At 64.0% G+C, this 194329-nt stretch carries 190 protein-coding genes, 2 tRNA genes and 10 pseudogenes; 96 read left to right on the top strand and 106 right to left on the bottom strand.

Annotation, left to right across the window (positions count from 1 at the left end; all coding sequences use genetic code 11):
* Positions 1–943 (bottom strand): glutamine-hydrolyzing carbamoyl-phosphate synthase small subunit (carA, locus tag DJ82_RS14280; protein ID WP_094582131.1); only part of this gene is annotated, 943 nt, incomplete at its 3' end.
* Between the two features lie 96 nt (positions 944–1039).
* Between carA and DJ82_RS14275 the strand changes: the two genes are divergently transcribed.
* Complete coding sequence (locus DJ82_RS14275; protein WP_094525807.1) at positions 1040–1453, top strand: Lrp/AsnC family transcriptional regulator; 414 nt, start codon at positions 1040–1042, stop codon at positions 1451–1453.
* Positions 1454–1567: 114 nt separating this feature from the next.
* On the opposite strand, the gene dpsA is transcribed toward DJ82_RS14275, so the two are convergent.
* The gene (gene dpsA, locus DJ82_RS14270) at positions 1568–2116 is read right to left on the bottom strand and encodes a DNA starvation/stationary phase protection protein DpsA (protein ID WP_094582130.1); all 549 of its coding nucleotides are present in this window, start codon (positions 2114–2116) and stop codon (positions 1568–1570) included.
* 73 nt (positions 2117–2189) lie between these two features.
* On the bottom strand, positions 2190–3041 hold the full coding sequence (locus tag DJ82_RS14265) for a carbon-nitrogen hydrolase family protein (protein WP_394338203.1): 852 nt from the start codon (positions 3039–3041) through the stop codon (positions 2190–2192).
* Positions 3042–3131: 90 nt separating this feature from the next.
* Here DJ82_RS14265 and DJ82_RS14260 point away from each other — a divergent pair, with 90 nt between their 5' ends.
* Complete coding sequence (locus tag DJ82_RS14260) at positions 3132–4589, top strand: HEAT repeat domain-containing protein (protein ID WP_094525805.1); 1458 nt, start codon at positions 3132–3134, stop codon at positions 4587–4589.
* Positions 4590–4854: 265 nt separating this feature from the next.
* Positions 4855–6411, top strand: coding sequence for a phospholipase D-like domain-containing protein (locus DJ82_RS14255; RefSeq protein ID WP_198948067.1), 1557 nt, complete (start codon positions 4855–4857; stop codon positions 6409–6411).
* Positions 6412–6456: 45 nt separating this feature from the next.
* Here DJ82_RS14255 and DJ82_RS14250 read toward each other — a convergent pair whose 3' ends face one another.
* Positions 6457–8403: a DHH family phosphoesterase gene (locus DJ82_RS14250; protein ID WP_094582129.1), complete on the bottom strand. Its 1947-nt coding sequence runs from the start codon at positions 8401–8403 to the stop codon at positions 6457–6459.
* A 131-nt stretch (positions 8404–8534) separates the two neighbouring features.
* Between DJ82_RS14250 and DJ82_RS14245 the strand changes: the two genes are divergently transcribed.
* The 5 genes and pseudogenes from DJ82_RS14245 to DJ82_RS14225 all read left to right on the top strand — a co-directional run bounded on the left by DJ82_RS14245 (position 8535) and on the right by DJ82_RS14225 (position 12554).
* Positions 8535–9056 carry a Mov34/MPN/PAD-1 family protein gene (locus DJ82_RS14245; protein WP_094525803.1) on the top strand — a complete coding sequence of 174 codons (522 nt, stop codon included), beginning with the start codon at positions 8535–8537 and terminating at the stop codon, positions 9054–9056.
* The gene (locus tag DJ82_RS14240; protein ID WP_241881535.1) at positions 9053–9586 is read left to right on the top strand and encodes an adenylyltransferase/cytidyltransferase family protein; all 534 of its coding nucleotides are present in this window, start codon (positions 9053–9055) and stop codon (positions 9584–9586) included. The genes DJ82_RS14245 and DJ82_RS14240 overlap by 4 nt, the downstream gene beginning before the upstream one ends.
* Before the next feature lie 79 nt (positions 9587–9665).
* Positions 9666–11070, top strand: a pseudogene (locus DJ82_RS14235) (heme o synthase).
* A gap of 81 nt (positions 11071–11151) precedes the next feature.
* Entirely contained in the window at positions 11152–12234 is a 1083-nt protein-coding gene (locus DJ82_RS14230; protein ID WP_094582128.1) for a HAMP domain-containing sensor histidine kinase, read from the top strand.
* Between the two features lie 77 nt (positions 12235–12311).
* Entirely contained in the window at positions 12312–12554 is a 243-nt protein-coding gene (locus tag DJ82_RS14225) for a SelT/SelW/SelH family protein (RefSeq protein WP_094525800.1), read from the top strand.
* Between the two features lie 7 nt (positions 12555–12561).
* On the opposite strand, the gene DJ82_RS14220 is transcribed toward DJ82_RS14225, so the two are convergent.
* Together DJ82_RS14220 and DJ82_RS14215 are read right to left on the bottom strand one after the other, a co-directional pair.
* Positions 12562–15009 carry a heavy metal translocating P-type ATPase gene (locus DJ82_RS14220; RefSeq protein WP_094582127.1) on the bottom strand — a complete coding sequence of 816 codons (2448 nt, stop codon included), beginning with the start codon at positions 15007–15009 and terminating at the stop codon, positions 12562–12564.
* A gap of 31 nt (positions 15010–15040) precedes the next feature.
* Positions 15041–15247, bottom strand: coding sequence for a hypothetical protein (locus DJ82_RS14215; protein WP_094582126.1), 207 nt, complete (start codon positions 15245–15247; stop codon positions 15041–15043).
* A 97-nt stretch (positions 15248–15344) separates the two neighbouring features.
* Here DJ82_RS14215 and DJ82_RS15060 point away from each other — a divergent pair, with 97 nt between their 5' ends.
* The 7 genes from DJ82_RS15060 (at position 15345) to DJ82_RS14185 (ending at position 19978) form a co-directional block, all read left to right on the top strand.
* A complete protein-coding gene (locus DJ82_RS15060; RefSeq protein ID WP_170938294.1) occupies positions 15345–15518 on the top strand; it encodes a hypothetical protein in 174 nt (57 codons plus the stop codon).
* Between the two features lie 6 nt (positions 15519–15524).
* Complete coding sequence (locus DJ82_RS14210; RefSeq protein ID WP_094525797.1) at positions 15525–16040, top strand: cytochrome c oxidase subunit II; 516 nt, start codon at positions 15525–15527, stop codon at positions 16038–16040.
* The gene (locus DJ82_RS14205) at positions 16037–17827 is read left to right on the top strand and encodes a b(o/a)3-type cytochrome-c oxidase subunit 1 (RefSeq protein WP_094582125.1); all 1791 of its coding nucleotides are present in this window, start codon (positions 16037–16039) and stop codon (positions 17825–17827) included. The genes DJ82_RS14210 and DJ82_RS14205 overlap by 4 nt, the downstream gene beginning before the upstream one ends.
* Positions 17824–18039, top strand: a complete 216-nt coding sequence (locus DJ82_RS14200) for a CbaC protein (RefSeq protein WP_094525795.1) — start codon at positions 17824–17826, stop codon at positions 18037–18039. The genes DJ82_RS14205 and DJ82_RS14200 overlap by 4 nt, the downstream gene beginning before the upstream one ends.
* Before the next feature lie 166 nt (positions 18040–18205).
* Positions 18206–18451: a hypothetical protein gene (locus DJ82_RS14195; protein ID WP_094582124.1), complete on the top strand. Its 246-nt coding sequence runs from the start codon at positions 18206–18208 to the stop codon at positions 18449–18451.
* Positions 18452–18529: 78 nt separating this feature from the next.
* A complete protein-coding gene (locus DJ82_RS14190) occupies positions 18530–19528 on the top strand; it encodes a Gfo/Idh/MocA family protein (RefSeq protein ID WP_094525793.1) in 999 nt (332 codons plus the stop codon).
* Positions 19529–19603: 75 nt separating this feature from the next.
* Complete coding sequence (locus tag DJ82_RS14185) at positions 19604–19978, top strand: thioredoxin family protein (RefSeq protein ID WP_094525808.1); 375 nt, start codon at positions 19604–19606, stop codon at positions 19976–19978.
* Positions 19979–20083: 105 nt separating this feature from the next.
* On the opposite strand, the gene DJ82_RS14180 is transcribed toward DJ82_RS14185, so the two are convergent.
* The 7 genes from DJ82_RS14180 to cofD all read right to left on the bottom strand — a co-directional run bounded on the left by DJ82_RS14180 (position 20084) and on the right by cofD (position 25743).
* Positions 20084–20350, bottom strand: a complete 267-nt coding sequence (locus DJ82_RS14180; protein ID WP_092565372.1) for an elongation factor 1-beta — start codon at positions 20348–20350, stop codon at positions 20084–20086.
* A 2-nt stretch (positions 20351–20352) separates the two neighbouring features.
* Positions 20353–20532 carry an HVO_2753 family zinc finger protein gene (locus tag DJ82_RS14175; RefSeq protein ID WP_092565370.1) on the bottom strand — a complete coding sequence of 60 codons (180 nt, stop codon included), beginning with the start codon at positions 20530–20532 and terminating at the stop codon, positions 20353–20355.
* A 180-nt stretch (positions 20533–20712) separates the two neighbouring features.
* Positions 20713–21948, bottom strand: coding sequence for a tripartite tricarboxylate transporter permease (locus DJ82_RS14170; protein ID WP_094582123.1), 1236 nt, complete (start codon positions 21946–21948; stop codon positions 20713–20715).
* 106 nt (positions 21949–22054) lie between these two features.
* Positions 22055–22249, bottom strand: a complete 195-nt coding sequence (locus DJ82_RS14165; protein WP_094525791.1) for a 30S ribosomal protein S17e — start codon at positions 22247–22249, stop codon at positions 22055–22057.
* A gap of 92 nt (positions 22250–22341) precedes the next feature.
* Positions 22342–23007: a DUF447 domain-containing protein gene (locus tag DJ82_RS14160; protein WP_094526072.1), complete on the bottom strand. Its 666-nt coding sequence runs from the start codon at positions 23005–23007 to the stop codon at positions 22342–22344.
* Positions 23004–23978, bottom strand: coding sequence for a triphosphoribosyl-dephospho-CoA synthase (locus tag DJ82_RS14155; protein ID WP_094582138.1), 975 nt, complete (start codon positions 23976–23978; stop codon positions 23004–23006). The genes DJ82_RS14160 and DJ82_RS14155 overlap by 4 nt, the downstream gene beginning before the upstream one ends.
* A 733-nt stretch (positions 23979–24711) precedes the next feature.
* On the bottom strand, positions 24712–25743 hold the full coding sequence (gene cofD, locus DJ82_RS14150; protein WP_094558659.1) for a 2-phospho-L-lactate transferase: 1032 nt from the start codon (positions 25741–25743) through the stop codon (positions 24712–24714).
* Positions 25744–26037: 294 nt separating this feature from the next.
* On the opposite strand from cofD, the gene DJ82_RS14145 reads away from it, so the two are divergent.
* Positions 26038–26226: a hypothetical protein gene (locus tag DJ82_RS14145; protein ID WP_094526076.1), complete on the top strand. Its 189-nt coding sequence runs from the start codon at positions 26038–26040 to the stop codon at positions 26224–26226.
* Positions 26227–26333: 107 nt separating this feature from the next.
* Here the strand turns inward: DJ82_RS14145 and DJ82_RS14140 are convergent, their stop codons facing one another.
* Entirely contained in the window at positions 26334–27251 is a 918-nt protein-coding gene (locus DJ82_RS14140; RefSeq protein ID WP_094582137.1) for an isoaspartyl peptidase/L-asparaginase, read from the bottom strand.
* Between the two features lie 124 nt (positions 27252–27375).
* On the opposite strand from DJ82_RS14140, the gene DJ82_RS14135 reads away from it, so the two are divergent.
* The 3 genes from DJ82_RS14135 to icd all read left to right on the top strand — a co-directional run bounded on the left by DJ82_RS14135 (position 27376) and on the right by icd (position 31407).
* A complete protein-coding gene (locus DJ82_RS14135) occupies positions 27376–28953 on the top strand; it encodes an HTTM domain-containing protein (protein WP_094582122.1) in 1578 nt (525 codons plus the stop codon).
* Positions 28954–29031: 78 nt separating this feature from the next.
* Positions 29032–30048 carry a glycosyltransferase family 2 protein gene (locus DJ82_RS14130; protein ID WP_094582121.1) on the top strand — a complete coding sequence of 339 codons (1017 nt, stop codon included), beginning with the start codon at positions 29032–29034 and terminating at the stop codon, positions 30046–30048.
* Positions 30049–30144: 96 nt separating this feature from the next.
* Positions 30145–31407 (top strand): isocitrate dehydrogenase (NADP(+)), encoded by a 1263-nt coding sequence (icd, locus tag DJ82_RS14125; RefSeq protein ID WP_094582120.1) that lies wholly within the window; start codon positions 30145–30147, stop codon positions 31405–31407.
* 144 nt (positions 31408–31551) lie between these two features.
* Here the strand turns inward: icd and DJ82_RS14120 are convergent, their stop codons facing one another.
* Together DJ82_RS14120 and DJ82_RS14115 are read right to left on the bottom strand one after the other, a co-directional pair.
* On the bottom strand, positions 31552–31989 hold the full coding sequence (locus tag DJ82_RS14120; RefSeq protein WP_094582119.1) for a DUF5809 family protein: 438 nt from the start codon (positions 31987–31989) through the stop codon (positions 31552–31554).
* Between the two features lie 36 nt (positions 31990–32025).
* Positions 32026–32565 carry a DUF5810 domain-containing protein gene (locus DJ82_RS14115; RefSeq protein WP_094582118.1) on the bottom strand — a complete coding sequence of 180 codons (540 nt, stop codon included), beginning with the start codon at positions 32563–32565 and terminating at the stop codon, positions 32026–32028.
* A gap of 563 nt (positions 32566–33128) precedes the next feature.
* Between DJ82_RS14115 and DJ82_RS14110 the strand changes: the two genes are divergently transcribed.
* The 5 genes and pseudogenes from DJ82_RS14110 (at position 33129) to DJ82_RS14090 (ending at position 36284) form a co-directional block, all read left to right on the top strand.
* A complete protein-coding gene (locus DJ82_RS14110) occupies positions 33129–34373 on the top strand; it encodes a translation initiation factor IF-2 subunit gamma (RefSeq protein WP_094524108.1) in 1245 nt (414 codons plus the stop codon).
* A gap of 1 nt (position 34374) precedes the next feature.
* The gene (locus DJ82_RS14105; protein ID WP_094582117.1) at positions 34375–34845 is read left to right on the top strand and encodes a PIN domain-containing protein; all 471 of its coding nucleotides are present in this window, start codon (positions 34375–34377) and stop codon (positions 34843–34845) included.
* 21 nt (positions 34846–34866) lie between these two features.
* Positions 34867–35441: pseudogene (locus tag DJ82_RS14100) on the top strand (DNA-directed RNA polymerase).
* Positions 35441–35638, top strand: coding sequence for a transcription elongation factor subunit Spt4 (gene spt4 / locus DJ82_RS14095; protein ID WP_008001262.1), 198 nt, complete (start codon positions 35441–35443; stop codon positions 35636–35638). The pseudogene DJ82_RS14100 and the gene spt4 overlap by 1 nt, the downstream one beginning before the upstream one ends.
* A gap of 43 nt (positions 35639–35681) precedes the next feature.
* Entirely contained in the window at positions 35682–36284 is a 603-nt protein-coding gene (locus DJ82_RS14090) for a GTP-dependent dephospho-CoA kinase family protein (RefSeq protein ID WP_094524105.1), read from the top strand.
* 42 nt (positions 36285–36326) lie between these two features.
* On the opposite strand, the gene DJ82_RS14085 is transcribed toward DJ82_RS14090, so the two are convergent.
* A complete protein-coding gene (locus DJ82_RS14085; protein ID WP_094524104.1) occupies positions 36327–36914 on the bottom strand; it encodes a hypothetical protein in 588 nt (195 codons plus the stop codon).
* A 207-nt stretch (positions 36915–37121) separates the two neighbouring features.
* Here DJ82_RS14085 and DJ82_RS14080 point away from each other — a divergent pair, with 207 nt between their 5' ends.
* From DJ82_RS14080 to DJ82_RS15520, 4 genes and pseudogenes are all read left to right on the top strand, one after another.
* Complete coding sequence (locus DJ82_RS14080; protein WP_094524103.1) at positions 37122–37430, top strand: 30S ribosomal protein S24e; 309 nt, start codon at positions 37122–37124, stop codon at positions 37428–37430.
* 11 nt (positions 37431–37441) lie between these two features.
* A pseudogene (locus DJ82_RS14075) lies at positions 37442–39141 on the top strand (bifunctional N(6)-L-threonylcarbamoyladenine synthase/serine/threonine protein kinase).
* 89 nt (positions 39142–39230) lie between these two features.
* Positions 39231–39530 (top strand): DUF5808 domain-containing protein, encoded by a 300-nt coding sequence (locus DJ82_RS14070; RefSeq protein ID WP_094524101.1) that lies wholly within the window; start codon positions 39231–39233, stop codon positions 39528–39530.
* Positions 39531–39638: 108 nt separating this feature from the next.
* The gene (locus DJ82_RS15520; RefSeq protein WP_254921679.1) at positions 39639–39773 is read left to right on the top strand and encodes a hypothetical protein; all 135 of its coding nucleotides are present in this window, start codon (positions 39639–39641) and stop codon (positions 39771–39773) included.
* Here the strand turns inward: DJ82_RS15520 and DJ82_RS14065 are convergent.
* From DJ82_RS14065 to pyrH, 4 genes are all read right to left on the bottom strand, one after another.
* Positions 39757–40752, bottom strand: a complete 996-nt coding sequence (locus DJ82_RS14065) for a sensor histidine kinase KdpD (protein WP_094582116.1) — start codon at positions 40750–40752, stop codon at positions 39757–39759. The two genes, DJ82_RS15520 and DJ82_RS14065, sit on opposite strands and share 17 nt — an antisense overlap.
* Before the next feature lie 74 nt (positions 40753–40826).
* Positions 40827–41063 carry a hypothetical protein gene (locus DJ82_RS14060; RefSeq protein WP_094524099.1) on the bottom strand — a complete coding sequence of 79 codons (237 nt, stop codon included), beginning with the start codon at positions 41061–41063 and terminating at the stop codon, positions 40827–40829.
* On the bottom strand, positions 41064–42776 hold the full coding sequence (gene lysS, locus DJ82_RS14055) for a lysine--tRNA ligase (protein ID WP_094582115.1): 1713 nt from the start codon (positions 42774–42776) through the stop codon (positions 41064–41066).
* Positions 42773–43498 (bottom strand): UMP kinase, encoded by a 726-nt coding sequence (gene pyrH / locus DJ82_RS14050; protein ID WP_094524097.1) that lies wholly within the window; start codon positions 43496–43498, stop codon positions 42773–42775. Before pyrH ends, lysS begins: the two co-directional genes overlap by 4 nt.
* Before the next feature lie 1360 nt (positions 43499–44858).
* Between pyrH and DJ82_RS14040 the strand changes: the two genes are divergently transcribed.
* Entirely contained in the window at positions 44859–45119 is a 261-nt protein-coding gene (locus DJ82_RS14040) for a hypothetical protein (protein ID WP_094582114.1), read from the top strand.
* Between the two features lie 204 nt (positions 45120–45323).
* Positions 45324–46475: a site-2 protease family protein gene (locus DJ82_RS14035; RefSeq protein WP_094524094.1), complete on the top strand. Its 1152-nt coding sequence runs from the start codon at positions 45324–45326 to the stop codon at positions 46473–46475.
* Positions 46476–46524: 49 nt separating this feature from the next.
* Here DJ82_RS14035 and DJ82_RS14030 read toward each other — a convergent pair whose 3' ends face one another.
* From DJ82_RS14030 to DJ82_RS14015, 4 genes are all read right to left on the bottom strand, one after another.
* Positions 46525–48198: an AarF/ABC1/UbiB kinase family protein gene (locus DJ82_RS14030; RefSeq protein ID WP_094524093.1), complete on the bottom strand. Its 1674-nt coding sequence runs from the start codon at positions 48196–48198 to the stop codon at positions 46525–46527.
* Between the two features lie 3 nt (positions 48199–48201).
* A complete protein-coding gene (locus DJ82_RS14025) occupies positions 48202–48594 on the bottom strand; it encodes an Hsp20/alpha crystallin family protein (protein WP_094524092.1) in 393 nt (130 codons plus the stop codon).
* Between the two features lie 68 nt (positions 48595–48662).
* The gene (locus tag DJ82_RS14020; RefSeq protein WP_094524091.1) at positions 48663–49415 is read right to left on the bottom strand and encodes a DUF2391 domain-containing protein; all 753 of its coding nucleotides are present in this window, start codon (positions 49413–49415) and stop codon (positions 48663–48665) included.
* A gap of 278 nt (positions 49416–49693) precedes the next feature.
* A complete protein-coding gene (locus DJ82_RS14015) occupies positions 49694–50497 on the bottom strand; it encodes an alpha/beta fold hydrolase (RefSeq protein ID WP_094582113.1) in 804 nt (267 codons plus the stop codon).
* 198 nt (positions 50498–50695) lie between these two features.
* Between DJ82_RS14015 and DJ82_RS14010 the strand changes: the two genes are divergently transcribed.
* The gene (locus tag DJ82_RS14010; RefSeq protein WP_094582112.1) at positions 50696–50977 is read left to right on the top strand and encodes a hypothetical protein; all 282 of its coding nucleotides are present in this window, start codon (positions 50696–50698) and stop codon (positions 50975–50977) included.
* Positions 50974–53241 carry a CDC48 family AAA ATPase gene (locus DJ82_RS14005; protein ID WP_094582111.1) on the top strand — a complete coding sequence of 756 codons (2268 nt, stop codon included), beginning with the start codon at positions 50974–50976 and terminating at the stop codon, positions 53239–53241. The genes DJ82_RS14010 and DJ82_RS14005 overlap by 4 nt, the downstream gene beginning before the upstream one ends.
* Before the next feature lie 38 nt (positions 53242–53279).
* Here the strand turns inward: DJ82_RS14005 and DJ82_RS14000 are convergent, their stop codons facing one another.
* Positions 53280–53519: a hypothetical protein gene (locus DJ82_RS14000; RefSeq protein ID WP_094524087.1), complete on the bottom strand. Its 240-nt coding sequence runs from the start codon at positions 53517–53519 to the stop codon at positions 53280–53282.
* Between the two features lie 428 nt (positions 53520–53947).
* Between DJ82_RS14000 and DJ82_RS13995 the strand changes: the two genes are divergently transcribed.
* Both DJ82_RS13995 and DJ82_RS14710 read left to right on the top strand, forming a co-directional pair.
* Complete coding sequence (locus DJ82_RS13995) at positions 53948–58213, top strand: LAGLIDADG family homing endonuclease (RefSeq protein ID WP_094582110.1); 4266 nt, start codon at positions 53948–53950, stop codon at positions 58211–58213.
* A gap of 91 nt (positions 58214–58304) precedes the next feature.
* Positions 58305–58640 carry a hypothetical protein gene (locus DJ82_RS14710; protein ID WP_143420606.1) on the top strand — a complete coding sequence of 112 codons (336 nt, stop codon included), beginning with the start codon at positions 58305–58307 and terminating at the stop codon, positions 58638–58640.
* A gap of 4 nt (positions 58641–58644) precedes the next feature.
* On the opposite strand, the gene DJ82_RS14850 is transcribed toward DJ82_RS14710, so the two are convergent.
* From DJ82_RS14850 to DJ82_RS13975, 5 genes and pseudogenes are all read right to left on the bottom strand, one after another.
* Positions 58645–58782, bottom strand: a complete 138-nt coding sequence (locus DJ82_RS14850; RefSeq protein ID WP_158217318.1) for a hypothetical protein — start codon at positions 58780–58782, stop codon at positions 58645–58647.
* A 122-nt stretch (positions 58783–58904) separates the two neighbouring features.
* Positions 58905–59378 (bottom strand): annotated as a pseudogene (locus DJ82_RS13985) (hypothetical protein).
* A gap of 114 nt (positions 59379–59492) precedes the next feature.
* A complete protein-coding gene (locus DJ82_RS15055) occupies positions 59493–59645 on the bottom strand; it encodes a hypothetical protein (protein WP_170938261.1) in 153 nt (50 codons plus the stop codon).
* A gap of 115 nt (positions 59646–59760) precedes the next feature.
* Positions 59761–60735, bottom strand: a complete 975-nt coding sequence (locus DJ82_RS13980) for an aldo/keto reductase (protein WP_094582109.1) — start codon at positions 60733–60735, stop codon at positions 59761–59763.
* Between the two features lie 64 nt (positions 60736–60799).
* Positions 60800–60997, bottom strand: a complete 198-nt coding sequence (locus tag DJ82_RS13975) for a hypothetical protein (RefSeq protein ID WP_094521984.1) — start codon at positions 60995–60997, stop codon at positions 60800–60802.
* A gap of 101 nt (positions 60998–61098) precedes the next feature.
* Here DJ82_RS13975 and DJ82_RS15415 point away from each other — a divergent pair.
* Positions 61099–61725 (top strand): annotated as a pseudogene (locus DJ82_RS15415) (cryptochrome/photolyase family protein); the annotation flags it as partial.
* 388 nt (positions 61726–62113) lie between these two features.
* Positions 62114–62797 carry a hypothetical protein gene (locus tag DJ82_RS15410; protein WP_241881534.1) on the top strand — a complete coding sequence of 228 codons (684 nt, stop codon included), beginning with the start codon at positions 62114–62116 and terminating at the stop codon, positions 62795–62797.
* A 35-nt stretch (positions 62798–62832) separates the two neighbouring features.
* Here the strand turns inward: DJ82_RS15410 and DJ82_RS13965 are convergent, their stop codons facing one another.
* The gene (locus DJ82_RS13965; RefSeq protein WP_094557695.1) at positions 62833–63078 is read right to left on the bottom strand and encodes a hypothetical protein; all 246 of its coding nucleotides are present in this window, start codon (positions 63076–63078) and stop codon (positions 62833–62835) included.
* Between the two features lie 92 nt (positions 63079–63170).
* Positions 63171–63350: a hypothetical protein gene (locus DJ82_RS13960; protein WP_094521981.1), complete on the bottom strand. Its 180-nt coding sequence runs from the start codon at positions 63348–63350 to the stop codon at positions 63171–63173.
* A 92-nt stretch (positions 63351–63442) separates the two neighbouring features.
* Between DJ82_RS13960 and eif1A the strand changes: the two genes are divergently transcribed.
* Positions 63443–63733: a translation initiation factor eIF-1A gene (eif1A, locus tag DJ82_RS13955; RefSeq protein WP_094521980.1), complete on the top strand. Its 291-nt coding sequence runs from the start codon at positions 63443–63445 to the stop codon at positions 63731–63733.
* 148 nt (positions 63734–63881) lie between these two features.
* Positions 63882–64763: pseudogene (locus DJ82_RS13950) on the top strand (RimK family alpha-L-glutamate ligase).
* 21 nt (positions 64764–64784) lie between these two features.
* On the opposite strand, the gene DJ82_RS13945 reads toward DJ82_RS13950, so the two are convergent.
* Entirely contained in the window at positions 64785–65162 is a 378-nt protein-coding gene (locus tag DJ82_RS13945) for an Hsp20/alpha crystallin family protein (protein WP_094521978.1), read from the bottom strand.
* 207 nt (positions 65163–65369) lie between these two features.
* Between DJ82_RS13945 and gap the strand changes: the two genes are divergently transcribed.
* Positions 65370–66422, top strand: coding sequence for a type I glyceraldehyde-3-phosphate dehydrogenase (gene gap / locus DJ82_RS13940; RefSeq protein WP_094582108.1), 1053 nt, complete (start codon positions 65370–65372; stop codon positions 66420–66422).
* Between the two features lie 114 nt (positions 66423–66536).
* On the top strand, positions 66537–67760 hold the full coding sequence (locus DJ82_RS13935) for a phosphoglycerate kinase (RefSeq protein WP_094582107.1): 1224 nt from the start codon (positions 66537–66539) through the stop codon (positions 67758–67760).
* Positions 67761–67791: 31 nt separating this feature from the next.
* On the opposite strand, the gene lrp is transcribed toward DJ82_RS13935, so the two are convergent.
* Entirely contained in the window at positions 67792–68253 is a 462-nt protein-coding gene (gene lrp, locus DJ82_RS13930) for an HTH-type transcriptional regulator Lrp (RefSeq protein ID WP_094521975.1), read from the bottom strand.
* Between the two features lie 126 nt (positions 68254–68379).
* Here lrp and glnA point away from each other — a divergent pair, with 126 nt between their 5' ends.
* Positions 68380–69747 carry a type I glutamate--ammonia ligase gene (gene glnA / locus DJ82_RS13925; protein WP_094521974.1) on the top strand — a complete coding sequence of 456 codons (1368 nt, stop codon included), beginning with the start codon at positions 68380–68382 and terminating at the stop codon, positions 69745–69747.
* Between the two features lie 38 nt (positions 69748–69785).
* Here glnA and DJ82_RS13920 read toward each other — a convergent pair.
* From DJ82_RS13920 to DJ82_RS13910, 3 genes and pseudogenes are all read right to left on the bottom strand, one after another.
* Positions 69786–70814 (bottom strand): annotated as a pseudogene (locus tag DJ82_RS13920) (phosphatase PAP2 family protein).
* A 15-nt stretch (positions 70815–70829) separates the two neighbouring features.
* Positions 70830–72143, bottom strand: coding sequence for a YihY/virulence factor BrkB family protein (locus DJ82_RS13915; protein WP_094582106.1), 1314 nt, complete (start codon positions 72141–72143; stop codon positions 70830–70832).
* Between the two features lie 70 nt (positions 72144–72213).
* Complete coding sequence (locus tag DJ82_RS13910) at positions 72214–73365, bottom strand: tRNA (guanine(26)-N(2))-dimethyltransferase (protein WP_094582105.1); 1152 nt, start codon at positions 73363–73365, stop codon at positions 72214–72216.
* Positions 73366–73581: 216 nt separating this feature from the next.
* Between DJ82_RS13910 and DJ82_RS13905 the strand changes: the two genes are divergently transcribed.
* Both DJ82_RS13905 and DJ82_RS13900 read left to right on the top strand, forming a co-directional pair.
* Entirely contained in the window at positions 73582–74496 is a 915-nt protein-coding gene (locus tag DJ82_RS13905) for a hypothetical protein (protein WP_094582136.1), read from the top strand.
* 129 nt (positions 74497–74625) lie between these two features.
* Positions 74626–76008, top strand: a complete 1383-nt coding sequence (locus DJ82_RS13900) for an APC family permease (RefSeq protein ID WP_094521970.1) — start codon at positions 74626–74628, stop codon at positions 76006–76008.
* 45 nt (positions 76009–76053) lie between these two features.
* On the opposite strand, the gene DJ82_RS13895 is transcribed toward DJ82_RS13900, so the two are convergent.
* The gene (locus tag DJ82_RS13895) at positions 76054–76761 is read right to left on the bottom strand and encodes a universal stress protein (RefSeq protein ID WP_094521969.1); all 708 of its coding nucleotides are present in this window, start codon (positions 76759–76761) and stop codon (positions 76054–76056) included.
* Between the two features lie 39 nt (positions 76762–76800).
* Positions 76801–77568 (bottom strand): Lrp/AsnC family transcriptional regulator, encoded by a 768-nt coding sequence (locus tag DJ82_RS13890; RefSeq protein ID WP_094521968.1) that lies wholly within the window; start codon positions 77566–77568, stop codon positions 76801–76803.
* 262 nt (positions 77569–77830) lie between these two features.
* On the opposite strand from DJ82_RS13890, the gene DJ82_RS14705 reads away from it, so the two are divergent.
* From DJ82_RS14705 to DJ82_RS13875, 3 genes are all read left to right on the top strand, one after another.
* A complete protein-coding gene (locus DJ82_RS14705) occupies positions 77831–78409 on the top strand; it encodes a hypothetical protein (RefSeq protein ID WP_143420602.1) in 579 nt (192 codons plus the stop codon).
* Positions 78406–79416: a tyrosine-type recombinase/integrase gene (locus DJ82_RS13880; RefSeq protein ID WP_094582103.1), complete on the top strand. Its 1011-nt coding sequence runs from the start codon at positions 78406–78408 to the stop codon at positions 79414–79416. Before DJ82_RS14705 ends, DJ82_RS13880 begins: the two co-directional genes overlap by 4 nt.
* 320 nt (positions 79417–79736) lie before the next feature.
* On the top strand, positions 79737–80792 hold the full coding sequence (locus tag DJ82_RS13875; protein WP_094582102.1) for a restriction endonuclease: 1056 nt from the start codon (positions 79737–79739) through the stop codon (positions 80790–80792).
* Positions 80793–80810: 18 nt separating this feature from the next.
* Here the strand turns inward: DJ82_RS13875 and DJ82_RS13870 are convergent, their stop codons facing one another.
* The 5 genes from DJ82_RS13870 to DJ82_RS15405 are packed head-to-tail and all read right to left on the bottom strand — an operon-like array spanning position 80811 to position 91839.
* The gene (locus DJ82_RS13870; RefSeq protein WP_094582101.1) at positions 80811–86309 is read right to left on the bottom strand and encodes a DEAD/DEAH box helicase; all 5499 of its coding nucleotides are present in this window, start codon (positions 86307–86309) and stop codon (positions 80811–80813) included.
* Entirely contained in the window at positions 86306–87082 is a 777-nt protein-coding gene (locus tag DJ82_RS13865) for a hypothetical protein (protein ID WP_143420600.1), read from the bottom strand. The genes DJ82_RS13870 and DJ82_RS13865 overlap by 4 nt, the downstream gene beginning before the upstream one ends.
* A complete protein-coding gene (locus tag DJ82_RS13860; protein WP_094582099.1) occupies positions 87082–90126 on the bottom strand; it encodes a hypothetical protein in 3045 nt (1014 codons plus the stop codon). The genes DJ82_RS13865 and DJ82_RS13860 overlap by 1 nt, the downstream gene beginning before the upstream one ends.
* Positions 90123–91025 (bottom strand): hypothetical protein, encoded by a 903-nt coding sequence (locus DJ82_RS13855; RefSeq protein WP_143420598.1) that lies wholly within the window; start codon positions 91023–91025, stop codon positions 90123–90125. Before DJ82_RS13855 ends, DJ82_RS13860 begins: the two co-directional genes overlap by 4 nt.
* Positions 91018–91839 (bottom strand): hypothetical protein, encoded by an 822-nt coding sequence (locus DJ82_RS15405; protein ID WP_241881533.1) that lies wholly within the window; start codon positions 91837–91839, stop codon positions 91018–91020. Before DJ82_RS15405 ends, DJ82_RS13855 begins: the two co-directional genes overlap by 8 nt.
* 105 nt (positions 91840–91944) lie before the next feature.
* Between DJ82_RS15405 and DJ82_RS14845 the strand changes: the two genes are divergently transcribed.
* The 4 genes from DJ82_RS14845 to DJ82_RS14700 all read left to right on the top strand — a co-directional run bounded on the left by DJ82_RS14845 (position 91945) and on the right by DJ82_RS14700 (position 98912).
* Positions 91945–94023: a hypothetical protein gene (locus DJ82_RS14845; protein WP_158217317.1), complete on the top strand. Its 2079-nt coding sequence runs from the start codon at positions 91945–91947 to the stop codon at positions 94021–94023.
* Positions 94016–94924, top strand: coding sequence for a PD-(D/E)XK nuclease family protein (locus tag DJ82_RS13840; RefSeq protein ID WP_158217316.1), 909 nt, complete (start codon positions 94016–94018; stop codon positions 94922–94924). The genes DJ82_RS14845 and DJ82_RS13840 overlap by 8 nt, the downstream gene beginning before the upstream one ends.
* Entirely contained in the window at positions 94921–98364 is a 3444-nt protein-coding gene (locus DJ82_RS13835; RefSeq protein ID WP_094582095.1) for an ATP-dependent DNA helicase, read from the top strand. Before DJ82_RS13840 ends, DJ82_RS13835 begins: the two co-directional genes overlap by 4 nt.
* 188 nt (positions 98365–98552) lie before the next feature.
* The gene (locus tag DJ82_RS14700; protein ID WP_143420596.1) at positions 98553–98912 is read left to right on the top strand and encodes a hypothetical protein; all 360 of its coding nucleotides are present in this window, start codon (positions 98553–98555) and stop codon (positions 98910–98912) included.
* Positions 98913–99171: 259 nt separating this feature from the next.
* Here DJ82_RS14700 and DJ82_RS15515 read toward each other — a convergent pair whose 3' ends face one another.
* Both DJ82_RS15515 and DJ82_RS13825 read right to left on the bottom strand, forming a co-directional pair.
* Complete coding sequence (locus tag DJ82_RS15515) at positions 99172–99297, bottom strand: hypothetical protein (protein ID WP_275093926.1); 126 nt, start codon at positions 99295–99297, stop codon at positions 99172–99174.
* Between the two features lie 188 nt (positions 99298–99485).
* Positions 99486–102131: a restriction endonuclease gene (locus DJ82_RS13825; protein ID WP_143420594.1), complete on the bottom strand. Its 2646-nt coding sequence runs from the start codon at positions 102129–102131 to the stop codon at positions 99486–99488.
* Between the two features lie 750 nt (positions 102132–102881).
* On the opposite strand from DJ82_RS13825, the gene DJ82_RS13820 reads away from it, so the two are divergent.
* From DJ82_RS13820 to DJ82_RS14685, 7 genes are all read left to right on the top strand, one after another.
* On the top strand, positions 102882–105062 hold the full coding sequence (locus tag DJ82_RS13820) for a queuine tRNA-ribosyltransferase tRNA-guanine transglycosylase (RefSeq protein WP_094582092.1): 2181 nt from the start codon (positions 102882–102884) through the stop codon (positions 105060–105062).
* A complete protein-coding gene (locus DJ82_RS14695; RefSeq protein WP_143420593.1) occupies positions 105063–105773 on the top strand; it encodes a DUF6884 domain-containing protein in 711 nt (236 codons plus the stop codon).
* Positions 105774–106448: 675 nt separating this feature from the next.
* The gene (locus DJ82_RS14690) at positions 106449–106637 is read left to right on the top strand and encodes a hypothetical protein (protein ID WP_143420591.1); all 189 of its coding nucleotides are present in this window, start codon (positions 106449–106451) and stop codon (positions 106635–106637) included.
* 297 nt (positions 106638–106934) lie between these two features.
* Complete coding sequence (locus DJ82_RS13815; protein WP_094582091.1) at positions 106935–107969, top strand: tRNA-guanine transglycosylase; 1035 nt, start codon at positions 106935–106937, stop codon at positions 107967–107969.
* Positions 107966–108859 (top strand): hypothetical protein, encoded by an 894-nt coding sequence (locus tag DJ82_RS13810; protein ID WP_241881532.1) that lies wholly within the window; start codon positions 107966–107968, stop codon positions 108857–108859. The genes DJ82_RS13815 and DJ82_RS13810 overlap by 4 nt, the downstream gene beginning before the upstream one ends.
* A complete protein-coding gene (locus DJ82_RS13805; RefSeq protein WP_094582090.1) occupies positions 108849–110006 on the top strand; it encodes a BREX system ATP-binding domain-containing protein in 1158 nt (385 codons plus the stop codon). Before DJ82_RS13810 ends, DJ82_RS13805 begins: the two co-directional genes overlap by 11 nt.
* A gap of 301 nt (positions 110007–110307) precedes the next feature.
* Positions 110308–110739 (top strand): hypothetical protein, encoded by a 432-nt coding sequence (locus DJ82_RS14685; RefSeq protein ID WP_143420589.1) that lies wholly within the window; start codon positions 110308–110310, stop codon positions 110737–110739.
* A 735-nt stretch (positions 110740–111474) separates the two neighbouring features.
* Here DJ82_RS14685 and DJ82_RS13800 read toward each other — a convergent pair.
* On the bottom strand, positions 111475–112707 hold the full coding sequence (locus tag DJ82_RS13800) for a PQQ-binding-like beta-propeller repeat protein (RefSeq protein ID WP_094582089.1): 1233 nt from the start codon (positions 112705–112707) through the stop codon (positions 111475–111477).
* Positions 112708–113026: 319 nt separating this feature from the next.
* On the opposite strand from DJ82_RS13800, the gene DJ82_RS13795 reads away from it, so the two are divergent.
* Both DJ82_RS13795 and DJ82_RS14675 read left to right on the top strand, forming a co-directional pair.
* Positions 113027–116164 carry an ATP-dependent DNA helicase gene (locus tag DJ82_RS13795; protein ID WP_094582088.1) on the top strand — a complete coding sequence of 1046 codons (3138 nt, stop codon included), beginning with the start codon at positions 113027–113029 and terminating at the stop codon, positions 116162–116164.
* Positions 116165–116564: 400 nt separating this feature from the next.
* Positions 116565–117791 (top strand): hypothetical protein, encoded by a 1227-nt coding sequence (locus DJ82_RS14675; protein WP_143420586.1) that lies wholly within the window; start codon positions 116565–116567, stop codon positions 117789–117791.
* 42 nt (positions 117792–117833) lie between these two features.
* On the opposite strand, the gene DJ82_RS15750 is transcribed toward DJ82_RS14675, so the two are convergent.
* Complete coding sequence (locus DJ82_RS15750) at positions 117834–118511, bottom strand: endonuclease NucS domain-containing protein (RefSeq protein WP_394338204.1); 678 nt, start codon at positions 118509–118511, stop codon at positions 117834–117836.
* A gap of 453 nt (positions 118512–118964) precedes the next feature.
* On the opposite strand from DJ82_RS15750, the gene DJ82_RS13785 reads away from it, so the two are divergent.
* Positions 118965–119999, top strand: a complete 1035-nt coding sequence (locus DJ82_RS13785; protein WP_158217314.1) for a metallophosphoesterase — start codon at positions 118965–118967, stop codon at positions 119997–119999.
* Between the two features lie 393 nt (positions 120000–120392).
* The gene (locus DJ82_RS14665; RefSeq protein WP_143420582.1) at positions 120393–120575 is read left to right on the top strand and encodes a hypothetical protein; all 183 of its coding nucleotides are present in this window, start codon (positions 120393–120395) and stop codon (positions 120573–120575) included.
* 121 nt (positions 120576–120696) lie between these two features.
* Here the strand turns inward: DJ82_RS14665 and DJ82_RS13780 are convergent, their stop codons facing one another.
* Entirely contained in the window at positions 120697–121356 is a 660-nt protein-coding gene (locus tag DJ82_RS13780; RefSeq protein WP_094582085.1) for a queuosine precursor transporter, read from the bottom strand.
* A gap of 180 nt (positions 121357–121536) precedes the next feature.
* On the opposite strand from DJ82_RS13780, the gene DJ82_RS13775 reads away from it, so the two are divergent.
* From DJ82_RS13775 to DJ82_RS13760, 5 genes are all read left to right on the top strand, one after another.
* Positions 121537–121998: a 6-pyruvoyl tetrahydropterin synthase family protein gene (locus DJ82_RS13775; RefSeq protein ID WP_094582084.1), complete on the top strand. Its 462-nt coding sequence runs from the start codon at positions 121537–121539 to the stop codon at positions 121996–121998.
* Positions 121998–122774 carry a 7-carboxy-7-deazaguanine synthase QueE gene (locus tag DJ82_RS13770; RefSeq protein WP_094582083.1) on the top strand — a complete coding sequence of 259 codons (777 nt, stop codon included), beginning with the start codon at positions 121998–122000 and terminating at the stop codon, positions 122772–122774. The genes DJ82_RS13775 and DJ82_RS13770 overlap by 1 nt, the downstream gene beginning before the upstream one ends.
* A 111-nt stretch (positions 122775–122885) precedes the next feature.
* The gene (gene queC / locus DJ82_RS13765) at positions 122886–123575 is read left to right on the top strand and encodes a 7-cyano-7-deazaguanine synthase QueC (protein WP_094582082.1); all 690 of its coding nucleotides are present in this window, start codon (positions 122886–122888) and stop codon (positions 123573–123575) included.
* A gap of 339 nt (positions 123576–123914) precedes the next feature.
* Positions 123915–124799, top strand: coding sequence for a GIY-YIG nuclease family protein (locus DJ82_RS14660; protein ID WP_143420580.1), 885 nt, complete (start codon positions 123915–123917; stop codon positions 124797–124799).
* 140 nt (positions 124800–124939) lie between these two features.
* Positions 124940–125530 (top strand): hypothetical protein, encoded by a 591-nt coding sequence (locus tag DJ82_RS13760; RefSeq protein ID WP_094582081.1) that lies wholly within the window; start codon positions 124940–124942, stop codon positions 125528–125530.
* Here DJ82_RS13760 and DJ82_RS15600 read toward each other — a convergent pair.
* From DJ82_RS15600 to DJ82_RS14655, 5 genes are all read right to left on the bottom strand, one after another.
* The gene (locus tag DJ82_RS15600; protein WP_094582080.1) at positions 125500–125832 is read right to left on the bottom strand and encodes a pentapeptide repeat-containing protein; all 333 of its coding nucleotides are present in this window, start codon (positions 125830–125832) and stop codon (positions 125500–125502) included. The two genes, DJ82_RS13760 and DJ82_RS15600, sit on opposite strands and share 31 nt — an antisense overlap.
* Before the next feature lie 119 nt (positions 125833–125951).
* Entirely contained in the window at positions 125952–128138 is a 2187-nt protein-coding gene (locus tag DJ82_RS13750) for a type B DNA-directed DNA polymerase (protein WP_094582079.1), read from the bottom strand.
* Between the two features lie 2 nt (positions 128139–128140).
* Complete coding sequence (locus DJ82_RS13745) at positions 128141–128398, bottom strand: hypothetical protein (RefSeq protein ID WP_094582133.1); 258 nt, start codon at positions 128396–128398, stop codon at positions 128141–128143.
* Complete coding sequence (locus tag DJ82_RS13740; protein ID WP_094582078.1) at positions 128398–129096, bottom strand: hypothetical protein; 699 nt, start codon at positions 129094–129096, stop codon at positions 128398–128400. The genes DJ82_RS13745 and DJ82_RS13740 overlap by 1 nt, the downstream gene beginning before the upstream one ends.
* A 223-nt stretch (positions 129097–129319) precedes the next feature.
* Positions 129320–129976 carry a hypothetical protein gene (locus DJ82_RS14655; RefSeq protein ID WP_143420579.1) on the bottom strand — a complete coding sequence of 219 codons (657 nt, stop codon included), beginning with the start codon at positions 129974–129976 and terminating at the stop codon, positions 129320–129322.
* Between the two features lie 719 nt (positions 129977–130695).
* On the opposite strand from DJ82_RS14655, the gene DJ82_RS14650 reads away from it, so the two are divergent.
* The gene (locus DJ82_RS14650; RefSeq protein WP_143420577.1) at positions 130696–130965 is read left to right on the top strand and encodes a type II toxin-antitoxin system RelE/ParE family toxin; all 270 of its coding nucleotides are present in this window, start codon (positions 130696–130698) and stop codon (positions 130963–130965) included.
* Between the two features lie 292 nt (positions 130966–131257).
* A complete protein-coding gene (locus DJ82_RS13730; RefSeq protein WP_094582076.1) occupies positions 131258–131677 on the top strand; it encodes a hypothetical protein in 420 nt (139 codons plus the stop codon).
* A gap of 565 nt (positions 131678–132242) precedes the next feature.
* On the opposite strand, the gene DJ82_RS13725 is transcribed toward DJ82_RS13730, so the two are convergent.
* A complete protein-coding gene (locus DJ82_RS13725) occupies positions 132243–133169 on the bottom strand; it encodes a DUF4268 domain-containing protein (protein ID WP_158217313.1) in 927 nt (308 codons plus the stop codon).
* A gap of 349 nt (positions 133170–133518) precedes the next feature.
* Positions 133519–134148 carry a hypothetical protein gene (locus tag DJ82_RS14645; RefSeq protein WP_143420575.1) on the bottom strand — a complete coding sequence of 210 codons (630 nt, stop codon included), beginning with the start codon at positions 134146–134148 and terminating at the stop codon, positions 133519–133521.
* 366 nt (positions 134149–134514) lie between these two features.
* Here DJ82_RS14645 and DJ82_RS14840 point away from each other — a divergent pair, with 366 nt between their 5' ends.
* Complete coding sequence (locus DJ82_RS14840) at positions 134515–135795, top strand: hypothetical protein (protein WP_158217312.1); 1281 nt, start codon at positions 134515–134517, stop codon at positions 135793–135795.
* A gap of 81 nt (positions 135796–135876) precedes the next feature.
* On the opposite strand, the gene DJ82_RS13715 is transcribed toward DJ82_RS14840, so the two are convergent.
* Positions 135877–136206 carry a hypothetical protein gene (locus DJ82_RS13715; protein WP_094582074.1) on the bottom strand — a complete coding sequence of 110 codons (330 nt, stop codon included), beginning with the start codon at positions 136204–136206 and terminating at the stop codon, positions 135877–135879.
* 247 nt (positions 136207–136453) lie between these two features.
* Here DJ82_RS13715 and DJ82_RS13710 point away from each other — a divergent pair, with 247 nt between their 5' ends.
* Positions 136454–136651, top strand: a complete 198-nt coding sequence (locus DJ82_RS13710) for a type II toxin-antitoxin system ParD family antitoxin (protein WP_094582073.1) — start codon at positions 136454–136456, stop codon at positions 136649–136651.
* Positions 136652–136737: 86 nt separating this feature from the next.
* Here the strand turns inward: DJ82_RS13710 and DJ82_RS14640 are convergent, their stop codons facing one another.
* On the bottom strand, positions 136738–136965 hold the full coding sequence (locus DJ82_RS14640; RefSeq protein WP_158217311.1) for an HTH domain-containing protein: 228 nt from the start codon (positions 136963–136965) through the stop codon (positions 136738–136740).
* Between the two features lie 169 nt (positions 136966–137134).
* On the opposite strand from DJ82_RS14640, the gene rdfA reads away from it, so the two are divergent.
* The 3 genes from rdfA to DJ82_RS13700 all read left to right on the top strand — a co-directional run bounded on the left by rdfA (position 137135) and on the right by DJ82_RS13700 (position 139869).
* A complete protein-coding gene (gene rdfA, locus DJ82_RS14635; protein ID WP_143420572.1) occupies positions 137135–137803 on the top strand; it encodes a rod-determining factor RdfA in 669 nt (222 codons plus the stop codon).
* A gap of 13 nt (positions 137804–137816) precedes the next feature.
* The gene (locus DJ82_RS13705; protein WP_094582072.1) at positions 137817–138491 is read left to right on the top strand and encodes a ribonuclease H-like domain-containing protein; all 675 of its coding nucleotides are present in this window, start codon (positions 137817–137819) and stop codon (positions 138489–138491) included.
* Positions 138492–139245: 754 nt separating this feature from the next.
* Positions 139246–139869 (top strand): hypothetical protein, encoded by a 624-nt coding sequence (locus DJ82_RS13700; RefSeq protein WP_094582071.1) that lies wholly within the window; start codon positions 139246–139248, stop codon positions 139867–139869.
* Between the two features lie 373 nt (positions 139870–140242).
* On the opposite strand, the gene secY is transcribed toward DJ82_RS13700, so the two are convergent.
* The 28 genes from secY to DJ82_RS13560 all read right to left on the bottom strand — a co-directional run bounded on the left by secY (position 140243) and on the right by DJ82_RS13560 (position 157493).
* Positions 140243–141712 (bottom strand): preprotein translocase subunit SecY, encoded by a 1470-nt coding sequence (gene secY, locus DJ82_RS13695; protein ID WP_094582070.1) that lies wholly within the window; start codon positions 141710–141712, stop codon positions 140243–140245.
* A 2-nt stretch (positions 141713–141714) separates the two neighbouring features.
* Positions 141715–142212 carry an uL15m family ribosomal protein gene (locus tag DJ82_RS13690; protein ID WP_094521942.1) on the bottom strand — a complete coding sequence of 166 codons (498 nt, stop codon included), beginning with the start codon at positions 142210–142212 and terminating at the stop codon, positions 141715–141717.
* Positions 142209–142673, bottom strand: a complete 465-nt coding sequence (locus DJ82_RS13685; RefSeq protein ID WP_094521941.1) for a 50S ribosomal protein L30 — start codon at positions 142671–142673, stop codon at positions 142209–142211. Before DJ82_RS13685 ends, DJ82_RS13690 begins: the two co-directional genes overlap by 4 nt.
* Positions 142673–143320, bottom strand: a complete 648-nt coding sequence (locus DJ82_RS13680; protein ID WP_094521940.1) for a 30S ribosomal protein S5 — start codon at positions 143318–143320, stop codon at positions 142673–142675. The genes DJ82_RS13685 and DJ82_RS13680 overlap by 1 nt, the downstream gene beginning before the upstream one ends.
* The gene (locus tag DJ82_RS13675) at positions 143313–143870 is read right to left on the bottom strand and encodes a 50S ribosomal protein L18 (protein ID WP_094526505.1); all 558 of its coding nucleotides are present in this window, start codon (positions 143868–143870) and stop codon (positions 143313–143315) included. Before DJ82_RS13675 ends, DJ82_RS13680 begins: the two co-directional genes overlap by 8 nt.
* Positions 143870–144331 (bottom strand): 50S ribosomal protein L19e, encoded by a 462-nt coding sequence (locus DJ82_RS13670; RefSeq protein ID WP_094521938.1) that lies wholly within the window; start codon positions 144329–144331, stop codon positions 143870–143872. Before DJ82_RS13670 ends, DJ82_RS13675 begins: the two co-directional genes overlap by 1 nt.
* Entirely contained in the window at positions 144324–145031 is a 708-nt protein-coding gene (locus tag DJ82_RS13665) for a 50S ribosomal protein L32e (RefSeq protein ID WP_094521937.1), read from the bottom strand. Before DJ82_RS13665 ends, DJ82_RS13670 begins: the two co-directional genes overlap by 8 nt.
* Positions 145032–145034: 3 nt before the next feature.
* Complete coding sequence (locus DJ82_RS13660; protein WP_094526503.1) at positions 145035–145568, bottom strand: 50S ribosomal protein L6; 534 nt, start codon at positions 145566–145568, stop codon at positions 145035–145037.
* A gap of 2 nt (positions 145569–145570) precedes the next feature.
* The gene (locus DJ82_RS13655) at positions 145571–145963 is read right to left on the bottom strand and encodes a 30S ribosomal protein S8 (RefSeq protein WP_004047215.1); all 393 of its coding nucleotides are present in this window, start codon (positions 145961–145963) and stop codon (positions 145571–145573) included.
* Positions 145964–145965: 2 nt separating this feature from the next.
* A complete protein-coding gene (locus tag DJ82_RS13650) occupies positions 145966–146139 on the bottom strand; it encodes a 30S ribosomal protein S14 (protein WP_094521935.1) in 174 nt (57 codons plus the stop codon).
* Complete coding sequence (locus tag DJ82_RS13645; protein ID WP_094582069.1) at positions 146136–146660, bottom strand: 50S ribosomal protein L5; 525 nt, start codon at positions 146658–146660, stop codon at positions 146136–146138. The genes DJ82_RS13650 and DJ82_RS13645 overlap by 4 nt, the downstream gene beginning before the upstream one ends.
* The gene (locus DJ82_RS13640) at positions 146653–147378 is read right to left on the bottom strand and encodes a 30S ribosomal protein S4e (protein WP_094521933.1); all 726 of its coding nucleotides are present in this window, start codon (positions 147376–147378) and stop codon (positions 146653–146655) included. Before DJ82_RS13640 ends, DJ82_RS13645 begins: the two co-directional genes overlap by 8 nt.
* Positions 147375–147731 (bottom strand): 50S ribosomal protein L24, encoded by a 357-nt coding sequence (rplX, locus tag DJ82_RS13635; protein ID WP_094521932.1) that lies wholly within the window; start codon positions 147729–147731, stop codon positions 147375–147377. The genes DJ82_RS13640 and rplX overlap by 4 nt, the downstream gene beginning before the upstream one ends.
* A gap of 2 nt (positions 147732–147733) precedes the next feature.
* Positions 147734–148132, bottom strand: coding sequence for a 50S ribosomal protein L14 (locus DJ82_RS13630; protein ID WP_094582068.1), 399 nt, complete (start codon positions 148130–148132; stop codon positions 147734–147736).
* Positions 148132–148476 carry a 30S ribosomal protein S17 gene (locus tag DJ82_RS13625; protein ID WP_094521930.1) on the bottom strand — a complete coding sequence of 115 codons (345 nt, stop codon included), beginning with the start codon at positions 148474–148476 and terminating at the stop codon, positions 148132–148134. The genes DJ82_RS13630 and DJ82_RS13625 overlap by 1 nt, the downstream gene beginning before the upstream one ends.
* Positions 148467–148925 carry a ribonuclease P protein component 1 gene (locus DJ82_RS13620; protein ID WP_094521929.1) on the bottom strand — a complete coding sequence of 153 codons (459 nt, stop codon included), beginning with the start codon at positions 148923–148925 and terminating at the stop codon, positions 148467–148469. The genes DJ82_RS13625 and DJ82_RS13620 overlap by 10 nt, the downstream gene beginning before the upstream one ends.
* Position 148926: 1 nt before the next feature.
* Positions 148927–149139: a 50S ribosomal protein L29 gene (rpmC, locus tag DJ82_RS13615; protein WP_094582067.1), complete on the bottom strand. Its 213-nt coding sequence runs from the start codon at positions 149137–149139 to the stop codon at positions 148927–148929.
* The gene (locus DJ82_RS13610; protein WP_094582066.1) at positions 149140–150072 is read right to left on the bottom strand and encodes a 30S ribosomal protein S3; all 933 of its coding nucleotides are present in this window, start codon (positions 150070–150072) and stop codon (positions 149140–149142) included. It lies immediately after the preceding gene.
* Positions 150072–150536, bottom strand: a complete 465-nt coding sequence (locus tag DJ82_RS13605) for a 50S ribosomal protein L22 (protein WP_094521926.1) — start codon at positions 150534–150536, stop codon at positions 150072–150074. The genes DJ82_RS13610 and DJ82_RS13605 overlap by 1 nt, the downstream gene beginning before the upstream one ends.
* Positions 150537–150539: 3 nt before the next feature.
* Complete coding sequence (locus DJ82_RS13600) at positions 150540–150965, bottom strand: 30S ribosomal protein S19 (RefSeq protein WP_094582065.1); 426 nt, start codon at positions 150963–150965, stop codon at positions 150540–150542.
* Positions 150962–151684 carry a 50S ribosomal protein L2 gene (locus DJ82_RS13595; RefSeq protein WP_008007907.1) on the bottom strand — a complete coding sequence of 241 codons (723 nt, stop codon included), beginning with the start codon at positions 151682–151684 and terminating at the stop codon, positions 150962–150964. Before DJ82_RS13595 ends, DJ82_RS13600 begins: the two co-directional genes overlap by 4 nt.
* Before the next feature lies 1 nt (position 151685).
* Positions 151686–151940: a 50S ribosomal protein L23 gene (locus DJ82_RS13590; RefSeq protein ID WP_094521924.1), complete on the bottom strand. Its 255-nt coding sequence runs from the start codon at positions 151938–151940 to the stop codon at positions 151686–151688.
* Entirely contained in the window at positions 151937–152683 is a 747-nt protein-coding gene (rpl4p, locus tag DJ82_RS13585) for a 50S ribosomal protein L4 (protein ID WP_094521923.1), read from the bottom strand. The genes DJ82_RS13590 and rpl4p overlap by 4 nt, the downstream gene beginning before the upstream one ends.
* Positions 152684–152686: 3 nt before the next feature.
* Positions 152687–153703 carry a 50S ribosomal protein L3 gene (locus tag DJ82_RS13580; RefSeq protein ID WP_094521922.1) on the bottom strand — a complete coding sequence of 339 codons (1017 nt, stop codon included), beginning with the start codon at positions 153701–153703 and terminating at the stop codon, positions 152687–152689.
* Between the two features lie 4 nt (positions 153704–153707).
* Positions 153708–154574 (bottom strand): putative RNA uridine N3 methyltransferase, encoded by an 867-nt coding sequence (locus DJ82_RS13575; RefSeq protein WP_094521988.1) that lies wholly within the window; start codon positions 154572–154574, stop codon positions 153708–153710.
* A gap of 246 nt (positions 154575–154820) precedes the next feature.
* The gene (locus DJ82_RS13570) at positions 154821–155771 is read right to left on the bottom strand and encodes a helix-turn-helix transcriptional regulator (protein WP_094521921.1); all 951 of its coding nucleotides are present in this window, start codon (positions 155769–155771) and stop codon (positions 154821–154823) included.
* A gap of 54 nt (positions 155772–155825) precedes the next feature.
* Complete coding sequence (locus DJ82_RS13565; protein WP_094521920.1) at positions 155826–156098, bottom strand: hypothetical protein; 273 nt, start codon at positions 156096–156098, stop codon at positions 155826–155828.
* Positions 156099–156206: 108 nt separating this feature from the next.
* Entirely contained in the window at positions 156207–157493 is a 1287-nt protein-coding gene (locus DJ82_RS13560) for a PQQ-dependent sugar dehydrogenase (protein WP_094582064.1), read from the bottom strand.
* A 138-nt stretch (positions 157494–157631) separates the two neighbouring features.
* Between DJ82_RS13560 and DJ82_RS13555 the strand changes: the two genes are divergently transcribed.
* Together DJ82_RS13555 and DJ82_RS13550 are read left to right on the top strand one after the other, a co-directional pair.
* Positions 157632–157702: transfer RNA gene (locus DJ82_RS13555), tRNA-Gly, on the top strand.
* 301 nt (positions 157703–158003) lie between these two features.
* Positions 158004–159170 carry an inorganic phosphate transporter gene (locus DJ82_RS13550; protein WP_094582063.1) on the top strand — a complete coding sequence of 389 codons (1167 nt, stop codon included), beginning with the start codon at positions 158004–158006 and terminating at the stop codon, positions 159168–159170.
* A 30-nt stretch (positions 159171–159200) separates the two neighbouring features.
* Here the strand turns inward: DJ82_RS13550 and DJ82_RS13545 are convergent, their stop codons facing one another.
* Positions 159201–159890 (bottom strand): undecaprenyl diphosphate synthase family protein, encoded by a 690-nt coding sequence (locus DJ82_RS13545; protein WP_094582062.1) that lies wholly within the window; start codon positions 159888–159890, stop codon positions 159201–159203.
* A gap of 82 nt (positions 159891–159972) precedes the next feature.
* Between DJ82_RS13545 and DJ82_RS13540 the strand changes: the two genes are divergently transcribed.
* Together DJ82_RS13540 and DJ82_RS13535 are read left to right on the top strand one after the other, a co-directional pair.
* A complete protein-coding gene (locus DJ82_RS13540) occupies positions 159973–160557 on the top strand; it encodes a hypothetical protein (protein ID WP_241881530.1) in 585 nt (194 codons plus the stop codon).
* Positions 160558–160602: 45 nt separating this feature from the next.
* Complete coding sequence (locus DJ82_RS13535) at positions 160603–161133, top strand: DUF5812 family protein (RefSeq protein WP_241881529.1); 531 nt, start codon at positions 160603–160605, stop codon at positions 161131–161133.
* Between the two features lies 1 nt (position 161134).
* Here the strand turns inward: DJ82_RS13535 and DJ82_RS13530 are convergent, their stop codons facing one another.
* The gene (locus tag DJ82_RS13530; protein WP_094525694.1) at positions 161135–161485 is read right to left on the bottom strand and encodes a hypothetical protein; all 351 of its coding nucleotides are present in this window, start codon (positions 161483–161485) and stop codon (positions 161135–161137) included.
* 135 nt (positions 161486–161620) lie between these two features.
* On the opposite strand from DJ82_RS13530, the gene secF reads away from it, so the two are divergent.
* From secF to DJ82_RS13515, 3 genes are all read left to right on the top strand, one after another.
* Positions 161621–162502 carry a protein translocase subunit SecF gene (secF, locus tag DJ82_RS13525; protein WP_094525696.1) on the top strand — a complete coding sequence of 294 codons (882 nt, stop codon included), beginning with the start codon at positions 161621–161623 and terminating at the stop codon, positions 162500–162502.
* Complete coding sequence (locus DJ82_RS13520) at positions 162502–164103, top strand: preprotein translocase subunit SecD (RefSeq protein WP_094525698.1); 1602 nt, start codon at positions 162502–162504, stop codon at positions 164101–164103. Before secF ends, DJ82_RS13520 begins: the two co-directional genes overlap by 1 nt.
* A gap of 241 nt (positions 164104–164344) precedes the next feature.
* On the top strand, positions 164345–165097 hold the full coding sequence (locus tag DJ82_RS13515) for a TMEM165/GDT1 family protein (RefSeq protein ID WP_094582061.1): 753 nt from the start codon (positions 164345–164347) through the stop codon (positions 165095–165097).
* Here the strand turns inward: DJ82_RS13515 and DJ82_RS13510 are convergent.
* The 3 genes from DJ82_RS13510 to DJ82_RS13500 form a co-directional block, all read right to left on the bottom strand.
* On the bottom strand, positions 165094–165876 hold the full coding sequence (locus DJ82_RS13510) for a ribonuclease HII (protein ID WP_094582060.1): 783 nt from the start codon (positions 165874–165876) through the stop codon (positions 165094–165096). The genes DJ82_RS13515 and DJ82_RS13510 overlap by 4 nt on opposite strands.
* Before the next feature lie 50 nt (positions 165877–165926).
* Positions 165927–166298 carry a 30S ribosomal protein S8e gene (locus DJ82_RS13505; protein ID WP_094525702.1) on the bottom strand — a complete coding sequence of 124 codons (372 nt, stop codon included), beginning with the start codon at positions 166296–166298 and terminating at the stop codon, positions 165927–165929.
* Between the two features lie 212 nt (positions 166299–166510).
* Positions 166511–168145 carry a TrkA family potassium uptake protein gene (locus DJ82_RS13500; protein ID WP_094525704.1) on the bottom strand — a complete coding sequence of 545 codons (1635 nt, stop codon included), beginning with the start codon at positions 168143–168145 and terminating at the stop codon, positions 166511–166513.
* 130 nt (positions 168146–168275) lie between these two features.
* Between DJ82_RS13500 and DJ82_RS13495 the strand changes: the two genes are divergently transcribed.
* The 4 genes from DJ82_RS13495 to DJ82_RS13480 all read left to right on the top strand — a co-directional run bounded on the left by DJ82_RS13495 (position 168276) and on the right by DJ82_RS13480 (position 170439).
* On the top strand, positions 168276–168674 hold the full coding sequence (locus DJ82_RS13495) for a helix-turn-helix domain-containing protein (RefSeq protein WP_094525706.1): 399 nt from the start codon (positions 168276–168278) through the stop codon (positions 168672–168674).
* The gene (locus tag DJ82_RS13490) at positions 168671–168949 is read left to right on the top strand and encodes a hypothetical protein (RefSeq protein WP_094525708.1); all 279 of its coding nucleotides are present in this window, start codon (positions 168671–168673) and stop codon (positions 168947–168949) included. The genes DJ82_RS13495 and DJ82_RS13490 overlap by 4 nt, the downstream gene beginning before the upstream one ends.
* A 157-nt stretch (positions 168950–169106) precedes the next feature.
* A complete protein-coding gene (locus DJ82_RS13485; protein ID WP_094582059.1) occupies positions 169107–169808 on the top strand; it encodes a helix-turn-helix domain-containing protein in 702 nt (233 codons plus the stop codon).
* 85 nt (positions 169809–169893) lie between these two features.
* A complete protein-coding gene (locus DJ82_RS13480) occupies positions 169894–170439 on the top strand; it encodes a DUF1684 domain-containing protein (protein WP_094525712.1) in 546 nt (181 codons plus the stop codon).
* 168 nt (positions 170440–170607) lie between these two features.
* Here the strand turns inward: DJ82_RS13480 and DJ82_RS13475 are convergent, their stop codons facing one another.
* Positions 170608–170793, bottom strand: coding sequence for a hypothetical protein (locus DJ82_RS13475; protein WP_094525714.1), 186 nt, complete (start codon positions 170791–170793; stop codon positions 170608–170610).
* Positions 170794–171796: 1003 nt separating this feature from the next.
* On the opposite strand from DJ82_RS13475, the gene DJ82_RS13470 reads away from it, so the two are divergent.
* A complete protein-coding gene (locus tag DJ82_RS13470; protein ID WP_094582058.1) occupies positions 171797–171991 on the top strand; it encodes a hypothetical protein in 195 nt (64 codons plus the stop codon).
* Between the two features lie 100 nt (positions 171992–172091).
* On the opposite strand, the gene DJ82_RS13465 is transcribed toward DJ82_RS13470, so the two are convergent.
* A complete protein-coding gene (locus DJ82_RS13465; RefSeq protein WP_143420570.1) occupies positions 172092–173105 on the bottom strand; it encodes a tyrosine-type recombinase/integrase in 1014 nt (337 codons plus the stop codon).
* Complete coding sequence (locus DJ82_RS13460; protein ID WP_198948066.1) at positions 173105–173629, bottom strand: hypothetical protein; 525 nt, start codon at positions 173627–173629, stop codon at positions 173105–173107. Before DJ82_RS13460 ends, DJ82_RS13465 begins: the two co-directional genes overlap by 1 nt.
* 52 nt (positions 173630–173681) lie before the next feature.
* Here DJ82_RS13460 and DJ82_RS13455 point away from each other — a divergent pair, with 52 nt between their 5' ends.
* From DJ82_RS13455 to DJ82_RS13445, 3 genes and pseudogenes are all read left to right on the top strand, one after another.
* Positions 173682–174722 (top strand): NADH:flavin oxidoreductase/NADH oxidase, encoded by a 1041-nt coding sequence (locus tag DJ82_RS13455; RefSeq protein ID WP_094582056.1) that lies wholly within the window; start codon positions 173682–173684, stop codon positions 174720–174722.
* A gap of 104 nt (positions 174723–174826) precedes the next feature.
* Positions 174827–176064, top strand: a pseudogene (eis, locus tag DJ82_RS13450) (enhanced intracellular survival protein Eis).
* 85 nt (positions 176065–176149) lie between these two features.
* Positions 176150–177040, top strand: a complete 891-nt coding sequence (locus DJ82_RS13445; RefSeq protein ID WP_094582055.1) for a hypothetical protein — start codon at positions 176150–176152, stop codon at positions 177038–177040.
* A gap of 36 nt (positions 177041–177076) precedes the next feature.
* Here the strand turns inward: DJ82_RS13445 and DJ82_RS13440 are convergent, their stop codons facing one another.
* The 3 genes from DJ82_RS13440 to DJ82_RS13430 form a co-directional block, all read right to left on the bottom strand.
* Positions 177077–177826, bottom strand: a complete 750-nt coding sequence (locus DJ82_RS13440; RefSeq protein ID WP_094582054.1) for a sugar phosphate isomerase/epimerase — start codon at positions 177824–177826, stop codon at positions 177077–177079.
* A 125-nt stretch (positions 177827–177951) separates the two neighbouring features.
* Positions 177952–179022, bottom strand: a complete 1071-nt coding sequence (locus DJ82_RS13435) for a methionine synthase (protein ID WP_094582053.1) — start codon at positions 179020–179022, stop codon at positions 177952–177954.
* Complete coding sequence (locus tag DJ82_RS13430) at positions 179022–180023, bottom strand: 5-methyltetrahydropteroyltriglutamate--homocysteine methyltransferase (protein WP_094525723.1); 1002 nt, start codon at positions 180021–180023, stop codon at positions 179022–179024. Before DJ82_RS13430 ends, DJ82_RS13435 begins: the two co-directional genes overlap by 1 nt.
* 111 nt (positions 180024–180134) lie before the next feature.
* On the opposite strand from DJ82_RS13430, the gene DJ82_RS13425 reads away from it, so the two are divergent.
* Positions 180135–181082: an ABC transporter substrate-binding protein gene (locus tag DJ82_RS13425; RefSeq protein WP_094582052.1), complete on the top strand. Its 948-nt coding sequence runs from the start codon at positions 180135–180137 to the stop codon at positions 181080–181082.
* Positions 181083–181088: 6 nt separating this feature from the next.
* Here DJ82_RS13425 and DJ82_RS13420 read toward each other — a convergent pair whose 3' ends face one another.
* The 5 genes from DJ82_RS13420 to DJ82_RS13400 are packed head-to-tail and all read right to left on the bottom strand — an operon-like array spanning position 181089 to position 185789.
* A complete protein-coding gene (locus DJ82_RS13420) occupies positions 181089–181706 on the bottom strand; it encodes a HemK2/MTQ2 family protein methyltransferase (RefSeq protein WP_094525725.1) in 618 nt (205 codons plus the stop codon).
* Positions 181703–183019, bottom strand: a complete 1317-nt coding sequence (locus DJ82_RS13415) for a mechanosensitive ion channel family protein (protein WP_094582051.1) — start codon at positions 183017–183019, stop codon at positions 181703–181705. The genes DJ82_RS13420 and DJ82_RS13415 overlap by 4 nt, the downstream gene beginning before the upstream one ends.
* Before the next feature lie 8 nt (positions 183020–183027).
* The gene (locus DJ82_RS13410) at positions 183028–183966 is read right to left on the bottom strand and encodes a 16S ribosomal RNA methyltransferase A (protein ID WP_094557809.1); all 939 of its coding nucleotides are present in this window, start codon (positions 183964–183966) and stop codon (positions 183028–183030) included.
* Positions 183967–184011: 45 nt separating this feature from the next.
* On the bottom strand, positions 184012–184599 hold the full coding sequence (locus DJ82_RS13405) for a DUF655 domain-containing protein (protein WP_094525728.1): 588 nt from the start codon (positions 184597–184599) through the stop codon (positions 184012–184014).
* Between the two features lie 47 nt (positions 184600–184646).
* A complete protein-coding gene (locus DJ82_RS13400) occupies positions 184647–185789 on the bottom strand; it encodes a thiolase family protein (RefSeq protein WP_094525729.1) in 1143 nt (380 codons plus the stop codon).
* A 175-nt stretch (positions 185790–185964) separates the two neighbouring features.
* On the opposite strand from DJ82_RS13400, the gene DJ82_RS13395 reads away from it, so the two are divergent.
* A complete protein-coding gene (locus DJ82_RS13395; RefSeq protein WP_094582050.1) occupies positions 185965–187437 on the top strand; it encodes an amidohydrolase in 1473 nt (490 codons plus the stop codon).
* A 21-nt stretch (positions 187438–187458) separates the two neighbouring features.
* Here the strand turns inward: DJ82_RS13395 and gpmI are convergent, their stop codons facing one another.
* Positions 187459–189030 carry a 2,3-bisphosphoglycerate-independent phosphoglycerate mutase gene (gpmI, locus tag DJ82_RS13390; protein WP_094582049.1) on the bottom strand — a complete coding sequence of 524 codons (1572 nt, stop codon included), beginning with the start codon at positions 189028–189030 and terminating at the stop codon, positions 187459–187461.
* Positions 189031–189241: 211 nt separating this feature from the next.
* Between gpmI and DJ82_RS13385 the strand changes: the two genes are divergently transcribed.
* The 4 genes and pseudogenes from DJ82_RS13385 to DJ82_RS13370 all read left to right on the top strand — a co-directional run bounded on the left by DJ82_RS13385 (position 189242) and on the right by DJ82_RS13370 (position 192279).
* A complete protein-coding gene (locus tag DJ82_RS13385) occupies positions 189242–189913 on the top strand; it encodes an ArsR family transcriptional regulator (protein ID WP_094525732.1) in 672 nt (223 codons plus the stop codon).
* A 78-nt stretch (positions 189914–189991) separates the two neighbouring features.
* Positions 189992–190912, top strand: a complete 921-nt coding sequence (locus DJ82_RS13380) for a DMT family transporter (RefSeq protein ID WP_094582048.1) — start codon at positions 189992–189994, stop codon at positions 190910–190912.
* Between the two features lie 97 nt (positions 190913–191009).
* Positions 191010–191607, top strand: a pseudogene (locus tag DJ82_RS13375) (GNAT family N-acetyltransferase).
* Between the two features lie 93 nt (positions 191608–191700).
* On the top strand, positions 191701–192279 hold the full coding sequence (locus DJ82_RS13370; protein ID WP_094582047.1) for a transporter: 579 nt from the start codon (positions 191701–191703) through the stop codon (positions 192277–192279).
* 36 nt (positions 192280–192315) lie between these two features.
* Here the strand turns inward: DJ82_RS13370 and DJ82_RS13365 are convergent, their stop codons facing one another.
* Positions 192316–192768, bottom strand: a complete 453-nt coding sequence (locus DJ82_RS13365) for an RNA-binding domain-containing protein (RefSeq protein WP_094525736.1) — start codon at positions 192766–192768, stop codon at positions 192316–192318.
* Positions 192765–193379 carry an AAA family ATPase gene (locus tag DJ82_RS13360; protein WP_094557813.1) on the bottom strand — a complete coding sequence of 205 codons (615 nt, stop codon included), beginning with the start codon at positions 193377–193379 and terminating at the stop codon, positions 192765–192767. The genes DJ82_RS13365 and DJ82_RS13360 overlap by 4 nt, the downstream gene beginning before the upstream one ends.
* Positions 193380–193481: 102 nt before the next feature.
* Between DJ82_RS13360 and DJ82_RS13355 the strand changes: the two genes are divergently transcribed.
* Positions 193482–193556: transfer RNA gene (locus tag DJ82_RS13355), tRNA-Arg, on the top strand.
* Between the two features lie 523 nt (positions 193557–194079).
* Positions 194080–194329, top strand: a pseudogene (locus DJ82_RS13350) (molybdenum transporter); the annotation flags it as partial.

Here is a 194329-nt window from a genome sequence, read left to right as displayed (position 1 = left end):
GCTCCTCGCTGTCGAGCCCCTCGACGGTGTCGTCGTTGACGTTCACCTGCGTCACCTCCAGCGGACCGGTGTCGTCGACCGTGTAGCCGTGGTTCTGCGTCGTCATCACGACCTTGTCGGTGCGGAGGTCCTTAACGGGCTGGTTGACGCCGCGGTGGCCGAACATCATCTTCTCGGTCGAGCCGCCGAGCGCGCTCGTGATCACCTGCTGACCGAGGCAGATTCCGGCCATCGGCAGTTCACCGGCGAAGGCGTCGACGACCTCCTGGGCGGCGACGAAGTTCTCCGGATCGCCCGGACCGTTCGAGACGAAGAGGACGTCGGGGTCGACGTCGGCCACGTCCTCGGGGGTCGCGTCGTACGGGAGGACGGGGACGTCCGCGCCGCGCTCGGTGAGCGAGGTGATGATCGAGCCCTTCGCGCCGCAGTCGAGCATCGCGACGTCGGCGGCGCCGCCGCCCTCGTGGACGGTCGGCTCGGTGACGGACACCTGCGCGCCGATGTCGACGTGGTCGCTCATCGGCTCGCACGCCTCCATCTCCGCGACCGCGTCTTCGGGGGCCACGTCCGGACCGGCGGCGATCCCGCAGGCCATCGCGCCCTCCTCGCGGACGGTCGTGACGATTTCGCGGGTGTCGACGTGGTCGACGGCGGGGACGTCCTCGCCGGCGAGCCACTCGGCGACGTCGTCGGTCAGCTCGCGGGCGATCGCCGCGCGCGGCTGGACCGACTCGGACTCGAATCGCTCGGTTCGGACGCCGTAGTTCCCAATCAGCGGGTACGAGAAGGTGAGTATCTGTTCGGCGTAGGAGGGGTCGGTGAGCGACTCCTCGTAGCCGGTGTACGCGGTCGTGAACACCAGTTCACCGCGGGTGCGCCCCGGCGCACGGGCGCGCGCTTCGAGCACGCGTCCGTCGGCCAGCGCGATATAGGCGTCCGACATTACGAGAAACGTACGCGCAAAGGGTAATAAATGCGTCGTTCGTAGATTCGTTACGATATTCGTAACGAGTAAGTCGCCGGGGTGAATGGTTCGGGTATGGACGACCTCGATCGCCGGATCCTCTCGATCCTGCGCCGGGACGCGCGAACCCCGTACACGGAGATCGCCGACCGAGTCGGCACCTCGGAGGGGACCGTGCGCAACCGCGTCGACCGCATGACCGAGGAGGGGATCATCGAGCGGTTCACCGTTACGACCCGCACCGGCAACGTGAAGGCGATGATCGAGATCTCGGTGGAGATGAACGTCGACACCGCCGCCGTCGGCGATCGGATGGTCGAGTGGGAGGAGGTGGACTTCGTCTGGCAGGTCTCCGGCGAGGAGGACGTCGTGCTCGTGGTCGACGCCGTCGACACGCGCGCCGTCAACGAGCTGATCTCGCAGGCCCGCGAGATGGACGAGGTGAAGTCGACCAAGACGCGGCTCATTCTGGACGAGCGACTCGGCTGATCCGGGTCGGTCAACCAAGTTGTCCGCGTCGGCGCCGTCGCTGGCGGGCGGAAAATAACGGAAAAAATTCGGACGAACGACGCCCCGTCGCCGGGAACGACGGACGTGAGTCGTCTATTCGAGCGTACCCTGAGTGACGAGCGTGTCGTTCTCCAGGTAGTGCTCGATGTGGTGGCCGTGCTCCTCGACGTCCATGAGGACCTCGCGGAGCAGCTCCTCGGTGTTGTAGTCGCCGAGGTTGTTGGCGAGCTGGATGTGCTCGCGGAGCATCTCGGTGATGTCACCGAACATCTCCAGGTCGTTCGCCAGCCCCGTCCTGATGTCGTAGGCGTCGGCGTCCTCGGGGCTCACCGGGGCGTGCTCCTCGTAGTTCGCGCCGCCCGACAGCGGCACGCCGCCGAGCGCCTGCGCGCGCTCGGCGATCACGTCGGCGCCCTCCTCGAGGTCCTCGGCGACCTCGCCGAGGTAGACGTGGATGTCGTGGAACTCGGCGCCCTCCACGAGCCAGTGGTGCTTCTTGATCTGATGGTACAGCACGTACGTCGCCGCGAGGTCGGTGTTGAGCGCGTCGACGAGCTGCTCGGCCTTCTCCTCGGGAACGCGGAGCGCTTCGCTCTCGTGGACGTCGCCGTAGCGTTGACGTGCCTCTTTCTGGGTGCTCATGTCTACCTCTACGTACGCGCGCGGGGCACTTAACTGTTTTCACGATGGTAATCAGATTTTAGTTTTCAAAAAATTATTTTTCTGTATTATTCACGGCACCGACGAGTTCGCGCTGCTCGGCGAGCACGGTCCGGTCCAGCGTGGCGATCAGGTCCCGCTCGCCGCGGCCGAGTTCGGCGGCGACTCGACCGTCAGGGCGGGCGACGAGAGAGTTACCGGCGTAGCGGCGGCGATCGTTCCCGCGTTCGCCCCCCGACGCTGTCCCGCGTCCCGTTCGTCCGGCGCCGACTACCCACCGGACGCCGTCGAGGCCGCGCGCCCGGAGGAGGAGCCGCCAGTTCTGCGCGTGAGCGGCGGGCCACGCGCCCGCGACGAACAGCGCGTCGACGGCGCGGTCGGTGAACCACGCGCTCTCCGCCACGAAATTCAGGTCGTAGCAGGTCAACAGGCCGGTCCGACCGGCGGGGGTGTCGACCACGACCCGATCGGTGCCGGCGTCGACTCGCTCCGCCTCCTCGCCCCACAGGTGTCGCTTCCGGTAGACTGCCGCCCGCTCGTCCGGGGCTCCCGCGCCGCCGGAGAGGGTGCCGGCCGGCGGCACGTACGCGGTCGCGTTGAACAGCGCGTCGCCCGCGCGCTCCGCGTACCCCGCCGTCAGCGCCACGTTCCCTTCGTCGGCGACGTCAGCGAGCCGGTCGAGCGCCGCCTCCCGCTCCAGCGCCGCCTCGCGCAGCCGGTCGTCGTCGACGAACCCGGTCAGCGCGTACTCCGGGAAGACTGCGACGTCGACCCGGTCGGGCAGGGCGGCGACGCGGTCGCGGAGGCGGCCGAGGTTGCTGCCGACCGCGAGGTCGTCGACGGCGAGCTGCGGCACGGCGACGATCGGCTCGTCGTCGGGATCGTCGGGAGCGTCGGGATCGATCACGGGGACCGATTGGACGGACGGCGGAATAAACGAACGGGGGCGCCCGCGAAGGGAAACGTCTTAATGGACTACGCGCGCAGTTCGTGGTGTATGAGCAACGGCGACGACGACCCGGCCGACGCCTCCGAGGAGGCCGACGCCGCGGACGACGCGGAGGAGGCGGGGGGCGCCGGCGAGTCGACGGACGCGGCCGCCGCGCCGACGCTTCCGGACGAAGCGACCGAGGACTCGCTGAACGAGTACCTCGACGAGATCGCGGCGCTCCTCGACGACGCCGAGACGGAGGCGGACCTCGACGACGTCGACGCCCTCCTCGACGACGCCGAGGCGGGGATCGAGGAGGCCGACCTCCCCGAGCCGGACGAGGACGACGAGGACGCGGACGACCCGCGCGGCGACCTCGAGGACCGGGTCGCGGAGCTCCGCGAGGGCGTCGAGGAGGCGCGCGGCCCCTACGCCGAGGACGTCGTCGACGCCATCGAGAGCGCCGCGGCGACGCTCGAGGAGACCGAGTGGACCGCCGACGGCCGCGACGACGCCGCCGACGCGGTGACGGCCTTCGTTGAGGCGGCCGCGGACGCCGTCGACGACGAGGTCGACGCGGACGCTATCGAGACGGACCCGGACGCCGCAGACGACGCGCCCGCCGACGCGGAGAGTGACGCGGAGAGTGACGGGAGCGGGACCGACGAGGACGACCGCATCGACGCCCTCGTCTCGGCGCTCGACGCGGTCGCGGCGGGCGTCGCGGACGCCGACCTCGACCCCGACGACGACGCGGCGACGATCGCCGCCCTCATCGAGGCGACCGACGCGCTCGAGTCCGGGCTCGACGACGCCGAGGAGTGGGACGACCTCGAGACGCACGAGCAGCTCCGCGCCGAGGGGTACTACGACGTGCTCGGCCACTACAAGGACTTCCCGGTGGAGTGGGCCGCGCTGAAGGAACACGAGGCGCGCGGCAACGTCGACATGATCCTGCTCGCGCTCCACTCGCTCACCTCCGACTTCATGGAGCGGCACTGCCTCGAGGCGTTCGAGCGCATGGGGAAGCGCGGGAAGACCGAGGCCTCCCTCGAGGAGCTGCTCGGGCGCGCGGAGAAGCGCGACCAGTTCGCGATCCGCATCCTCGGGAAGATGGCCGCCGGCGAGGCGACCGAGACGCTCGTCGAGTACGTTCCGGAGAACTCGAACCCGCAGCTCCAGAAGGCGACGTTCAAAGCGCTCGGCGAGATCGGCGCGAGCGAGGCGGTCCAGCCGCTCGCGGACGCGCTCGTCGACGACGGCACCGAGGAGCTCGTCCGTCCGCACGCGGCTCGCGCGCTCGGGCTCATCGGCGACGCCCGCGCGGTCGACCCGCTCGCCGACGTGCTCGCCGGCGACGGCTCCGACGACGACCGCGCCGCGGCCGCCTGGGCCCTCCGACAGATCGGCACCCGCGAGGCCCTCGAAACCGTCGCCGAGTACGCCGACGAGCGCTCGTTCCTCGTCTCGACCGAGGGCGAGAAAGCGCAGCGCTCGCTCGACGCGGCGTCGGCGACCGCCTGACTCGCCGGCCTGACCGTCGGGCTGAACGACCGACCCTTCTTGTCCGATGCCGCGGGGAGACCCCCCGTGTCGCCCGGATCGACTCGTCTCGATAACGCCGCCGTCGCGAGGGTCTCGACCGCGAGCGCGGTCGCCGTCGCCCTCGGACTGCTCCTCCTGACGGCCGCCGCGCCGGTCGCGGCGGCGGGCGGCGCGGCTCGACGCGCGAGTCCGGCCGTTTGACCCCGCCGTCGCGCGGCCACCACGGTCGAAGAACCGGACGCTCGTGGCCGAGCAGCCCCGGATACTCGAATTGTTCCCGAATCCGACCGCGGCGGAGAACCGCGGCGAGTACCTCGTCGTCCGGCTCCCCGAGCGCGGGAACTGGTCGCTCTCCGACGGCTACCACGAGGCGGACGTTCCGGCGAACGCGAGCGGCGTCGTCGCGCTCTCGATGGACCCCGCGAACGCGACGACCTTCCTCGACGACGACACCGCGGTCGGCGTCCACGGCGCCCACGACGGCGGCGCCGGCACCCCCGAACTCCGCGCGCTCGACGACCACTTCCCGCTCGCCGCGTCCGGCGACCGGATCGAGCTCCGCCGGAACGGGACGACGGTCGCCGTCGTCGACTACGACCGCGCGCCCGAGGGACACCGCTGGCGCGCGGACTGGGGCGAGTGGCGGCCGCGGGGGTACGAGCGCCGTTCCGCGACCGAAAGGGCGAACGCGACCGTGCGGCCGTTCGTGTTGCCGGACAGCCCGGGCATGCCGGTCGAGCCGCTACGGGGAGCGGAGCGCCGACTGCTGCTCGCCGGCTACACGCTGGGGTCCGAGCGCGTCGCCGACCTGCTCGTCGCGGCCGCCGATCGCGGGGTCGAGGTGCGCGTCCTCGTCGAGGGGTCGCCGGTCGGCGGGTTCTCCGCGCGGAGCGCCCGGCTCCTCGACCGCGTCGCCGCCGCCGGCGTCGAGGTGCGCGTCCTCGACGGCGACCCGGAGCGGTTCCGCTTCCACCACGCGAAGTACGCCGTCGTCGACGACCGCGCGGTCGTCCTCACGGAGAACTGGAAGCCGTCCGGCACCGGCGGTCGGACCAACAGAGGGTGGGGGGTCGTCACCGGGACGCCCCGGTCCGCGACCGCCGGCGCGACGGCCGCGGACGACCTCGCCGCCCTGTTCCGGGCCGACGCCGCGGCGTCCGACGCCCGGTCGTGGGAGGCGTTCCGCGCGGGGACCGAGTTCAGCGAGGGTGACGCGGCGACCGGCGGCTACCCGACCCGCTTCGAGGCGCCCGCGTCGACGGCGGCGGACGTCGAGCTCCTGACCGCCCCCGGTAACGGCGCCGACCGCTTGGTCGAGCGGATCGACGCCGCGGACGACCGCGTGCTGGCGCTCGTCCCGCGGACGGGGGGCCCGGAGAACCGCCTCGTCCGGGCGCTCCGGCGGGCCGCCGAGCGCGGCGTCGACGTCCACCTGCTGCTGTCGAACGCGTGGTACGACCGGGAGGCGAACCGCGCGCTCGTCGAGGCGCTCGCGGGCGAACCGATCGAGGTCGCCGTCGCGGAGCCGCGCGGCCGATACGGGAAGGTCCACGCGAAGGGCATCGTGGTCGACGACACGGCGATCGTCGGGAGCCTCAACTGGAACGCCGGCGCGGCGACGGAGAACCGGGAGGTGCTGCTCGCGGTCGAGGACGAGGGGGTCGCCGACTTCTACGCCCGGGCGTACGCGGCCGACTGGCGCGGCGGCGGGATTCACTTGCCGCTCGGGATCCTCGGCGGGCTCGGCGCCGCGCTCGCGGGTGCCGGCGTCGCCGCTCGTCGGGAGGTGACGTTCGCGTGACGAGCGCGCGTGGAACGGGGCGCGAAAATCGGGTTACCGTTGCGGTCAGTCGTCGAGCGCGGCCGTCGACGAGAGCGCCTCGTCGATCTCGGCCTCGGCCATCTTCTCGACGAGCGTGTCGATGACGGCGCTCCGGCGGCCCTTCACGAACTTGATCGAGCCGACGACGAGGTGACCGCCGCCGGAGACGCCCGCCTCCGGGAGCTCGTCGTTCAGCTCGGTCACCATGTTCGGGATGTCCAGACGGACCCCGTCGGACCGGAGCACGCAGAAGTCCGGGCCGTAGCCGATCGTGATGACCGGGTCACCCGTCTCCCGCACGCGGGTGTCGTGGAGCTCGCCGGTCGTCTTCCCGGGCGCCGGGTAGGTGAACCGGTGAGCGTACTCGTCGAGGTCGATCCGATAGAGGTGCGCGCCGGAGGCGAGCCGCTCGTGGTTGACGTGGTCGTCGAGCGCGTCGAGCTGCCGGGCGACGTCGCGCTCGGCGCGCTCGGAGAGGAAGCCGACCAGCTCTTCGTGGCGCTGTTCGTCCTCGCAGCCGACGTTCAGCGCGTCGTTGACGAGGGTCTTCCCCTCGGAGTAGCGCAGCCAGTGGGCGGCGTAGTCGAGCGCCTCGCCGATGTCGAGCAGGTCGGACTCGTCGTAGCCGGCCGCTTCGGCGAGCGCGACGTAGTCGTCCATCGCCTCCGCCTTCGAGCGGTCTGAGAGCCCGGCGACGGCGGGGACGTGTTCGAGCTCCTCGGAGATCGACGGGTCGATCAGCCGCGCGAGCTCGACGCACATCATCCCCGTGGTGACCCGGTAGTCCTCGCCGTGGAGGTACGGGTTGACGTGGGCGTCGAGCAGCGGCTCGACCGCCTCGGGGTCGGGGTGGTGGTGGTCGACGACCGCGATGGGGATGTCGTAGTGCGCGAGGTTCTCGTAGGCGGGGACGTCCTCCTCGGTCGACCCGTTGTCGAGCATCAGCAGGAAGGGGAGCTTCTGGCCGTGGCGGGCGCGCCCCTCCAGCGCGAAGTTCAGGTCGCGGGTGACGTCCTCCATCTCGTAGTACGGCGCCTTGCTCGGGAGCCGCTTGAACAGGTGACGGGCCGCGTCGGGGTCCTCGTGCACGTCGCAGACGAAGTTCTCCAAGGCGAGCTGGACCGGGATCGCCGCGCACATCCCGTCGCCGTCGGCGTGGTGGCGAACGCGGATCGGGCGCCCGGCGAGAGCGGTCCGGCGGAGGAGCCGGGCCAGTTCGCGGAGCTCCTCGTGGATGGGCTCGAACGCCTCCCACTCGACGAGGGGGTCGACGTCGGCGGGCGCGGCGCGCTCGTCGAGCGCGTCCTCGAACCGCTCGCGGGCCTCCGCGGCGCGCTCGTCGGGGAGCTGTCGCAGCGAGTCGACCTCCAGCTGGAGGGCGTTCTCACGGGTCTCGACCGTCCCGCCGACGTGGACCATGTCGCCGACCGCCACCTCGGGGTACGCGCGGACGCCCGCCTCTTCGAAGGCGGCGCAGGAGACGACGCCGGAGGCGTCGGCGACGGCGAAGATTGTCGGGCCGCCGGTCTGTTTCGCCTGAACGACCTCGCCCTCGACGGTGACCTCGTCGCCCGGGGAGAGCCCGCGGACGCGCGAGATCGTCGGCTCGTGAGCGACGGTCTCGGTGCGGTAGTCGTCGAAGTCCTCGTCGTCGACCGCGACGTCGCCGTTCTCCTTCACCTCGGTGAGCCGGACGATCAGTCGGTCGCCGACGGCGTAGTCGCCGTCGATGTTCGACTCGTGGACGAGCCCGGAGAGGGCGTCCGAGACGTCGACGAAGACGCCGTAGTCGACGACGCCGTTGACTTCGGCGTGGTACAGTGCGTCGACCTCGGCGTCCGCGAGGGTGCAGTTGGGTGCTAAGTCGTAGACGGTCGGCCGGCCGTCGGCCGACCCCTTCGCCGCGGCGGCGTCGGGTTCGGGGCTCGAATCGCCCCGCGTGCCGGAATCCCCGGCGGTGTTCTCGCTCATGGAATCCATTCGGGAACGGGCGGTGTTAAGCCTGTTCTCTCGCGTCTCCGCCCGTCTCGACGCGCTCGGCGCGCGGACCCGTCGTCGTCCGGTCCGGAACCCCTATGGGGCGACGGCGCCTTCGCTCGCGTATGCGACTGTTCCGCTCGGACGAGCTCCTCGGGATCGCCCGAGAGACGATGGAGTTCGTCCTCGAGGCGAGCGAGGAGACGCACCCCAACGAGTACATGGGGTTCCTCCGCGCGGACGACGCCCGAAAGCTCGACGTCGACCGAGACGGGCAGGTGATCACCGACGTGCTCGTCATCCCGGGCACGGAGTCGAACCCGACGAGCGCCAGCGTGCGAACGCACATGAAGCCGAACGACATGCGCGCCGTCGGGTCGGTCCACTCGCACCCGAACGGGGCCCTCCGGCCGAGCGCGGCCGACCTCGCGACCTTCGGACAGGGGCAGGTACACATCATCGTCGGCGCCCCATACGGGTGGGGCGACTGGAAGGCGTTCGACAACGAGGGGAATCAGACGACGCTGGACGTGCTCGACGTCGAGGTGCCCGACGAGCACTTCTTCGACTTCACGCAGGAGGACATCGACAGCGAGCTCGTCGAGGAGCGCCGCGACGACGGTGGCTTCCTCTCGTGGTTCAGATGACGCGGGTCGTCGCGCAGGGGACCTTCGACCTGCTTCACCCGGGCCACGTCCACTACCTCGAGGACGCGGCGACGTACGGCGACGAGCTCCACGCCATCGTCGCCCGCCGCGCCAACGTCACCCACAAGCCCGAGCCGATCCTCTGCGCCCGCCAGCGGCGCGACATGGTCGCCGCCCTCGACGCGGTCGACGAGGCCCATCTCGGCGATCCGGAGGACGTGTTCGTCCCCATCGAGCGCCTCGACCCGGACGTTATCGTGCTGGGATACGACCAGCACCACGACGAGGCGGGTATCGCCGAGGCGCTCGCGGCCCGCGACATCGACTGTCGGGTCGAACGGGCGTCCGGCCGGGAGCCCCGACACGAGGACGAACTGCTCTCCAGCGGCGACATCGTCGATCGCGTCCTCCGGCGGCGCGGCCCGGGCGGGGTCGACGGCAACGGCTCACGCGAGAGCGGCGGGTCACGCGAGGGCGACGGGTCACGCGAGGCCGTCGACGCGCCCCGGGACGGCAGCGAACAGGGATAGATCCGGAGCTAACCGGCGCGCCTGGGGCGAATTCACCGAAGCGCGGGACATATATGGGTCCGTTCCCAAACCCGGGTAAGTGACGGTACCCGACCGATTCCCCGCGGTTCTCGCGGCGACGGCGATGGGCGTATACCTCCTGCTCGTCGTCGGCGCCACGACCTCGCTCACGGAGGCGGCGGCCGCCTGTTCGGGCTGGCCGCTCTGCGGCGACGGCGCCGCGCTCCCCACGGAGAGCGCCGGGTGGGTCGCGCTCGGTCACCGCGCGATCGCCGCCGTCGTCGGCGTCCTCGTGGCGCTCTCGGTCGCGCTCGCGTGGCTCGACGAGGCGAGCCGTCGGGTCCGCGCGGCGCTCTTGGCCGCGCTCCTGCTGTTCCCCGCCCAGTCCGGCGTGGGCGCGCTCGTCGCCGTCGGCGACCTCCCCGTCTCGCTTGGACCCGTCCACCTCCTGCTGGGCGTGGCGATCTTCGGCGCCGTCCTCGCCGCGCTCGCGTGGTGGCTGGAGGCGGCGACCGGCGCTCCCGACGACGCACCGGTCGACTTCCAGCCCGGGACCGACGACCTTCCGCCGGTCGAGGAGGCGCCCGAGCCCGAGATCCCGAGGGCGACGCTCCCCCGACTGAAAGCGACCGCAGCGGCGTACTTCCGGCTGATGAAGCCTCGCCTGATGTGGCTGCTCTGTCTCGTCGCCGCGGCGGCGATGGCGCTCGCCGGGGGGCCGGGGTTCACGCCGTACGCCGTGGCCGCGACGCTCGCCGGCGGCGCGCTCTCGATCGGCGCGTCCGGGACGTTCAACCACGTGTTCGAGCGCGACATCGACAGGCGGATGCAGCGGACCAACGATCGCCCGCTGGCGACCGACCTCGTGCCGGTGACTAACGCGCTGGCGTTCGGGCTCCTGTTGACGGTCGTCTCGCTCGGGCTCTTCTGGACGGTGAACCCGCTCACGGCGGCGCTGGGACTGGTCGCGATCGTGTTCTACAGCGTCGTCTACACGCTCGTGTTGAAGCCGAACACGGTCCAGAACACCGTCATCGGCGGCGCGGCCGGCGCGCTCCCGGCGCTCATCGGCTGGGCGGCGGTGACCGGCGAGGTCGGCGGCGGCGGGCTGCTGCTCGCCCTCGTCATCTTCCTGTGGACGCCCGCGCACTTCTACAACCTCGCGCTGGCGTACAAGGACGACTACGAGCGCGGCGGCTTCCCGATGATGCCCGTCGTCCGGGGCGAGACGACTACGCGCCGCCACATCGTCTGGTACCTCGGGGCGACGCTCGTGGCGGCGGTCCGCGCTGGCGGCCGCCGCCGAGCCGCTCGGCGCCCTCTACGCCGCGGTCGGCGTCGCCCTCGGCGCGGTGTTCCTGTGGGCCGTCGTTCGGCTCCACTACGAACAGACCGAGGCGGCCGCGTTCCGCGCGTTCCACGCCTCGAACGCCTACCTCGGTCTGCTGCTGTTCGCCGTCGTGATAGACGCGCTCGTGGTCTGAGTGAGCCGGCGCCGGCGTATCGGCGCTGATAGCCGAACCGTTATCGTTTATACACCCCCTCGAGAGAGTCACGGTAATTGAATGGACGTCTCGCCGAGAGCGGTCGTCCGATCGCTGTGGCCGGTCTGGGGACTCGGCGCCGTACTCCTGCTCGCGCTCGTCGCGGAAGCCGTCGCCCTCTCGGTCGGGATCGTGCCCGCTCCCGGCGGCTACTGGGTGGGATTCGTCTCGACGGCGCCGGTCGTCGTCGGGGTCGGGTACGTCGTCTACCGGATATCGAGGTCGGATCTCTCCCCCGCCCGGTACCCGCGGCTCAACCGCTGGTGGGTCGCGGGCGCGTCGGGATTCCTCCTCGTCAACGTCGGATTCATGATGACGCTGCCGACCGAGACGGCGTTTCAGGTGTTGGGCTGGGTCCGCTGGGCGATCGGCTTCGGCGGGGGGATCGGACTGCTCATCGGGCTGTTCGAGGCGCAAGCGATCGAACGCGAGGTCGCGGCGGAGCGGAGTCGCCTCCGACAGGCCGACCTCCGCCGCGAGCGCGACCGGCTCGAGGAGTTCGCGAGCGTCGTCTCGCACGACCTCCGGAATCCCCTCAACGTCGTCCGCGGGCGTATCGACCTCGCCAGACGGGCCCACCCCGAGGACGAGCACATCGAGGCGGCCGAGCCCGCGCTCGATCGGATGGACGAGATCATCGACGAGACGCTCACGCTCGCCCGCGAGGGGAAGAGCGTCGACGACGCCGGCGACGTCGACCTCGCGGAGTGCGCGCGAGAGTGCTGGTCGCGCGTGGACACGGCGGACGCGACGCTCCGCGCGGACGGGTCGGCGACGGTGCGGGCCGACCGCGACCGACTGTCGCACGTCTTCGAGAACCTCTTTCGGAACAGCGTGGAACACGGCGGCCGCGACGTGACCGTTCGCGTGGGGACGCTGGACGGGGCGGACGGCTTCTTCGTCGAAGACGACGGGGTCGGGATCCCGACGGACCGAGTCGACGAAGTGTGCGAGACCGGCGTCACGTCGTCTGCCGACGGAACCGGGTTCGGACTGGCGATCGTCGATCGGACCGTCGACGCCCACGGATGGGAACTGCGGATCGGCGAGGGGGACCGCGGCGGCGCGCGGTTCGAGATCACCGGCGTCGACCGGTCGGAGTAGCGACACGAGCGATCGCCGTGGGAGGATCCGACCGCGCGGCGGGTTTTTAAGTCCGTTCGACGCGAAACGCGAGACGTATGACCCGAGTCGAGATCGAGTACTGCGTACCGTGCGGGATGTTGAACCGCGCTCAGGACGTCTCGGAGGCGCTGTTCAAGCAGTTCGGCGAGGACCTCGACGAGGTCGCCCTCGTCACGGGCGACGACGGCGTGTTCGTCGTCCGCGCGGGCGACGAGGTCGTCTTCGACAAGACCGAAGACGAGTACGACGTGGACGCCATCGTGCGCGCCGTCAGGCCGCACGTCGGCGCGACGGCGTGAGGCCTCGTCACTCCTCTTTATAAATCGGACGCGCGGAGTTCGTCACTACGAGGACGCTGCTCGTCGCCATCGCGAGCGCGGCGAGGAGCGGGTTGAGCACGCCCGATATCGCCATCGGGATCGCTACCGCGTTGTAGACGAACGCCCAGCCGAGATTCTGCTTGAGCCGCCGGTTCGTTCCGCGCGTGACCGCGAACAGTTCGGGGATCGCGGAGAGACGGTCCTCCAGGAGGACGGCGTCCGCGGCGTCGGCCGCCAGGTCGGTCCCGCTCGCGACCGAGACGCCGAGGTCGGCCGCGGCGAGCGCCGGCGCGTCGTTGCTCCCGTCGCCGACCACGGCGACGCGCTCGGTCGCCGCGAGCCGCCGCACGGTCTCGGCTTTCGCCTCCGGCGGCACCTCCGCGAACGTCTCGTCGACCGCGGGGTGCTCCTCGAACCGCCGGGCGGCGGCGGCCGAGTCCCCGGTGAGCACCACGACCCGCCGCCCGCCGTCGGCGAGGTCGGTGACGACCGCTTCCCAGCCGTCACGGACCTCGTCGCCGACGACGAGCACCCCGACGACCGACCCCTCCCAGCCGACGAAGACGGGGACTCGCCCCGCTTCGCGGGCCGTTTCACCGGCCGCGTCGAGCGACGCCGGGACGGTCCACTCCGCCCCGGCGAACAGCGACCGGTGGCCGACGACGACCTCCTCGCCGTCGACCCGTCCCGTCACGCCGCGGTCCGAGACGGTCACCGCAGCGGTCGACGTGCCGTCGGCGGCGTCGGGGGGCGCGTCGGCGGGTCGCGTCCCGTCGCCTTCGTCGCCGGCCGTCACACCCCCGTCGGTCGCCGTCTCCGGTCCGGCGCTCGCGTCGTCGCGTGCGGGACTCCCGCCGTCGGCGGCGACAGCGTCGACGATCGCCTCGGCAACGGGGTGTACCGAGGCGCGCTCGACCGCCGCCGCTCGGCGGCGCACCTCGTCCGGCGACGCGCCGTCGGTGACGGTGTCGAGCAGTCGCATCTCGCCGTCGGTGAGCGTCCCCGTCTTGTCCAGCACGACGGTGTCGATGTCGGCCGCCTCCTCGAAGACGGCGTCCGAGACGATCACGATCCCGCGGCGGGCCGCGTCGCGGATCCCGGCGGCGATCGCGAGCGGTGTCGCGAGCCCGAGCGCGCAGGGACACGAGACGATGAGCACCGTGAGTCCGACGAGCGCGGCGTCCACGGGCGCCGATCCGAGCGCGAAGGTGGCCGCCGCGCCGAGGACGGCGACGGCGACGACGAGCGGAACGAACACGGTCGCGAGCTTGTCGACCAGCCGTTGGATGCCCGACCGCGAGCTCTGGATCTCCCACAGGAGCCGAACGAGCGTGTCGAGCGTGCTCGTCGCGTCCTCGCCGACCTCGACGACGACCGGCGCGTCGGTGACGACCGTCCCGCCGCGGACCTCGTCGCCCTCCCGCTTCGTCGCCGGGAGCGACTCGCCCGTGACGAGCGCCTCGTCGACGGCGGCGGTCCCCTCGGCCACGGTCCCGTCGAAGGGGACCCGCTCGCCGGGGCGCACGAGGAGCCGATCGCCGGGGTCGACCGCCTCCGCCGCGACGGTCTCGCCGGACTCGGTGCGGACCGTCCGGTCGCCGGCCGTCGTGAGGTCGGAGAGCATGCCGGTCGCGCGCCGTTTGATGAGCGACTCGTAGTGGTTGCCGGCGGTGACGACTAAGATCACGGCGATCGTCACGTCGAAGTAGAGGTCGGTGCGGCCGAGGAGCATCGCGAGCGTGCTGTACGCGTACGAGCTGGCCGCCGCCAGCGACACCAACAGGTCCATGTTCGGCTGCCGCGCCCGGAGGCTCACGTACGCGCCCCGCAGGATCGGATAGCCGGTGTAAAACAGGACGATCGAGGAGAACACCCACACCTGCGCGAACAGGTAGGTGCCCGAGACGCCGCCGAGGTCGAGGATCGGTTCGTAGCCGAAGTAGGTCGGGTACAGGAAGAGGACGTACCACAGCATCGCCATCATCCCGAAGAACCCGCCGCCGATCAGGAAGCGGACGACGGCGACGTCGTCGCCGTTCGGGTCCGGGTCGGCCCGGTCGCTCGCGGTGTACCCCGCGACCGAGAGCCGCTCGGGGAGGTCCGCGGCGCTCACGGTGTCGGGATCGTAGTCGACGCGGATCGTGTCGGTGGCGTAGCTCGCCTCCGCGGCCGCGACGCCCTCCTGCTCGCCGGCGGTCAGTTCGAGGAACGACTCGCACGTCGCACAGTGCATCCCGTCGACGTGGAGGAACGTCGTCTCCCCGTCGAACGCCTCGTCGGCCCGCGCCTCGGGGCGACGTTCGTCGAGTTCGTCGACGTCGTCCAGAGAGCGGGCGACCGCGAGGCAGCCGCGACAGCAGAACTCGCCGTCGACGTCGGGGGCGGTGTGGGGGTCGTCCCCCGTCGGAAGATCACAGAGGGTGCAGTTCGACATTGGGTTCGAGTCCGGCGGTCGGCCGACGACGCTACGCCTCGCCCGGATCCGCCGCGTCGGACGAGGCCGACCCGGGGCGGAGGCTCCCGCCGGTCGCGACGTGGAGGCTCCCCCAGATGATCAACACGTTCACGAGCGTCACGGCGACGAATATCTCCGCCCGGTCGGCGATGAACACCGCTGCCGGGACGAGGCCGCCCAACACGAGGAGCACGGCCCGCTGGAGCGAGAATTCCATATCGAAACGTACGGGCCAGCCAACATATATAACGTCCGTGTTTTCAGCCCCCGAGAACGGATCGATATTATATATCTTTCAGTCTATAAGCCGGCCTATGGGACAAAACCAAGCCGCACACGCATCGAGTGACGATGTGAGCGGTGAAGAGGAGTTCGACCCGATCGGAACCCTCACGCTCATCGCGATCTACTTCGTCATCCTGTTGCTCGCGTGGGTGTACATCTACTACATCGAGTTCCTCGGCCGCGACCTGGTCGTCGTGGGGTGACAACGTATGCACATTCACGCCTACGAAAAACTCTGGCTCGCGGCGTCCATCCTCCTGATACTGCTGCTCATCGGCTCGGTCACCTACGGCGCCGTCGGCCCCGGCGTCGCCATGGTCTCCGACAGCGAACCCCCCATCGACGCCCAGGCGCTCGACGAGGACGACCGCTTCTCCGAACCCCGCGTCGAACAGGTCGGCGACAACGAGTACGCCGCCTACGTCGTCGCCTACCAGTTCGGCTTCGAGCCGAGTCCGATCGTCGTCCCCGAAAACAGCACCGTGACCTTTTACGTCACCTCTCGGGACGTCATCCACGGGTTCGAGGTCGCCGGCACCAACGCCAACACGATGGTCGTTCCCGGTGAAGTCTCCAAGATAACTGTCAAAACCGACGACCGACAGGAGTACGGGCTCATCTGTAACGAGTACTGCGGCGCGGGCCACCACGTCATGGAAGGGAAAGTCAACGTCGTCAGTCAGGCCGAGTTCGACGAGCGGAACAGCGGGGGTGACGACGCGTGAGCGACGCCATCGAGGCCGAGCAGTCCTTCGTCGACAAGTTCCCCGACGAGGCGCGGGTCGTCCGCGCCGCGCTCCTCAGCTCCTTCCTCGCGCTCGCGCTCGGAGCGATCTTCGGGATCATCCAGACGCTCCACCGAACCGGGGTATTCCGGGGGATCATCTCCTCGACCGACTACTACACGTCCCTCACCGCGCACGGCGTGTTCCTGGCGATCAGCTTCACCACGTTCTTCCTCGTGGGGCTGTTCACCTGGGCGGTGACCCGGAGCCTCGACCGACCGCTCATCGACATCCGGATCACCTGGACGTGGTACGCGATCATGGCGGTCGGCATGACCATGACCGGCGTCTCCATCCTCGCCGGCTTCGTCCCCGCGCTCGACATGAGCGCGGACGTCCTCTTCACCTTCTACGCACCCCTCCAGGCGCATCCCATGTTCTACGCCGGCCTCGCCGTCTTCATCGTCGGCTCCTGGATCGCCGGCGCCGACTGGTTCCGCACCTTCCTCGCCTGGAAACGCGACCACCCCGACGAGCGCATCCCGCTCCAGACGTTCATGGTGTTGACCACCATGGCCATGTGGTACATCGCCTCCTCCGCCGTGGCCGCCTCCGTGCTCATCTTCCTCCTCCCGTGGTCGCTCGGCTTCATCGACTCCGTCAACCCCACCCTCACCCGCACCCTGTTCTGGTTCTTCGGCCACCCCGTCGTCTACTTCTGGCTCATGCCCGCCTACCTCCTGTGGTACACGGTCCTCCCGAAGATCGCCGGCGGCCGGCTGTTCAGCGACCCCCTCGCACGCGTCGTGTTCGTCCTCTTCCTCCTCCTCTCTACCCCGGTCGGCATCCACCACCAGTACCTCGACCCCGGGATCGCCGAGGGGTTCAAGTTCATCTCGATGACCAACACGATGTTCCTGCTGTTGCCGAGCCTGCTCACCGCGTTCACGGTCGTCGCGAGCGTCGAGTACGGCGCCCGCCAGCGCGGCGGCACCGGCCTCCTCGGCTGGCTCACCGACCTCCCGTGGCGCAAGCCCGAGTTCACCGGCATGATGCTCGCGGGCCTGATGTTCGCCGCCGGCGGCTTCTCCGGCATGGTCAACGCCGGCATGAACATCAACTACATGATCCACAACACCATCTGGGTGCCCGGCCACTTCCACCTCACCGTCGGCACCGCCGTCGCGCTCACCTTCATGGCCGCCACCTACTGGATCTGGCCGCAGATCTCCAACAAACCCGTGTACAGCCGGGCGATCGGGCTGTTCCAAGTGGTCGTCTGGTTCGTCGGCATGGCGCTGATGTCCAACGCGATGCACGCCCAGGGGATCATGGGCGTGCCCCGCCGGACCGCCGAACCCGAGTACAGCGGCTTCGACTACCCGACGATGTTCGGCGGGTTCGAGGAGCTCAACGTCCAGATCGCCATCGGCGGAACGCTGCTGTTCGTCTCGACGGTGCTGTTCATCGGGAACCTCGTGCTCACGATGGGGAACCCGAAGGTGTCCGGGCTCGCCGAGTCGCTCCCGCCGGCGCTGTCCGGCCCCGACGACGCCCCGCAGGTGCTCGACAGCCTCCGGCTCTGGGTGGGGATCGCGCTGACGCTCGTCGTCCTCGCGTACGCGCTCCCGCTGGCGGCGATCATCAACCGCGGCGGACTGCTCGGCCCAGGCGTGGGCACGTATCCGGCGTGGATCGCACCGACGCTCGACGCGCTCGCGGCCGCGGTGACGCCGATACTGGGCGCGGTCGGCGGCGCCGCCTCGCTCGCCGGGGTGATCCTGTGAGCTTCGACATGACCCGCGGCGGGCTCTTGGTCGCGTTCGCGGTCTTCGGCGTGATCGTCTACGAGATCCGGACGGTGCTCGACTTCGTCGGCATCGAGCTACCGCTGCTGCCGTACATGGCCGCCGTCTTCGTGCTCGCCGGCGTGCTGTTGTGGGTGATCACCCTGACCGGCGGCTGGCGGACCGAGCCCGAGGAGGACGAGCCGGCGTAGGGGCTGGACCTCTCCGTCCGGCCGATCCCTCGGTCGATTCTCGGCCTACAGTTCCTCCTATCGACTCTCGGTCCGCCGTTCCTCCCGTCGGTGCTCGGTCTGCCGGTTCCGGTTCCGCACGGCCGTCACACCGCGAGGGTTTTGTGGTCTCCGACCAATATTCGCTATGGCACGGACGCGCGTCGCGGTCAGGTGTGTCGACTGCTCGTTCGAGGCGAGGTACGACGGCCTCCCGACCGCGCGGGCCGCGCTCGACGAGCACGAGTCGGCGACCGGCCACGAGGTGAGGTGGGAGATCGAGTCGCTCGCCGACGGGGTCTCGCGCGCGGGCGACGACGCCGGCGTCTGCGGTCAACCCGAGTGCGCCAACGCGGACTCGCCGCTCGTGGATCCGGAGCCCCCGGAGCGGTAGCGCGGCGCGGACGACCGCCGATCGGCCCGGGGCGGAGTCACCGACCCTTTTTATGATCCGGCCCGTCGGTGGTCGCGTATGTCAACACGGCGTGACCCCCTTACGTTCGGCGTGCTCGGCACCGCGGGGATCGCTCGCGACGCGGTGATCCCGGCGATCGCGGCGAGCGACCACGCGGTCGGCGCGGTCGCATCGCGCGACGGCGACCGAGCGGCGGCGTTCGCCGAGTCGGAGTCGATCCCGCGGAGCTACGGCTCCTACGAGGCGCTGCTCGACGACGACGAGCTCGACGCGGTCTACGTTCCCCTGCCGAACGGGCTCCACGCCGAGTGGACGACCCGCGCGGCCGACGCCGGGCTTCACGTGCTCTGCGAGAAGCCGCTCGCGGCCGACGCGGCGGAGGCGCGCGAGGTGGTCGACCACTGCGAGGACCGCGGCGTCACGCTGATGGAGGGGTTCATGTACCGGTACCACCCCCGCACCGAGCGGGTCCTCGAACTGGTCGATCGAGAACTGGACGACGTGCGTACCGTCAGTTCTGCGTTCCGGTTCCCGCTGTACGGCCGACCGAACGACGTGCGGCTCGACCCGGCGCTGGCCGGCGGGTCGCTGATGGACGTCGGCTGTTACCCCGTGTCTCTCGCGAGGGCGGTCCTCGGCGAGCCGGACCGGGCGTACGCGCACGCGAACGACACCCGCGACGCCGGCGTCGACACGGAGCTCGCCGGCGTGCTGGAGTACGCGGACGGCCGGTCGGCGCGGGTCGCCTCCGGCTTCGACACGCGGCTCGTCCAGCGCTATCGGATCGACGCGACGAACGGCTGGATCGAGGTCGAGCGGGCGTTCGACGCGCCCGACGACGAGCCGGTGGAGCTGACCTACGAGATCGACGACCGGCGCGGCGTCGAGACGTTCGACCCGGTGGACCAGTACCGGCTGCAGGTCGAACACTTCGCCGACTGCGTCGCGGACGGCACCGCCCCGCTGACCGGCGGTGGAGAGGCGATAGCGAACATGCGGGTCGTCGACGCGCTCGCCGAGAGCGCCGCCGAGGGCGGCGCTGTCGACGTTTCCTGAGCCCGATCCGCCGACGGGTCGCGTGCGCAACCCCGTCGAGCGAGCGTTTATTAGCGTTCGGCCCGAATAGTGCTTATAATGCCCAATACTGCTGCCAGCGACGCCGGGGCGGGAGGGGACGAGAGCGCCCGTCGTCCGACCCCGCTCGCGGACGCGGACGCGCTCGACGCGTTCGTCGCCGACGCGGACGCCGCGCTCGTCGAGTTCTACACCGACGGGTGCGGCATCTGTGCGAGCATGGAGCCCGTCCTCGGGAACGTCGCCCGCGCGCTCGACGTCGATGTCGCCCTCATAAACCCCCGCGACGATCCGCCGCTCGTCGAGCGGTTCGACGTGCGGAGCGTCCCGCTGTTCGTGCTGTTCGTCGACGGCGAGCCCGTCGCGCGCCGAGCGGAGGGATTCATCCCCGGCGAGGAGCTCTCCGCCTGGGTCCGCGAACACACGGAGTAACCGGTCACGGCGGGACGAGACGCGCTCGTCGCTGGCGAAGCGAAAGAAACGGTGCGAAACGGAACGAAAACGCGTCCGAGTTCCGGGTCGACGCCGGCGTCGACCTTACAGCCGGCCCACGTTCTCGACGGCGACGGACTCGACGCCGTCGACGTCGGCGAACGCCTCCTCGACCGCCTCGGTGCCGCCCGCACCGTCGGGGACGATGACTGTCGGCAGGAGGGCGACGAGGCCGAACGCGACGTCGTCGCGCTGGAAGCCGCGGATCTTCGCGCCCTGCGGGAGCGACTCCTCGAGTCGGTCCTGCAGGTCGTCGAGGTCGACCTCGGGGCTGTTCGGCATGACCTTGATTTTGGCGGCGACGTCTCCCATAACTAGGGCCCTCGGAAGCCGCAGTCGTGGCACTCGTAGAGGTTGCTCTGCTTCCGGCACTTCGCGCACCGGTGGATAGTCGCCCCGCAGTCCGGGCAGGAGAACCGCGCGGCGTTCATACCGGCCACCTGAATACCACAGGAGACACACTGACGGGTGCCCTGCGTTTCACTCTCGCTCATACTCTGAAACACCACCGCGCGACTTTTAACCGTTGTTCTTTGAGTCCGACGCCGATCGCGGCGTGCGATTCGGTACCTCGACGCTCGGGCGTCGAGCCCGCGGAGCGCGGCTGACGGTAGGTGGGAGCGGAGGACCGCGGAGCGCGACTCGCGGTCGGCGGCAACGAGGGATCGCGGCGCTCAGCCGACGATCAGCGGTCCGATCAGCACGCCCATCAGGTGGACCCGCCGGGCGCCGACCCGCGGCGGAACGAGCCCGAGCACGCCGGCGACGAGGAAGACGCCGACGCCGAACGCCCCCGCGAACAGGAACGAGACGGCGGCGAGCAGCGCCAGGACGCCGACCGACAGCCGAGTGTAGTCCGCGTCCCCCACGACGCGGAGGTACGCGTCTCCGACCAGGAGGACGAGCGCGAACCCGCAGGCCGCCGCGGTCCCCGCGGCCGCGAGGAGGATCGGGAGCGCGAAGGGAACGCCGGCGCGATCGATGGCGACCGTGACGCCCGTTCGGGGCGTGCCGAGCGCGACGAGCGCGAACAGCGCGAATATCGTGTTCGCCGTGTTGGCGCCGCTCGTGGCGACGACGAACCCGCGGTCGCCCTCCTCGCGCGGGACCGCCGGCAGCGCGGCGACGGCGGCGATCGCCGCGGAGACGCCGGGGACGTAGCCGACAACCGCGCCCGCGAGCGACCCGGCGCCGGCGCTCACGCCGAGGTCCCGGCGACCCATCGTGATCCGCGCGTCGGCCTGCGGCGGGACGCCTTCGCCGCCGAGCGCGTCGACGAGCACGGGCGCGCCGAACAGTCCGGCGAACAGCGGCGCGAGGACGCCGCCGGCGTCGAGCGGCGCCGCGGGGTCGACGTCGAGGGTCGCGAAGCCGAGGGCGGCGCTCGCGAGGAACGCGACGAAGCCGCCGACCGCGGCCCGCTTCGACGACTCGGTGAGCACGAGAAAGGCGACGACGCCGGCCAGAAGCAGCGGGAGGTGCGCCCGTACCGTCGGATAGCCGCGGACCATGGCCCAGGTGATCGGCACGGCGAGGGGCACCGCGAGCGCGACCGCCAGCCCGGAGCCGACCGCCGACAGCCGGATCGCCTCGCGCCCCCTGCCGGCGATCACGAGCCGGTGACCCGGCAGCGCCGCGACCGCCGTCGCCGCGTCGGGCACGCCGAGCGCGAGCGCGGGGACGATGTCGAGGAAGGAGTGGACGACGCCCGCGCCGAGCATCGCGACGCCGACGAGGAGCGGGTCGGCGGAGACGGAGGGGGCGAACCCGGCGAGCAACAGCGCGAAGTTGTTCGCGTGGAGGCCCGGGACGAGCCCGCTCACGGCGCCGAGCGCGACGCCGCCGCACAGGAACGCGAGCGCGGCGGTCGCGAAGGTCGGGTCGACGACCGGGCGGACGAGGGCGTCCATCGCGGCGAGGTGGCCGCGGCTTGAGGCATAAGCGGCGGGGTGATCGGTGAGCCGAGCGCCGCGGCTCGGGGGGACTGAGGCGAGGCGGTCGAAAACTCGAGCCCGTTTACGCCTTCTGGGCCGCCTGCGACTTCTTCTGAGTGACGTAGCCGGCGATCCGGTTGCGGACGCCCTTCGACTCGACGGTCGTCAGGGCCGTGACGCTCTCCTTGTTCGTCTCGAAGTCCGTGTTGAACGAGTCGGGATACCGCTCAAGCAGGACGTTTCCGAGCTGCTTGATGTACTTGGGTTTGATGGCCATACCGAGCGATACCGCCGGGCCGAACTAAAAGGGTTCGTTACGCCGCGAACGGGCCGCAGGCGCGCTCGCGTCGATCGCCCGCTCGGTCGCGGTCACTCCTCGTCGCCTCCCGCCCGCTCCCGCCAGCCGGTCGCCTCGTCTATCCGGGCGAACGCCTCGCGCTCGGCCGGCCCGCCGCAGCGGTCGACCACGTCCGCGAAGTACGCCAGCCGGTCGAGCAGTTCCGCCGTCTCGAAGGCGGGCACGTCGAGCCGCGAGGCGGCGACCGTCGCGTCGACGACCGCGCCGAACCCGCGGTTGATCGTCGGCACGCGCTCTCTGAGCACCGCGCTCTCGGCCGGATCGAGCGACCACGTCCGAATCGTGGTGTCGCCCTCCGTCTCGCTTCCGACCTCCTCGGCGGTGACCTCGACCCAGGCGTCGGCCGTTTCGAGGACCGGCTCGTCGACTTCCCGGACCGTCAGCGCGGCGTCGACGAAGGTGCGCGGATCGGACGTGAACTGGACGACGCCGCCGCCGCGTTCCGTGAAGTTCCGCCACGTCCGGGTTCGGCCGTAGGTCCGCGCGGTGACGGGGTCAGCGGGGTCGTCCGGCGCGTGGAGCCCGAGCGCCGCGACGTTCCAGCGGTCGTTCGGGCCGAGCGTCGTCACGATCGACTCGGTGACGCCGCGGAGCGCCACCGGCCAGCCGTCCGGCGCGACGGCGTCGGCGACGTCCGCCGCCCCGCCGCGGCTCCCGTCGGATCCGTCGTCGGTCACGGCGCCACCTCCGCGCCGCGTCGGAGCGCGACGTACAGCGCCGCGCAGGTGATATCCGCCGTCGTCCCGGGGTTGATCCCCTCGTCGACGAACGCCGTCGCCAACCCGTCCGCGGCGTTGAGGTCGGCACCGTGGACCGCGTCGGCGTCGACGCCGCCGACCCCTGCGGCGGTCTCCGAGCCGACCCCGTCCGCTCCGTCGAGCAGCGCGGCCGCCCGAGCGCTCGCCTCGCGCGCCGCCTCGAGGCCGTGGGTCGCGGCGACCAGCGTGTCGTGCTCGGCGGCGAGGAGTCCGAGGAAGGCGCGCGCGGCCCGATCGGTCAGCGGCCCCGTATCGTCCCGTATCCACTCGGCGGCGCGGAACGTCCGCGGGAACCCCTCGACCCACTCTTGCGCGTTGCGGTCGGGGGCGCGGTCCGAGCGGTCGGGATCGGCCGAGAGCGCCATCACGTCCCGCAGCGTCAGCCCCCGCTCGCGGAGCGTCGACGCCGCGTCGCTCCCGCGGCGGACGTCCAGCTCGGCGGCGTCCGCGGGCGGGTCCGCGACCGCGACGTCGACGTGCTCGAACGCGCGGTAGAACGCGACCGCGTCGTCGACGGTGGCCTCGCGGGTCACTCGGTCGACGGCCGCTGGGGAGGGGGCCCGCGCGGAGCGCCCCGCGGACGCGTCCGCTCCCGCGACGGTCGCGCGGACCAGCGGAACGAGCAGTAGCAGGCAGCCGAACTGCGTGTTCGTCCCCGCTCGGTCGGCCATCCCCACCACCGCGCGCTCGAAGGCGTCCCCGACGGGGGCCGCCCCGCCCGCGGCCAGTTCGAGCCCCTCGCGGGCGCCGACCGCCCCGCCCAGGAACGATTCGAACCGGAGGTCGCCGAGGTCCCGGCGGCGGTCGACGTTGCCGGGCTTGGGAGTGCCAGCGACCTCGAGCAGGAGCGCGAGCGTCGCGTCGTCGACCGGGTCGCCGGCGGCGGCCACGGCGGCGCCTCCCGCCGCCGCGCCGCTGTCGCCGCAGTTCCCCCTCACGCCAGCGCGCACCGCCTCGGCGATACGCCGAGCTCGACGACGCTCGGCGGCGCCCCCGCTACGGCGTCGCCACGTGCGCGGCGTACTCGCGACGCGCGGGCCGACGCGTTTTGGCGACAACAGTTAGCCCGTGACGGAACCCCTGTCATCGCGGTCAGGATCGCAGACGACGCGCTCCCGAACCATCCGTCACGTGACCAGCCGCCCCGCCCTCCGACCGGGCGCCGACGGCGACGAGCGACGCCCGGACCTCGCGCGACCTTCACCTCGTCGTCCCCCGTCTCGGCCGCGCGGCGACGTAGTCGCACCCGTCCCGGCTGCGAGAGAGACTCGCCCAGCGACCGCGCGCACCCGGCTGCGGCAGTTGGCGTTGACCTCGCGACCGGCGTCGCGGCTGCGCAGACCGCGCCGCCTCGCCACCGGGCCGACGTTCCCTGCGAACGTTGACTCCGGGGGTCGGACCGCGCGTCCGGCGAGCGCGCGAGAGCTGCCGGTCCGATCCACGCGAGCGGCTCGGCGGGAAACTCCGACGCCCCGGCACGAGCCGCGCGCCGCCGTGCCTTGGCGGGGTCAAGCGCGATCCCGCGAGCATCGCCGCGTCGACGTGCGGGCCGCCGCCCGCCAGTCGGCGTCGGCCGCGCCGCTGGACTGGCGGCCACAAACGTGCCCGTCGTTCGGCTCGCCGTCACTCCGCCACCTCCGCGTCGGTCGCCGACGCGTCCGTCACCGCCGCCAGCGCGCGCTCGCAGGCCCGAGCGACGCGTTCGGCGTCGTCCGCGTCGTCGATTCGGGTGTCAGTACGCTCGACGTGGCGGTCGGGGAGCTCGGTCGGGTCGGCCGAGTCGAGGACGAACGCGTCGGCGAACGGGTACGCGTCGGCGACGCCCGCGGTCGAGGGGTCGCGGCCGACGCCGGCCATGAGGTCGGCCGCCGGCCCGGAGAACACCTCGTCGCCGACGAACGGCGAGACCGCGACGACGGGGGTCTCGCGAAGCGCCGCCTCGAAGCCGGGGAGCGCGAGCATCGGGCCGACGCTCGTCACGGGATTCGAGGGGCCGATCACCACGGGGTCGGCGAGGGCGTCGAGCACGGCGGCGGTCGGCTCGGCGTCGTCGGCGCCCCGGAACTCCACGTCGGCGACCCCGGGCTCGCCGCGGCGCGCGACCCAGTACTCCTGGAAGTGGATCGTCTCGCCGGCCTCGGTGTGGACCAGCGTCGCGACCGGGTCGTCGGACATCGGGAGGAGTCCGACGTCGAGGCCGAAGGCGTCGGCGAGCGTCCGGATCGCCTCGGTGAGCGTGCGGCCCTCGTCGAGCAGGCTCGTGCGCGTGACGTGGACCGCTCGGTCGCGGTCGCCGATCTCCATGAACTCGCCGACGCCGGAGAAGCGCCGCCAGCGGGCGATCTCGCGGCCCGCCGTCTGCGCCTCGACGTCGAGGTAGCGCGGGGCCGTTCCGAGTCCGACCTCCCCTGCGAGCCGGCGCAGCTCGGCGTGCGTCTCGGTGGTGTCGTCCGCGATCCCCCACCACGTCTCACGGTCGAGGACGCCGCCGCCGGCGAACAGCACGGTGTCGACGTCGGGGCACACGAGGTGGCCGCCGAGCTCGACGTCGTCGCCCGTGTTGGCGACGACCGCGATCGCCGCGGGGTCCCACACGCGGGTCGCCCCGTCGAGGAGCTTCGGCGTCCCCGTGCCGCCGGCGAGGAACGTGACCATACGCGGGCAAGGCGGCGGGCGGATTTGTATCCTCGCCTCCGCGGGCGGCGACGCGGATCGGCGTCGGGAACCCCGATGAGGCCCTCGAGCGGTGGTGGGCCGCAGAGGCCTCGTTGAGCGCGCCGTCCCCGTCGTTTAGAGCATCGATAAGCCGGCGACGGGGACGACGGAGGCTCGATGCGACTCACCGGACGCGCGTCGGCGATCGCCACGCGATCGGTGGTCAAACTTAACCGGTTGTTTGTGTTTTAGTAGCCTATTTAATATGTATCTGCGTACACCTATCCGAGAACAATGCACCTGCTACGGACCGTCTACCCGTTCTCTCTGGCGGGTGCAAACGTCGCTATGGGGTGGCTGCTCTACCGGCTGTCCGAACCGGTTCTCGGAGTCGTACTCGTCGTAATCGGGGTCTTCGTCATACTCACCTCGATAGGGAGCGCCGTCAGCCAGCATCGACCCGTACTCGGGGAATCCACGTGACGTTCATCCCTGAGCCGTCGCGCTGTCCTCCCTGAGCCGTCGCGCTGTCCTCCCTGAGCCGTCGCGTTGACCCATACGTCTGTATTCGGCGCGATCCCAATCGATGACTACTCGCGAGCGACGCTCGTCTGCATCCCGTCCGTGTTGAACGCGCCCCCGACGCCGTCATCGTCGACGACGATGACCCCCGCCCCGGACCCGGTGATCTCATCGAACTCCTCGATCGCCCGGTCGGCCGCCGCCTGCGCGCCCAGCCCCTCGTCGAGGAAGTCGACGGCTCGCCGCGAGAGCGTGACGCGCGCGATGTCCTCGCCGGCCCCCGTCGCGCTCGCGCCGCCGGCCTCGGTACAAAAGAAGCCGGAGCCGACCTGCGGCACGTCGCCGACCCGCCCCGCGAGCGCGAACGACCGGCCGCCCGTGGACGTCGCCGCCGCGAACGTCTCGCCGTCGGACGCGACCGCACCGACCGTGTCGTGGTCGGGCGCGTCGCGCTTCCCGTCGCCGTCCGCGTCGCTCCCGGAGCCCTGCCCCGCGTGATCGTCCCCGGACCCGAACCGCGACGCGAGCCAGTCGAGGTGCTCGCGGGGGCCGCCTCGCGGCGGGTCCTCCGCCTCGTAGCGCTCGCGCGTCTCGTCGGTGAGCAGGTCGACGCCCGTCTTGACGCCGAACTCGTCGGCGAGGTCGACGGCGTGGGCGCCGGAGACGAAGACGTGCGGCGTCTCGGAGCGGACGACACGTGCGACGCTCGCCGCGTGCTCGACGCCCGGCATCGAGCAGGCGGCGCCGACCGCCCGGTCCGAGGTCATCACGCCGGCGTCGGTGCGGACGACGCCGTCGGACTGGACCGCACCGCCGACGCCGGCGTTGAACCGCGGGCTCGATTCGAGGGGCGCGAGCGCCGCTACGACCGCGTCGAGAGGGGTCTCGGCGTCGGCGCCGCGGTCGGCCGCCTCGTCGAGCGTCTCCTGTCTCCGCGCCGGTTCGTCCGGGACGCCGCCGGCGCCGCCGTGGACGACGACGCGCATCGAGGGGCGCTGTGGCATATTCGGAGGTCCCCCGGCGCCCCGATAAGGGTCGGGAAAGCGGCGGAAGTCGATCCGAGTCCCCGCCGCAAGACCTATTTCCGCGCCTCGGGGAGTCGCCACCATTGTGGACGAGCACCGAGAGCGCGCCCACGACGACCCCGCCGCGGGTCTCGAAGCCGACCCCGACGGAGAGTCTGCCGTTCGGGGCTCGGTCCGTCGCCGCCTCCGGAGCGCAGTCCGGGCCCGCGTCGGAGTCGACCGGCGCGCCCTCGCGGCGTTTCGGGTCGCGCTGGGGATCGCCCTCCTCGTCGATCTCGGACTGCGCGCTCGGAACCTGACGGCCTTTTATACCGACGCTGGCGCGCTCCCGCGCTCGGCGCTCGCGGAGGCGTACCCCCTCGCCGCTCGCCTCTCGCTGCACGCGCTCTCCGGCGAGGCGTGGTCCGTCGCGCTGCTGTTCCTCGTCGCCGCCGTCGCCGCCGTCGCGCTCGCGGCCGGCCACCGTACCCGCGTGGCGACGGCGGTCTCGCTGGTCCTGCTCGCGTCGCTACAGGCGCGGAACCCGTTCGTGCTCAACGCGGGCGACAAGCTGCTCGTCCAACTGCTCGCGGCCGGGCTGTTCTGCCCCCTCGGCGCGCGCTGGTCGGTCGACGCCGTGCGCGGCGGCGCGTCGCTCGGGGACTCCGTCCGAGCGGCCCGCGAGGACCGTTTCGCCGGGCCGGCGTCGGCGCTCCTGTTGGCCGTCGTCGTGGTGGTCTACGGCGCCAACGCGGTCGAGAAGCTCAGGGGGACGGCGTGGGCCGGAGGCGAGGCGGTCGGACAAGTGTTCCGGCTCACGTACCTCCACGGGCCGCTCGGAGGGCTGCTACCCGAGGCGGCGCCGCTGCTCGCGGCCGCCACCTACGGCTGGCTTGCGCTGCTCGTCGCGTCGCCGCTGCTCGTCGCGTCGGCCGGACGGGTCCTGGCCGCGCTCGCCGGATGCCTGTTCGCCGCGCACCTCTCGATGGCGTTCACGCTCCAGCTCGGCGTCTTCCCGCTGGTCTCGGCGGCCGCCCTGCTCCCGTTTTTCCCGCCGTTCGTCTGGGACCGCGTCGAGGGGGCCGTCGGACCGTCCGGCGCGCGGCTCCGCCGGGCCGCGGAGTCGGCCCTCGTCGGCGACCCGCGAAACGAGGGGCCGAGAAACCGAGCGGCGCGCGTCCTTCCGGACCGGGCGGTCCGCGGTCGCGTCGCCGCCGCCGTCGCCGCCGTCCTCCTCGTGTCGCTGCTCGCGTGGAACGGCATGGCGGCCGGGCTCGTCGACGCGCCCGAACCCGTGGCGGCGACGGCGGGCCCGGCGGAGCACGGCTGGGACATGTTCGCGCCGAACCCGAGTTCGATCGACGCGCGCTTCCTCGCGACGGCGGCGACCGCCGACGGCGACCGGATCGACGCGCTGTACGGCGACCCCGTCGCGGTCGACCGGCCTCCGTCGGACGCGCGGGCGTACCCCACCGCGCGCTGGCGGAAGTACCTCACCCTGCTGGCGGACGACGAGGCGCCCGCCCGCGTCGACCCGCTCCTCACGTATCTCTGCGACCGGTCGGCGGGACTCGCGGGGGAGGACGTCGCGTCGGTGACCGCCGCGGCGGTCGAGATCGACGTGACGGACGGCGGCGAAACGCGGGTCAGGGAGCTCGGAACGCGGGAGTGTCGGCCGAGGTAACGTTCGGAACCGGGGCGGCGACCGGGGCGACCGACGAGCGGCTGACCACTTATCTGTCCCCCGCCCGAACCGATCGACGTGACGGAGAGCGAGCGATCTCACCCGCCGACGTCGGTGCTCCTGCCGACGGTTCACTGGACGGAGGCGTGTTCGGAGGTGGCCGCCCAGCTCGGCGAGGGCGACGAGCTGTTGGTGATCTGCGACGCCGACGACGACCCGGTGGCCGAGCGCCGGGGCGGGGGCGTCGGACGGGATGGCGGCGCTGGAGAGGGCGACGCTGGAGAGAGCGTCGGACGGGAGGGCGACGCTGGGGAGGCCGACAGCCTGCCGGACGTCGTCCGCGTCGTCGTCGCGGGAGAGCCGGAGGGGTGTTCGGGGAAGTCGAACGCGATCGTCGCCGGCATGGAGGCCGCCGGACACGACCGTATCGTCTGGACCGACGACGACTTCCGTCACCCGCAGGGGTGGCTCGCGGAGCTCAACGCCGACTACGATCGACAGGGACCGACGACGGAGGTCCCCGTGTTCGTCGGAGCGGACCCGCTCGGTCGGCTGTTCGAACCGGCGTACGTCATCGGCGGGACGCTGCCGCTCTCCCGCGGCGGAATCGCGTGGGGCGGCGCGGTCGTGTTCGAACGGGACGACCTCGACGAGGGCGCCCTCCTCGGCGACCTCCGCCGGACCGTCAGCGACGACGGGACCCTCGCGGAGCACCTCGACGTGAGCGCCGCCGACCGCGCCCGAACCGTCGCGGCGGGCGGGTCGACGCGCGAGTCGCTGGAGCGGTTCGTCCGCTTCTTCCAGATCACCCGACACCACGAGCCGGCGGCGGCCGCGGTCAACCTCCTCCTCTCGGTCGGCCTCGCGGCGTTGTGCCTGCTGGCGCCGATAGCGGGCGTGGCGTTCGTCACGGCCCTGTCGGGCGCGGCGTACGCGAGGTTCGGGATCCGACGGGCGACGTTCCTGCTCGCCGGTCCGGGTGTCCTGATTTCGCCGGCACTGCTCGCGTACGCGCTCGCGCGTCGGACGTTCGTCTGGGGCGGTCGACGCTACCGGTGGCGGTCGATGTTCGACGTCGAGGTCGTGGAGCGGTGAGCCGGATAACAGCCTGAATCCGGCGCTGTCGGGCGGTTCGGCGCGCGCTACAAAACGGCAGGCACTTTACGCGGGTCCGACAACGCACGAACGTTCATGAGCTACGATAAGGTCGACGTCCCCGACGACGGCGAGGCGATCACGCTCGCCGACGAGGAGACCGGCGAGCTGAACGTCCCGTCGAATCCCATCATCCCGATCATCCACGGCGACGGGATCGGCACCGACGTCGGGCCGGCGGCGCAGCAGGTCCTCGACGCGGCCGCGGAGGCGACCGGGCGGTCCATCGCGTGGATGCGCGTCTACGCCGGCGCCAGCGCCCGAGAGATGTACGACGAGAACCTCCCCGAGGACACCGTCTCGGCCATCCGCACCCACCGCGTCGCGATCAAGGGTCCGCTGACGACCCCCGTCGGCGCCGGCTTCCGCTCGCTGAACGTCGCGCTCCGCAAGACGCTCGACCTGTTCGCCAACGTCCGCCCGACCTACTACATCGACGGCGTTCCCTCGCCGGTCAAGAACCCGGAGGAGATGGACATGGTCACCTTCCGGGAGAACACCGAGGACGTCTACGCCGGCATCGAGTGGGAGGCCGGCACCGACGAGTCCGAGGAGGTACGCGACTTCCTCGAACAGGACATGGACGTGGCCGACGTCATCCACGACGGCCCCGTCGGCATCGGCGTCAAGCCCATCTCCGAGTTCGGCTCAAAGCGCCTCATCCGCGAGGCGGTCGACTACGCGCTCGCCAACGACCGCGACTCGGTCACGCTCGTCCACAAGGGGAACATCATGAAGTTCACCGAGGGCGCGTTCCGCGACTGGGGCTACGAGGTCGCCGAGGAGGAGTACGGCGACGACGTCATCACCGAGGACCAGCTCTGGGAGGAGCACGACGGCGAGCGGCCCGAGGGCACGCTCGTCGTCAAGGACCGCATCGCGGACAACATGCTCCAGCAGCTGCTGACCCGCACGGACGAGTACTCCGTCATCGCGACGATGAACCTCAACGGCGACTACATGTCCGACGCCGCCGGCGCGCAGATCGGCGGCCTCGGCATCGCGCCCGGTATCAACCGCGGTCACGGTCGCTGTCTCGCCGAGCCCGTGCACGGCTCCGCGCCCAAGTACGCCGGCGAGGACAAGGTGAACCCCACCGCGATGATCCTCTCCGGCCGCGAGATGCTCGACTACCTCGGCTGGTCGGACGCCGCCGACCTCGTGCGTGAGGCCGTCGAGGAGACCATCTCGTCCGGCAAGGTCACCTACGACCTCCACCGGCAGATCGAGGGCGGCGAGAAGCTCGCGACGAGCGAGTTCGGCGACGCCGTCGTCGAGAACATCGAAAAACGGTCATAGACAGTTTTTCGAGCGCTCGGAAATCTTCGATTTCCGAGAACATCGAGAAGCTCGCGTAAGCGCCGCTCACCGCCTCGGTTCGTTTTTTGTACTGCGCCGCTCCGACACTGAGCCGCGGCGCCGGGAAGAATAGCGCCGAGGGAGTTACCGCCCGGACTCGTAGAACTCCTCGCGGTAGACGCGCCCGAACGCGTTCCGGCGGAGGGTGCTGGCGGCCGCGTCGGGCTCCTCCTGAAACGTCGCCGCGACCACGGTGTCGGCGAAGGGGATCGGGTGCCAGACGAGGTTGTCGACGTTGTCGGAGCCGATCCGGACCACGTCGTCCGCATCGAACTCGCTGTCGGCGAGCCACGCGTCGAACTCGGCCTCGTCGCCGACGTGGACCGCGAGCAGCTCGGCGAAGGTGGCGTCGCGGGCGGTCCGGACGACCTCTGGCGTGACGCGCTCGTCGTACTCGTCGGCGTCGAACTCCATCGCCTTCGTCGCCTCGCGGACGACGACCTGCGCGACCGGGCCGACCTCCTCGTAGCGTTCGAGCGCGTCGGCGCGGGTCTCGGGAGCGAACGTCCCTCTGGTGTGCATACGCCGCGTTGGTCGCCGACTGAAAAGGGCGTTCCGTTACGCGGACGGATCGGGGTCGTCGGTGGCAGGGTCGTCGGTGGCAGGGTCGTCGGCGTCGGGATCATCGACGTCGCCGCTGGCGTCGTCGCGATCGGCGTCGGCCTCCTCGTCGCCCTCGCCGTCCTCGAACATCTTCCGCGTCAGCTCGCGGGCCTCGCGCAGCGCGGCTTCGGTCTCCGGGTCCGTCGCGCCCGACTCGTTGACGGCGCCCCCGGCGCGAGGGGCGTCGCCGCCGGCCTGGTGACTGTGGCCGTGTCCGGCCCCGCCCCCTCCCGCGTGGTCGTGGTCCCCGAGATCGACGTCGGGTCGCCCGCGGTCGACGGTGTCCTCGAACACCTCGTGGTACTCGGCGTCCTCGGCGCGAGGAGTTACTTCGGCGGCGAGCCCGGCCGGGTCCTGCTCGCTCCAGTCGCGGACGCGGTCGTCGAGCCACGCCTCGTGGTCGTCGCCGTGGAGCATCGCCGTGAACGCGAGGTGGTGCGCGAGGTGTTCGCCGTCGCGCTGCGGGGTCTCGCAGACGGGGCACGCGTATCCCATTCTATGCATGGGTTCGCGCGTGAGGCGTAAATTGGCGTCGGACGAATACGGAGATGACGACGTTTGTTTATAAGCGAGTGATTGCGGAGCGGCGGTGAACACCTCCAAAGCCCCGGCCGCGAGGACTCGCGCGACTCGCTGCGCGCTTCGGTCGCTCGTTTCACTCGCTCCCTGCAGTGCTTGCGTCGTCGTGCTTCGTCCTCGCGGCCGCCCCTTCGAGTCCCACCCGACCGCACGGCACCGCAGCCTCACACCTCCCCAGCCTCGCCACGGTCGCCGATGGCGACCGCGGGCTCCCTCGCGCGGGCTGTCGCCGGCGCGTAGCGCCGGCTTCCAGAGGGACCTGCGGTCCCTCACGGCTCGGCCGCGAGGCGGCCTCGCAGGCACGCGCCACCGCACCGCACGCTGGTTTATAAGTGATCGTCGCCGTCGCTCTCGGGCGTCCGTCTCGCGTCGTCGCTCTCGGGCGTGCCGGGCGACGCCCCTATCGCCACTATAACAGCAACTTTATCACTCGCACGGGGCGAATTTCCGGTAAGACTACTCCGTTAGGAGGTCCAACAGTGACTGAAGCCAACACACAACCGGAGGTGAACATCGGTCTCGTCGGTCACGTCGACCACGGGAAGACGACGCTCGTGCAGGCGTTGTCCGGCTCGTGGACCGACCAGCACAGCGAGGAAATGAAACGCGGTATCTCGATCCGGCTGGGGTACGCGGACGCGGCGTTCCGGCGCTGTCCCGGCGTCGACGCGCCCGAGTGTTACACCGTCGACGAGGAGTGCGAGGACGGCTCCGAGAGCGAGCCGATCCGGACGGTCTCGTTCGTCGACGCCCCGGGTCACGAGACGCTGATGGCGACGATGCTCTCGGGCGCCTCGATCATGGACGGCGCCGTGCTGGTCGTCAGCGCGACCGAAGACGTCCCGCAGGCGCAGACGGAGGAGCACCTGATGGCGCTCGACCTCATCGGGATCGAGAACGTCGTCATCGCACAGAACAAGGTCGACTTGGTCGACCGCGACCGCGCGGTCGACAACTACCGGCAGATCCAAGAGTTCGTCGAGGGCACGGTCGCGGAGGACGCGCCGATCGTCCCCGTCTCGGCCCAACAGGAGGTCAACCTGGACCTGCTCATCGACGCGATCGAGACGGAGATCCCGACCCCCGACCGCGACCCCGGCGAGAACGCCCGGATGTACGCGGCGCGATCGTTCGACATCAACCGGCCGGGCGCGACCGCGGCGGACCTCAAGGGCGGCGTCGTCGGCGGCTCGCTCGTCAGCGGCGAGCTGTCGGTCGGCGACGGGCTGGAGATCCGTCCGGGTCGCGAGGTCGAAGAGAAGGGCCAGACGGAGTGGCGGCCGCTCGAGACGACCGTGCGCTCGCTGCAGGCCGGCAGCAACGACGTGGAGTCGGCCCGGCCGGGCGGGCTGCTCGGCGTCGGCACCGGGCTCGACCCGAGCCTGACGAAGGGCGACGCGCTCGCGGGGCAGGTCGCCGGCGAGCCCGGGACGCTCCCGCCGACGCGCAACGAGTTCGAGATGCAGGTCGACCTCCTCGACCGCGTCGTCGGCAAGGAGGACGACGAGAGCGGCGAGAGCGACATCGAGGAGATCAGCACCGGTGAGCCCCTGATGCTCACGGTCGGCACCGCGACGACGGTCGGCGCGGTGACGAGCGCGCGCGACGGCGAGTGCGAGGTGAGCCTCAAGCGGCCCGTCTGCGCCGAGGAGGGCGCGCAGATCGCGATCAACCGGCGCGTCGGCGCGCGCTGGCGGCTCATCGGCGTCGGGACGCTCTCGTAGCGTGACGGACGACGCCCGGGCGGACGGTTCGGACTCGGCTCGCACGGGCGACACTCCGACCGCGGTCCTCGCGGACGACGGCCCCGACGACGCCCCGGTCGTCGCGCTCGACGCGAGCGCGCTGATGGCGCCGGTCGAAGCGAACCTGCGGCTGTTCGAGGAGCTCGACCGGCTCCTCGGCGCGTACGAGGCGGTCGTCCCGACGGCGGTCGTGTCGGAGCTGGAGCGGTTACAGGGCGGAAACGGCGAGGCGGCGACCGCGGCGAGCGTGGGCGCGGACCTCGCGGCGCGGGCCGAGACGGTGGCGACGGACGAATCGTACGCCGACGACGCGCTGGTCGAACTGGTCACCGAGGGCCGGGTCGACGGCGTCGTCACTAACGATCGACCGCTGGCGAACCGGGTGCTGGAGGCGGGCGCACCAGTAATCGGTTTAAGGGGTCGGAACGCACTGGCGATAACGGAACCCTAGCGGACGCGGACAACCAAGAACATGTACAAACGAGTTCGACTCAAGGATACGGTCGAGGTGCCGCCGAAACACCTGGCGGACGTCACCGACGAGCGGGTGAAAGCCCTGCTCCAAGACAAACTGGAAGGACGAATGGACGAGGACGTCGGCAGCGTCGTGAGCGTCATCGACGTCCACGACATCGGCGAGGGGCGGTGTTACACAACCGCCCCGGCGTCTACTACGAGGCCGAGTTCGACGCGCTGACGTACGACCCCGACATGCAGGAGGTCGCCGACGGGACGGTCGTCGAGACCGTCGAGTTCGGCGCCTTCGTCGGGATCGGGCCGGTAGACGGCCTGCTCCACGTCTCGCAGATCACCGACGAGTACCTCACGTTCGACGGGGCGAACCAGCAGCTCGCCTCCTCGGACTCCGACAAGACCCTCGGCGTGGACGACGCCGTCCGGGTCCGCGTCGTGACAAAGAGCATCGACGAGCGCAACCCTCGCGACTCGAAGATCGGGCTCACCGCGAAGCAGCCGGGGCTCGGGAAACACGAGTGGCTGGAGGGAAAGCGGCTTCACCGCGAGCAGACCGGTGAGGAGGCCGACTGATGGCCGAAGACCGCCTCGCCTGCCGTGAGTGCCACCACGTCAACGACCCCGACTCGCAGACCTGCGAGCACTGCGGGTCGTCGTCGCTGACGGAGGACTGGGCGGGCTACGTCATCATCACGAAACCCGAGGAGAGTCAGATCGCCGAGGAGATGAACGTCACGAAGGCCGGCTCGTACGCGCTGAAGGTACGGTAGCGACGCCGGAGCGGCAAAGACCGAGAGTCACGCGCCCCGACTCATGCTCACCCTTCCAGACTCCATGCGCGACGCGTTCAAAGAGCCGCTCGGCCCGGTGACGACTGACGCCGAGGAGCTGCTCGCGGGGGCGGCGGAGACGGCGGCCGAGTACGGAGACGGGGGCGCCGCGGGCTCGGGCGCCCCCGACGCCCCCATCGTCGCCGTCGGCGACGTGGTCACGTACCACCTCCGCGAGGCGGGCCGCGTCCCCGACGTCGCGCTGATCGACGGGAAGACCGAACGGGAGGCGGTTCGCGCGGAGATCGAGTCGGCGCTCGCGGCCGCCGAGGACCGCCGCGTTCGCGTCGAGAACCCCGCCGCGTCGCTGTCGGCGGCGCTGCTCTCGGCGCTACGCGACGCGCTCGATGCGGGCGAGCCGGTCATCGTCGAGGTGACGGGCGAAGAGGACCTGGCCGCGCTCCCGGCGATCCTCGCGGCGCCCGACGGCGCGAGCGTCGTCTACGGTCAGCCCGGCGAGGGAATGGTCCGGGTCGCGGTCACGCCCGAGTCCCGCGCGGAGGCGCGAGCGCTGTTCGAGGGGCTCGACGGCGACGTCGAGGCGGCCTACGAGGCGCTGGGGATCGCGCCCGACCGCGACCGGTAACCGGCCGACGACGGCCCCGTTCGGTTCTGATCGCGACCGCGCTCACGGCGGGTCGACGTAGGCACTCGACGCCAGCGCTCCGAGACCGACGACGAGCCCGGCGGCCGCGGTGAGCCGCGGCGTGGCGGGGAACGGCTCGTAGACGAGGTACGGCTCGATCCCGAGATCCGTCAGCCGCCGGACCGCGGCGGTGCCCCACAGGCCGCTCGCGAGGATCGCGCCGCCGGAGACGACGCCCAGCGTTCCGGTGACGAAGCCGAACCCGGATGCCGCGTCCTCGACCGCGATGAGCGTCCACGTCCGGTCCTCGCTCGGGTCGGGATGGCGGTCGACGTACAGGGCGACGACGGTGAGTCCGACGCTCGCGGCCGCCAGACCGACGACGCCGACGAGCACGGCCGCGACGGCCCCGAGGCGGGTCATCGTCGGGTTCCCCGCGAAGTACGTCTCCCTGACCGCCACCGGGAGCGCCGCCGTGACCGGCCCGACGAGCGCCGCCAACAGCGCGAGGAGACCGCACACCCGGAGCTTGGTCCGGACGGACAGCGGCACGATGACGTGTTTCGACCGGAGGAGGTCGTATCGGGTGCGCTCTGTCGGCTCGACGAACGGTTCCGTGTCGTCGGACATCCGACCGACGGTTGGTGCTAATCGGACTAAACCGTGTCTCCGGCGGTCGCTCCGGCCGCCTCCCCGACCGTCGGCCCGGGGCGCGTCGTCGGCGCGGTGATCGAGAGTGACGATCCCAGATCGCGGGCGTGAGGGGAGCGACTCCGCCCTCACCCCCGCTTCGAAATCCTTTTACAGCTTTCGAGGGGATATACGCTTAACTGAACCATGGACGTCGATATCATCTCCGAAGAGGAGAACCCGATGTTGCACCGCACGGACATTCGATTCGAGACGACTCACGAGGAGGCGACGCCCTCCCGGCTCTCGGTCCGCGACTCGCTCGCGGCCAAGCTTGACAAGGCCTCCGAGGAGGTCGTCGTCCACGAGCTGAACACGAAGTTCGGCATGCGCAAGACGGTCGGCTACGCGAAGGTGTACGACACCGCCGAGGACGCGCTCGACGTCGAACAGGAGCACATGCTCGAGCGCAACAAGATCGGCGACGAGGCCGACGCGGACGCCGAAGAGGCCTGACGGCGCGCCGGATGCGCGTTCTCGGTATTGAGGGGACCGCGTGGTGTGCGAGCGCCGCGCTGTACGACGCCGAGACCGACTCCGTTCTCATCGAATCGAACCCGTACGAACCGGATAGCGGCGGGATTCATCCGCGCGAGGCCGCCGAACACATGTCCGAGGCGATCCCAGAGGTCGTCGACGCGGTCCTGACGGCGGCCGAGACCGAGCACGGCCCGGATGCGATCGACGCGGTCGCCTTCTCGAAGGGACCGGGGCTTGGCCCCTGTCTCCGGACCGTCGCCACGGCCGCGCGTGCGCTTGCCGGGGTGCTCGACGTCCCCCTCGTCGGCGTCAACCACATGGTGGCGCACCTGGAGATCGGCCGCCACCAGTCCGGCTTCGAGAACCCGGTGTGTCTGAACGCCTCCGGCGCGAACGCGCACCTGCTCGGCTACCACGACGGTCGCTATCGCGTGCTCGGCGAGACGATGGACGCCGGCGTCGGCAACGCGATCGACAAGTTCACGCGCCACGTCGGCTGGGACCACCCCGGCGGGCCGAAGGTGGAGGCCGCGGCCGCGGAGGCGGCCGCCGAGCGCGAACCGGACGCCCAGCTGGTGGACCTCCCGTACGTCGTCAAGGGGATGGACTTCTCCTTCTCGGGGATCAGCTCCGCCGCCAACGACGCGTACGACGACGGGGTCCCGGTCGGGGAGATCTGCTTCTCGCTGCAGGAGCACGTGTTCGCGATGCTGACGGAGGTGTCGGAGCGGGCGCTCTCGCTGACCGGCGCCGACGAGCTCGTCCTCGGGGGCGGCGTCGCGCAGAACGACCGGCTCCGCGGGATGCTGTCGACGATGTGCGCGTCCCGCGGCGCCGACTTCCACGCGCCGGAGCCGCGGTTCCTCCGCGACAACGCGGGGATGATCGCCGTGCTGGGCGCGGAGATGGCCGCGGCGGGCGACACGGTCCCGATCGCCGACTCCGCGATCGACCCGAACTTCCGGCCGGACCAGGTGCCGGTGACGTGGCGCGACGACGACGCGTCGGTCGCCCGCGGGCGGGGAGACCGGGAGCGAGAGGACGGGGGTGGGAGAGCGACGGCGGCGCCGGGCGGCGGGGCGCGGAGGCGACCGTGGAGATCGCGGCGGCCGGAGCGGGCGAGGACGCCGCGACGGGCGAGACGCGCCGCGTGATCAAGCGTCGGGTACCGAAGCGGTACCGACACCCCCAGTTGGACCGCGCGATCAGGCGGGAGCGGACCGTCGCCGAGGCGCGCCTGACGAGCGAGGCGCGGCGGGCCGGCGTGCCGACCCCGCTGGTGTACGATGTCGACGTACCGGCGGCGACGCTGACCCTCCAGCACGTCGGCGACCGCGACCTCGCCGCCGACCTCGACGAGCGGTGCGCGACCGCCGTCGGCCGTCGCCTCGCGCGGCTCCACGGGGCGGGAATCGTGCACGGGGACCCGACGACGCGGAACGTCCGGATCGAACGCCGAGGGGAGCGCGACGCGCGGGCGACCCTCATCGACTTCGGGCTCGCGTACCACACCGGCCACGTCGAGGACCACGCGATGGACCTCCACGTGTTCGAGGGGTCCGTCCGCGCGACGGCGACGGAACCGAACCCCCTGATCGAGGCGTTCGAGGCCGGCTACGCTGAAGCCGGCGACGGGGACGTCCTCGACCGACTGCGGACGGTGGAGGGGCGCGGGCGGTACCGGTAGCCGGGTCCGCCGGCCCCCTGCGGCGGCGAGCCCTCGACCGAGGAGCCGGTCCCGCCACGATTTATATCCCCGGCGAGCGATGTGCCGGTATGGCAGACAAACCGTCCTCGGGAGAGATACTCGGAATCCCGTACAACTTCGAGCGGCCGAGCCTCGGCCGGCTGCTGTCGTCGTACTGGCAACCTGGCAAGGGGATGCTGGTGGAGAAGCCGTTCGGCATCGGCTACACGCTGAACCTCGCTAACTGGCGGTCGTGGGTCGTCCTCGCGGTCGCCGGCGGGCTCTACTACCAACAGACCCAGTCCGCCGCGGCCGGCGGCGACGGCGACGGCGGCCTCGACGGAGAGGCCGACGACGGCCCCGTCGAAGTGATCGTCGACGACGACTGAGCGCGCCGCCGTCGCGATCCCCGCGGCGACGACCGAGTCCCGCAACCAGTTCTCACGATCGATTTCGGGACGCTGTGTTTTAAATACTGGAACAACGTAAACGGAACAATGAGAGTTCAGTTCGAGTGCTCGTGCTCGGAGGAGATCTCCGAGTTCACCCGCGGAGAGACGAGCCGCGGCGTCCACGTCGAGTGCGGGAACTGCGGGGCCGTGTACGCTGTGACGATCACCGAACTCGACTGACCGGATCGTCTCGCCGGGACTCGCCGCCCCCGTCCGGTCCCCCGGTTTTTCCCGGTCCCGTCGATCGCTCCGTCCCCGTTCGGTCCGCGACCGCCGCGGACTCGAAGCGGAGTCGAACCGTCGTCCCGTCGTCGGTCGTCTCGAACCCGACGGTCCCTCCCTGCGTCTCGCACATCCACTTGACGAGCCAGAGGCCGATGCTGCTCGCGTGCGAGAGCGGCGTCTCCTGTTCCGCGCGCAACACCGCCTGCTCGTCGTCGGGGATCCCCGGGCCGTTGTCCTTGACCTCGAGAGCGGTGGTCGTTCCGTCCTTCTCGACCCGCGCGTCGACCCGACGCGTCGAGCCGTCGTTGTGCGTGACCGCGTTCTCGAACACCTCGCGGACGGGATACTCGACCGATCGATCCGCACGGATCCACGCCTCGGCGGGCGATTCGATCGTGATCGTCACGTCGGGCCCGTCGACCGCCGCCGCCGCGTCCCGGACGGTTTCGACCAGATCGATCCGCCCGTCGGGCGGGTCGGGCGACGCCTCCTCGATGACGCGCAGCTTCTCGCTTATCTCGACGACGTCGTCGGTCGTCGTCCGAATCGTCTCCAGACAGTCCCGGCTCCGCTCGTCCTCGACGCGGTCCGCGAGCAGGTCCGCGTAGCCGCGGATGACGTTGAGGTCGTTGCGGATGTTGTGGCGGAACACTCGACTCAAGACTTGGAGCTGTTGGTTCGAGGTCTCCAGCTCCCGCCGGGCCGCCTCGGCGCGGCGGCGGTGGTAGGTCAACGCGCCGTAGAGGAACAGCGAGGAGACGCCGACGACCGCCCATCCGCTCACGAGACGGCCGGGCGTCCACGCGGCCGCGTCTCCGGCGGCGACGGCGACCGCCACGTCGACCACGAGGACGAGCAGCGCTCCCGCACAGAGAAACCCGACGGCGAGCGCGCGCGGCGATCGGTCGTAGATCCGGCCGGGGAAAAATTCCATATCGGTGTTCATAAACCTCAGACGAACTCAGTCGTAAGTAACGACAGAGCGGCCCGTCTTAAATCTGATCGCGGTCACCACTCCTTACAGGCGGTACAGACGAGGGCGCCGTCGTCGAGCCAGCGCCGCGCGACCGACTCCCCGCATCGGTCGCAGGCGCCGCCGTCGGTCGTCCACGTCGCGGTCGACGTCGCCGGGTCGGCGTCGATCGACTCCGCGGCGTCGGCGTCGGCCTCCCGCTCGGTACCGCCGTCGGACGGCTCTCCGTCCGCGTCGCCGGCGAACTCGTCGAGCGAGCGGTCCTCGGGCATCTACGCCTCCCGACGGAGCCGGGCCACGACGTAGTCGCGCTCCAGTTCGCCGAGGAACTCGCCGAGCCGGGGCCCCTGCGTGTCGTCGAAGAAGAGCCGGTAGCCGGCCGCGAAGAAGTCGCCGACCTCGACGTCGTGCGCGCGCGCCGTCTCGTACATCTCCGCCTGGATCGCGTCGCCGTCGTGGCCCGCGGCGACGAAGTCGGCGAGGTCGTCGAGCGCGGCGGCCACGTCGTCGTCGAACGCGGCGTCCGGCAGGTCGGTCTGGAGCCGGTAGTCGTACTCGTTTCCGGTACGCTCGGCCCAGTTGCGGGCCTGCTCGACGCGGGCGAGCGCGGCCTCGACGGTCTCCTCGGACGCGTCCTCCGGGATGTGGCCCTCGTCGCGGGCGAGCCGCTCGCGGAAGTCGGGGTCGTCGACCATCCCGAGGACGGCCGCGAACGTGTACGGGAGCCGGACGGGTCGCTCCGTCGGCGGATCGTCGGCGCGGCCGACGACGAAGGGGTAGGCGCGCTCGGCGAAGGCGGTCAGGTCCTCGTCGTCCACCTCGCCGAAGTACGCCCGCTCGAAGCGGTCGAAGCGGTCGACGAGCTGGTCGAGCCGTTCGACGTCGAGGTCGCGGGCCTTCTTCGGGTGGAGCGCGAAGAAGTAGCGGAGCACCTCGGGCTCGATCAGGTCGAGCAGCTCCGGAACGGTGACGACGTTACCCGCCGACGAGGAGAGCGGCTCCCCGTTGAGCGTGAACCACTCGTACACCATCGGGACGGGCGGCTCGACCCCGAGGACGTTCCGGGCGACGTCGACGCCCGAAGGCCACGACCCCTCCGCGTGGTCCTTACCGACCGGCTCGAAGTCGACGCCGAGCACCTCCCACTGACCGGGCCACTCGAGGCGCCACGGGAGCTTCCCCTCCCGGAACGTCGCGGTCCCCTCGTGGCCGCAGCCCTCGATGACCTCGTCGCCGACTTCCATGTCGGTGCAGACGTAGTCGACGGTCTCCGCGTCGAGGTCGACGTCGACGACGGTCTCGGTCACCTTCCCGCACTCCGCGCAGATCGGATTGAACGGGACGTACTCGCCGTCGACCTTGTCTTGGTACTGAGAGAGGACCTCGCGGACGCCGTCAAGATCGGAGAGGACCGTCCGGGTGACGTCGTCGAAGTCGCCGTCGGCGTACAGCTCCGTGTTCGAGACCATCTCGACGGGGACCCCCAGCCGGTCGGCGTCGGCCTTCAGGAGGGCGGCGAAGTGGGCCGCGTACGACTCTCGCTCGCCGAACGGGTCCGGGATCGCGGTGTACGGCTTCCCGAGGTTGCGGCCGAGCGCGCCCGCGTCCACCTCGCCGAGGCCGACGATCTCGCCGTCGGCGTTCGCCAGCTTCCGCGGGAGCTTGCGGAGCGGGTCCTTGTCGTCGGAGGTGAACACCTGCCGGACCTCGCGGCCGCGCTCGCGGAGCACGGCGGCGACGAAGTACCCCCGCATGATCTCGTTGAAGTTGCCGAGGTGCGCGACGCCGGACGGGGAGACGCCGCCCTTGATCACGATCGGGTCGTCGGGATCGCGCGCCTCGATCTCGTCGGCGACGACGTCGGCCCAGAAGGCGCGGAAGTCGCCGTCCCCCTCAGCCCCGTCGGCCTCCTCGCCCGTCCCCGTCGCACCGGCGGCGTCCCGCGCCTGCTCGGAGAGGATGTGAGGGGAGTCGTCGGCGCTCATGCGTCGCCGCCCCCCGTCCAGTAGGTCGGCTCGTCGCTGGCGGTCGGGACCACGTCGGTACCGGTGTGGTCGCCCCGGAGCGCGGCGTCGACGACCGCGCCCGGGTCCGTCCCGTCGAGGACGATCGAGCGGATCCCCGCCCGGTCTATCAGCTTGGCCGCGAGCAGGTCCACGGGGGCGGAGGCGCCGGCGTCCCGACTCATCGGGAGCACGACGTCGACGAGCTCCGCCGGCGACATCGATCCGAACTGCGTCGCGTCCGGGTCGGCGTTGGGGTCGGCGTCGTACACGCCGTTCGCGCTCGTCGCGTACACGAGGAGGTCGGCGTCGACGGACTCGGCGAACGCCGCGGCGACCGCGTCGGTCGTCTGCCCGGGGGTGACGCCGCCCATCACCGACACCTCGCCGCGACGGAGCGCTGCGGCGGCCTCGTCGTACCCCGTCGCCGGCGAGAGGTTCGCGCGGCCGTCGAGCGCGGCGATCAGCAGGCGGGCGTTGAGCCGGGTGGTGCCGATGCCGAGCTGGTCGAGTTCGACCTCGTTGGCGCCGAGGTCCCGCGCCGTCTCGATGTACTCTCGCGCGACTCCGCCGCCGCCGACGACGATGCCCACCTCGCAGCCGTCGGCGGCAATCCGCTCGATCGTCTCGGCGTACGCGGCCACCCGATCGGGGTCGAGATCGGGCGCGAGCACGCTCCCGCCGATAGAAACGACGACTCTCATTACCGTCGCATACCCCTGTCTCGCTCTTAAGGATTATCAAGGCCGGACGCCGCCGGTTTCCGAGGCGGTCGCCGCGTCGACGGGCGCGGGCGCTCGGCGCATCGGCGGGAAACGCCTAAGCCGCTCGCACCCCGCCTTCGTGTATGCACCCGATAGCGATCGTGGGGCCCGGCGCGGCGGACCTTGCCGGGGCGCTCACCGACCGACTCGACGGCCGGACCGGGCGTTGTGAGTCATGCGGACGGCGCCGACGGCGGACGGGCGAGCGGAGGGCACCGCGGGGCGTTCGCGTCGAGCGCGCGGACGACCGGCGCCGACACGAGGTATCGCCCTGAGCACGGCGAGTGGACGGCGCGGGCGAGTCGACGGGTCGCGCGTTCCTCGACGGGCTCGCGCCCGATCACGAGGTACCTCGTCGCGGTCTGCGACTCAGACTGCGGCGTGCGACGGTCCTGCTTCGGACGGACGCGGAACGGAAGACGTGCCGGGACGGTCATCCCGCCGCCGACGCGCCGGCGGCGTCGACCTCGACCGCCTCTCGCGGGCCGACGCCGCGGGCGTGGATCCACGCGCGAGACGCTCGTGCGGCGGGTCGAGCTCCGCCGACGCGGACGGTCGGGAGCGATCGCGGACGTTCACCGGCCGCGTCCTGGGCGCGGGACGCGGCCCGGGGACGGACCGCACCAGCCCACTTGGCTTCGAGAAGTACGAGGGGGTCGCCCGCGGAGCATGGACGCGATCGCGGCCGACTAGACCGAGCGCGACGGCGTGTTCGACGTCCGAATGCACCATCGGACCGGCGTTATCGAGGGCGGGCGGGACAGTCGTCTTTGTCGTCGTTCTAGCGGGGCACCGTCGGGGGAGGCGTTCCGCACCGTCGAGGACGGGATCGACGGCTGAAAGCGAGGTACCGATCTTCAAAAGAAGGAGACGACCGATGGCGGAGATTCTGGGTTCACCGGCGTGACTATCGGCTCTCGCCGCGCGAGTGGCCGGTCCTCGACCGGGCATTGACTGTTCCTCGGCCGCACAACTGACCGAATATCGGCCCCGCGTCTGGCCGGCGGACCGGCCGCGCGGACCGCGAGCGCGGGGTCGGTCGGGATATTTACCGGCAATATACGCTGGTTAAGCCGAGAATTACCGATCCATCGCCGCGGCATAACCATCGATAAGTGAACTGCGTATTACGGCTTCAAAACGGGTTATGAAATATCTAAGCCGTTCAGAGGCTTTTGTGAACGGTCTGTCAGACACGTTTTAGCCGATGTCCCCCGTCTAAAACGCCGCAAAAGCCGCTGAACACCGTCCAACGGTCGCACCTTTATAACATCCTCCGGGAGCAATCGGAGGGTGTACCATGAGCGCGACTGCAAATCCCTCCGCGAACGCGAACCCAACCGACGACCTCAGCAAGGAAGAGCGGCTGAAGCGGTACCTGCTCGACCGCGCCGAGGACGGCGAGATGTACTTCAAGGGGAAGTTCATCTCCGACGACGTCGACCTCTCGACGAAGGAGATCGGCGCCCTGATGGTGAAGCTCCGCGACTCCGCCACCGAGCTCACCGTCGAGAAGTGGTCGTACACTGGCGCGACGACCTGGCGCATCGAGCCCGCCTGACGAGGACCGTCGAGCCCGCCCGGCGGCGGCAAACCACGCGCTCACGCGCGTCCCCGCTTTCTCCCCCAACGCGGCCCCCGCTCTCCGGGGGTCGACCGTTTCCGAACCGCTCCGACGACGCGTAGCGTCGGTCGGCGGCGCCGCGGTTCGAGGCGCGCCGCTGGCGACGCGGGGTTTATACTCGCCGACCAGTTACGACCGACGATGCCAGAACACGAGGACGGGGAGGCGTCGGCCGCGGCCGACGTCCCGCGTCCGGAGCCGCTGCGGACGTTCTTCAGGGTGGACGAGATCCGTCGAGACGACGGGCGCGTCCGGTACGTCGGGGAGTCGTACGTCCCGGAACGCACCCTGCTGCGGAAGCTGGTCCCGCCGTTCCGAGACGCCGGCTACGAGGTCGACCTCGAGGCCGACGGCGACGGTCACGTCGTCGTCGCGACGCCCTTCGACCGCGGGCGCGACGGGGTGCCGTGGCTCAACGTCGTCCTGTTCGCGGCGACGGTGTGTTCCACCCTGTTCGTCGGCGCGTACGGCTGGTACTACGTCGGCTGGGAGGAGATCGCCGCGAACCCCCTGACGATACTGCAAGCGTGGCCGTTCACCGCGGCCGTGCTCGGCGTGCTGATGACGCACGAGCTCGGGCATTACGCCGCCGGTCGATACCACGGAGTCAGCGTCTCGCTGCCGTACGTCATCCCCTTCTTCTTCCCCTTCGGGACGCTCGGAGCGGTGATCCGGATGCGCGGGCGGATGCCCTCCCGGAAGGTGCTGTTCGACATCGGCGCGGCCGGACCGATCGCGGGACTCGTCGCCACCGTCGTCGTCACCGTCATCGGTCTCTCGCTCGACCCGATCCGCGTCCCGGCGGAGCTCGCGAACGCCTCCGGAACGATGATCCGCTTCAACAACCCGCCGCTGCTGGAGATCATCGCCGACCTCATCGGCCAGCCGACGGGGTACGAGGACCCGGCGCTCACGGCGCACCCGGTGGTGATCGGCGGTTGGGTCGGGATGTTCTTCACCCTCCTGAACCTCCTGCCCGTCGGTCAGCTCGACGGGGGCCACATGGTCCGCGCGATGGTCGGCCCGCGGCAGGAGACGATCGCGGCGCTCGTCCCCGGCGCCCTCTTCTCGATCGCCGCGTACCTCTACTTCTGGCGCGGCCTCGGAATCGACGAGTCGGTCGGCCTGTGGGGGTTCTGGGGCCTGTTCGCGCTCGTCATCGCGTTCAACGGCCCGGCGAACCCGGCCGAGGACGAGCGGATCGGCTGGCCGCGGCTCGCCGTCGGTCTCGCGACGTTCGCGCTCGGGGCGCTCTGCTTCCTGCTCGTCCCGATTCAGGTCGTCTCCGGCTGACCGGCGGACGGGCTCGGCGCGTCGACGGGAGGGCGCGACGGTCCCCGGCTCAGTCGTCGCGGCGCTGCTTCATCCCCTGCCTGGTGAACTGCGGCGTGGCCCGGAGGCCGCGCTTCTTCCGGAACGAGCGGTAGAGCGCGATCGCCAGCGGGACGGCGAGCAGGAGGACGACGCCGGCGAGCCGCCACGCGTCGGCGAACGAGTAGAGGATCGTCGCGGAGAGGACGCCGACCGCGAGCAGCACCGAGTAGGCGATCCGCATCGCGAGCTTGTCGAGGACGTTCGAGTCGTCGTCGATCGTGACGTCGACGTGGAGGTCGCCCCGGTTCGCCCGTTCGAGGAAGTCGTCGGCCTTCGGCGGGACGGTGAACAGCGCCTCGGTGGTGCGCTGGACCTGTCGCCCGGCGCCCTCGGCGAGGTCGCGGGCGGTCTGCTCGTAGTACCCCTCGTCCCTGAGGTACTCCGTCGCCGTGGAGATGAAGTCGAACTCGGGGTCGAGCGTGACGCAGACCCCCTCGACGACGGTCGCGACGCGCAACACGAGCGCGAGGTCCGGCGGGAGCCGGAGGGGGAACTCGTAAATGGTCGACTCCACCTGTTCGATGATCTGGTTCACCTGGTACTGCTCGATGTCCTCGCCGCTGGCGTCGGCGATGGCCAGTTCCATCACGTTCCCCATCACCTCGCGGTCGGCCTCCGGCGAGAGGGTGCCCATCGCGATGAGCGTGTCGAGGATGCCGTCGATGTCCTGCCGGGCGACCGCGACGTAGAACTCGACGATCTTCTCCTGGATGAACGGGTCCACGCGCCCGGCCATTCCGAAGTCGTAGAATATCACGGTGCCGTCGTCGTCGACGGCGAGGTTCCCGGGATGGGGGTCCGCGTGGAACACGCCGTCGTCGATGATCATCTGGAGGTACACCTCCTGGAGCGTCTCGGCGATGGCGTTGCGGTCGAATCCCGCGGCGTCGAGCTCGTCGAGCCGGTTGATCTTCACCCCCGGGACGTACTCCATCGTGAGCACTCGCGGCCCGGAGACCTCCTCGTAGGCGGTGGGGATCCGGATCCGGTCGTTGTCGTCGAAGTTGGCGCGGATCTCCTCGAGCATCTCGCGTTCGCGCTTGTAATCCATCTCCTCGCGGATCGTCTTCGCGAACTCGTCGGCGAGGTTCTCCAGCGAGAACGCCCGCCCGCTACCGGTGAACCGCTTGACGAGCGGGATCGACCAGCGGATCGTCCGGAGGTCGGCCTCGACCAGCGACTCGATCCCCGGCCGGCGGACCTTCACGGCGACGTCGTTGCCCTCGTAGCGGGCGGTGTACACCTGTCCGAGGCTCGCGCCGCTTATCGGGTCGCGGTCGAAGTCGTCGAACGTCTCGTCGACGGGGCCGAACTCCTCTTCGAGGACGACCCTCGACTCCTCCCACGGGGCCGGCGGCACGTCGTCTTGGAGCCCTTCCAGCACCTCGATGTACGCCGGCGGGAGGATGTCGGGCCGGGTCGAGAGGATCTGGCCGAGCTTGATGAACGTCGGACCGAGGGTGAGCAGGATGTCGAGGAGGACGGCGGCGCGCTCGCGCTGGGTCTCCGCGTCGACGTCGCGGCTCCCGCCGAACAGGAGGAACCGCTTCCGGTCCCGCCAGTAGGCGACGATCAGCGGCGAGAACCGCCGGACGACCACGAAGAACCGCCAGTAGGCGCGAAGGTTGACCAGCGTGACCACCCGTCAGGCGTCGGCCTCGTCGTCGGAGTCGGCGTCCCCGTCGGCGTCGTCGACCGGGATGGTACGGGAGGTGTCTCCGGTCCGCTTCGGGATCGTGACCTCGAGCACCCCGCGGTCCATCTCGGCGTCCGCGCCGGTCCCGTCGGCGTCCCCCGGGAGCGGGAGCTCCGCGTCGAGGAACAGGGGACGGTCCTCGCGGACGTAGCGGAACCCCTCGGGGACCCCCTTCTCGCGGCGCCCCTCGATGACGATCCGACCGTCCTCGGAGAGGACTTCGGTCGTCTCGGAGGTCGCGCCGGGGAGGTCGACGACGAGGACGTACCCGTCGTCTGATTCGAGCAGGTCCGCAAACACCGCGTCCGGGAGGTCCCGGAGCGCTTCACGTAACGCTGACATGTATACGGGTACGGTCGCCGCGGCGAAAAAGGTGTGGAAACGGGGACCGAGACGGAGGGGTCGGCGGCTCAGTCGTCGCGGCTGAACTCCAGATCGAGCCCGGTCAGGTCGAGGTGCTCGATATCCGTCCCCTGCGATTCACCCGGCAGGATGTCGCCGAGGCTCGCGCCGAACGCGGCCCCGGCCCAGACGAACGCCACGCGGGAGACCCGTTCGAGGGCGCCCGGGTCGCCCTCGTGGAGCCGGCCCCAAAGGACCATCATGAGGACCGAGGTGAACAGCGAGACGAGCAGGATCCCGGCGTAGCGCCGCGGGACGATCCCGAGGATCGGGTGGCTGATCTCGATCTGCCGGAAGTCGGCGAAGTACAGCAGCCCGGCGGTCATGACCAGCACGAACCCCACGTGGACGAGCAGGAAGACGGGAACGCCGCCCGGCGTGGCCGCGGCGAACCACGCCGCGATCTCGAAGACGCCGCCCTCGACGAGCAGGGGGAGCGCGAAGAGGACCGAGCCCACGAACGCCTCGGCCAAGTCCCGCGAGGTGTACTTCGTGATCCGGGTCCGAAACGCCGAGCTTCCGGGCATCCGCTCGACGAGCGAGATGGTCTGACGGACTTTCTCCCGCTCGTGGCCCTCGTCGACGGTGTCGCTCAACGCGTCGAGCTTCGCGAGCAGGTCGTTGATGTCGGGGTTCTCGGGACCGCGCGGGCCGTTCGAGAGGCGGCGCTCGTCCGCGTCACCCGTCGGCCCCGCCGATCGCTCCGGGTCGGGAGGCGAGCTCGATCCGACGGACCGTCGTCCCGAGTCGTCGCCGTCCATTGCCGATCGGTCGACGCCGGCGTCGCAAAAGCGTACCGACGGGCGGCGCGGCGGTGGAGACGGCGAATCGTTTATTAATACTGGAATGGTAACACGTGGCACGAGGTGAGTGCCGACGACATCGAGGACCGGACCACGCAGCCATCGACCGTCGACGGTACCGCGCGGCGACGACTGTCCGATCCACTCGTTTCGAAACGGGGCGTCCCCCCTTTCGACGTGAACCCCTCGCCCCGTCGGTTCCCACCCTGACCGCCGCTGCTCGCGGGAGCCGCACCTCAGCGAGTCCCGCCGTCGCTTGACTCGTCCGCCGAGCGACGCCCGAGGAACGACGAGAGCGCCGCGTTGAACGCGGCGGGGCGTTCCAGCATCGCGAGGTGTGCGGCCCCCTCGATCGCCGCGCGCTCGCAGTCGTCGATCCGGTCCGCGAGGTAGTCGTGGTACGCCGGCGGCGTGAGCGCGTCGTGTTCGCCGACGACCGCGAGCGACGGCGACGCGATCTCGTCGAGACGGTCGCGGACGTCGAACGCGTGGCAGGTCCGGAAGTCGCGCTCGGTGACCGCCCGACCGCACTCCCGCATGCCGGCGCGGGAGAGCTCGACGTACTCGGCCGGCGCGTCGTGGAAGAGGCGGTCGGGCTCGTGGAGCAGGTCGATCGCCCGGTCGAACTCCGTCTCGAGCGCGTCCAACAGCGGCTCGGCGACCGCGAGCTTCGCGCCCGTGCCCGCGAGGACGAGCCCGTCGAGCGGGAGGTCGCGCTCCAGCGCGATCCACAGAGCCACGGCGCCGCCGAGGGAGTTGCCGCAGAGGACGGTCGCCCCGGTCGCCTCCGCGACTGCGACGACGTCGTCCGCGTAGGCGTCGAGCGTCTCGGCCCCGGCCGGTTCGTCGACGTCGTCGCTGTCGCCGTGCCCCGAGAGGTCGAGCGCGACGGTCGGGAACCGGTCGCTCAGGCGCGCCTGCGCCTTCCAGACGTCTTTGCTCCCGCCGCTCCCGTGGACGGAGCAGACCGTCGGCCCGTCGCCGCCGCGGTCGGAGACGCGATACGCGGTGTCGCGCCCGTCGTGGGTGACTCGCTGCATGCCCCTGTCTCCCGCGCGCTCGGTCATAAGACGCCCGGCGGACGGCGCCGGCGAGCGAGAGGATCCGAGGAGGGAACGACCGTCGACGCCCCCCGAAACGACCCCGAACCGCAACACTACCGATACGTTCGTGAGATCTCACGTCATGCGATTTTTAGCGACGGGTTTATATATTCTCGCGCCTAACTTGTAGTTAGCATGAATCACCAACAGACCCGATCGACCGGCGACGGTCCGCTGCTCCGCCGGTTCGAGTACGAGGACGGGTGGATCGTCGCCGCCGATCTGGGCGCCGACGCCGCGAACGTGAGCGTCGACACGGTCGGCGAGACGGCGATCGTCGTCGTCGACGGCGACGGCGAACCGGTCGAGTCGGAGTTCGAACTGCCGGGACCGGCCGCGTCGACCGCGGTCACGAACGGCGTGATCACGGTCGAGGGCGAAACGGTCGAGGACGACACCGTGGAGGGCGAGCGATGAAACTCACTGTCAGACCGCTCAAACAGAAGGACGCCGGCCGCCGCCTCGCGGCGATCGACCGCGTCGCGGCCGAAGAGCTGGGGCTCTCCGGCGGCGACATCGTCCGCGTCGAGGGCCCGGACGGGGCCGCGATCGCCCGCGTCTGGCCCGGCTACCCCGAGGACGACGGAAGCGGCGTCGTGCGTATCGACGGACGGCTCCGTCAGGAGGCCTACGTCGGCATCGACGACCGCGTGACGGTCGAGTCGGTCGACGTCTCCCGGGCGGAGTCGGTCACGATCGCCTTCCCGAGCCAGCTTCGCGTGCGCGGGCAGATCGCCCCGTTCATCCGCGACAAGCTCTCCGGACAGCCGGTGACCGAAGGGCAGACGATCCGCACGTCGATGGGCTTCGGCCTGATGGGCGGCCAGTCGCAGGCGGTGCCGATGAAGGTCGCCTCGACGACGCCGTCGGGGACCGTCGTCATCACCGACGACACCGAGATCGAGATCTCGGAGGTCCCCGCCGAGGAGCTCGCCGAGCGCGGCGGGAGCGGCGACGGGGCCAGCGAAGGCCCGGACGTCACCTACGAGGACATCGGCGGGCTCGACGGCGAGCTCGAACAGGTCCGCGAGATGATCGAGCTGCCGATGCGGCACCCGGAGCTGTTCAAGCGGCTCGGCATCGACCCGCCGAAGGGCGTGCTCCTGCACGGCCCGCCGGGCACGGGGAAGACGCTGATCGCGAAGGCCGTCGCCAACGAGATCGACGCCAGCTTCCACAACATCTCCGGCCCGGAGATCATGTCGAAGTACTACGGCGAGAGCGAGGAGCAGCTCCGTGAGATCTTCGAGGAGGCCTCGGAGGAGGCGCCCTCGATCATCTTCATGGACGAGCTCGACTCGATCGCGCCCAAGCGCGAGGAGGCCGGCGGCGACGTCGAACGGCGCGTCGTGGCCCAGCTGCTCTCGCTGATGGACGGGCTCGAAGAGCGCGGCGAGGTCGTCGTCATCGGCGCGACGAACCGCGTCGACGCCATCGACCCCGCGCTCCGCCGCGGCGGTCGCTTCGACCGCGAGATCGAGGTCGGCGTCCCCGACCGCGACGGCCGCAAGGAGATCCTGCAGGTCCACACGCGGAACATGCCGCTGGTCGAGGGAATCGACCTCGACGAGTACGCGGAGAACACCCACGGCTTCGTCGGGGCCGACCTCGAGTCGCTCGCGAAGGAGTCCGCGATGCACGCGCTGCGCCGGATCCGGCCCGAGCTCGACTTAGAGAGCGACGAGATCGACGCCGACGTGCTGAACTCCATCCAGGTCACCGAGAGCGACTTCAAGGAGGCGATGAAGGGCATCGAGCCCTCCGCGCTCCGCGAGGTGTTCGTCGAGGTCCCGGACGTCTCCTGGGACCGGGTCGGCGGTCTGGAGGGGACCAAAGAGCGGCTCCGCGAGACGATCCAGTGGCCGCTGGAGTACCCCGAGGTGTTCGAGGAGCTCGACATGCAGGCCGCCAAGGGCGTCCTGATGTACGGCCCGCCGGGCACGGGGAAGACCCTGCTCGCGAAGGCCGTCGCCAACGAGGCGGAGTCGAACTTCATCTCGATCAAGGGGCCCGAACTGCTGAACAAGTACGTGGGCGAGTCCGAGAAGGGCGTCCGCGAGGTGTTCAGCAAGGCCCGCGAGAACGCGCCGACCATCGTGTTCTTCGACGAGATCGACTCGATCGCGACCGAGCGCGGCAAGAACTCCGGCGACTCCGGCGTCGGCGAACGCGTCGTCTCGCAGCTGCTGACGGAGCTCGACGGGCTCGAGTCGCTGGAGGACGTGGTCGTCATCGCGACGACGAACCGCCCGGACCTCATCGACTCGGCGCTGCTCCGGCCCGGCCGCCTGGACCGCCACGTGCACGTGCCCGTGCCGGACGAGGAGGCCCGCCGGAAGATCCTGGAGGTCCACACCCGGAACAAGCCGCTGGCCGACGACGTCGACCTCGACGCGCTGGCACGGAAGACCGAGGGGTACGTCGGCGCCGACCTCGAAGCGGTCGCCCGCGAGGCCTCGATGAACGCCTCTCGGGAGTTCATCGGCAGCGTCACGCGCGAGGAAGTCGGGGAGTCCGTCGGCAACGTCCGCGTGACGATGGCGCACTTCGAGGACGCCCTCGGCGAGGTGAACCCGAGCGTCACCCCCGAGACGCGGGAGCGCTACGAGGAGATCGAAAAGCAGTTCCAGCGGTCGGACGTCGACCGCACCGACGCCGAGCCCGGCACCGCGTTCCAGTAGTCGGAGCGTCGGTCGGCTCGGTCGGGAGCAGTTTTTCTTTAAATAATCCCCGCCGTCGACAGCAGGAAGAACACGGCGACGAGGACGATGCCGATCGTGACTAGGCGCCACGCGAGCTTCAGCACGAACTTACCGACGACGATAACGATCGCGACGGCGACGAGCGCGACGAGCAGCTGTCCCGCTTGGCTGGCGAGGAGTCCGGCCTGAAGCGGGAGCGACGATGCCAACGCGGCGAGCGAAGCGGTCATGTCCGGCCCCACGAGCACGTCGGGCATAAGCTTGTGGGGAGGAGCCGCGGTCCGTCGGTTATTGAAATCTGATAGGTGAGCCGGCAAATACTGCGCCGATGAGGCCGGAGTCTCACGCTCCCGGCCGACGGGACCGCGGTAACACGGAGCATAACGCCGGAAAATCGGTGCGATTAACCCCCCTTTTGTTCCGATGCGGAGACCGTTACTTCGGTCGATTTCGCGCCTTGAGTATCAGTTTCACTCTGGTCTGGCTACGCTTATGTGTCCGGAACACGTTCAGATGTAACGTAATCGAATCCGGCGTCAGACACGCGGACCGGGAATTACATACCGAATCGAACAGGTAGTCACCTATCCGGGCCGGGAGCGGAACACAAAAGGGCCTGCTGCGACAGTACGTAGACACGATATATGAGCCAGAACGCACGTCAACCGAGCGGGGTGGCCGTCGAATGAGCAACGACGGCGTCGCCGCCGACGAACTCGAACTGCCGATCAAACGAACAACGGGCGAGACGATGGAGGAGCGTCTCACCGCCAACGCCTATCACAACATCCTGCCCGCGCGCTACCTCCGGAAGAACGCGGACGGCGAGACGATCGAGAACCCCGAGGAGCTGTTCGACCGCGTCGCGCGCAACGTCGCGCTCGCGGAGGCCGTTTTCGAGGCCGAGAAGCAGGGCGTCGAGGTCACCGTCACGCCCGACCAGCTGAAGCCCGACCACCCCCGCCGGAACGAACTGGCGGAGGAGGTGTTCGGCGCCGGCACCACCGCCGAGGACGAGGCGGAGACGACGCTGACCGCGCACAACGTCAACAAGTTCGCGTACGACACCGTCGTTCCCGAGCTCCCCGAGAGCGTGCGCGACCACGTGGAGGCGACCGCGGACCGGTTCCGCGACGGGATGGAGCGGCTCTCATTTATGCCGAACTCGCCGACCCTGATGAACGCGGGCGACGAGCTCCAGCAGCTCTCGGCCTGCTTCGTCGACTCCCCCGACGACGACATCACCGACATCCACCAGACCGCCAAGGAGGCGGCCGAGGTGTTCCAGTCCGGCGGCGGCATGGGGTACGCGTTCTGGAAGCTCCGCCCCTACGGCGACTCCGTCGGCTCGACCGGCGGCATCGCCTCCGGCCCGATCACGTTCATGCGGACGTTCGACCAGATGTGCGAGACGATCGCGCAGGGCGGCGCGCGCCGCGGCGCTCAGATGGGCGTCATGCGCGTCTCGCACCCGGACGTCATCCAGTTCATCCACGCGAAGAACAAGGACGTCTCCCTGGCTCACTCGCTGCGGCTGAACGACCCCGACGACTTCACGCACAACTCCTTCGCGGACGCCTTGGAGGAGGCCCGCGAGCTGATCGACGAGGACGGAAAGGTGCCCGAACACCTCCGGAACGCGGTCGAGGGTCACCTGTCGAACTTCAACATCAGCGTCGGCGTCACCGACGACTTCATGGAGGCGCTGTACAACGACGAGGAGTTCACCTTCACCAACCCGCGCACCGAGGAACCCCACGTCGCGACGCCCGAGACGAAGGAGATCTACGACATGTTCGGTCTCGGCGAGCACGTCGAGGTCGGCGAAGTGCTGTCGATCCCGGCCCAGGAGCTGTGGGACGACATGATCGAGGGCGCCCACGAGAACGGCGAGCCGGGCGTCATCTACCTCGAGCGGGTGAACAAGGAGCACTCCTTCGACGTGGAGGAGCACCCGGACCACCGCATCCTCGCGACGAACCCCTGTGTCACCGGTGACACCTTGATCAGCACCGAAAACGGGCTCGTCGAAGCCGAGGAACTCTACGAACAGGGAGTCGCACGCGACGTCGTCGTCGATGGTCGCCTCAGCGAGGAGACGCTCAAAGAAGCGAGCAGCGTCTACAAGACCGGCGAGAAGGACGTTTATAAGCTCACGACCGAGGAGGGGTACGAACTCCGCCTCACTTCCCATCATCGGGTCATGACGGGTGACGGGTGGGTGGAAGCCGGCAACCTCGACGCCGGCGACACGGTCCACATCCAGAACCGGAAAGGCTCCTTCGGCCAGCACGGAACAGCGGCAGAGGGTCGCGTACTCGGCTGGATGGTCGGCGACGGCCATCTCAAGACCGGAGAGGAGCGCGCCGTCCTCAACTTCTACGACGAGGACGCAGAGATCTCGGAATCGTTCGCAGCCGACGTGAACGAAGTCGTTCGCGATCCCGTCGGTAACGCCGACTACGAGGTCGGCGTCAACGAGATCGCTAGAGGTGACGACTACCGCGGCGCGCAGGCCGTCGAGCAGCGGATCCGCTCGGCTCGACTGTACGAGTACGCCGAGGAAGCCGGCTTAGCCGATCAGAAGCATCAGGTGCCTGAGGCAGTGATGCGCGGGAGCGAGGAGATGGCACGCGGGTACCTCCGTGCGCTGTTCTCCGCTGACGGGGGCGTTCAGGGGAACGTCGAAAAGGGCGTCTCCGTCCGGCTCACGAGCACGAGCACCGACCTGTTAAAAGAAGTCCAGCAACTCCTGCTCAACTTCGGGATCTTCAGCAAGATCTACGAGGAGCGCCACGAGGAGGGCGTTCAGGAGATGCCCGACGGAAACGGCGGAACTGCGGAATACGAGCGACAGGCCGACCACGATCTCGTCGTCTCGAAGGACAACCTCGTCCGCTTCGCGGAGGAGATCGGATTCCTTCTCGACTCGAAACAGGACGCACTCGACGAGCGTCTCGCGAACTACGACCGCGGACCGTACAGCGAGGGATTCGAAGCGACCGTTTCCGCAGTCGAGGACGACGGCCACGAGGCCGTCTACGACCTGACGGAGCCTGAGACGAGTTCGTTCGTCGCGAACGGTCTCGTGGTCCACAATTGCGGCGAGCAACCGTTGGAGGAGTACGAGGCCTGTAACCTCGGTCACATCAACCTCTCGACGCTCGCGGCGCAGGACGCGCCGGACTGGCGCGTCTGGTCCGAGGCGCACGCCGACGAGTACGAGTCGAAGGAGGCCGCCATGTCGGAGTTCTTACAGGAAGCCATCGACTTCGAGGAGTTCGACGAGCGGATCGACTACGGCACCCGCTTCCTCGAGAACGTCGTGACGATGTCGGACTTCCCGGTCGAGAAGATCGAGCAGAAGGTCCGCGACATGCGGAAGATCGGGCTCGGAGTGATGGGGCTCGCTCAGCTGTACATCCAGCTCGGGATTCAGTACGGCACCGAAGAGGGCAACGAGGTCGCCCGCCAGCTGATGACCCACATCAACCACGCGTCGAAGCAGACCTCCCACGAGCTCGCCGAGGAGCGCGGCGTGTTCAACGACTGGGACGAGTCGAAGTACGCGAACCCCACCGAGCACCGCGACTGGTTCGAGCACTACACCGGCCTCGACGCCGACGAGTGGGCGGACGGCTTCCCGATCCGCAACCACAACACGACGACGATCGCGCCCACGGGCACGACGTCGATGATCGGGAACACCACCGGCGGCTGCGAGCCGATCTACAACGTCGCCTACTACAAGAACGTCTCCGACGACGTCCAAGGCGACGAGATGCTCGTCGAGTTCGACGACTACTTCCTGCGCACCTTAGAGGAGAACGACGTCGACGTCGACGCCGTCAAGCAGGAGGCTCAAGAGCAGATGGCGACCAACGAGTTCGACGGCGTTGACGGGTTAGAGACGGTTCCGGACGCGATCGGCGAGCTGTTCGTCGTCACCGGCGACCTCTCGGGCAAACAGCACGCGGCGGTCCAGTGCGCCTGCCAGGAGGGCGTCGACTCCGCCATCTCGAAGACGTGTAACTTCCCGAACGACGCCACCGCCGAGGAGATGGAAGAGGTGTACCGCTACATCTACGACCACGGCGGGAAGGGCGTCACCGTCTACCGCGACGGCACCCGCTCGAAGCAGGTGCTCACGACGCGCGCGAAGAACACGGAGTTCGCCGACGAGAGCGAGGCGGCCGAGGCGATCGTCGAGCAGATCGGCGAGGTGTTCGGCGGCGTCGAGGCGTTCCTCGAGAACGAGGACGTGCAGGCGGCGATCGACACGGAGATCGCGGACCTGCTGGAGGCCAGCGAGCAGCCGCAGATCGACTACAGCGAGCGCAGCCCGCGTCCCGACTCCCTGAACGGCGTCACCCAGCGCGTCGAGACGGGGTACGGGAAGCTGTACGTCACCATCAACGAGGACCAGAACGGTCGGCCGTTCGAGCTGTTCGCGAACATCGGCCACTCCGGCGGCTACACCAACTCCTTCACCGAGGCGCTCGCGAAGGTCATCTCGACGGCGCTCCGCTCGGGCGTGGACCCCGACGAGATCGTCGACGAGCTACAGGGCACCCGGAGCCCGAAGGTCGCCTGGGACAAGGGCGAGCAGATCCAGTCGATCCCGGACGCCATCGGCACCGCGCTCCGGCGCTACCTCGACGACGAGATCGACAAGGGGATCCCGCAACAGCAGAGCCTCGACGACGTCGAGCGCGACCTGGCGAGCGAGCCGACGAGCCAGACCGACGGCGGCGCGGTCGACGCCGGCGCGGCGACCGACGCCCCGAACGTGAACGGGACGGCCGAGGACGACGCGGCCGACGCCGACGACGCGATGCAGGAGCTGATCGCGGCGGGCGAGTCGCCCGAGTGTCCCGACTGCGGCGGGATGAACCTCTACTACTCCGAGGGCTGCAAGACGTGCGAGTCGTGCGGCTGGTCGGAGTGCTGAGGTAAGAACGCGCCTCTCCCAATTTTATATGACGAACCGGTCAACTCCCGACCATCGGCATGATAGCCCTGACGTGGAGTACCAAACTCCCATGGAGCACGGCCTCTCGCGGATAAATCTGGAAATGGGCGTTTCGGACGGGAAGGTTGACTGGTTCGTCGTTCAACTCGAACAGAACGTCGGTCAGCGATACGGAAAACGCGACTGGCGACAGGTCACGCGGTCCGATCATCACCCCGACTCAGCGTGGGGGCACGACGTTGAGGCCGAGCGACTTCATCTCGATTTATATCGAGATGGGCAGAAAGTGGACGTTCAGCGGGGATTCCCGCCGGTGAGCGCCGAGAACGCACCAGCGTACTGTGAGCGTTTTTTCGAAAAAAGTGCAGGGAATCTCCTTGAGAGATACGGTCCGCGAAGCGAGTAGCCGCCTACCGTTCCGCTTCCGGAACCGATTCGAGCTCGTCGAGCTCCGGAACCGGCTTGTCGTCAGCAGAGAACTTTTCCACGGGGTCACCGGTCTCTTCGGCTAAAACGGTATCCGCGGATTTTGTCTCGTGGGCAGGCATGAGTCTCGTGTACGGACGCTGTATGCCTCGGATAAATAGCTTGTTACCGCGTTTATACGAACGAAGGTGAATACGAGAAGCTATCGGGAGCAAATAGAAGCCGGAAAGAGTGCTGGTCCGCGTCAGTCGTCGTCGAGCGCCTGCGCGATGCGCTGGAGCTGACGGGTGGCGTCGCGGACCTCGTCGCGGAGCTGGCGGACCTCGCGCACGAGCTCCTCGTTGCCGACCTGGTCGCCGCCCTCCTCGCCGCGGGCGCCCGGACCGCCGGGACCGCCCGCCCATCCGGCGGGCCGCCGGCGCCGCCCGGGACCGCCGCCGCCGCGCCATCCATGCCGGACATCTCTGCGCGAAGGGGTTGCCGCCGCCACGCCCGCCGCCGCCCATCCCCGGCGGGCCGCCCCGCCCATCATCTCCTCGGGATCGGGCCGGTCGCCCTCCTCGCGCTCCTGCTCGCGGCGCTCGCGGATCTCCTCGACCCGCTCGCGGAAGGACTTCTCCTCGGCGTCGTCGCCGCCCGCGTCTCCGCCCTGATTTTCGGTGGCGTTGCCACCCTGTTCCTCGCCGGCGTCGGCGTCGTTGGTCTCGTCGTCTGCCATGAGTCTCGATTCGGTAGCCCGGCCGAAAAGGGTTGTTGCTCCGGCTCTCGACGGTGCGTTTATGTCGAGGTAACCGATCGCGGCGCCCGCTCCCCGGTCGCCCTCCCCCGGACGTCAGGCTCGGATCAGCCGGTGGCAGTTCGGACACTCGGTCGTCTCCGCGTCGCGGCCGACGGCCGGGACGCGGGCGCCGCAGTTCGGACACCGCGTCCGACTGCGCGCGTACTCGGTGCTCGACGGGACTGGAGACCGGTCGCTATCGCTCATACGACCGTGTCAACGATTATCATACTAATGAGTTGCCACTATATACCTAAAACGTCACAGAGGGATTAACACGGAGTCACGAGGCCGTTTTCGGTCGTCGGCTCGCCTCGGCCGATCAGTCGTGTCCGGAGACCCGGATGGGCTCGTACGGCTCCTCCAGCCACTCGACGTCCGACCCGGAGAGGTCGATGTCGAGGGCCTCGACCGCGTCTTCCAGGTGTTCGACGCTGGTCGTTCCGACGATGGGAGTGTCGACCCACTCCTTGCGGAACAGCCACGCCAGCGCGATCTGCGCCATCTTCACCCCCTTCTCGTCGGCGAGCTCCGCGACGCGCTCGTTGACCGACGGACCGCCGCCCTCGCGGTAGGGGTGCTCGTAGAGGTGCTCTTCCGTCTCTCCGCGGAGCGTGGCGTCGACCGACTCGTGCGGTCGGGTGAGGTAGCCGCGCGCGAGCGGGCTCCACGGCATCACGCCGATCCCCTCCTTCTCGCAGAGTGGCAGCATCTCGCGCTCCTCCTCGCGGTACGCGAGGTTGTAGTGGTTCTGCATCGTCGCGAAGCGTTCGTACCCCTCGCGGTCGCTCGCATGTAACGCCTCGGCGAACTGGTGGGCCCACATCGAGGAGGCGCCGATGTACCGCACGTCGCCGCGCCGGACGGCGTCGTCGAGCGCCGCCAGCGTCTCCTCGATCGGCGTGTCGTCGTCCCAGCGGTGGATCTGATAGAGGTCGATCGTGTCCATCCCGAGCCGGTCGAGGCTGTGCTGTAGCTCCTGTTCGATCGCCTTCCGCGAGAGCCCGCCCGAGTTCGGGTTCGACTCGTCCATCTGGAAGTACCCCTTCGTCGCGACGACCGTCTCCTCGCGGTGGCCCTCCAGCGCCTCGCCGAGGACGCGCTCCGACTCGCCGTTCGAGTACATGTTGGCGGTGTCGAAGAAGGTCACCCCGAGTTCGATGGCGCGTTCGACGATCGCTTTCCCCTCCTCCTCGTCGAGGACCCACTCGCGCCAGTCCGGGTCGCCGAAGCTCATGCAGCCGAGACAGATCTTCGACACGGTCGTGCCGGTGTCGCCGAGCGTGGTGTACTCCATACGGCGACCAGACAGACGCGGAGTAAAAAGGTATCCGCGCGGGTGAGATCGCCGCGGGGGCGATCTACTCGTTGCGGAACGACGCGGTGTACACGAGGAACGCGCCCGTCAGGATCACGAACGCCAGAAACGTCACGAGCGCGAGCACGTTCGCGACCGGGGCGAGAGTGTCGAGGAACGGCTGTCCGGTCGAGTCGAGAACGAGCACGGCGAGGAGGGCGGCGATCAGACCGAGGAGCCAGTTTGTGAGTATTTCGTCCACGGCTCTCCCCTCGTCGAGGGCGAGTAAAAAGGAGGGTGTTGTGGCTCGGCCCCGACCGTCCGGCCCACAGACCTACGTCGACCGCGCCCGTGAGGTAGTTCATGGGCGACCGACCGATTCAGTGGCTGCTCGGCGACCAGCTCAACCCGGAGCTCGACGCGCTCAACGACGCCGACGAGGTGCTGTTGATCGAGGCGCACGGCTTCGCCGATCGGAAGCCGTACCACACCCACAAGCTGACGCTCGTCTTCTCCGCGATGCGCCACTTCCGTGACGAGCTCCGCGAGCGCGGTCACGACGTGACGTACCTACGGGCGGAGTCGTTCGGCGAGGGACTCGACGAGTTCCTGGCCGATCGGTCCGATCCCGATATCCGGCTGATGCGCCCCGCGAGCCACGGCGCGGGCGAGCGCCTCCGCGGGCTCGTCGCCGAGCGAGGCGGGTCGTTGGAACTGCTCGACAACGAGCTGTTCTGGACGACGCCGAGCGACTGGCGCGAGTGGGCCACCGGACCGGAGGGAGGGTGGGAGGACGGGTCCCTGCTCGCCGACGACGGGACCGCCGAGCGCACGTACCGACAGGAGAGCTGGTACCGCCACGTCCGCCGCGAGACGGGCGTGCTGATGGACGGCGACGAGCCGGTCGGCGGCGAATGGAACTACGACGACCTGAACCAAGAGACGCCGCCGGACGACTGGGAGCCGCCGGAGCGGCCGCGGTTCGAGCCCGACGAGCTCACCCGCGAGACGCACGCGTGGGTCCGCGACCGGTTCGACACGTGGGGCGAGGAGGCGCTGGACGGGTTCGCGTGGCCGGTCACCCGGGAAGAGGCCCGGGCGGCCCTCGACGCGTTCGTTCGGGAGCGGCTGCCGTCGTTCGGGCGGTACGAGGACGCGATGGTGACGGGCGAGCCGTTCCTCTCCCACTCCCTGCTCTCGGTGCCGATCAACCTCGGGCTCCTCGACCCGCGCGAACCGGTCCGGGCGGTGGAGGCCGCCTACGAGCGGCGCGGGGTCGAACCCGGAGAGTACGACCCCGACGACGACCCCGCGGCGGGCGGCGGCTCGGGGACGACGCTCGACGCGTTCGCCGCGGGGGGCGAGGGACGCGCCGGCGGTGCGGGGAGCGAGGGGCGACGCCCGACGCCCGGTCCCGCTCAACGCGGCCGAGGGGTTCGTCAGGCAGGTGATCGGCTGGCGGGAGTTCATGCGGCACGTCTACCGCGAGGCGATGCCGGAGCTGGCGGCGGCGAACCAGTTGGACCAGACCCGGGAGCTCCCGCCGGCGTACTGGGACGGCGACACCGACATGACCTGCCTGTCGGAGGCCGTCGGCCACGTCCGCGAGCACGGGTACGCCCACCACATCGAGCGGCTGATGCTGCTCTCGAACTTCGCGCTGATCTACGGGGCCGACCCCGCCGAGCTGAACGAGTGGTTCCACCTCGGCTTCGTCGACGCGTACCACTGGGTGACGACGCCGAACGTCGTCGCGATGGGGTCGTTCGGCACCGACGTGCTCTCCTCGAAGCCGTACGCCTCCTCGGGGAGCTACGTGAACCGGATGAGCGACCACTGCGCGTCGTGTCCGTACGCCGTCTCCCGGACGACGGGCGAGGGCGCGTGTCCGTTCAACGCCCTCTACTGGGACTTCCTGAAGGAGAACGAGGAGACGCTCCGCGGGACGGGGCGGATGGGACTGATGTACTCGCACGTCGACGGCAAGGACGACGAGGAGTGGGCCGCGATCCGCGAGCGGGCGGCCGCGGTCCGAGAGCTGGCGGCGAACGGAGAGCTGTAGGCGGAGCGGGAGGTCGCCGCGACGTCGCGTCGGCGCTACTCGCCGCCGGCGAGCCGCTGCAGCCGGGGGAGCGCCTGTTCGTAGCCGAGTCCGACGACGCCGACGTACAGCGCGAGCAGCCCCATCCCGATCGCCCACGCGGCGAGCACGAGGTCGCCGCCGGAGGCCGCCGAGAGTCCGAACCGTTCGAGGACGACGCCGATCGCCGAGGCCGCGCCGGCCCCGACGACGACCGCGATGAGCTCAGCCAGTTCGACCGCGACCGCGGGCAGTTCGACCATACCGGCCCGCGGTGGCCACAGAATATCATTCTTTCGGGAGCGTCGCGAGGCGGCGGCGACCCGAGACGCGGGCGCCGATCGCCTGACTGCGGTCACTTGAGTCCGAACATTCGCATCGCCGAGTCGGCGACGCCCTTCGCGATCAGTCCGAGCCCCGCCAACAGGAGGGCGATCCCGCCGCCGACGACGGGGTCGTAGGCGGTCAACAGCCCGACCGAGAGGAGGACGAGGAGGACGCCGACGATACCGGTGGATCCGAGCGTGTCGCGCATACCCGCCGATCGCCGCCGCCGGCGTTTAAAAAGGGCGCTTCCGCGAGGAGAGCGGCCCTTTTATTTCCGGGAGCGCGTATCACCGCGTACGCATGAGCAACGGAGACGGCGACGGTCGAAACGACCTCCGGATGCCCGACGAGGACGAGGTGTTCGCGGAGGTCGTCGAGATGCTCGGCGCGAACCGGGTCCGGGTCCGCTGTGCGGACGGGAAAGAGCGGACCGCGCGTATTCCCGGGCGGATGCAGAAGCGCGTCTGGATCCGCGAGGACGACATCGTCCTCGTCGAGCCGTGGGACTGGCAAGACGAGAAGGGCGACATCGCGTGGCGCTACGAGAAGAGCGAGGCGGAGCAGCTCCGCGAGGAAGGCCACCTGCAGTAGCGCGAGCGCGGGTCAACCGCGAAGCGAGCCGTCGGCCGCGTAACTGCGGCGCCGGCCGCGGAGCCGTCGGCACCGGCGCGCCGCGGCGGCGACGAGCGACCGGCGCCCGCCGCACGGTTCTTAAGTCCGAACGGCCCCGAGCGAGCGTATGCTCCGGCTCGCGATGACGACCGACGCGGAGACGTTCGACCGGGTGCGGGAGCCGCTCGCGGACCGCGGCGTCGCCGTCGAACACGTGCAGGCGAAAGAGCGGTCGCTCCGCGTCGCGGGCGGGGCCGATGACGGGGAGTTCGACGGCTTCGACGTCGGCTTCGTCTACCCCTCGCGGCTGATGGAGGGGGCCGTGGTCGACGCGCGGCTGTCGGTGCCGTGGGTGAACGGCCGGGACGCCGTCCTCGCCTCGCGGAACAAGGCGGGCGCGCTCGCCGCGCTCGACGACGCGGGGCTCCCGACGCCGCGGACGACGCTGGTGTCGAACCCCGTCGACGAGGCGGTCGTCACGGAGGCCGTGTCGTCGTTCTCGTACCCCGTCGTCGTCAAGCCGAACTCCGCGACCCGGGGCGTCGGCGTCGCGACCGCCGGCGACCTCGACTCCCTGTTGGGGGTCGTCGACTACCTGAACCTCGTCCACGACTACCGCGCGACCGGCGACAAGTCCTACCTGATCCAGGAGTTCCTCCCCGACGCCCGCGACTACCGGGCGATGGTGGTCGACGGCGCCTAAGCCGGCGCGGTGCGGCGGGAGCTCCCCGCGGACGCCAGAGAGCGGGGCCGGTGGAAGCACAACGTCCACCGCGGAGCCGAGGCGACCGGGGTCGACCTCCCCGAGCGCGCCCGGGAGCTGGCCGAACGGACCGCCGACGTCCTCGGGATCGACTACCTCGGCGTCGACCTGCTCGAGACCGACGACCGGCTCGTCGTCAACGAGACGAACGCGCGCCCGACGGTGGACGCGGCGACGAAGTACGAGCCCGGCTTCTACGACCGGCTCGCGGGGCTCGTCAAGCGGACGGCGGCGGGAGAGAACTGACCGGGAGACCGCGGCGACCCGCTATTCGAGGTCGATCGACGCGGAGTCGTCGTCGCGGTCGAACGTGACCTCGAGGACGCCGTTGTTGAACGTCGCGTTCGCCGAGTGCTCGTCGACGGGGACCGGGAGGTCGACGGTCTCGTCGTACTCCCGCCGGTCCGAAGCCGCCGAGATGGTGAGCGCCTCGCCGTCGCACTGCAGTGAGAGCTCCTCCTTCGAGACGGCCGGGAGGTCGGCGACGAGCCGCACACCGTCGTCGGTGGCGTACGCGTCGACGTGCGTCGCCGATCCGAAGCCGGCGTCCTCGGTGCCCGGTTCGCCGCCCGCCATCTCGTTCATCATCCGTTCGATCTCCTCGAAGAAGTCTCCGAACGGATCGTCACGGTCGTCTCTATCCATATCTCATGTGAAGGCGGTGACCCCGATAAGCCTTCTGTCGGCCGCCGTATTGGCCGGCACGGACCGGCGCCGCGCGCGGGCCGACCCGGCGTCAGCGGCCGGAATCGAGACTGGGGATCGACACCGTACGTAACGAAATCGAACGATAGTGACTATCTCAGGCCGACTCGGTCGGATTTAAGTATCTGCGGCTCGGCTTTTTCGGATATGAGTAAATCATATCTCACTGCGGCCGAAGACGTGAGCGATGACGAGGTCGTGCGAGTCGGACTCAACGGGTTCGGTCGCATCGGGCGGAACGTGTTCCGCGCGGTGCTGGAGTCGCCGCGGATCGAGCTCGCCGGCGTCAACGACGTGATGGACTTCGACGACATGGCGTACCTCGCGAAGTACGACACCGTCATGGGCCGGCTCGACGGCGTCGAACGCGAGGGCGACTCGCTGACCATCGGCGGCACCTCGGTCCCGCTGTACAACGTGCAGGACCCCGCGGACCTCCCGTGGGACGAGCTCGACGTCGACGTCGCCTTAGAGTGCACGGGCGTCTTCCGGACGCGCGAGGACGCGAGCGCGCACCTCGACGGCGGCGCGGACACCGTGATCATCTCGGCGCCGCCGAAGGGCGAGAAGCCGGTCAAACAGCTCGTCTACGGCGTCAACCACGACGAGTACGACGGGGACGACGTGATATCGAACGCCTCCTGTACGACGAACTCCATCACGCCGGTCGCGAAGGTGCTCGACGCGGAGTTCGGCATCGACGCCGGCACCCTCACCACCGTCCACGCGTACACCGGCTCGCAGGCCCTCATCGACGGCCCGAAGGCGAAGACGCGCCGCGGGCGCGCGACCGCCGAGAACATCGTGCCGACCTCGACGGGCGCGGCCGGCGCGGCGCAGCAGGTCCTCCCGCAGTTGGAGGGGAAGATCGACGGGATGGCGATGCGCGTCCCGGTCGCGAGCGGCTCGATCACCGAGTTCGTCGTCAGCCTCGACGAGACCGTCACCGCGGAGGAGGTCAACGCGGCCTTCCGCGACGCCGCCGACTCCGGCCCGCTCGCGGGCGTGCTGGGCTACACCGACGACGAGGTCGTCTCCAGCGACATCGTCGGGCTCCCGTTCTCCAGCTACGTCGACCTCGGGTCGACGAACGTCATCGCCGGCGGGAAGCTCCTGAAGATCCTCACCTGGTACGACAACGAGTACGGCTTCTCGAACCGGATGCTCGACATGGCCGCGTACGTCCGCGACGAGGCGTAAGCGGCAAACGTCCCGCCTCTCTCCAAAGACGCCGCGCGTACCACGGAATAGCCCCGGCGGCGACGTTGCCCCGAAGGACCACCGCTTAAATATCTCATCGACGACCGTTCACCCATGCCCGCCTTCGACACCATCGACGACCTCCCGGCAGACTCGCGCGTCCTCGTTCGGCTCGACCTCAACTCGCCGATCGAGGACGGAGAACCGCAGGACAACCGCCGCTTCGGGCGCCACGCGGAGACGGTCCGCGAACTCGCCGAGGCGGGCCACCGCGTCGTCTGTATGGCCCACCAGGGGCGCCCCGGCCGCGACGACTTCACGTCGCTGTCGGGCCACGCCGCGATCCTCGCCGAGCACGTCGGCCGCGACGTCGCCTTCGTCGCGGACACGTACGGGGAGACGGCGCTGGACGCGATCGATGATCTCGACGCGGGCGAGGCCCTCCTGCTGGAGAACACCCGGATGTGCGACGACGAACTCCCCGAAGAATCGCCCGAGGAGAAGGCCGAGACCGAGTTCGTTCGGACGCTCGCGCCGCGCTTCGACGCGTACGTCAACGACGCGTACTCCGCGGCGCATCGGTTGCACGCCTCGCTGGTCGGCTTCCCGCTCGCGCTCCCCGCGTACGCCGGGCGGGTGATGGAGACGGAGTACGAGGCCAACACCGCCATCGCGACCCGCGGGTTCGACGGGCCGGTGACGATGGTCGTCGGCGGGACGAAGGCGACCGACGTGATCGGCGTGATGGACGCCTTAGACGACCGCGTCGACCGGTTCCTCCTCGGCGGCGTCGCCGGCGAGCTCTTCTTGCGCGCCGCGGGCCACCCGGTCGGGCGCGACGTGGGAGGGATGGACCTCTTCGACGAGCAGTGGGAGGGGAACCGCGAGCTGATCGAGTCGGTGCTCGACGAGCGCGGCGACGCGATCCACCTCGCGACGGACCTCGCGTACGAGGGGCCGGACGGCGACCGCGCGGAGGTCGCCGTCGACGAGATCGACGAGAAGACCGCGGGGTACCTCGACGTGGGGTCGGAGACGGTCGCGGCCTACGAGCCGCTCATCCGCGAGTCCGGCGCGGTGTTCGTGAAGGGGGCGCTCGGCGTCTTCGAGGACGAGCGGTTCGCCGACGGCACCGTGGGCGTGCTCGAAGCCATCGCCGAGACCGACTGCTTCTCCGTCGTCGGCGGCGGGGACACGTCGCGCGCCATCGAGATGTACGGCCTGAACGAGGCCGACTTCTCGCACGTCTCCATCGCGGGCGGGGCGTACATCCGCGCGCTGACGGGCGAGCCGCTGCCGGCCGTGGAGGTCCTGGAGGCGGCGGCCGAGCGGCAGTAGGGCGGGCCGGGGTTCCGCCCTCGCGGTCGAACTACTCCTCGTTGAGGTCGAGGTCGAACTGCTCGTTCTCCGTCACCGCGTTGAGCACGACGCTCGTGTTCGACTCGCGGATGTCGGCGTCGGTGAGGATCGACTTGATCTGGTCGTTCATCCCGTCCGTGTCGGTGAACTTGCCGATGGCGATCACGTCGTAGTCGCCCGTGACCTCGTAGACGCTCACCATCTGTTTCTCCTGGCGGAGCTTCTCCGTGACGTCGGGGAGCGCGCTTCCTTCGACCTTCAGCTGGAGCACGGCGGTCACGTCGTAGCCGAGTTTGTCGTAGTCGACGATGGGTGTGTACCCCCGGATCACGCCCTCGTCTTCGAGATCTCGGAGGTGGTTCGAGACGGTCGTCACTGACACGTCGAGCTCGTCTCCGAGGCTCCGGAGGCTCGCGCGGCCGTTGCTGAGAAGGGAGTTGACGAGTTTGGCGTCGAGGTTTTCGTACGTCATCACACCTAACCATGCGTTCGGGGGTTTATAATTTTACGAACGTCCAGCAGTATTGCCGGACTGGCGGTTCATGCACCAAGCGATAAGGCCTTTATACTGGCAGATAACTAACGAAGCGTCCAGAACATGACGGACGAACACGCGAAACCAGACGGCGGCCTCACGGCCGAAGAACAGGCGGTACTCGACGAGATCGATGAGAAAAACGTCGACTTCCTGCGGCTCCAGTTCACCGACATCCTCGGGGTCGTGAAGAACGTCTCCGTGCCGGCCCACCAAGCGGAGAAGGCGTTCACCGAGGGGATCTACTTCGACGGCTCCTCGATCGAGGGGTTCGTTCGGATCCAGGAGTCGGACATGCGGCTCGTTCCCGACCCCGACACGTTCGCGGTACTCCCGTGGCGGCGCGACGAGAACGGCTCCGCCGCCGCCCGGCTCATCTGCGACATCGTCGACACCGACGGCGAGCCGTTCGTCGGCGGCCCGCGTCAGGTGCTGAAGAGCGTCCTCGCCGAGGCCGAGGAGATGGGGTACTCCGTCTCCATCGGTCCCGAGCCGGAGTTCTTCCTGTTCGAGAAGGACGACGACGGCAACGCGACGACGATCCCCCACGACAACGGCGGCTACTTCGACCTCGCGCCGAAGGACCTCGCGTCCGACGTGCGCAAGGAGATCATCTTCACGTTAGAGGAGATGGGCTTCGAGATCGAGGCCTCCCACCACGAGGTCGCCGAGGGCCAACACGAGATCAACTTCAAGTACGCCGACGCGCTCACGACCGCGGACAACATCGCGACGTTCCGCGCCGTCGTCCGCGCGGTCGCCGAGCAGCACGACCTCCACGCGACGTTCATGCCCAAGCCGATCGCCGATATCAACGGCTCGGGGATGCACAGCCACATCTCGCTGTTCGACGAGGACGGCAACGCCTTCGCCGACGACGACGACGAGTTCAACCTGAGCGAGACCGCCTACCAGTTCATGGGCGGTATCCTGAACCACGCGAAGGCGTTCACGGCCGTGACGAACCCGACCGTGAACTCCTACAAGCGCCTGGTGCCCGGCTACGAGGCGCCGATCTACGTCGCCTGGTCCGACACGAACCGCTCGGCGCTCGTCCGCGTCCCGGACGCGGCGGGCGTCTCCGCGCGCTTCGAGGTCCGCAGCCCCGACCCGTCCTGTAACCCCTACCTCGGGATGGCGTCGCTCATCGCCGCCGGGCTCGACGGGATCAAGACCGACGCGGACCCGGGCGACCCGGTCCGCGAGGACATCTACGAGTTCGACGACGAGAAGCGTCAGGAGTACGGCATCGATACGCTGCCGCCGAACCTCGGCTCCGCCGTCGAGGAGCTGGAGACGGACGAGGTGCTCCAGGAGGCGCTCGGCCCGCACACCTCCGAGAAGTTCGCCGAGGCGAAGTCTCAGGAGTTCAGCGAGTACCTCACCCAAGTGTCGCAGTGGGAGGAGGACCGGTACCTCGAGACGTTCTGAGATAGCCGGCGTCCGCCGCTTCGGATCTCCGTTCTCTTTCAGTTGTTCTCGTTCGACCAGTCGCTCGCGTTACGGTCCGGCCGGACCGCGCCGAGTCGCGCCCCCAGCGCCGGGACGGCGACGACGGCGACGACCGCCGCGGTCGTCGCGGCCAGCGTGACGACGAGCGAGTCGGCGAGCGCGTACGCGCCGACCCAGAGCGCGCCGGTGACGGCGAGCGCCGGGACCGCGATCCGGACCGGAACCGCCGGCTTCGTCCCCGTCTGACGAGCGCCAGCCCGCCGCGCCCCCGATCCGGTAGCGAGCCGATGCCCGCCTCGACGGCCTCCCCGCTCCGGCGTTTCCCGTCGCCGAGCTCGACCCGAACCCGCCGCGAGCCGAAAACGACCGCAGGCCCAAACAGGAACGCCGGGGTGGTCTAAGCTCGGCGAGTCCGGCTCGCGACTCACCGAGGACCGCAACTCGCCGCGCGAAGCCGACAGGTCACCGGCGAGCCACAGCGCGACGGCGACGACGACCGCGCCGAGGAGGAGGCCGGCGAGCACGTCGACGAGGTAGTGTACTTCGATTACCACCCGGGAGGCGGCGACGGCGACGGCGATGGCAACGGCCGCGAGCAGGCGCCTCCCGTCGGTCGACGCGCGGTCGTACACCAGCGCCAGCGCGAGGTACGCCGCCGCGCCGCCGGTGGCGTGGCCGCTCGGGAAGCCGAAGCCGTCGGAGAGCACCTGCGCCTCGTACCACCCGACGAGCAGGCCGGGGAGCCACGTCGGCACGTCGGCCGGTCCCATCGCGCCCGGGGGTCGGGGGACAGCGAACCACGCCTTGCCGAGTGCGACGGCGGCGTACGCACAGGTGACCGCGGCGATGGCGGTCGCGCCGGCGCGGCGCGGCGAGGCCGCGAGCCGATCGCCCGCGAACCAGTAGCCGACCGCCAACAGCCCGAAGAGGAACCACGGGTCCGCGAGGTGGGTGACGGCCGCGAAGACGACGACGACTATCTCGGGGAGCGCGTCGACGAGGGCGGCCTCGCCGAGCCCGCGCTCCGCGGAGACGAGTCCGGTCATGGCCGACTACTCACTTCAGTCGTCGCCCCGGTCGCGGGCGTAGTCGAGCGCCTTCCCGGGCGTTTCGAGCAGGTTGAGACCGATGCCGACGATGATGAAGAGGGTGTACAGTCCGAGCGTCGACAGGCCGAGGATGAGCATCGCCGCGATGGCGTAGAGCCCGTCGAGAAAGGAGAACGCGCCGAGTATCAGCACCGTCCCGTACAGCAGCACGAGATACGGTCCCCAGCCGCGGGCGTGGCCGCGTCGCATCCGGGACCGGACGTAGCGTTTCAGCTCCGACTCCACCGCGGGCTTGTCGACGGTGCGCCGCTCGACGTCGTCCTCGAACTCGTCGAACTCCGCCCGCAGTCGCCCGACTTCCTCTTGAAGCGCCGCCACGTCCGGCGCGCCCGCCGGCCGTCCCTCGTCGCCGGCGTCGCCCGCGCCGTCCGACTCGCCGTTCATACCCGTGGGTCGGTCGCGGTCGTGTTGTAACTGCCGGTCCGCGGCGTGGTCGATCGCGGCCGATCCGCGTCCGAGGCCGGCGCCGCTCGCAGGGGGCGCCCCGTCTCGACCGGCCAGCACGACGTTGACCACCCCGCCGACCACGACGACGACGGCGGCGAGGTAGAGCCACGTGACGAGCAGGAGAACGCCGCCGATGACGCCGTACACCTGAAACTGCCCGGCGCTCGCGGCGTACACCTGAAAACCGGCCTGCAGCAGCGTCCAGCCGACCGCGGCGACGACTGCGCCGGGCAGCGCCTCCCGGATCCCGATGCGGGGCTGGGGAAGCAGGTAGTACATCGGGAGGAAGACGATGGCGAGAAAGCCGGGCAACGCGAAGATGCCGGCCACCTCTACCGCCGGGACCGCGTCGACGGCCGCGATGGTCGCGCCGACGACGAACATCACGCCGATACCGACGCCGACCGCGAGGACGACCGAGGCGGCGTCGGTGAGCTGTTTGGCGAAATCCGGCGGCTCCTTGATGCCGTACAGCTCGGCGAACGCCGTATCGAGGCCGCGGAACACCTTCAGCGTCGACCAGAGTAGCACCGCGACGCCGAGCACGCTCTCACCGGTCCGTCCGCCCGCGGAGGAGATCGCACCGGTGACGGCCTCCTGACCGGCGGGCGTAAGGAAATCCCCGGCGCTCGCGACCAACTCGTTGGCGATCACCTCGCCGAAGACGGCGGTCGCGACGACCACGAGCAGCAGGAGCGCGGGGATCAGCGAGACGAACGCGTAGTAGGCGATCGCGGCGGCGAGGAACGTCACCTGTCGGTCGATCGCGACGTCGATGACGCCTCGGACCGTACCGAAGGCGGTCGAGTGTCTGGGCACGCTCTCCGGTTCGGCCGATGGCGACAAAAGCGAGGGGGATGCCGCCGAGACCCGAAAGCGACCGGGCGAGTCAGCTCGCGGCGTCGCCGTCCGCGTCGTCGGCCCCGTCCCCCAGAACCGCCGCCCGCATCTCGGGGATCGACGCCGTGCTCTTGACCGCGGTGCCGCGGTAGTGGGCGCGGCTGGCCTCGTGGCCGGCCCCCCGCAGCCGGTCGACGAACGCCTCCATGCCGATGGCGGGCTCGCCCCACTCCTTGTACAGCCGGTGCTGGTCGTAGTGCGTGGGGGTGTCGATCTCGCGGGCGACCGCCCCGAGCAGTTTCCGGGCGCGCTTCGCCTCGCCCATGTCGTCGGTGACGCGGCGCCGGACCGCGCGGGCGAAGTCGGCGTCGGCGACGGCTCCCAGCCACAGCGGTCCGGCCGTGAGCACGCGGTCGCTCCCGCAGACGGGGCGGGTCTCGGCGGGATCGGCGATCAGGCCGCGGGTCGGCTCGCGCCAGAGGCAGTCCTCGCAGTGGTCGACGTAGCCGAGGTCGTCGATACAGGCGTCGGCCGCCCGGGCGCCGGACTCCAGTTCGAGGTAGGTCCGCGCGTAGTGGCGCGAGACGTGCGAGACGATCGGGCGGGCCGCCTTGTCGTAGCGCGCCGCCGTCCGCACCAACGCGGAGATCAGCGTCCGGAGCCCCATCTCCGGGTGGTAGTCGGTGTTCCTCGGCACGGCGCCGTACTTCCGGATCCCGCTGTTGAGGTGCGCGCCGCACAGCGGCGCGGTGTCGGTCGCCGTGACGCAGACGAGGTTGCGGGCGTTCGCGAGCGCGGCGTCCGCGAAGGGTATCGGCGTCCCGTACGGGTCGAGGTCGACGACGTCGAAGACGTTCTCGTACAGCAGCGCGTTGACGTCGCGGTGAACCGCCTCCCCGTCGAGGTCGTTGGCGGCGAGGTTCTCGGCCGCGAGGTCGACCGCGTCCGGGTCGACGTCGGCACAGGTGACGTCGTACCCCTCCGCGGCGGCGCGGACCCCCCGGATCCCCGAGGCGGCCATCGCGTCGAGGTACGAGGCCGCGCGCGGCTCCCGCTCGCGGTACGCGCGCAGCACCGCGACCGTGACGTCGCGGTTCAGCTCCTGGGTCGGGTTGAAGAAGACCCCGCCGCCGGTACCCTCGCTAGCCCCGTCGCGGGCCTCGGGGACGGAGACGGTAAGACCGCCCTCCTCGATGTCCATACCTCGGGTTCGGCCATCCCGCACAAAAGGACCGCGCTCCACCGGTGACCCCGCGATCGGGGTTCTCGCTTCCCTCCAAACGCCGCCGCCGCCGTGAAGCGGGGCTTTTAGCCCGCCACGCGGATACGTAGACACACTGATGTACGCTACGTTCAACCGAGACCCGGACGGCCGTCCGACGTGCGACTGCGACGCGACCGCGGAGGCGGATCGTGGATGGTGAGTCCGGCCCGCGTCGACGCGCTCACCGACCTCGCGTACGGCGCACTGATCGTCCTGTCGATCGTCCTCATCGCCACGCTGAACGTCAACGACATCGGCGTCGCGTTCGGGATCGGGGTGTTCGCCTCCTACGTGGTCCACGTCGTCTGGAAGATGGCCCGGTTCGATCCCGACTGGATGACGCGGGAGGTCGCCGATCAGGTCGGCAAAGAGGTGGAGAAGAGCGTCGGCGACACCGTCAATAAAGAGGTGGAGAAGACCGTCGGCGACACCGTCAATAAAGAGGTGGAAAAGACCGTCGGCGACACCGTCAGTAAGGAGGTCGAGAAGACCGTCGGCGACACCGTCAGCAAGGAGATCGAAAAGAGCGTCGGCGAGACCGTCGGCAAGGAGGTCGAGAAGACCGTCGGCGAAAAGGTCGAAGAGACCGTCGAGAAGACCGTCGGTGACACCGTCAACAAGGAGGTCAGCGAGGTCGCAGACGACGTCAGCGACACCGTCAGCGAGGAGGTAACGGGGAAAGTCGAGGAAACGGTGGGCGAGACGGTCGAGAAGACTGTCGGCGAAAAGGTCGAAGAGACCGTCGAGAAGACCGTCGGCGAAAAGGTCGAAGAGACAGTCGAGGAGACCGTCGAGAAGACCGTCGGCGAAAAGGTCGAAGAAACCGTCGAGGAGACCGTCGGCGAAAAGGTCGAAGAAACCGTCGAGGAGACCGTCGGCGAAAAGGTCGAAGAAACCGTCGAGAAGGCCGTCGGCGAGAAAGTCGAAGAGACCGTCGAAGAAACCGTCGACGAAAAGGTCGAAGAAACCGTCGACGAAAAGGTCGAAGAAACAGGCGACGAAAAGATCGACGAAACCGCCGAGGATCAGGACGGCGACGACGTCGACTATCGACGCGGCGACTCGTAGCCCCGACCGACAGAGCGACTGAACGACACCCCCCTCCCCTACCCTCCTTCTGAATGCGTAATTTAGAACCGTCTTTATTGAGCAATCCGAAGGCAATAAACCGTGACGCCCGTTATTGGTAGTATAAGCATGGGCCAGCACGACTTGGATCGGAGTCTCGGGTTGTACCCGACGATGATGATCAGCATGGGTGCGATGATCGGGAGCGGGATCTTCGTGCTGCCGGCTCTGGGATACAAGAAGGCCGGGCCGGCGGTGATCCTCGCCTACGTGCTGGCCGCGCTCGTCGTGTTGCCGGCCGCGTTGTCGAAAGCCGAGATGGCGACGGCGATGCCGGAGTCCGGGGGGACGTACCTCTACATCGACCGGGCGCTCGGCCCGTTGTTCGGGACGATCGCCGGGGTCGGGGCGTGGTTCTCGCTGGTGTTCAAGAGTTCGTTCGCGCTCGTCGGACTCGGCGCGTACCTGCTGCTGTTCGCGCCGCTCTCGCAGGGCGCGGTGGTGTACGTCGCGCTGGCGCTGGCGGTGCTGGTCGTCGCTCTGAACGTCTCAGGGACGAAGATGAGCGGTGGGATACAAGCGGTCATCGTCACGCTGGTCGTCGCGGGACTGCTCGCGTACGTCGTCAACGCCGGCTTCGCGATCGACGCCGCGAAGTACACGCCGTTCAGCACCGACGGGAACCGGGGCGTCATCACGGCCGCCGCCTTCGTCTTCGTCTCGTACGCGGGCGTCACGAAGATCGCGAGCGTCGCCGAGGAAGTGAAAGACCCCGGGAAGAACCTCCCGCGCGCGATGCTCGGTTCCATGGCCGTCATGACGGTCCTGTACATCGCGGTCGTCGGCGCGATCATCGGCCTGAGCGACCCGAACGTGCTGAAAACGGGCGGACCCGGCGGGACGGCGTCGCTCACGCCGATGGCGGACGGCGCGGGCGCGCTCCTCGGCGGCGCCGGCGTGCTGTTCATCTCCGTGATCGCCGTCGTCGCGCTCACGAGCATGGCGAACGCCGGCGTGCTCTCCTCCTCGCGATTCCCGCTCGCGATGAGCCGCGACGACCTCCTCCCGCCCGCGCTCCAGACCATCGACTCGCGGTTCAAGACCCCGCGGAACTCCGTGCTCCTCACCGGGCTCGTGTTGGTTCTGCTCATCGCGTTCGTCCCGGTGATCGAGCTGGCGAAGCTGGCGAGCGCGTTCCAGATCCTCGTCTTCTCGATCATCAACGTCTCGCTGATCGCGTTCCGGGAGGCCGACCTGCCGGCGTATCAGCCCGAGTTCACCGCACCCGGCTACCCGTTCGTCCAATTGTTCGGGTTCGTCGCCGGTATCGCCCTGCTCACGCAGATGGGGACCGTCCCCATTCTCGGCGCGGTCGCGATCATCTTCGGGAGCGCCCTCGTCTACTTCGCGTACGGACGGCCCAGGACGGACCGAACCGGAGCGATCGGGACGATCCTCCGGGCCCGTCGCGGCGAGGAAGACGACGGAATCGCCTCGACGGAACCGAAGTGAGCGAGCGACTGAGGACGACCGGTCGGGACGCCGCCCGAGACTGGGTCAGTAGTCCCTGTTGACCAAGATCACCGGATCGCCGGTTTCGTTCGCGATCCGGTCCGCCAGCGTGCCGAAGATGCGGTCGCCGAGCCTGGACTCCGGCTCGTACATCACGACCGCGTCGTACTCGGCCGCGGTCCGGAGGATCTCCTCGTCGTGCTCGTCGCCGTCGACGACCAGCGTGTCGACCGCGTCGGCGTCGAACCCGTCCCCGATCAGGCGCTCGCGGGTCTCCGCGACGACGGCCTCCCCGTCCTCGCGAGACTGTCCGCCTTCGACGACGTGGAACAGGGTGATACGCTGCGTCGAGTCCTCGCTCAGGACCCGGATGAACCTCGGAAGTCGGTCGAGCTCGGCGACGTCCGGCAGCGGCACGAGGATCCGTCCGATCCCCTCGGTCGGAGCGGGGTCGAGCTCGGCGACGCACCCCTCCTCGGCCGCGACCTGCTGGATCGCGGCCGCCCGGTCCTTCCCGAATACCAACCGCGTCCGGACGGACGCGCCGGCGTCCGCAAACGCGCCCGCGACCTCGTCGAGCGTCGCCTGCGCGGCCTCGCCGAACTGCTCGCGCGCCGAACTGGCCGGCGTCTGCTCGGGGAGGTCGTAGTGGCCGAGGATGACGACCGAGAGCGAGGACAGGTCCTCGATCAGCACCGGCGACAGGGGCTCGGGGTCAGGGAGTTCGAGCGGAACGAGGATCGTGTCTGCCATGCCTCCCCGTTGCGGACCCAGAATAATAAACGGGGAGACTCACGACATCGCCGACGGTGTCTCGTCCTCGTCGACGAGGAACGCGTCGAGGATGTCTCCCTCGGACGACTCCTTCGGTAGCACGGTCACCACGTCGTCCGGCCGGATCGTCGTGTCGTCGACCGGGTGGATGATCGATCCGTCGCGCTCGATCGAAGTCACGATGGCGTCGCTCGACAGAATGCCGTTAGCCTTCGCCTCCGACGGAGAGTGATCCACGATCGGCGCGTCGTCGGTGACGCAGACCTCGATCACGGCGCTGCCGTCCGCGAGCGTGACGGTGTCGGTGACCACGGACCGTTTGGAGTCGTCGGAGAGGAACCGCGAGTACGGGGTGTGTAGCTCCGTCTGGAGCAGTTCCTCGTCTTCGATCCGAATTTCGAGCCCCGAGAGCGCGCGCGCGATCTCACGGAGGTCGCTCGTCTCCTCGCCGACCGCGACCACCTGCAGGTCCCGACGGCCCGCCATCAGCACGCGAACGTTGATCACGCCCGGAATGGACCGGGCCGCGAGCGCCAAGCGTTCCCGCTCGTCGGCGGGGACGGTACACATGAACACCGAGGTGAGTCGGCCGCCGGCCTGCTCGAAGTCGACGATGGCCGTGTAGCCGCGGATCACGCCCGCCTCTTCGAGGCGCTCGATCCGGTTCCGGACCGTTCCCGCCGAGACGTTCATGCCGTCCGCGATCATCGGCGCAGAGGTGTTCCGGGCGTCCGACATCAGCGCGTGGATGATCTGCCGGTCGATGTCGTCGAGGTGATGACTCACGGCGGATCGTCCCCCGTGCCGGTCGAAACCGGACCGTGCCGTCGAGCGCTATTCATACCGTAACGTAGCCGCCAGAGTGTGATATGGCTTACTCACGCGACCGTCGCGGGACGGGGCGGCCGCTACCGAGAGAACGGCGACCGTAATAAGAGACCGACCGCGGGAAAGCGCCGTTACTCGTTGCCGAACATCTAGCGCATCTTTAGGCTGATTATACACAGTGTATACACAGTTCTAAGTGGACGGGGTGAACACTACCGGTATGGGACGCGACGCACAGATCCATATTCGAGTCACCGAAGAGAGGAAACAAGAATGGAAAGAGAGTGTAGCCGCATCGAACGAGTACAAAGATCTGACTCATCTCGTTGTCGCGGCGGTCGAATCTGAACTGCGTAGTGAGAGCGATTCTCAACCAGCACAGTCTGCGAATCCGGTAACTGTCGACCTCTCAGAAGTACATGAGCGTATGGACGATATCCGTGAAGAACTGACTGACGTCAAAGACATCTCACTCGATACGTTTGAACTTGTGAGAGAGGACGATGAGATCATGGAGATCGCTACTCTGATTCTCGACAAGATTCCGGAGGTCGAATCCGAAGAGGAGATCCGAAATCGCGTGCCAGAGAGTGAAACCATTGAGGAGCGTATTGCCGAGATTGGCCCAAGTTGGTTGTTGGAAAAGAACCTCCAAGCAGAAGGCCATGATGAGTATACGGTCCACCGTGCACTAGACAAACTCATCAAGGAGATGGAAACCGTACACGTCGTTGAAGTAGACGCTGAGTACACCGATCGTAAGGATAGAGAAGAGCGCTACTACCGTCTCAAAGAATGAGCTACCAGATTAACGAGAAGTATACTGACGAGTTTTGCGAACGGAACGCGGAGTTACTCTCTCGATTCGAACGATCGATGTATCAAACCCGTCCTGACGGGTCTGCTCAAACGTGGACCAGTTCTGCAGTTACCTACACTCGATGGTTCCGCGATCGACATGGCAAACCGATCGACGAAGCGAGTAAAGTAGACGTAGATGACTACTACGAGTTTGTCTCTGGACAGTATGAAGGCGGTGCGACAGCTGGTGGCAAGTTCGACGGCGTCCAGCAACTCTACCGTTGGATGAGTCGAAAGGAGGTTATTGAACAGAACTTCACTGAGAGTTTGGTGAGAGAGGATTACGGAATTTCCAACGGAGCGACGAGGCAGGCGCGCGCGCTCCGACAAGAGGAAGATTATATTTCGATACCACGGAAGGAGGTTGAGTTATTGTGGAAAGAAGAGAATCTCCCGGGCCCACGGGCTCGAAACGAATTGCTAATCAAATTGCTCTGGTACACAGGTCTTCGATGCTCGGAGATTATCCGTATTCGAATCATCGATATTGATCATGACGAGTATAAGATCAAGATATTCGATAAGAAAACTAATGATTTCCGCCCAGTCTGGTACCCCCAGCGTCTGAAACCGTTATTTGCTCAGTGGCTTGATCAGGGTGGACGCGATGTGATCGGTCCGCACGGTGGCGAGTCTGAATACCTGTTTCTAACACATCAGAGTCCCCAGATGCGAGCCTCTCACGTATCTCGGATCGTCAAAGAAGCAGCGAAGAACGCAGGTATCAACGAAGTGCTCTACGTTGATGAAGCAGGAAAGAAGAGGTGGAAGATTACTGGACATACCCTGCGACATAGTATGGCGACCTACCACGCTAATAAACTTGATACGAAGGTCCACCATCTACAGAAGATTCTCGGCCACGATGATATCGAGACGACGCTCAAATATGTTGATGAGGACGATAGTGCCATCCGTCAGGCGATGCAGCGGCCATGGAGCTAAACAATTCTAAGTTCCTCTTCCGGGGATTACTGAGACGAAAATCGGATGACGATTCCACCCGTCTGTCGATCGGAAATACACACATCAAAAGACTCTATGGAAATCATCTGAGATTGATAGAGACGGTTTAGTAAATATAGAGTGTGAATTCAGCATGGTGTATGTGTCTATTATGAGTTCTACTACTGAATCAATCGGTACTCAGAGGGTCGCTCTCGCTGTTTGAAGATTCGGGTTCCAATATGTGGCGATTTGAGCAGGTACCATGTTGATGTTCCGTGTGAACAACCTATTTGCTCTCGCAATACCTACTCCATCTCATGCCAGAGAATATTCTCGAGTTCCGAAATTTTCTCGAAGAAATATCTAATCTCGATATTGAGGTGGCTCAAGAATTTGAAGTTACTGTACCACATCGTCTCATGGCGTTTTTAGGTCATAATCCGGCTGAAAATATGTTCTTCGACGTTACCTATGGGGATATTCATAATCAGAAACGTCCCGATTCCGCGATAGCAGAAAGCCCAGAGCAGAGACCATGGATAATTAATGAAGTTGCCTACTTTGATGTAGATTTAGATCAGTCTACATTCCAAGAACGTTTTCGAAACAGAATAACACCGATACTGAGAGAATACCACGAAATTGCCGATCCTGAGTATACCTTGTTTATATCGAATATAATATTAGCAGTATTACATAACGACACAATGGAAGAGTTCTTTCTCGAGGATATTTCTGTGGAAGAGGCACGGAGAATTTATGAGTTACTCTCAGTTCCAGAAAATTATCCCCTTGAGGAATTACCGTCATGGGACGAGCAAAGGCCTGAAAGGATTTCGACACCAGACTTTAGTTTAGATCTTAGACGTTACAACCATGTTTTGGAACTGATCTACGAAGCAGAAACAAATGAGGAAAAGAAAGAATCTCTAGAAGATCTCGCTGAAATATTGTTTAATTCGATCCCGTATTTGAAGATTCGCGAGAGAAATGATGAATTATTAACAGGAGAATTAGACCTCGTTGTTGAGTACACTAATTCTGATCGATTTACAATTTTTGACCAGTTTGACCGTTTTATATTAGTTGAGTGTAAGAATTGGACTTCTTCAGTTGGTGTAGACGAAATTGAATCCGTTGAGGCAAGTATGAAGAAATCGAAGGTCGACCTTGGTGTGATTTTTGCTCGAAATGGTATTTCGGGCGGATCGGGCCAAAAATTCGCCCAAAGAGAAATTTTAGATGTATATCAAAGAGAGGACATAATTATCGTAGTCATCAATGGAAACGATCTTGAACAAATCTTAGCTGGGGAAAGTTTCTATGATATAATTGATGAAAAGATTTACCGTATCCGGTTTCCGTCTCTGTGAATCGCATCGAATCCTTTCCTATGAGCGCAATGATGGAGCATTCTCACTATCAAATAGCCTTGTAACGCGCTGCCGATCGAGCGTGTCGGGGTCGTTGTACTCATCACACCCGTACTGGTAGGTACAGAGCGGACAGCCGCTCTCACAATCACACTCGTAGTGTCTCTCCACGAGTTCCATCGCGTCGTCGAAGTTTTTGAATGTGCCCTCGATATCTTCGATGAGAGTGCGAGTGATCTCGGCACCACCCTCCTGTGCATCGAAGATGTACACACCCTCATCCTCGATACTCTCGGTGATCTCACGAATGTCGACACCGCCGAGGTACTGGAGACTCACACGGAGCGCGTGGGCGAATGTGTGGGTCTCGACCTCGTCAGCAAGCGAGAGCCGCACTCCCTCGGTGGGATAATTATATCCGAGACGTACGAACTCTGACGGGTCGTCGAGTCCGTCAGGGTCATGTTGCGGGTCCTCCGTACACTGGGCGTGTTCGCCCGAGCGCGTCACGGTTCCGGGACACCCCTCAACGCCACACCGCTCGAAGAGAGTCGGCCGCGCGTCCACGGCCCCGTTCTCGTATTTTGCCCGATAGCTCGTAGCGTGTACGAGCACCTCGAGATCACCATACTCGACTGTACCAAGATCGTTTCCATCGCCGTCTTCCAAAGTGAATGAGTGCTCAGTATCGAACGACAGCACGTCGGTATCCCGGTCGGTGAACGTAGACTGGACCGGTGAGTCGTCGATTTCGTAGATGTCGCGGGCCTGCAGACCACTGTCTTTCCCAAGAGACAGATCCTCCAGATAGGACTCGACGGAGTCCATAACTCCGACTTTTCGTGGCTTGAGAGGGACTTCCGAGTCACACTGGTCACAGGACTCCCGAGTGTCGAGGTAAGTTGCGTGGCATGCGGGGCAGACGAAGTCTTCACCGAGGTCGGCGTTACCGGAATCGGCCAAGGTTTCGAGCAGTTCCTCCGACTGGAAGTCATCATAATTGACTCGCGTCGTAACGTACGTCCGGCCGTTGTGGAGGTAAGCGGATCCCGGGTGGAGCTCGTTGATCGCCATCCGCATGTCTCGTCCACGGTCACTTCGGGCGAGACGCTCGCGCTCGTAACCTTCTTGAACAAGAGTTAGACCGACCGACGTCGAGATGTTCCGCATATTGAACGCGAATTTGCTCTGGCGCGAACTGCGGAGGAAGCTTACGTACTCCTCCGAGCGCATGTCTTGGAGATGGTCGTTGAGTACCGATTTTCGCTGACTGAGGTTGGTGAGCTCGCTCCGTAAGTCCTGTATCTCATCGTCGTCAACCGCGCTTCGGAGTTCTCGGTTGATCTCAAGCTCACGCTCAGCAAGGTCATCGACCGTATCGAGAATATCGTCGGTATACTCACCGAACTGCGTCACGAAGCGAGCACTAAAGTTGTCGATGGCATCGTCTACGAGTTCGTCGTATTCGTCGGCGGCGACGACAATTGTCCCCGAGCACTCGTCGTCGGAACACTGCGTCGGAGGGTCGGTAGCGTCGTACTTCAGGCCGCATGAGCGACAGTACGCGTAGTCAAGTAGGGACTCTAAGAAATCATGGAGATCGTCACGGTAGTCATGGACGACCGTCTCGAGGATCTCCAACTTCGGCCTTCGAGTCTCCATCTGCAGTTCTTCGTTCGAGAGGAACAGCAGCTGAGTGAGTTTGCTGTACTCCTCACCCTTCGAGAGATCGGAGTCGTAGTCGTCACCGCCCAACACTCTCGTCTGTCGCCCTTTCCGCTCGACATTCCAATCGATCGCGAAGCGTGACGCGATGAGATCGAAGACAGCCCAACTGAGAGACACGCGAAGTACCTCCTCGTTGTGCTCGTTCAGAGGGACATCCTTCGGATCGGTCTTGATCAGATCGGCAGGGTGCTCGTAGTAATAATAGTCAATAGGATTGCGCTGGCTCACGCTGTGAACGAGTGCCGATTTCGAACTCCGACCAGCCCGTCCGATGCGCTGTAGATATGCATTCATGTTCGGTGGCGTCCCGAACAGCAATAGTGAGTCGAGCGCTCCGATGTCGACACCGACCTCCATCGTCGGGCCAGATGAGAGGAAGTGGGGATGCTTTCCCTCTTTGAACAGATACTCGATATTCCGCCGCTTCTGCTTTGGAGTGGTTCCGAGATACACCTCGCTCCATAGCATCATCGGTGAAGAGTAGTCGATAAGGAACGCACGGTGGTTGTACCGTGGATGCTCCAGTTCCTGTTGATCCTCGAAGGAAGTTCGGAACGGAACGCAGTCGTCGGGAACCGCGTTGAACATGGTTTCGAATGTACTGAACGTGGTACCCTTCTCAGGACGGTAGATCAGTTCATCGTTGACCCCGGCGACGGTGAGTTCGAAGGCAGATGGTGCAAGGGAAACGTACCCGTCATCCGGATCGTATTCGATCACCCCTTCGTTGTCTAGTGTCGTTACGGATCGTCCGACATCGTCACGACTCAGCTCCTCGCGGATCTTGTCGACGTTGACGTTGTTTCCTTTTTCAGCCAGTATACGGATGACTTCGTGCTCACCGCCAGTCAGTTCGATTTCAGGGTTGAGCCGCATGTCGAGTATACTGTCTCGCACGAGCGACGGCTCCCGCTCACGGAAGCGACCGCCGTACGTGTGTGGTATCGCTCGCCGGAACATCCGGTCCTCGAAAGCATCGTCAGCGTCCCACCGCCGCCGAGCCCTTCCCTTGAGCCGTTGACGGAGATTGACGGTTCCTTCTTTGACATCGCGGAGGGTAGAGAGGGCGTCCTCTATTTGATCGAGTTTCTCGTTAGATGTCTCAATGACTGTATCGAATGAGACCCACGCCTGACCCGGTCCTTGATTCGAGATCACCCCGTCGACGAGAAGTTGATCGACCGACGTGTCTTCCTCGGGATCGTTGAAATCTCGACCCAGCCGATTCATGTCGCCATGAGAGTCAGAGAATGACAACATTTTCGCCGATTCGAACCCCTCATCGTCGGCGACGCTCCGCAGGGGATACTGCGATGTCGTCACCGCGAGATTGTTCGGACTGCGGGTCAGTTCCGTATATCTCGTCCCACGACCGGAGACGCTGTAACTCGTCCCTGAGTGGTAACAGGGTGCCGCCGAACGGAAGTCGGTCGGACTACGAAGCTGACCCGATGCGTCAATCGTGAGGTAGTCCTGTGGTTCAACACGTCTCGACTGGAGAGAGGGGCTCTCGCATTCGCAGATCGCACCCGCAGGACCCTCAAACCCACAGTTGCTACACTCGACCCTGTCGAACACCTCGAACAGTCCTTTTCTGACGAACGTGCGAGAGTTACATCCACACGTCGATGGTGGAGACTTTTCGTAGAAGCGACGCTCACACCCTTCCTTCTTACAGACCCACGGGAGAACATGAGTGTTCGTGACGGCGGCACCGCACGAACAGGTAGTGCTTCCCAAGTCGAGGTCGGTGTGCGTCTCTCCACACGAGTGGCAATCAACTGGTAGAGAAGAGGCAACCATCTCGAAGTCCGATCCTCCGCAGTCATCACACTCAAACGAGACTGAGATCGTTCGCTCGCATGACGGACTGACGCACGTTACGGTTGATTCTCCGGTTCTAACCGTACGAGATCCGCAGGCTGTACAGTCGGTCGACGGCGCGCGCTCACGGCGTGCGGCACACTCCGTACACTCCAACAACGGCGAGAAAGTAACCCGTGTCGTCGGGACGTCATCGTTCCGTGCGGCCCCACACCGTTGACATGAGTGTTCGTTATCCCAGTTACCACCACCATGCTCCGTTGGCATGTAGGGGTCAAGTTGGTCGCATTCGGGACAGTACCATGCGATTAGTGCCTCCTCGTCACCATGGTTACAGTACGTCGAGCGGGTGATGAATTCACCACCACATTCTGTACACTCGTCGCGCGGTGATCTATACACCGCGTCACAGGTAGCACAACCGTAGAATCCGTCGACCGGCCACGAGAACATGTGGCTACGGTTTTCGAGTAGACCAGAGAACTCACCCAGTGTCCGGAAGTTAGCAAGTAATCGCTCACTTTCAACCTCTGAGAGAGAATACTCGGACTCCAGTTTATCGAGGATCTCCGTCCGCGTCCGTGGCTGGTCATTCAACTCCGAGTGGAGGTACTGGATCATCCGACGCACGTCGTCGTCGGGCGATTCTCGCGAAAGGAAATTGAACAGTAAGTCCGCAACGGTATCCTCAAGAACGTTGTTGTCGAGTTGATCGTGCTCGTCGACAACGAACTGACCGGACTGAAGCGATCGCGGTGTCGCCGTTTCGTCGCGCGCCATCTTCAATAGTTGCTCCTCGGATATCTCCTCCGTCAGCAGGGAATCTGGTGGCGCTGTCGGTGGATCGAACGTCAATTCTCGGGGCTTCTCTCCTACGTGCGATATTTCTTCAACACCGCTTACTTTACGGAACAGCTCTTCGTGATTACCGACCGTCGCACTGCTTGCGATTACCTGCAGATCGTCCTCACCGAATCGCTGTTCACGAAGTGCGCGAAGTCGCTTGACCAACCATGAACTGTAGCTACCGAAGAGACCGGTGTAGGTATGTACTTCGTCGAATACGAGGAAATCCGGCTCATAGATGAACGTGTCATGCTCGTCAGGCGCGTTGACGTTGAGAGATTTCAGGTTGATCGTGTCCGGGTTTGTTAACACGATGTCGACGTCTTTCTGTAGGACGTCTTTTTTTGTTAGGTGGATGAATTCAAGCGGAACATCGTCCTCACACATCGGCTTTTCCGGTTTCGCGACGAACCGACCGGATTCGGGGATGACGCGGATACCTTTCCCGCAGGTTTGGCACTTGTCCAGTTGATCGTTGTACCCCGGACACTCGAAGTATTTAAACGAAGAACGGAGATAACCTTCCGCTCCTTTGTCGCTCGTGTTCGTCGGGGTATCACCGTCATAGATTCCGACTTTGATTCGTTTCCGAGCTGGTAGTTCGGCGTTGATCTTGTACAAATACTCGATCAGTCGCTTGAGTTGGTCCTGTGCTAGGGCTTTCGTGGGATAGATTAGCAGAGCTTTGACGCTCTCGGGGTCACATCCTTCGATCTCTCCCTCTCGTGCGCGCAGGATGTAGTCGAGAATAGGGATAAGCCACGCTTCGGTCTTTCCTCTGCCGGTCGCCGCCGTAATGAGGGCGTTGTCTCCTTCCTTAACCGTCCGAATACTTCGCTCCTGAAAATCATAGAGCCGAGTGAATCCGAGTTCGGAGAACGCATGCTGTATCTGGTAGTGGATCCCAGCGCTGGAAGCGAACTCCTCCCATGACATCTCACTCCAGTTCGGGATGTCTAGTGCCTGTAGATACGGACCGCGTGATCCGAGGAACTGTTCCTCCGCATCGGTAGTCTGGATCCGGTGGTAGACGTCGCGTGCGGCCGGGCCAAGATCACCTAGCAGGTGTTTCGTGTACGCATTTCGCACCTCTTCCGCACGCTTCGCGGGATCGTTCATGACGAGTCGATGCGGAGTTTGATCGCTGACTCGAGATCACTGACCTGCTTGATCTCCTCGAGGTTGTCGACCGTGAACTCCGAGAGATTCACCGATTTCTGCTCGGTGAATTTTCTGAGTTTTCTCACGGTCGAGTCGCTGAGATCGTATTCTGATTTGAACGCTTCCCACCCTTGCTTGCCTCCTTCCTCATCCCACGAGGCTTTCAGTCGTTCCCACCTGCTTGCGAGCCCCGAAGGATTGTTCGTCGGATTATCGATATCGCTGGTGAGGAAGTTGTCCATGTTGTAGAGGACTTGTGAGAACTCGGAGTTCCCACCACTGATGATCCGGTCCAATTCCCGGGCGGAGTTGATGTCGTCTTGCCACCTCTCAACGTGACCGTCAATCTCCTCCTGTACGGTTGCTTTCGCATCGTTGATTGCGTCTTCTGCCTGATCGATATCGTCCTTAATACTCATCAACCGGCCCTCGTCTGCTTCCTCAAGAAGCTCTTCGTCGGTGATGTCTACGACTCCAAGTGCTCTACCAGTAGCGTCATCCACCTGAGCCGGTTGTGGCTGATCGAACACTTCGGTCAGAATGCCAGTATAAAAATGTAGATCTCGGATCGACTGGTTTAGATCGGCGAGTGCGCTGGTTACCCGGCGGATATCCTTCTTCGCTATCGAAACGCGCTGCTCGACGTTCTGTGCTCTGCCCGCTCTCTCTGCCTTCTCGTGTAGACGTTCTGCTTCGTCTTCTAACGAGCCGTGAATTTGAGATGATTGCATTATCGGGTACCTCCGAGGAGTTCGAGAACTTGATCACGTTTCTTACTAAACGAGGTGAACTCGTCTGACTCTCGGACCAGTTCCTCAAAGTCAGTCTTCTCGGCACCACCAGCCCCCTCGAGTTCTCTAATCATGTCGAGAAGGACGTCATAGACTTTCCACGCCTTCTGTTGCTCTTTCGCCTGCTGGTAGCCGTGGAGGACAGACATGATCTCCACTGGACTGTCCGCCTCTATCGACTGATATTTTTTGAGGGCATCACCGAAGTCATCGAGATGGAGTGTCGTATCCCCTTCACGGAGTAAATCACCGATCGATTTCCACCGACCCTCTCTGGTCACTTCGAGCGGCGTGAGACTTTCATCAAGTTTCTCATATATCTCGAGGAGTTTCTGTTTGTTATGTGTCGGTTTGAACACCTCTGCATACGTTTGAATTTCCTCTTCGATGGGATCGAATGACGTGTTTTGTTTGAGTTTGAGGAGTTCGTTCGCGAAATCTGAAACGGCCGTGATCAGGTCTTTCACTACGGTAGTCGCGTTGTTCCGAGTCGTTCCGATCTTGTACGCCTGTGGGAGGTCGTCAACGCTCACGTATGCCATTCCCTCGATATACTCGTCGAGGTTGTCGTTGACTCCTTTAACGGCAGAATCCAACCGTTCGTGGTCGACGACGTTCTTTTTCAGGAGGAAGAATCCCTCGACTAGACCGCCAATATCCGAACTGTTCCGCGTAACAACGTTGAACGCGTCCAACATACCCATCGGAAGGTCGATGTCGATATCCGAGTCCCTGTGAAGTGGGGAAGAACTCTGTTTCGTATATTCCTCGAAGAGGATATCTCGCTCGACCTCTGAAACCCCTTGTCCGGTGTTCATGAGGAGGAACTTCGAGAGAACGGTAAACTCCTCCACGGACATGCCCTCAGGGAGATGAGTCTCGATTTCCGTCCGCATGTCGCGCCGGTATTTGATGACTCTATCGTCGACCCATCCCCGGATCTCGTCGATATTAGTCTCCTCGTCAAAGTCCTCGTGTACGCCGGCGTACAGCAACTTTGAGTAGAGTTCGTAATTCTCCACGCCGTGCTCTATAGTGTAGCTTCGCTCCGAGGGTTGATCCGGCCCTTTGATTTCGACTGGAACGTCGCTCCCCCGGGCAAAGTAGATCCCGTTGGTTGACTGCGCCGTTGAGTTTTCATTCGCTAGGCGCGTCGGTTCGTACCATCGATTCAACGCCATCCGCACTCCATCCCGGAGCGTGTTCGAACTCGGATAGTCGCTTCCGTGCTTTATCCACTTCTGAAACTGTGTGGATTTCTCTGTCGGGATGTGAGGTCTCGTAGGGTCATCAGCCCTGTCATCATTACCTGAAGTATCATCTGAATCTTCCTCTTCGGTCGAATCCCCAGAATCCGTTTCATCTTCCTCTGATTCGTCGTCTGGGGAATCAGAATCATCCCCCTCAGTAGTTTGGTCATCTTCCAGATCTGTTTCTCCATCGACCGGGACTGTGAGGAGGTCTGCCCCACTGAGGATCCTATCGAGATCGAAATAGACGATGCCGTCTTCAGCGTATCCGGTTTCGAACTCGATGTCAAACGTGTTGAAGACTGACTCGGGGACCCAGAGCTTCTCGCTATCCGGATCTCGTTTACCGTACCATTTCGTCAGTCGTTGGCAGCTCTCTGTCTCTTCCAGCGATACCACGGATGGACGAGATTCGACGAACGCGTTTGTTTCCACCTTTTTGAACGGCGGGATCGTCGATGTGAGACAGTCCGCAATAACGTGTACGAGGAGCACCCGCGGCGTCTGCTGTCGATTGCCGTCCTGAACGAGGTTTTGATAGACGTAGTGGACAAACGCCTCGTTGAACGGATATATATTGTCGAATCCGTCCTCAGGTATGCTCGTGCTCGTCTCAGAGTGTTTCTTTATCGCCTCCAGATATTTTTCGACGAGCAGCAAACTCGCGGATTTGTCTTCAAGGAAGTACGCACGACCCTGATCGTCGGTCATGCTGAGGTATCCCTGCGAGCGCTGTTTCATGTACGACAAGGAGTCGTCACTGGTCGAGAGGGCGTCATCGATATTCTCTCGTTCCCATCCGGAGGTCCATCCGAGAACGATATCGAAGTGACTACTCGACAGATCAAAGATGTGGTCGAGGAGGTCGTCTTTGAGGACGTTGAATGTGGTCAGGTCCTCACAGATGAGAACCGGTCGTTTACCCGCCTCAACGTATGCGTCCGAGAGTTCCTCAAGTTGACCTTTGAAATTCTCGATACCGAGATTGTTCGTCAACAGATTGTGAACTGCTCGACGGAGTGCCGGGTATGTATCTGTCTGGTACTGAGTGTCAGCGAAGACACTGAAACAGATGTCACTGTAGTCTTCACGGGTGAACAGGTCGATTGCCTGCTCCTTTCCTTCCTGTTCAACTGCTTTTTGGTAGTTGGTTAAGTTATCGACAAGTATGTCACGGAACGACGTCTTTGAGTCGAAATCCTCTAGGAATTTTTCGAGTTCGAACCCTTTGAGTTGCCCTCGGTTCTTATAGAATGTCAACAACCCTTGTACGATGAAGTCGGCGACGTCCTCGGGATCCAGATCGCCGATAGATCCGACTTCTTCGTATTCCTTGTCGATCGGCTCGTGTAGTATCTCGAGGATTTCGTCGAGTTTCGTATTACTTCGTGAGATATGGATCGCAACGTGAGAGTCGCTTTGTCCAGAGGCATCTCCGTATCCATTGATCTCGTATTCGAGCCACTGGCAAAGGTGACTTTTACCTGAACCGACCTCGCCTTTGACGATGAAAATCCGGTTGTCGTCTTTGAGTTCGGACTTGAGAACGGCATCACGAAAGTCGTCTTCGGATACGAACTTTGAGCCACTATCGTGCGGGCGAAGAATCTCAGCTCTGATCTTGGAAATCGGAACGTGTGTCTCTCTAAAGACTTCAGGCTCCTTCTGCTGGGACTCTGGCTTGATGAACTTCTCTACGACCTCCGGATCCCAGTTCATGCTCATCTCAGTCATTGTTCGAGCCTCCGTTCGCTCCGATCAAGTGGATACCAGTACGCTGGGCGATCCGGTGCATCGCCGATCTTGTAGCGTGCGGGCTCTTCGGTGTCATCGATTCGATACGGAAGCCGGACGGTCTGTGTCACATCAGTCATACCTACGAAATCGAGTGTTCTGTCATCTGTCATATTATCAAGCGTATCTGCGACTGCGACGTGGAGACGGGGTGCGCCGCTCAAGTCGTGAAATACTGGAACGAACTCCTCATGAATCCACTCGAGCGCCTGAAGAATTCCTTCGGAGTCGTCTCCATGCTTTTGATGGTACGTAAGCAGTTCGTGAAGGAGTGCACGTGTAGGAGATGTTACAATCTCGTCATGCTCAGTGGAATATGAGATCGCTCCGATTGGGTCGAGTAGGTTCGCCCACATCGACGTCTTTTCCGTGCGCCACTGGATGTCGAACTTGCTCTCTTTTTTGAGTAATTCTACGAGAGCCTCCTCATCGACGCGTCGGAAGCCGTGCTCCTTCTCCGTCGACGTGTGCTTCATGAGCAGATCGTGGATCTCTGCGAGTTGGTACTCGTCACCGTGCTGTGAACGAATATGATGGAGTAAGCGCGCCTCGAAAGAGAGTTCAGGGTAGACGTCCCGGTTGAGTGGTTTGACGACATCCTGTGCACTCCGATCGATGAGATCGAGCGAGTGCATGAACTTGATACAGTCCTCGATGTGGCTGGATTCGTAACCACTAGTCGAACTGGAGCTCGGCCTTCCGAACCGTTTGGTCACCCCGGAGAGAGAAATATCCTCAACGAGGAACTCGTCGATCACTTTCAATTCAGCACTACGGACTGTTCCATACCCCGTGAGTATCTTGTCCGGGGTATCGGTTGCACGGCTTAGTTCAGACATTAGGGTATAGCCCTGCGTTGCGACCTCGCTGTTCGTCGAGCTGTTCCTCGCTGAACTGACAGCGGGTGAGCATAGAGTCCATGTTGTTCGCTATCTTCATGACGTCGCCGCGCTCGGTCCATGACCTGAGTGCCTCTCGGATCCGCTCAGTGTACTTCTCTAGTATCTGTTCTAGGTCGTGGTTAACGAAATAGTATAACGGTTCCCACGCGGGGCTGTTCGGAGGGGCCTTGTCGTAGTCGAAGAGGTCGAGGAAGGAATCCGCCGGCGCACCGACCTCGTTGTGGTGATGCGATATACGGTGGTAATAGAGGTTCCGCGTATCGGCCGTTGGGAGCGTAGAGTTGAGATGCTCGTCGATGTAGTCCTCGACGCTCTGTTCGAACCGGGTGACGGTGTTGGGGACGAATTCATCACGAACTGACTTCCGCGACGTGTACGCAGGTGTCGACGGGGAGTCGGTGTCGACCACGAGGATGTACGGATCCTCACGACTACGTTCGCGGAGGAGTCCCCTAACGAGATGCTGTTCTCCCTTTTCGACGAGATTCTCCTGATTAGTCACGTGAATGAGCGGGAACTCAGCAGTCTCCGCGTCGATATCGTCAGGGTTCAAGAGTTCGTAATCGACCAATCGGAAGTCATTGTCCCAGAGATCATCGTGGATTACGCGATCGAACCCGAACTCCTTCAGATACGGGATGCTCCGAAGTTGTGCGCGGTTCTCGTATACATGTTCTCCAACGCAGTTGTCCACCATGACCACAAACGTGGTGAACTGTGAACCGGTTAGAGATTCGATCCCTTTTGACACTCTTTGAACACCGGTGGATAAGTCACATAAATGTATTGACTCTCAGGATGACAAATCGCAGACGGCGACACAACCCTTATACAATAGTCGTTCAGTCAACTGGTTATGGCTGCCAGCGCTTCCCTCGACAGAGACGCTCTCCATCGAGTGGATTTTATCGGGGGAACGCTCCCCAACGAGATCGCCTCCCTATACGCGGATCTCGTTGATGAATACGGAGTACATGACGTGCTCGTTCTCAAGCGATTTGGTGGTGGTTCCGAGGCTGTTCGAGATAAACTCCGGCGTGAAGCCGACATCGTCGAACAACCACGCGTAGAGTCTCTCGTGCGTCACGCCCATCGTACAATCGATCGATTGAATGACCCACCTTATCGACTTTCCTCGTACGAACGGAGTTTCCTCTTCGAACAGTTTCTGGATGGTTGGGAGTGGGATGTACCGTATCTGAAGAATGCCTCCGAACACGATTCATTTCCTCGGGACGTTGAGCAGTTCTCGATAGTCGCATCATGGCAGGGGTCGCCGATCACGTCCGATGACGTTCTTAATGAGTTAACTGAGGTACATACGGCGTTCCAAGAGCAACTCAGCGGAGCTGGTTACCTCGAACACGCGAGAGTGGTTCACGCGGCGAGAGAAGCCGTAGAGAACGCCGAAGTCGAGATGACTCCTCCTTCCGCAGTCATCGTTCTCGAGGCAGAGGATTACACTACCGCCGAGCGTGCGTATGTTAGAGAATTCACCGAGCAGGTACTGACACAGTGGGTTGCGGTCGAACAGAGTGCCGTTCAGCGAACGCGGAACGAGACCGGAGAAATTCAAGCAAGCGAACTCGGCGACGACGTCGAAACAGTCGAACATTCCGAGACGGACAGCGGATCGTTGGTTGACGCAGTCGCCGCGCGTCTCGCGATGGGCCGGACTGTCAACCTCACGAATGAAGACGATCGCGTTTCCGTGCTGAACGCCACCACGTTCGACGAACAAATGCGAGCAGTCGTTGAAGAAGTCGAACGGCTTCGTGAAGAGGAAGCGCTTCGCTACGACGACGTCGCCATCGTTCTTAAGGACAACCGATCGCCGATACGAGGTGTCATCGAGGCACTCAACAGCAGAGGCATTCCGACTACATCAACGACAGTCCGCGGGCTCGGAGATGATCCCTCCGTGCGGGAACTCTACACCGTCGCTCGAGTGATGGCAGAGCCTGATACGGTTGACGATGATGCGTACGGGCTTCTCAGTGCGCGAGTCGGTGATGACCCACCCGTTGACGAGATTGATTCGGCGGATTCCCTCGTAGAAGAACTCTGGAAGTGGATCCGTCTCACCGAATTGAAGCGGCGTATCGCAGAGAATGAATCAGAGATCGACGCCCGAGCACAATTCTCCCACGTGAACGATATTATTGAGCTTGCGGAGTTTGCAGACCGGTCTCAGTTGATCGACGCGACGTGGGAGCAATTTAAAGACCTTCTTGAATTTTCCTTCGAGCACGCTGCACCGGACGCCTACGGTGACGATATTGATTCTGTGGAGGGAGGAATTCTCGTTGACGCCGTACAGCGGGTCAAAACAGGGCAGTGGAATACTGTGTTCGTCGTGAACGCAGTCGATCAAGAGTATCCATCCGATCCTCGAGTGAATCGACTGTTTCCGCGGGCTCACTTGGAAAGGATCCCGGAGTATCCCATGGTCTCGGCACCGACAGCCGGTGAAGTGAAAGAGACGTTCGAGACGGCGAAAACCGTCGACACGCGACCGTTTCGTGCGTATTACAGCCATTATAGCAGACGGTTAATGGCCGTCGCTACACGTGCGGCTGACAGTCGTCTCTACTTTACTACGTATCGTGAGAGACGTTCTGATCCCGGGAAGTATCGTCGTCCATCTCGATTCTTGGTCGACCTTCTCGAGACGTTCCCACAGATCTCCGAAGTCACGGAAGGGGACATTCGAACGGAAAGTCGGGCAGTGGATCATACGCTCGACAGTATTGACAGAACACTCGACGAGATCCGTCGTGCTCCCACAGCCGACGACCCGATCGACCTTACAGAGATTGAACGGAATTTCGGCGCGATCCAGCGGTTACTCGCCGAAAGTGAGCGTGGTGACGAGATCGCGGCTGCGATCGCCGCTCGAGCGGACTTTGCCGACGGGGTGGTTCGTCGTGAGTAACACCGACCAAACTGTGTCTCCTTCCAGACTTGCCACGTACGTCGAATGTCCGCGACGGTACGAATACCAGTACGATCAGCGGATCGAACCTCCGCCGGACGGAGAACAGTACAAAAACCGCGGTATCGTGTATCACGAAACGATCGCTGCCGTTTGTAACGAAACGGGCGACACAGAGGATGAGGCTGATATTATTGAATATGCCCGCAGGTATTTCGAGGATCTATGGTCTCGTGAGTGCTCTCCGGACGATTATAAAACTCTCTCTCACTACGAGTACGATCGGAAACTGACGCGGACAGGCATTGATTCATACTTCGAAAACGGACCGGGAGTCAAACACGCTCGCAACTCCGTCGCGACCGAAGTCACGGTCGAAACTGAGTACAAGCGGACGAAGGTCAACGGAAGGATAGACAACGTCGTTCAAACGGATGATGGACTGTCGTTGGTCGACTATAAGGGTACTCTTAGTAACATCATCACGAGTCGGACGGTAGGGAAACTGAAAGAGCACCTCGAAGGTGACTCCTATCGGCCGAAACTCGTCAAAAGTGCGATTCAGGCGGCAGTGTATCTAGAAGTGATCAGGGAGACAGATCTCTTTGAGGAAGGAATGGACGTGTCGTTTGTCTACTATGGGATTCTCCACGATCACGAGCCAGTTTCCACGGATGAAGGGATCGTACCTGATGTCTCCGGAAGTGGGCGCGATGTGACGAATCTGTGTATGGACAACCACGGAACGATCTGGCAACTGATCCGGGAGGCGTACCAAGGTATCCTCACGTGGGACTTCGAGCCAGATCCGTGGTCGGATATCTATCGTAGCACCTGCGACGATTGTCCCTACATGGAAATGTGTCCGGACTACCTCGGAGAGGAGGTGAAGATAGAATGACTGACAGCGGGCAAGTTGACGAAACGATCTCCCCCTCGGACGCACAGCAGGATATCATCGATTCGGACGAGTACCCGATGCGAGTACTGGCCGGTGCTGGCACCGGAAAGACGTTCACGATGGTGAGAAAGATTGAGCGACTCATCGACGAACAAGATGTCGACCCCGATCGAATTCTCGCACTTACTTTTACCAACAAAGCCGCCGATTCGATGCAGACCAAACTAGGCGAGAAGATCGGGGCGAGAGGATACGACATCGACGCGTATACTTACCATTCGGTCTGTCATCGGTTACTGACTGAATACGCCTACCACACCGGGTTAGACCCGGAAATGGAGGTCGCCGCAGAGGCTGATAAGTTCGAACTCGTACTGGAGGTGCTGGACGAGGTCGACTATCAGTTCATTTCGCCTGAGGTCTACGACGAGGAGTCGTACGGGTCGGGTGCAGAGACCAAGTTGACAAACTTCATCAGTTCGATGAAAAGCGACGGAACGTCTCCCGCAGAACTGCGATCCTATCTTGGGGATGCTAACAGGTTGTCCGATCTTCACAGGATCGTCAAACGCATCAAAGATATCGCTACTGACCACCTTCGATACAACTGGCGAAAGATCACCCCGGAGCGTCTCTCGACGTTACATCAGGGCTTGGAGCGTTTCAAGCGGGAACTTATCCGTCATCGTGATGGGGTTGGTAAGTCCCCTGTTGAGGCGAACGTTCGCGAGTTCCTCACAATATACGTCGACGTCGTCGAGCGCCTACAAGTGTACCTCGTGGACAACGAGGACCGGATCGTCGACGGAGAGCTCAGTTCAGCATTCAAACTCCCCGGATACCTGTTCGGAACATACGGATCAGCGCCGACTGGTGTGCCTGAAGTCGGGTTCTCTCTAACAGATGAGCTCTCCTCGTTTGTCGACCTCGCACGGGAGGCATACGACCTGACACAGGGATACGAGGTGTACGAGCAGCGTCTCCGAGAAGAAGCATTACTGGATTTCGACGATCTCGTACTCGAGACTCTCGAACTCCTGTCCGATCCGACACATCATGACGACATCTCCGGACAGTGGGACTACGTGTTCTGCGACGAGTTTCAGGACACCGACGCCATCCAGTTCGAACTCGTGGAACAGCTCTCCGACGGTGGGAATCTGTTCGTCGTTGGGGACGACGATCAGGCCATCTACGAGTGGCGTGGAGCGAACATCGAGAACATCGGTCAAAGACTCAGTAATACGTTTCCGGGCCTGACCGACGAATCGCTTGAAGAGAACTTCAGGTCGAAACAACCCATCCTCGATCTCGCAAACGACGCGATCGAACGTTTGGAGGGACGCGGTAGCGACAAGCAGTTGGAAGCGGTTGAAGAGAAGCGCGAGGCGACTGACGGCGTTGCGACTGTTTCCGGGTTCGAGGATGAGGAGGAGCAGGCGAGCCGGCTCACACGAGTCCTACTCGATCTGACGAGCACCAGTTCAGAACTGTCCGACGAGGAGTACGACTTCGGTGACGTTGCTATCCTCGTTCGAAAGAAGCGCCACGCCGACGCGGTCACCGACCGTCTGCGTGATGCTGGAATTCCTTACGAATTCCCTGACTCCGGCCCGGAGATCGGGATCGGTGCCGGCACGATCCTCGCGTATCTCCGTGCGCTCGCGGAGCCCAGCAGTGAGGTGAGCCTCAATCGGGTGCTCACCATGCGATATCGAATTCATGACCGCGACCTTCGAACGCTCAATTCGTCGGATCTACCGCTCGCTGAAGCGCTCGTTGATCTGCCGGACGAGGAGTTCTTCGAGCCTACCCGGGTAAGGACCGCCCGGAACCACCTCGTGGAGCTCTGGAATAAGAAAGATACTCACACTGTCAGCAGGCTCTATACTGAACTCAAGGAAACGACGGACATCCAGTGGTACCTCTCCGAACAGGAGAGGCGAAATTTGGGGGCGATCGACCGAGCGATCGACGCCGTTGCCGAGGGGGGAGTCCAACCGATACTCACGACTGAGTTCGTCGACGACGTACAACGATATGTCGCTGCCGACGAGGGACTGGAATCACCAACCGATCAGTCAGAGAAAGCGTCGGGCGCGGTCAATATCATGACTGTCCACAAGAGCAAGGGACTCGATTTTCCGGTTGTCATGATCCCGAGCCTCTCCGCCAGAGACTGGGAACCGAATCGGGATCGTCAGTCCTTCGATGCCCTCGCCTCGTACGCGAACAGTGATGAATCACCGCTGAACCGTGACCTGCTCGCTCGGGATTTACAAGAGAGCCGCCGGGTGTTCCACGTCGCAGTCACTCGAGCGGAGGACCAGTTGGTCCTCTTCGGAAACGAAGAGGAGACTGGAGAAGACGACACAGAAGTTCCAGTGGACGCATATCAGACAATCCTTCCAGATTCGCTCCCGTATGCGATCGGACGCGTCGAATTCCCAATCTGGAACGACGTGCTTGACTCGTTACCGGACACTGCCGAGGACTGGTCGGAACGGGTTCTCGAACTCCCAAACCCCTACGGAAACGTGATGATCAATACCTCCGAAGGTAGCAAACGACAAGCCGAGGTTCGTCGTCACGTGCTGGATCTCGCGAGACGAGTCGTACAGGGTGATCTCACAGAATACGATCCGGTTGACGTCGGGATCCGCGTGTCCTCACTCGACGTTCGCCAGACAAAACGCGTCAAGCGACAACACAGCTATACCTCGCTCGAGAGCGTCGAGACGTGTACCCGACAGCATTACCTCGACTACGTCGTTCGTGCATTCGATGACCGCCGTAGTTGGTTTGACGGCGATCACGGCGGCAAGGATTCGAGGGGTTCGGGGTCAGTCCGGGAGCGCGGAGTGCTCTTCCACGAGATCGCTGAGTACGCGGCGAATCGAGGTTACGACACGATAGACGAGTGGTACGACCTGTGTGATAAACTCGCTCAGAAACAGGGGCTAGAATATGTAACGGACGAAGTAAAGACCTGTATCGACCGTTTCTTCGAGACACCGGCGGCGAATTGGAACGTCATCGCCGCCGAGCGCGAATTCTCTATAAAGGTGGCAGGAAACGATGTTACCGGCCTCATCGACGTAATCTACGAGAGACCGGACGGGTCGCTCGTCGTTATTGATTATAAGGCTACGACAAAGAAGCGCGATCTTGAGGAGAACAACCAGCTGTCACTCTACTTACTCGCCTGTGAGGAGATTTTCGACCGGCCTGTCGATGAAGCAGGATACGCATACGTCGGCGAAGTTGGGCCTGCTGTCGAAACTCGGACACTCACGTCAAAGGAACGAGCGTCATTCAAACACGAACTTGCGGATCTGCTGGAGATAGCAGAAGGAAGTAATTTCGGGAATTTCACCGATGGAGAACACTGCCAATATTGTTCGCACAGGTCGCTGCCATGTGCCAAAAAAATCGACTAATAATCTGAATTGGCTCTGCTGAAATCCTCAACAGGAGATAGGTTTCGCCGGTCGTGCTGAATACACAGCGCGTGTACAGCACTTCCTAACCCGTGAACCTGTGTCGTCTGATTCGGTCAGCACAGTGCGAGAGTACAGTGGTAAGGAATTTTAGAAGATTATTTCAATACAGATAATTGAGATGCCTTGTGCATCCTCCGGAAACCACGGAACTTCATTTCCAAGTCTTAGCTGAGCAAGATCGAATATTAGAAGAATTGGTAAAACAAAACCCAATAGCTGAAAATAAGAGGCAGTTGCTACGCCTAATCATAGCCGAACATATGAATAGAGCTGGGTCAACATTTAGATTGTCTCCTCCATCGCTTAATGAAGCTGAGCGCGCGCAAGTTGCGCTCGAGAAACAGAAAGAACTCCTTGACAAGACAAGCGACGAACTTTGTAAGGATAGCGAAGTGAGCATTGAGACGGTGATAGATCGATTTGATGAAATCCGTCGCACACAACAAGATATTATTGAACATCTCTCCCATCTTGATGGAGCATAATCTGGTATCCAAATATTTTACTTCCTATTCAGACTGTAACCTCTGTATCTCACACGCAGCTTCTGACAGGTCTCAGGTAGATCACTCTGGTACGTGCAAGATACACAGCGCGTATTTATCCCTCCAAACACTGCGACTGTTGAGACGGCGACGCCGAAATCCCGTGTTTCGTGCTACCGGGACTGCTTCTAGTAGCCTGTGGATGTCGACGGGGAGTGCGACGGGCGCCGAGCGGGAAGCGACGACCGAGAGGCCACGTTCAGCGGCCGGCCCGGCGGCCAAGAATAAACACGAGGAGGACGAGCAGCACCGCCCTGAGACCCATTTCGACGGTCGTCAGCACCCATCCGAACCTTACCGGCACAAAGTCGCCGAAGCCGAACACGGTGAACGTCAGCGTGAGTAGTAGACTGTGTCGCCGAACTTGGCAGGGTCGAGAATATTTTTGTGGCATGCTACGCTCCGTACCTAACGGGGTGGGTAAGGGGTGACTATCAATAAGGGGTTGGAAGTTCAGAATTCACATGAACCAGACCCTGCTTGATGCTACCTCTGGTCCCTGCTACTGTCCTCTTAGCCGGGTTTCGGCGGGATACTTGATTCACTGAGGCGTCTGATGAGTTCCGACGCACCCACCAGTGAGAGCTCATCACCGAAATCATCGGCATACCGCTGTGCGGTATCGGCGAATTCCCCGCTTGTGACGACAATTGCCTCATTGGCGTCGCCTGCCGCCAGCGTACTCACCAATTGCTGCAGCGTTTTGCGTCCGACAGACTGGCCCGCCTGATAGTGTTTCACTTGGATCGCGAGGCGTCGGTCCGCCTTTTTTACCCAGATATCGACGCCCAAATCATTCGTAGATTGTGTGACCGTCGTCTCATACCCTTCATCACGATAGAGGTGTCCCACAAGCCGCTCGAACGATTGCCACTCATAGGCAGCGAGGTCATCGCTATCCCAGACCCCGTCATCGAGTCTCGAGAGCTGATTCGTAACTGGCTGGATGGCCTGAGGGTACTCTTCAGTAAGTGAAAGCCTGAGACTTTCTTCCCACGAATCCTGATCGACTGCGGGATGGTTATAGTCGACTGAGTTCATAAAGGCAAGTGCCTCGTCGGCTGTCTGGAGAATCGTTTGAAAATCCTGAAGCGTTGCCTCTGGAATCGAATCGGATTGGTCTGTCCCACTAAGCGAGCGAAGAATGGATTCAAACGGGTAGCTCGGATAGCGTTCAGCTAACGAAATGGTAGACGCACAGACCTCAGAATAGGTAGTAACATAGTCTCGCGTCTCGACAAAAGAGTCACTGCCGATCGCTGCCTGTAGCCTTGTCACATGCTGAGTGAGGGCAGCTTCGAGACGTGACGCTGCCGCAGATGAACTCGCCTGAATCTGCGCATGTGTTTCAACAGCCCCACGCGCGGTCTCGATGAATTCGCGAACCTGCTTGGTTTTCTGTTTCAATTCCATAAGTTGCTCAAGGGCTACTGCTGGCGTGTCTACTGACCAAATATCGACGAAGTTAATATCCGGAGTCTGGACAGGTGTGAGATCAAACTGAGTTCGGACTGATGAGGGATAGTCTGGTCTCTCGTCTTGATCGGCGACTACGGTGGCGAGGGTTTGAACAACGTCGTGCCACGTCGACTCGCCGGTGTCAATTGTGTCTTCGGGTGCCGACGGCGGGTTTAGTACTAACTTCTCAAGAAGGATGTCACCGAGATCGACATCATCAGGAACAGTGAGTGAAGAGTCTCTGAGTTGACTCAACAACGGCTCAACCTCGCTATACCGATATAACACTCGTTCAAGCTGGTCAACATTCTCGGTCGCATTGGAAAGGGACTGATACGGTGGCTGGTATGGATCATACAATTCGGATGGCGGGTCACATTGAGGCGGGAGCCACGCTGCTGCACGTCCTTGAAGTTGCAGGCCGCGCTGCTCGCCGATACCATCGATAGCGGTGAGCGTGTCCTGAGAGACAGCAGTGAGATCGAGCGCTGTCCGGATGCCTGCATTCAATAATTCCTGTTCCAGTATCTTTCCCACGCCCTGAATGTTGCCGACAGGGCGAGTTGAAGCCGCCTCATACAGCGTTTGTGCTCGCTGCTCCCCGATGCCATCCACCTCCTGCAGGTCCGCAACTGAAGCGTTTCGAATCTCACCCAGCGTCTCATACCCTGCCAAGTGAAGACTGTCCGCTAACTGGTCGCCGACCCCAGTACTGTTCGAGACGGGAGCAGCCACCCGCTCAATTTCGGCAAGGCGTCGAAGCCCCTCCCATCGTGCCCAGATTTCTAACCAGTTGGTTAGTTGCTGATGGTCCTCACAGATGCCAGCAGGTGACAAGTCACTGTTGTCGGCATCAATGACCATCTCAAGACGCGACTGGAACATGTTTTGATTTGTCTGAGTGGTTTGATGCTGAGCGCTGCCGGGGTTGAGTGACTCCACCTTCTTATCTCGGAGCGCGTCGTAACGAGCTTCAAGCCGCTCATATGCCGTGTCCCATTGTCCGGGCGAAACGCTATCAGGGTGGAAATTGGCAAGGGATTCGTCATAGTCTAAATCATTCAGCAGCCGATTGGTCTTACTCCACAGCTGTTGATATTCAATTGGGACTCTGGGTTCATCATCGGATGAAGAGTGAGAGGAGTCCGGATCCGCTTTATCCTGCTGGTTGTGGCAGCTCCGTGGCTTAGGAGATTCCGTTGACGATTCCTGTTCCGTCCGTAACATATCAGTCTCCCCCGAATTTTCCTGCTTAATAATCGTCTCAAGGTCCTCAAGAGCTGAAACCCAGTTCCCGGCGCTAATTTTAGCAGGGTGATATTCATCAATCGAATATGTTGTATTGCTTTCAACCGCTGTTTGTTTGGCCTCTTTCCAGATTGCAACATACCGGGACGGCGCATTCTCCATACCGTGACTAGACCACTCGACTCCCTCTTGAGGGGCAAGTGACGGGTCTTGTTTTGGCTGCTCTCCCGCCTGAGTTTCATTTGACGGGACTTCTGGCGTTGTATCATCCGTCGGCCAAGCCTCATCATCTGCCGCGACAGCACTGGGATCCGGATCTGTGTCTGTGGTTTCCCCACTCTGAGAGCGGTTGGACTCCTGAATGGAGTTATCACGACCAGTAGATGGCCCATCACTAGGCGTTGACCGGAAAATGCGTTTTAGCGTCTCATCAAGCCAAGAAAACAAACTCACACTGCGTGCTCAAATTGCTATTATTATATAAATGCGTCGAACGTCAATACATTTTACTTTAAAAACATATTGAATATCAAATTTTTCAGAAGGCTGGTTGCTAAATCATAAATAAAACAATCTATTACATCAGTATAATTATCTATGTGCCTCGGTGGCCGACTTTTCCGAAGAGGGGTGCGCTACTAATACAGTCAGAAGCGGTGACTGACCGGGAAATGTTGGTTAATCGTTTGAGCCTCTCGTAGCGGTCACGTTCACAGTCTCCCCTGACAGCTATGACCGTTGAGACACCGATGCCGAACTGTCGTATTAGCTCCGTTTTGGGACGAAGTCGGGGTATCAACCATATCTTGGTGCATTGTCTCGGGAGCGGAAATAATTGAACGAGCCAGAATAGCCGTCCTGACAGATAACTATCCATCGCGGGTCGGCTGCTGCTTGGAGAACATGGGACCGGTTACTGGTTCCCTATACTGACCGATTTGTTCAAGTATCTGCTGACCGAGTTCCGCTGACCGATACACGCTCTGTATCTCGCAAACTGTTCTTGACGAGCACCAGTCAGTTCAACTACTGTCCGGTCTGTGAACTCCCTATTTCTTTTACCGAGGCATGGTGTTCTCTGAGAAATCGACCCTACCGGTTTGCGGGCCACGAAGCACGATCCCTCTTGGCATATTATTATGACTGGCAATAAGATGGATTGAAATAGGAATAGGCGTAACCCAGCGCTGGTGAACTAACTCTGTGAAGTTCTACGTCCCCGAGTGGGAGGACGCGGTCGATGCCCGCTACGATTTCGTCCACGATGAACTCTCTAATCTGGACAAGCAAGAGCGGGAGCGTCACTTCATCTGGGACATTTTCGACTACGAAACGACACCGATTGACGGCGTACTTATTTCTCGCGAGCAGGTAGAAGACAGCCAGCGCAAGTACGATCGAGTGACCAAGCTCGGCGTCTACGACGACCCGCAGCTTACCATCCCAGATTGGCTCCCGACGATCAGCGACTGTGGAGCATGGGGGTACAAATCACTCCCATTCCCTCGGTACGGGAACGACGATATGCTGGATTTCTACGAGGCACTTGACGTGACTGTGGGAGTCACGATCGACCATCTCGTGCTTGGCTCCGGAAAGGAGAAAGGACGTCTCTATCTTGATGAGCATGCCCTCCATCCCGAATTTTCCGAAGACGATCTCCCGGAAGAGCTCACTGAGCAGGTCGATATCATGGTCGATGAGTGGCCCGCAGAGTGGCCCGATCTTGTCGAACGATACGACGAGTCTATCTATGACGTTTCTTCTATCGAATCATTCTCCCACCACGATTTCGAAGGGAGCGTTCAGGAGATACTCCAGCGCATGGATCACGACCCTCGCGCAGTCTACCGGGAGGACGACAAGCAGGTCCGTTATGAAATGACGCTAGAGAACGCGGCCGAGATTCGTGACCTCTACGATGAGAGAAACTGGTCGTTCCGTCTCATGGCTGCCTTTCAGGGATGGAATCCGACTACCTACGGGGAGGCACTCGACGAAGTCCTCGACATGGGCTACCAGTACGTCGGAATTGGGGGCGTCGCCGGAAGCCAACTCAAACAGGTCGAGGAGATCGTGACCGAGGTAGGCCATCGGATAGCCGATTACCAGTCCGAACACGGGACACGTGTCGACACACACGTCTTCGGCTTCGCGAAGACAGATGGCTTCGAGACGATCGGTCGGACAGGGATGTCGTCCATCGATAGCGCGAGCATGCTCCGTGCAGCGTGGACTGGCGGGAACAACTATCATCTGACCTCTGACGAACGATTCGACGCGATCCGCGTTCGATACGCGTCTCCCGGCGACGATCTCGACGTCGCTGTACGGAAGTCGATGCTCGGGCAAGAGGTGCTACACGCACTCCGCGCCTTCGACGATGGAGAGTCTATCTCCAAGCGGGTACGTGGCTGGTACATCGAAGCCGACCTCGTACTGGACGCGCTCGTCGACTATCTGGAGGAACACCGCCATAACGAGAGATATGACGCGCGCCTTCTCCGAGAGCTCACCACTGAATTCCGCGAGCACTTTCAGTACGGAAGAGAACTACAGGCGAGTTTCAGCGACGACCTGAGAAAGCGGATCGTCAAACTCCTTCGCGAAGACCATGCCGAGGACCCCATCAACTTCGAAGAGTACGTGGACCTCATCGACGTCGCTCGTGAGGTCGCGAAGGATTTTCCCCAGACCGCAGATCGCGTCGAGGAGTTGGAAGACAGTACCGGTGATGCAGCTACTTTCAAGCAGGTGTGGACGGTCCTCGAGCACTACGCAGAGTCGGGATCGATAGACGATGCCGATCTCCTCGAGGATTATCGAAAAACCCTCCGTTCACAGCCGTGGGACCGGTGTGATTGCCCGATATGCGAGAATCTCGGGATCGAGGTCGCCGTCTTTAGAGGGAACAATCGAAATCGACGGCGAGGGTTCCACAACACCTATCGCTTCTACCAACAATTCAAACGCGATCTGCCAAAGATGCTCGTCGTCGTCGGTGCGGATAGCTCGTTCTTCAATCGGGACTCTGTAGAGGGATATCTATCCGATGAATACGAAGAATTCTGGAAAGAGATCCATGACGTCCCCGTTGCGGAAATCGGCGTCGTCGATGCTAACGGGGTTGACGAGTGGTGGCAAAGTAGTCCACGGAGCGTCTCCCTTGATCCCGGAGGTATTGCGGATCAACTCCGGAAGAAGACTGAGCGCTACGACGTGGTCCTCTATTACGACCCAGACGAAGACGCTGAGTTCGACATCGAGGGTGTGGAAATCACCGACTCAGCTACCGAGGTTCGTAGTGAGATACTGCGACGTCTAGGATACGAGTCCGATTTCGAGCCGAAAAGAGATGTACAAATTCAACTGGAGGACTTCTGAATGCGAATCCTGATCATTGACCAGTGTTCCGGGACAAAAAACCACCCAGAGGACCATCCGGTCGTGGATCAGGAAGGAACGCGAAATGCGGACACAGAAGACCTGCTACAGAGTCTCGGTATTGATGGAATCCGGGCGAAGGACCTGTATACAGGAAAGCAACAGAAACGGATCACCGACTCTGTCCGTACACTGGAACAGAAAAACAACGAGGTGGAGCGGGTTTTCATCAGTGCCGGATTCGGCCTCGTCGATGACGATCAGCGACTCCCTCCATATGAGGCAACGTTCAACACGATGTCCAAGTCCGAAATCGCGGAACGGTCTGAGCGCTTTCGACTTACCGAGCGTATCGACGAATTAATTGACAGTAGCAGCTTTGATATCGTCTTCTTTGCCCTCGGATCGAAATATTACGAGGTACTGGATCTCGATGAACTGTTAGCTTCAGTTCCCACTGAGACGACAATCGTGCTGTTCAATCAGGATGCAGTGGGAGATTCGTATGATCAGGTCGTCTCTGTCCCTGCTCGAACAGAGCAAGGGAAACAGTTTGGTTCGACAGTAGTCGGATTAAAAGGAACCTATCTCAAGAATTTCGCAGCTGCTCTCGATTCTACCGAGAATTCAATTACCCCTGAGAGGGCTGTAGAATATTGTCTAACAGATCTTGTAGGTGGTTCTCAATCTGGGATTGACAATTATTCATAAGTCGGCTTTGTTGAAGTCCTCAACGAGTGATCGGTTTTAGCGGCCGTGCTGTATACAGGGCGCGAATGTGGTACGAACTGAAGCCGATCTACGGATAAGAATGATCGGTCAGTACAACATATGTAATTTTAGGAGGACATCGCAACGATCTCGTATAAATAAAAGCGGAGTTATTGAGGACGACCTACCAGCCACCCACAGAACTACAACGGCTTAGAGAAAGTCACCAACGTGACAAAATCTGATCTGCGAGAGATTCACGGCGTTGGTGAGCTTGCGGCTGGTAAGTTGGTTGAAGATGGCGTGACTACGAGAGCAGACCTCAAGCAAGTGCTTCGAGAATTGGAGCCTCCCGCTCAACATATCTATTCAAGTTTTCAATTGGCCGTTCTCTCGGAGTTGGAACTTCCCACAGTTGGAGAGCAGACTGTAACGCAGTACACTCGACGGACGTACACCGACGACGAGATCGTGTATGAGTGGGAAAGAGACTCGGAGACGGTACTCCTTGAACTTCGGTCTGAGGGAGATTCGTTTCGTTCTAAGTGGCACGTGGAAGGTGGTCGAGTGTTCCGTTCCGAACTTCACGACCAGCGGAGTAGTGCCGTAAATGCGCTAACCCGATGCGCCTACCGACCACCTGAATCTGCGTAGCTCAAACGCATTATGGCATTAATGAACTGGTTCGCACTCGCAATTGGCTCTCTGATGGGTGCAGTAATCGTATTAGCTATTGTAGTGCCAATCTTCACCTTGACGGGATTTATTTCTGTAGATACTGCTGATGTACTTCTAACAGCGTCTTTAGTAGAAGTCACAGCCGCATACACTTTTGCGACCTACGGCAAGTGGTGGAGTGACTGATTCGCAGGCACGTACTATCGGTTGGTTCAGGATTTAGATGGAGAAAATAACGCATTTACCGTACTGACTGCATTCTCTGTATTCGGCAAACTGTCCTATCAGCTTCTATGGATTTCAACAGAGCCAAACGCTTAGAGGAGCTATTAGATATACTCAAGACAGCGAGCTATCTTCGATGGCCGATCCGGTAAATATCGACCGAGCCTCATTTTCTCGGTAACAGACAGAGAACATCTCTGGAGATGTTCTGATCGCCAAAAAACATAAGTCACAGCTGAGCTTATCGCAGCTCGTCCTATGTTGTACAGGCGACAAACGTTATCAACACCTCACGGGGCGTTAGAAACTCCGGTTCTCTTCCCAGTTCGAAACATCGGGAAGCGATCCAGCGATAACACCCCAGAGTACACCGACGAGATCCCTGACCTCTCGACCGCAATGGTAAACGCTCGGTCGATACGTCAGCGGGAACCTCAGTGGGATAGAATTCAGGACGGAGAGAACCTGCGCGGTGAGATGGGGGTATCCCAGTCGACGATCGTTTTCGCCGATAGTGGTGGATTTGATTTCCGTTCTGAAGAACTGGACACCACCCCAGAGAAATCACTCGAAACACAGCAGGCGATTGAAGCGGACATCCTCGGTACAGTTGACGTTCCACTCTCCCGTGAAAACAGAGAGCGGGAGAACGATCGACGAGTTGAGGAGAACATTCAGCGTGCTCTCGCTGCGAGTAATTCGTACGACGGTGATGGCTTACTCTTCGCCAGTGTACACGGATACGACCCTGAGACGATACGGAACGGGATCCAATACCTCGAACAAAACGGCGAATTCGACGGATACGCTCTCGGCAGTCTCGTTCCTATCAGGACCGATTACGAGAAAGTCACAAAGCTGATATTAGCGGCAAGGAGGGCAACTGACAAACATCTACACGCCTACGGATTGGGCGGTCTCGTGTATCAGCCATTACTGCTCTACTGTGGTGTGGACAGTTTCGACTCAAGTGCGTTCATCCGAAGTGCCGGCAACCGAAACTACCTGATACCCGGATTCGGTGGCGAGGAACTCCGAAACATCGAGAACCTCGAATATCCCCCTTGTGCCTGTCCAGTCTGTAAAGATCGCGCCCTCGACACGGTTCGCGAGGATCGGAACGCTCTGGCGATGCACAACTTGTGGGCGCTCACCCTCGAACTTCGTCGCTTCCGATACATGGTGGAGGCCGGTGAGGATATCGAATCGTATCTCGATCTTCGCTTCCGTGGGAACGAGGTAACCGCGCGGGCGTATAAACTCGCGAAACAACAAGTGAGGAGACTCGCATGAGCGACGAACGTCCCACCGTCCGACCGGTCAATCTCGGTCGGTTAGTGGAACTAACTCATTTGTGTCGGAACGGTGCGCAGTCGACGGATGACGTCATAGATGCGCTCGACGTGAGTAAGCGGCGTGCCCGAGAGACGATCCTCGAGTCGACGCGTATCAGTTTCCTCGAAGAGGTCTCTGACGAGGGAGAGTATACAACGACGACTATTGGCGAGCGCTTCGTCGACGCCGTTGAGGAGACCGACTGGGCGAAAGTTAGTTCGATCCTCGAGGCCCGTAGTCCACACTACGGGGAGTTTCTCAGTCTGTTCGAGGATGGCGACATCATTGAATCGGATGAGGCGCTAGAGTTGCTCAAAGATCGATCGGAGTTTACGCCCTATGAGTACAACGAGACGTCGCTAGATGTTGTCGGTGGGTGGGCGCAACGTCTCGGGGCTATCCAGCGGAACGCGTTTGACGGTACCTTCTATGCGGCTGATAAGAGCGATGTGCCGCCAAACTTCCCGTACGTGTTGTTGTCCATCGCCGACGAACTTGAGGAAAGTGCTGGCGTGAATCTGAAGAAACGATATCTCTCGATTCCCGAACTTCGTGAGCACACCTGTGAGCGGCTTGGTTGTGACCGCGACACGTTTGATGACGCCCTACGGACGCTCGCAGAGCAAAACATCGGTCGAATAGAACTCTCCGGAGCACCGATTGACACTGGTGCGAAGGACGCACGATACGGCCTCAAGACGATCGAACTGGTAGATGGCGAGGACGGACTCGTCTCCACCGATCAGTCTTCGGAGCAGGTTATGCGCGGCGTCGAACAACTTGGAAAACAATACTACTACCTCGCGGTGTATGACCGCGACCTCCAGTTCAACAACGATGACAACTGATAACTTCCAGATCACGGACGAACAGCGCGATTACTCATCCCTCGGCCTTAACGAGAATCCGTTTCCATATAGCCCGGTTCCGTCGGACGATCCGGAGGTTTACTGTGGACAAGATCACGTGGCGAATGCGGTAAGCGACACGGTATCAACGATGCTCAGCACTGGGAAGTCGAAACATCTCGTGATCACTGGGAAGTACGGAAACGGAAAGTCACATACTCTCAAATACGCCCGCTCGCTCGTCCGCGACCGAGAAGACGTACTCGTCGGATACGTTGCTCAGCCCGGAGAAGGGTTCCTCGACGTCTATCACGAATTCATGTACGATCTCGGCTTCGACCGTGTACAGGAGCTCGCGTACGAATTCCTCGCATACGTCGCTCGGAAACACACTGAGGCGAATCCCATGGGTGCATCCTCAATGGAATCGCTGATCGATGAAGGCGACATTCTGCTTTCCGAACTCGTCCCTGAGGCTATCCAACTGCTGAGCGACGTCACGAAGTTCGCCGATTTCGCTCGAGCGATCGTACACATGGTGTACGAAGATACGAATCTCTACGCATGGCAGTGGCTCACCGCGGAGGGAATCCGCTACGAGCAGCGGAAGGAGATGGAGATCCACAGCGCCCTTGATGACGATACGATGGGTGTGCGTGCGTTCACTGCGTTGAAGAACATGCTCCTCGAACTCGATTACACTGGGGCGTTCGTCTTCGTGGACGAGTTCGAGAGCGTGGCACGGCTCTCCCCGAAGAACGAGCAGGCGACCCTCAACAGTCTCCGTCATTTGATGGATCAGAACAGTTCCGGACTCAGCATGATGTTCGGGTGTGCTCCGGAAGTCTGGCAGGACATCATGAGCGAGTATCACGCGTTCTCTGAGCGGATCGGTCGGGAAGTCTCTCTGCGGCCGATGACCGAGGAACATTTGGAGGATCTCGTAGATTCGTATCTCGACCTCGCTTCTGATGAGCCAGTTTCAGTGTCCGATGTTTTCGAAGAGGATAGCATCCAACTGATTTTACAGAGTTCGCAGGGTAACGTGAGACAAGCACTCTCAATTTGCAGCTATACGATTGACGATGCTGCGAAACAGGGACGGTCAAATATCAATGCTGAAATCATTCAAAAAATCGTCTCATAAGGTTTGCAGTCTCTAGTGAACTCATATCCTATTTAGGATGCATCGGTTGTTTGGAAAACATCTGCTCTGTTGAAATGATATTCTTCAGACATATTATTTCCTGAAACAGCCGGTCAATGAGAACTGCGTATTGACCGCTGGCACTTCTGTCAGAATTGGCTGATGTTCAGAGTCGCGTGCGAAATACAAGGGGCGAGTCAGGCACCAGATCGGATTTCGCATTCCTGCGAGAGGTGAGACAGGGCGTACTCAAGTACATTGACTGACAAGATTCATTGAGTGTGATGTCCACACACATAATATGCTCTCACAGTCAATTATCAATATAAGTACAATTTTGAATTACCTGATTGCAACATTAATCTCACTAACCGCTGGTATTATTCTATTTTTGTTCCGGCAGCGTTGGAGAGCGGATAAACTACGATCTATATTCATAGCCGACTTAGAACATACTGAGCCTCAGCCTAACATTGCACAGGAAAGCAAAGATGTGTACCTTTATGACTCAGTAATGAGGGCAAACGCCGGTAAATTAGGTCTTCTTTCAAACGATGAGCGCCAGTCGGTTATTGAGGCATATGCTAAATTAAGGAGAGCAAGAGAAGGAATTGCTTCTGGAGTGGTTTCTGAAAACAGTGCTAATGGAAAAAATTTTGATCTAATAGATGATGCGGACAGAGCAATGGAGGATGCAGTAACAAAATTAAAACAAAATCAAGGCCTGTTCTAAAAGTCATCTAGACGACAATACCGAGCGCGGTGTCGTCTTCAGAGTGGGTGTACTGACTGCAACCGGGGCAGAAAATATCACTTATTGAGGATTTCAATAGAGCCGAATATCTACAAATTCCCATTCAGCAATTCATTCTTACTACTGGACAATTCGTTTTCAAGTGGGCTTTTAGGTGGCCTTCCAATAAGCCTCGCATCCTTGCCACCAAGAAACTCATATCGCACTACATCTCCGACATACTCTGAATCGATTGGTCCAAGATTGAGATAACTTTTTTTGAAACTGATCAGCCCATTTCCATTATTAGAGATTCGTTTAACGCGATCAGTGTAGATCTCCCCTTTTTCGAGGTTTTGAGGTGTTCGCTCCTTTCGAGACATGGTTACGCCTCTCTGATCATCTATTTATTATTTGGGTAATAGGTAGAATAGTAATTGTCAAATGAATATGTTTCATGGATTTATGACCAACCGTCTCTGTTGAAATCCTCTTCTTCAGATATAAAGTGTGGTGAAACAGCCGATTGTTGAAGAATGCAAATGAAGCGGTGAAACCATCGTGAGTTGGTTTCAAGAACCGTGCCTCATAGCGGAACTGAATGACTGGATGATGCGTGCGATAGAGGTTCCCGAAAGCTGGCTCTGTCAGGAAAACAACAGGGGGGAGCGGGAGGTACTGCGTACCAACGGATCCGTCTCTTAGGTCTCGACCATGAGTGCAGAACTGCGCTGCTCACATGCCAATCGCATAGATATCACCTACTGCGGTTCCGAGAAAGACACCGTCATTTGTAACGACTGGTTCACACGAGATGGCGCGTTTTCTCTCGTGCCCAACGGCACCTTCTTCGACTGTTTGCTCCCAGAGGTACGTCCCGTCTGTCAGATCCAGACACACTGCACGATCACCCGGCACGAGAAGTGTTTCACCGGCAACCACTGGCGCACTGCCCAGCGTATTCTCACTGAGGGTTCCTGTCCACTGCTCCGATCCGTCGTCACTATCGAGGATCGTGATCTCGTTCATCGCGGGAACGTACACAGACTCGGCAGTTGCTGCGACTGATGCACTTACACTCATGTCCACGCCCCACTCTTCTGTGCCGTCAGCCGCATCGAGTGCATACACCCGCTGAGCGAAACTAGAGGGGATGTAAACCGTCCCATCGACGACTGTCGGCGGTAATCGCATCCGGTCCTGTGCCGAAAATTCCCAGCGTGTCTCACCTGTTTCTGTATCGAGTGCGTACACGATACCGTCGTTACCACCACCGACGTAGACTGTCCCATCGGCAACTGCTGGCGTCGGTGGCATCTGTGCCGTTGGAAACCGCCAGCGGACATCTCCATCAACGGTATCGACGGCGATGATCGCCCCTCCCCGAGACTCGCGTTCTTCGAGGACGGAGAGATACACCGTCTCCTCAACAAGAGTCGGGCTTGACGTAACCGAGACGATCGAATCCAGTCGCCATCGCTCGCTCCCATCTGTCAGGTCGAGTGCGCTGAGGCCACTCCCATTTTTTTGGTTCGAGGAGACGTATGCAGTATCAGCTGAGAGGGCGGGCGTGACTGCACGAGTACCGTCGCCATCCCCTGTCTCTGTGCGCCAGTGTTCGGTCCCGCCACTTGGATCGAGCGAATGGACTGCCTCTCGCGTTGCTACAAGTAACTGATCGTCACGGGCTGCAAGGCCGTCGATCATCTCCTCGTTCGAGCCTAACTCGTCTCGGCGTACTCGCCAACGTAGAGACCCATCCGTCGGCGGTCCCCGCCCTGTCACACTCGTGTTTTGCGCATCGTACTGGAACTGTTGCGGTTCGGTCGCGGGCTGTCCCGAAGGAGGGAGATCACCGAGCGAGCTTGACGTAGATCTGTTGGTTCCAGTGGTGAGACAGCCAACTAGGCCAACAGCGGCTGTAGAACTCAAGGCGAGCGCAGAGCGCCGGGTAAGCTGGTCTATCATCAGCTTCTTGAACTATTCCTGAAAATGTGGGCCACCCTCATTATTCTGTTGAGGAGTAAAAGAGCGATCCGTGAGTACCCTGTACTGACCGGATCAGTCCAAAACATGTCTCCTGCTGAGGATTTCAACAGAGCCAGAACACCGTGTACTGGCCGAGTAAACTGAATCAATTAGTATCAATCTGGTTTGTTGAATCCGATGGCAGCACGGAGATGTTCTCTTCAAATGAACGAGAGCTAATTGTTCCATTCTGTGGATCGCTTTTGAGAACTCATTCGCTACACTACTACTTTGTAACTGGAGTGAATTTAACAATCTAATGACTATCCCTCCGCTTACTGAGTCCAATTTTGTTTCCCGCCTTGAAGAGGCCAATCGAGAGAGATTTGACGACCCGGATTGGGAGTTCAACGACCCACAAGAACAAGCTATTCGGCATGGAAGCGGTCCGTTACACGTTACGGCCGGCCCGGGAAGTGGGAAAACGGAAGTCCTGATTTGCCGTACGCTAAAACTGTTGTTAGTCGACGAAGTCCAACCTCGGAGTATTCTTTTAACTACGTTCACAGAGAAAGCAGCCCAGAACTTGGAAGAGCGAATCGCAGACCGACTCGCCCGGCTCGGTTTCGAGAATGCCGTTGACGTGAACAAAATCCGAACCGGAACGCTGCACTCGCTCTGTAAAGACATCATGCAGGAGTATCGATATGAGGATTACTCTAACGTTGAACTGCTCGATGGGGATGCACAGCAACTCTTCATGTACGATCACTGTGACTTCATTTCAGTTCTCCGAGAAGCCGGTGACGCGGAGGATTGGGACGCCCTTTCAGATGACGAGATAGACGAGGTCTGGGAGTCCTTCAACCCATTACGACTTCCGTGGCACCAAGGATATCCACCGAACAAATGGGGTGCGACGGAACTAGCAGCAGAGATTTTCAATCGGCTTTCACAGTACCGTACCGATGCGACCGAGTTGGCAACGTCAGATGATCCAGCATGGCGAGCTGCTGCTGAGGGATTTGAACGATACCGAGACACGCTCAGAGAGTATCGTCGGTGTGACTTCGCTAGGCTCCTTGAGCGGTTCATTGATTTCATCGGCAGCGAGAGTGGTCAGCGGTTCATCGATGGTGAACCTGAGCGCGAACGTCCGCCTCTTGAGCACATCCTTGTAGACGAGTATCAGGACACAAATCCTCTTCAACAGGAACTCTACTTCGAGCTCGCCGATCGGCTCGATCAGCCAAACGTCACCGTGGTCGGTGACGACGACCAAGCACTGTACCGTTTTCGTGGTGGAACCGTCGAATGTCTCATCCGTTTCCCGGATCGGTTCGAGCGAAGGCTCGGAACGTCAGTCGAAACCCTCCAACTGCGGACGAACTACCGCTCGACAGATGACATCGTCTCGTGGTGTAACCGCTACATCGGAGAATATCCACTAATGAATCAGGAGAACGCGCGTGCACCCGGCAAACAGTCGATGTTGGTCGGCCGCTCCGATACGGACTCGACGACTAGTGTTCGGCTGTTAGAAGCGCAGAATACATCGACGACGGCAGGCCGTGCAGCTGATCTCGTGAAACAGATGTACGAGGAGGAGTATATCGAGGACTATAGTCAAGTCGCGTTCTTGTTCAAGAGTACGAAAGAGAACGATAAGTGGGCAGGCCAGTACGTCAAGGCACTTCGTGAGCGGGACATCCCCGTCTACAATCCGCGGAATAAGGCGTTCCTCGACCATCCTGAGGTTAGATTTGCTCTCGGCTCCGTCATTCGGTGTATCGATCCCGCGTTCGAGGGGGCTGACGCAGGTAATGTTCAGGTCCGCGGTGGCGTTAGAGATCAGATCGAAGACTGGGCACACGCAGTCGATGACTACGTCGACGAGTACGATGCAACCGAACTCGATGAGTTCATAGAGAGTCAACAACGGGAGCTTCGAGAGACAGATGAAGAGGAGTCGTTTGGATACACACTTCTCGAGTTACTGTATCAGGTCCTCTCGTTCGAACCCTTCCAAAGCTGGATCGAAGAGTCGGAACGTCCCGACAGAGGGCGACGGCTCGGACAACTCACGAACCTATTCGATTCGTTCGCGAGTGTAAGCGGTGCTGGATATCTGTACAAGTCGTCGTGGACCGAGTCGGTCTCAACACGATTTCTTGGATCGTTCTACTACACGTTCTGTGGGTATCTCGACGCCTCAGATTTCGACGAACCGGAAGATCCTCACGACCAGCTCCCTGCCGGGTTTGTCCAAGTGATGACGACACACCAAGCGAAGGGGCTGGAGTTCCCTGTCGTCTTTGCGTGTGACCTTGATTCGGAGCCATGGATGAGCGGCACGTATTGGCTGGAGAACGAACTCATGCCTTACGCCGACATCCAACCAACGGGAGACGGTGAAAGTCGGGCTAAACGAGACGAGATACGGCGTTTTTACGTCTCATACTCGCGGGCAGAAGAGGATCTGGTCCTTCTGGGATCCGAGGACTCCACGACTGAGCTCTCACTCGGATACGATAAGTCGGGTGCTCCGCTCACTGAGGAGTGGTTCTCCAACGAGCGCAAGCTCGAAACAGCGGACGACTTCTTCGCGAGCGCTAACGAGAGCGTCGGTCCACTTGATGAGACTGATCTGAAGCGACGGTACAGTATCACGGGTGACGTGCTGGCGTATCGACGGTGCCGACGGCAATACGGGTACTATAATGAACTTGGATTCACTCCGAATCACGTTACACAGCTGTTTTTCGGTCGTGTCGTTCACGAAACGCTCGATACCGCACACCGTCACTATGCTGGTGAACTTTCCGGAGTGGACGGTGGAAATGTGCCATCGGATGACGAGATGGCCGAGTACTTCGGCGAAGTCGCAGAGGCACTGAAAGCTCGGAACATCTATCCGATGAGCGAAGAGGCTGAGGAGACTGCCCTCAAGTACATTCAACGGTTTAACCGCCGTGAGGGGGACTGGCTGTATCCGCGTGTCGTTGATACGGAGTATCGGCTTCAGAGCAATCGTGATGAGTTCATCATCGAAGGGGTCGTAGACGTGTTGGCAGGTGACGGGGATGCCCACGAGATCTGGGATTACAAAGCCGGACAACGTCCGACTGGCGAGGAACTAGAAGACTATCGAGCGCAGTTGTTTACTTACGCTGAGCTATATCGATACCGGAGTGGCGAGTATCCGGAACGCGGCGTCATCTATTTCCTCGGCGAGGAATCTCGTGACAGTGCGATCTTCGAGATCAAGTTCGAGGAAGGCAATGTCGAAGGGGCGATCGGTGAATTCGAACGGACGGTGAAAGAGATCGAATCCGCTCGTGAGTCCGATGATTGGTTCGACATCACGGAAGCCGAGCGACCCTCGGAGGGTACGTGTGCCGAGTGTGACGTCCGATGGAACTGCCCAGCACGGCCCGAGTTCCATGGAACACAGTAATAAAATTCTGTTTAACTGAGTCGACGCTGACGTTCTGCCCAAAACATCAATTCATCTAGCATTTCTACTGGTACATCTCCAAAGAGGAAACCAAATCGATTACCGAGATTTTGCCAACTCAGTTTGTTGAACGTTCCTTCGGAATACGACCCTTCCTCTATCGCATCTTCCCAGCCCCGATGGAACGTACGCTCTCGGTCCTTGTCGAGAGGCTTCCGTTTGTCCGTCTCATACATCAGCAGGGCATCATTAGAGACCATGATTCAGGTGTCACTTCGATTGCTAATAAATCCCACTCGGTATTGGGAGAGACATAACTCATCACAGAAGACAAGGCTCCAATTTGTCAGAACCTCCTGACCCCAATCATTATCCTCCGTCGAGATCGTCGGAGAGGTAGATGATCGAACCGCTCGTACTGGCGGCAGCGAAAGATTATCTCGTCACCGACAGTACGGAGCACGGTTACGCAATCGTCGATGCACAGTTTCTCGCAAACCAATGGGGAGGGACTGAGGTCAACGACGAAACCATCGAGAGACTCTCACCGATTAACGCGCTGAACCTCTCAGCAGGACGTCCGGATGCACTCGTGGCCGCACCGAACCCGAACGCGTTTGAAACGAGTACGGAACAGGTTCTCGCTCCGTTGTTGTCCGTTATCGAAGCGAAAGGCCACTCCGGTGGTTCCGTTAACGTCGCAGAGGCAATCACACAGGCACACGCACATCTCGACGAGGTCAACCTCGGATTCGCAGCTGTCCCGAAGAACAGCGTGGAACCGATCCACCGTCGTTTAGCTGGAGAACTCGATGTCGGACTCCTCATGATCGATGCGACTGGAGATGTCGAGGTCACCAAGAAACCACGAGCGGTTGGTGCCTCGACAACTCCCTCCACCGAGACGGTTCGATTCCATGCCCGGATCGGAGGTGACGTTCCGTCGAAACTGAAGAAGAACCACCCGAAAAACGCGCTCGGGTATGCGCTTGCAGTTGCTGCCGATGGCGACGCGAATAGGCTGTGCGAGGAGTACGTTATCGGGACAGCGTCCCATGCACGATTGGATGCGGAAGCACTAGGGCTAGTCGTAACCGCTGGTGCCGAACCGACACTTACACCGAAGGGAACAGAATCTGTTCGGACGCTCTCGTATTGCTATGGTGATCTGCTGGCCGCACTAGAGAAGGTCGACGAATATTATGGTTCCCGGGAGCGTCTGATCGACGCCGAGCCAGCAATGGGAATTGTAGCACGGGATGCGATCCTACAGTACCCACCGACACAGGAGTTGTTACACGTTTTAGACGATATCGCTGCAGAGGGATCTCAACAATTCCGCGTCGACCAAGTCGCAAAACAGCTCGCAAAACGCCGTCCGGAGTTCGCTATTGATTTGTTTCTCAGTACGGACCCTGAGACGCGACGTGCCGCTCTACGTGACCGAGAGATGCGGCTAGAGGTATTTGATCAAGAAGTAAATTACCATACAAATACGCTGTTCCAATATAAGGCAGTGCTCTTCCACACCGGTCTCCTTACATCCAGAGGGTTGGATAAACTCGAGGATTTGGACTTCTCGAAGGAAAATAAATCACAGATGTGGATCCCAGAGCGTAGTATGTGAAAACATAATTGAAGATACATTCAAGAGATGCAGACGTATTTCTCAATCGTGCCATTCATCAACGGAAGTTTGTCCCGGTGGTGTGGATCTTCGCTGATATTCTCCAAACTCAACCCATTCCAGATTCTGCTCCCGCAGTAGTCTCTCTACTGTCGCATCAATTGAGGGTGCGACCAGTATGCCTCTGACGTGTGATTCTGTTGACTCCCGAAAATACGAAACATATCGTTGCAGTTGATCGACATGAGGATATCTCGCAGTCGGTTGCTTTATCTCAATAACGACCGGATTGCCGTCGATATCTTTCGCAAAGAAATCGATTCGCCCATGCGGAATTTTTCGTTCGTGTTCTATAATTCGGAGTCCGTCTTCTATTGAGTCCGGGTTCGATTGTATCGCCCGATGCATTTGTTGCTCTGTTCGATTCTCTTGTAACGTAGCGTTATCTGTCAGACCTTGACGTACGGCACCTGATGCGTCAGTGATGTCCACCCGGATCGTCTCATGTTGATTCCTCGCACTATATATCCGGACACAGTCATCCAGAACAACCGTTTCTAGAGAACTTCGAACTCCCTGTGAAGCAACAGCGCGTGCGGACGTTGGGCGATGAACAACGACGGAGCCGTCCTTTTTACAAATAATTACTCGATCGCCTTCACCGATTGTACCCTCTCTATTACCAGTAAATTCGACTCTACAGGTGGCGTAGACAGTCACGAGATCATTGGCAGCATGTGCATTGGACACGAAGTCGGCTAGTTCTCTATACGACGGTGACTGAATTATTTGCACGCATCCACTTGTTCTCGTCTTTGCTACTAACTCATTCGGTGATCTGATACTTAGATCATTTACCTTCCTTTGAGGTGAGTTAGCCACTCTGTTGGCTGAATGAAGGCTTCCATCAAGAAATCTGACTGTACGACCCCTCGTGACGGAGCGCCTCCAGTCGGAGCAGGGATCACGAGCGTCGTTTACAGATAGACTGCGCCCGTTGGCTCCTACAAGGTGTGATATGAGCACAGAACCAGCTCCTGAGTTTACACTTGGAGGGTCTGACGAATCCCGAGGGAATGCCGGAGGGTTTCATCACATCAGATAATGTATATTATAGCAATTCTACTCACGTCTGTAGGATGATTTATTATTGACTACGTGCTGAGGGATTTCGTGCCAGCCACCGTCTATGAGGATCTCACGGATAGCGGAACACATCAGATCGTCATCCGGGTCCGATCCTGTAAACGTTCAAACGTCGAGAACCGGGCCTACGAACTCGACGTCGAGGATAGGAACGGGACGCGCTTTCGATTCGTCGTCTGGGAAAAGTCGAAGCATGGAAGCGAATATGACTGGCAGGTTGGTCATTGGTACGAACTCAGTGGCGTCACGGCGAACGTCTGGCCAAACGGAAAGATTCTGCACGGAGCGTCGAAACTCCGTATCGATCATCTTGGTTCCGAACGGAATTCACGAGAGGCGACGATTCTGTATCTCACCGACAGCCACCTTGGAAAGCAGATCCACACGTATGGAGGAAAGAGATGGTCAGTCACACCCGAGCGCGGGATCAAGGCCGCGATCGCGTCGGCAATTGAGCAACGGGTAGACGCCGTCGTCCATGGCGGAGATCTGTTCCACAATCCCGGAGATGGGATCAGTGAGGACGACATCGAGACATGCCGGAGAGAGCTGGTCAAACTCGCGAGTAACGGGATACCGTTCTACTTCATTTACGGAAATCATGAACGTGACGCCGGACGAAGAGTGATGGAGGAATTTATTGACAACGGACTCGCGCTCCACCTCGGTCCCCGATACGAACTTATCAATGACGCTGTCGCGATCTATGGTATCGACTATCGGACCAAGTGGAGCGACACGGTCGTCGATCTCGAACCGGCTTCCGAAGGGGTTGTAACGATACTTTGCGTTCACCAATCGGTAGAGGCCTTCTCTCCGACAAGCGAACCGGATTGTGATATTCGTGGAATACGTGACGCAAGTAATGTTCCACTTGATGTCATCATTTCCGGTCACATACATGCTCGAGATACGAAGCAGATTGGCGATACCTATGCGCTCTCCGGTGGTTCGACTACGCGGGTAGGATCCGAGCACGATGCCCTTCAACCAAGTGCCGAATTGCTGACCGTGATCGACGGAGAGATCAAAGTGACACGGCAAAAACTAGAGACAACCTAAGATAGCCTCTTTTGAGGGTTCATAGAACGGTTCTCATCGTCTACTACATTCTGTTTATTCGCTCAATAAGGGGAACTCACGTCCCGCTTAGCCGGACGAACTACTCGACACCTATGAAGACGTTTTGCAAGGTACAGTTGACTTACAAACTGAATCGATCAGCAATGTATCTTTTTTCCCAGTCTGTATTTTCGAGACTCGTCAAGGCCGAAATATAACCGAAATCACCACAGATTACCCAGAAAACATTTATAAATTGATAATATATTTCCCACAGATGGTGTGTGAGACAATAGACGGACCATTCGTTGATAACTTCGTATTCCAATTAGGGCAATGGTTGGTCTGCGAATTCCCTCAGTGGCTGAATAATCTACTTTCAGTGGTGGCAGTGTGACTGAGAACATCGGAACTCTGTTAGCCACCTTACTTGTAGGCGCACTGGTTGTAGTAGCGATCGTTCTTGCATTCTTAGGTTATGATCCAAGCGTAGCCGGAGATATATTCATTCCACTATTCCTAATTGCTGTATTTTTAGCTATCAGTGTCGGACTTTTCAAAACCGCTTTATCATGAAACAGTGCTGTCTGAGCGAAAGCACGGTGGGACATGCACGTCTACCGATTGACTGTTTCAGACAAAATATACGAGGAATAGGATTTCAACAGAGCCATTGATCCCAATGTCCGCCAAAAGATTAGCTGGGTTGTTTCACAACCTCTGTAACAGCGTAGAAGGGTAGTGTATCAAGAATTGCCACGAATAGTTTCACAATATACTGCCCGGTGACGATCGACACGAGCGCCCAGCCCCATGTTGGGTCCCCACCAAGCCCAAGTGCCGGAAAGATGGCGAAACCGAGCGTGATGAACACGATCGTATCCACCCCTTGACTGACTGCAGTGGAACCGCAGTTCCGGAGCCAACGATGACGGCCAGCAGTACGACTTTTTAGATTGGCGAATAATCGAACATCAAGATGTTGGGCGAACGCGAGCGCGACGACTGATGCGAGGATGATCGATGCGGAGCCTCCAAGCGTCGAAACGAACGCTTCTTGCCCACCGTAGAACGGAGCGGATGGCATCCAGATTGCGAGGAATACGAGCGCGTACGCGATGACGAGCGTGACGACAGTTCCGTTGACCACAGTCGCAGCGTACTCTTTCCCGTGATATTCGACGAGAAGGTCTGAAGCGAGGTACGCGACGCCGAACGCAACGAACCCGGCAGGGACGGCAACACCGCCAAGTCCCGGCAGTTCGATCCACGTGAGTTTCGCTGCAAGGACGTTTGCGAGGACAATTGAGCCGGCGAACACAGCGGTGAAGATCGCGCGAGTGTCCTCAGTCTCCATTAGCTATCACCACTGTCTGTGAACGTACAACTGCGTACGATGCTGTGTCGCGGCTCAGCTGGGGTGGGTACCGGTGGACAACGAGAGAGTCGACGGAGAGACGCTCGTGAGTGTTGGTGCTGTTCCATCGAGGGACTATCGAAACTCAATATTTATATATTCCCCGGATATTCTTCGAGTATGGCCCGAAGTATATCAAAAGACGAGTCCGAAGCAGATGTGCTTCAGGAAGCAGGCCAACGAACACTCCAAATCGGCGCAGACAACCCGATTCGGATCAGCTCGGGCCATCGAATCCTGCATCACGACGGGAAGTGCTCGCGGCCACACGGCCACAACTACGAGATCACCGTCGAAGTGACCGGCGAACTCACCGAGGAAGGGTGGGTCGTCGACAAGGGCGACGTCACAGACGTCATCGACGCGTGGGACCATCGGTTCCTCGTTGAGGAGGGCGATCCGCTCGTTGACGCGTTTGAGGCGTCCCGCGACGGCGACGCGCTCGTCGTTTTGGATCACCCACCGACGGCGGAGGTGATGAGCGTCCTGCTCGAACAACGCATGCTCGACGCGTTCCCAGACACCGTCTCAGACGTGTCGGTGTCGGTGAGCGAAACCGGCGAGCTCTGTGCGACCTACTAATGCCGGTCGCAAGTGACGTCGAGGAGCCCACAACGGACGCTGACGCGGCTGGTGAAGGGCTCCCGATCAACGAGGTGTTCTACTCGTTGCAGGGTGAGGGAACGCTTGCTGGCGTGCCCTCCGTCTTTGTGCGGACGTCTGGGTGTAACCTACGGTGTTGGTTCTGTGATTCGTACCACACGTCATGGGAGCCGACCGGAGCGTGGCGCGACGTCGACTCGATCGTGGAGGAAGTCCAGTCGCACGAGCAGGCTAGCCATGTTGTGCTGACGGGCGGGGAGCCGCTCATCCACGAGGAGTCCGTTGAGCTCCTCGAACGACTCGCTGCGGAAGGGTATCACACGACGGTGGAGACGAACGGGACGATTTACCGGGATGCGCCGATCGATCTGGCGAGTATCAGTCCGAAACTGGCGAGCAGCACGCCGACGCCGGATCGTGACCCGAAAGGCGACGGCGAATGGGAGGAGAAACACGAAGAGAATCGGATTGACATGGACGCGTTGTCCCGCATGGTGGATGCATACGAGACGCAACTGAAGTTCGTCGTGACGGATGAGTCGGATCTGCCGGAGATTACGGGGCTAGTTGAGCGGGTGAGGGCGGCGACGGCGACGACGGTGGCGGATGATGACGTGTTGTTGATGCCGGAAGGCATGACGCGGGAGCAACTCGACGGGACGCGGAGTGAAGTCGCCGAGTTAGCGATGGAACACGGGTATCGATACACGCCACGGCTACACGTGGACCTGTGGAATGACGCACCGGGTACATGAGAACTGCACCCAACATCTCAGACGAAGCAACGCGACGCCCACACCATGTTGGAGTCGTTGCACGCAGTGCGGTGAACAGAGTGAACACAGCTTTAGCGAGACTAACAACACATGAGTAACGATAGCGCAGTAATTCTGGTGTCTGGAGGGATGGATAGTGCGACGGCTGTATACGAGGCGATGGAGCAGGGGTACGAGCCGTACTTCCTGCACACGTCGTACGGTCAGCGTACGGAAGACAAGGAGTTCGAGTGCGCACAAGCACTCGCTGATGAGGTCGGTGCAGCTGACTTCCTCCATATTGAAACAGGTCACCTCGCTCAAATCGGTGCGTCGAGTCTGACGGACGAAGAGATGGACGTGGCTGATGCGGATCTTGAGAGTGACGAGATCCCGACATCGTACGTTCCCTTCCGGAATGCGAATCTGTTGTCGATGGCGACATCGTACGCGGAGGCGACTGATTCGGAGGCGCTGTTCATCGGCGCACATTCCGAGGACTTCTCCGGGTACCCTGACTGTCGCCCGGCCTTTTTCGACGCCTTTCAGAACGTAATCGATGTTGGCACGAAGCCGGAGACAGAGATCGAGTTGAAGGCCCCGTTCGTTGAGTGGTCAAAAACGGAGATTGCTGAACGTGGGTTAGAACTCGGTGTCCCGTACGAAACTACGTGGTCGTGTTACCGAGACGATGAGCCAGCGTGTGGAACATGCGACGCGTGTGCGTTCCGGCTCGAAGCGTTCCGGAACGCTGGATCACGCGATCCGATCACGTATGCAAAGCGTCCAGAGTTCTCGTAAGATTCGATTCAGACAATATAGAGAGGACAGTTCCCAATTATAGAGGAATCTCTATTGAAATCGAGAAAAGAATTTCTGGCTCTGTTGAAATACTAAATCAGTGATATGTTCTTGCGACTGTGCTGAATACAGAGGATAGATTTACCACTGTATTTTGCTGAGGATACGGCACAGTGATGATGTGGGCGTTCTATCGTCAGGGCCTACGAGTACGATTGAATCGGCTCTTCACTACTCCCTCCCACAGTTATCTCTAATTTAGTATTTGCAAAATATCACTTGATATTGTTTCCCGTTTGACTTTTCTACTCGGTGTGCGTGGTGTCATATGATTTCACAATGGGTAGCCCGAATGAACGGGTTCAGAGGTTGGCATCGCGGCCGAAGAGCGACCTGAAAGAATTGCTTTCGGAAGAACTGGGAGAATCGTACAACGGAGAGATTACGAACTCGCTTCGGAACGACTTCATGCGGGCATGCTGGGATCAATTAAATGTCGATAAGTCACCGTTCGTCAAGGTGCAGACGCACGAGAATTATTCTTCATCTTGGAGCAAGAAAAAGCAGCTTGCAACGGTATTGCGAATGGAGTTAACCGAACAGGTAGGCCGCCCAGAGCATGCTGGGATTACCAGTCTGAACAAACAGGTCCTCGCCGAACTCATCACGGCCATTCAACAAGGATCTTCGGATACCGAAACGCAGAGTGAGTGCGCCCGAGAGGCTTCAGGACCGCCAGTACGGGACTCGGTTCCTCCCCAACGATTCGAGGACCGACTCCCGGCTGAGAAATTCTATCAATATGCCCTCTATGAGTGGATTCTGTCCCATCGGTCCGAAACGGATGGTGAACATGGCGTCTATGTCCTTGATTGTACACCGCCTGTTTCGGGCGAAGAAGATTTTCGGGTGCAATCATTGCGTACAGAGGTTTGGGAGAAAGTGGATGCTGGGAACCGGTTATCAAAGCTTGAGCGGGCTGCAGACGCCCTAAATAACTCCGAGCGGTTGTACTATGTCGGGTATGCCAGTGATGTTCCCAAACGGATTCGGGAACACGTTGGAGGCGCGGCTTCAGGAGGTGCAAAGTTCACGAATATGTTTGTCCCACAGGCCCTCGTGGATGTGACATGGTTTGACATGGAAAGCAACGCGCGGGAATACGAACCTCGCCGTGCTGACGAACTCACGGTATCCGGTGAGTCGTTCGGCTACGCCGAGTGATCGAAAGTATTCTGTTTGGGCGTTCTATCGTCTCAGCCTACTTGTAGAGGATTCACGAGCGAAAGCGACGCACACGAATTTATTCCGATAGGAATGCGACAAGATACTTACCCGACCAGTCAGAATTTTCTGCTAAGAAAATGGACCAATTGAAGGAAGGATACCGACGGCTTCGATATCAATCTGAATTGGAAGACGAGTTAGAGGATACCTTGGTTGGGAAAGAGTTCTGTCTGCCAATATTTGAAACCGAGCAGAAGCAACTGCTCCGTCAAAGATCAGACTATGAGGAACTACTTTTCGATCTGTATGGAAACCCAGTACAGGCGGACTTGGAGATTGCTCATGAGAAGATTTCGTACCAGATCAGCGAGGTCACAGTCAAAGAGAAGACAGGGGTACTGTACAAGCTGAACCGGTTGCTGGGGAGAAGTGGTTTTCAGGGCTGGCTGGAAATCGAATTGGACTTTGGAGAGGAGGAACTGCAGTATCTCGACTTCCACAAACATCCGCTCTATGAGGATTTAGACGCCAGACTCGATTATTACGGCCACCACTCCAAGTTGACTATTCATTACGAATTCAAGGACTTGGAAGCTATTGGTGAGTTGCTATTCCGGTTCAACCGGATCCTTGCTACTTGCTGGTCGGCCCCTGACACGATTCCAGAACTACGTGAAGAGACTCAGAAATGGGAGGTCTACAACCAGTTCAAGGAGAAGGCGCGTTGACCGTTCAGGTGTTCGTTCCGAGTTGGTCTTCGAAATACAGGTAAAACACAGTCCCGAGACCGAGTCCAAGAGCGGTAAGATAGATTCGCATCTGTCAGATCAGATCTAAGAAGACTCGCTCCGTGGAAAACGGCATTTCTGAGGTTGGCATCGGTGAGATCAGCATCTCCGAGGTCGGCACCAGCAAGATTAGCCTCTCTGAGGTTGGCACCAGCAAGATCAGCCCTTCCGAGGTCTTTCCCACGCAGGTTAGCGCTTGGTCCAATATCGTCTGGATCCACGTCCTCATTTGGAATCCGCATACATCGCTCTTTATCTGCAACGACTAATTGATACGGTGATGGACATGCGCTCTGTATCTCGCACGCCGGTCCTATCAGCTCTTGAGATTTCAACAGAGCTGGGTCTCAGTTATTTGTCTTCAATATCCCGCTAATGTCTCGTCGCGCGCGCCGTCGAGGTACTGCTTGATCTTCCCTTCGCGCCACCCTACAGGGGCTAACACGCTCTCGACGGCGCGCACGGCCGCCTCTTCGTACCATCTGGCATCATAGCGTCCGAACTCCTCAAACTCCAGTCGGACACGTCCAGCGCCGCGTGCGTCTGCATCAACCACAACGTATCGGACGGTCTGCCCCGGTGCCACCCCCGCGCCCTCAATCTGCGTCCGTTTCAGTGCGGCCACAGTAAGCGTCTCCATTGAGTAGTCGTCCACGTCCTTCGACAAGCGATTGTCGACAACGAGTTTGCTGGGATCGACCTCGCCCCCACGCAGCTCCTGAAGCCGTCGCCGAAGCACGTCACACACCGCCTCCGGCGATCGTGTCTCGTCGAACACACGGAGTGCGTCGTTCTGGACATCCTCCACCCACGCCGGCGTTGAGCGCTGTCGTCCCTCGATGCCGCGCGTCTTGATCGCGTCGCCGAGTCCAACCTCTGGATACTCTTCTCCACGTCGCTTCCCGAAGTACCGGGTCAACGCGCCCGACTCCGAGTTTCGCATTGGACAGAACGCCACCCAGTCGAATGCGCACTCGTACTCCAACTCGATCCCGGCCGCTTCAGTTATTTCCTCAGCAACCTCTTCTAGCGGACGCTGCTGGCGATTGTCTACGGGTGTCACCCAGATCGAATCAACGATCCCGTGGACGACGTGCCACCCAGCTTCTTCGAGGGCAGCTTTTGCGTTGAGGAGGATCTCGCGAGCGTAAGCGTTGATCGCTTCATGACACTCGATGCGTCCGAACTTGGCGTTACTGAATCCCTGATACCCGAAGCAGGACACGAGGATCCACTTGATCGCCGAGGAGGCAGCTTCCAACCGCTTCCGCTCGTCGCCGTCGGTATTTGGAATCTGGTCTTTGATGTTGCTCCGCGCGTCGATAAGCGGCCCGAGCACGTCGGGTAGATACCCGTCATGCTCGCAGATTGAGTATTCGAGCCCCGGCACATCGTCGGTATCACAACATCCGCATCGAACGGTCTCAGGCGAAATATTTCGCGTCCGGATGATGTTGGGGTACAACGACGCGAAGTCGAGTTCGTGAACGTCCTCGTGGACGCCGACGTCGGGGGCGAAGGTCGTCCCACCGCGGTCGGCGTCATCGAGCGTTGATGCCGTTTTGAACAGTTCCGGGCGCCACGCCCGCCATGGAACGAGCACGTCACGGCTCCGGGCCTCTCGGATCTGCATGGCCGTCAACACCCGGCCGATAGACGCCCATCCGAGCTCTTCCAGCGGCAACCCGGAGCGCGCAACGAGGTCGAGGCATCCATCCAGTCCCGACTCGTGATAGAAGAATGAGTTCGACTCGTCGATGATGACGCGCCCGGGAACGGTGTACCGGGCCGGCGAGTGGCCGACGTTCCCGTACGAAGTGTACGTCGACTCGCTAGCGAGTTTGGTGTACCCCGGCCGCCGTCCGAGTTCAAGATCGATGCCATACGCATCGGCTGCCTCGAACAGTAATGGGACGAGGTCAGCGGTCGACATGACCAGCACGTCCGGGTCGCGCTTGTCGATAGCCTGCTGGACGCCCGCGACAACTTCGCGCGGTGACGACCCAACCCGCTCGTCCTCGAGAGTGAGTTGCGGTAACGACTCAATCCCCGATTCATGACTGGGGAACTCGAGGTGCAGCGTCCGGAGATAACGGACCGAGCGGTCGGGCCCGGCCGGCGTGTCTGTTTCAAGACAGTATCGTAGTTGGCGCGTGAAATCAACGTTGTAGCAGGTGTATACATCCGGCTTGGCGAACTGGCGGATCCGCTTCGCGATCGTCCGGACAGCCTCGATCGACGTGGCGTCGATGCGGAGGAGTGGCCGTGCTTCTGTCCGGAATGTCTGGCGGTGTGCCTCCACATCCAGTTCGGCGACCGCTTTCTGTCCGTCAAGGAATGACTGGAGTTCGGTCAGTGCGTCTGAGAGTCCGTCGCGAGGTGGTGGTGTCGGCTCGGGACCGCCGGCTTGTCCATAGAGGTCACTTGCCTCGTCTCCAACGAAGAACCTCGGCCGATACTCCTCGTGGATTTTCCGAACGACTCCGTCCGTTGTAAGCGCCCACGTGGCAACGCGACCATCCTCAAGATAATCTAGCGTGAGGGTCACGACTACTCGTTGCCGAGCGCTTCGACCTGCGTCTCCAGCTCGGCGATCCGTTGTTCTTGTTCAAGCGCAATCGCCATCCACACCGGTGCCAGCGGATTCGGGTGGTTGAGGTTGCCAGCGGCGTCCGCGTGATTACGGGCGTACACGAACAGGTCGTCGAATCGAAATTGGTCCTCCCGACGCAGGGGCCGGCGAAATTCGCCCCACTCTTCTTCGACCTCCCGCAGCTGATCCCGATATGTTGGGGTTGTCCGACCCATCACTGCACCCCCGGCGAGGCCATTGCGCGTTCGACCGTCGACGCTTCGTGCATTCGTGCGCGGTGTTCAAGAACCTCCCTCCAGTACGCAAGTGTCGTCTGCATCCAGCCGTCGTCAGTATGGTAGACAAGCGTTTCCGTATCGCTCGCTGCGTCCTCGAAGCGGGGGCCGAAGGCTGTTGCCCGGCACTGGAGGTGCATCGCAGCGGCGCGACGCAACGGCCGGGAGAAACCATCCTCGTGACACCGAGTCACGACGACCGGTACGTCGTGGACGCGAGCGATACGGGCAACTGACGCGATCGCACGTATGAACATCTGCTCCGCGAGATCGCCGTTGACATCGGCAGCCCGGTACATTCCGTCGAGTCCAGTTGCAACGACGACCGACGGTGATGACTGTTCGTCCAGTCGTCCGGCTAGTCGATCGAGGAGCGACGTGTGCTGGTGTGCCGTGAATCCACGAGCCACCTCGATACGATCGAGGATACGATCGGCCGGTGCAAGTTCGCGGAGCCGTGTGGTGTTCGCCCTGTTAGCGCCGTCGACCCAGAACGCCGGGCCATCTCTACTGAGCACTCGATCGAGGAGGAGCGCTTGAACGGGTGTGACACCGATGTCGTCGTCGACATCGACAAGTGTGACGCCCGGCACGAGCTCCGGGAGATCGGCGGTCGGTCGTCGGGAACGAGTGTGCATGGTGTCGAAGATGGGGAGATGTGTAAAATGGGTGAGCCATGGATGGGCGGTGGAAGTGGAAGTAGTACTCAGGCAATGGCCCGTTGGAACACTCAGTCGCTGACAACATTTGATTTGATCGCGGTCAATACAGAGGACTTACAGACTAGAAATGGTCTATCTCTGTCTGGAACGCCCTGCGAGATACAGAGGGCGTTATTCAGCACAGCAGTTCGTGATACAATCATATCCAAGGGTCAGAGTCTTCGCTGCGCTGATGAAGCGAATTTGAGGCAGAATTAGCATTGTTACTCACGGCTTGCTTTGTTACTCCGCGCGTAGTATGCCAAGATAAGGATAGTGGACTTTTGCTGTCAGGCCCGTACGTATACTCCCCTTCCTCTTGATCATAGGTAAGGTTCTGATCTTTCTTAATCCAGTAATCAAGAGTCTCTGCGCAAGAGCCGAGTTCGGCAACCAATATTGCTAGTTCCGCCTGTGCTACGTACCGCCCTACTTGCAGAGGAGACAACTCAATATCTTCTCCTTGTACTGGGTGTATCGTACCATTGGCGGTTTCAACCCCAACAAGAACCTGCCCTGTCCCCTCAGCCCTATAGAGAATTGCAAGACTGCAAAGTAACTCACCCTTGAATCGCCGCTCTGCGATAAGCTGGCGTGTCGAGGGGGCTTCAGGATATTCATTCACTTCAACCGAGTCAAATTCACTCATAACACTGCGTAATGCTTCCAGACACGGCCCATATCTCGGATCTTCTTCGAGCTCCTGTTCTTCGTGCTCTCCCTTATTTTTTGCAGGCCTGAAACCGATATTTAGTATCTCGATTACCACCTTTCCGGCATCACGGACAGCAGCTAATCTTCTATCAGCATGTACCATATGATTTCTACTGGCTGAATGTATAAGTAATTACTGCATCTTATGCTTTACCTCCTTTTTGATTTTGACCCCAAATACGGGTTAAGAGGGTGATATTTATTTATTCTTGTATCCATAGTTTACTAAAGGAGAATCTATTTATACGTGTGCAGTAAACCTATTGATGGGACAAGGACAGCTGAGCAAACCACGATGCGTAACGTGGGAAGCAGATCCCGAGGAATTCACATGAGCCAATCGATAAAAGGCAAAAACGCCGACATTCGGGTTTCAAAACACGGTGATCAGCGTTGTGTCAGAATAATTGACGAAAGTGTCGTCCTAAGTGGCTGTCCTGCTTACCCAGAGATGTTTGATAATGAATAAAACAGATTCAAGTCAGAAGGCGGTAGTAGAGTGTCCGCATTGTGATAAGTCCATTGTGGCTGAAAAGACTGCCTCAGGCCGGTTTACACTAACCCCACTCGGTGGGAGTAGTGGGGTATCGTTAGGGGCCCTAGTCGGGAGTACAAACGGAATTGCAGGCAGTCTGGCGGCAATGAGCACAGGTACGACAGCAATGTCCGCTACGTCAGTGTTTGGGCCTGCTGGTCTCCTTATCGGGAGTATGGCCGGGTACATTTTGGGCGAGCATCTCGACCAGTACCAGTGCCCCAGTTGTGGTGAGAGCCTCAATATCTAACCGAATAGTCCCGTACGAAGGCTCACACAGTCCACCTATGAACTACGAACTCATATTCACCGACCAAGGCGAAAAGGCGATAGATCGACTTGAGACAGAAAATCAGGAGCGGGTAAAACAAAAGCTCAACCGTATTGCGAATTCCCATTACCGGCACCCAGCTGACTGGGATTTCGAGCAGATGACCGGCTGTTGTGAAGGACGATTCCGCATTACTGGGAATCTTCGGGTGTTCGCGGATATCGACGAGGAACGTGGGATAATCCGGATTCATCATATTGGGCGCCGGGAGAACCTTTACACATAGGTACCCCCCGGCGCCTTTTTTATCCTATTATATATTTTTGTAGTGGGCAGTAGGGCCTGTTCGGCATAGTTCGGACACGGCTTATTATATTACTTGAATGCCCACTTAGCGCAGAGAGCAGTCTTTAGTGAGTCTACTCGAAAGTTGTCAAGAGCAGCGTGCTGAATATAGAGGGTGAGTTGGTCATCTCATGAGCAGCCCACATTATATTCTACCACTTCTGATAGCACGGACAGGCCCGAATTTCACCCACCCGGGAATTCAATAAGCCAGAAATTGTATAATAATGTGAATGTCTCTCGCCCAAGACTATAACCAACGCGTGGCTGGTAACTTCGAAGGCTTCGCCGTGTCCATCATTGCTGGTGCGTTCGCCCTCGTTGGCGAAGCGATGGCCGAATCACCCGCCACTCCAGACGACACGACCGTAAACACCCTCTTAGCATTCATCCAAGCATACCCCGCCCTCATCACGATAGGCGGTATCCTCTTTGCTGTCGCAGCAGCGGGGCCGCTCGGCTTCGTTGGGTTCATCTTCGAACTCGGTGGACTCCGCCTCCTGTTCGTTGATCCGATGACCGGACTCGTTTTCATACTTCTCGGTGCAGGCTTCATCGTCGTCGGATCGAAGTTCTGGCAGTGGGTGCCAGTCATCGAGTATTTCTTATCGAATAGTCAACGTGGCGGTCGGGGAGAATACAGGCGTCGATAGTGACACCCTCTAGTTTTCACGAGTCTTGTTCCTCGTTGAGTGCGTCTATTATCAGTTCACGCGTGTGCTGGTTGTGTCACCAATCGTACTCAACCTCGCGCCGTCTTTCCCTCGCTCGGATCCACCTCTCCTTCGATCGACTCACACACTGTATGCAACAAACATTCTACGAGCTACCGAGGTACTGTCAGAACCCGCGTGCTGCATACAGAGGATGGGCCTTGTTTAGACGCCCCCGATAACGTGGGCTGGTGACTGTATCGGCTGAACAGGATTTGTCTATGAGAGCCTCTCTGTTCGATTTCGTTTTTCCGATAGCGACCGGTTCATCCGATCCACACCGCGTCTAAACAAGGCTCAGAGGATGTATGCAGCAAGAGGGTGCTATTATTTGAATTCGGGATTGAAACCAACTGATTGATTAATATGCTGATCTGGTACCCGCGAGGCAAGCAAGCGGTTCACCGGCAGCGGGATGAGAGGCGTATTGTATCCCTGTTTGCAAAAAGCGATTAGCATGAGTACTGACGTATAATTAAAATAGTGTTGAGCTTTCTAATTGGGGCTATGATATATCTCGGACCCGCTCTCCGATTGCATTTTCAAACCTAACCATCGCATCTACCATCTCTTCCTGAATTCGATTCCATTCCTCTTTGTCTCTCAGGCCGGAATCAGCTACCTCTTTCTGGATTCTGCAAGCACGCTTATTTTCGAGCTTTTGCCAGTCTAGTTCCGACCCGAACTCGTCCTCGATCTCGGCTGCCTGATTCCTGAGTGCGTCAAATATTTTCTCATTCCGTTCACCCGAGTCCGAATCAATATACAGTTCGACTCCAGCCCTGTCGTTTTGAATCAGGTACGTATACGCGACACCACCGATCCCAGTTCCACCTTTCCCGAGCCAACCTTGCTGCTTGGGAGATATCGTCTTGAACAAAGTGAATCGATCGTTGCTCTTTTTCAATAACTCCTCCCAAAATTGCTCCTGCAGTAGTTCACGCTCAGATGCATCAGCCCTCTCATCACCGATATCCTTGGCAACAGGTGACGGGGTTGAAATCGGCGTGAAGAGTGGGGCTTCTGACCCATTTACTTCTACAGTTTCGATTGTAACGAGATAGAAGTCTTTGTCGGATGATTCATTCAACCACTGTACTGCTTTCTCATGTTCGTAGCGAGGTTCTCGAACAACCCAGACGGCTATATCGGCATCAAATGCTGTGGAATACGTTATTAGTTTTCCGAGGTGGTCATGATCACTTGATCCGAACTGGCATTCGATGATCCCGTCTTTTCGCTCGTCTTCATCCTCAACAACCAAGTCGATCTGAAAGCCGGTTGGAGTCTGCTTTTCTCGGGTAGTGACAGTAAAAGAAGTACCAAGTGTCTCGTTCAGACGATCGATATTCTCGTCGAGCCATTCGGTGAATTCGAGTTCTTTCTCCCAGATCGCATTCGGTGTTTTGCGAATTGCTTTTGGAACATCCATGTGAGGGTGTATTGAGGTATCTGTCATAAATCCACTTTTGAGAGATCAACACCGTTCGTCCGGCGACAGTCTACCTTTCACGTGGCTGTAAGCGACATAGCCTGATTCCGTCAAAAGCAGTCTTCAGACATAATCGAATTCTCACTGATTGATTTGCGCTCCGTGTTCAGCAACGCCTGAGTGAGTCCCCGGATTGCTGTCAAAAATTCAGTGCGAGATACAGAGGATCAATCCAGCACAGCGTTCGCGTTCATTCCGTTCCCGATCAGCTGAATTAGCTGTGTTACTGGAAGTGCGGACTGAAAGGTTGCTTCAGCGGCGGTGGCATTAAACAACTGATAAGTTCGTGTCAGTACGTCACGTTCCGAATAGGAGTAAGCGAAATTGATTCAATCTCTTCGCGACGGATATCCTTCTCAAGCCCATTTTCACTCACCAACCGCAATCCTATCTCGCCAGCGATCCAGATCTTTTCAAGACTCGGTGTGACGTATTTTGACCGACTATTGTCTCCACAGACTTCGACACGCCATTCTCCGCCCTCGTCGTCACCTATCCATTGGTGATCAACGTATGTCTCCCAACACTCGGTACAAACTTCTTCGACTTGCTCCTCTAAATTTCCAGTGAACGAACTCGGCTGGAACGGCAAGGAATGATGCAGTGCTCTCCCACATACCTTCGAAGCCTGCAAGATTTCACCATTATTATTATTGAATTGAACCAAACAGCCGTTAACAATACCAGTAGAATCGTCGTCAACAAATGTCTCATCAAAATTTCGTTTGCAGCATTTACAAGATATATTATCTTCCGACACATTCTCATTCAATTCAAAGTGCTCTCCCTCAATCGGTAATCGTACCGCTTCGCAGAGGCTCGACCATCCAAATTCAGTGCTTGGATGTAGATGGTTATCGTAGAAGATATGCGAAAGGGATCCATCGACAGTCCAGTAATAGGGAGTGGGATGATACACTATTCAAGAATCAGAGTTATAAGAATGATAAAGTCTCTGTCCTATTTTGGAGAATCACCGACAAAATATAAATATATTTATGATTATTCTTCCCCGTAATGGACTACATCAATAGATGGTGACTGAGCACCCTGTATTGAATGACTCGTGAGCCCCGTATTGACCGATCCGAACAGTTGGTCTTCCTCGAACTCTCCGTGCAAGATGCGTGCACTGTATTCAGCAGGACTGCTGAAATCTATCACCGAGTGAGGGTGTCAACAAGGCCACAGAACCCCATTCGACGCTAGTAGGCAGCTGACCCAGCAACACAATCTGATAATTTCAACCTGCCAATTTTATAACCCGTTTTCGTTAGGTTGTACTGTGAAAGCAGTTGCACTCAACATTGGTGCGAACAGTAGTTCACCCGGCGGCAGGGGACCAATCCACTCCGACGGGTCGTTTCGGTATATCCCAATAGCCGAAGCGGACGAATCAGTCTCTTCGCCAACATACGGAGACCTTGGTTTGGATGACATCCGCCCGGATGAGGTTCGCGATACGGTCACACACTTTGATCCCGTGTTTCCTGAAATTTCCGAAAGTACAGAGTACACCTACGGTGATAGACATCCTCCGAAGACCACTGAAATCGAGCGACTCGAAGAAGGTGACCTCTTGTTCTTCTACGCCACGCTCGATTACGCAGATGACCGAGCTCCAGAGCACGAATGGATAAACGACGACTGGGGTGCCTACATCATCGGGCACTTCACGCTAGAGTATGACCCAATCACGAAAGAAGAGTACCACACCCTCCCGAAGGAAGTGAAAGAGCGATTCGCATCTAATGCACACGTCCGTCGTGACGTGTTTGATGCGGAGTACCTTGTCCTTGGAAATCGTGACGACTCACAGCTTTACGATATCCCCATCCCTCTAAGTGGGACCACCGGAACTGAAGCGAATCAATTCGTTACGAGATACTCCGAAGATTCGGGGGACGGTCCGTGGTACCGTCGCCCGTTACGCTATGACCGTGAGGGCACGAGGTCCCTGCTTCAGGTCCAACGGTCTACCAAGAGCGAACTCGGTCAGGAACCGAGCGTCGTGGACCGAACAAGAATCGACCCTGACACGCTCGGAACGAGAGGTCAGCTCCAGTTTTTCTTCCATGCTCCCGAGTCCCCACTTCCCGTTCGAGACATAGTAGGGAAATCCAAGACAGAGCCACATCTTGAAAAGCGAGCAGAAAACTACTGTAACGAGTGTTATCAACGTAATATCTCCGGGTTTTTGACTGACAGCAGCCGTCGGTACCTCTTCCTCTTCACCAAGTGCCGGAACGAGAATTTACCCGACTCTCACGGGACCCGATACGTTGTCGGCTACATCGAGAAAGAGAATCGACTTAATATGGGTGACCACCTTGCCGTACAGGGGCCCACACGAGTTGTGGACTTCGAAGATGCTGTCCCCCTCTCAGAAGTAGTTGACTCGTATCAATACGTCCGAAGCAAAGTGCTAGACGAATCAACAACCACCGACCTTGTCGAGCGACTTGATGCCGGCGATAACGTGCTGGAAGCGTGTCTCAGTGAAGTGGAACATCTAAAAGAGCAGGGCTGGAATCCGAACACTCCGTCTCGCTCCGACAGCTGCTAGGGACACGCACAACAGACAGAAGATCTCTTTCGCCGCGTCCACTCAAATATGATCTCAGGATCTTTAGCGACGTCGTTGAGATTAAGATACTTTGCTGGTGTCGCCTGTAAACTCATCCTCACCGCGGAGGCGTCCCATAGTCCCATTCATAGCGTAGATCAGTGTCGCTGCTACTTCGAACGCTTCTATTCGTGATAGTCCGGATACCGGTCTTGTCACAAACTCCTCACCATCGACATTCACGCCGGTGATCGGAGTTACAGAATAGTCGCCATCGCCCGCTGTCCCGTCAAGACGGACGAAAATTGAGGGATCGTCATCGGATACCCACTCGATGTAGTACTCGTCGTGGATCTCCTCATTCCACCCTGACGGATAGTACTCGAGATGCTCAGTTTCGCTTTCAGGCATAAGACGTAGTTGAAAGTCGTGTCCGGCACCGAATAAAATTGTTCCACACTAATACTTTTGAGTCACTTCAGAATGCAGATCATGAGATTCGATTGAGTATGGAGAGCATCTACAATTCTCGTAACTTGCCGACCGATAAGACTCATTCCACTATAGCGGTGCTATGACGGGTGTGATGTATGGATGCGTGGACATCCGAGGTATGATATGCGACACTATGAAGATATTCCCCTGAGAATACGAGTGTATGCCAAAGGTAAGCGTTGAGATCCCGCAGGAATTGCTTGACGATCTCGACAGCCACGTTGGCGACGACGGGAAGTTCGTCAATCGGAGTGACGCTATCCGGGCGTCGATCCGTAAAACACTAGATATGCTTGATGAGATCGACGAGCGGCATGGACGGGTTGACTCAGCAGAAACTAAAGGCGGGAATACGAATTGACAGCTCCACATCAACACGCAAACGACCGGCAACAGCGAAAGTGAACCGTAACTGCAATCGGTCGGAGTTCTAGCTACTATCGTGTATTAGTTTGTCATCCAAATCCGCGTCCCACCGACAAGTTTACTGATTATATCATTTTCCTCCTCAAGTTTGTTCAGACGTTGGTATGCTGCTTGTCGAGAGCAATTGAAGCGAGCAGCAATTTCACTGGTTCCAGCTGGTTCCATTTCGTCAATCGCCGCCAGCAACTCCTCATCAGTAAACTTCGGAGAGAACTTACCCGTGTCGGGATCCCGTCGATCGTCCGTCACACACGCAAGTAGAGGTGATCTTAGATTAGTGTATCGGACATACATTTGTTGACGAAAGTTTTAATCGTCTTGCGACCTGACAAGTGGTTATCCGAAGGCGTCGCCTGCTTCTTGATGATAGAAGCAGGCCGGTGTTACAGCACCGGCCTTCGGGGAGGACCGAATCCCCATGCCGACAGAAGAAGACCTACAACAAGATAGTGACGGAGCTCAACAACCCAAACAACAGACTCTGGATGGCGACACCGCCGAGATAGATTACAAGGAGTCATCAAGTTCGCAGGGCGCGAAAGTACGTCGTGTCATACGAAAATACAACCTCGACGGTCTCGGACAAGAACTCAAACAAAAATACACGGGTCCCGGAAGGCGCTGGTCACTCCGTGAACTCGAAGAGGAGTTCAATCTCAAAGTTCTCGACCATAGCACCCGAGGGGCTCAGGTAAAAGAAGAGGAATATCATGACTGTATCCAGCGACTCAAATCCAATGATCGGGAACTAACTCAGGAACGACTCCGCTTGCTCGGGGTAGATGGGAAGGAAGTCCTCAACGACATGGTCACATACGAGACCATTCGTCTGTATTTAAAGAACTTCCATGGTGTGACTGCTCAGGAACAATTCGTAAGCCCCAGTAAATCAGCGGAAACCGTCGAACTGCTCCATCGTCGCCTCCGGCGAGTGTTATCCGATATACTGGAGCGGCACCACCGGCGTGACGAAGTACCTGCAGAGCCCGATATCGACTCAACAGTTGGCGTAGTCTGTCCAGACTGTGGAGCAAGCGTGAGTGCCGTTAAATATCTTCAATTGCAGAAGTGTCCGAATTGTCTGTAAAAGGTGTCCAATAGTGACAGACACACTAACATCCGTCTCGTTCGACATCGAGACCACAGGTTTCGAACGATCGGAGATTGTGACAACCGTCGGGTTTAGTCTCCCACTCGGCTGTCGTCTATTCGTCAATACAGCGGATTCTTCACTCGCGAAAGGTCCCGTGGAGGAGAGATTGGAGATCGCGTTCGATACATCGATCGAACTCAGCACGCACACAACTGAGTCCGCATTACTTGAGTCGATAACTGAGTTCGGATCGGAAATACTGGGGCCTCGTGAGTATCTTCTCGTCGCGTTCAACGGTGAGAGGTTTCGAGGAGGGTTTGATCTGCCCTTCCTGCGATCTCGATACGCGACGCACGATGTTCAGTGGCCGTTCTATGATGTACCATACGCTGATCTGATGCCAGTATTCGACTCGAGATTCAACACGACGGTGAAAGACAGCAAAATTTCGGACCTCGAGTCGGTATATGACATGCTGATCGGTGACGGATTGACTGAACTCGACCCGTTCGAGGACAGCAGCGAAGCAGTGACCGCGTTTGAGGAACAGAGAATCGAACCGCTCCTCAAGCACAATGTCTCGGACGTCCTTCGAACAGATGCGCTCGCAACTCTCGCTGAGCGCTACTGCTCGAAGTCGGAGTTCAAATTGAAATCGCTAACTCCTGTGTCGCACAGGTGAACGAAAGAACAGCCGTACTAACGGGTTGGTAGCGGAATCCAATCCCGGTCGTTCAGCTTCAAAACTGGGAATATGTTCATTGGTCGGAATGACGGTGACCTGACCTTCGCGGAACACCTCATCAGAGATATCCGGAAGGAAGTCGGTCTGGAGGCGGTCGTCGTCGCCGTCTGGGTCGACAGCGTCGGCGTTGTCGTTCCTCGATCTTGCTGTTGGTGAACCCCTAGGTCCGGACCTGAGTCAAACACGACATCTATTTTCGGGCATATAAATGCCGCCCGTCGAGGCGTTCTAGCCGACCACCTCAGGGGCGACTGATTAACCAGTATCGGCTGTCCCCACGGGGACTACAGGGGAGAGGGTATCACTAGGCCGAATCCTGCGGCGTCTGTTACTGTGCGTCCTCAAATTGATCATAGACCAGTCCACCGCAGACAGCGGAAACCGTGGGGTGGGGGGACTCCCCAGCGTCCGCATAATTGACACTCAGACAAGAAACGGAGATGTGTCAAAACTACTCCTCTCCCAAGTCCCCCACGGGGACTGCAGGGGGATCTTCCTGTCTTGTTTTTCAGCCCCCCACCCCACAAGGGTATACACGGGTATATCTAAGACGTAATAGAATTTTGACCGCGCTCAGAATGGCAAGACCCGGTCAAAACAAACCCTCTAAATCCCTCGTATTACTAAATTCAGACCCGATTCACCCCCACCCACTGCTGAGGTTTATTAGCGGCCACGCTCGAAATCATATATGAGCAACAAGCTACCTGTCAGGGGTAGCGAGGTCCTGCGCGCGCTCCTCGAGGAAGACGAACTCACGAGCTCGGACTTCGCGAGCAGCTCCGATGTGACGTCGAACGCGTACAACTACACCTTCAAGCAATTGGAGGAAATGGGATTCATCGACCTCGAAGAAGGAAGACAGAACCCCAACGGCGGGAATAAGCCCAACCTAGCTAGCCTCACAGAAGAGGGACGCCACGTCGCCGAAGACCTCGACGAGCACGAGGAAACGATTGTCCGAGTTCAAAACTCCCAAGACGAGATAGAGGCCCTCGCAGAAGATATCGACCATCTGAGGCGGGAGATCTCGAGGGCAAAGTCAATGACCAGCAATCCCGGCTATCAAAAATATCAGATCGAACAACGGCTTGACCAACTCGAAGAACAGACAGGAGACTTAGCAGACAGGTTAAGTATGCTTTCGCCACAGGAGTGGGAGCATCGGGGAATGGTGCTGGGTAAGATCCGGACGGTGCTAGCCGAAGAGTTGGGCAAATCCGTCAGAATGTGTGGCCGGTGTGCAACCCCGACGGTCGTCGAAGTCAAACCGAATGGGACACAAACTTGCACCGAGTGCGGTTCCGAAGTCTAGCGGCAGCTCGGAATCACCGGTCACAGCCGTCAGCAGTCCGCTCCGTCACAATCCAGTGTCCGTTCAAGCAGCGGTGGCGTTGAGGCCTGCCCTCGCCGGTTTTTGAAACCCCAACACAGCGCGCGCGACGAGTCTCAGCGAACGCCGGTAAGCTTGACTTCCTTTCCACAGACTAGTGTTTTGAGTACGTCACTTAATCAGTCATGCGAAAACAGATATTTCTTCATCGGCCGTGGCGGGTGTGTGCCCTTGCGAGCGCGCCGCTGCGGCCGCCTCACGGGGAGAAATTAGTCAGCACTTCCCGGCTCTAATCTCTAATAAAATAGCAGACGTGGAAGCACTCGATCGTCAGACCGAGTGTGTACACATCGTGTTACTCGTTTCCAAACATCTGGCGCATCATCGGATGCATTTCCATCAGCTGCTCCTCGGCGATCTCCTCGTACAGCTTGTACGTGATCGAGACCGCGAGCAGCAGCCCGGTGCCGGAGACCTGGCCGATGGTGCCGAGCAGGTTCGCCATCACGGCGAGGAACCCGACGAGGGCGCCCCCGATGACGGTCACCTGCGGGATGTACCGCTCCATCACCTTCTCGACGACCTGCCGGTTCCGCCGGAAGCCGGGGATCTGCATCCCGGAGTTCTGGATCTGCTTCGCGGTCGCCTCCGGGCCCATCCCGGTCGTCTCGACCCAGAAGATGGCGAATATCGCGCCGCCGACGATCATGAACGTGAGGTCGATCGCGAGCCGGAGCGCGATCATCCACGGTTCGCCGGTCGCCGTCCCGCGGAACCACATCCACTGCTGCGGCTGCTGGATGGGGTTCAGGTAATAGAACAGCCCGGACGTGGGCTGCCCCTGATCGCCGTACACACCGAGCCACCCCGGCATCCCCGCCCACTGCGAGGAGAGGAGCTGCCCGACGAACTGGATGTTCGCCTGCAGCGCGCGGACGAGGATCATCGGCAGCACGGACGCGTAGATAAGCTTCACCGGGAAGCGGCCGCGAGCGCCCTTCACGCGGGCGTGCGACAGCGGGATCTCGACGCGGACCGACTCCGCGTACACGACGATCCCGAAGATGAACACCGTCGTGAACAGCGCGAGGATGTTCCCCGGCTCGAACAGCAGCGACTCGAGCCCGGCCGACGTGAACGGCGACCCCAGCTGGGTGCCGCCCGTCGCGATCGCGAACCAGTTCGCGAAGAAGCCTCGCGCGCCGAGCGCGGAGAAGCTGAAGAAGCCGCCGACGATCTGTTGGCTCACCGCCGCGATGATGAACAGCCCGACGCCGGAGCCGACGCCCCACTTGCTCACGATCTCGTCCATGAACAGGAGGAGGACGCCGCCGACGAAGATCTGCGCGAAGATCAGCGACTTAACGCCGAACGTCCCGATGCCGAGCGCCTGTCCGACGGCCGGATCCGCGGGCAGGAACTGCCCCGTGAACACCATCGGCGCGGCCGTCAGCGCCGTCACGATGATCACCAGCAGCTTCTGGAGGCCTTGGTACAGGACCTGGTCTCGCGGGTCGTCGGTGTCGAGGCCGAGCAGGTTCGCACCGCCCAACAGCTGGAGGACGATGGACGCCGTGACGATCGGTCCGATACCGACCTGCAACAGCGAGCCGGACGAGCCGGCGAGCACCGACCGGAACTGCCCGAAGAAGTCGGACCCCTGACCGACGGCCAACCCGAACGGGTTGATGTTGGTCAGGAAGAAGTAGACGACCAGGATGCCGGCCGTCCACGTGAGCTTCCGTCTGAACGGGACGTGACCCGCCGGTCGCTCCACGACGGGCATCCGAGAGAGCACCGGTTCGGCGGCCTCCTTCCAGCTCATGATTACGCCTCGTCAGTCTCGTCGTCTGAAGTGTTTTCTGATTCGGCAGCGGCTTCCTCGGCGCGCTCGGAGAGCGTCGCCTCGCCGCCAGCCTCCTCGATCAGTTCGACCGCACCGGCGGTGAACGCGTCGGCGGTGACGTGGAGCTCGCGGCGGACCTGTCCGCCGCCGAGCACCTTCACGACGTCGGCGTCGTAGCCGTCGTCGACGACGTCGCGCGCGTCGATGACGTACGCGTCGCCGTCCTCCTCGGCGAGGTCCTCCGCGGCGTACAGCGCCGCGTCCTCGTCGAGTTTCTGGACTTTGACCTCGAGGACTTCCGTCTGCGCGTCCTCGGGGCGCTTGAAGCCGTACTTACCGAGCGGTCCGTAGTTGTGGAACTCGTGTTTCGCGCGGCCGGCCGCCCCGCGGCCGCCGCGGTGACCGGCGCCGCGCCGGTTCTTGTGCGTTCCGCCGCCGTGGGTACGGGACCCGCGCTGTCGACGTTTCTTGCTCGTCATCGCATCGCCTCCAGGAGACCGTCGATCTCCTCGGTCGTGTGTTTCCCGAGCTCGCCGCCCTCGATCACGGGGTGTTTGATCCCCTCGTGACCGCCGCGGGGCGCGTGGAGCCGCAGCGTCGGAGAGAGCCCCTGATCGCGCAGGGTCGTCTCCTCGGCGACGAGCGCCTCGGCCAGCGCCTCCAAGTCGGCGTAGTCGGTGTTGTCGTCGATCCACTCGTCGTCGACGTCGGCCGAGCCCTCGAGGGGCTCGCCGCGCCGAGCGATAGTGGTCGCGACGGCGTCGACGCTCGGTTCCCCGAACGCGACGATGTCGTTCACCTTGGTGATCATCCCGCCGTACGAGTCCGTCTCCGGGACGAACGTCGCGTGGTTGACGCGCCCGATGTTCAGCATGTCGAGCGTGTCCTCGACGCCGTGCTCCAGGTTGACGTCGCCGCGGAGCTGTACGATCGCTTGCATCACTCGCTCACCTCGTCGTAGTGGACCTCGCGGGCGTGCTGCGGAGTGCGGGACTGCGCCGCGTTCTCCAGCGCGTTGAACGTCGCCTTCGCGAGGTTGACGGTCGTGCGGGTGTTGCCGTCGGAGTTCGTCCAGGCGTCCTCGACGCCGGCGAGCTCCAGAATGTTCCGGACCGTCTCCGCGGCCGCAAGGCCCAGCCCCTGCGGGGCGGGCTTGATCTCGACGGTGACGGAGCCGGCCTTACCCTTCGCCGTTCGGGTCAGGGAGTTCGTGCCGCCGGGCTGGTCCTCCCAGGACCCGGAGCCGCGGTCCACCTGGATGATGTTCAGCTTCGCGACGTCGATCGCCTTCTGGATGGCGCCGCCGACCTGGTCGTCCCGGGCCTGCGCGTAGCCGAGGTAGCCGTCGCGGTTGCCCACGGCGACCACGCAGCGGAACTTCACGCGGCGGCCGGAGTCGGTCATGCGCTGGACCATGTTGATGTCCAGCACCTCGTCTTCCAGCCCCGGGAGGAGCTGGTCGACGATCTCGGCCTCCTTCATCGGGAGGCCGGAGTCGAGCGCCTGTTCCATCGACGAGATGTCGCCGTTCTGTACCTTGCGGCCGAGTCGCGTCCGCGGTTCCCAGCCGTCGTTGTGTCTACTCATGGTCCTCCTGGATTGTCGCGAGCACGTCGTCGAAGTGCTCGGGTAAGTCGGCCGCGTCGAACTCGCCGCTGTACAGCGGCTCGTCGAGCTGGTCGTCGTACGCGGCGATGTGCTCGCCTCGCGTACGCGACCAGTCGGCCAGCACGCCGTCGTTGTGCGGGATCTCGAGGCCGGCGTCGATCGCTCCTTCCTGTACTGCAAACGTCTTGTTGCCGGGCGTCGCCGTGTTGAGCCCGATGTCGAGGACGGCCTCGTCGAGGCCGGCGTCGACTGCGCGAGCGCCCGCGAGGTACCCGGTGAGGTACGCGCTGGGAAGGTTGCCCGTGGGGGCGTCCCAGCCGTACTCCGCGAGGTCCTCGCTGGAGGCGGCCGCGTGGGTCTCGTCGCCGTCGGATCCGGGAGTCACCAGCTGCGCCCTGACGTGAGCGTTGCTCACCCGGGCGACCAGGCGAGGCTTGCCCGATTTCAGCAGGCGCAACCTCTGATGGTAATCCGTCCGGACCTCGCGGCGGCGCCGCATCGGCACCTTGTATCGTGGTCCTGTCGCCATTACTCTGTCACCTCGTAGCCGTACTGCGTCTGGATGTACGCCTCCAGTCGGGCGACGTCCTCGAACTCGCCACCGCTCGCCTTGTTGTAGAGCGTGCGGTACTCCGTGGCGTCGAGGACGTCCTCGTCGTCGCGGAGCTCCTTCAGGCGGGTCCGCATCGCGCGGATCCGCGCCTTCCAGTCGTCTTTCGTGTTCTGTCGCGCGCCGGCTTTCCCCTTCCGGGTACCGGCGCCGGACTTGTGTCCGTACGAGCGCTTCGCGGCGCGCTCGCGGGCCTGTCCGCGGGAGTTCGTTTTCGCGTCCTTCGCGCGGATCGTGCCCTGCTCGATGAGTTCGCGGACGTCCTCTCGCGTGATGGCGTCCTCGATCTCCTCCTGTGCCTCGGGGTCGAGCCAGACGCGGCCCTTGCCGACGTCCAGCTCGTCCGCTGCGAGCCGTTTCTGCGCTTTCAGGTCACTCATCGTCGACCTCCACTTCGACGTAGGTCGGGTTCAGCACGCGGATCTCGCGCTCCTCCGCCTCGTCTTCGATCAGTTCGCGCTTGCGACCGCCGACCTTCGAGGCGATCCGCACCGCCTGCGTGTCGCCGTCGACGCCTTCGAGATCGTCCGTGTTGTGCACGCGGACCTCCTCGAAGCCGCTCGGGTGCAGGTCGCGCGACGCCTTCGGCGACCGGAACCCAGCCTCGACGACGGGGCCCTTCGCCTTCATGCGCCGGCGCTGCTTGGAGAGCCCGCCGCGCGGCTTGCGCCACGACGTCGGGATCCGCTTTTTCTTGTGGTAGTCCTGCCGGTTGAACTGCGGTTTCCCCTCGCGGTGCTTCTGCGCGAGCGCGCGAGCGGTCTCGTCGTCCAGCTCCGGCGTCTTCTCGGCGTGACCGCGGGGGCGAAGCTCCGTCTCGACGTCCTCGTCGGCGGCGGCCTCGTCGGCCTCCTCCTCGTCCGTCTCGTCTTCGATTTCCGCGTCCGCCTCCTCGTCGACCTCCAGCCCGCCGACGTCGGCCTTGATACGCGCTGCGAGCGCGTTGCCGACGCCGTCGACCTCGGAGAGCTCCGACTGGGAGGCGGCCTTCACGTCCTCGACCGTCTCGTAGCCGGCCTCGCGAAGGGCGTCCGCCTTCGAGGGACCGACACCGCTGATGTCTTCCAGTTCTTCGGCCATTGGTTAGGCACCTCCGGTGGGCTTCTCGACGATGTACACGCCGTCCTGGAAGACGCGCGTGTCCTTGTCGGTCACCTTCGTCAGCTGTTCGATGTCGGCGGCGGTCTGCCCGACGGCCTCCTTGTCGGAGCCCGAGAGCGTGACCGTCTCGCCGTCGACCTGTACGTCCGTGTCCCCGCGGACCGGGGTGCGTCGCTGTGCTCGCTCGCCGAGGAAGTTCTCGATGACGACCTCGTCGCCCTCCACGGTCACCTGCATCGGGAAGTGGGCGTAGTACACTTCCATCGTGTACTCCCATCCCTCGGTGACGCCGTGGATCATGTTGGCGACGTGGCTCTCGAATGTGCCGACCGTGGCGTTCGTCTTCGCGTCCTCGTTCTCGGAGGCGATCGCGACGGCACCGTCCTCGACCGTGACCTCGACGTCGGGGTACCAGAGGCGTCGCGTGACGCTCCCGTTGGGACCCTCGACGGTGAGTTCGAGGTGGTCGGTCTCGGCGGAGACGTCGTCCGGAATTTCGATTTCGACTCTGTTCATTGTTAGTAGACGTATGCGATCACTTGGCCGCCGATGCCCTCTTCGCGGGCCTCGTAGTGGCTCATGACGCCGTGGCTCGTCGTGACGATGAGCGTCCCGTAGTCACGGGCGGGGAGGTACCGCTTCTCCCACTTCTCGAACTCGTCTGCGCCCGCGGAGTAGCGGGGCTTGACGGCGCCACACTCGTTGATCGCGCCTTTCAGTTCGACCTCGAACTTCCCGGCTTTCCCGTCGTCGACGTACTCGAAGCCGTCGACGTACCCGCGGTCGTAGAGGACCTCGAGGACGGAGCCGATGATGTTTGAGGCGGGCTCAACCGTGTACGACAGGTGGCCAACGCTCTCGGCGTTGTCCATGCCGGCGAGCGCGTTGGTGAATGGATCGTTTCCTGTCATGATCAGCTGTACTTCTCGAATCCCATGTCTCGGGCGACCTCGCGGAAACACTGCCGGCAGAGGTTGATGTCGTACTTGCCGACAAGCCCCTGCTCGCGGTCGCACCGCCGGCAGGTGTGCCGGGAGCCGGTGCGCTTCGCCGCGTGTTCGCCCGTGTCGTTGTTCGCTTCGCTCATTCCGTTACCTCTACGTCGAAGTTGGTCTCGAGGAACGCGGCCGCGTCCTCGACGGTCATCCGGTGTTTCGCGGGGATCGACGCCGTCGCCTTGTCCCGCTTCGACACGCGGTAGCCGGGCCGGACGATCGTCGTCGTCACGGCGAGCCCGTAGATGCCGATGTTGGGGTTGTACTCCTGGCTCGGGAAGTCGGTGTGGTCCTCGACCCCGAAGCTCAGGTTGCCCGTGTCGTCGAACTGACTCCGCGAGACGTCGACGACGTCGAGCGCGGTTGCGAGGAACTCGTGTGCGTCCTCGCCCCGCAGCGTCACCTTGACGCCGATCGGGTCGCCCTTGCGGATCCCGAACTCGGCTATGGTGCGCTTCGAGGTGGTCCGGACCGACTGCTGCTCCGTGATCTCCTCGATGATCTCCTCGGCGTCGGCGAGGGGTTCACCGCCCTGCCCGACGCCCATGTGGACGACGACCTTCTCGAGATACGGCTCGCGCATCTCGTGAGGGGCGCTCTCGGCTTCACTCATCCGAATCACCCGCCTCGTCGGCGTCGTCGCCGGTGAAGTTCTCGTCGATGACGACGAGGTACTCCTCGACCGTCTCGTAGCCGTCGTCGTCGTCGCCGACGAACACGGTGTTCGAGCCCGAGCCGAGCGTCACGTCGATGGCGTCGACCTCGCCGATCCGCCCGGCGTGCTGGCCGGCAACGGCGGTGACGAGGGCGCCCTCTTCGTACTCGAAGTGGGCGACGACCTCCTTGGTCTCGTTGTCGACGACGATCGAGTCCTTGGTGTCGTACGGTGTGTCCGCGTCGACGCGCACGTTCGTTCCGTCGTGGAGCGTCAACTGGACGGCGCCGCCGGGGACGACCGACTTGTTCGTGATCTTCCCGAGCCGGCTGCCCGCGGCCTCCTCGTCGACGGGGGTCAGCGCGAGCCGACCGCCCTCGTCGGGGAAGACGCGGAAGAACTCCCCGCGCTCGGGGAACGCCAGGATGTCGAACATCCCGATCGGACGCTGCTCGTCCGAGATTGCGTCGCCGTTGACGAGGACCGAGTCGTTGTTCAGCGCGTAGCGCGCCTCCTTCGTCGAGTCGACGTAACCGAGCACGTCCCGCAGCAGGACGACGAGCGGAACGCCCGCCTCACCGTGCGGGCCGGCGCCGGCCTTGACGGTGAATGTGTTCGTCTTTCGCTCGACCGGCCAGGAGTTCGGTACTGCCAGTCGCTTCTGATGTCGCGTCATTCGTTATCCTCCTGGAGCCGCGCCTCCCGGCGTTCGTCTTCCAGGTCCAGATCGGTCACCCGGACGTTGCTCGCCGGGATCGGACGGGGAACTTCCTCCCCGTCCGCCTTCTCGACGGTGACGTCCTCGACGGTGATCCGTTCCGCGGACAGGTCGACGGCGACGACTTCCGCCTCCGTCCCGGCCGCGTCGCCGCGAAGCACCTCGACGGTGTCGCCGGCGTTGACGCGGACGTTGCGCTGTCCGTACTCCTCGCGGAGCTCCTCCGTGAGGGTGGCTCGGACCTGGTTCTGCCGCTCGTGGAGCGGCGCGGTCTCCGACCGTTTTCGCTGTTTGCGTGGCTGTTTCGTCATGGTTAGACGATCATCGTCGCGGTCGAGGCGATGCTTCCGAATCGTTCGGCGACCTCGCGGGCGACGGGGCCCTTGATCTCGGTGCCCCGCGGCTCCTCGAGGTCGTCGATGATGACGGCCGCGTTGTCCTCGAATTTCACGCGGGTCCCGCTCGGACGGCGGATCGGATTGCGCTGGCGGACGACGACCGCCTCCAGCACCTGCCGCCGCATCTCCGGGGTCCCTTTGGTGACCGAGACGGTCACCTTGTCGCCGATACCTGCCTTCGGGTGGCGGTTCTTCGTGCCGGAGTAGCCGGCGACGGAGATCACCTTCAGCTCACGCGCGCCGGTGTTGTCGGCGCACGTGATGAGCGAGCCCTTCGAGAGCCCCTGCGTGACGTCGGCCTTTAGCGCCTCCATCACTGATCACCCGACAGGTTCTCGACGACGACGTGGGACTTCGTCTTCGAGAGCGGTCGCGTTTCCGCGATCTTCACTTCGTCACCGACTTCGAGCGAGTCGAGCACGCCCGGCACGTGGGCCGGGATGCGCGAGCGACGCTTCATGTACCGATCGTATTTCGGTACGAACACGTCGTATTCTCGCTCGACGATGACGGTCTTTTCCATATCCGTCGACACGACCGTTCCCTCGCGGGTCTGGCCGCGGACGGAGAGCTGCCCGTGGAACGGGCACTTCTCGTAGTCGTAATCCTCCGGGTTGTCTGGCTCCGGAGGCGTGGGTACGTCGATTCCTATCGCCATTGTGTGACACCTCGTTCGGTGCGTTCGGCGGGTCGATGCCGCAACCGATCGCCATCCACCGTTACGTAGACCGCGTCTTTGCACTCGCCGCGGTGGCTCGCCGGACCCGCGTCGTCACCGGTGACGACGCTTGCGGACCCGGACGGGCCAGACTGACGGGGGCGGACCCCCGTAGTATCCGACCCGAGTTGGGACGCGGACCCCGACGACTGCGCGTCGCCGGCGGCTTCATCTGTGCGGACGGTCGGGACATCGACGACCGCGAACTCCAGCGTCGCGCCCGACTTGGGCACGCGCTTGTCCCCCGACGGCGTTCGGACCACGATGGTGCCGAACGTCTCGGACAGCACGCGGCCGGCGATGCCCGCGTGGGCGTCGCTGGCGGCGTCGGCCACCCGAACCGGGAGGCCGACGAGCTCGTGCCGGACGAGTGTGTCGGGGGATATCATCTTATTCGTCGTCGAAGTCGCCTTCTTCCTGCTGGATCGTCTTGATCCGCGCGATCGTCTTCTTCAGCTCCTTCACGCGGCCTGGACTCTCCGGCATGCCGCCGGCGGCGCGCTGGACCTTCGAGTTGAGCAGCTCGGTCTCGAGCTCCTCGAGCTCGACCTGCCGCTCGGCCGCCGTCATGTCGCGGATCTCGTCTGTGTAGAGGATCGCCATTTACTCGTCCTCCTCTTCGTCGTCAGCGGCTTCCATCTCCGCGACGAGGTCCCACGCCTCCGATTCGATCTCCTCGTCGAGCTCGTCGATGTCGTCCGCGTCGGCGTCGCCGACCGGCTCCTCGGGGGCGACATCGGTCGCCTCCGCGGCCGTGTCTTGCGTCTCCTCGACGACCTCCTCGACGACCTCCTCGTCGATGACGTCGGTGGGGTCGTCGTCGGGCACCTCGACGTCGTCGTCGGCGCCGACGTCCGGCACCTCCTCTGGCTCCTCTTCGAGGAGCGCTTCGACGCCTTCGTCGTCGCCCGCGGCGGCCTGCTCGACCTCCGGGACCTCGGCGTCCTCGCGGATATCGAAGTCGTCCGGGAGCTTCGCGCCCGGCGGGATGATCTTCACGTTGACGCCGATCGTCCCGAGCTTCATCACCGCGACGCCCTGGCCGTGGTCGACGACCTCCTCCGCGGGCTCGCCGTTGTGCTTGATGTAGCCGCGGTTGAACTTCTCGACGCGCGAACGCGCGCCGGTGACCTTCCCGGACAGGACGATTTCGGCGCCCAGCGCGCCGGCGTCCATGATCCGGTCGATCGTCGTGTGACCGGCCTTCCGGAAGTACCAGCCGCGTTCGAGAGCGTTCGCCAGACGGTCCGCGACGATCTGGGCGTTCAGGTCGGGCTCGTCGACCTCCTGAACGTCGATCTGCGGGTCGTCCATGTCGAAGCGGTCCTCGAGCTCGGTGGTGATCTTGCGGATGTTCTTCCCGCCTTTCCCGATCACCATGCCGGGCTTTTCGGCCTTCAGCACGATCTGCGTGCCCATCGGCGTCTTGGCGACGTCCATGCCGCCGTAGCCGGCTCGGCCGAGCTCGTCGGCGAAGAACTCGTTGATCTGTGAACGGCGCAGGCCGTCCTCGATGAATTGGTGTTCGTCAGCCATTATTCGTCGGCCTCCGGGTCCTCGATGATGAGTTCGACGTCGGCGAGCGTGGTGTTCCACTGGGTGGCGCCCGCGGCTCGCGGGTTCCGCCCGGGTCGCTCACCGACCTTGTGGGGGGCGACGTGTTTGATGACCATCTCGTCGCCGTCGAATCCCTGTTCTGTCGCGTTGTTCTTGACGTTCTCCAGGAGCTTGAGGAAGTCCTTGGCGGCCTTCTCGGGGTAGCGGCCCGCGTCCCAGCCGTCGATGTCGGAGCGGTGGCCCGCGCCGGCGTTGTGCTGGCGCATCGGCACCGAGGTCTCCTCGTCGATGACTTCCTGGAGGAACTCCTCGGCGTCGGCGACGGTCTCGCCTTTGATCTCCCGGGAGATCTCCTTGCTGTCCTTCACGCTGATGGGCCGGTCGCGGAGCATCCCCTTGGCGGTGGTCTCCGGGTCGGCCTCGACGCTGTAGTTGATTCCCATGGGTTACTTGAGCGGCACGAACTTCGAGGACCGGGTCGCGGCGATGCCGGCCTGACCGTGTTCGACGGTGCTTCGCGTGAGGTGGAACTCGCCCAGGTAGTGTCCGATCATCTGGGGTTCGACCTGCACGCGCTCGAAGCTGTGTCCGTTGTACACGGAGAAGGTGACGCCGACGAACTCCGGAAGGATCGGCATGTCGCGCAGATGCGTCCGGATCGGGTCGTCCGCCGTCGTCTCCTTGTCGCGGGTTCGGGCCTTCTCCAGCAGCTTCTGCTGTTCGGTGCCGAGGCCGCGAACGATGCTTCGCCGCTGGCGTGCGGGGAGCAGTTCCGCGACGTCTTCGACGTCCATCTCCTGCAGTTCGTCGAGCGAGTGACCGCGGTAGGCGAACTCCTTGCCCTCGCGGCCGGTTCGGTAGTTGGAACTCATTTGTTGCCACCTCGTCCGGTGCGCTTGGATGCGATGTCACCCACTTTGCGTCCCGGCGGGGCGTCCCGCGAGACGGACTTCGGCTGTCCGGGGTGTTGGCGACCGCCCCCGCCGAAGGGGTGGTCGACGGCGTTCATCGCGACGCCGCGCACGCGCGGGTATTTCGTCCCGCGCGCCTTCATCTTGTGGTACTTGTTGCCGGCCTTGACGAAGGGCTTCTCCGTCCGGCCGCCGCCCGCGACCACGCCGATCGTGGCGCGGCACTGCGGGTCGAGCCGCTTCACTTCCCCGCTGGGGAGCTGGACGACCGCGACGTCGCGGTCGTGGGTGAGGAGCGTCGCGGACACGCCGGAGGCGCGCGCGAACTTCCCGCCGTCCCCGCGGTTGCTCTCGACGTTACAGACCGGAACGCCCTCGGGGATTTCGGCCAGCGGGAGCGTGTTCCCGGGCTTGATCTCCGCGCTCACGCCGACCTGAATCGTCTCGCCCACGCGCACGCCTTCCGGCGCGAGCACGAGCCGACGGTCGTCGTCCTCGAACTCGATCTCCGCGAGCGGAGCCGAGCGGGCCGGGTCGTGTTCGATCCCGACGATCTCGCCGGTGATCGTGTCCACGTCTTCGAGCTTCTTGTGCGACAGTTCCGCCTTATAGCGGTGGGAGGGGGCCCGGAACGTCGGGCCGCCGCGTCCACGCCGCTGTCCTTGGATTCGTCGTCCCATATCAGAACACCCCGATGCGCGAGGCGATTTCGGTCGCGTCGTCGTCCTCGGAGAGCGTGACCGTCGCCTTCTTCTTCCCCTTCGAGGTCACCTGCGTGTTCACGTCGGTGACGGTGACGTCGTAGCGGTCTTGGACCTCCTCGCGGACCTCGGGCTTCGTCGCGTCGATGTCGACGAGGAACAGCAGCTTGTTCTTGAAGTCCATCTCGTTCATCGCCTGCTCGGTGACGAGCGGGTGCTCGATGATGGAGTTCATCGGTCTGCCACCTCCTCGATCGCGCTCTCGGTCCACAGCGTGAGTCGTCCCGGGTGTCCGCCCGGCGCGAGGTCCTCAGCGTTGACCTCGCCCGCGGTCGCGACGTCGACGCCCGAGAGATTCCGGGCGGCGCGGGACGGCTCCTCGCTGGTGACGACGAGGACGGACTTGGGTTGGCTGTACTTGCGACCGCGGGTCTTCCCGCGGCCGGACCGCACGGAGCGGCCCTCCTCGGCGCGCTCGATGTCGGCGTCGGCGCCGACGGCCTCCAGCACGCCCAGGGCCTCCTGGGTCTTCTGTAAGTCCTCGAACTCGTCGGAGACGACGAGCGGGAGCGCCAGGTCGTCGTCGAACGCGTGACCGCGCTCGGCGACGAGCTCGGCGTCGGTGGTGGCCGCGACGGCCGACCGGATCGCGAGCTGTCGCTCCTTGTCGTTCAGTTTCTTCGTCTGGTCCTTCTCGGCCTTCGGCGGGTGCGCGGCGCGGCCCGAGACGGCGCTCGGGACGCGGCGGGCGACGTTCTCGGAGCGCGGGATGTGCGCGAGCCCGCGCCCGGAGCCGAACGACTCCGCGGGGGTTCGCAGCCCGGCGAACTCGTCGGCACCGTAGGCCTGCTTCCGGTTAGCCTGTGCGGCGGAGACCGCTCGACCGATGAGGTCCGGTCGGAACGCGGTCTCGAAGATCGCCGGCAGCTCGACGCTGCCCGCGTCCCCGCCGTCCAGGTCGTGTACTGTTGCGTTCATGTATTATCCCTGGTTGGATGCGGTGGATACGTACCGGACCTCGGGGTCGAGGCGCGGCTGGTCGTTCGGCCGGATGGCCGGGCGGAACCGAAGCAGGCGCTGGTCCGGACCGGGCAGCGAGCCCTTGATGAGCGCGTACTCGCCGTCGACCTCGCCGTAGTTGACGAAGCCGCCGTCGACGGAGGCGTCGTCGCCCTCGCCGAAGTCGATGAGGCGCTTGTTGAGCTCGGTGCGCTGGTGGTAGCCGGTCTGCCCCTGCTGGGGAACGGTGGAGCGAACGCGGGAGGGGTTCCACGGACCGAGGTTACCGATCCGGCGCCGCCATCCCTGGCGGGCGTGTTTGCCCTTCCGCTTCTGCACGCCCCAGCGCTTGACGGGACCCTGCGTCCCCTTCCCCTTCGTGATGCCCGAGACGTCGGTGTACTGACCGGCGCGGAAGACGTCGCCGAACTCGTGGGCGCCGCCCTCCCCGACGAGGTCGAGCCCGAACTCGACGCGCTCCTCGAGGGAGCCGCCGCCGACTCGGGTCTCCATGACGTCGGGCTTCTTCTTGGGGATGTTCGCGAGCTCCGAGGGGACGGTGTGAGTGATGACGCGGACGTCGTCGACGACGCCGTCGTCGAGCAACGCGCGAAGCTCCTCTGCGTCCTCCTCGAAGGTGTTCTCCGCCGGGAGGTCGAGCGCGCGATCGAGCTCCTCGTGGAACTCGGTCGCCCAGACCTCTTCGACCGGCTTCTTTCCGTACGCCGTCTGTTCGTAGGCGCGCAGGGCCACCGCGTACATCGGCGGCGTCTCGACGACGGTGACGGGAACGGACTCTTCCATTCCCTCACGCGGCGAGTTGGCCTCGTCGTTGACCATAACGACGTGCGTCATTCCGGCCTTGTAGCCGGCGAACCCCTGCAGTGCGGGGGCTCCGTCGTCGTCGGGCCACGAGCGAATACGCGGGACCTCTCGGTCGGCGCGGGTCCGTGGGCCGTAACCCAGCGAGCCTTTTCTCGGTCGGTTTGGTTGTGCCATGTGTTTACTCCGTGAGTGTGAGCGAGCCGAGAGTCACGAACAGAGCCTCCTCCGTTCGGACGACCTCGCTGCTCTGTGCCGGGATCGTATTCAGCCAGAGGTCGAACCCCGGATCGGGTTCGACCGGACGGCCGTCGGCGACGGCCGCCCGAATGTCGTCGGGCGAAAGCCCGAGCATCTCCGGAAGCCCCCGCTCGGGCGCGCCGAAGGCGACGGCGTAGCCGCCGGCCTCCCGCGCGTCCGAGACGATGCCGCCGAGCCGCGAGACGGAGAGTTCCTCCCCGTGTCGCGACGTCGCGACGGCCAGTCCGTCGCCGGCGAGCGCTTCCGACAGGTCCGCGTTCACGACCTGGAAGCCCGCCTCGGGCTTCCCGGTGATGCGGGCGCGGACCGGTTCTCTCGAAGAGACCCTGATGGTGACGCGCTCCCCCTGCTCGACCTCCATTCCGGAGGGGACGAGCAGGGAGATCGGGTGTTCCCGCAGCGGGGAATTGACCCGGACGCGGCCTTCAGGTCCGACCTCGGTCACGAGTCCCTGTGTTTTCGACTCTTCCCCGCTAGGGGTCGAGCCGGTCCGCCACGGCACGCGGAGCGGCGGGAGCACGCCGGCGTACCGGAGTTCGTCGCGCTCCCCCCAGAGGTCCTTCCGGAGCTCCGGAGGGGTCGCGGCGTACCCCAGCACGGTCCGAACGTACTCGCCGCCCCGTCGCCGCTCGCCTTCCGCGTCTGGGAAGACGACCAGTCGATCCGCCCGGAACACCGCCGCCGCGCGGGCGACGTAACCGAGTTTGCGAGTCGCCTCGCGGTCGTCCTCGGCCTCCCGGACGACCGAAGACGGAATACAGATCGTGAGTCCGTCTTCGGTACGCATCGTGGCGAGACTGTACCCCTCGATTTCGGACGGCACCGTAAAAGGATAGCGGTCCCGTTTCCGGGCTGTGCCGCGTTCACACGGGGTCTGACGGGCGTTTCGACCCGTCGGATCGAGAGAGTCTATCACACGGATCGGGTCGAACCGAGATCGCTCAAGACGATCCGAGGCCGCCCGAAACGATCCGAGGCCGCCCAAAACGATCCGAGGCCTGGAGCGACACGGGGCGGCCGAGCCGATCCGGCGCTATCGCTCCGACGAGTCCCCGACGACGTCGCCGTTCCCGTCCACGGTGAGCGCGAGCTCGTCGCCGTCGACCGAGAACGTCAGCGTGGCCCGGAGGGGATCCGTCGACCGGACCGCCTCGTCGTACTCGTTGAGGAACCGGTCGAGGCGGAGGACCGACCGGGGCGAGAACGGGTCGAGCCCGTGATCGAGCATGAACCCCAACAGCTCCGGCGACGACAGGAGCCCGGGTCCGGCGGCGCACCCCATCTCGTAGGGGCAGTTGGGACACGACGCCTTCAGCAGCACCGCGAACCGGGACCGGCAGTTCGAGCAGACGCCGTCGCGCTCGTGGTCCGCGCAGGCGTCCAGTTCGGTCTCGACGGACGCCGCGCAACGCGGGCAGATCCCGGAGCCGACGGCGAGCAGTTCGAGGTTCGTCCACGCGTGGGCGGCGCGGAGCACCTCGCCCGGCGTTCGCCCCCGGAGCCCCGCCGGGGGAAACGGGAGCCGGCCGAGGTATCCCGACGCCGTCTCCTCGGGGCCGCCGACCCGGCCCCACGAGCGGTCCCACCGGCTCTCGCACGCCGGGCAGAACACCTCGACGCTGCCGTCGCGCCACTGGATCTCCAGCGGTCGCTCGCAGGTCGGACAGCGGTCCTCGACCGGCGTCCGGTCGAGCTCCGGGTCGTCGGTGACCGCCCCGGAGCGGATCGCTTCGACGACGCGTCGGCCCGGGTGGTCCAGCGCGTAGCCGTCCGCGGTCTTCCGGACGAAGTGGCCGCGGAGCTCGCCGAGGTGGTAGTTGAACCTCGCCGTGTCGTCGACGGGGAGCCGGTCGTACAGCTCTGAGAAGGCGAGCGGCTCAGCGGCATCGCCGAGGGCGCGCAGGATCCGCACCCGGACCTCGTCGCCGAGCGCGGCAAACGCCTCGTCGGGCGACAGCCGACCGTCCGGACGCTCCTCGGTCATCGTGGTACCCCGTCGGTCCGCCTCATGTAAAGAGCCTGTCGTGGCGTGCGCCCGTCACGCGCCGAGACAGACGCCCGTCCCGGGCACGCACACCGGCCGAGGGTCCCAGTCGTCGGCACGCTTTCGGAGCCGCCGAGCGATCGGCCGCGCCCCGTAGTACACGGCGAGGGCGGCGCTCGCGACCCCCGCGCTCGCGACCGGGTACGAGGCGGCGACGAGGACCCCGAGCATGGCCGCGACCAACAGCGCCGATCCGCGCACCGTCGGTGGCGGCCCCCGCGGGGGGTTCGATGCGTCGCGTCGCGTCCGCGTTCCGTCGGGTCTCATGCGGTCGATGCTACGCGCCGCGAGGGAATAAGTGTAATCTGAACGATGTTTTTGTAGGGAAAGCTACGTAAATTCGTTTGAGTAAGCCGGCGCGAGTCGGACCGCGCTTCAGGCCGGGACGATCCGGACGACCGGCGCGTCGGGGTCGTCGACGGCGACGTAGAGGTGGCCCGTGGACGGCTCGACCGCGATCGCGCGCATGCGCCACTCCCGGTCGTCGAGCAGGGGGTCGCGCTCGGTGACGTCGGCCTCGGCGGCGCCCGCGCCCTCGACCGTGAACCGGCCGAGGTACTGCGCCGCGAGCGTGCCGGCGAACAGGTCGCCCCGCCACGCGGGAAACGCGTCGCCGTCGTAGAAGACCGCCCCGCTCGGGGGGAACCCGCCGGAGCCGCAGGGCCAGTAGTGGACCGGCGCGACGACGTCGCCGCGCTCGTCGTGGCCCGGTGCGAGGGGGTCGTCGGTGCCGTACCGGCACGCCTCGCTCGCTATCGGCCAGCCGTAGTTGCCGCCGCGTTCGACGACGTTGATCTCGTCGCCGTCCTCCTCGCCGTGCTCGCACTGCCAGACCGCCCCCGTCTCGGGCCGGACGGCCATCGCCTGCGGGTTCCGATGGCCGTAGCTGTACACCGCGTCCGACGCGTCCGGGTCGTCGGCGAACGGGTTGTCCGGGTGGGCGTCGCCGTCGGGCGTCAGCCGGAGCGTCGCCCCGAGCTCGTTCGACGGGTCCTGCGAGACGTGGTCCGGGCCGAACTCGGTGTCGCGCCGGTCCCCGACGGTGACGAACAGCGCGCCGTCGGGGCCGAACGTCGCGCGCGAGCCGAAGTGCAGGTCCGTGTCGCGGAACGGCTCGGCGACGCGGACCGCCTCGAACCCCGAGAGCGCCGGGGGGTCGAGGCGGCCGGCGCCGACGTGGGTCGTCGCGCCGCTCCCGTCGGCGGGAGAGTCCTCCGCGGCCGCCGAGTACGTGAGGTACACGCGGCGGTCGTCCGGGTAGTCGGGGTGGACCGCGACGTCGAGCAGCCCGCCTTGTCCCGCCGCGAACACGTCGGGCGCGCCCGCGACGGACTCGACGGTTCCCGATCCGGGGTCGACGAGCGAGAGCCGGCCGGGCCGCTCGGTGACGAGGAGGCGCCCGTCGCCGGGGAGGAAGGCGAGCCCCCACGGGTCCTCGAACCCCTCCGCGACGCGCTCGACCGCGTACTCGACGTCGTCGCCGTCGTCCGGGAGGGCGTCGTCGCCGTCATCGGTGCCGCCGTCGGTTCCGGTGCCGCCGCCGTCCGCGCCGTCGTCGGCGCCTCCGCCGCCGAGACAGCCGGCGGTCGGGAGGACGGCGAGCCCGCCGGTCGCTCGGAGGACGCTGCGTCTGTCGGCGAGGTGGGCGGATCGGCGCGTCATGTGGGTCGTCTCGTCTCCGTCTTGGTCGGGAGCCCGATGACGCTTCCGGCGTGCGGTCCGGGCGGGGAGGCCCGCCAGCCCGGCCCGCGTTCGGAACCCTTATATCTCCGACTCGGGCTATGTGCAGATGCGAAGCACGCACCGGTAGTGTAGTGGTATCACGCAACCTTGCCATGGTTGCAACCCGAGTTCAAATCTCGGCCGGTGCACTTCCGACTGACTCCGTCAGTCGACGTTCGTCTCACTTCGTTCGACGAACTCCCTCCGGTCGTGCACCGCCCTGACTCCCCGCTCGCGGGGAGTCTCGGCCGGTGCATTTTCTAACTGACTCCGTCAGTTAGCGTTCGCTTCACTCCGTTCAGCGAACTCGCGAACGAAGTGAGAGAAATCACCAACTCAGTCAGCTAGCGTTCGGTCTCCTACGCGAGCGAATCGACCCCGCGGTCACCCGGGGCTCCCGGCGGCGCGAACCTGTCCGCTTAACCGGACGTGTGTCGTTGTAGCGAGTATATGATTGAGGTCTTACTTCTCGTCGGTTTCGTGGTCGCGGCGTTCGTCGGGTACAACATCGGCGGCGCCACGACCGGTCCGGCCTTCGGGCCGGCCGTCGGATCGGGAGTGCTCTCGAAGTCGGGCGCCGCGGCGCTGATGTCGATCTTCTTCTTCATCGGCGCCGGGACGCTCGGACAGCGCGTCGTGACGACGCTCGGGGAGGACCTCGTCACCGGCGGGAACGTGTTCACGCTGGAAACGAGCATCGTGGTCCTCTTCTTCATCGGCGGCGCGCTGTTCGTCGGGAACTTCGCCGGCGTCCCCGGGTCGACGTCGATGACGGCCGTCGGGGCGATCGCGGGTCTCGGGCTCGCGACGGGCACCCTCGACCGGGCGGTGATGGGCGAGATCGCCATCTGGTGGATCGTCGCGCCCATCATCGGCTTCTGGGTGTCGGGCGTCGTGGGGCGCTACTTCTACCCGGCCATCGACAACTGGGTGGCGATAGACAGCACCGAGGGGGCGCTGTTCGAGTTCGACCGCTCCGGGCTGGTCCCGAAGCCGGTGGCGGGCCCGAACACGACCCGGCGCGAGCTCTTCGGCGGATTCGTCGTCATCGCCATCGGCTGTCTGATGGCGTTCTCGTCGGGCACCTCGAACATCGCGAACGCGATCGCGCCCCTCGTCGCGCTCGACAACGTCGAGATGACGCCGATGATCCTGCTCGGGAGCGCCGCCGTCGCGGTCGGCGCGTTCACGATCGCCCGGCGGACGCTCGACACGCTCGGCAACGACATCACCGACCTCCCGCTGACCGCGGCGATCGTCGTCGCCTGCGTCTCCTCCGGGATCGTCATCAGCCTCTCCGCGGTCGGGATCCCGGCGTCGTTCGTCATCATCGCGACGATGTCGATCGTCGGGCTCGGCTGGGGGCGCGCGACCCGGACCGTCACTGTGCGGCAGGGGATCAGCGGCGAGAAGGAGCCGAAGGTGTCCGTCGGCGCGCTGAAGGCGGACGGGACGGGCAAGATCGGCGAGGGCGACCCGACCGACATCCCCTCGGCGTCGGACCTGTTCAACCCGAGCACGAGCGCGCGCGTCGTCCTGATGCAGAACGTCGTTCCGATCCTCTCGACCGTCGGCGCGCTCGTCACGTTCACGATCCTGTTCCGCTTCGTCTGGTAGGGCTCGACCGCTCTTCCCGCGCCGACCCGGCTACCGTCCGAACCGCCGCTGTCGGTCCTGGAAGTCGAGGACCGCGCGCAGGTAGTCGCGGCGCCTGAAGTCGCGCCAGTTCACGTCCGTGAAGTAGAGCTCGGCGTACACCGACTGCCAGATAGCGAAGTCGGAGAGCCGCTCCGCGCCCGTCTTGATAACGAGGTCCGGCTCCTCCGGGAACACGAGCCGGTCGGCGACGTCGTCCGCGTCGATCGACGCCGGATCGAGCTCGCCGACGTCGACGTCGCTCGCGAGTTCGCGGACCGCGGCCGCGAACTCGGCCTTTCCGCCGAGTCCGACGGTGATTCTGATGGGGGCGTCGTCGCCGTCTGCGCTACCCGCCTCGCCGTCCGCGCCACCCGCCGCGCCGTCCGCGCCACTCGCCTCGCCGCCTGCGCTCTGCTCCCCGTCGGCGTCGTCCGGCCCGCGAACGACGAACGGGGCGGGCGCGTCGAGCCGCCGGAGCTCTCTCGCGAGCGTCGGGACCACTGACTCGTCGAGCACCGAGACCGAGACGGTGACGCGCCGGGCGCCGTACTCCAGCGCCCACCCGAGCGCCTCGGAGAGGGTGTCGAACGCGCCGTCGGCGAGGAGGTCCCGCTCCGTGATGACGATCGCGACGTGCTCGGGGGGGTCCCCGTCGTGGAGTCGGTGGCGGACGGCGAGATACGCGTCGTACAGGTCCACGTGAGACGCTTCCGTCGCGGGAATTTAAAATCCCACGTCCGCCGACGAGGGGTTTAATTCGGCGTCGGCCCTATCTGCGTCGATGGCAGACAGCTACCGCGGGGTGTTCGGCGCGATCCCCTACGCGATCCGGCACACCGAGTCGTGGACCATGCGCGTCTACGGGGTGGTCGGCGCGCTCACAGCCGGGCTGATCGCGACAGTCGTCACCCTCGCGCTCGTCGTCTGGATGGCGGAGACTGCCGACGTGCAGAGCGGAACGTTCCTGTTCTCGCGGTCGCTGTACGTTATCGCCGGCTTCGCCGCGGTCGCGCCGCTGCTGGCGCCGCTGCTGTTCGTCGCGCGTCGCCACCGCCGCGGCGACCCCGTGCGGTCGGGATACGACCGGAAGATGGCGTACGGCGGCTTCCTGTTCCTCCTGTCGCTGTACGTCGGCATGGTGATCTCCGCGCCGGCGGCGCTGCGAGACCCGACCGAGTCCGCGGTCGTGAACGCCCTCTACGCGCTCCCGCGGCTCGCCGGCTTCGTCCCCCCGGCCGCCGCCGCGGTCACCGTGTTCGCGATCCACTACCGGCTCCGTGTCACCGGCGACGGCGCGGCCGACAACGCGGACAGCGCGGGCGAACCCCCGACTTCGGCGGACGACCCACCGGTCGACGACGACTGACGCGGCTCGAAACCCCGAAAAGGGTCGGCCACCTACCACGGAGCAATGACCGACGAGCCGGAGCGCACCGACGCGGATGGGCCGGACGACGCCGACGGGACGGAGCCGACGGACGGCAAGGAGAGCACGTTCCTCGTCACGCACGTCGAGAGCGGCTCGGCGGTGCTGAAGGACGTCCACGACGGACAGGTACACACGCTGAGTTCGAACCCGGGACTCGAGGTCGACGACGCGGTCGAGGCCACCGTCGCGCCCGATCCGCCGATGGAGGTCACGTATCGGGTGATCGAGGTCGCGGAGCGCCGACCGCTCTCGATCGAGGAGAGCGAGGAACCGCCCACCGTCCACGAGCGCGAGCTCGCGGCGGAGACGCCGACGGGAGAGCTCGCCCGCGAGCCGCGCGCGGGCGAGGGCGAGGTCCACGTGTTGACGCCGCCCGAGTCGGACACCGAGAGCGCGGTCGCCGACGTGATCGAGGACCGCGAGGCGACGCTCTCCCGCGCCGCCCGGCTCGGCGTGAACCGCGTCGAGATCCGATCGGAGCCGGGCGTGGTCAGCGTCCGCTACATGCCCTGACTCAGTCGACGCCGGCGGCCGGGTCCGACGGACCGGCGGCGCTCTGCACCCGCCAGCCGCCGTCGACGTCGCCGGTACGCACCTCGTAGTCGACGGTCGTCTCGGCCGTCACGGCCGCCGCGTCGACCGGGTCGCCGTCGACCTCGATCCGCTCCACGCGGAACGGCACGTCGAGGCTGTCTCCGCAGCACCCGACGTCGACGAACTCCTCGCGGACGTCGCCGACCGCGACATCGTCCATGACCCGCGCGAAGTACGACCGGTAGCGGTCCGTCTCGATCTGGTCGCGGCCCCAGTCGCTGAGCCCCTCGGGATACGAGAGGACGACGCGGGCCGCTTCGGGTGTACTCATGGGTGATGGTAACACGCCGTTCGGTTAGTTCGTTTCGGCGATCCGCGCCGCGCTCGCCCGAGCGCGACCGACCGAACGCGCCGGCTCGCGGCCGAGTGAGAAGGCTTATTCGCGCCCGCGCAGGAACCGGTATTTATGGTAGCGATCGAGGCACCGGAGGTCAACTACACCGAGTACTCGAACCGGCAGCTTGTGGCGATCCCGCTCGCCGTCCTCGTTCTCGCGCTCGCGATCATCTTGGGATGGTATCTCGTCACGGGAGCGCCGGCGAACCTGGGACTGGCGTTCACGGGCGGCGTCGAGCTCCGGATCGCCGACGACGGTGGTAACGTCGAGGAACGCATCGAAACAGAGTTCGACAGACGGCCCGACTCGATCCGGTCGATCCCCGCCGACGACGTGTACGTCGTCACCTTCCGCGCGGCCGACGAGGACCCCGAGGGACTGGCAGACGAGCTCGCGCAACAGGCGGACGACGCGGGGCTCGCCACGACCGCGGTCGACCAGGTGTCGCCGAGCTTCGCCAGCGACACGGCCCGGACCGCGGTGTTCGGGGTCGCGCTGGCGTTCCTCGGGATGAGCGTGCTCGTGTTCGCACTGTTCCGGACGTTCATCCCCTCGCTCGCGGTGGTCGCCTCGGCGTTCTCCGACCTGGTCATCCCGGTCGCGGTGATGAACCTGCTCGGGATCCAGATGACGCTCGGGACGATCGCGGCGCTCCTGATGATCATCGGGTACAGCGTCGACTCCGACATCCTGTTGAACAACTCCGTGTTACGCCGGACGGGCGACTTCTACGAGTCGGTGAGCCGCGCGATGCGGACCGGTGTCACGATGACGCTCACGTCGATGGCCGCGATGATCGTGATGGCGATCGTCGCGACCCTCTTCGGCGTCGACCTGCTCCGGAACATCGGGATCATCCTCGCGGTCGGCCTCTGTGCCGACCTGATGAACACGTACCTGCTGAACGTCTCGCTGCTCCGCTGGTACAAGTTCGAGGGGGTGAAGCGCTGATGTTGGAACCGATCAAGAACAACTGGCGCATCCTGCTGCTCGTCGTCGTCGTGGTCGGCGCGTCGGTCGCGCTGTTCGCCCCGCAGTTCGCCCCGGAGACCGCGCCGGGCGAGAACCAGAGCGAGGCGAGCCAGGGAATCACGAACCTCCAGTACGGGCTGGACCTGGAGGGCGGCACCCGCGTCCGGGCCCCCCTGAAGGGGTACACCGCCACCGGCGTCGACTTCGCCGGCGACAATCCCCCGGCGGTCGAACGGGCCGTCGCCGACGAGCTCGACGGGGTGCAGCTCCGCGACGTCGGATCGAGCTTCGGCGAGGACGAGCAGGCCGTCGAGGTCACCGACCCGTCCGTGAGCGAGGAGGAGTTCCGCGCGGCGATGGACGCCTCGGGCTACTCCTACGAGAGCATCCGCCCCGGCGTAACCGCAGAGACCCGCGACCTCACCCAGAGCATCATCGAGGGCAAGATCAACGAGGCGGGGCTCTCGGGCGGGAGCGTCCAGCAGGTCCAGTCGCTCACCGGCGAGTACTTCATGCTCGTCGAGGTGCCTGGCGAAGGCCGGAGCGACGTCGTCTCGCTGCTGCAGGAGCGGGGGACGGTCCAGATCGACATCGCGTATCCGAGCGATAACGGCACCGCCGTCGATGAAGCGGTGCTCACGCAGGAGGACTTCGAGAACATCGGGACGGCGTCGCAGCGGGACCGCGGCACGGGATCGTACGTCCCCGTGACGGTCAGGAACACCGCCTCCGACGGCCAGCCGTCGCCCGCGGAGCAGTTCCAGCAGGCCGTCGCCGACCGCGGCTTCGCCTCGGCGTACCAGTCCCAGGCGGACCGCTGCGAGTACAACCCCGAGACGGGCGAACTGGGGAACTCCAACCCCTGCCTCCTGCTCACGGTCGACGGCGAAGTCGTCAACTCCTTCGGGATGGACCCGGGGCTCGCCGACAGCATGGCGAGCGGCTCGTGGGCCGACACCCCGAACTTCGAGCTGACCACGCCCGAATTCACGACGGCGCAGGAGATATCGGTCAACCTGCGCGCCGGCGCGCTGCCGGCCGAGCTCGACATCAGCGGGGAGGGGACCTCCAGCACCATCTCGGCCGCGCAGGGGGAGAACTACAAGAACTACTCGCTGGTGACGGGGATCCTCGCGGTGTTCGCGGTCGCGGGCATGGTGTTCCTGCGCTACCGCGAGCCCGCGGTGGCGCTGCCGATGATCGTCACGGCGCTCGCGGAGGTGTACGCCCTGCTCGGCTTCGCCGCGCTCGTGAGCTATCCGATAGAGCTGGCGGTCATCGCCGGCTTCATCGCGGTCGTCGGGACAGGCGTCGACGACTTGGTGATCATCGCCGACGAGGTGATGAGCGAGGGCGAGGTGAACTCACGAAAGGTGTTCAACTCCCGGTTCCGCCGGGCCTTCTGGGTCATCGGCGCCGCCGCCGCGACGACGATCGTCGCGATGTCGCCGCTGATGGTGCTCTCGCTCGGGGACCTCTCCGGGTTCGCGATCTTCACCATCCTCGGCGTCCTGATCGGGGTCCTGATCACCCGGCCCGCCTACGGGGACATCCTCCGCCGTCTGCTGACGATCCGGTGAGGGGACGCGGGAGCGACGCGGTGCCGCTCCGCGTCGCGTGCGGATCGCCGGCGCGAATCGAGAGCCGACAAACTATTGTTTTAGACCGATCTAACCGCCACGTGACGACCGACGACCGCCCCGAACCGATCGACCGTACGGATCCGCGGACCGATCCGCGGACCGGAACGACGGACGCCGGACAGGCGGGCGCTCGCGATCGGACCGCCGCGACCGGCGAGTGCGGGGGATCGGGGGACGCATGAGCTACTCGGAGATACTGATCGTCGCGTTCGTGGCCCAGATCGCCGTGCTCCCCGGCGAGAAAGTTCAGTTCATGATCGCCGCGCTGTCGACGCGCTACGACCCGAAGGTCGTCGTCGCGGCCGCCGCGTCGGCGTTCGCCGGGTGGACCGCGATCGAGATCGTCTTCGGGCAGGCGCTGCAGTCGGCGCTGCCGGGGGTGGTCCTCGACGTCGTGACCGCGGCCCTGTTCTTCGCGTTCGCGTACCTGCTGTACCGGTCGATGCCGGATCGCGACCCCGGACGGGTCGCGTCCAGCGACGGCGGCACGGAGCCACCGGCCGCCGGCGCCGAGACGCCGGACTCCTCGGCGGCCGACCTCGACTACGCCGACCTCGACTCGGTTTCGCTCCCCGGTCCGCTCGACCGGTACGAGGGGTCGTTCGGCGGCTTCCTCCCGATATTCGTGCTCATGGCCACCGGCGAGTTCGGCGACAAGACGCAGTTGGTCACGATCGGGCTGGCGGTGCAGTACGGGGCGACCTCCGCGATATGGGTCGGCGAGATGCTCGCGATCGTTCCGATCAGCCTCGCCAACGCGTACTTCTTCCACACGTTCGCCCACCGCTTCGACGTGCGGCGCGCACACATCGCGTCCGCGGTGCTGTTCGCCTTCTTCGGGGCGGACACCGTCCTTTCGATCGTCGCCGGCTTCTCGGTCTGGGAGACGTTCATCGGCGCCGTGAGCGAGGCCGTCTCGGCGCTCGTCTAGAAGTCGTCGAGCCCCGACTGCTCGGCGGCCGCCAACACGTCGTCGCAAGTCGACCACGTCCGGCGCGCGCACTCCGGGACGTCGCCGTTGTCGGCGACGTACGCCCGCAGGAACGACCGCGTCGTCGGGTCGCTCGGGTAGCCGCTCCCGACGGCCTCGTATCCCGGATACCCGTCGTCGATCGCCGCCATCCGGTCGTCGCGCGCGACCTTCGCGACCACGCTCGCCGCGCCGACGACCGGGTCGGCCTCGTCGGCGCCGTGGAAGGACTCGACGTCGACCGGAGGGAGGGCGGCGGACTCGTCGCCCTCGGAGTCGACGACCACTCTTCCGCCGTCCTCGGGGTCACCGCCGCCGGTATCGTTACCGCCGAGGTCGTCACCGCCCTCGGCGAACGCACCGAGCCGACGCGCGAACCGCGCCTCGCTGGTGTCTCCAGCGTCGGCGACGACGCGGACCGGTTCCGCCGGACGTTCCACGCCGGTGACGCCCGCTATCTCGCCGAGCGCGGCTCGCACCGCCCGCGCCTGCCCGCGGACCGTGAGCGTGTTCATGTCGGTGTCGGGCCGGTCGATCTCCGCGGGCTCCACGAACGCGACCCCGACCGCGACGCGGTCGCTTCCGCGCATCGTCTCGGCCATCGCCTCGCGTCGCTCGGGGGAGAGCCGCTTCGAGTCGTCGACGTCGGCCGGGAGGCTCGCCGGGTCGGCGAACACGGCCGCCGAGACCATCGGTCCGAGCACGGGCCCCTTGCCGGCCTCGTCGACGCCGAGGTACACGCGTCGCTCGTCGTCGTCGAACGGTAAATACGTTCAGAAAGCGAACGGGCTCAGTCGATGAGGACCGCGTTGACCTGCCCGGTCTGGCCGGGACGCGAGGTGACGCGGGCGCGGCCGGCGGACGTGTCGATGACGGCGCCCTTGGTGACGATGTTCCGTCGGGCGTAGTTGACGTTCGAGGGGTTGTCGACGACGTTCTCGATATCGGCCTCGCTGACCTCGCCGCCGTCGGCGACCTGCGCGACGTTCGTCGAGAGCGCGCGGATCTTCCGCTCCGTGCCGCGGGAGTCGATGTACTGGACCCGCGTCTCGCCGACGGTGGTCTCGGCGGGCTCTCGGCCGAGCTGGTGGCGCTTCTTGTTCGAGGCGTGCTTGAGTCGGCCGCCCGTCCGCTTGCGCGTGGAGCGTCCCTGGTCTTTCATACAGGTACGAACAGCCAGCGAATACTTGAACCGTTCGACTCGACTCGGTCCCGAGGCGGCGCGTGACGGGTCGGACGGGACGCGACGGCCCCGCGCACGGATTCGCCGGGAGCGCCGAACGCGGCCGCGGGGACCGGCACGCGAGTCAGCGCGAACCGGCGAGCGGGGTCGCGCGAACCGGCGAGCGGGGTCACGCGAACCGGCGAGCGGGGTCACGCGAACCGGCGCTCGAACTCCCGGATCCCCTCGTCGGTGCCGACGACGACGAGCTCGTCGCCGTCGCCGATCCGCGTGTCGGGACCGATCTCGGTCAGGGTCTCTCCGTCGCGCTCGACCGCGATGACGGTGCAGCCGGTCGCCTCGCGCACGTTCGCCCTGCCGACCGTCCGCCCGACGAGCCGCGGCACGCGGCTCTTGACGACCTCTACCTGCTGGTCCAGGGAGAGCACGTCGCGTCCCTCGATGACGGTCGAGGCGGACATCCGGCCGGTGACGGTCGCGAGCGAGAGCACGTAGTCGGCGCCCGCGCGGTGCATCTTCCGGACGCTCGCGGCCTCCTCGACCCGTGCGAGGATCTGCGTGTTCGGCGCTAAATCGCGGATCACGAGCGTCGTGAACTCCGTCGTGGTGTCTTCGGGCAGCGCGAGCACGACGGTCCGCGCCGACTCGACGCCCGCGGCCCGCAGCGTCTCCGGATCGGTCGCGTCGCCGACCACGTCGACGCCCTCGGCGTCCGCCCGGTCCACGACCGTGACCGGGAGGTCGGCGTCTTCGAGCGTCTCGGCGACGGTCCGGCCGACCTGCCCGTACCCGATCACCACGGTCTCGCCCGCGCCGAATCGCCGCGTGGCGGAGTTCGTCAGCTCGACGAGCCGCTCCAGCTGATCCGGCCGCCCGGAGACGAGCAGGACCGTCCCGGCCGACAGCGTCGCGTCCGGCGGGGGCGCCGCGTCGAACTCGCCGTTGAACCACACGCCGATGACGTTGACGCCGGCGCGTTCGCGGATCCCGCTATCGCCGAGGGCCGACCCGGCCAGCGGACTCCCGTGCGGGACCGACACCTCCGCGAGCTGCAGCGAGTCGCCGATGGCGACCGCCTCGCCGAGATCGGTCTGCAGCGCGGTCGTCACCTTCGCGGCGAGGCTCTCGCCGAGCAGCGACCGCGGCGAGAGCACCTCGTCCGCGCCGGCGAGGCGGTGGTACCGCTCGCGCTCCGGGTCTTCGACGATGCTGATGACCCGCACCTCCGGCGACAGCTCCTTCGCGGCGAGCACGATGCTCGCGTCGACCTTGTCGGAGACGTCCGTTATCAGCGCCCGCGCGTCGGGCAGGTTCGCGGCCGCCAACCCGTCCGTCGACTCCGGGTCGGCACGGATCGCGGTCTGCCCCGCTTCGTGTAGCCGTACCGCTCGGTCGTTGTCCGGCTCGACGATCGCGTACGGTATGTCCCTGGAGTCGAACTCCTCGATGAGCGCCATCGACCGGGAGGTGTCCGAACAGACGACGACGTGACCCGACAGCGCTCCGTCCACCGACGTGGGGGCGCTCGTCGAGAACGCCTCTTCCAACAGCGGCGTCACCACGACCGGCAGCGCGCCGATCAGGAGGACCATCCCGACGAGGTCCATCACCGCGATGAACGCGTTCAACTGCTGGCTCTCCCAGGGCGCGTCGCCGCCGAATCCGGTGGTGGTGAACATCTCGATCGAGAAGCGCAGCGCCTCGATCATCGTGCGCGGGTCGCCCTCGTACACCCGCATCCCGTATCGGTAGGCGATCGCGGTGAAGATCAGCACGAAGAGGACGAAGGCGAAGTACCCGACGACGCGGCGCTTCCACGAGTCCATCGGTCCGTCGTACGCCGCCCACCCACAAAAACGGGCCGCGTCCGGCCGCGTGACGGATGCGGTTGCGGTCGCGACCGCGGCCGGGCCGAAGTTCGATGGTTTAAGACACGGGGGGGCCCAACTGGGGAACATGGTGCGGGACCCGTCGCGCGAGGAGGATCCGCCGTCGGTCGACGACGTGCTGGACGCACTGGCCGACGACGCCGCGCGCCGGATCGTGACGGCACTCACCGAGCCGAAGACGGCGAGCGACCTCTCCGAGGAGTGCGACATCCCCCTGTCGACGACGTATCGGAAGCTGGAGAAGCTCACCGACGCCTCCCTGCTCCGGGAGTCGACGGACATCCGCCGCGACGGGCAACACACGACGCGCTACTCCGTCTCGTTCGACTCCGTGACGGTCTCGATCGACCACGCGGACGACGAGGCGGACGAGTCGCGCGATCTCACCGTCGAGTTCTCCCGTCCGGAGCGCACGCGGGACGAACGGCTGGCCGACCTGTGGTCGGAACTGCGAGAGGAAACATGACAACGCACATCGACCTCGCCATCATCGTGGCAAAGACCGCCATCCTCGTGCTCGGTGGCAGCATCACCTACTACGCGCTCCGCGCGTACGGCCGGACCGGCGACCCCTCGCTGCGCGCGCTGGGGCTCGGCTTCGGGATCGTGACGATCGGCGCGCTGATCGGCGGCGTCTCTCACCAGATCATCGGCGCGTCTCTGGCGGCGGGGATCGCGATCAACAGCCTGCTGACCGCGGTCGGCTTCGGCGTCATCGTCTACTCGCTGTACGTGGAGTGACCCCGCTCGCGGGGCCGCTCCGGATTCGACGTCGAGCCGGGAGAAGTGGGGCCGGTGGACGTCGAGCCAGATGGACGTCGATCTCGGGAGAAGTGTCGACGTCCGACGAACCCCGCTTTCGGTAGCCTTTTGCGGCGCTCCGCCCTCGGACCGCCTAATGAGCGACGCACGCGAGGAGCTCTCTCGCCGGATCGCCGGCGAAATAACGCTCAGCGACGACCCCGGAGCGACGCTTCGGAAGTGGCGGACCGACTTCGACGTCTCACAGACCGAGCTCGCCGAGTCGCTCGACGTCTCCTCGTCGGTGATCTCCGACTACGAGAGCGGGCGTCGGGAGAGCCCGGGGATCGGCATCGTCCGCCGGATCGTCGACGGCCTCCTCGATATCGACGAGCGGCGCGGAGGCGGGCGCCTCCGACAGTACGCCCGCGTGCTCTCGGCGGGCTTCGAGAGCGACATCGTCCACGCCCTCCGCGAGTACTCGACCGCGGTGCCGGTCGAGGAGTTCTACGAGGCGATGGACGCCACGGAAGTCGTTCGCGGCGACCAGGACCACGTCAACGGTCACACCGTCATCAACTCTATCGAGGCGATCACGCGGCTCTCCAGCGAGGAGTTCTACCGGCTGTACGGTCAGTCGACGAACCGCGCGCTCGTGTTCACGGGCGTGACCCGCGGCGAGTCGCCGCTGGTCGCCCTCCGGGTCGTGAGCCCGACGCCGAACGCGGTCGTCCTCCACGGCATCGAGTCCGAGGACCTCTGGGAGCACGCGGCCGACCTCGACCGCGTCGACCGCTTCTCGCTGGCGACGTCGACGCGCGACCTCGACGACTGCCTGGCCGACCTGCAGGCGCTCTGAGCGCCCCGGCGAGCTGTCCCCGGACCTCGAGACCTGACCCGCCCGAACCGCGGCCCTGAAACCGCCGGCGCTCCTTCGACCGCGTATGACCGACGAGTACGCCGAGCGGCTCCGCGCCAACCGCCGCGAGAAGGACGAGTTCTTCGCCGAGCACCCGCAGTCGCCGATCCCGCCCGAGCACCGCGACGGGTTCGACGGGCTCGACTACTTCCCGCCGGACGAGGACTACCGCGTCGAGGCGACCGTGACGGTCCACGGCGACCCCGAGCCCGTCGAGATGGAGACCACCGCGAGCAACCCGGTCCGATACCTCAGAGTCGTCACCTTCGCGTTCGAGGTCGACGGCGAGGAGCACGCGCTCGCCGGCTACCGACAGGAGGGCGAGGACGGCGAGATATTCGTCCCGTTCCGCGACAAGACGACCGGCCAGCAGACGTACTACCAAGGCAGGTACATGGAGCTCGAACCGGAGGGAGAGCTCGCCGACGGCGACGTCGTCGTCCTCGATTTTAACCTCGCGTACAACCCCTTCTGCGCGTACAGCGAGACGTTCGCCTGCCCGCTCCCGCCCGAGGAGAACTGGCTGGAGATCGTCGTCCCGGCCGGGGAGCGCGCACCGGATATCGAGTAGTCGGGGGCTCGTCACCGCCGCGTCGCCGTCGGCGGCGACGCGGCCCACCGCACGTCGCCGCGCGGCGTTCGGTGCGCTGGAACCGCGCTCGGAGCCGACCGGTTTCGAAGGGGAGACTCGACGCTCGATGCGGAGTAGAGAAGACGAGAGAGGGTCGTTCGCGCCGCGCTACCGCTCTAACTCGACCGTCAGGTCGGTCGCGATCCACGCGTCCGTGTTCCCCTGCTCCGTGAAGACGGTTCGATCGGGCGAGCAGCGGCTCGCCGCGACGATCGGCCGTGCGTCCGTCGACTCCTCTGTGCCGTCTTCGATCCGGTCTTCGGCGCTGCGCCCGATTCGGTCCCCAGTGCTCATTACCAGTCTGTCAGAGGCACGGGTGGTTATAGGTTTCGGTCGGCCTAAACCCTCGCCGCGATCGGGGCGATCCCCGCACCGGTGCGATCGCGGCGATCCGCGCGGGGAATCGGAGCGCATTACCAGCCGGCGGCACTCCGGTGTCTCGATGACGGATTCGCTCTTCGCGCCGCTCACGCTACGCGACACCGAGCTCCGGAACCGCGTCATGCTGTCGCCGATGTGCCAGAACACATCTGATGGATATATACAACGCAAACATTAGGGTAGGCGACGGAGGGGTTAGAACACTCAACACTACTCTGCGTACGAGCATAAGTCACCCTGAGACAGAGATTTCTCATTTCAGCTGAGAAATTCTCGAAAGATATTGTAGGCACGGCGTTCTCTGAGAGCGGTCCTAAAACGAGCTGACAAAACTCCTGTTCGATTTGGTGGGGGTTGTCTGTATCTCGGGGCGTCTCAAAATCAAATCGCTTGTGAGTCTACTCTGGGCGTCTAAGAGCATGGGGATTTGGAGAGAGTTAACTCAGAGGTGACTGTGCGCGACTGTGGGTGACTGTGTGGATTCTTTGTGTGGTCCATGACCCAACCATCATCGGGAATTAAGATCGTTCTAAGCTCCTCATACTCGCCTTGCGTATGAATACGATAGTAGCATAATCCCCCGATTTGTGGATGTGTGCGATAGAGCCGAACGGAGCGTATGGAAGAACGATCTTAGAAGTGTTTAAACAGGCTCTACCGATATTAAACGCATTGAGGGAGAGAAAAGACGGCGGCCACTCAATGCGCCGAAACTTGGCGGACCTCGATACAATAGTAATCGCTGTATTTTGATTACGACCGAAGGGAGTCAAAATCTCGGACAATACATATCGAGGGATCATTACTACATATAATATATACAGCGTTGCGGTAATGCGCGTCACGTACGTGCGGGAGGTGACGAAATCGTAATCTGAACGGTATGTTTATCATCCGAGAATGTCTGTGCGCAAATATGGGATTCATAGACTTCCTCGGCGGAGCAGTCAAAATCCTCTTTGGTGGAGGATTGTTCCTTATCGGGATACTGTTTGGCAGCGTTGTGCTTACATATGGGTACACAATTGTCGGGATCGTATCCATGATCGTCGGTCTAATCGGAGGACTCTACGCAACCTACGAGCGGGGACAGCAGAAAAAGAGAATCTGACCGAGGTTTAGTCGGCATCGCTGTGCGTAGTGCCGACCTCCGAAAGAAGTACGTGGGAGTAGTATCTCGTGACGTTTTCCCCCGGAGTGAGGTAAGGGAACTACTCTGAACCGGGGCCGTATCTCCGAGCGGCTTCCCGAAGGTCATTATTGGCGAATTGTAGATACCGTTCTGTGGTTTCAATCTTTGAGTGACCCATTAGTTTCTGTAACCGCCGGGTATCCATCCCGTTTTTGATACTTTGGACGGCGAAACTGTGTCTTAGAACGTGGGCCGTCACTTTTCCCCGGACGTTTCCTGCGGCGTCTGTGTGAACGGTAGACTGTAATCCCGCTCGTTCTGCGGCTTCTTTCACGAGTCGAGTGATATGGTCAGGGTTAATCTGTTCTGAATGAGTCGTCGGAAAGAGGTAATCGCTTCCAGCTGTTGCCAGAGATTTACGGTTGACATTGAGCCACCGATTTAGTATGGTGTCAAGTTCGGACTGGTAGTAGACAGTACGGTTCTGGTGGGTTTTGTTTGCCCGGACTTTGATCGCCCGTTCGTCTGTGTCAATGTCTTCTAAGCGGGTTTCTGTTAGTTCTGTGCGCCGTAGGCCCGTATGGTAGAGTAGCCGGACGATTAGCTCGTTACGTAGGCGGGGGTTTGGTACGTTTTCGGTTAAACTGTCTATTTCGTCCGGTTCAAGGTATTGAACCCCCTCTTTCAGGTTTTGCTCTTTCTTAGTTCCGTTCTTTAGTGCCGTCCATCCTGAAAGATCGAGGTCTTCTGCGGGGTTCTCTGTTTCAGGGATACTCATAGAAGGGTCTTCAGCCATACGAGAGGCTTCCTGATAGAACATTGATACTGACGACTCCCGCATAGAAACTGTTCCCCCGGCGTATCCGCCATTGTTTAACATCTGCCGGAGGTATGTACGAAGGTCGTGGGTAGTGGCGTCCCAAAGTGTCTTAGCGTCCCTGTCGCGGCTGTTAGGGTCGTAATCTTTAGCTCCGGGATTCTCTAACCACTCTGTCCAGTCTCTTACGTCCTGAGTGTACCTGTTGGCGGTTCCCTCTGCTTTTTTTGTTGTCTGTCGGTTATGAAACTCTGTGATTACTGTCTTACTGTCCACTATTCTGCCCTATAGTAGCTGTTTTGCTCATCAAACGCCGTGCCTAATTCCTTTACCTGTGCCGTGTTATCTGAAAGGCGGTTGAGTGCGTCTGAAACGTCCTGTTCATCGGCGTCAATTCGTGCCGCTATTTCTTCTGGAGTAGCACTTTCAATGTCAGAACTAATCGGATTTTCCAAATCTTTCAGATTAGTTTTGTGGGATGGGAGAACTTCAAGAAGTACCTGTTCAAGATTGTATAATTCCTCAGAACGACTTTCTCGACTGACTGCCTTCATTTCGTCCTGTATGTCTTCGACTGTCCTTTCAAGTCGAGTGAGAGAATCCAGTACGTCACTATCTTCTACTGTTGCTGTGTCGGCCTGTGCGGTGTGTTGGGCCGACTCTGTCTCTGTTATCTCCCTCTGTACTGACAGTCTAATCAGGTGGCTAAGACTATCATACTCCGGGCCTTCGGCGGCGTCTTCCCACTCAGACTTTATCGATTCGTCAATTCGGAAAGCAACGGTGGTTTTCTCTGCCATCTACTCGAAACGTCTCACGGTGGCCCCTTAGTGTTTACGCTGTTAATACACGATAAGTGTGTTGTGCCAGTACTCCGCGGACGACGGGTTCGCGAACGACTGGCATCGGATCCACCTCGGCTCCCGCGCGGTCGGCGGCGCCGGCGCCGTGATGACCGAGGCGACCGCGGTCGAGGCGCGCGGTCGGATCACCCCGGGCTGTCTCGGGATCTGGTCCGACGAACACGCCGACGCGATCGAGCCGATCGTCGACTTCGTCCGGTCGCAGGGCGCGACGCCCGGTATCCAGCTGGCCCACGCCGGCCGCAAGGCCTCCCACCGCCCGCCGGCCGAGGGCGGCGATCCGATCCCCGCGGACGACCCCGCGGGCTGGGAGACGATATCCGCGACCGACGAGCCGTACCCGGACGGCGACCGCTCTGAGACCGGCGAATCCGCGGCGACCCGCCGGATGGACGGTGACGACATCGCCGACGTGACCGAGTCGTTCGCCGACGCCGCGGCGCGCGCGCTCGACGCCGGCTTCGAGATCGCCGAGGTCCACGCGGCCCACGGCTACCTGCTCCACCAGTTCTGCTCGCCGGTCACCAACGACCGCGACGACGAGTACGGCGGGAGCTTCGAGGACCGGACCCGACTCCTCCGGGAGGTCGTCGCGACCGTCCGAGACGTCTGGCCCGAGGAGAAGCCCGTCTTCGTCCGGATCTCCGCGACGGACTGGCTCCCCGACCGCGACTCGTGGGACGTCGACGACTCCGTGCGGCTGGCGCCGCTGCTCGCCGAGGCCGGCGCCGACCTGATCGACGTCTCCGGCGGCGGGATCCACCCCGACCAGCGGATTCCGGGGACCGGACCGGGGTACCAGGTGCCGTACGCCGAGGCGATCCGCGAGGGGACCGACGTGCCCGTCGCCGCCGTCGGCGGGATCACGGGCCCGACCCACGCCGACGCCCTCGTCCGGAACGGTCGGGCCGACCTCGTCGCGCTCGGCCGCGAGCTGCTCCGGCACCCGTACTGGCCGCTGGAGGCCGCCCACGAGCTCGGCGCGGACGTCGAGTGGCCGGTGCAGTACCGCCGCGGCCGGTTCGACTGAGGTCGGGTTCGACCGGGTCGACTGCGATCGGTCGCGGCCGATTCGACTGAGGCCCCCTCTCACGCTCCGGGAAGACTTATTCCGCTCCCGCGAGCCGACCGCGTATGGAGTACCGACCGTTTCCCGAGGAGCGCGCCGACGAGTTCGGCGCGTTCATGCGGTACGCCTTCGCTCCCGCGGACGGCCCCTACGACCCCGACGAGGCCGACGACCACGACACGATCGCCGAGCGGCGCGGTCTCTTTAACGCGGCCGACGACACCGTCGCGGTCTGCGCGCACCACCTTTTCGCGCTGCGGATCCGCGGCGCCGACCGCGAGGTCGTCGGGCTCTCCGCGGTCGCCTCCTCGCCCGAGCACCGCCGCCGGGGACACGTCGCCCGGCTGCTCCGCGAGTCGCTCGCGGAGTACCGCGACCGCGGCGTCGACGTCTCGGTGCTGTGGCCCTTCGAGTACGCGTTCTACGCGAACTACGGCTGGGCGACCGCGAGCCGCTACCGCTATCTCACCGCGCCCCCCGAACAGCTCGGCTTCGTCGACGACCTCGTCGCGACGACGGGCGACGCGGCCGGGGCCTTCCGCCCGCTCGACGAGGGCGACTTCGCGGCGGTCGAGCCGGTGCTCGCGGCGACGGCGGACCGCTACGACCTCACCATGGACTGGACCGAGGAGTGGTGGCGCGAGCGGACCCTCTCGGGCTGGACGACCGACCCGTTCGTCTACGGCTGGGAGCGCGACGGGGACCTCCGCGGGCTCTGTCGGTACGAGTTCGACGACGACCCCGACGACGCCGGGGAGACCGTCATGCGCGTCTCCGACGCCGCCGCCGTCGACGACGAGGCGTGGTTCCAGCTGCTGCGGTTCTGCCGCAACCACGACTCGCAGGTCGCCGAGGTCCGGGTCCGAGCGCCGCCGGACGCCCCGCTGCTCGACCTCGTCGAAGACCCCCGCGCCGTCGACTGCGAGGTCCGGACCGGGCCGATGGTCCGGCTCGTCGACGTCGCCGGCGCCGTGGAGGCGCTCGACCCGGACCCCGCCGTCGAGGCGACGCTCTCGCTCGCGGTCGTCGACCCGCTCGCGGCGTGGAACGACGCGACGTTCCGGGTCGCGGTCGTCGACGGAGACGTCGCGGTCGAGCCGTTCGACGCCGAGCCCGCGAGCCCGGACGCGACCGTCGACGTCGGCGCCCTCTCGCAGCTGTACGTCGGCTACCGCTCCGTCGACGAGGCGGTCCGTGCCGGGAGACTCGCGGCCGGCGACGGACCGACTTCGACGACGGCGTCGCCGCCGCGCTCCGCGGCCTGTTCCCGCCGCGGACGACGCACCTCCGCGAGGGGTTCTGAGTCGCCGCGTCGGCGACGTCACGCGCCGGGACGCGACCGTCAGCGCCGGCCGGGCTTTTTATCCGCGCGCCGCGTACTCGGTGGTATGAGTTCCCGCGACGACCGACGCGACGAGGAGCTCGAGGAGCGGCTCGACGAGCTCGAAGACGTCCTGACCGAGCTGCGGCGCGACCTCGGGGAGAGCGAGCGGGACCGACGGGGGCCGCCGCGACCGCCCCGCCTCTCCGAGCTACTCCGGTTCACCGAGCAGTACACGATCCCGACGGTCATCGCGCTCTTGGAGACGACGATCAAGTCGCTCGAACTGCTCCGGGGGACGCTCCGGCTCGCCGACCCCGGCCGGAGCCTCGCCGACGAGTCCGGCGCGACTGCCGACCGCCTCGCCGACGTCCGCGACGGCGCGAGCGCCGGCCTCGCCCGGTCGCTCTCGGAGCTCCGGACCGCGCTTTCGGAGGCCGACCTCCCGGAGGAGGCCGCCTCGCGCTCGATCATCACCGACGCCCGCGACCTCACCGCCGAGATCGAGTCGCGGATCGAGGAGGGCCGTCGGGAGGCCGACGCCGCGCGGCGACCCGGGCGGGACGACGACCGCCGGAAGGACCGCGGGGCGGGCGGCCCCGAGTCCGACGCCCGAGACGGTGGCCGCGCCCGCGACGACGACTCCCCCGGCCGGGACCGCGGCGTTCGGATCGACGTGACCGACCCCGACGCGGAGCCCGAAGCGAGCGGGGCCGACGAGGAGACGGAGGACGACCCGGCGCCCGAGGTCGACGTCGAGTCCGAGCTTGAGTCGATCAAGCGACAGATCGACGGCGACGAGGCGGACGACGCCGACGCCGTTGACGAGGCGGACGCGAGCGATGACGCGGGTGCCGGTTCGGACGCCGGCGACCCGACCGACGCCGACGGCTCCACTGATGACGACCGGGACGACGCGGCCGAGGAGGGCGACGGAGACGGCCGCGACGCGAACTGACCCGCTCGCCTCCCGCGCCGCTCTCGCCGTTCGTTTTTAAAAGTCCACGCCGAGCCGGTCGGCGACGCGCTCCGCGGAGTCGACGAGCAGGGCGTCGTCGTCGGTGAACACCTCCAGCGCGACGGTGCCGTCGAACTCGTCGAGTTCGGCCGCGACGGCCCCGTAGTCCACCTCGCCGGCGCCGACCGGGAGGTGGGTGTCGCCGCGGCGGCGCACGTCGTGACAGTGGAGGTGCGAGACCCGGTCGCCGTGGGCGCGGAGGAACCGCGTTATCGCCCTGTTGTCGCCCTCCATGTACGCGTGTCCCACGTCGAAGCAGATCGGGGTGTCAGTCTCCCGGGCGATGTCGCCGAGGACGGAGAGCTGGAGCCCCGCGTGCTGGTGGCCGACGTTCTCGACGCCGACCTCGACGCCCGCCTCGCGGCCGGCGTCGGCGACCCGTCGGAGCTGGTCGGCGGCCGTCTGCCGGAACTCGATGTCGTCGCGGTCGGCCGACGTCGCGTGGAGCACCGCCTTCTCCGCGCCGAGGTCGCCGGCCGCCTCCAGGAGGCGCCGCTGGTAGTCGACGATGGCGTCGTTGACCTCGGGGACGTAGCTGGCCAGTCGCTGGCTGTACGGCAGATGAACGAGCAGGTCGCGGCCGGCGAGCGCGTCGGTCAGCCGCCCCCGGTCGATCTCTCCCGGGACGAGCGTCGGCTCGCCGACCCCGAGCTCGCAGAAGTCGAACCGCGACGGCGACGCCGCGAGCCGGTCGAGGTCGTCGCCGACGGTGAGACCGATATCCATGTCGGCGGTGGGTGCGGCGGAGATTTATAAGTAGTGGCGCTGGCGGTGCGGCCGGCGGTGTCGCCGGGCGGTCGCGGATCGATCCCCGCCTCAGTCGTCGAGGCGGTCGCGGATCGATCCTCGCCTCAGTCGTCGAGCGGGTTGTCGACGTCGATCTCGCCGGAATCGATCTCGGCCTCGACCTCGCGAACCGCGGTCACCATGTTCTCCATCTTGCCGTACGCGATCTCCCGGGGCAGGAGCTTCAGCCCGCAGTCGGGCGAGATCGTGAGCTTCTCCGGCGGGACGACGCGGAGCCCCTGCCGGACGTTCTCCTTGATCTCCTCGACGGACTCGATCTCGGCCGTGTGCGCGTCGACGACGCCGAGCGCGAGGTCGGGCTCGAACTCGGGGTCAGTGAACGTCGGGATCTGCTCGAAGTCGCCGTTACACAGCTCGACGTCGAACTCGTCGATCGGGTAGTCGTTGATCTCGGGGTAGATCCGCGAGTAGTCGCCGTAACAGACGTGGAGCCCGATGCGGACCTCCTCGTCGATACCCGAGACGATCCGCTCTAAGGCCTCGCCGACGATGGCGTGGTCCTCCGGCGTCGTCGCCAGCGCGGGCTCGTCGATCTGGATGTAGCGCGCGCCCGCCTCGACCAGCTTCTCGACCTCTTCGTTGACGAGGTCGGCGAGGTCGTGGACGAGCTCCTCGGTGGAGGGGTACGCCTCGTTGAACGCCCAGAAGCCGAGCGTGTACGGCCCCGTGATGGGGACCTTGACGGGGCGCTCGGCGACGTTCGAGGTGAAGTCGAACTCGTCGACGAGCCACGGCTCGTCGTACGTGACCTCCTCGACGACCGACGGCTTGTCGAAGTAGTTGTGACCCCACACCTTCACGGGGCCGTTGAACTCGTAGCCGTCGATGCGGTCGGCGAAGAACTCCACCATCTCGTTGCGGCGCATCTCGCCGTCGACGACCGTGTCGAGCCCGGCGCGCTCGTGCTCGTGCGTGATGAGCCGACAGGCGTCGTCGTGGGCCTCCTCGAGGTCCGCGGCGTCGAACTTCGAGTCCGGGTCGTCGACGAGCTCGTCCGCCCGGTTCAGCCACTTCGGCTTCGGGTACGAGCCGACGACGGTCGTCAGCAGGAACGCGTCGTTCGGGTGGTCGTTCGGGCGGAACTGTTCGCGGTTGGCGTCTGGGTTTCGGACCATTAGTCGAGCACCTCCGCGGCGGCGGCGAGCGCGTTCAGCTTCGCGCGGTACTTGTTGGCGGGCAGGTAGAACAGCTCCGTATTAGGGGTGAGGTAGGTCCGGTCGAACCCCTCGGCGGGGATCTGCGACTCGAACCACTCGACCCGCTCCGCGACCGTCTCCGGCTCCTCGACGAGCGTGTTCTGCCCGTCGACGAGCCCGAGCGCGAGCGAGTCGGTGGAGCCGAACTCCTGGACGTTGTACACCGTGTCGTCGCGGTCGCCGGCGACGAGGTCGAGCCCGAGCGCGTCGGCGCCGGCCTCGTCGACGAGGTGCGCGTACAGCTTCTCGCCGAGCGCGCCGTACGAGGTCTGTACCACGACGTCCGCGTCGGTCGCGTCGGCGACCGTCGCGATGGCGTCCGTCGCGGTCGACTCCGCTCCCTCGGCGGGCGGGTTCGTCACCAGCGACGGTTCGAGGAGGAACAGCGTCTCGTGGGCGGGGAACGCCTCGACCTCGCCCGCGAGGAACTCGGCGATCGCGGCCTGGAACGCCGCCTCGTCGCCGTAGTGCTCGTCGCTCGCGAGGTCGGCCAGCGAGTACGGACCCGGCAGCGTCGCGGCGAGGGGCGCCTCGCCGTCGATCAGGTCGGCCGCGGACTCCAGCTCGCGCGCCACGTCGCCGGAGAAGTCGAGGTCGGCGACCACGCGGGGGTCGCGGTAGAAGTTGTTGTTGTCGTAGTACCGCACGATACCGCCGGTCTCGACGCCGTCGTGCACCGTCAGCGGGTGCGCGATCATGTCGTCCCAGCGGCCCTGCCCCTCGCCGACCCGGTCGAGGCCGGCGTCCAGCTGGTCGTCGACGAACTCCGCGCGGACCTCGTCGTACTGCTCGACGATCGCCTCGCTCTCGTCGCCGCTCAGTAGGTCGCCCTTCTGGTGACCCTTGAGGTCCGAGAGCGTCTCTTTCGCCCAGTCCGGGAGCGGGTACAGTCCCGGCGTGGCCGCGACACGTTCAGTCATCACCAGTGGTTCGATATGCCGCCGTATAATATTTGCTAATACGTATTATGCCCGATAGTTATTAGCGGCGGTCGGCCGAACGGTTAAGCCGACGGTCGGGGATCGGTACCCATGACCGTCGTCTCCCTGTTCCCCTCCGCGACCGAGCTGGCGGCCGCGCTCGGCGCGACGCCCGCCGCGGTCTCGCATCAGTGCGACCGCCCGCCCGCGGTCGAGGACCGGCCGACGCTCACCGGGCTCGTCCGCGACCTCGACGCCGACCCCGCCGACCTCGACCGAGTCGCCGCCCACGACGACACCTACTACCTCGACGGCGACCGACTCGCCGCGGCCGACCCGGACGCGGTCCTCACGCAGGGCGTCTGCGCGGTGTGCGCGCTCGACGCCGGGCTCGCGCGCCGCGCGGTGGAGCGGCTCGACCTCGACGCGGCGGTGCTCGACGTCCACGCCGACGACCTCGCCGACGTCCTCGCGAACGTCGAGCGGGTCGGCGAGGCCGTCGGCCGTCCGGCGGCCGCGGCCGCGCTCCGCGACGACCTCGACGCCCGGATCGACGCCGTCGCCGGCGCGGTCCCCCGCCCGACGCGACGCCTCGGCCAGCACGACCCGTCGACGCCTCCCGCCCGCCGCGTCGCCGTCCTCGACTGGACCGACCCGCTGCGCCACGCCGGGCTCTGGGTCCCCGACCTGATACGGATCGCCGGCGGGGAGGCCGGGCTCGTCGCGGCCGGAGAACGGTCGCGGAAGATCGGGCTCGACGAACTGCGCGCCTTCGACCCGGAGGTCGTCGTGATCGGTCCCTGTAGCGCCGACGTCGGCGAGGCCCAGCGCGCGGCCGCCGACCTGCTGGAGCGCGAGTCGATCGGCGACGTGACGGCGGTGCGCGACGGGCGGGTGTACGCGATGGACGGCACCGCCTACCTGAACCGCCACAGCCACCGCGTCGTCGACACGCTGGAGGCGCTGGCGGCCGTGATCCACCCGGACCGATTCGGGGAGTACGGCGAGAAGGTGCGGCGCGTCGGCTCGGGTGCCGTCGGGAACTCGACGAGCGGCTAGCCCGGCTTATTCCCGTCGGTCGAGCCGCAGCACGGAGAGCGTCTCGAACGGGAACGACTCCTCGACGGCGACCTCGTGGTCGAAGCCGGCGTCGTCGATCAGCCCCAGCACCTCCTCGTAGCCGGTCAGCGAGGAGACGAGCAGCAGGACGACGCCGCCGGGCGCGAGGACGCGCCCCACGTCGTCGAGGAACGGCTCGATCAGCTCCCGCCCCGACTCGCCCCCGGAGAGCGCGTGCTCCATCCAGTCGCCCCACTCGTTGTCGGGGTCGGTCGGGAGGTACGGGGGATTGAAACAGACGGTGTCGAAGCCGTCCGCGCGGAACGGGGCACAGAGATCGGCGACGACGGCCTCGACGCCGCGTTTGCGGGCCTCACGCGCCGCGTGCGGGTTGAGGTCGGTGCCGACCACGTCCAGGTCGCGCTCCGCGGCGATCCGCGCCGCGACCCAGCCGGAGCCGGTGCCGACCTCCAGCACGCGGCCGCGAGCGGCCTCGACCGCGGCCTCGGCGAGGAGGCCGGAGTCCTCGGCGGGCTGGTAGACGACGGCGTCGTCGACGCCGCGCCGCGCGGCGAGGTCGGGCCCGGGATCGGAGTCCCCGTCCGGCACGCTCCCGTCGCTCACTCGTCTGCCCCCTCGGCGGCGTTGCCGGACCCGGCACTCGCGTCGTCGCCTCCGTCACTCGACCCGTCGGCCGGCTCGCCGCCGTCGCTTCGGTTGCCGCCACCTCGGGTCGCCGCCCGCCCCTCGACCGACGCGTCGAGCTGCGGGCCGGACGCGCTCTCTTCCCGGGCGGAGAGCGTCTGCTGCGGGAACGGGATGACGATCCCCTCGGCCTCCAGCGCGGACTTGATCGCGCCCATCGCGGCCGTCTGGGTGCGCCAGCGCTTCCGCATGCTCGGGTTCCGGATCCAGTACCGGGCGCCGAAGACGACCGCCGAGTCGTCGAACCGCTTCGTCACGCCATCCGGCTCGGGCATCGCGGCGATGTCGTCGACGCCGGCGATCGCCTCCTCGATCACCGCCGCCGCGCGCTCGAGGTCGGTCGCGTAGTCGACGCCGACCTCGACCTCGATCCGCAGGCGGTTCCGGCGCGACCGGTCGATTATCGAGCCCGACCGCACGTCGTCGTTCGGCAGCGTGACCATCTCGCCGTCGAAGGACCGGAGGCGCGTGCTCATGATCGAGATCTCGGTGACCGTCCCCTCGTGGTCCCCGACCTCGACCCAGTCGCCGACCTCGAAGGGGCGGGAGAACATGAGCACGAACCCGGCGAGCACCGCGCCGAGCGTCTGGCGGGCGGCCATCCCGACCACGATCCCCAGAAACCCCGCGCCGACGAGGAGCCCGCCGACGTTGTCCGTGAACAGGCCGACCACGACGAGCAGCGCGAGGGTGTACACCGTCAGCTGCGTGAGCCGCCGGACCACCTCCTCTTGGTGGTCGGTGAGGACGGTGCTGTCGGCGGAGATCTCGCGGATGACGCCGCCGAGGAAGTCGGTGACGGCGTAGGCGCTCGCCAGCAGCACCACCGCGATCACGACGTTCGACAGCTGGTCCGTGATCGCGGCCGCCTCGAACGCGTCGAGGAGCGCGCCGCTGCGGTCCCACACCGCGAGCAGCGAGATCGCGCCGACGGCGGTGGCGGCGCCGACCGACGCCGAGAGCAGCAGGCGCTGGGTCGAGGTGAGCTCGCCGTCGCGCCGCTTCGCCCACGCGGTGAGCAGCCGCACGCCGAAGACGGCCGCGATGATGAGGACGGAGGCGAGAGTGCGCTTGACGTTCTCGGTCAGGGCGTCGTACACGCCCCCCGCCGGACCGGCGGCGTCGCCGCTGGCGGTCAGCAGTTCCGGGAGGGTCGCGGCGGAGAGCGGGCTGACGGAGAGCGGGTCAACGGGAAGCGAGCCGACCGCCAGGACGGCGTCTACGAGCGCCATCCCCGCGATCACACCTCGGTCGGCGCGCCGTGCTCGCGGGCCAGCTCCGCCAGCGCGGCGAACGCGCTCGGTTCCAGCGTCCCGGGGCGCCGGCGGAGCAGCTCCTCGTCGGCCGCCTCGACGACCGCGTCCGGGTCGTCCAGCCCGGAGATGTGGCCGGTGTTCCGGATCGCGTTCCGCACCGTCTTGCGCCGCTGGGTGAACAGCGCCTTCACGAACCGGAGGAAGAAGGCCTCGTCGCCGACCGCGTAGTCGGGGTCGCGGGGCGTACACCGGACCACGGCGCTCTCGACCGCGGGCTGCGGGTCGAACGCCTCCTTCGGGACGCGCTCGACGATCTCGACGGCGGCGTAGTGCTGCGCCGAGACGGAGAGCCGGCCGTACTCGGACTCGCCCGCGGACGCCACCATCCGGTCGGCGAACTCGGCCTGGAACATCAACACGAGCGGCTTCCCCTCGGGGAGCAGTCGGAAGGCGATCTCGGAGGAGACGCCGTACGGGAGGTTGGCGACGCAGGCGGTGAACGGCGGGAGCTCCACGTCGAGCGCGTCGCCCTCGATCACGTCGAGGCGACCGTCGTCGACCGCGGTCGCGAACTCCTCGCGGAGGAAGTCGGCGAAGGTCCCGTCGCGCTCGACGACGGAGAGGCGGCCGGGAGCGTTGCCGTCGCGGTCGGCGCGGTCGCCGTCGCCGACACGGTCACCGTCAGCCGCGACCGCCGCCGCCAGCAGTCGGTCGGTGAGCGCGCCGGCGCCTCCGCCGATCTCCAGCAGGTGGCTCGCGTCCGCGTCGTCCGGAAGGTACCCCGGGATCCGGTCGAGGACGCGGTCGTCGACGAGGAAATGCTGGTCGCGGTCGGGGTTCGCGCGCTCCCCGGCGCGCCGCGCGAGGGCGTCGGGGTCGCGGTCCCCGTACGCCGCGCCCTCACCCGTCGATAGGTCGGTCATGGCCGCGATAGGCCGGCGCTCCGGGTAAAAGTCCCGTTTCGAGGCTCACTCCTCGCGGCCGGCGAACGTCCGGTACTTCAGGTCGTCCTCGCGGACCTCCTCGACGACGCGTTCGACGATCACCTCCCGCGGGCGGTGGAGCCCCGAGACGCGCTCGGACACCTCGTCGAAGCTCTCGAAGGGACCGCGCTTGCGCTCGTCGAGGACGTTGTTCCGGAGCTGCTTGCCCACCCCCGGAAGGAGGTTGAGCTGGTGGAGCCGGAGCGTGATCGGTCCGGCCTCGTTGTAGAAGTCGACGAAGCGCTCCTCGTCGGACTCGACGATCGCCTCGACGGCGTACTCCACCTCCGCGGCCGCGTTCCTGGTGAGGTCGTCGTACGACACCTCGCGGTACCGGCCGACTGCCGGGCCGTCGAGCGCGACCCGGTCGCTCACGGAGACGTCGGTGTCGTCGTCGACCGAGAGCTCGTACAGGCGGAACGAGTCGGTCCCGAGGCCGTACGCGATAGGGGACTTCCGCGACGGGGGCCGGTCGTCGTCGGGCCGCCCGTTCGGCAACACGTCCAGCAGGACGGCGGCGGGACCGTCGTCGGCGTCCGCCGCGTCGGGCGCGTCGGCGTCGGGATCGCTCATACACGTTTTACGGCGCCGAACGGTGAAAAAACCGCTGCCGCGTCGGGCTATCGCGAGAACTCGATCGCGGCGCCCTGCCCGAAGCCGACGCAGAGGGTCGCGAGTCCGCGGTCGGCGTCGCGCTTCTCCATCTCGTGGAGCAGCGTGACGGGGAGCCGTGCGCCGGAGGCGCCGAGCGGGTGCCCGATGGCGATGGCGCCGCCGTTGACGTTGTACCGCTCCTCGTCGACGCCGAGCTCGCGCCGGGAGTACTCGCACTGCGAGGCGAACGCCTCGTTGAGCTCGACTAGGTCGTAGTCGTCGATGGTCGTCCCGGCGCGGTCGAGCAGGCCCCGCGTCGCGGGCACCGGACCGATCCCCATCACGGTCGGGTCGACGCCGGCGACGTTGTTCGTGCCGACCTCCGCGAGCACGTCGAGCCCGTGGTCCTCGGCGAACGCCTTGCTCGTCACCAGCGTCAGCGACGCGCCGTCGGAGATCTGCGAGGAGTTCCCCGCGGTCACCGTCCCGTCGCCGGTGAACGCGGGCGAGAGGTCGGCGAGCTTCTCGGCCGTCGTGTCCGGGCGGATCCCCTCGTCCGCCTCGACGAGTCCGTCGTCCGTCTCGACCGGAACGATCTCGTCGTCGAACCGGCCCGAGTCGGTCGCCTCGGCGGCCCGCTGGTGGCTCCGGGCGGCGTACTCGTCTTGCGCCTCGCGGCTCACACCGTACTCCTCGGCCACCTTCTCGGCGGTCATCCCCATCTGGAGCTGAAAGACGTTGTACTGCTCCGACAGCTCGGGGTGCAGGTGCTGGTAGGAGTCGCCGTCCATCGGGACGCGGCTCATGTTCTCGACGCCGCCGGCGACGACGCAGTCGCGATTCCCGGCGGCGATCGCGTCCGACGCCGAGATGATCGCCTGCATCGAGGAGGCGCACCAGCGGTTGATCGAGGTGGCGGGCACCGACTCGCCGAGCTCCGAGAGGAGCGCGATGACGCGGGCGACGTTGTTGTCCTGCTCGGTGCGCTGCTGGGCGACGCCCCACATCAGGTCGTCGACGTGGTCGCTCGTTAACCCCGTCTCGTCGAGCGTGTGGTCGATGAGCGCCGTCGAGAGGTCCTCGCTCCGGACGTCTTCGTAGACGCCTCCGTCTCTCCCCTGCGGCGTCCGATATGCGGCGGCGATCACCGGCGTGGTCTCGTCTGTCATGAACGATCACAGACCGGTAACGCTCTTAAATGGTCATGGAACCGGCGGAAATATACCCGAAGTTTACGGTTTATCGCATCTGTTGATATTTTAACACATTCAGCACGACCGATAACCGAACGCCGCCGACCGAACTCGACAGAGCCTTTTTTACTTACGTTCGCAAGTAGTTACCATGGTAACTGACGCGATCGTCGAGTCGGTCGAAAGCCGCCGGGACCGGCTCACCGACCTCGCGCTGGACATCGGGGATCACCCGCAAACCGCCTTCGAGGAGACGTACGCCGCCGGTCGACTCGTCGAAGCGCTGGAAGAGCGAGGGTTCGACGTCGACGTCGGCGTCGGCGGCATCGAGACCGCCTTCGTCGCCCGGTACGGCGACGGCGACCCGGTCGTCGGAACGATGGGCGAGTACGACGCGCTCCCGGGGCTCTCCCAGCGCGTGAGCGCGACCCGCGAGCCGGTCGAACGGGGCGGGAACGGCCACGGCTGCGGACACAACCTCTTCGGCGTCGGATCGCTCGGGGCCGCCGTCGGGGTCGCCGACCTGATCGACGAGGGGGTCGACGGAACCGTGGTGTACGTCGGAACCCCCGCGGAGGAGGCCGGCGCCGGAAAGACGTACCTGACCCGCGCGGGCGCGTTCGACGACGTCGACGCGGTCGTCTCGTGGCACCCGGGGTGGTTCAACGCGCCCACGAAGGCGTCGTGTCTCGCGGTCGACGCCTTCGAGGTGACCATGGAGGGGACCTCCTCGCACGCCGCCGCCGCGCCAGAGGCCGGGCGAAGCGCGCTCGACGGGATCCAACTGCTCAACACCGGCGTCGAGTACATGCGCGAACACGTCCCCGACCCCGTCCGGCTCCACTACGTGATCACCAACGGCGGCGACGCCCCCAACGTCGTTCCGCCGGACGCGACCGCGGAGTACCTCGTCCGCGCGCCGAGCCGCGACCTCGTCGAGTCGGTGACCGAGCGGTTCCGCCGCGCCGCCGAGGGCGCCGCCCTGATGGCCGACGTCGACGTCGAGATAACGAAGACGAGCGGGGTGTACGGCGTGCGAGCGAACGAGACGCTCGGCGACGCCATCTACGAGACGATGGCCGACATCGGCTCCTTCTCGGTCTCGGACGAGGCGCTCGCGTCGGACCTGCGCGACTCGCTCGGGGACGTCTCCGACGCGCTCGAGGAGCTCCCGCCGGAGGTCCGGGACCGCGCGGCGGACCGGTCGTACTTCACCGAGCCGATCGAGGCGCCCGACGCCGGGGAGGTCGGGGCCTACTCGACGGACTCCGGCGACGTGAGCCAAGTCGTGCCGCTCGGTCGGATGCGCACCGCGACGTGGCCGGTCGGCACGCCGGCGCACTCGTGGCAGGCGGTCGCCGCCAGCGGCTCGACCGGCGTGGACGGCATGCTGTACGCCGCGAAGTCGATCGGCGGAACGCTGGGCCGACTGCTCACGGACCCCGAGCTCCTCGCCGACGTCGTCGACGAGTTCGAGCGGCAGGGCGGCGCCGACGAGTACGAGTCGCCGATGCCGGACGACGCGGATCCGTACGAACTGCTCGGCGTCGAGCGACCGACGTTCGATCCGAGCGACGGCTCCGCCGGCGACTCCTCGGGCGCGGAGGCTGCCGACGACGACTGAGCCGCGTTCAGCGGCCCCGAGTTACTCCGAGAGGAGCGGCTCGCCGGTCATCTCCGCGGGGCGGTCGAGCCCGATCAGGTCCACGAGCGTCGGGGCGATGTCGCACAGCGACCCGCCCTCGCGGACCGCGCGCCCGCCGTCGTCGCCGTCGGGAGTCAGGTAGACGAACGGGACCGGGTTGAACGTGTGGGCGGTGTGGGGGTCTTCGGGCGTCCCCATGTCGTCGGCGTTGCCGTGGTCGGCCGTCACGACTGCGTGCCCGCCCGCGTCGGCGACCGCGTCGAGGAGCCGGTCGAGCCCCGCGTCGACCGCCTCGACCGCCTCGACGGCGGCGTCGAAGTCGCCGGTGTGGCCCACCATGTCCGGGTTCGCGTAGTTGAGGACCATCAGGTCGGGGTCATCCTCGTCGATGATCGCGATCGCCTCGTCGGTGAGCTCCGGCGCCGACATCTCCGGCTGCAGGTCGTACGTTGGAACGTCCGGGCTCTCGACGATCTCTCGGAGTTCGCCCTCGAACGCCACCTCGCGTCCGCCGTTGAGGAAGTAGGTGACGTGCGGGTACTTCTCCGACTCGGCGATCCGGAGCTGCGTGCGCCCCGCGTCGGCGACGACCTCGCCGATCGTGTTCTCGGGGATCTCCGGCGGGAACGCGACCGGGAACTCGAACGTCTCGTCGTACTCGGTCGCCGTCGTCATCCGGACGTCGGGCTGGTCGACCTCGGACCCCCACTCGGGCCGGGTGTCCGTGAGCAGCCGGACGAGCTGGCGGGCGCGGTCCGCCCGGAAGTTGAAGAAGATCACGGCGTCGCCGTCGGCGAGCGCGGGCTCCTCGTCGACGAGCGTCGGCTCGATGAACTCGTCGGTCTCGCCGCGCGCGTGCGCCTCGGTCGCGGCCTCGACCGCCGTCTCGGCCCGGTGGGGCGCCTCGCGCTCGACGATCGCGTCGTACGCCTTCTTCGTCCGCTCCCAGTTCTCGTCGCGGTCCATCGCGTGGTACCGGCCCGTGACGGTCGCGACGCGGCCGGTTCCCCGCTCCTCGGCCTTCGCCTCCACCTCGGCGAGGAAGCGGTCGGCGATCTCCGGGGCCGTGTCGCGGCCGTCGGTGAACGCGTGGGTCGTCGCCGGCACTCCCGCGTCGGCCGCCGCGTCGATCAGCGCGAGCAGGTGCTCGACGTCGGAGTGGACCCCGCCGTCGGAGACGAGCCCCATGAAGTGGACGCGCCCGCCGGTCGACACCGCGTGTTCCAGCGCCCCCGCGACGGCGTCGTTGTCCGAGAGCGACCCCTCGGCGAGCGCGTCCGTGATCCGGGTGTACGCCTGCTTGACGACCCGCCCCGCGCCGATGTTCAAGTGGCCGACCTCCGAGTTCCCCATCTGCCCCTCGGGGAGCCCCACGCGCCGCCCGTGGACGACGAGTCGCCCGTCCGCGCCCCGCTCGCTCGCGTCGTCGAACGCCGGGGTGTCGGCGGCCGCGACCGCGTCTCGGCCGGCCGGTCGCCCCGAGGGATCGACCGTCTCGCCGTCCTCGCCGTCTCCGCCTCCCGCGCCGCTCCCGAGTCCCCAGCCGTCGAGGACGATGAGTGCCGTCTCCATACCCCCCGTTCCGCTCCGCGGGGTAACTACCCTTCGCTCCGGGCGAACTCCCGGCGGCGACCGGCCGGCGGCGACGGTTCGGCGGCGACTGTTCCGTGGCGATCGCCCGTCGGCGACAACGTGGCCGCGGGGAACGACCCCCGGGAGGCGACCCGGTCGGGTCGCCCTCCGTAAGTCAGCCTTTTACGCTCTCGACGCTAACTATACGTTAATGGACTCCGCGGTACTGCTCGATCTCCTCGGGAACGAGAACCGGCGGCGCATCCTCCGGCTGCTCGCGACCAAGCCCTGCTACGTCACGGAGATCTCGGAGTACCTCGACGTGAGCCCGAAGGCCGTCATCGACCACCTGCGGAAGCTGGAGGAGGCGGGCCTGATCGAGTCGACGACGGACGACCAACGCCGGAAGTACTTCCGGATCACCCGCAGCCTCAGACTGGAGGTGAGCGTCTCCCCGTACGGGTTCGGCGCGAAGAGCGCGTACCCCGCCAAGAACAGCCTCGACATGTCCGGCCGGTGTCCCCACCTCACTATCGAGGCGCCCGACGGGTCTGGCGCGTCGAACGACATCGGCGACCTCGCGGGGGAGTACGCCCGCCTTCAGGACCTCGACCGCGAGCTCTCGCTGGCCCAGCGGTGGGTGCAGGGGCGGGTCGAGGACACGCTCGCGAAGATCGACGAGCGGCTCGGAACCGAGGCCGACAGCCGATTCTACGCCGCGATCCTCGCCGCGGTGATCGAGACGGACGGCACGCCCGCGGCCGTGGCCGAGGAGGTCGGCGCCCGCGAGGAGACCGTCGACGACGCGCTCGGGCGCCTCGCCGACGTCGGCGTCCTCGCCCGCGAGGCCGCCGGCGACGACGACCGGTACCGAGTCCGGTAGCGGGTCGGCGTTTCGGGCTCTCCCTGCACGTCCGACCGCTTCCGGAACCTTTTGAACCGCGCCCGGAGGAGGGGGCGTGTGAGCCGAGCACGGGACCTCGCGCTGTTCCTCGTCCTCGCCGCCGTCTGGGGGTCCGCGTTCATGGCGATCAAGGCCGGATTGGCGTACTATCCGCCGGTGCTGTTCGCCGCGCTCAGGTACGACATCGCCGGCGTCGTCATGCTCGCGTACGCCGCGTACGCCGTCGACGACCCGGTCCCTCGCGGGCGAGACGAGTGGGCCGTCGTCGCTGTCGGCGCGACGCTGATCATCGCCGGCTACCACGCGTTCCTCTTCGTCGGCGAGAGCGACCCCGCCGTGACGAGCGCCGTCGCGGCCGTGATCGTCAGCCTCTCGCCCGTACTGACGACCGTCTTCGCCCGCGCCTTCCTCCCGTCCGAGCGGCTGACCGTCGTCGGGGTGATCGGCCTCCTCGTCGGCCTCGTCGGCGCGGTCGTGCTGGCCGCGCCCGACCCCGCGAACCTGACCGGCGGCGGCACGGTCGCGAAGTTCCTCGTGTTGCTCGCGGCGGCCTCGTTCGCACTCGGATCGGTGCTCACCCGGGCGTCGGACGCCGACCTCCCGATCGAGACGATGGAGGCGTGGTCGATGCTCGCGGGCGCGCTGTTGATGCACCTGCTGTCGGTCGGGCTCGGCGAGTCGGTCGCCGACGTCGCGTGGACGAGGGAGGGCGTACTGGCGCTGGCGTACCTGTCGATCGCCGCCAGCGGGCTCGGCTTCCTCATCTACTTCGACCTGCTCGACCGACTCGGACCGATCGAGATCAACCTCGTCTCCTACGTCGCCCCGATCTTCGCCGCGCTCGCCGGGTGGGTGTTCCTGAGCGAGGGGATCACGGTCAACACGGTCGCCGGCTTCCTGATCATCTGCGTCGGGTTCGCCCTCGTGAAGCGGGCGGCGCTGCGGTCGGCGCTCCGCGAGTACGGGATCGCCGCGTGAGGTCGCGCTCCCGGCCGCTCTCCCGCCCGCCGCCGGGGGATGCGAACAGCCCTCACACTCGGCGATCCTTTTAGGCGTTCCCACGAGACGGGCCGCCATGTTCCCCGAGACGATCGAAACGGACCGGTTGCGACTGGAGCCCCGACGGCCCGAGAACGTCGACCTCGACGCCTGTTACCGGATCTGCTCGTCTGACCCCGCGATCGACGAGGTGACCGAACACGTCACGTGGGACCCCCACGAGACGAAGAAGGAGACCCGCGAGTTCCTCGAACGCGGCCGCGAGCGCTGGGAAGACCACGAGGCCGCGAGCTACGTCATCCGCCCCCGCGAGGGCGAGGAGGGCGCCGGCGATATCGCCGGCTTCGCGCGGCTTCTCGCTCCCCGACCTGGAGCGCGAACCGCCCGAGCTCGGGACGTGGCTCCGCAAGCGGTTCTGGGGGCGCGGCTACTCGGGCGAGCGCGCCGCGGCGCTCGTCGAGGTCGCCTTCGACGACCTCGACCTGGAGGTCGTCGCCGTGGGCCACCACCCCGACAACGACAACTCGCGGCGGGCGATCGAGAAGTACATCGAGCGCCTCGGCGGCCGCCGCGAGGGCCGCCTGCGGAACACCCTCACCTTCCTCGACGGGAGCGTCCACGACGAAGTCCGTTACACGATCTCACAGGCGGAGTGGCGCGAGGCGACGAGCTGACGCGCATCGGGTGTTTCGGCGCCTGAAACGAGTTTTTTACTTGCTCATCGCGAGCCAACAAACACTTACCACGGCCGAAACGACTGCGGGTGCATGTCAGTCACCGACCGAACGAGCGGGACGAGCGGAATCGTCGGCGGGGCGGCCGCGGGCGCCGCCGCCTACGTCCTCGGCTACCTGTTCGCGTACGTCACGCAGGGGAGCGCGATAGAGGACCAGCTGGCGGGGTTCAACGTCTTCGCCGACCTGTTCGGCGGCGATCCCATTCCGACGTGGAAGGCGGTCGGGTGGGTGTTCTACAACGGCCACTTCGCCGACACCCGAGTACCGTCGCTGGTCGGCGGCTCGCAGATGACGAACATCATCTCGCAGGCCGACGGCGGCTCGCTGACGCTGCTGTTCGTCGTTCCGCCCGTCCTGCTGGTCGTCGCCGGACTCGTCGCGAGCCGGATCGCTGGGGCGACGGAGCCGGTCGACGGCGCGCAGGCCGGCGCGTCCGTCCTCGTCGGGTACCTCCCGCTGGCCGTGATCGGCGCGTTCATCTTCCGGCACGCGGTCCGAGAGGCGACGATCGCCCCCGACCTCCTCACGGCCGTGCTGCTCGCGGGCGCGGTGTACCCGGCGGCGTTCGGCGCGATCGGCGGCGCGGGCGCGACGCTGCTGAGCGACTGAGAGAGTCGAAAGAGCGGTCGGTCGTCTTCTCGGAGTTCAGTAGTCGCCCTCGTCGGGCTCGACGCGGTCGCCGTACTCCCGGACGGGATCGACCGGCCGGCCCTCGTCGGTCTCCGGCGCGACGTAGTCGATGAACGACTCGACGTCGGGCTCGCGGACGCGGACGTCGACGTCGATCTCGCCGAGCTCGTCCGGCTCGCCGACTGCGAAGTTGACGACCCCCTCGAACGCGGCCTGCTTCTTCAGCGAGAAGGCGAACCCCTCGTCGGTGCTGTTGCGCAGGAACACCCGGCGGGCCGTGTCGAGGATCTCCTGCTCGTGGAGCACGTCGGAGAAGGCGTCGAGGGTGTGCGCCTCGGCGACGAGACTGCCGTCCTCGTGGACCGGCTCCGCGTCCGGGAACACGTTCCGGACCGCGTCGAAGACCCGGTCGGTCACCTCCGTGTCGCGGACCGGGACCTCGATCCGCACGTCGACGCTGTAGATCACGCGCCGTCACCTCCGGCGTTCGCGGTCGCCGTCGACTCCGCGCCCGCTTCCTCGCCCGACTCGCCGGCGACGCCGAGCGCCTCGCGGACGCGACTCCGGAACTCGTCGAGCGTCCCCGTGTTGTCGATCTCGACGTCGGCGCGGTCGAGCGTCTCGCCGAGGCCGAGTTCGATCTCTCGCGCGTCGCGCTCGCGGAGGGCCTCGAGGTCGGAGTCGGAGTCGTCTCGTCCCCGGTCGTCGAGGCGCTCGGCGCGCACCTCGAAGGGGGCCCGGACCGCCACGAGCGTGAAGTCGTCGCCGAACGCCTCGCGGAAGCGCTCCAGCTCGACGGTGGAGCGCAGCCCGTCGACGAGGACGGCGTCGCGGTCGCTCTCGGCGGCGGCCTCGCGGATCAGCGGGAGCGTGCGGGCGGCGATGGCGTCGTCGCCCTCCTCCTCGCGGAGCGCCCGCGCGATCCGGCCGTGGTGCTCGGCGGGGTCAAGCCCGCGGCGGCGGCACTCCGCCCGGATCACGTCGCCCATGACGACGACCGGGATCCCGGCCGCCTCGGCCACGTTCGCCGCCTCCCCCTTCCCGCTCCCGGGGAGCCCGACGGTTCCGATAACGTTCATTGACGCGGAGTAGTCTCGTGCCGGACTTAGGTCTGCTGTTGGCGCCGCCCGCCGGCGCGAACCGTCGGCGTTTTTTATATCGGGCGGTAGAGGAAGATGTGAGGGCACATAGCTCAGCTCGGATAGAGCGTCGGACTTCTAATCCGACGGTCGTGGGTTCGAATCCCACTGTGCCCGTACAGCGAGAAGCGGAGCGACGAGCGAACCGGCACGCAGGGGCTTCGAACCCCATCAGTCGCGCGCAGCGAGCGATGCGAGGTGCGAACGAAGTGAGCACCTCGGTAAGCGAGCGGCGGAGCCGCGAGCAGCGAGCGAGCACGTCTGATTCTGGTTCGAATCCCACTGTGCCCCCTCGCTCCCGTCGATCGCTCGCGGGAGTCCCACTGTGCCCGTACAGCGTGGAGCGGAACCGCCGTTCCTCGGTTCTGCGAAACTGCCAGCCGTTACTCCCCACGAGAGACGCGCCGAGAACCTCCAACACGGCGTTTCCGATCGAGCGCGTCGCTGCGCGCGACCGCGGTCCCGTTCGGGTCGCGCTCACGCGTACTCCGCCGGAAGGCGGTCGAACCGGCGACGCAGACGCGCAGGACGTTGATATCGACGCTCGCACCGTCGCCGACCGCGCTCCGCTCCGCGGTCGTAACGTAACCGCTACCGGTGTCTAAAAACAGTTTTGTGGCCGGTGACGTTTACTCCGACAATGGACCGGCGGCGCTACGTGGAACTGGTCGGTGTCGGCGGCGCCCTCTCGCTCTCGGGTTGTCTCGGCGGGACGCCGGCGTCGGCCTCCGAAACGGCCGATTGCGGAACGAACGGGGAGACGCTGACGGTAGCGACGGCGACGACGACCCGGGACAGCGGGCTCCTCACGGAACTGGTCCCCGGGTTCGAGGAGTCGTTCGGCGTGACGGTGGACGCGATCGCCCGCGGCACCGGCGGGGCGCTCCGGA

The organism is Halorubrum sp. Ib24 (assembly GCF_002252745.1).
Lineage (GTDB): Archaea > Halobacteriota > Halobacteria > Halobacteriales > Haloferacaceae > Halorubrum.
Note: the sequence above shows the minus strand (reverse complement) of the source record. Positions and strands in the feature narration are given on the sequence as shown.

Bases quoted from the DNA above. Each gene is read 5' to 3' on its own strand.
- DJ82_RS14275 (WP_094525807.1), top strand. From the start codon at position 1,040: ATGGACGACCTCGATCGCCGGATCCTCTCGATCCTGCGCCGGGACGCG.
- dpsA (WP_094582130.1), bottom strand. From the start codon at position 2,116: ATGAGCACCCAGAAAGAGGCACGTCAACGCTACGGCGACGTCCACGAG.
- DJ82_RS14260 (WP_094525805.1), top strand. From the start codon at position 3,132: ATGAGCAACGGCGACGACGACCCGGCCGACGCCTCCGAGGAGGCCGAC.
- DJ82_RS14250 (WP_094582129.1), bottom strand. From the start codon at position 8,403: ATGAGCGAGAACACCGCCGGGGATTCCGGCACGCGGGGCGATTCGAGC.
- DJ82_RS14245 (WP_094525803.1), top strand. From the start codon at position 8,535: ATGCGACTGTTCCGCTCGGACGAGCTCCTCGGGATCGCCCGAGAGACG.
- DJ82_RS14240 (WP_241881535.1), top strand. From the start codon at position 9,053: ATGACGCGGGTCGTCGCGCAGGGGACCTTCGACCTGCTTCACCCGGGC.
- DJ82_RS14230 (WP_094582128.1), top strand. From the start codon at position 11,152: ATGGACGTCTCGCCGAGAGCGGTCGTCCGATCGCTGTGGCCGGTCTGG.
- DJ82_RS14225 (WP_094525800.1), top strand. From the start codon at position 12,312: ATGACCCGAGTCGAGATCGAGTACTGCGTACCGTGCGGGATGTTGAAC.
- DJ82_RS14220 (WP_094582127.1), bottom strand. From the start codon at position 15,009: ATGTCGAACTGCACCCTCTGTGATCTTCCGACGGGGGACGACCCCCAC.
- DJ82_RS14215 (WP_094582126.1), bottom strand. From the start codon at position 15,247: ATGGAATTCTCGCTCCAGCGGGCCGTGCTCCTCGTGTTGGGCGGCCTC.
- DJ82_RS15060 (WP_170938294.1), top strand. From the start codon at position 15,345: ATGGGACAAAACCAAGCCGCACACGCATCGAGTGACGATGTGAGCGGT.
- DJ82_RS14210 (WP_094525797.1), top strand. From the start codon at position 15,525: ATGCACATTCACGCCTACGAAAAACTCTGGCTCGCGGCGTCCATCCTC.
- DJ82_RS14195 (WP_094582124.1), top strand. From the start codon at position 18,206: ATGGCACGGACGCGCGTCGCGGTCAGGTGTGTCGACTGCTCGTTCGAG.
- DJ82_RS14190 (WP_094525793.1), top strand. From the start codon at position 18,530: ATGTCAACACGGCGTGACCCCCTTACGTTCGGCGTGCTCGGCACCGCG.
- DJ82_RS14180 (WP_092565372.1), bottom strand. From the start codon at position 20,350: ATGGGAGACGTCGCCGCCAAAATCAAGGTCATGCCGAACAGCCCCGAG.
- DJ82_RS14175 (WP_092565370.1), bottom strand. From the start codon at position 20,532: ATGAGCGAGAGTGAAACGCAGGGCACCCGTCAGTGTGTCTCCTGTGGT.
- DJ82_RS14170 (WP_094582123.1), bottom strand. From the start codon at position 21,948: ATGGACGCCCTCGTCCGCCCGGTCGTCGACCCGACCTTCGCGACCGCC.
- DJ82_RS14165 (WP_094525791.1), bottom strand. From the start codon at position 22,249: ATGGCCATCAAACCCAAGTACATCAAGCAGCTCGGAAACGTCCTGCTT.
- cofD (WP_094558659.1), bottom strand. From the start codon at position 25,743: ATGGTCACGTTCCTCGCCGGCGGCACGGGGACGCCGAAGCTCCTCGAC.
- DJ82_RS14145 (WP_094526076.1), top strand. From the start codon at position 26,038: ATGCACCTGCTACGGACCGTCTACCCGTTCTCTCTGGCGGGTGCAAAC.
- DJ82_RS14140 (WP_094582137.1), bottom strand. From the start codon at position 27,251: ATGCGCGTCGTCGTCCACGGCGGCGCCGGCGGCGTCCCGGACGAACCG.
- icd (WP_094582120.1), top strand. From the start codon at position 30,145: ATGAGCTACGATAAGGTCGACGTCCCCGACGACGGCGAGGCGATCACG.
- DJ82_RS14120 (WP_094582119.1), bottom strand. From the start codon at position 31,989: ATGCACACCAGAGGGACGTTCGCTCCCGAGACCCGCGCCGACGCGCTC.
- DJ82_RS14115 (WP_094582118.1), bottom strand. From the start codon at position 32,565: ATGGGATACGCGTGCCCCGTCTGCGAGACCCCGCAGCGCGACGGCGAA.
- spt4 (WP_008001262.1), top strand. From the start codon at position 35,441: ATGGCCGAAGACCGCCTCGCCTGCCGTGAGTGCCACCACGTCAACGAC.
- DJ82_RS14090 (WP_094524105.1), top strand. From the start codon at position 35,682: ATGCTCACCCTTCCAGACTCCATGCGCGACGCGTTCAAAGAGCCGCTC.
- DJ82_RS14085 (WP_094524104.1), bottom strand. From the start codon at position 36,914: ATGTCCGACGACACGGAACCGTTCGTCGAGCCGACAGAGCGCACCCGA.
- DJ82_RS14080 (WP_094524103.1), top strand. From the start codon at position 37,122: ATGGACGTCGATATCATCTCCGAAGAGGAGAACCCGATGTTGCACCGC.
- DJ82_RS14070 (WP_094524101.1), top strand. From the start codon at position 39,231: ATGGCAGACAAACCGTCCTCGGGAGAGATACTCGGAATCCCGTACAAC.
- DJ82_RS15520 (WP_254921679.1), top strand. From the start codon at position 39,639: ATGAGAGTTCAGTTCGAGTGCTCGTGCTCGGAGGAGATCTCCGAGTTC.
- DJ82_RS14065 (WP_094582116.1), bottom strand. From the start codon at position 40,752: ATGGAATTTTTCCCCGGCCGGATCTACGACCGATCGCCGCGCGCGCTC.
- DJ82_RS14060 (WP_094524099.1), bottom strand. From the start codon at position 41,063: ATGCCCGAGGACCGCTCGCTCGACGAGTTCGCCGGCGACGCGGACGGA.
- lysS (WP_094582115.1), bottom strand. From the start codon at position 42,776: ATGAGCGCCGACGACTCCCCTCACATCCTCTCCGAGCAGGCGCGGGAC.
- pyrH (WP_094524097.1), bottom strand. From the start codon at position 43,498: ATGAGAGTCGTCGTTTCTATCGGCGGGAGCGTGCTCGCGCCCGATCTC.
- DJ82_RS14040 (WP_094582114.1), top strand. From the start codon at position 44,859: ATGAGCGCGACTGCAAATCCCTCCGCGAACGCGAACCCAACCGACGAC.
- DJ82_RS14035 (WP_094524094.1), top strand. From the start codon at position 45,324: ATGCCAGAACACGAGGACGGGGAGGCGTCGGCCGCGGCCGACGTCCCG.
- DJ82_RS14025 (WP_094524092.1), bottom strand. From the start codon at position 48,594: ATGTCAGCGTTACGTGAAGCGCTCCGGGACCTCCCGGACGCGGTGTTT.
- DJ82_RS14020 (WP_094524091.1), bottom strand. From the start codon at position 49,415: ATGGACGGCGACGACTCGGGACGACGGTCCGTCGGATCGAGCTCGCCT.
- DJ82_RS14015 (WP_094582113.1), bottom strand. From the start codon at position 50,497: ATGCAGCGAGTCACCCACGACGGGCGCGACACCGCGTATCGCGTCTCC.
- DJ82_RS14010 (WP_094582112.1), top strand. From the start codon at position 50,696: ATGAATCACCAACAGACCCGATCGACCGGCGACGGTCCGCTGCTCCGC.
- DJ82_RS14005 (WP_094582111.1), top strand. From the start codon at position 50,974: ATGAAACTCACTGTCAGACCGCTCAAACAGAAGGACGCCGGCCGCCGC.
- DJ82_RS14000 (WP_094524087.1), bottom strand. From the start codon at position 53,519: ATGCCCGACGTGCTCGTGGGGCCGGACATGACCGCTTCGCTCGCCGCG.
- DJ82_RS13995 (WP_094582110.1), top strand. From the start codon at position 53,948: ATGAGCAACGACGGCGTCGCCGCCGACGAACTCGAACTGCCGATCAAA.
- DJ82_RS14710 (WP_143420606.1), top strand. From the start codon at position 58,305: ATGGAGCACGGCCTCTCGCGGATAAATCTGGAAATGGGCGTTTCGGAC.
- DJ82_RS14850 (WP_158217318.1), bottom strand. From the start codon at position 58,782: ATGCCTGCCCACGAGACAAAATCCGCGGATACCGTTTTAGCCGAAGAG.
- DJ82_RS15055 (WP_170938261.1), bottom strand. From the start codon at position 59,645: ATGAGCGATAGCGACCGGTCTCCAGTCCCGTCGAGCACCGAGTACGCG.
- DJ82_RS13980 (WP_094582109.1), bottom strand. From the start codon at position 60,735: ATGGAGTACACCACGCTCGGCGACACCGGCACGACCGTGTCGAAGATC.
- DJ82_RS13965 (WP_094557695.1), bottom strand. From the start codon at position 63,078: ATGGTCGAACTGCCCGCGGTCGCGGTCGAACTGGCTGAGCTCATCGCG.
- DJ82_RS13960 (WP_094521981.1), bottom strand. From the start codon at position 63,350: ATGCGCGACACGCTCGGATCCACCGGTATCGTCGGCGTCCTCCTCGTC.
- eif1A (WP_094521980.1), top strand. From the start codon at position 63,443: ATGAGCAACGGAGACGGCGACGGTCGAAACGACCTCCGGATGCCCGAC.
- DJ82_RS13945 (WP_094521978.1), bottom strand. From the start codon at position 65,162: ATGGATAGAGACGACCGTGACGATCCGTTCGGAGACTTCTTCGAGGAG.
- gap (WP_094582108.1), top strand. From the start codon at position 65,370: ATGAGTAAATCATATCTCACTGCGGCCGAAGACGTGAGCGATGACGAG.
- DJ82_RS13935 (WP_094582107.1), top strand. From the start codon at position 66,537: ATGCCCGCCTTCGACACCATCGACGACCTCCCGGCAGACTCGCGCGTC.
- lrp (WP_094521975.1), bottom strand. From the start codon at position 68,253: ATGACGTACGAAAACCTCGACGCCAAACTCGTCAACTCCCTTCTCAGC.
- glnA (WP_094521974.1), top strand. From the start codon at position 68,380: ATGACGGACGAACACGCGAAACCAGACGGCGGCCTCACGGCCGAAGAA.
- DJ82_RS13910 (WP_094582105.1), bottom strand. From the start codon at position 73,365: ATGGACATCGAGGAGGGCGGTCTTACCGTCTCCGTCCCCGAGGCCCGC.
- DJ82_RS13905 (WP_094582136.1), top strand. From the start codon at position 73,582: ATGGTGAGTCCGGCCCGCGTCGACGCGCTCACCGACCTCGCGTACGGC.
- DJ82_RS13900 (WP_094521970.1), top strand. From the start codon at position 74,626: ATGGGCCAGCACGACTTGGATCGGAGTCTCGGGTTGTACCCGACGATG.
- DJ82_RS13895 (WP_094521969.1), bottom strand. From the start codon at position 76,761: ATGGCAGACACGATCCTCGTTCCGCTCGAACTCCCTGACCCCGAGCCC.
- DJ82_RS14705 (WP_143420602.1), top strand. From the start codon at position 77,831: ATGGGACGCGACGCACAGATCCATATTCGAGTCACCGAAGAGAGGAAA.
- DJ82_RS13880 (WP_094582103.1), top strand. From the start codon at position 78,406: ATGAGCTACCAGATTAACGAGAAGTATACTGACGAGTTTTGCGAACGG.
- DJ82_RS13875 (WP_094582102.1), top strand. From the start codon at position 79,737: ATGCCAGAGAATATTCTCGAGTTCCGAAATTTTCTCGAAGAAATATCT.
- DJ82_RS13870 (WP_094582101.1), bottom strand. From the start codon at position 86,309: ATGAACGATCCCGCGAAGCGTGCGGAAGAGGTGCGAAATGCGTACACG.
- DJ82_RS13865 (WP_143420600.1), bottom strand. From the start codon at position 87,082: ATGCAATCATCTCAAATTCACGGCTCGTTAGAAGACGAAGCAGAACGT.
- DJ82_RS13860 (WP_094582099.1), bottom strand. From the start codon at position 90,126: ATGACTGAGATGAGCATGAACTGGGATCCGGAGGTCGTAGAGAAGTTC.
- DJ82_RS13855 (WP_143420598.1), bottom strand. From the start codon at position 91,025: ATGTCTGAACTAAGCCGTGCAACCGATACCCCGGACAAGATACTCACG.
- DJ82_RS14845 (WP_158217317.1), top strand. From the start codon at position 91,945: ATGGCTGCCAGCGCTTCCCTCGACAGAGACGCTCTCCATCGAGTGGAT.
- DJ82_RS13835 (WP_094582095.1), top strand. From the start codon at position 94,921: ATGACTGACAGCGGGCAAGTTGACGAAACGATCTCCCCCTCGGACGCA.
- DJ82_RS14695 (WP_143420593.1), top strand. From the start codon at position 105,063: ATGCGAATCCTGATCATTGACCAGTGTTCCGGGACAAAAAACCACCCA.
- DJ82_RS14690 (WP_143420591.1), top strand. From the start codon at position 106,449: ATGAACTGGTTCGCACTCGCAATTGGCTCTCTGATGGGTGCAGTAATC.
- DJ82_RS13815 (WP_094582091.1), top strand. From the start codon at position 106,935: ATGTTGTACAGGCGACAAACGTTATCAACACCTCACGGGGCGTTAGAA.
- DJ82_RS13810 (WP_241881532.1), top strand. From the start codon at position 107,966: ATGAGCGACGAACGTCCCACCGTCCGACCGGTCAATCTCGGTCGGTTA.
- DJ82_RS13805 (WP_094582090.1), top strand. From the start codon at position 108,849: ATGACAACTGATAACTTCCAGATCACGGACGAACAGCGCGATTACTCA.
- DJ82_RS14685 (WP_143420589.1), top strand. From the start codon at position 110,308: ATGCTCTCACAGTCAATTATCAATATAAGTACAATTTTGAATTACCTG.
- DJ82_RS13800 (WP_094582089.1), bottom strand. From the start codon at position 112,707: ATGATAGACCAGCTTACCCGGCGCTCTGCGCTCGCCTTGAGTTCTACA.
- DJ82_RS13795 (WP_094582088.1), top strand. From the start codon at position 113,027: ATGACTATCCCTCCGCTTACTGAGTCCAATTTTGTTTCCCGCCTTGAA.
- DJ82_RS14675 (WP_143420586.1), top strand. From the start codon at position 116,565: ATGATCGAACCGCTCGTACTGGCGGCAGCGAAAGATTATCTCGTCACC.
- DJ82_RS13780 (WP_094582085.1), bottom strand. From the start codon at position 121,356: ATGGAGACTGAGGACACTCGCGCGATCTTCACCGCTGTGTTCGCCGGC.
- DJ82_RS13775 (WP_094582084.1), top strand. From the start codon at position 121,537: ATGGCCCGAAGTATATCAAAAGACGAGTCCGAAGCAGATGTGCTTCAG.
- DJ82_RS13770 (WP_094582083.1), top strand. From the start codon at position 121,998: ATGCCGGTCGCAAGTGACGTCGAGGAGCCCACAACGGACGCTGACGCG.
- queC (WP_094582082.1), top strand. From the start codon at position 122,886: ATGAGTAACGATAGCGCAGTAATTCTGGTGTCTGGAGGGATGGATAGT.
- DJ82_RS14660 (WP_143420580.1), top strand. From the start codon at position 123,915: ATGGGTAGCCCGAATGAACGGGTTCAGAGGTTGGCATCGCGGCCGAAG.
- DJ82_RS13760 (WP_094582081.1), top strand. From the start codon at position 124,940: ATGGACCAATTGAAGGAAGGATACCGACGGCTTCGATATCAATCTGAA.
- DJ82_RS15600 (WP_094582080.1), bottom strand. From the start codon at position 125,832: ATGCGGATTCCAAATGAGGACGTGGATCCAGACGATATTGGACCAAGC.
- DJ82_RS13745 (WP_094582133.1), bottom strand. From the start codon at position 128,398: ATGGGTCGGACAACCCCAACATATCGGGATCAGCTGCGGGAGGTCGAA.
- DJ82_RS13740 (WP_094582078.1), bottom strand. From the start codon at position 129,096: ATGCACACTCGTTCCCGACGACCGACCGCCGATCTCCCGGAGCTCGTG.
- DJ82_RS14655 (WP_143420579.1), bottom strand. From the start codon at position 129,976: ATGGTACATGCTGATAGAAGATTAGCTGCTGTCCGTGATGCCGGAAAG.
- DJ82_RS14650 (WP_143420577.1), top strand. From the start codon at position 130,696: ATGAACTACGAACTCATATTCACCGACCAAGGCGAAAAGGCGATAGAT.
- DJ82_RS13730 (WP_094582076.1), top strand. From the start codon at position 131,258: ATGTCTCTCGCCCAAGACTATAACCAACGCGTGGCTGGTAACTTCGAA.
- DJ82_RS13725 (WP_158217313.1), bottom strand. From the start codon at position 133,169: ATGGATGTTCCAAAAGCAATTCGCAAAACACCGAATGCGATCTGGGAG.
- DJ82_RS13715 (WP_094582074.1), bottom strand. From the start codon at position 136,206: ATGCCTGAAAGCGAAACTGAGCATCTCGAGTACTATCCGTCAGGGTGG.
- DJ82_RS13710 (WP_094582073.1), top strand. From the start codon at position 136,454: ATGCCAAAGGTAAGCGTTGAGATCCCGCAGGAATTGCTTGACGATCTC.
- rdfA (WP_143420572.1), top strand. From the start codon at position 137,135: ATGCCGACAGAAGAAGACCTACAACAAGATAGTGACGGAGCTCAACAA.
- DJ82_RS13700 (WP_094582071.1), top strand. From the start codon at position 139,246: ATGAGCAACAAGCTACCTGTCAGGGGTAGCGAGGTCCTGCGCGCGCTC.
- secY (WP_094582070.1), bottom strand. From the start codon at position 141,712: ATGAGCTGGAAGGAGGCCGCCGAACCGGTGCTCTCTCGGATGCCCGTC.
- DJ82_RS13690 (WP_094521942.1), bottom strand. From the start codon at position 142,212: ATGACGAGCAAGAAACGTCGACAGCGCGGGTCCCGTACCCACGGCGGC.
- DJ82_RS13685 (WP_094521941.1), bottom strand. From the start codon at position 142,673: ATGCAAGCGATCGTACAGCTCCGCGGCGACGTCAACCTGGAGCACGGC.
- DJ82_RS13680 (WP_094521940.1), bottom strand. From the start codon at position 143,320: ATGAGTAGACACAACGACGGCTGGGAACCGCGGACGCGACTCGGCCGC.
- DJ82_RS13675 (WP_094526505.1), bottom strand. From the start codon at position 143,870: ATGGCGACAGGACCACGATACAAGGTGCCGATGCGGCGCCGCCGCGAG.
- DJ82_RS13670 (WP_094521938.1), bottom strand. From the start codon at position 144,331: ATGAGTGACCTGAAAGCGCAGAAACGGCTCGCAGCGGACGAGCTGGAC.
- DJ82_RS13665 (WP_094521937.1), bottom strand. From the start codon at position 145,031: ATGGCCGAAGAACTGGAAGACATCAGCGGTGTCGGTCCCTCGAAGGCG.
- DJ82_RS13660 (WP_094526503.1), bottom strand. From the start codon at position 145,568: ATGAACAGAGTCGAAATCGAAATTCCGGACGACGTCTCCGCCGAGACC.
- DJ82_RS13655 (WP_004047215.1), bottom strand. From the start codon at position 145,963: ATGACAGGAAACGATCCATTCACCAACGCGCTCGCCGGCATGGACAAC.
- DJ82_RS13650 (WP_094521935.1), bottom strand. From the start codon at position 146,139: ATGAGCGAAGCGAACAACGACACGGGCGAACACGCGGCGAAGCGCACC.
- DJ82_RS13645 (WP_094582069.1), bottom strand. From the start codon at position 146,660: ATGAGTGAAGCCGAGAGCGCCCCTCACGAGATGCGCGAGCCGTATCTC.
- DJ82_RS13640 (WP_094521933.1), bottom strand. From the start codon at position 147,378: ATGACGCGACATCAGAAGCGACTGGCAGTACCGAACTCCTGGCCGGTC.
- rplX (WP_094521932.1), bottom strand. From the start codon at position 147,731: ATGACGAAACAGCCACGCAAACAGCGAAAACGGTCGGAGACCGCGCCG.
- DJ82_RS13630 (WP_094582068.1), bottom strand. From the start codon at position 148,132: ATGGAGGCGCTAAAGGCCGACGTCACGCAGGGGCTCTCGAAGGGCTCG.
- DJ82_RS13625 (WP_094521930.1), bottom strand. From the start codon at position 148,476: ATGGCGATAGGAATCGACGTACCCACGCCTCCGGAGCCAGACAACCCG.
- DJ82_RS13620 (WP_094521929.1), bottom strand. From the start codon at position 148,925: ATGATATCCCCCGACACACTCGTCCGGCACGAGCTCGTCGGCCTCCCG.
- rpmC (WP_094582067.1), bottom strand. From the start codon at position 149,139: ATGGCGATCCTCTACACAGACGAGATCCGCGACATGACGGCGGCCGAG.
- DJ82_RS13610 (WP_094582066.1), bottom strand. From the start codon at position 150,072: ATGGCTGACGAACACCAATTCATCGAGGACGGCCTGCGCCGTTCACAG.
- DJ82_RS13605 (WP_094521926.1), bottom strand. From the start codon at position 150,536: ATGGGAATCAACTACAGCGTCGAGGCCGACCCGGAGACCACCGCCAAG.
- DJ82_RS13600 (WP_094582065.1), bottom strand. From the start codon at position 150,965: ATGAGTTCCAACTACCGAACCGGCCGCGAGGGCAAGGAGTTCGCCTAC.
- DJ82_RS13595 (WP_008007907.1), bottom strand. From the start codon at position 151,684: ATGGGACGACGAATCCAAGGACAGCGGCGTGGACGCGGCGGCCCGACG.
- DJ82_RS13590 (WP_094521924.1), bottom strand. From the start codon at position 151,940: ATGAACTCCATCATCGAGCACCCGCTCGTCACCGAGCAGGCGATGAAC.
- rpl4p (WP_094521923.1), bottom strand. From the start codon at position 152,683: ATGAACGCAACAGTACACGACCTGGACGGCGGGGACGCGGGCAGCGTC.
- DJ82_RS13580 (WP_094521922.1), bottom strand. From the start codon at position 153,703: ATGGCACAACCAAACCGACCGAGAAAAGGCTCGCTGGGTTACGGCCCA.
- DJ82_RS13575 (WP_094521988.1), bottom strand. From the start codon at position 154,574: ATGCGTACCGAAGACGGACTCACGATCTGTATTCCGTCTTCGGTCGTC.
- DJ82_RS13570 (WP_094521921.1), bottom strand. From the start codon at position 155,771: ATGACCGAGGAGCGTCCGGACGGTCGGCTGTCGCCCGACGAGGCGTTT.
- DJ82_RS13565 (WP_094521920.1), bottom strand. From the start codon at position 156,098: ATGAGACCCGACGGAACGCGGACGCGACGCGACGCATCGAACCCCCCG.
- DJ82_RS13560 (WP_094582064.1), bottom strand. From the start codon at position 157,493: ATGACGCGCCGATCCGCCCACCTCGCCGACAGACGCAGCGTCCTCCGA.
- DJ82_RS13550 (WP_094582063.1), top strand. From the start codon at position 158,004: ATGATTGAGGTCTTACTTCTCGTCGGTTTCGTGGTCGCGGCGTTCGTC.
- DJ82_RS13540 (WP_241881530.1), top strand. From the start codon at position 159,973: ATGGCAGACAGCTACCGCGGGGTGTTCGGCGCGATCCCCTACGCGATC.
- DJ82_RS13535 (WP_241881529.1), top strand. From the start codon at position 160,603: ATGACCGACGAGCCGGAGCGCACCGACGCGGATGGGCCGGACGACGCC.
- DJ82_RS13530 (WP_094525694.1), bottom strand. From the start codon at position 161,485: ATGAGTACACCCGAAGCGGCCCGCGTCGTCCTCTCGTATCCCGAGGGG.
- secF (WP_094525696.1), top strand. From the start codon at position 161,621: ATGGTAGCGATCGAGGCACCGGAGGTCAACTACACCGAGTACTCGAAC.
- DJ82_RS13520 (WP_094525698.1), top strand. From the start codon at position 162,502: ATGTTGGAACCGATCAAGAACAACTGGCGCATCCTGCTGCTCGTCGTC.
- DJ82_RS13515 (WP_094582061.1), top strand. From the start codon at position 164,345: ATGAGCTACTCGGAGATACTGATCGTCGCGTTCGTGGCCCAGATCGCC.
- DJ82_RS13505 (WP_094525702.1), bottom strand. From the start codon at position 166,298: ATGAAAGACCAGGGACGCTCCACGCGCAAGCGGACGGGCGGCCGACTC.
- DJ82_RS13500 (WP_094525704.1), bottom strand. From the start codon at position 168,145: ATGGACTCGTGGAAGCGCCGCGTCGTCGGGTACTTCGCCTTCGTCCTC.
- DJ82_RS13495 (WP_094525706.1), top strand. From the start codon at position 168,276: ATGGTGCGGGACCCGTCGCGCGAGGAGGATCCGCCGTCGGTCGACGAC.
- DJ82_RS13490 (WP_094525708.1), top strand. From the start codon at position 168,671: ATGACAACGCACATCGACCTCGCCATCATCGTGGCAAAGACCGCCATC.
- DJ82_RS13485 (WP_094582059.1), top strand. From the start codon at position 169,107: ATGAGCGACGCACGCGAGGAGCTCTCTCGCCGGATCGCCGGCGAAATA.
- DJ82_RS13480 (WP_094525712.1), top strand. From the start codon at position 169,894: ATGACCGACGAGTACGCCGAGCGGCTCCGCGCCAACCGCCGCGAGAAG.
- DJ82_RS13475 (WP_094525714.1), bottom strand. From the start codon at position 170,793: ATGAGCACTGGGGACCGAATCGGGCGCAGCGCCGAAGACCGGATCGAA.
- DJ82_RS13470 (WP_094582058.1), top strand. From the start codon at position 171,797: ATGGGATTCATAGACTTCCTCGGCGGAGCAGTCAAAATCCTCTTTGGT.
- DJ82_RS13460 (WP_198948066.1), bottom strand. From the start codon at position 173,629: ATGGCAGAGAAAACCACCGTTGCTTTCCGAATTGACGAATCGATAAAG.
- DJ82_RS13445 (WP_094582055.1), top strand. From the start codon at position 176,150: ATGAGTTCCCGCGACGACCGACGCGACGAGGAGCTCGAGGAGCGGCTC.
- DJ82_RS13440 (WP_094582054.1), bottom strand. From the start codon at position 177,826: ATGGATATCGGTCTCACCGTCGGCGACGACCTCGACCGGCTCGCGGCG.
- DJ82_RS13435 (WP_094582053.1), bottom strand. From the start codon at position 179,022: ATGGTCCGAAACCCAGACGCCAACCGCGAACAGTTCCGCCCGAACGAC.
- DJ82_RS13430 (WP_094525723.1), bottom strand. From the start codon at position 180,023: ATGACTGAACGTGTCGCGGCCACGCCGGGACTGTACCCGCTCCCGGAC.
- DJ82_RS13425 (WP_094582052.1), top strand. From the start codon at position 180,135: ATGACCGTCGTCTCCCTGTTCCCCTCCGCGACCGAGCTGGCGGCCGCG.
- DJ82_RS13415 (WP_094582051.1), bottom strand. From the start codon at position 183,019: ATGGCGCTCGTAGACGCCGTCCTGGCGGTCGGCTCGCTTCCCGTTGAC.
- DJ82_RS13410 (WP_094557809.1), bottom strand. From the start codon at position 183,966: ATGACCGACCTATCGACGGGTGAGGGCGCGGCGTACGGGGACCGCGAC.
- DJ82_RS13405 (WP_094525728.1), bottom strand. From the start codon at position 184,599: ATGAGCGATCCCGACGCCGACGCGCCCGACGCGGCGGACGCCGACGAC.
- DJ82_RS13400 (WP_094525729.1), bottom strand. From the start codon at position 185,789: ATGACAGACGAGACCACGCCGGTGATCGCCGCCGCATATCGGACGCCG.
- DJ82_RS13395 (WP_094582050.1), top strand. From the start codon at position 185,965: ATGGTAACTGACGCGATCGTCGAGTCGGTCGAAAGCCGCCGGGACCGG.
- gpmI (WP_094582049.1), bottom strand. From the start codon at position 189,030: ATGGAGACGGCACTCATCGTCCTCGACGGCTGGGGACTCGGGAGCGGC.
- DJ82_RS13385 (WP_094525732.1), top strand. From the start codon at position 189,242: ATGGACTCCGCGGTACTGCTCGATCTCCTCGGGAACGAGAACCGGCGG.
- DJ82_RS13370 (WP_094582047.1), top strand. From the start codon at position 191,701: ATGTCAGTCACCGACCGAACGAGCGGGACGAGCGGAATCGTCGGCGGG.
- DJ82_RS13360 (WP_094557813.1), bottom strand. From the start codon at position 193,379: ATGAACGTTATCGGAACCGTCGGGCTCCCCGGGAGCGGGAAGGGGGAG.